This is a genomic window from Streptomyces sp. NPDC048258 (assembly GCF_043201995.1).
Taxonomy (GTDB): Bacteria; Actinomycetota; Actinomycetes; order Streptomycetales; family Streptomycetaceae; genus Streptomyces.
Genome location: NZ_JBICZH010000013.1, coordinates 1 through 230,085, shown reverse-complemented (window position 1 = coordinate 230,085; position 230,085 = coordinate 1). Strand labels below are relative to the sequence as shown.

At 71.8% G+C, this 230,085-nt stretch carries 193 protein-coding genes (1 of these 193 only partly in view); 90 read left to right on the top strand and 103 right to left on the bottom strand.

Annotated elements, in window-relative coordinates:
- On the top strand, positions 1–338 hold the 3' end of the coding sequence (locus ACGFYQ_RS27865) for an alpha-hydroxy acid oxidase (protein WP_393748475.1). Its footprint begins 715 nt before the window's first position; only the last 338 of its 1,053 coding nucleotides appear in the window; the start codon falls outside the window, past its left edge; its stop codon occupies positions 336–338.
- Positions 339–499: 161 nt separating this feature from the next.
- Here ACGFYQ_RS27865 and ACGFYQ_RS27860 read toward each other — a convergent pair whose 3' ends face one another.
- Positions 500–1,090, bottom strand: coding sequence for a TetR/AcrR family transcriptional regulator (locus tag ACGFYQ_RS27860; RefSeq protein ID WP_393748473.1), 591 nt, complete (start codon positions 1,088–1,090; stop codon positions 500–502).
- Positions 1,091–1,336: 246 nt separating this feature from the next.
- On the opposite strand from ACGFYQ_RS27860, the gene ACGFYQ_RS27855 reads away from it, so the two are divergent.
- From ACGFYQ_RS27855 to ACGFYQ_RS27790, 14 genes are all read left to right on the top strand, one after another.
- Positions 1,337–2,164, top strand: coding sequence for a TauD/TfdA family dioxygenase (locus tag ACGFYQ_RS27855; protein WP_393748471.1), 828 nt, complete (start codon positions 1,337–1,339; stop codon positions 2,162–2,164).
- Positions 2,161–3,330, top strand: a complete 1,170-nt coding sequence (locus tag ACGFYQ_RS27850; RefSeq protein WP_393748469.1) for a glycerate kinase — start codon at positions 2,161–2,163, stop codon at positions 3,328–3,330. Before ACGFYQ_RS27855 ends, ACGFYQ_RS27850 begins: the two co-directional genes overlap by 4 nt.
- On the top strand, positions 3,327–4,412 hold the full coding sequence (locus ACGFYQ_RS27845; RefSeq protein WP_393748467.1) for an Ldh family oxidoreductase: 1,086 nt from the start codon (positions 3,327–3,329) through the stop codon (positions 4,410–4,412). Before ACGFYQ_RS27850 ends, ACGFYQ_RS27845 begins: the two co-directional genes overlap by 4 nt.
- Positions 4,409–5,500 (top strand): pyridoxal phosphate-dependent aminotransferase, encoded by a 1,092-nt coding sequence (locus ACGFYQ_RS27840; protein WP_393748465.1) that lies wholly within the window; start codon positions 4,409–4,411, stop codon positions 5,498–5,500. The genes ACGFYQ_RS27845 and ACGFYQ_RS27840 overlap by 4 nt, the downstream gene beginning before the upstream one ends.
- A gap of 84 nt (positions 5,501–5,584) precedes the next feature.
- Positions 5,585–6,472, top strand: coding sequence for an isocitrate lyase/phosphoenolpyruvate mutase family protein (locus ACGFYQ_RS27835; protein WP_393748462.1), 888 nt, complete (start codon positions 5,585–5,587; stop codon positions 6,470–6,472).
- Positions 6,469–7,608: a thiamine pyrophosphate-dependent enzyme gene (locus ACGFYQ_RS27830; protein WP_393748460.1), complete on the top strand. Its 1,140-nt coding sequence runs from the start codon at positions 6,469–6,471 to the stop codon at positions 7,606–7,608. Before ACGFYQ_RS27835 ends, ACGFYQ_RS27830 begins: the two co-directional genes overlap by 4 nt.
- Positions 7,605–8,855: a phosphonoacetaldehyde reductase gene (locus tag ACGFYQ_RS27825; RefSeq protein ID WP_393748458.1), complete on the top strand. Its 1,251-nt coding sequence runs from the start codon at positions 7,605–7,607 to the stop codon at positions 8,853–8,855. The genes ACGFYQ_RS27830 and ACGFYQ_RS27825 overlap by 4 nt, the downstream gene beginning before the upstream one ends.
- The gene (locus tag ACGFYQ_RS27820) at positions 8,848–10,947 is read left to right on the top strand and encodes an aminotransferase class V-fold PLP-dependent enzyme (RefSeq protein WP_393748456.1); all 2,100 of its coding nucleotides are present in this window, start codon (positions 8,848–8,850) and stop codon (positions 10,945–10,947) included. The genes ACGFYQ_RS27825 and ACGFYQ_RS27820 overlap by 8 nt, the downstream gene beginning before the upstream one ends.
- 58 nt (positions 10,948–11,005) lie before the next feature.
- Complete coding sequence (locus ACGFYQ_RS27815; RefSeq protein ID WP_393748454.1) at positions 11,006–11,650, top strand: class I SAM-dependent methyltransferase; 645 nt, start codon at positions 11,006–11,008, stop codon at positions 11,648–11,650.
- 69 nt (positions 11,651–11,719) lie between these two features.
- On the top strand, positions 11,720–12,412 hold the full coding sequence (locus ACGFYQ_RS27810; RefSeq protein ID WP_393748452.1) for an aspartyl/asparaginyl beta-hydroxylase domain-containing protein: 693 nt from the start codon (positions 11,720–11,722) through the stop codon (positions 12,410–12,412).
- Between the two features lie 159 nt (positions 12,413–12,571).
- The gene (locus ACGFYQ_RS27805) at positions 12,572–13,840 is read left to right on the top strand and encodes a peptidogalycan biosysnthesis protein (RefSeq protein WP_393748450.1); all 1,269 of its coding nucleotides are present in this window, start codon (positions 12,572–12,574) and stop codon (positions 13,838–13,840) included.
- Positions 13,841–13,853: 13 nt separating this feature from the next.
- Positions 13,854–15,128 carry an MFS transporter gene (locus ACGFYQ_RS27800; protein WP_393748448.1) on the top strand — a complete coding sequence of 425 codons (1,275 nt, stop codon included), beginning with the start codon at positions 13,854–13,856 and terminating at the stop codon, positions 15,126–15,128.
- Complete coding sequence (locus ACGFYQ_RS27795; protein ID WP_393748446.1) at positions 15,125–15,856, top strand: SDR family oxidoreductase; 732 nt, start codon at positions 15,125–15,127, stop codon at positions 15,854–15,856. The genes ACGFYQ_RS27800 and ACGFYQ_RS27795 overlap by 4 nt, the downstream gene beginning before the upstream one ends.
- 297 nt (positions 15,857–16,153) lie before the next feature.
- A complete protein-coding gene (locus ACGFYQ_RS27790) occupies positions 16,154–16,558 on the top strand; it encodes a hypothetical protein (RefSeq protein ID WP_393748444.1) in 405 nt (134 codons plus the stop codon).
- Positions 16,559–16,632: 74 nt separating this feature from the next.
- Here the strand turns inward: ACGFYQ_RS27790 and ACGFYQ_RS27785 are convergent, their stop codons facing one another.
- The 8 genes from ACGFYQ_RS27785 to ACGFYQ_RS27750 form a co-directional block, all read right to left on the bottom strand.
- Entirely contained in the window at positions 16,633–17,226 is a 594-nt protein-coding gene (locus ACGFYQ_RS27785; protein ID WP_393748442.1) for an ATP/GTP-binding protein, read from the bottom strand.
- Positions 17,213–17,581: a DUF742 domain-containing protein gene (locus ACGFYQ_RS27780; RefSeq protein ID WP_393748440.1), complete on the bottom strand. Its 369-nt coding sequence runs from the start codon at positions 17,579–17,581 to the stop codon at positions 17,213–17,215. Before ACGFYQ_RS27780 ends, ACGFYQ_RS27785 begins: the two co-directional genes overlap by 14 nt.
- Positions 17,581–17,994: a roadblock/LC7 domain-containing protein gene (locus ACGFYQ_RS27775; protein WP_393748438.1), complete on the bottom strand. Its 414-nt coding sequence runs from the start codon at positions 17,992–17,994 to the stop codon at positions 17,581–17,583. The genes ACGFYQ_RS27780 and ACGFYQ_RS27775 overlap by 1 nt, the downstream gene beginning before the upstream one ends.
- The gene (locus ACGFYQ_RS27770) at positions 17,991–20,294 is read right to left on the bottom strand and encodes a nitrate- and nitrite sensing domain-containing protein (protein WP_393748436.1); all 2,304 of its coding nucleotides are present in this window, start codon (positions 20,292–20,294) and stop codon (positions 17,991–17,993) included. Before ACGFYQ_RS27770 ends, ACGFYQ_RS27775 begins: the two co-directional genes overlap by 4 nt.
- A gap of 368 nt (positions 20,295–20,662) precedes the next feature.
- A complete protein-coding gene (msrB, locus tag ACGFYQ_RS27765) occupies positions 20,663–21,070 on the bottom strand; it encodes a peptide-methionine (R)-S-oxide reductase MsrB (RefSeq protein WP_393748434.1) in 408 nt (135 codons plus the stop codon).
- A gap of 15 nt (positions 21,071–21,085) precedes the next feature.
- On the bottom strand, positions 21,086–22,483 hold the full coding sequence (gene murC / locus ACGFYQ_RS27760) for a UDP-N-acetylmuramate--L-alanine ligase (protein WP_393748432.1): 1,398 nt from the start codon (positions 22,481–22,483) through the stop codon (positions 21,086–21,088).
- 52 nt (positions 22,484–22,535) lie between these two features.
- Positions 22,536–23,003, bottom strand: coding sequence for an indole-3-glycerol phosphate synthase (locus ACGFYQ_RS27755; RefSeq protein ID WP_393748430.1), 468 nt, complete (start codon positions 23,001–23,003; stop codon positions 22,536–22,538).
- 135 nt (positions 23,004–23,138) lie between these two features.
- On the bottom strand, positions 23,139–23,921 hold the full coding sequence (locus ACGFYQ_RS27750; RefSeq protein WP_393748428.1) for a pyrimidine reductase family protein: 783 nt from the start codon (positions 23,919–23,921) through the stop codon (positions 23,139–23,141).
- A gap of 36 nt (positions 23,922–23,957) precedes the next feature.
- Here ACGFYQ_RS27750 and zapE point away from each other — a divergent pair, with 36 nt between their 5' ends.
- The 3 genes from zapE to ACGFYQ_RS27735 all read left to right on the top strand — a co-directional run bounded on the left by zapE (position 23,958) and on the right by ACGFYQ_RS27735 (position 27,045).
- Positions 23,958–25,067 carry a cell division protein ZapE gene (gene zapE / locus ACGFYQ_RS27745; RefSeq protein WP_393748426.1) on the top strand — a complete coding sequence of 370 codons (1,110 nt, stop codon included), beginning with the start codon at positions 23,958–23,960 and terminating at the stop codon, positions 25,065–25,067.
- Positions 25,068–25,129: 62 nt separating this feature from the next.
- Complete coding sequence (locus ACGFYQ_RS27740; RefSeq protein WP_393748423.1) at positions 25,130–25,558, top strand: OsmC family protein; 429 nt, start codon at positions 25,130–25,132, stop codon at positions 25,556–25,558.
- 119 nt (positions 25,559–25,677) lie between these two features.
- Positions 25,678–27,045: an alkaline phosphatase PhoX gene (locus ACGFYQ_RS27735; RefSeq protein ID WP_393748421.1), complete on the top strand. Its 1,368-nt coding sequence runs from the start codon at positions 25,678–25,680 to the stop codon at positions 27,043–27,045.
- Positions 27,046–27,066: 21 nt separating this feature from the next.
- Here ACGFYQ_RS27735 and ACGFYQ_RS27730 read toward each other — a convergent pair whose 3' ends face one another.
- From ACGFYQ_RS27730 to ACGFYQ_RS27720, 3 genes are read right to left on the bottom strand one after another with little or no spacing between them, the layout of a single operon-like run.
- Positions 27,067–28,308, bottom strand: a complete 1,242-nt coding sequence (locus ACGFYQ_RS27730) for an HTTM domain-containing protein (RefSeq protein WP_393748419.1) — start codon at positions 28,306–28,308, stop codon at positions 27,067–27,069.
- Positions 28,305–28,949, bottom strand: a complete 645-nt coding sequence (locus tag ACGFYQ_RS27725; RefSeq protein WP_393748417.1) for a DUF5819 family protein — start codon at positions 28,947–28,949, stop codon at positions 28,305–28,307. The genes ACGFYQ_RS27730 and ACGFYQ_RS27725 overlap by 4 nt, the downstream gene beginning before the upstream one ends.
- A 51-nt stretch (positions 28,950–29,000) precedes the next feature.
- The gene (locus ACGFYQ_RS27720; protein WP_393748415.1) at positions 29,001–29,519 is read right to left on the bottom strand and encodes a hypothetical protein; all 519 of its coding nucleotides are present in this window, start codon (positions 29,517–29,519) and stop codon (positions 29,001–29,003) included.
- A gap of 213 nt (positions 29,520–29,732) precedes the next feature.
- Here ACGFYQ_RS27720 and ACGFYQ_RS27715 point away from each other — a divergent pair, with 213 nt between their 5' ends.
- Positions 29,733–30,644, top strand: coding sequence for a polysaccharide deacetylase family protein (locus ACGFYQ_RS27715; protein WP_393748413.1), 912 nt, complete (start codon positions 29,733–29,735; stop codon positions 30,642–30,644).
- 9 nt (positions 30,645–30,653) lie between these two features.
- Here ACGFYQ_RS27715 and ACGFYQ_RS27710 read toward each other — a convergent pair whose 3' ends face one another.
- From ACGFYQ_RS27710 to ACGFYQ_RS27695, 4 genes are read right to left on the bottom strand one after another with little or no spacing between them, the layout of a single operon-like run.
- Positions 30,654–30,845, bottom strand: coding sequence for a hypothetical protein (locus tag ACGFYQ_RS27710; RefSeq protein WP_385177532.1), 192 nt, complete (start codon positions 30,843–30,845; stop codon positions 30,654–30,656).
- Positions 30,846–30,859: 14 nt separating this feature from the next.
- On the bottom strand, positions 30,860–31,498 hold the full coding sequence (locus ACGFYQ_RS27705; protein ID WP_393748411.1) for an ABC transporter: 639 nt from the start codon (positions 31,496–31,498) through the stop codon (positions 30,860–30,862).
- Positions 31,495–32,304, bottom strand: a complete 810-nt coding sequence (locus tag ACGFYQ_RS27700; protein ID WP_393748565.1) for an ATP-binding cassette domain-containing protein — start codon at positions 32,302–32,304, stop codon at positions 31,495–31,497. Before ACGFYQ_RS27700 ends, ACGFYQ_RS27705 begins: the two co-directional genes overlap by 4 nt.
- Positions 32,301–32,975 carry an AIM24 family protein gene (locus ACGFYQ_RS27695; protein WP_393748409.1) on the bottom strand — a complete coding sequence of 225 codons (675 nt, stop codon included), beginning with the start codon at positions 32,973–32,975 and terminating at the stop codon, positions 32,301–32,303. Before ACGFYQ_RS27695 ends, ACGFYQ_RS27700 begins: the two co-directional genes overlap by 4 nt.
- Before the next feature lie 71 nt (positions 32,976–33,046).
- Between ACGFYQ_RS27695 and ACGFYQ_RS27690 the strand changes: the two genes are divergently transcribed.
- The 4 genes from ACGFYQ_RS27690 (at position 33,047) to ACGFYQ_RS27675 (ending at position 36,714) form a co-directional block, all read left to right on the top strand.
- Positions 33,047–33,799, top strand: a complete 753-nt coding sequence (locus ACGFYQ_RS27690; protein ID WP_393748407.1) for an aminoacyl-tRNA hydrolase — start codon at positions 33,047–33,049, stop codon at positions 33,797–33,799.
- Positions 33,800–33,929: 130 nt separating this feature from the next.
- Positions 33,930–35,252, top strand: a complete 1,323-nt coding sequence (locus tag ACGFYQ_RS27685; RefSeq protein ID WP_393748405.1) for a DUF692 domain-containing protein — start codon at positions 33,930–33,932, stop codon at positions 35,250–35,252.
- Positions 35,249–36,283 carry a TIGR04222 domain-containing membrane protein gene (locus ACGFYQ_RS27680; RefSeq protein ID WP_393748403.1) on the top strand — a complete coding sequence of 345 codons (1,035 nt, stop codon included), beginning with the start codon at positions 35,249–35,251 and terminating at the stop codon, positions 36,281–36,283. The genes ACGFYQ_RS27685 and ACGFYQ_RS27680 overlap by 4 nt, the downstream gene beginning before the upstream one ends.
- Positions 36,284–36,402: 119 nt before the next feature.
- Positions 36,403–36,714, top strand: coding sequence for an alpha/beta hydrolase (locus ACGFYQ_RS27675; protein WP_393748401.1), 312 nt, complete (start codon positions 36,403–36,405; stop codon positions 36,712–36,714).
- 102 nt (positions 36,715–36,816) lie between these two features.
- Here ACGFYQ_RS27675 and hemQ read toward each other — a convergent pair whose 3' ends face one another.
- Positions 36,817–37,530: a hydrogen peroxide-dependent heme synthase gene (gene hemQ / locus ACGFYQ_RS27670; RefSeq protein WP_362390629.1), complete on the bottom strand. Its 714-nt coding sequence runs from the start codon at positions 37,528–37,530 to the stop codon at positions 36,817–36,819.
- Between the two features lie 4 nt (positions 37,531–37,534).
- Positions 37,535–39,013, bottom strand: a complete 1,479-nt coding sequence (gene hemG, locus ACGFYQ_RS27665) for a protoporphyrinogen oxidase (protein ID WP_393748398.1) — start codon at positions 39,011–39,013, stop codon at positions 37,535–37,537.
- 139 nt (positions 39,014–39,152) lie between these two features.
- Here hemG and ACGFYQ_RS27660 point away from each other — a divergent pair, with 139 nt between their 5' ends.
- Both ACGFYQ_RS27660 and ACGFYQ_RS27655 read left to right on the top strand, forming a co-directional pair.
- Positions 39,153–40,202 carry a DUF4349 domain-containing protein gene (locus ACGFYQ_RS27660; protein WP_393748396.1) on the top strand — a complete coding sequence of 350 codons (1,050 nt, stop codon included), beginning with the start codon at positions 39,153–39,155 and terminating at the stop codon, positions 40,200–40,202.
- A gap of 64 nt (positions 40,203–40,266) precedes the next feature.
- Entirely contained in the window at positions 40,267–41,667 is a 1,401-nt protein-coding gene (locus ACGFYQ_RS27655) for an FAD-dependent oxidoreductase (RefSeq protein ID WP_393748394.1), read from the top strand.
- A 224-nt stretch (positions 41,668–41,891) separates the two neighbouring features.
- Here the strand turns inward: ACGFYQ_RS27655 and ACGFYQ_RS27650 are convergent, their stop codons facing one another.
- On the bottom strand, positions 41,892–43,016 hold the full coding sequence (locus tag ACGFYQ_RS27650; protein ID WP_393748392.1) for an NADAR family protein: 1,125 nt from the start codon (positions 43,014–43,016) through the stop codon (positions 41,892–41,894).
- Between the two features lie 37 nt (positions 43,017–43,053).
- Complete coding sequence (gene hemE / locus ACGFYQ_RS27645; RefSeq protein WP_393748390.1) at positions 43,054–44,118, bottom strand: uroporphyrinogen decarboxylase; 1,065 nt, start codon at positions 44,116–44,118, stop codon at positions 43,054–43,056.
- Positions 44,119–44,209: 91 nt separating this feature from the next.
- Between hemE and ACGFYQ_RS27640 the strand changes: the two genes are divergently transcribed.
- From ACGFYQ_RS27640 to ACGFYQ_RS27630, 3 genes are all read left to right on the top strand, one after another.
- Entirely contained in the window at positions 44,210–44,866 is a 657-nt protein-coding gene (locus tag ACGFYQ_RS27640) for a DUF3000 domain-containing protein (RefSeq protein WP_393748388.1), read from the top strand.
- 285 nt (positions 44,867–45,151) lie between these two features.
- Entirely contained in the window at positions 45,152–45,814 is a 663-nt protein-coding gene (locus ACGFYQ_RS27635) for a response regulator transcription factor (RefSeq protein WP_069922445.1), read from the top strand.
- Between the two features lie 125 nt (positions 45,815–45,939).
- On the top strand, positions 45,940–47,223 hold the full coding sequence (locus ACGFYQ_RS27630; protein WP_393748386.1) for an HRDC domain-containing protein: 1,284 nt from the start codon (positions 45,940–45,942) through the stop codon (positions 47,221–47,223).
- Positions 47,224–47,259: 36 nt separating this feature from the next.
- On the opposite strand, the gene ACGFYQ_RS27625 is transcribed toward ACGFYQ_RS27630, so the two are convergent.
- Positions 47,260–48,432 (bottom strand): alpha/beta fold hydrolase, encoded by a 1,173-nt coding sequence (locus ACGFYQ_RS27625; RefSeq protein ID WP_393748384.1) that lies wholly within the window; start codon positions 48,430–48,432, stop codon positions 47,260–47,262.
- A 330-nt stretch (positions 48,433–48,762) separates the two neighbouring features.
- Between ACGFYQ_RS27625 and ACGFYQ_RS27620 the strand changes: the two genes are divergently transcribed.
- The 3 genes from ACGFYQ_RS27620 (at position 48,763) to ACGFYQ_RS27610 (ending at position 53,250) form a co-directional block, all read left to right on the top strand.
- The gene (locus ACGFYQ_RS27620) at positions 48,763–49,989 is read left to right on the top strand and encodes an acetyl-CoA C-acyltransferase (RefSeq protein WP_393748382.1); all 1,227 of its coding nucleotides are present in this window, start codon (positions 48,763–48,765) and stop codon (positions 49,987–49,989) included.
- On the top strand, positions 49,986–52,115 hold the full coding sequence (locus ACGFYQ_RS27615; RefSeq protein WP_393748380.1) for a 3-hydroxyacyl-CoA dehydrogenase NAD-binding domain-containing protein: 2,130 nt from the start codon (positions 49,986–49,988) through the stop codon (positions 52,113–52,115). Before ACGFYQ_RS27620 ends, ACGFYQ_RS27615 begins: the two co-directional genes overlap by 4 nt.
- Before the next feature lie 91 nt (positions 52,116–52,206).
- Entirely contained in the window at positions 52,207–53,250 is a 1,044-nt protein-coding gene (locus ACGFYQ_RS27610) for an LCP family protein (protein WP_393748378.1), read from the top strand.
- A 78-nt stretch (positions 53,251–53,328) separates the two neighbouring features.
- On the opposite strand, the gene ACGFYQ_RS27605 is transcribed toward ACGFYQ_RS27610, so the two are convergent.
- From ACGFYQ_RS27605 to ACGFYQ_RS27580, 6 genes are all read right to left on the bottom strand, one after another.
- Entirely contained in the window at positions 53,329–54,813 is a 1,485-nt protein-coding gene (locus ACGFYQ_RS27605) for an amino acid permease (protein ID WP_393748563.1), read from the bottom strand.
- A gap of 130 nt (positions 54,814–54,943) precedes the next feature.
- A complete protein-coding gene (gene dxs, locus ACGFYQ_RS27600; RefSeq protein WP_393748376.1) occupies positions 54,944–56,860 on the bottom strand; it encodes a 1-deoxy-D-xylulose-5-phosphate synthase in 1,917 nt (638 codons plus the stop codon).
- A 228-nt stretch (positions 56,861–57,088) separates the two neighbouring features.
- On the bottom strand, positions 57,089–58,378 hold the full coding sequence (locus ACGFYQ_RS27595) for a sugar ABC transporter permease (protein WP_393748561.1): 1,290 nt from the start codon (positions 58,376–58,378) through the stop codon (positions 57,089–57,091).
- Between the two features lie 26 nt (positions 58,379–58,404).
- Complete coding sequence (locus tag ACGFYQ_RS27590; RefSeq protein WP_215144586.1) at positions 58,405–59,193, bottom strand: ATP-binding cassette domain-containing protein; 789 nt, start codon at positions 59,191–59,193, stop codon at positions 58,405–58,407.
- A gap of 158 nt (positions 59,194–59,351) precedes the next feature.
- Complete coding sequence (locus ACGFYQ_RS27585; protein ID WP_393748373.1) at positions 59,352–60,452, bottom strand: sugar ABC transporter substrate-binding protein; 1,101 nt, start codon at positions 60,450–60,452, stop codon at positions 59,352–59,354.
- Between the two features lie 130 nt (positions 60,453–60,582).
- A complete protein-coding gene (locus ACGFYQ_RS27580) occupies positions 60,583–61,797 on the bottom strand; it encodes an ROK family protein (protein ID WP_393748371.1) in 1,215 nt (404 codons plus the stop codon).
- A gap of 589 nt (positions 61,798–62,386) precedes the next feature.
- Between ACGFYQ_RS27580 and mgtA the strand changes: the two genes are divergently transcribed.
- From mgtA to ACGFYQ_RS27565, 3 genes are all read left to right on the top strand, one after another.
- Positions 62,387–65,134: a magnesium-translocating P-type ATPase gene (gene mgtA / locus ACGFYQ_RS27575; RefSeq protein WP_393748369.1), complete on the top strand. Its 2,748-nt coding sequence runs from the start codon at positions 62,387–62,389 to the stop codon at positions 65,132–65,134.
- Positions 65,135–65,164: 30 nt separating this feature from the next.
- Positions 65,165–65,878, top strand: coding sequence for an MgtC/SapB family protein (locus tag ACGFYQ_RS27570; protein WP_393748367.1), 714 nt, complete (start codon positions 65,165–65,167; stop codon positions 65,876–65,878).
- A 112-nt stretch (positions 65,879–65,990) separates the two neighbouring features.
- Complete coding sequence (locus tag ACGFYQ_RS27565) at positions 65,991–66,866, top strand: hypothetical protein (protein WP_393748365.1); 876 nt, start codon at positions 65,991–65,993, stop codon at positions 66,864–66,866.
- 10 nt (positions 66,867–66,876) lie between these two features.
- Here the strand turns inward: ACGFYQ_RS27565 and ACGFYQ_RS27560 are convergent, their stop codons facing one another.
- The 5 genes from ACGFYQ_RS27560 to ACGFYQ_RS27540 form a co-directional block, all read right to left on the bottom strand.
- A complete protein-coding gene (locus ACGFYQ_RS27560; RefSeq protein WP_393748363.1) occupies positions 66,877–67,812 on the bottom strand; it encodes a carbohydrate ABC transporter permease in 936 nt (311 codons plus the stop codon).
- A 13-nt stretch (positions 67,813–67,825) separates the two neighbouring features.
- Positions 67,826–68,770 (bottom strand): carbohydrate ABC transporter permease, encoded by a 945-nt coding sequence (locus tag ACGFYQ_RS27555; protein ID WP_393748361.1) that lies wholly within the window; start codon positions 68,768–68,770, stop codon positions 67,826–67,828.
- A 20-nt stretch (positions 68,771–68,790) separates the two neighbouring features.
- Complete coding sequence (gene ngcE / locus ACGFYQ_RS27550; RefSeq protein ID WP_393748559.1) at positions 68,791–70,218, bottom strand: N-acetylglucosamine/diacetylchitobiose ABC transporter substrate-binding protein; 1,428 nt, start codon at positions 70,216–70,218, stop codon at positions 68,791–68,793.
- 300 nt (positions 70,219–70,518) lie between these two features.
- A complete protein-coding gene (acnA, locus tag ACGFYQ_RS27545; RefSeq protein WP_393748359.1) occupies positions 70,519–73,248 on the bottom strand; it encodes an aconitate hydratase AcnA in 2,730 nt (909 codons plus the stop codon).
- A 140-nt stretch (positions 73,249–73,388) separates the two neighbouring features.
- Positions 73,389–74,393 (bottom strand): LacI family DNA-binding transcriptional regulator, encoded by a 1,005-nt coding sequence (locus ACGFYQ_RS27540; RefSeq protein ID WP_393748357.1) that lies wholly within the window; start codon positions 74,391–74,393, stop codon positions 73,389–73,391.
- Between the two features lie 85 nt (positions 74,394–74,478).
- Here ACGFYQ_RS27540 and ACGFYQ_RS27535 point away from each other — a divergent pair, with 85 nt between their 5' ends.
- The 10 genes from ACGFYQ_RS27535 to ACGFYQ_RS27490 all read left to right on the top strand — a co-directional run bounded on the left by ACGFYQ_RS27535 (position 74,479) and on the right by ACGFYQ_RS27490 (position 84,453).
- Positions 74,479–76,401 carry an amidohydrolase gene (locus tag ACGFYQ_RS27535; RefSeq protein ID WP_393748356.1) on the top strand — a complete coding sequence of 641 codons (1,923 nt, stop codon included), beginning with the start codon at positions 74,479–74,481 and terminating at the stop codon, positions 76,399–76,401.
- 102 nt (positions 76,402–76,503) lie between these two features.
- Entirely contained in the window at positions 76,504–77,007 is a 504-nt protein-coding gene (locus ACGFYQ_RS27530) for a hypothetical protein (protein WP_393748354.1), read from the top strand.
- Between the two features lie 42 nt (positions 77,008–77,049).
- On the top strand, positions 77,050–77,301 hold the full coding sequence (locus ACGFYQ_RS27525) for a MarR family winged helix-turn-helix transcriptional regulator (RefSeq protein WP_393748557.1): 252 nt from the start codon (positions 77,050–77,052) through the stop codon (positions 77,299–77,301).
- A 57-nt stretch (positions 77,302–77,358) separates the two neighbouring features.
- Entirely contained in the window at positions 77,359–78,888 is a 1,530-nt protein-coding gene (locus ACGFYQ_RS27520) for a helix-turn-helix domain-containing protein (protein ID WP_393748352.1), read from the top strand.
- Positions 78,889–79,575: 687 nt separating this feature from the next.
- A complete protein-coding gene (locus tag ACGFYQ_RS27515) occupies positions 79,576–80,793 on the top strand; it encodes a hypothetical protein (RefSeq protein ID WP_393748350.1) in 1,218 nt (405 codons plus the stop codon).
- Between the two features lie 228 nt (positions 80,794–81,021).
- Entirely contained in the window at positions 81,022–81,936 is a 915-nt protein-coding gene (locus ACGFYQ_RS27510) for a hypothetical protein (RefSeq protein ID WP_393748348.1), read from the top strand.
- A gap of 268 nt (positions 81,937–82,204) precedes the next feature.
- Positions 82,205–82,408, top strand: a complete 204-nt coding sequence (locus tag ACGFYQ_RS27505; RefSeq protein ID WP_393748346.1) for a hypothetical protein — start codon at positions 82,205–82,207, stop codon at positions 82,406–82,408.
- 55 nt (positions 82,409–82,463) lie between these two features.
- Positions 82,464–82,955: a hypothetical protein gene (locus ACGFYQ_RS27500; RefSeq protein ID WP_393748344.1), complete on the top strand. Its 492-nt coding sequence runs from the start codon at positions 82,464–82,466 to the stop codon at positions 82,953–82,955.
- The gene (locus tag ACGFYQ_RS27495) at positions 82,952–84,097 is read left to right on the top strand and encodes an excalibur calcium-binding domain-containing protein (RefSeq protein WP_393748342.1); all 1,146 of its coding nucleotides are present in this window, start codon (positions 82,952–82,954) and stop codon (positions 84,095–84,097) included. The genes ACGFYQ_RS27500 and ACGFYQ_RS27495 overlap by 4 nt, the downstream gene beginning before the upstream one ends.
- A gap of 125 nt (positions 84,098–84,222) precedes the next feature.
- On the top strand, positions 84,223–84,453 hold the full coding sequence (locus ACGFYQ_RS27490; protein ID WP_393748340.1) for a hypothetical protein: 231 nt from the start codon (positions 84,223–84,225) through the stop codon (positions 84,451–84,453).
- Positions 84,454–84,519: 66 nt separating this feature from the next.
- On the opposite strand, the gene ACGFYQ_RS27485 is transcribed toward ACGFYQ_RS27490, so the two are convergent.
- A complete protein-coding gene (locus ACGFYQ_RS27485; protein ID WP_030760749.1) occupies positions 84,520–84,978 on the bottom strand; it encodes a hypothetical protein in 459 nt (152 codons plus the stop codon).
- A 249-nt stretch (positions 84,979–85,227) separates the two neighbouring features.
- Between ACGFYQ_RS27485 and ACGFYQ_RS27480 the strand changes: the two genes are divergently transcribed.
- The 9 genes from ACGFYQ_RS27480 to ACGFYQ_RS27440 all read left to right on the top strand — a co-directional run bounded on the left by ACGFYQ_RS27480 (position 85,228) and on the right by ACGFYQ_RS27440 (position 90,708).
- Positions 85,228–85,470, top strand: a complete 243-nt coding sequence (locus ACGFYQ_RS27480; protein ID WP_393748338.1) for a hypothetical protein — start codon at positions 85,228–85,230, stop codon at positions 85,468–85,470.
- Positions 85,442–85,966, top strand: a complete 525-nt coding sequence (locus ACGFYQ_RS27475; protein ID WP_393748336.1) for a DUF6879 family protein — start codon at positions 85,442–85,444, stop codon at positions 85,964–85,966. The genes ACGFYQ_RS27480 and ACGFYQ_RS27475 overlap by 29 nt, the downstream gene beginning before the upstream one ends.
- Before the next feature lie 19 nt (positions 85,967–85,985).
- Complete coding sequence (locus ACGFYQ_RS27470; protein ID WP_393748334.1) at positions 85,986–86,834, top strand: helix-turn-helix domain-containing protein; 849 nt, start codon at positions 85,986–85,988, stop codon at positions 86,832–86,834.
- A 170-nt stretch (positions 86,835–87,004) separates the two neighbouring features.
- On the top strand, positions 87,005–87,160 hold the full coding sequence (locus ACGFYQ_RS27465; protein ID WP_393748332.1) for a hypothetical protein: 156 nt from the start codon (positions 87,005–87,007) through the stop codon (positions 87,158–87,160).
- Between the two features lie 188 nt (positions 87,161–87,348).
- On the top strand, positions 87,349–88,368 hold the full coding sequence (locus tag ACGFYQ_RS27460; protein ID WP_393748330.1) for a radical SAM protein: 1,020 nt from the start codon (positions 87,349–87,351) through the stop codon (positions 88,366–88,368).
- A complete protein-coding gene (locus ACGFYQ_RS27455) occupies positions 88,365–89,009 on the top strand; it encodes a dTMP kinase (RefSeq protein ID WP_393748328.1) in 645 nt (214 codons plus the stop codon). Before ACGFYQ_RS27460 ends, ACGFYQ_RS27455 begins: the two co-directional genes overlap by 4 nt.
- The gene (locus tag ACGFYQ_RS27450) at positions 89,002–89,481 is read left to right on the top strand and encodes a hypothetical protein (RefSeq protein WP_393748326.1); all 480 of its coding nucleotides are present in this window, start codon (positions 89,002–89,004) and stop codon (positions 89,479–89,481) included. The genes ACGFYQ_RS27455 and ACGFYQ_RS27450 overlap by 8 nt, the downstream gene beginning before the upstream one ends.
- Positions 89,478–90,269, top strand: a complete 792-nt coding sequence (locus tag ACGFYQ_RS27445) for an STM4013/SEN3800 family hydrolase (protein ID WP_393748324.1) — start codon at positions 89,478–89,480, stop codon at positions 90,267–90,269. The genes ACGFYQ_RS27450 and ACGFYQ_RS27445 overlap by 4 nt, the downstream gene beginning before the upstream one ends.
- A 19-nt stretch (positions 90,270–90,288) precedes the next feature.
- Entirely contained in the window at positions 90,289–90,708 is a 420-nt protein-coding gene (locus ACGFYQ_RS27440; protein ID WP_393748322.1) for an NUDIX domain-containing protein, read from the top strand.
- 11 nt (positions 90,709–90,719) lie between these two features.
- Here the strand turns inward: ACGFYQ_RS27440 and ACGFYQ_RS27435 are convergent, their stop codons facing one another.
- The 3 genes from ACGFYQ_RS27435 to ACGFYQ_RS27425 form a co-directional block, all read right to left on the bottom strand.
- Complete coding sequence (locus ACGFYQ_RS27435) at positions 90,720–91,241, bottom strand: hypothetical protein (RefSeq protein WP_393748320.1); 522 nt, start codon at positions 91,239–91,241, stop codon at positions 90,720–90,722.
- Positions 91,242–91,257: 16 nt separating this feature from the next.
- Positions 91,258–91,506: a hypothetical protein gene (locus ACGFYQ_RS27430; protein WP_393748318.1), complete on the bottom strand. Its 249-nt coding sequence runs from the start codon at positions 91,504–91,506 to the stop codon at positions 91,258–91,260.
- Between the two features lie 660 nt (positions 91,507–92,166).
- The gene (locus ACGFYQ_RS27425) at positions 92,167–92,346 is read right to left on the bottom strand and encodes a hypothetical protein (protein ID WP_393748316.1); all 180 of its coding nucleotides are present in this window, start codon (positions 92,344–92,346) and stop codon (positions 92,167–92,169) included.
- Positions 92,347–92,626: 280 nt separating this feature from the next.
- Between ACGFYQ_RS27425 and ACGFYQ_RS27420 the strand changes: the two genes are divergently transcribed.
- Entirely contained in the window at positions 92,627–92,992 is a 366-nt protein-coding gene (locus tag ACGFYQ_RS27420; RefSeq protein WP_393748314.1) for a hypothetical protein, read from the top strand.
- A 74-nt stretch (positions 92,993–93,066) separates the two neighbouring features.
- On the opposite strand, the gene ACGFYQ_RS27415 is transcribed toward ACGFYQ_RS27420, so the two are convergent.
- The 4 genes from ACGFYQ_RS27415 to ACGFYQ_RS27400 are packed head-to-tail and all read right to left on the bottom strand — an operon-like array spanning position 93,067 to position 96,809.
- Complete coding sequence (locus ACGFYQ_RS27415; RefSeq protein WP_393748312.1) at positions 93,067–93,360, bottom strand: hypothetical protein; 294 nt, start codon at positions 93,358–93,360, stop codon at positions 93,067–93,069.
- 49 nt (positions 93,361–93,409) lie between these two features.
- Positions 93,410–95,272: a hypothetical protein gene (locus ACGFYQ_RS27410; RefSeq protein ID WP_393748310.1), complete on the bottom strand. Its 1,863-nt coding sequence runs from the start codon at positions 95,270–95,272 to the stop codon at positions 93,410–93,412.
- Positions 95,269–96,501 (bottom strand): hypothetical protein, encoded by a 1,233-nt coding sequence (locus ACGFYQ_RS27405; RefSeq protein ID WP_393748308.1) that lies wholly within the window; start codon positions 96,499–96,501, stop codon positions 95,269–95,271. The genes ACGFYQ_RS27410 and ACGFYQ_RS27405 overlap by 4 nt, the downstream gene beginning before the upstream one ends.
- Complete coding sequence (locus ACGFYQ_RS27400) at positions 96,501–96,809, bottom strand: helix-turn-helix domain-containing protein (protein WP_393748306.1); 309 nt, start codon at positions 96,807–96,809, stop codon at positions 96,501–96,503. The genes ACGFYQ_RS27405 and ACGFYQ_RS27400 overlap by 1 nt, the downstream gene beginning before the upstream one ends.
- 303 nt (positions 96,810–97,112) lie before the next feature.
- On the opposite strand from ACGFYQ_RS27400, the gene ACGFYQ_RS27395 reads away from it, so the two are divergent.
- On the top strand, positions 97,113–97,322 hold the full coding sequence (locus ACGFYQ_RS27395) for a hypothetical protein (RefSeq protein WP_393748304.1): 210 nt from the start codon (positions 97,113–97,115) through the stop codon (positions 97,320–97,322).
- A 12-nt stretch (positions 97,323–97,334) separates the two neighbouring features.
- On the opposite strand, the gene ACGFYQ_RS27390 is transcribed toward ACGFYQ_RS27395, so the two are convergent.
- The gene (locus ACGFYQ_RS27390; RefSeq protein WP_393748302.1) at positions 97,335–98,267 is read right to left on the bottom strand and encodes a hypothetical protein; all 933 of its coding nucleotides are present in this window, start codon (positions 98,265–98,267) and stop codon (positions 97,335–97,337) included.
- A 295-nt stretch (positions 98,268–98,562) separates the two neighbouring features.
- On the opposite strand from ACGFYQ_RS27390, the gene ACGFYQ_RS27385 reads away from it, so the two are divergent.
- Both ACGFYQ_RS27385 and ACGFYQ_RS27380 read left to right on the top strand, forming a co-directional pair.
- Positions 98,563–99,309 (top strand): hypothetical protein, encoded by a 747-nt coding sequence (locus ACGFYQ_RS27385; protein WP_393748300.1) that lies wholly within the window; start codon positions 98,563–98,565, stop codon positions 99,307–99,309.
- A gap of 156 nt (positions 99,310–99,465) precedes the next feature.
- Positions 99,466–99,753: a fibronectin type III domain-containing protein gene (locus ACGFYQ_RS27380; RefSeq protein WP_393748298.1), complete on the top strand. Its 288-nt coding sequence runs from the start codon at positions 99,466–99,468 to the stop codon at positions 99,751–99,753.
- 51 nt (positions 99,754–99,804) lie between these two features.
- On the opposite strand, the gene ACGFYQ_RS27375 is transcribed toward ACGFYQ_RS27380, so the two are convergent.
- Entirely contained in the window at positions 99,805–100,398 is a 594-nt protein-coding gene (locus tag ACGFYQ_RS27375) for a hypothetical protein (protein ID WP_393748296.1), read from the bottom strand.
- A gap of 101 nt (positions 100,399–100,499) precedes the next feature.
- Positions 100,500–100,790, bottom strand: a complete 291-nt coding sequence (locus ACGFYQ_RS27370) for a hypothetical protein (protein WP_393748294.1) — start codon at positions 100,788–100,790, stop codon at positions 100,500–100,502.
- A 1,047-nt stretch (positions 100,791–101,837) separates the two neighbouring features.
- Between ACGFYQ_RS27370 and ACGFYQ_RS27365 the strand changes: the two genes are divergently transcribed.
- From ACGFYQ_RS27365 to ACGFYQ_RS27350, 4 genes are all read left to right on the top strand, one after another.
- The gene (locus tag ACGFYQ_RS27365; protein ID WP_393748292.1) at positions 101,838–102,074 is read left to right on the top strand and encodes a hypothetical protein; all 237 of its coding nucleotides are present in this window, start codon (positions 101,838–101,840) and stop codon (positions 102,072–102,074) included.
- Between the two features lie 174 nt (positions 102,075–102,248).
- Complete coding sequence (locus ACGFYQ_RS27360) at positions 102,249–102,482, top strand: helix-turn-helix domain-containing protein (RefSeq protein ID WP_393748290.1); 234 nt, start codon at positions 102,249–102,251, stop codon at positions 102,480–102,482.
- Positions 102,479–102,868: a hypothetical protein gene (locus ACGFYQ_RS27355; protein WP_393748288.1), complete on the top strand. Its 390-nt coding sequence runs from the start codon at positions 102,479–102,481 to the stop codon at positions 102,866–102,868. Before ACGFYQ_RS27360 ends, ACGFYQ_RS27355 begins: the two co-directional genes overlap by 4 nt.
- A complete protein-coding gene (locus ACGFYQ_RS27350; protein WP_393748286.1) occupies positions 102,865–103,065 on the top strand; it encodes a type II toxin-antitoxin system RelE/ParE family toxin in 201 nt (66 codons plus the stop codon). Before ACGFYQ_RS27355 ends, ACGFYQ_RS27350 begins: the two co-directional genes overlap by 4 nt.
- 32 nt (positions 103,066–103,097) lie before the next feature.
- Here ACGFYQ_RS27350 and ACGFYQ_RS27345 read toward each other — a convergent pair whose 3' ends face one another.
- Positions 103,098–103,304, bottom strand: a complete 207-nt coding sequence (locus ACGFYQ_RS27345; RefSeq protein ID WP_393748284.1) for a helix-turn-helix transcriptional regulator — start codon at positions 103,302–103,304, stop codon at positions 103,098–103,100.
- 126 nt (positions 103,305–103,430) lie between these two features.
- Between ACGFYQ_RS27345 and ACGFYQ_RS27340 the strand changes: the two genes are divergently transcribed.
- Positions 103,431–104,705, top strand: coding sequence for a tyrosine-type recombinase/integrase (locus ACGFYQ_RS27340; RefSeq protein WP_393748282.1), 1,275 nt, complete (start codon positions 103,431–103,433; stop codon positions 104,703–104,705).
- Between the two features lie 269 nt (positions 104,706–104,974).
- On the opposite strand, the gene ACGFYQ_RS27335 is transcribed toward ACGFYQ_RS27340, so the two are convergent.
- Positions 104,975–105,556 (bottom strand): hypothetical protein, encoded by a 582-nt coding sequence (locus tag ACGFYQ_RS27335; RefSeq protein WP_393748280.1) that lies wholly within the window; start codon positions 105,554–105,556, stop codon positions 104,975–104,977.
- 225 nt (positions 105,557–105,781) lie between these two features.
- Between ACGFYQ_RS27335 and ACGFYQ_RS27330 the strand changes: the two genes are divergently transcribed.
- The gene (locus tag ACGFYQ_RS27330) at positions 105,782–107,164 is read left to right on the top strand and encodes a cytochrome P450 (RefSeq protein ID WP_393748278.1); all 1,383 of its coding nucleotides are present in this window, start codon (positions 105,782–105,784) and stop codon (positions 107,162–107,164) included.
- 23 nt (positions 107,165–107,187) lie between these two features.
- Positions 107,188–107,733 carry a hypothetical protein gene (locus tag ACGFYQ_RS27325; RefSeq protein WP_393748276.1) on the top strand — a complete coding sequence of 182 codons (546 nt, stop codon included), beginning with the start codon at positions 107,188–107,190 and terminating at the stop codon, positions 107,731–107,733.
- A 15-nt stretch (positions 107,734–107,748) separates the two neighbouring features.
- Here the strand turns inward: ACGFYQ_RS27325 and ACGFYQ_RS27320 are convergent, their stop codons facing one another.
- Entirely contained in the window at positions 107,749–109,296 is a 1,548-nt protein-coding gene (locus ACGFYQ_RS27320) for an MFS transporter (protein WP_393748274.1), read from the bottom strand.
- Between the two features lie 83 nt (positions 109,297–109,379).
- Here ACGFYQ_RS27320 and ACGFYQ_RS27315 point away from each other — a divergent pair, with 83 nt between their 5' ends.
- The gene (locus ACGFYQ_RS27315) at positions 109,380–111,446 is read left to right on the top strand and encodes a prolyl oligopeptidase family serine peptidase (RefSeq protein WP_393748272.1); all 2,067 of its coding nucleotides are present in this window, start codon (positions 109,380–109,382) and stop codon (positions 111,444–111,446) included.
- A 68-nt stretch (positions 111,447–111,514) separates the two neighbouring features.
- Here ACGFYQ_RS27315 and ACGFYQ_RS27310 read toward each other — a convergent pair whose 3' ends face one another.
- The 14 genes from ACGFYQ_RS27310 to ACGFYQ_RS27245 all read right to left on the bottom strand — a co-directional run bounded on the left by ACGFYQ_RS27310 (position 111,515) and on the right by ACGFYQ_RS27245 (position 127,506).
- The gene (locus ACGFYQ_RS27310; RefSeq protein ID WP_393748270.1) at positions 111,515–112,495 is read right to left on the bottom strand and encodes an ABC transporter ATP-binding protein; all 981 of its coding nucleotides are present in this window, start codon (positions 112,493–112,495) and stop codon (positions 111,515–111,517) included.
- Positions 112,492–113,487: an ABC transporter ATP-binding protein gene (locus ACGFYQ_RS27305; protein WP_393748268.1), complete on the bottom strand. Its 996-nt coding sequence runs from the start codon at positions 113,485–113,487 to the stop codon at positions 112,492–112,494. The genes ACGFYQ_RS27310 and ACGFYQ_RS27305 overlap by 4 nt, the downstream gene beginning before the upstream one ends.
- Positions 113,487–114,473: an ABC transporter permease gene (locus ACGFYQ_RS27300; protein WP_393748266.1), complete on the bottom strand. Its 987-nt coding sequence runs from the start codon at positions 114,471–114,473 to the stop codon at positions 113,487–113,489. Before ACGFYQ_RS27300 ends, ACGFYQ_RS27305 begins: the two co-directional genes overlap by 1 nt.
- On the bottom strand, positions 114,470–115,420 hold the full coding sequence (locus tag ACGFYQ_RS27295; RefSeq protein WP_393748264.1) for an ABC transporter permease: 951 nt from the start codon (positions 115,418–115,420) through the stop codon (positions 114,470–114,472). Before ACGFYQ_RS27295 ends, ACGFYQ_RS27300 begins: the two co-directional genes overlap by 4 nt.
- Positions 115,421–115,440: 20 nt before the next feature.
- On the bottom strand, positions 115,441–117,183 hold the full coding sequence (locus tag ACGFYQ_RS27290) for an ABC transporter substrate-binding protein (RefSeq protein ID WP_393748262.1): 1,743 nt from the start codon (positions 117,181–117,183) through the stop codon (positions 115,441–115,443).
- A 172-nt stretch (positions 117,184–117,355) separates the two neighbouring features.
- Positions 117,356–118,072, bottom strand: a complete 717-nt coding sequence (locus ACGFYQ_RS27285; protein WP_393748260.1) for a GntR family transcriptional regulator — start codon at positions 118,070–118,072, stop codon at positions 117,356–117,358.
- A gap of 56 nt (positions 118,073–118,128) precedes the next feature.
- Positions 118,129–119,034, bottom strand: a complete 906-nt coding sequence (locus ACGFYQ_RS27280; RefSeq protein WP_393748555.1) for an ornithine cyclodeaminase family protein — start codon at positions 119,032–119,034, stop codon at positions 118,129–118,131.
- 20 nt (positions 119,035–119,054) lie between these two features.
- Positions 119,055–120,101: a proline racemase family protein gene (locus ACGFYQ_RS27275; protein ID WP_393748258.1), complete on the bottom strand. Its 1,047-nt coding sequence runs from the start codon at positions 120,099–120,101 to the stop codon at positions 119,055–119,057.
- Positions 120,098–121,102, bottom strand: a complete 1,005-nt coding sequence (locus tag ACGFYQ_RS27270) for a proline racemase family protein (RefSeq protein ID WP_393748256.1) — start codon at positions 121,100–121,102, stop codon at positions 120,098–120,100. The genes ACGFYQ_RS27275 and ACGFYQ_RS27270 overlap by 4 nt, the downstream gene beginning before the upstream one ends.
- Positions 121,103–121,140: 38 nt before the next feature.
- On the bottom strand, positions 121,141–122,079 hold the full coding sequence (locus ACGFYQ_RS27265; RefSeq protein WP_393748254.1) for a dihydrodipicolinate synthase family protein: 939 nt from the start codon (positions 122,077–122,079) through the stop codon (positions 121,141–121,143).
- Between the two features lie 76 nt (positions 122,080–122,155).
- Positions 122,156–123,574, bottom strand: coding sequence for an NAD(P)/FAD-dependent oxidoreductase (locus ACGFYQ_RS27260; RefSeq protein ID WP_393748252.1), 1,419 nt, complete (start codon positions 123,572–123,574; stop codon positions 122,156–122,158).
- Complete coding sequence (locus tag ACGFYQ_RS27255) at positions 123,555–123,866, bottom strand: (2Fe-2S)-binding protein (protein WP_393748250.1); 312 nt, start codon at positions 123,864–123,866, stop codon at positions 123,555–123,557. Before ACGFYQ_RS27255 ends, ACGFYQ_RS27260 begins: the two co-directional genes overlap by 20 nt.
- A gap of 13 nt (positions 123,867–123,879) precedes the next feature.
- Entirely contained in the window at positions 123,880–125,040 is a 1,161-nt protein-coding gene (locus tag ACGFYQ_RS27250; RefSeq protein WP_393748248.1) for an NAD(P)/FAD-dependent oxidoreductase, read from the bottom strand.
- 72 nt (positions 125,041–125,112) lie between these two features.
- On the bottom strand, positions 125,113–127,506 hold the full coding sequence (locus ACGFYQ_RS27245; protein ID WP_393748246.1) for a collagenase: 2,394 nt from the start codon (positions 127,504–127,506) through the stop codon (positions 125,113–125,115).
- A gap of 194 nt (positions 127,507–127,700) precedes the next feature.
- Here ACGFYQ_RS27245 and ACGFYQ_RS27240 point away from each other — a divergent pair, with 194 nt between their 5' ends.
- A complete protein-coding gene (locus ACGFYQ_RS27240; RefSeq protein WP_393748244.1) occupies positions 127,701–129,098 on the top strand; it encodes an aminopeptidase P family protein in 1,398 nt (465 codons plus the stop codon).
- A 25-nt stretch (positions 129,099–129,123) separates the two neighbouring features.
- Here ACGFYQ_RS27240 and ACGFYQ_RS27235 read toward each other — a convergent pair whose 3' ends face one another.
- Positions 129,124–130,032, bottom strand: a complete 909-nt coding sequence (locus ACGFYQ_RS27235) for a LysR family transcriptional regulator (RefSeq protein WP_393748242.1) — start codon at positions 130,030–130,032, stop codon at positions 129,124–129,126.
- Positions 130,033–130,142: 110 nt separating this feature from the next.
- Between ACGFYQ_RS27235 and ACGFYQ_RS27230 the strand changes: the two genes are divergently transcribed.
- Both ACGFYQ_RS27230 and ACGFYQ_RS27225 read left to right on the top strand, forming a co-directional pair.
- Positions 130,143–130,877, top strand: coding sequence for an SDR family NAD(P)-dependent oxidoreductase (locus ACGFYQ_RS27230; RefSeq protein WP_393748240.1), 735 nt, complete (start codon positions 130,143–130,145; stop codon positions 130,875–130,877).
- A 36-nt stretch (positions 130,878–130,913) separates the two neighbouring features.
- Positions 130,914–131,120: a 4-oxalocrotonate tautomerase family protein gene (locus tag ACGFYQ_RS27225; protein WP_362390706.1), complete on the top strand. Its 207-nt coding sequence runs from the start codon at positions 130,914–130,916 to the stop codon at positions 131,118–131,120.
- 212 nt (positions 131,121–131,332) lie between these two features.
- Here the strand turns inward: ACGFYQ_RS27225 and ACGFYQ_RS27220 are convergent, their stop codons facing one another.
- Both ACGFYQ_RS27220 and ACGFYQ_RS27215 read right to left on the bottom strand, forming a co-directional pair.
- Complete coding sequence (locus ACGFYQ_RS27220) at positions 131,333–131,731, bottom strand: RidA family protein (RefSeq protein WP_393748237.1); 399 nt, start codon at positions 131,729–131,731, stop codon at positions 131,333–131,335.
- Positions 131,728–132,855: an acyl-CoA dehydrogenase family protein gene (locus tag ACGFYQ_RS27215; protein WP_393748235.1), complete on the bottom strand. Its 1,128-nt coding sequence runs from the start codon at positions 132,853–132,855 to the stop codon at positions 131,728–131,730. The genes ACGFYQ_RS27220 and ACGFYQ_RS27215 overlap by 4 nt, the downstream gene beginning before the upstream one ends.
- A gap of 118 nt (positions 132,856–132,973) precedes the next feature.
- On the opposite strand from ACGFYQ_RS27215, the gene ACGFYQ_RS27210 reads away from it, so the two are divergent.
- The 3 genes from ACGFYQ_RS27210 (at position 132,974) to ACGFYQ_RS27200 (ending at position 136,431) form a co-directional block, all read left to right on the top strand.
- Entirely contained in the window at positions 132,974–134,617 is a 1,644-nt protein-coding gene (locus ACGFYQ_RS27210) for an AMP-binding protein (RefSeq protein WP_393748233.1), read from the top strand.
- 4 nt (positions 134,618–134,621) lie between these two features.
- Positions 134,622–135,422: a PaaX family transcriptional regulator C-terminal domain-containing protein gene (locus ACGFYQ_RS27205; RefSeq protein ID WP_393748231.1), complete on the top strand. Its 801-nt coding sequence runs from the start codon at positions 134,622–134,624 to the stop codon at positions 135,420–135,422.
- 142 nt (positions 135,423–135,564) lie between these two features.
- Positions 135,565–136,431 carry a GNAT family N-acetyltransferase gene (locus tag ACGFYQ_RS27200; RefSeq protein ID WP_393748229.1) on the top strand — a complete coding sequence of 289 codons (867 nt, stop codon included), beginning with the start codon at positions 135,565–135,567 and terminating at the stop codon, positions 136,429–136,431.
- A gap of 36 nt (positions 136,432–136,467) precedes the next feature.
- Here ACGFYQ_RS27200 and ACGFYQ_RS27195 read toward each other — a convergent pair whose 3' ends face one another.
- The 9 genes from ACGFYQ_RS27195 to ACGFYQ_RS27155 form a co-directional block, all read right to left on the bottom strand.
- Positions 136,468–138,717, bottom strand: a complete 2,250-nt coding sequence (locus tag ACGFYQ_RS27195; RefSeq protein WP_393748227.1) for a bifunctional salicylyl-CoA 5-hydroxylase/oxidoreductase — start codon at positions 138,715–138,717, stop codon at positions 136,468–136,470.
- A 4-nt stretch (positions 138,718–138,721) separates the two neighbouring features.
- Positions 138,722–139,549 carry an enoyl-CoA hydratase family protein gene (locus tag ACGFYQ_RS27190; RefSeq protein ID WP_393748225.1) on the bottom strand — a complete coding sequence of 276 codons (828 nt, stop codon included), beginning with the start codon at positions 139,547–139,549 and terminating at the stop codon, positions 138,722–138,724.
- Positions 139,550–139,611: 62 nt separating this feature from the next.
- Positions 139,612–140,634 carry an ornithine carbamoyltransferase gene (argF, locus tag ACGFYQ_RS27185; RefSeq protein WP_393748223.1) on the bottom strand — a complete coding sequence of 341 codons (1,023 nt, stop codon included), beginning with the start codon at positions 140,632–140,634 and terminating at the stop codon, positions 139,612–139,614.
- A 92-nt stretch (positions 140,635–140,726) separates the two neighbouring features.
- The gene (locus tag ACGFYQ_RS27180) at positions 140,727–141,953 is read right to left on the bottom strand and encodes an arginine deiminase (protein WP_393748221.1); all 1,227 of its coding nucleotides are present in this window, start codon (positions 141,951–141,953) and stop codon (positions 140,727–140,729) included.
- Between the two features lie 46 nt (positions 141,954–141,999).
- The gene (locus tag ACGFYQ_RS27175; RefSeq protein ID WP_393748219.1) at positions 142,000–142,476 is read right to left on the bottom strand and encodes a hypothetical protein; all 477 of its coding nucleotides are present in this window, start codon (positions 142,474–142,476) and stop codon (positions 142,000–142,002) included.
- 223 nt (positions 142,477–142,699) lie between these two features.
- The gene (locus ACGFYQ_RS27170; RefSeq protein WP_393748217.1) at positions 142,700–145,249 is read right to left on the bottom strand and encodes a polynucleotide kinase-phosphatase; all 2,550 of its coding nucleotides are present in this window, start codon (positions 145,247–145,249) and stop codon (positions 142,700–142,702) included.
- Positions 145,246–146,841 (bottom strand): 3' terminal RNA ribose 2'-O-methyltransferase Hen1, encoded by a 1,596-nt coding sequence (locus ACGFYQ_RS27165; protein ID WP_393748215.1) that lies wholly within the window; start codon positions 146,839–146,841, stop codon positions 145,246–145,248. Before ACGFYQ_RS27165 ends, ACGFYQ_RS27170 begins: the two co-directional genes overlap by 4 nt.
- Before the next feature lie 38 nt (positions 146,842–146,879).
- Positions 146,880–147,755 (bottom strand): homocysteine S-methyltransferase, encoded by an 876-nt coding sequence (gene mmuM / locus ACGFYQ_RS27160; protein WP_393748213.1) that lies wholly within the window; start codon positions 147,753–147,755, stop codon positions 146,880–146,882.
- Positions 147,756–147,835: 80 nt separating this feature from the next.
- Positions 147,836–148,759, bottom strand: coding sequence for an LLM class F420-dependent oxidoreductase (locus tag ACGFYQ_RS27155; RefSeq protein ID WP_393748211.1), 924 nt, complete (start codon positions 148,757–148,759; stop codon positions 147,836–147,838).
- A 223-nt stretch (positions 148,760–148,982) separates the two neighbouring features.
- On the opposite strand from ACGFYQ_RS27155, the gene ACGFYQ_RS27150 reads away from it, so the two are divergent.
- Positions 148,983–149,231 carry a hypothetical protein gene (locus ACGFYQ_RS27150; protein ID WP_393748209.1) on the top strand — a complete coding sequence of 83 codons (249 nt, stop codon included), beginning with the start codon at positions 148,983–148,985 and terminating at the stop codon, positions 149,229–149,231.
- Between the two features lie 47 nt (positions 149,232–149,278).
- Here the strand turns inward: ACGFYQ_RS27150 and ACGFYQ_RS27145 are convergent, their stop codons facing one another.
- The 4 genes from ACGFYQ_RS27145 to ACGFYQ_RS27130 all read right to left on the bottom strand — a co-directional run bounded on the left by ACGFYQ_RS27145 (position 149,279) and on the right by ACGFYQ_RS27130 (position 152,189).
- Entirely contained in the window at positions 149,279–149,764 is a 486-nt protein-coding gene (locus ACGFYQ_RS27145) for a DUF6099 family protein (RefSeq protein WP_393748207.1), read from the bottom strand.
- Between the two features lie 124 nt (positions 149,765–149,888).
- Positions 149,889–150,230, bottom strand: coding sequence for a nucleotide pyrophosphohydrolase (locus ACGFYQ_RS27140; protein ID WP_393748553.1), 342 nt, complete (start codon positions 150,228–150,230; stop codon positions 149,889–149,891).
- A gap of 146 nt (positions 150,231–150,376) precedes the next feature.
- The gene (locus ACGFYQ_RS27135) at positions 150,377–151,726 is read right to left on the bottom strand and encodes an AAA family ATPase (protein ID WP_393748205.1); all 1,350 of its coding nucleotides are present in this window, start codon (positions 151,724–151,726) and stop codon (positions 150,377–150,379) included.
- A 67-nt stretch (positions 151,727–151,793) separates the two neighbouring features.
- Complete coding sequence (locus tag ACGFYQ_RS27130; protein ID WP_030012729.1) at positions 151,794–152,189, bottom strand: cell division protein SepF; 396 nt, start codon at positions 152,187–152,189, stop codon at positions 151,794–151,796.
- Between the two features lie 143 nt (positions 152,190–152,332).
- Here ACGFYQ_RS27130 and ACGFYQ_RS27125 point away from each other — a divergent pair, with 143 nt between their 5' ends.
- Both ACGFYQ_RS27125 and ACGFYQ_RS27120 read left to right on the top strand, forming a co-directional pair.
- Positions 152,333–153,064, top strand: a complete 732-nt coding sequence (locus ACGFYQ_RS27125) for a DUF2470 domain-containing protein (RefSeq protein ID WP_393748203.1) — start codon at positions 152,333–152,335, stop codon at positions 153,062–153,064.
- Between the two features lie 45 nt (positions 153,065–153,109).
- Positions 153,110–154,030, top strand: coding sequence for an NADP-dependent oxidoreductase (locus ACGFYQ_RS27120; RefSeq protein ID WP_393748201.1), 921 nt, complete (start codon positions 153,110–153,112; stop codon positions 154,028–154,030).
- A gap of 69 nt (positions 154,031–154,099) precedes the next feature.
- Here the strand turns inward: ACGFYQ_RS27120 and ACGFYQ_RS27115 are convergent, their stop codons facing one another.
- The 9 genes from ACGFYQ_RS27115 to ACGFYQ_RS27075 form a co-directional block, all read right to left on the bottom strand.
- Complete coding sequence (locus ACGFYQ_RS27115; protein ID WP_393748199.1) at positions 154,100–154,951, bottom strand: DUF4253 domain-containing protein; 852 nt, start codon at positions 154,949–154,951, stop codon at positions 154,100–154,102.
- Between the two features lie 142 nt (positions 154,952–155,093).
- Complete coding sequence (locus tag ACGFYQ_RS27110; RefSeq protein WP_393748197.1) at positions 155,094–156,434, bottom strand: LLM class flavin-dependent oxidoreductase; 1,341 nt, start codon at positions 156,432–156,434, stop codon at positions 155,094–155,096.
- 10 nt (positions 156,435–156,444) lie between these two features.
- Positions 156,445–157,485: an ABC transporter permease gene (locus tag ACGFYQ_RS27105; RefSeq protein ID WP_393748195.1), complete on the bottom strand. Its 1,041-nt coding sequence runs from the start codon at positions 157,483–157,485 to the stop codon at positions 156,445–156,447.
- Entirely contained in the window at positions 157,482–158,276 is a 795-nt protein-coding gene (locus ACGFYQ_RS27100) for an ABC transporter ATP-binding protein (RefSeq protein ID WP_393748193.1), read from the bottom strand. Before ACGFYQ_RS27100 ends, ACGFYQ_RS27105 begins: the two co-directional genes overlap by 4 nt.
- Before the next feature lie 6 nt (positions 158,277–158,282).
- Entirely contained in the window at positions 158,283–159,320 is a 1,038-nt protein-coding gene (locus tag ACGFYQ_RS27095) for an ABC transporter substrate-binding protein (protein WP_393748191.1), read from the bottom strand.
- A gap of 39 nt (positions 159,321–159,359) precedes the next feature.
- Positions 159,360–159,935: an NADPH-dependent FMN reductase gene (gene ssuE, locus ACGFYQ_RS27090; RefSeq protein ID WP_393748189.1), complete on the bottom strand. Its 576-nt coding sequence runs from the start codon at positions 159,933–159,935 to the stop codon at positions 159,360–159,362.
- 35 nt (positions 159,936–159,970) lie between these two features.
- Complete coding sequence (locus ACGFYQ_RS27085; RefSeq protein WP_393748186.1) at positions 159,971–160,951, bottom strand: TauD/TfdA dioxygenase family protein; 981 nt, start codon at positions 160,949–160,951, stop codon at positions 159,971–159,973.
- Positions 160,952–161,831: 880 nt separating this feature from the next.
- On the bottom strand, positions 161,832–163,109 hold the full coding sequence (locus tag ACGFYQ_RS27080; RefSeq protein WP_393748184.1) for a helix-turn-helix domain-containing protein: 1,278 nt from the start codon (positions 163,107–163,109) through the stop codon (positions 161,832–161,834).
- A gap of 99 nt (positions 163,110–163,208) precedes the next feature.
- Positions 163,209–163,370, bottom strand: a complete 162-nt coding sequence (locus ACGFYQ_RS27075) for a hypothetical protein (protein ID WP_393748182.1) — start codon at positions 163,368–163,370, stop codon at positions 163,209–163,211.
- Positions 163,371–163,547: 177 nt separating this feature from the next.
- Between ACGFYQ_RS27075 and ACGFYQ_RS27070 the strand changes: the two genes are divergently transcribed.
- Positions 163,548–164,171, top strand: a complete 624-nt coding sequence (locus ACGFYQ_RS27070; RefSeq protein ID WP_393748180.1) for a hypothetical protein — start codon at positions 163,548–163,550, stop codon at positions 164,169–164,171.
- A 17-nt stretch (positions 164,172–164,188) separates the two neighbouring features.
- Here the strand turns inward: ACGFYQ_RS27070 and ACGFYQ_RS27065 are convergent, their stop codons facing one another.
- From ACGFYQ_RS27065 to ACGFYQ_RS27040, 6 genes are all read right to left on the bottom strand, one after another.
- Complete coding sequence (locus tag ACGFYQ_RS27065) at positions 164,189–164,542, bottom strand: hypothetical protein (RefSeq protein ID WP_393748178.1); 354 nt, start codon at positions 164,540–164,542, stop codon at positions 164,189–164,191.
- 124 nt (positions 164,543–164,666) lie between these two features.
- On the bottom strand, positions 164,667–165,935 hold the full coding sequence (locus tag ACGFYQ_RS27060; RefSeq protein ID WP_393748176.1) for an MFS transporter: 1,269 nt from the start codon (positions 165,933–165,935) through the stop codon (positions 164,667–164,669).
- Positions 165,936–166,009: 74 nt separating this feature from the next.
- The gene (locus ACGFYQ_RS27055; protein ID WP_393748174.1) at positions 166,010–167,020 is read right to left on the bottom strand and encodes a hypothetical protein; all 1,011 of its coding nucleotides are present in this window, start codon (positions 167,018–167,020) and stop codon (positions 166,010–166,012) included.
- A 51-nt stretch (positions 167,021–167,071) separates the two neighbouring features.
- Complete coding sequence (locus ACGFYQ_RS27050; protein ID WP_393748172.1) at positions 167,072–182,386, bottom strand: non-ribosomal peptide synthase/polyketide synthase; 15,315 nt, start codon at positions 182,384–182,386, stop codon at positions 167,072–167,074.
- Between the two features lie 70 nt (positions 182,387–182,456).
- On the bottom strand, positions 182,457–182,672 hold the full coding sequence (locus ACGFYQ_RS27045) for an MbtH family protein (RefSeq protein WP_393748170.1): 216 nt from the start codon (positions 182,670–182,672) through the stop codon (positions 182,457–182,459).
- 35 nt (positions 182,673–182,707) lie between these two features.
- Positions 182,708–183,748: a methyltransferase gene (locus ACGFYQ_RS27040; RefSeq protein ID WP_393748168.1), complete on the bottom strand. Its 1,041-nt coding sequence runs from the start codon at positions 183,746–183,748 to the stop codon at positions 182,708–182,710.
- Positions 183,749–183,943: 195 nt separating this feature from the next.
- Here ACGFYQ_RS27040 and ACGFYQ_RS27035 point away from each other — a divergent pair, with 195 nt between their 5' ends.
- Positions 183,944–185,104, top strand: coding sequence for a glycine amidinotransferase (locus tag ACGFYQ_RS27035; protein WP_393748166.1), 1,161 nt, complete (start codon positions 183,944–183,946; stop codon positions 185,102–185,104).
- 70 nt (positions 185,105–185,174) lie between these two features.
- On the opposite strand, the gene dpgD is transcribed toward ACGFYQ_RS27035, so the two are convergent.
- Complete coding sequence (gene dpgD, locus ACGFYQ_RS27030; RefSeq protein ID WP_393748164.1) at positions 185,175–185,978, bottom strand: enoyl-CoA-hydratase DpgD; 804 nt, start codon at positions 185,976–185,978, stop codon at positions 185,175–185,177.
- Between the two features lie 28 nt (positions 185,979–186,006).
- Here dpgD and dpgA point away from each other — a divergent pair, with 28 nt between their 5' ends.
- From dpgA to meaB, 11 genes are all read left to right on the top strand, one after another.
- The gene (dpgA, locus tag ACGFYQ_RS27025) at positions 186,007–187,122 is read left to right on the top strand and encodes a 3,5-dihydroxyphenylacetyl-CoA synthase DpgA (protein WP_393748162.1); all 1,116 of its coding nucleotides are present in this window, start codon (positions 186,007–186,009) and stop codon (positions 187,120–187,122) included.
- A gap of 20 nt (positions 187,123–187,142) precedes the next feature.
- Positions 187,143–187,877, top strand: a complete 735-nt coding sequence (gene dpgB / locus ACGFYQ_RS27020) for an enoyl-CoA-hydratase DpgB (protein WP_393748160.1) — start codon at positions 187,143–187,145, stop codon at positions 187,875–187,877.
- Positions 187,874–189,232 (top strand): (3,5-dihydroxyphenyl)acetyl-CoA 1,2-dioxygenase DpgC, encoded by a 1,359-nt coding sequence (gene dpgC / locus ACGFYQ_RS27015; RefSeq protein WP_393748158.1) that lies wholly within the window; start codon positions 187,874–187,876, stop codon positions 189,230–189,232. The genes dpgB and dpgC overlap by 4 nt, the downstream gene beginning before the upstream one ends.
- 7 nt (positions 189,233–189,239) lie before the next feature.
- Positions 189,240–190,535, top strand: coding sequence for a PLP-dependent aminotransferase family protein (locus tag ACGFYQ_RS27010; RefSeq protein WP_393748156.1), 1,296 nt, complete (start codon positions 189,240–189,242; stop codon positions 190,533–190,535).
- Positions 190,532–191,770 (top strand): cytochrome P450, encoded by a 1,239-nt coding sequence (locus ACGFYQ_RS27005; protein WP_393748154.1) that lies wholly within the window; start codon positions 190,532–190,534, stop codon positions 191,768–191,770. Before ACGFYQ_RS27010 ends, ACGFYQ_RS27005 begins: the two co-directional genes overlap by 4 nt.
- Positions 191,771–191,783: 13 nt before the next feature.
- Positions 191,784–191,996: a ferredoxin gene (locus tag ACGFYQ_RS27000; protein ID WP_393748152.1), complete on the top strand. Its 213-nt coding sequence runs from the start codon at positions 191,784–191,786 to the stop codon at positions 191,994–191,996.
- Between the two features lie 32 nt (positions 191,997–192,028).
- Complete coding sequence (locus tag ACGFYQ_RS26995; RefSeq protein WP_393748150.1) at positions 192,029–193,168, top strand: glycine amidinotransferase; 1,140 nt, start codon at positions 192,029–192,031, stop codon at positions 193,166–193,168.
- Positions 193,169–193,244: 76 nt separating this feature from the next.
- Complete coding sequence (locus tag ACGFYQ_RS26990) at positions 193,245–194,087, top strand: phytanoyl-CoA dioxygenase family protein (RefSeq protein WP_393748148.1); 843 nt, start codon at positions 193,245–193,247, stop codon at positions 194,085–194,087.
- A gap of 426 nt (positions 194,088–194,513) precedes the next feature.
- Complete coding sequence (locus tag ACGFYQ_RS26985) at positions 194,514–196,391, top strand: methylmalonyl-CoA mutase family protein (protein WP_393748146.1); 1,878 nt, start codon at positions 194,514–194,516, stop codon at positions 196,389–196,391.
- Positions 196,388–198,571, top strand: coding sequence for a methylmalonyl-CoA mutase (gene scpA, locus ACGFYQ_RS26980; protein WP_393748144.1), 2,184 nt, complete (start codon positions 196,388–196,390; stop codon positions 198,569–198,571). The genes ACGFYQ_RS26985 and scpA overlap by 4 nt, the downstream gene beginning before the upstream one ends.
- Before the next feature lie 10 nt (positions 198,572–198,581).
- Complete coding sequence (meaB, locus tag ACGFYQ_RS26975) at positions 198,582–199,562, top strand: methylmalonyl Co-A mutase-associated GTPase MeaB (RefSeq protein ID WP_393748142.1); 981 nt, start codon at positions 198,582–198,584, stop codon at positions 199,560–199,562.
- A 35-nt stretch (positions 199,563–199,597) separates the two neighbouring features.
- Here meaB and ACGFYQ_RS26970 read toward each other — a convergent pair whose 3' ends face one another.
- Both ACGFYQ_RS26970 and ACGFYQ_RS26965 read right to left on the bottom strand, forming a co-directional pair.
- Entirely contained in the window at positions 199,598–202,873 is a 3,276-nt protein-coding gene (locus ACGFYQ_RS26970) for an NACHT domain-containing protein (protein ID WP_393748140.1), read from the bottom strand.
- A 73-nt stretch (positions 202,874–202,946) separates the two neighbouring features.
- Positions 202,947–203,948, bottom strand: a complete 1,002-nt coding sequence (locus ACGFYQ_RS26965) for an asparaginase (RefSeq protein ID WP_393748551.1) — start codon at positions 203,946–203,948, stop codon at positions 202,947–202,949.
- A gap of 150 nt (positions 203,949–204,098) precedes the next feature.
- Between ACGFYQ_RS26965 and ACGFYQ_RS26960 the strand changes: the two genes are divergently transcribed.
- On the top strand, positions 204,099–204,554 hold the full coding sequence (locus ACGFYQ_RS26960) for an Lrp/AsnC family transcriptional regulator (protein WP_393748139.1): 456 nt from the start codon (positions 204,099–204,101) through the stop codon (positions 204,552–204,554).
- A 73-nt stretch (positions 204,555–204,627) separates the two neighbouring features.
- Here the strand turns inward: ACGFYQ_RS26960 and ACGFYQ_RS26955 are convergent, their stop codons facing one another.
- The 7 genes from ACGFYQ_RS26955 to ACGFYQ_RS26925 form a co-directional block, all read right to left on the bottom strand.
- Positions 204,628–205,437, bottom strand: coding sequence for an ABC transporter permease (locus ACGFYQ_RS26955; RefSeq protein WP_393748138.1), 810 nt, complete (start codon positions 205,435–205,437; stop codon positions 204,628–204,630).
- Positions 205,434–206,402, bottom strand: a complete 969-nt coding sequence (locus ACGFYQ_RS26950) for an ATP-binding cassette domain-containing protein (protein WP_393748136.1) — start codon at positions 206,400–206,402, stop codon at positions 205,434–205,436. Before ACGFYQ_RS26950 ends, ACGFYQ_RS26955 begins: the two co-directional genes overlap by 4 nt.
- A gap of 93 nt (positions 206,403–206,495) precedes the next feature.
- The gene (locus ACGFYQ_RS26945; RefSeq protein ID WP_393748134.1) at positions 206,496–207,986 is read right to left on the bottom strand and encodes a class II 3-deoxy-7-phosphoheptulonate synthase; all 1,491 of its coding nucleotides are present in this window, start codon (positions 207,984–207,986) and stop codon (positions 206,496–206,498) included.
- Positions 207,983–208,774 carry an indole-3-glycerol phosphate synthase TrpC gene (gene trpC, locus ACGFYQ_RS26940; RefSeq protein WP_393748132.1) on the bottom strand — a complete coding sequence of 264 codons (792 nt, stop codon included), beginning with the start codon at positions 208,772–208,774 and terminating at the stop codon, positions 207,983–207,985. Before trpC ends, ACGFYQ_RS26945 begins: the two co-directional genes overlap by 4 nt.
- The gene (gene trpD, locus ACGFYQ_RS26935; protein ID WP_393748130.1) at positions 208,771–209,805 is read right to left on the bottom strand and encodes an anthranilate phosphoribosyltransferase; all 1,035 of its coding nucleotides are present in this window, start codon (positions 209,803–209,805) and stop codon (positions 208,771–208,773) included. Before trpD ends, trpC begins: the two co-directional genes overlap by 4 nt.
- Positions 209,798–210,385, bottom strand: coding sequence for an anthranilate synthase component II (locus tag ACGFYQ_RS26930; RefSeq protein ID WP_393748128.1), 588 nt, complete (start codon positions 210,383–210,385; stop codon positions 209,798–209,800). Before ACGFYQ_RS26930 ends, trpD begins: the two co-directional genes overlap by 8 nt.
- Positions 210,382–211,869, bottom strand: a complete 1,488-nt coding sequence (locus tag ACGFYQ_RS26925; protein WP_393748126.1) for an anthranilate synthase component I family protein — start codon at positions 211,867–211,869, stop codon at positions 210,382–210,384. The genes ACGFYQ_RS26930 and ACGFYQ_RS26925 overlap by 4 nt, the downstream gene beginning before the upstream one ends.
- 292 nt (positions 211,870–212,161) lie before the next feature.
- Here ACGFYQ_RS26925 and gntA point away from each other — a divergent pair, with 292 nt between their 5' ends.
- Both gntA and ACGFYQ_RS26915 read left to right on the top strand, forming a co-directional pair.
- On the top strand, positions 212,162–212,902 hold the full coding sequence (gntA, locus tag ACGFYQ_RS26920) for a guanitoxin biosynthesis heme-dependent pre-guanitoxin N-hydroxylase GntA (protein WP_393748124.1): 741 nt from the start codon (positions 212,162–212,164) through the stop codon (positions 212,900–212,902).
- A gap of 52 nt (positions 212,903–212,954) precedes the next feature.
- Positions 212,955–213,857, top strand: a complete 903-nt coding sequence (locus tag ACGFYQ_RS26915) for a DUF5937 family protein (RefSeq protein ID WP_393748122.1) — start codon at positions 212,955–212,957, stop codon at positions 213,855–213,857.
- Between the two features lie 28 nt (positions 213,858–213,885).
- On the opposite strand, the gene ACGFYQ_RS26910 is transcribed toward ACGFYQ_RS26915, so the two are convergent.
- Together ACGFYQ_RS26910 and ACGFYQ_RS26905 are read right to left on the bottom strand one after the other, a co-directional pair.
- Positions 213,886–214,416 (bottom strand): ATP-binding cassette domain-containing protein, encoded by a 531-nt coding sequence (locus tag ACGFYQ_RS26910; RefSeq protein ID WP_393748120.1) that lies wholly within the window; start codon positions 214,414–214,416, stop codon positions 213,886–213,888.
- A 231-nt stretch (positions 214,417–214,647) separates the two neighbouring features.
- Positions 214,648–230,064 (bottom strand): amino acid adenylation domain-containing protein, encoded by a 15,417-nt coding sequence (locus ACGFYQ_RS26905; protein WP_393748118.1) that lies wholly within the window; start codon positions 230,062–230,064, stop codon positions 214,648–214,650.
- Between the last annotated feature and the right edge of the window lie 21 nt (positions 230,065–230,085).

The window sequence follows — 230,085 nt, the reverse complement described above, 5'->3', positions numbered from 1 at the left end:
TCGTCTCCAACCACGGCGGCCGCCAGCTGGACCGCTCCGTGTCCACGGCCGCCGCCCTGCCCGAGGTGGTCCGGGCGGTCGGCGACCGCGTCCCCGTCCTGGTCGACGGCGGGATCCACACCGGTACGGACGTACTGACCGCGCTGGCTCTCGGTGCGCGGGCCGTGCTGGTGGGGCGGCCCGTGCTGTGGGCCCTGGCCACCGGCGGCTCGGAGGGCGTCCGTTCGATGTTCGAGTCCTACCGGGCGGGCTTCGCCGAGTCCATGGCCTTGGCGGGTGCCGGGTCGGTGCGCGCGATCACGCCCGACCTGGTGGCTCCCCCGTACCGGGCCGGGTGACCGCGGGGCCGGCCCGGCCCGGGTCCCGTCCGGCCCGGCCTCGCCCCGCCCGGCCGGGGTCCCGTCCGACCCGACCCGGATCCCGTCCGACCCACCACTGGCCCCTGTCCCGGCTCCTGCCCCTGCCCCTGCCCCTGCCCCTGCCCCGATCGCGGTCGCGGTCAGCGGCCGGCCCCGGGCCCGGCCCCGGCCCCGCGCTCCGCGAAGGCCACCACGAAATCCCGCAGTTCGCCCTGGACCCGGTCCCCCTGCGCGTCCGGCCCCAGCGCCAGCCGGGTCAGCTGGGGCATCGCGCTCGCCCAGGCGCCGAGGCCGATCAGCGTGAGCAGCAGGTGCCCCGCCTCCTCGGCCGAGCAGCCGCTGGACTCCTCCAGCGCCTCGCACGCGCCGGTGTACCACTTGGACCTGGCCGGATTCTGCTCCACCAGCCCGTCGCGGTAGCTCAGCGCCTCGTGCATCAGCAGCCGGAGCAGGGTGGGGTCCTCGCGGTGGTAGTCGAAGACCCGGCCGACGTACTCGCCCACCGACCCCGTTCCCGGACGCACCTTCTCGGCGAGCTCCGTCATCGCCTGCGTGAGCACGACGCCGAAGAGCTCTTCCTTGTTGCCGAAGTGTCCGTAGATGCGCTGCTTGTTCACGCCGGCGTTCGCGGCGATACGGTCGACGCGCGCTCCGGCGACCCCGTACTCGGCGAACTCTGCTCTCGCTGCGTCGAGAAGGAGCTTCCTCGTCCGCGCGACGTCCCTTGTCATGGCGTCCAGCTTAATCCAAGCCAACTAAATGGTTGAGCATCCCGGAAACGCATGCCAATATGAGCCAACCAAAGAGTTGGTTGGCATCGTGGGGCCGCCGCCGCTCCGGCGACAGGACCATTTCCGGCCCCCTTGGATGAGCAATTCGTTCCGTTTGGAGAGTTCCGGGTGAATCCCTCGACGCTTGGCAGTGCGGCCGCCCTGCCCGATGCACCGACAGACGGGTTCGACCCCGTACGAGTGGCGGTGACGGGAAGCCTGCAGGAGTACCTGACCGCCGAGGACGTGGCGGAAGCGGATGCCGACAGCGCCCGGGCCCGGCTGCGGGAACTGACGCGCGAGCATCTCTACGCGGGCACCGGCGTGCTGGTCCTCACCGGCTTCGCACCCGGCCGGGAAGCCGGCGAGCGCGCCGTCCTGCGCACCACCCGGCTGCTCGGCGAGCCGCTGCCGCAGAACCGCGAGGGCACCCTGATCCGGGAGGTCCGCGACCGGGGCGCCAGCATCAGCCAGCGCGGCCGCATCCGCTACTCGGACACCCGCTTCGGCGGGGACCTGCACACCGACGGGGCCGAGGCCCCGCTGCCCGCCCCGGACGTGTTCACCCTGTTCTGCGTACGCCAGTCCGCCGACGGCGGAGCCCTGCGCTGCGTCCACGTCAGCGAACTGGAGGGCCTGTTGAGCCCCGAGGTGCGGACCGTGCTCCGGGAGCCCTTCCACTTCGACCGCCGCGGGGACCAGGCGGACGGCGGATCGCCGACCACCGTCAAGCCGGTCCTGTTCACCCAGCACGGCCGTACCGCGATCACCTACCTGCGCAGCTACATCGAGCAGGGCCACGACCACCCGGGCGTGCCGCCGCTGACCGGCGCGCAGCGCGCCGCCCTCGACGCCCTCGACGAGGCCGTCGAGCGGAGCACCCGGGCGGTCGTCGGCAAGCTGCGCGAGGGGGAACTCGCCCTGTTCGACAACCTGTCGGTGCTGCACGGCCGGACGGAGTTCCAGGACTCCGCCCACCACACCCGGCTGCTGCTGCGGACATGGGTGCGGCGCGGCGACGTGGCGTCCGTGTGAACGAACGCGAGACGGCCCGGACGGCGGACCCGTGGCCCGTGGTCGTGGCTCCCAACCCCCTGCGGGGATACGCCACTTCCTCCGAGGTGGCGGCCGCCCTGGCCGAGGGGGTACGCCGGGCACGGCCGGGCTCCCGCGTCCTGCTGCGCCCGCTGGCCGACGGCGGGGACGGCACCCTCGACGCACTCCGGGCCGCGCTGGGCGGCACCTGGCGGGACCTGGACGCACTCGACGCCCGGGGCCGCGTGCGGCGGACCGGGTGGCTCGCCCTCGACCCGCGCCGGGCGGCGGTGGAGACCGCTCGCGTGAGCGGCCTGGGGGCCCTGCTGCCCCACGAGTTGAAGCCGCTCGAAGCCGGATCGGCGGGAGCCGGGCAGGCCGTCGCCGCGGCCGTCGTCTCCGGGGCCACCTCGATCCTGCTGGGTCTCGGCGGCACCGCGGTGGTGGACGGCGGGGCCGGCGCCCTGGCGGCACTGGGAGCCCGCTTCCTGGACGCGGACGGCCGGAGCATCGACCCCCTCCCGTACGCCCTGCCGTCCGTCGCACGCGTCGACCTGGAGCCGGCCCGGCGCCTGCTCGCCGGGGTGACGGTCCGCCTGCTGTCCGACGTACGGACCCCGCTGGCCGGGAACCTGGAGGGGTTCGGGGCCCAGAAGGGCGTCACCGACGCCGACCGCCCGGTGGCCGTCCAGGCCCTGCACCACCTCACGCGGCTGCTCGCCGACGCGGGGGACGCCACGGCCCACGACCGGTTCGACAGGCCCTGGTACGGAGCGGGAGGCGGCATCGGGTTCGGTGTCGCCGCCGTGGCCGCGACGACGGCGGAGAGCGGAGCCACCGGTCTCCTGGACATCGTCGACCCCGAAGACACCATCGGGACGGCCGCGTTGACCGTCACGGCGGAAGGCGTCATCGACGAGGGGACCTGGCGCGGCAAACTGCCCGGCGCCGTCGCACAGCGCCGCCTGGCCCACGGCCGGCCCACCGCCATGGTCGCGGTACGCGTCACCGCGCCGCTACCCGACCGACTCATCAGCACCCATCGCATCACCCGCACCACGTCAGCGCCCGCCGTCACGGGAGCCGAGCTCCGCCAGGGACTGGCCGGAGCGGCGGCGGAGGCCTGCCGGACCTGGGCGGCCAGAGACCTGTTGGAGCAAGCATGACCAGGGTTGACCAGAAAGTACTGACCGACTTCGTGCACGACGCGCTGGTCGCGGCCGGAGCCCGGCCCGCCGACGCCGAACTCACGGCCGAGGTCCTCGTGGCGGCCGACCTGGCCGGCGTGGACAGCCACGGCGTGGCCCGGCTGCGCCGCTACGTCGAAGGGCTGCACCGCAAGACCATCGACGGCGGGGCCCGCCCGGAGATCGTCCGCGAGCACGGCGGCGTCACCGTCGTCGACGGCCACAACGGGCTGGGCCAGCCGGCCCTGTGCTTCGCCGTCGACCACGCCGTCGAGCAGGCCAGGGCACACGGCGTGGCAGCGGTGGCCGTACGCCGCTCGAACCACATCGGCATCGCCGGGTGGTACGCAGAACGGGCCGCCCGCCGGGGCGCCTTCGCGTTCGTCACCACCAACGCGACGCCCCAGGTGGCACCCGCGGGCGCCGCCGAGCCCATGTTCGGTACGGACCCGGTGAGTTACGCCCTGCCCACCACCGGCGAACCGATCTGCTACGACGCCGCCACGAGCATCGTGCCGCGCGGCAAGCTGGAGCGGCTGCACCGCGAGCAGCAGCCGATGCTGCCGGGCTGGGCCGTCGGCCCGGACGGCGCCACCTCGACCGACATCCCGCGGGTCGTGGCCGGCCTCAAGGCCCGCGAGGGCTACGCCCTGCTGCCGCTCGGCGGTCTGGGCACCGAGTACGGCGGCCACAAGGGATCCGGCATCGGCCTGCTCGCCGAACTGCTCTGCGGGCCGCTCGCCGGAGCCAGCTGGAGCAGGCACACGTACGGCGAACAGGGCGCCGACCTGGGCCAGTTCGTGCTCTGCGTGGACATCTCCGCCCTCGGCGACGCCTCCGCCATCGCGGGCCGGGTCGACGCGATGGCCGACGAGATCCGGGCCGCCGCTCCGGCGGCCGAGGGCGTCGGCGTCCGTATGCCGGGCGACCGCCGGCACGCGACGAGCACCGAGCGGGCCGCCACCGGCATCCCGCTGCTGCCGCCGGTCGTGGCCGACCTCGCGAAGATAGCGGAGCTCGTCGGGCTGGAGCCGCTGCGGACGCGCGGGGCGTACGTATGAGCACCGCCCCGCACGAGGTCGTCGACCTGGCGTCCGGTCAGATCGTCGAGCCCCTGCCGGAGTCGGCGCGCGAGGCGCTCGCCAAGGCCGCGGCCGCGGACCGGGTGGTGGCCTACGCGGCCCCGTACGGACAGCCCGAACTGCGCGCGGCGGTCGCCGACCACTACGCCGAGCGCACCGGGACCACGGTGGACCCGGAGCTGATCACCGTGACGGCCGGCGCGCGGCACGGCCTGTTCGCCGCCTTCGACGCGGTGGCCCGGGGCGGCGAGGTGCTCGTACCCCAGCCGCACTGGAGCCACTACCCGTCGGTGATCCGGCGGGCCGGCGCCGAGCCCGTCGCGGTCCCCGGTGACCGCGACCACGGCCTGCTCGTCGGCCCCGCGGAACTGGAGCGGGCGTACACCGACCGGACCCGCGCGGTCCTGGTCAACAGCCCGGTCAACCCGTCCGGCGCGTACTACGACCGGGCCCGGATGCGCTCGTTGCGTGCCTGGGCGGCCGAGCGGGACGTCCGCCTGATCGTCGACGACATCTACTGGGCGTACGCCGATTTTGTCGACCGGGAGGTGCGCGCCTCGGCCCACGAGATCGTGGTGGGCGGCGCGTCCAAGGTGTACGCCCTCGCCGGACTGCGGGTCGGCTGGGTGTGGGCGGCGCCGCAGTTCTGCGCGGCGGTCCGGGACTGCGTGGAGTACACCACGGGCCCGGTGTCCACCCTGTCCCAGGCCGCGGCCGCCGCCGTACTGCGCGAGCGCGACGCGCTGGGCGTGCGGACCGCCGCGCTGGCCCGGCAGCGGGCCACCGCCGTCGAGGCGATGACCGGGATACCGCTGCTGCGGCCGGTCGCCCCCGCCGGTGGCATCTACCTCTGCCTGGACGCCACCGAGGCGCTGGCGCGACGGGCGGGCGGCGCCCGCGACGACCAGGAGCTGTGCGCCGTCCTCGCCGCCGGAGCCGGTGTGAGGCTGCGCGCCGGATCCACCTTCGGCATGCCCGGCCACCTGCGGCTCTGCGTGGCCGAGCAGCCGGAAGCCCTCTTCGAATCCGCGCGCAGGCTGACCGGATTCCTCGCGGATCTCACCTGATCCCGCGCCGACCGCGCTGATCACCGACCCCACTGATCACTGATCACTGATCCCACTGATCCCATACGGAACCAGAGGTTCACCATGACCATCACCACCAGCAGTCACGTCTCGACGTCCCCGCGCGCCCTGGTGCTGCGCGAGGCGTTCGAGCAGGGCCGGCTCATCAAGGTCGCCGGAGCGCACGACGGTCTCTCCGGGCGGCTCGCCGAGGAGGCCGGCTTCGACGCCCTATGGGCCTCCGGCCTGGAGATATCGGCGGCCCACGGGCTGCCCGACGTAAGCCTGCTCGGTATGTCCGAGTACCTGTCCGGGGCCTCGGCCATGCAGCAGGCGGTGTCGATCCCGGTCGTGGCCGACTGCGACACCGGCTTCGGCGGGGACCTCAACGCCGCCTACACCATGATGCGTTACGAGGGCGCCGGGATCGCCGGCGTGTGCATCGAGGACAAGATCTTCCCCAAGCGCAACAGCTTCCTCGACAACGGCCAGGTCCTGCTGGAGGCCGATGAGTTCGGGCGCAAGCTGGAGGCCGCCAAGCGCGCGCAGACCCGCGACGAGACCGTGCTGATCGCCCGTACCGAGGCGTTCATCGCCGGCATGGGCGTCGAGGAGGCGCTGAGCCGCTGCCACCAGTACGTCGACGCGGGCGCGGACGCCGTGCTGGTCCACTCCAAGCTCGCCGAGGCCAGCGAGGTGATCTCGTTCATGCGCGAGTGGAACCACCGCGCCCCGGTCGTGGTGGTCCCGACGACGTACTCCGCGTTCTCCGTCCAGGAGGCGCAGGCCGCGGGCGTCTCCATGGTCATCTACGCCAACCAGGGCATGCGGGCCTCGGTGCGGGCCGTACGGGACACCTGGGCCACCGTGATCGCCGAGGGTTCCACCGCGAGCGTCGAGCCGCACATCGCGACGGTCAAGGACATCTTCAGCCTCTCCGGCATCGACGAGTGGCTCGGTGACGACAAGTGACCCAGCCGATCTCAGCCGAGGAATTCGTGGCGGCCCTGGACGCGTACGGCGTCCGGCGGGTCGCCGGGGTGCCCTGCGGCCACCTGGCCGGCCCCTGGTCGCTGTACGAGCGCACCGGACGACTGACCCCCGCGGCGTCGGAAGGCTCCGCGCTGGCCATCGCCGCCGGATGGGAGCTCGCGGGGCAGCGGGCCGCGGTCCTGGTCCAGAACTCCGGATTCGGGAACCTCGTCAACCCGCTGACCTCCCTCCTGCTCCCGTACGACATCCCGCTGCTCGTGGTGATGACCCTGCGCGGCTGGCCCGACCCCGCCGAGGACGAGCCGCAGCACGCCGCGATGGGCACGGGCACCGTGCCCATGCTGGAGGGCCTCGGCGTCCGGCACACCGTGCTGCGGCCGGGCGGCCTCGCGGACGCGCTGGACCTGGCGGCGAAGGCGCGGGCGGAGAACCAGCCGTTCTTCCTGCTGGTGCCGCGCGGCGCCATCGCCCGCGCCGCCGAGCCGGCCCCCGAACCGCGGCCCGCCGGGCCCGACGAACTCACCCGGCCCCGGGTGGTGTCCGCGGTGCTGGACCAGCTCGCCGACGAGGACCTGCTGGTCACCACGACCGGCTACCTGTCGCGCCAGGCCCACCACGAGAAGGACCGGCCGGGCACCTTCTACATGCAGGGCTCCATGGGCCACGCCGGTGCCATCGGGCTCGGTCTGGCCACCGCCGACCCGACGCGGCGGGTGGTGGTGCTGGACGGCGACGGCGCCTTCCTGATGCACCTCGGCACGGGCTCCACGATCGGCGCCGCCGGCACCGCCCGGCTGGTCCACCTCGTGGTGGACAACGGGTGTTACGAGTCGACCGGCTGTCAGGCGACCACCTCGGGCGACGTGGACTGGGCGGCGCTCGGCGCGGGCCTGGGCTACCGGGCCACCGTGGTCGCGGACAGCGTCGCGTCCCTGGCCGGGGAGCTGCGGCGGATGCTGACGGCCAAGGGCCCGGTCCTGGGGGTCTTCCGGGTCGTGCCGACGCCGGGCGAGGTCCATCCGCGGGCCACCGCCTCGACGGGGCCGCTGGACATCGCGGCCCGGTTCCGCGGGGCCGCGGCGGGTCCCGTACAGGCACGGGCGGAATCCTCGTGACCGGGCCGACCGTGGCGACCGGGCCGACCGGGCCCCGGGCCACCACCGTCCTCGCCGAGCGGGGCGCCTTCGGCCGGCTCCCGGAACTCCTGGACGGGCGGCGCGTCCTGGTCGTCGCCAGCAAGGGGACCCTGCACCGGACCGACGCCGAGAGCTGGCTGCCGGCCGCCGCCGAGGTCTTCTCCGAGTTCCACCCCAACCCGACGGTCGGCCAGGCCGTCGAAGCGGCCGGCTTCCGCCACGCCTGGGGCGCCGACCTGGTGCTGGGCATGGGCGGCGGCTCCGCGCTGGACGTGGCCAAGGCGGCCGCGCTGCTGCCGAAGGACTACGAGGACGCCCTGTCCGTCATCGCCGAGGGGCCCGTCCGCGACCGCCGGGCGGAGCTCGTGCTCGTCCCGACGACGGCCGGCACGGGCAGCGAGGTGACCCGGTTCGCCACGCTGTACCAGGGGCACCGCAAGGTCTCCCTCGACACCCCGCAGGCCAAGGCGGACCTGGCGATCGTCGATCCGGCCCTGACCGACTCCTGCCCGGCCGGACTCACCTGGACCTGCGTGTTCGACTCGCTGGCCCACGCGGTGGAGTCCCTGTGGTCGGTCCGCTCGACCCCGGAGTCCCGCGGCCACGCGGTCGCGGCGCTGCGGCTGCTCGTGCCGATCCTGCGGCACGGGGACGAACTGCCGGGCCGGGCGGAGCGGGACGCCCTCAGCCGGGCGGCCACGCTCGCGGGCCGGGCGATCGACATCACCCGGACCACGGCGGCGCACGCGCTGTCCTACCCGCTCACGGCCCGGCTCGGGATACCGCACGGGCTGGCCTGCGCGCTGAACCTCACCTGGCTGATCCCGCTGGTCGCGGGGGCGCGGGAGGCCGGCCGGATCACCGACCCGCGCGGGCCGGAACAGCCGGCGGCCGCCCTGGAGACCCTCGCCACCCTGTTCGGCGTGGCCGCGGACGAGGCCGGGACCGCCCTGGAACACGTACTGGCCCGGCGGGTCGGCGCGGGGACGGGCCTGTGGCCCGAGCCGGCGCCCGACGCCCCGTCGGTCGACGAACTGGTGAGGGAGGGACTGTGCTCCGACCGGATGGCCGGGATGCCGGTGCGTCTGGACCCCGACGAGGTACGGGCCGGCCTCGCGCGGTCCCTCGGCCGCCACGGACTCGGCGGCCCGGGTCCCGAAGGCCGGCCCGGACCCGGCGTCCATCCGTCCGGCTCCCGCACGGCGGCGGAGGTGTCCCATGCGTAACTACCGCGTGACCGGCCCGGTCGACGTGCCCGAGACCACCCTCGCGGCGACGGGCCGACCGATGATCAGCCACCGTTCCGGGGAGTTCCGCGAGCGGCTCACCGATGTGCTCAAGCGGCTGGGCCCGCTGTTCGGGACGTCCTCCACCGTACTGCCCCTGACCTGCTCGGGAACCGGCGGCATGGAGGCGGCGGTCGCCTCCGTCCTGCGCCCCGGCGACCGCGTACTGTCGGTCCAACTGGGGTACTTCGGCGAACGGTTCGCCGAACTCGCGACGCACTACGGGGCCACGGTCGACGTCCTGGACTCCGGCTGGGGCTCGGTGGTACCGACACGGGAGATCACCGACCGGCTGGCGGCGCACTCCTACGACGCCGTGCTGCTGACCCACAGCGAGACCTCGACGGGCGTCCTCGCCCCGCTGCGGGAGTGGGCCACCGCCATCCGGGAGGTCAGCGACTGCCTGATCCTGCTGGACGTCGTCAGCAGCCTCGGCGCGGTGGAGATCGCCTTCGACGAGCTCTCCATCGACGTCGCGGTCGGGGTCACCCAGAAGGCGCTGGCCTGCCCGCCCGGGCTGTCCCTGGTGGCCGTCTCCGAGCGCGCGCTCGACCGCGCCGCCCGGCCCGGCGCGCGCGGCCACTACCTGAGCCTCGACCGGGCGGCGGAGCACGCCCGGCAGGGCACGACCACGTACACCCCCGCCCTGTCCGTCATCCACGCACTCGACGCGTCGCTGCGGGCGATCGAGGCGGAAGGCCTCGACCGGGTCTGGCTCCGCCACGCGCGGACCGCGGCCGGTTGCCGGGAGGCCGTACGCGCCCAGGGACTGACCGTGATCCCGGCGGAGGAGCACTGCTCGCCGACGGTGACGGCCGTGCGGCTGCCCCGGGCGGAGGCGGATCAGGTGCGCGAACAACTGGCGTCCGGGCACGACGTGTGGGTGTCCTCCGGGCGGGCCGCGTGGAAGCGGGACGTGCTCCGCATCGGCCACATGGGGCCCGTCCCGGTGACGGCGGTCGAGTCCTGCGCCCGGGCGATGGGCGACTGCGTCCGGGCCCTCGCACCGGCCATGGCCGGACCCTCCACGCCGGGCGGACCGTACGGGATCAGGAGCGTCGCCTCCGCCGACGAGCTGGGACCCGAGTGGGACCGGCTGGCCGGCGCGCTGGACGCCCCGGTGTTCCACACCCGTGCCTTCCTGCGGGCGTACGAGCACCACCCGATCCAGCGGATCGAGCGGCCCCGCTATCTCGAAGTGCGCGACGGCGAGGGCGAGTTGGCGGCGGCCGCCCCCACCTATCTGCAGGGCGACCCGCTGCACCTGCTCGGGCTGGAGGACGGCGAGCAGGCGCTGCTCGCGCCGATGTGGCACGCGCCGGACGCCCGGCTGCTCGCCCGGGACGAGTCCGCGCTCGACGCGCTCCAGCAGGCGTTCGCCGAGCGGGCGGCCGAACTCGACGCGTCCCTGTGGGGGTTCGTCAACCTCAGCGCGGACTCGCCGCTGCTGCCGGCCCTGGAACGGCGCGGCTTCCGGCGGCGCGACCTGGTGCCGCGGTGGACCCTCACCCGGGAGGTGGCGCCCGACGGCGAGACCTACCTCGCGGGCATGAAGAAGCTGGTGCGCCGCGACTACGCCCGCCAGCTGCGCCGGTTCGAGGAGCAGGCGGAGTCCTTCGTCCACCGGGCGGACCATCCGGGGCTGCTCGGCCTGCTCGAACTGATTGCGGCGAGCGCGGCCCGCAACGGCTCGCCCAAGTACTACGACCCGGAGCCCTTCGCCCAGTTCCTGCGCGAACTGGGCGACCCGGTACGCCTGGTGGAGATCCGCAGCCGGGCGGGCGAGACCCTCGCGGTCGCCGTCTGCTTCCTGGAGGAGAACCGGCTCCAGGCCTGGGCCGGCGGCTACCACCGCGACCGCCCGGAACTCAGGTTCAGCCCCTACTACGCCCTGTGGTGGGAGATCTGCGAGCTGATGTGGGCGAGCGGGGTCGAAGGCATCGAATGCGGGCGCCTGAACGAGGCGTTCAAGGAGAAGATGCTGCTCGCCCCGCAGGACCTCGTCGCGATGATCGGGCCTCCGCATCCGTAGCCGGCCCGCCCTTGATCCAGCCGACCACCCCTTTTCCGACGATGAATGAAGGAGAACCATGACCGCGCACTCCCTGATCGACAGCCAGCTCGGCTATTACCGCGCCCGCGCCGCGGAGTACGACTCCACCTTCGTGCCGTACCAGGAGGCGGGCCTGCCGGCCGCCCTGGAGCGGCTCCGCGCCGGGAACATCCGCGGCGAGGTACTCGAACTCGCCAGCGGCACCGGCTACTGGACCCGTTTCCTTTCCGAGGCCGCCGACACGGTCACCTGCCTGGACGGCTCTCCCGAGATGATCGAGGAGGCCCGGCGGCACGGGCTCGCCAACGTCTCCTTCCAGCAGCAGGACCTCTTCGACTGGACCCCCGAACGGCAGTGGGACAGCGTCTTCTTCGCGCACTGGCTCGCCCATGTTCCGGACGAGAACTTCGACGCGTTCTGGTCGTCGGTCCGCAAGGCGGTCCGCCCCGGCGGGGTCGTCGAGTTCGTCGACGTGACCGGTGAGGCACGCCGGCTGGAGCAGCAGGACGCCCAGCAGCCTGAGATCGCCGTGCAGCGCTCCCTCGAAGACGGGCGGACCTTCCGCATCGTCAAGATCTTCCGCGAGCCGGCCGAACTGGCCGAGCGCCTCGGCGCCCTCGGCTGGACGTGCGAGATCGACGAGGTGCACCCCGGCTTCCTCTACGCGACCTGCCGTCCCTGAACCGGCCCGCCCCACCCCCGTGAACACACCAAAGCCAGCAACCACACACCACAGCACCAGGAGGAACCGGTGAAGGGCTCGCTCAGCATCAACCAGCCCGGCGTCCGCAAGGCGGTCAACAACTACTTCCTGCGGCACAGCGGCGGGAAGAGCCGCTTCCGGATCATGTCGCCGTACTCCCTCTTCCCCGAGTCGAAGAAGCTGGACCACCAGTTCGACCAGATCAAGGCAGAGGTCACCAAGCTCGTCCAGACCCGCAACGTGAAGGCGTACGGGGACATCGACCCGCTGCGCGCCGCCGAGGTGTCCGAGGAATGGCGCCTGTACTACGCCTACATGCTCGGCGAGACGAACCCGGAGGCCTGGCGGGACTGCCCGACCTTCGTGGACTTCGCGGAGCGCACCCCCGGCGTGGTCAACGCCATCATCGCGATCCTGGAGCCGGGGGTGACCCTCAAGGCCCACGAGGGCCCGTACGCCGGCATCCTGCGCTACCACCTTCCGCTGACGGTGCCGGAGAACAACCCGCCCCGGCTGCGCGTGGACAAGGAGATCCACACCTGGAAGGAGGGCGAGGCCATCCTGATCGACGACACCTTCGAGCACGAGGTCTACAACGAGAGCGACGGCCAGCGCGTGATGCTGATCATCGACATCCGGCGGCCCATGGGCCTGGTCCCCGACCTGGTCAACCGGCTGAGCCTGCGTTCGAAGCGCAAGTGGTCGGCGCAGTTCATCGAGCAGTCGAACGGCGACATCTAGCCCGGCACCGAGCCCGGCACCAGGCCCCGCCCCAGCCAGACACCCAGCCCGACCCCGCGGAGGCGGCCGGCGCGCACCCGGCGACCCCGGCCGGCGCTCCGGCCGCCTCCGGTACTCCGTTCAAAGCCCACGGCACGTCCGGGAAAGCGTAGGCACTCTGTGCTCGACACGGAAATTCTGCACACGGTGGAGGACATCCCGTCCGCCGAATGGAACGAGCTGACCCGCGAGGAGGACATCGACTCCGCGCGCGGCTTCCTCCGCTTCCGGGAGTACCTCGAACCCGGGGACGGCGTCCTGGTCGCGGCCCGCCGGGCGGGCCGGCTGGTCGGCGCGCTGCGCGGGGTGGTGGCCGTACCGCACAGCGGCCTGTCGAGCGATCCGTGGAAGTTCGTCACCTCCGACGCGGTCCTGCGCCTCGGCGAGGGCCCGCAGGAGGATCCCGTGTCGGCCGCCGCCCTGCGCGGCCTGCGCGACGAGCTCGTCCTCGGTACGGCGGCCCGTACGGCGGCCCCGGGGACGACGGGCACCGGCGCGCCGCTGTGGCAGGCGCTGACCCGGCAGGCGGGACCCTGCCTCGTCGTGCGGGAGTTCGACCGCAGCGAGGTCCTGGCCGACCCCGGACTGGATCCGGCGCAGCGCGAGCTGGTGGTCGCCCACCTGGTGCGGCAGGCCCAGATCAGCGCCGCCGGCCACGGCGCCGGAGCCGTGGCCTTCCCCTACGTCAGCCCCTCGGACACCGTGCTGCGCCGGGTGCTGGCCGAGTGCGGGTTCCGCGGCGGCGCGCTGACCGGCGCTTCGTGGATCCGCACCGGCGGGTTCACCACGTACGAGGAGTACCTGGAGTCGCTGCCGAGCCGCCGCCGTCGCCGCTACCGCCAGGAGGAGGAGCAGCTGCGGGCTTCCGGGCTGGCCGCCGGGGAGGTCGGGCTGCGGGAGAACGCCGGGCGCATCGCGGTGCTGGAGGCGAACACCCTCGTCAAGCACGGCGGGAAGCCCGATGCGGAGGCCATCCGGCAGGCCCGGGTCGCGCTGGCGGGCATGCTGCCCGAGGCCGTGCGCATCCCGGCCGTGCGGCGGGACGACGGCGAGATCATCGCCTGCGCGATGCACCTCCTGGGGCGCAAGAGCGTCGTCTTCATGACCTACGGCTGCGACTACTCGGTCGAGGACCGGGCGGGCGCCTACCCGTGGGCCGCCTTCTACCACCCGGTCCGGACGGCCGTGGAGAGCGGCGTCCCCGCCGTGCGCCTGGGCCTGGAGGGCTTCGAGGCCAAGGCCCGGCGCGGGGCCGTGGTGGAGGCCCGCGAGCTGTGGGTCTGGACCCCGGACCGCGGCCTGCGGGGCCGGCTCGGGGAGCTGCTCGACCTGGTCGGCGGGCGGAACACCGCCCACCTCGGCCGGTTCGCCGCCCACGGGACCGGATGAGGGGCCGCCGACCATGAACCCGTCCAAGGACAGCGGACCCACCACCACCCACGGCCTCGCCGGACCGGCACACGCGGGCGAAGCGGCCGACGGGCAGGCCCCGGCCGGCGTCAACCGGCTCATGCTCCTGGCCCTGGCGGTCGGTGCCTTCAGCATCGGCACGGACAGCCTGATCATCAGCGGCCTGCTCGACCGGATGGCCGCCGACCTCGACGTGACCTCCGCCGCGGCCGGCCAGCTGATCAGTGTCTTCGCCCTGGTCTACGCCCTCTCGGCGCCCGTACTCGCCACCCTGACCTCCCGGATCGGCCGCAAACAGCTCCTGCTGGCCGCGCTGGCGCTGTTCGTCGTGTCCAACCTGCTCGGGGCCGTCGCCCCCGGCTACCCGCTGATGATGGCCTCCCGGGTACTGGCCGCCCTCAGCGCGGGCCTCTACCTGCCCTGCGCGATGGTGATCGCGGTGAGCACCAGTCCGGCGCCGCGCCGGGGCAGGGCGATCGCCCTGGTGGCGGGCGGCATGTCGGCCGCCACCGCGCTGGGCGTGCCGCTGGGCACCCTGATCGGGGCCGTCGGCAGCTGGCGCGTCACGCTCCTGCTGGTCGCCGGGCTCGCGGCGGTGGCGGCGGCCCTCCTGGTGCCGCTGCTCCCGCGGGTGGCACCGCCCGCGGCGGTGCCGCTGCGCCGGCGGATCGCGGTACTCGCGCACCCCGGAGTGCTGGCCGCCCTGGTGACCAACGCCCTGGCCTGCGCGGGCGAGTTCGTCCTGTTCATCTACATCGCCCCGCTCACCACCGGCATCACCGGGGTGGGCCCGGCCGGGGTCAGCGCCTTCCTGCTGGTGTGGGGCGTCGCCGCGATGGCGGGCAGCGTCGTGGGCGGGCGCGCCTCGGACGCGTACGGGGGGCGGCGGGCCTACGCCGGCGCGGTCGCCGTGCTGTCCGCCGGGCTGTGCCTGATGGCGCTGCTGACGGCCCTCACACCGGGCACCCCCTGGCTCGCCACCGCCCTGTACACCGTGCTGCTCGCCGTGATCGGCGTCGCCTCCTGGGCCCTTCCGCCCGCACAGAACCACCGGATCGCCCATCTGGACGTTCCCGAGCCGACCGTGGCCCTCTCGCTCAACGGCTCCTCGTCGTACCTCGGGCTGGCGGCCGGCGGCGCGCTGGGCGGTCTGGCCATGGGCGGCGGGTCGCTCACCGTCCTCGTACTGACCGCGTCGGGGGTCTCGTTGTTCGCCCTCGCCGCCGTCGCCACCTCGTCCGCACTGCTGAAGGGAGCCGACGCATGAGCCGGCCCAGGATCACCGTCGTCACGGGAGGAAGCCGGGGCATCGGCGCCGCGGTCTGCCGCCGGCTCGCCGCCGACGGCCACGACGTGGTGCTCGGATACCGCTCCGACGCCTCCGCCGCCGAGGCCGTGGCGGCCGCCGTCCGGGAGGCGGGCAGGCGCTGCGTCACGGTGTCCGGGGACACAGCCGACGAGGCGGCCGTGGACCGCCTTTTCGACGCGGCGGCCGGACTCGGTCAGGTCACCGGACTGGTCAACAACGCCGGTATCAGCGGCCCCAACGGACGGCTGGCCGATGCCGACGCCGCCGGTCTGAGCCGCGCACTCGACGTCAACGTGCTGGGCTATCTGCTGTGCGCCCGGCGGGCGGTACGGGAGATGTCCGCCACCGGCGGCGGCGCGCTGGTCAACATCTCCTCGGCCGCCGCCACCCTGGGCAGCCCCGGCCAGTACGTCCACTACGCCGCCGCGAAGGCGGCGGTGGAGGCGATGACCGTGGGCCTGTCCAAGGAGGTGGCCGCCGACGGGATCCGGGTCAACTGCGTGGCACCCGGAACCGTCTGGACGGAGTTCCACGCGGATCCGCAGCGGCCCGCGAAGGTGGCGCCCGCCGTTCCGATGGGCCGTGCCGGACAGCCCGAGGAGATCGCGGGCGCGGTCTCCTGGCTGCTGTCGGACGACGCCTCGTACGCGACGGGCGCGATCCTGCGGGTGGCGGGCGGCCTGTGAGCCGCCCGCCGGGGCCCGCAGAGCCTCGGACGGCCAGAAGTAGTACAGGGCCGAACGGGGACACGGCACGGGGCCGCCGTCTCCTCCGCTCGCGGGGCCGCCGCCGTAGGGGTGCCGACCGGGTCGCGGGGAGGTCGCGGGTGCTGCGCAAGCCCTCGGGGGTGTGCAGGGCGGCCTGCCGGGTGGGCGCCGGGCCTCCGGCCGAGCGGCAAGCTCCAGTTCGCGCGGGTCGACCGGGCCGGGGGCGTCAGGCTCCACACCGATACGCCCGACTCGCACCCCCGGGACCTGGCGAGCGTGCGCGTCGGCTCCCACCTGGCCCACTTGCCTCCCCTGGCGTTGCTCAGCGGAAAACGGAACACGCGGCTCGGCGTCGTACACGAGAAGGCAGGGCGCACCCTTCTTCAGGTTCACAGCCTGGGGCGCTTCGGATCGACGACCAAGGAGCTCGACCTGCCGGGCCCCCTCACCCACTGGGCCGGCCTGCACCACGAGGGCCAGGATCTGATCGTGGGCGCCGGCGCGGACGAGTTCCTGCGGGTGTGGAACCCGGTGCGCCTTGACCGGCCACCGCTGGTGATCCCCCTGCCGGGCCCTGCCGAAGACCTCACCACGGCCGCGCCCGACCTGGTCTGCGTCTTGGTCGAGGAGCACTGGACCGCGCTGCGCCTGACGGATCTGGACGCGCTCTGCGCGTCCTGAGATCCGGTTCGCCGCGGACCGTCTTCCCGATCGGGACGCTGTCCGGTAGGGCCCAGCGGTCCGGCTCGACCGCTTCAGACGGTCGCCGCGGCCCCCGCGTTGGCGATGAGCTGGTCGAGGAGGGAGAGCAGGCAGGCGCGGACGTCCTGGCGGGAGCGGGCATCGAGCATGAGGACGGGCGTGTTCGGGTCGCGCAGGTGCAGGGCCGCTCCGATCTCCTGTGCGGTGTACGGCTGTTCTCCGTGGAAGCAGTTCGCGCCGACCACGAAGGGCAGTCCGCGGCTCTCGAAGAAGTCGACGGCCGGGAAGCTCCGGTCGAGGCGTCGCGTGTCGACCAGCACGATCGCCCCGAGCGCCCCGTTCAGCAGGTCGTCCCACATGAACCAGAAGCGTTCCTGGCCCGGCGTACCGAACAGGTAGAGGACGACTCCGGCATCGGTGAGGGTGATCCGGCCGAAGTCCATCGCCACGGTGGTGACCGCCTTGGACTCGATGCCGTCGAGGTCGTCGACGCCGACACCCGCGGCCGTCAGCCGCTCCTCCGTACGCAGCGGCTCGATCTCGGAGATCGTCTCCACCAGGGTCGTCTTCCCGACCCCGAACCCACCGGCGATGAGGATCTTGACCGGAGCCGATTCCTGGGTGGCGGGGGTGTCATATCCGGGCAAGGTTGTCCCTGATTCTCATGAGCAGGTGGACGTTGGTGGTCTCGGCGCCCTCCAGGGGCGGCCGGTGGTGGATCAGCCCGCGGTCGGCCAGTTCGCCGAGGAGCAGCGTCATCGGGGTGAGACGGATGTGCATCCGCGCCGCGATCTCGGCGACCGCCAGGCCGCCGGGCGCCGCGCACATGGCCAGGACGGCCTGCCACTCGGTGGGCAGGCCGCCTCGGGCGTCCTCGGCGACCACCGCCGTGATCGTGGTGTCCATGGTGAGGACGGTGTGCGGTGCGGCTGTACGGCCGTCGGTCAGGGCGTACAGCCGCGTCCGGCGGCGTCTTACGGGCTGTGGCTCGTCTTCCGGCATTACGAGGTCGGGACCTGGGCGCGCTCGGGGGTGCCCAGCCACTCGCCGAGCGCCTGGGCGGTCCGTACGGCCTCGCCGCCCAGCTCCCCGAGCCGCGCCTTGCGGGAGGTCACCACGATGAGGGTGCTGCCCTCCCCGCACCCGACGATGCAGAGGTACCGGTCGTCCATCTCCACCAGCTGGCGGATGACGCGGCCGCCGTCGACCTCCCGGGATATCGCCTTCATCGTGGCCGCGATGCCGGAGGCCGCGGCCGCCATGCGCTCGGCCTGGGGCTGGTCCAGCAGGTAGGCGCTCAGCCTGATGCCGTCGTTGGACAGGAGCACGGCTCCCTGGATGCCGGCGATCCTGCTCAGGTTGTTGTCCAGGACGCTGTAGATCGCGTCGTTGGATGTCGCAGTGTTTGCAGTCATGGCTGATCCCGTCGGAGCTCTTCTTCCACTGTCTGGGTCCCCTGTTCGTAGTCCGCCCAGGCGTCGGCCACCTCTTCGGGTGTCGCGGTGTCCTGCGGGACGGCTGCTTCCGGTGCGCGGGGGGCGCGCAGCTGCTCGGCGATGTGGGTCTGCGGGACGCGCTCGGGGAGGGCCGGCCGCGTGGGGCCGGCCGGCGGCGCCGGTGCGGGCGCGGGCACCTTCGTACCTCGGCTCGGCAGCCCGGCGCCCGCGTGCAGGACCAGCTCGGGCTTGCGTTCCTCCGGAACGCGCGGTGCGGCGGCGGAGGGAGGGGCTGCGGGCGCCGCCGGGGCCTGGACCGGAGCCGGCCTCGCGGGCTCGCCCGGTGCTTCCCCCTCGGTCGCCACCAGCAGCTCCCCGGGAAGGATCACCACGGCGGAGGTCCCTCCGTACACCGAGCGGCGGAGGGTGACCGTCGCCCGGAGCTGGTCGGCGAGGTGGCCGACCACGAAGAGCCCCAGCCGGTGCGCGTTCTGCGCCAGGACGGAGTACGGCGGGGCCTGGTGCAGGCGGCCGTTCATCTCCTCGTACCTCTCGGGAGTCACCCGCGGCCCACGGTCCTCGATCTCGACCGACAGCCCGTCCGCCACCAGTTCGGCGCGGATGACCACCTTCGACCGTGGCGGGGAGAACCGGGTGGCGTTGTCCAGCAGTTCCGCCAGCAGGTGGCTGATCTGGCTGATCACGCGCGGTTCCACGCTGGTCTCGTCCAGGGCCTGCCGCTCGATGCGGCGGAAGTCCTCGACCTCCGCGGCGGCTTCGCGGAGCAGGTCGGCGACGCGCATGGGGTCGGTGTGCGGGTCGGGGACCTCGCCGCCCGCCAGGATGAGGAGGTTCTCGATCTGCCGCCGCATGCCCACCGTCAGCTGGTCTGCCCGCATCAACTGTGCGAGCAGTGCTTCGTCGTGGCCGAAGGTGTCCTGGAGGTCCTCGGTGAGGCTCAGCTGGCGGCTGACCAGGTTTCCGGTGCGCGAGGCGATGCCCGCGGCGAACAGACCGAAGCCGTGACGCTCGGCCGCGAGTTGCCGGTGTCCGTCGACGGATACGGCGACGGCCCGGGCGAACGCGTCGCTGACGCGTCCGACCTCGTCCCGGTCGCCGCGCACCGCCGGCAGCGTCGCGGCGTCGACGGTCTCCCCGCGCTGGAGCCGGGCGACGACGTCGGGCAGGGTTTCCTCGGCGACGGTCACGGTGCGCTCGTGCAGGACGTGCAGGCGGCGGAGCACCGACCGCGTGGTGAGCACGACCACGAGCACGACGGCCAGCAGTCCGCCGCCGCTTCCGCCGATCAGCCAGGCGACCTCCGTCTGCAGCTCCTCGGCCTTGGCCTCGCCGCGCGTGAGCACCTGCCGCGCCCGGTCGACGTTGAGCGTGGCCATCTGCACCGAGAAGTTCTCGTGCGCAGACCGCCAGCCGCCGACCTCGGCGGGCAGCTTGATGCCGGATTCGATGTCCTTGTGGTCGGAGACGACCGCGTTCTCGATACGGATCTTCGTCTGCCAGTCCGAGGAGGCGAGGATCCGCTCGTAGAACCGCCGGTCCCGCTCGGACAGGTATGGCGCGATCCATGTCTCGTGCAGGTACCGCTGGGCCCCCATGGCGCTGATGAACTGGTCGAAGGAGGCCGAGTTCAGCTCCCTGGACGGCCCGGCCAGGGCCAGGATCGAATCCTCGCGCGCCACCATCTCGGTGGCCGAGAGCATGGGCACCACGGGCCGGCTCTCCTGCGCGAGTTCAGCGTCCTCGGCGTGGCTGAACTCCTGCTGGTACACGTGGATGATCGCGCCGATCGCCCCGCTGTAGTAGGCGAGCATGCTGTCGGCGCCGCCGCTGCGGGCATCCGCGCGCTGGCGGTACGTGGCCAGGCCGTCGAGCCGCTGGCTCACTCCCCCGAAGGCCGCGGCCGAATCGACCGCCAGCCGACGGAACTCGGCCGCGGCCCTGTCCGTCGCCTCCCGCCGGTCCCGCAGCTCCTCCTCGGCGCCGGCGGTGCCCGCCCACCGCGCGGCGGTCACCGTCCGCTCGGCCTGCAGGTCGACCACGAGCGTGTACAGCGGTACGCCCAACCGCTCGGCGGCCGCGACATCGGCCCGCAGGCGCTCCGACTGGGCCAGCAGGCGTTGTGCGGTCACGGCCACTTGGGTGCCCATCGCCACGGTGGGGATCACCGCCAGCAGGATGAGCAGAGTACGCAGGCGTACGGTACGCCGCCGACGAGGCGTCGACTGCCCTCGTGCGCCTTCGGGTTCTATGGGAGACATCGGTCCTCGGGAGCGGGGGGACGAGCGGCGGACGTCGGAGGCAGCGGTGGCAGCGGTGGCAGCCCAACATCCGGGCCTGGCGCCGTCCTGGGGTGGGGACGAGCACAACCGGTGCGGCTGCGGCGGGATGTGAGGGCGATCATAACCAGCCACACCGAAGAAGCGGATAGACATCTTCCGTAGCAGAATCGTGGCATCTGCGACAGAACCTCGCAGACCGGATCGGAATCCAACCGCGATGTCCCCGACATCATGGGCCGCGCCCGGCAGCGCCCCGGACCCCGGGCCGCGCGGCACCTCCTCGCCCTGCGCCGACGCGGTGACCGCAGGCGGCGTCACGCGGAGCAGGGCGAGTGGGCCCGAAGATGTCAGGCCTCGTCCGGGGTCAGGCGCAGGGAGATGGAGTTGATGCAGTACCGCTGGTCCGTCGGCGTCGGGTAGCCCTCGCCCTCGAAGACGTGGCCCAGGTGGGAGCCGCACTTCGCGCAGCGGACCTCGGTACGGACCATGCCGTGCGAGGTGTCGGCGATCAGCTCGACGGCGTCGGTGTCCTTCGGGTCGAAGAAGGACGGCCAGCCGCAGTGCGACTCGAACTTCTCCGAGGAGCGGAACAGCTCCGCCCCGCAGCCGCGGCAGGAGTAGACGCCTTCGGTCTTGGTGTCCGTGTACTCACCGCGGAAGGCCGGCTCGGTGCCCGCGAGGCGTAGCACCTGGTACTCGGACGGCGTCAGCTCCGCCTGCCACTGCTCGTCCGTCTTCTCGACCTCGTACGCCATGACGTTCCCGCTCCCTCAGTTCGACAGGCGGGCGAGGATCTGAGGTCCCAGATCCGTGACGTCGCCCGCGCCCATGGTGAGAACGAGATCGCCGGGCTTGGCCATTCCCGCGATGACGTCGGCGACGGCCTCCTTGGCGTGCTCGGCGGTGACGTCGGCGCCCGCGGCACGGGCGGCGGCGATGATCAGCTCGCTCGTGACGCCGGGGATCGGGTCCTCGCGGGCCGGGTAGATGTCGAGGACCACGGAGGCGTCGGCCAGGGCGAGGGCCTGGCCCATCTCCTTGCCCAGCTCCTGGGTGCGGGAGAAGAGGTGGGGCTGGAAGACGACCAGGATCCGGGAGTCCCCGGCGGCGCCGCGGATGGCCTCCAGGTCGGCGGTCATCTCCGTGGGGTGGTGCGCGTAGGAGTCGATGACCTGGACGCCGGCGGCCTCGCCCTTGAGCTGGAGGCGGCGCTTGACCCCGGTGTACTTGCCGAGGGCGGAGGCCAGGTTGTGCGCCGGGATGCCGAGGGCGACACCGGCGGCCAGCGCCGCGACGGCGTTGTGCGCGTAGTGGCGGCCGGGCACGGAGACGGTGAAGGTGAGCATCCGGCCGTCCAGCACGACCGTGACCTCGCTGGTCAGCCCGCGCGGGGTGATCTTCGTGATCCGGACGTCGGCCTCGGGCTCCTCGCCGTACGTGACGACGTTCAGGCCCTCCCGGCCGGCGACGCGGCGGGCGATCTCGGCCGCGCCCTCCTGGCCGTGGGCGACGACGAGCGTGCCGCCGGGCACGACCTTGGAGACGAAGGTCTCGAAGGACTCGTAGATCTCCTCGATCGACGCGTAGTTCGCGTGGTGGTCGAGCTCCGCGTTGAGGATGATCGCGACCTGCGGGGTGTACTTGTGGAAGGTGCGGTCGCTCTCGTCCGCCTCCGCCACGAAGATGTCGCCCTCGCCGTGGTGGGCGTTGGAGCCGGGCGCGTCCAGGTCGCCGCCGATGGCGTACGACGGGTCCAGGCCCAGGGCCGACAGGGAGACCGCCAGCATCGAGGTGGTGGTGGTCTTGCCGTGCGTACCGGCGACGGCGATCGGGCGCAGCCCGTCCATCAGCGCGGCGAGGGCGTCGGAGCGGTGCACCACGGGGATGCCGAGCTCGGCGGCTCGCGCCAGCTCCGGGTTGTCGGCGCGGATGGCGCTGGAGACGACCACGCAGGTGGAGTCGGCGGCGAGGTTGCCGGCGGCGTGGCCCCCGTGGACCGTGGCGCCGTGGGCGCGCAGTGCCTCGGCGGTCTCGGAGTCCCCACGGGAGTCGCTGCCGGCCACCTGCGCGCCGCGCTGGGCCAGGATCTTCGCGATGCCGGACATGCCGGCGCCGCCGATGCCGATGAAGTGGGGCCGTTCCATGGCGGTCGGCAGGCCGGGCTTCATTCAGGTCGCTCCAGGATCGAGTGCGGTGCGTTGGGCTCTGGTGCGCCCAAGCCTATTCGTTGTGGGCGAAGAGCTTGAGCACCGGAACGCCGACCTTGTGGCGGGCCCGGGAAGCCCAGTCCCGGTGGAAGAACTCCTCCACGAAGTGCGGGGCGGTCAGGACGATCACCTCGTCGGCCCCGGTCTCCTCCACCACGGCCTTCAGTTTGTCCAGCGGGTGCTCCTCGATGAGCTGCCCGGTGGCGCTGGCGCCCTTCTGGCGCAGGGCGTTCAGGGAGTGCGCCAGGGCCTGCGCCGCGGGGCCGCGGGCGGCCTCGCCCTCGGGCACGTCACCCTCACGGATGGCCTCGGGGAGCTCACCGAGCGCTACGTCGTCGATGGCGCGCAGCAGTCGGTCCTGGTCGCCCCGGGGTTGCATGAGGACGACGAAGGAGACCTGGTCGTCGCCGTGCAGGGTGGTGACGAAGTCCACGTCCACCGTGGTCAGCGGCTGCTCGATCATCAATACGCTCGTGAACACGGACGCCCTCTCCTTCATGGGCCGAGGCCGGCTGGCCGGCCCCTGCGGAAACCATCCTGCCCCGCTCTCGCACGGGGCCTGCGCAGGTATATGTGCCCAGCGAAAGCTAAGCGGAACGACAAATTCCGCCCCTTGTCAGATCCGACGGTAGCTCGTGAAGAGGAACCCGGCCTCCTCCAGTACGCACGCGGGCGCGAGCCGGTGCGGAACCGTGACGGAGGGGCCTCCGGCGATCCGCTGGGCATCCCCCGCCGTGAGCATCGGGGAGATCGTCAGGCACAGCTCGTCCAGCGCGTCGGCGGCCACGAACTGGCCCAGCAGCCGGGGCCCGCCCTCGGTGAGCTGGCGGCGCAGCCCCCGCCCGGCGAGCTCCCGTACCGCGCGGGCCGGGTCCACCGCCGCCCCGTCGCCCGCCACCACGACCTCGGCGCCCGCCGCGCGGGCCGCGGCCACCCGGTCCGCGGGTGCGGCGGCCCCGGTGACCACCAGGGTCGGCACGAGCGGGGAGGTGAACAGGGGCAGGGTGAAGTCCAGGTCCAGGCTCGCGGTGACCACCGCGATGGCCGGGGCGGGGCCCTGTCCGGCGGCCGCGCGGCGGTCGGCGAAGGCCTCCCGGGCCCGAGCCGGGCGGTAGCCCTCCTGGCGAACCGTTTCCGCGCCGACGACCACCACATCGGCCAGCCCCCGCAGGGTGCCGAAGATCCGCATGTCGGTCTCGCCGGAGATGGGCTGCGAGCGGCCGTCGTGCTGGGCCGCGCCGTCCAGGGTGGAGACCATGTTCGCCCGCAGCCAGTGGGCACCCTCGCCGAGAGCGGGGTACGCGTACGCCTCCGCGAGCTCGTCCAGCGACCACTCCCGGTCGGCCGGGGCCTGGGACGAGGCTGGTGTCTGATCGGTCACAGGGAACAGGCGTCGCATCGGTGCAGTGTGCCACGCCCCGTAGAGTTAAGTGCTGTGTCAACATCACTCTCCACCTCCGGTGCCACGTCCGGTCGGCCCCCGATAGCCGACGCGGGACCCCAGGCCCTGTGCGCCCGCGAGCCGCGGGTGCCCGCCGAACGGCTGGTGGCCGAGATGGTGCCGCCGCCGCGGTTCGACTCGGTGCGCTTCGACACGTACAACCCGGACCCCACCCAGCCGAGCCAGGCCGAGGCCGTCACCGTGCTCAGCGGCTTCGCGGCCGGTCTGGGCGGCGCGCACGCCACCGGCGCGGGCAGGCGGCGCTGGTTCGCCAGGGACCGCAAGAGCACGGCCCCCACCGCCCCGCGCGGGGTCTACCTCGACGGCGGCTACGGCGTCGGCAAGACCCACCTGCTCGCCTCCCTGTGGCACGCCACCCCGGCCGAGCCCGCGCTCAAGGCCTTCGGCACCTTCGTGGAGCTGACCAACCTGGTCGGCGCGCTCGGCTTCCAGCAGACCGTGCAGACCCTGGGCGGGCACCGGCTGCTGTGCATCGACGAGTTCGAACTGGACGACCCGGGCGACACCGTCCTGGTGTCCTCGCTGCTCAGCCGTCTGGTCGAGCAGGGCGTGGCGCTGGCCGCCACCTCCAACACGCTGCCCGGCAAGCTCGGCGAGGGCCGCTTCGCCGCCGCCGACTTCCTGCGGGAGATCCAGGGGCTGTCGGCGCACTTCCGGCCGCTGCGGATCGACGGCCAGGACTACCGCCACCGCGGCCTGCCGGAGGCTCCGGCGCCGTTCTCCGACGAGCAGGTCGCCAAGGCCGCGTACGCGACCGAGGGCGCGAGCCTGGACGACTTCCCCGGCCTGCTGGAACACCTGGCCCGGGTCCACCCGAGCCGCTACGGCGCGCTGACCGACGGGATATCCGCGGTCTGCCTGACCGACGTCGGCCCGGTGCCGGACCAGTCGACGGCCCTGCGGCTGGTGGTACTGGCCGACCGCCTGTACGACCGCGAGGTCCCCGTCCTGGCCTCCGGAGTCCCCTTCGACCAGCTCTTCAGTGACGAGATGCTGAACGGCGGCTACCGCAAGAAGTACTTCCGCGCCATCTCGCGGCTCACCGCGCTGGCACGCGACGCGAAGCCCCTGGTCTCCCAGTAGGTTTGGGAACGCCGGGCCGTTCCGGGGGCCCGGCTGTTTCCACTTCTGCGAAGGGATCCACCATGGCCGCCACACGCACCGCACACGCCGTCTGGGAAGGCGACCTGCTCCAGGGCAAGGGCGTCGTCACCCTCGACTCGTCCGGCCTCGGCAGCTACCCCGTCTCCTGGCCCGCGCGCACCGACGAGGCGGCGAACGGGCGGACCAGCCCGGAAGAGCTGATCGCCGCCGCCCACTCCAGCTGCTACAACATGGCCTTCTCGAACATCCTGGCGAAGGCCGGCAACCCGCCGGCCAAGCTGACCACGTCGGCCGCGGTCACCTTCGTACCCGGCCAGGGCATCACCGGCATCCACCTGACCACCGAGGGCGAGGTCCCGGGCCTGGACAGCGACGCCTTCACGGCCGCCGCCGAGGACGCGAAGAAGAACTGCCCGGTCAGCCAGGCCCTGACGGGCACGACGATCACCCTGAGCGCCAAGCTCGTCTGAACCCCGCGGCTCCGGCGGGGCGTGCCCCCGCCGGAGCCCGCCGCGTGGTACCACGGGCCGGGGGGCACCCCCGGCGGTGGCTGGGGGAACTTGTCCGGTTCCGCCACGGGGAGTTGCCGATGTCCGTGACCCGACGCAGCCTGCTCGCCGCGGGCGGGATCGCCTTCAGCGGGGCGCTCGGCGCCCTCTTCACCGGACGGGCCGGCGCCGCCCGGCCGACCCGGGGATACGGGCCGCTCCTGCCCGATCCGCGCGGGCTGCTCGATCTGCCCGCGGGGTTCACGTACCGGGTGCTCTCCCGCGCGGGCGACCCGCTGCGCTCCGGCGAGGGCGCCGTCCCGGCCAACTGCGACGGCATGGCCGCCTTCGGCGCCGGCGGCGGCCGCGTGCGGCTGGTCCGCAACCACGAGAACCGCACCACGGCCGCCTTGCGCGTCCCCGCCGTCGACGGGCTCACCTACGACCCCCACGCCCTCGGCGGCTGCACGGCCCTGGAGCTCGACGCGGCGGGCGCGGTCATCGGTGAGCGGGTCGCCCTCGCCGGTACCGCCGTCAACTGCGCGGGCGGCCGGACCCCTTGGAACACCTGGCTGAGCTGCGAGGAGACCGAGGACCGCGCGGGCACCTCCGGCTACACCAAGGACCACGGCTACGTCTTCGAGGTGGACCCCGCGGACCCCCGCCGCCGCGGCCCGGTCCCGCTCACCGCGATGGGCCGCTTCGCGCACGAGGCGGTCGCCGTGGACCCGTACCGCGGGGTCGTCTACGAGACCGAGGACGCCTTCGTCGAGCCCTTCGGGCTGTTCTACCGCTTCCTGCCCGCCCGCCCCCTCGGCGGACCCGGCTCGCTGTGGGCCGGCGGCGCCCTGGAGGCCCTGCGCGTGCCGGGGCTGGCGGACCTGTCGGTGGTGGACGAGCCCGGGGCCGAGTTCCCGGTGGAGTGGGTCCCCGTACCGGATCCCTCGGCGGCCGGGACCCCGATCCGGTTCCAGGACTTCGGGCAGGGCGGGATCACCCACGCGCAGAAGCTGGAGGGCTGCTACTGGGGCGCCGCCGCCCGGCGGCCCGGCGTCCATTTCGTCTCCAGCTACGCCCGCACCCGCGAGGGCGCGGGCGCCGACCACCACGGGCAGGCGTGGTTCTACGACCCGACGCGCGCCCGGCTCCGGCTGGACGTGCTCTTCGGTCCGGCCGCCGACGTCCGGCTGCCCGGGGACTCCCCCGACAACATCTGCCTGGCCCCGGACGGCGGGCTGATGGTGTGCGAGGACGGCGGCGGGGAGCAGTACGTGTTCGGCGTGACGGTCGGCGGCGAGGTCTATCCGGTGGCCCGCAACGCCCAGGACATCGGGCGGCCGGGCGCCCCGGAGTGGGGAGAGTTCGCCGGGGTCACCTTCTCCCCCGACGGGCGGACGATGTACGTCAACGCCTACGCCCCGGGAACCACCTTCGCGGTGACGGGCCCCTGGCGCCTGTCGGCGGGGTGACTTCCGCTCGTTCCCGGGCGGTCATTTCCGGGCGGCCACCGCGCTCCGGACGCGCGCGTCCAGGGCGAGCAACAGGGCGGTCGGCAGGAAGAGCGCGTCACAGACGATCATGGCCAGGGATAGGAACGGGAGCCCGAGGGCCACGGCGATCCCCGCATGCTCGGCCATCATCACGGCGAGCAGGACGTTCTTGATCCTGCGGTTGGCCAGCGTGAAGGGGAACGCCACCTGGATGACGACCGTGGCGTACGCCATGACCACGAGCGGGACCATACCGGAAGCCAGCAGCTCGGACAGCCACGGCCAGGGCCGGAAGTGGTCCAGGTGCAGGGCGTAGTACAGGGCGCTGCCCTCCTGCCAGCGCGAGCCCTGGATCTTGTACCAGCCGGCGGTGGCGTAGATGAAGCAGACCTGCAGGGCCAGCACGGCCATCGCGCAGTTGTGCAGCATGCCGGTCAGGCGGTCCAGTACCGCGCGGGCCTCGTGCCGCGGGAACCACAGCTCGGCCGCGTGGCGGAGTCCGTGGGCGGCCCACAGAGTCCACAGCACCGCGCTCCAGCCCCACTGGGGGAATCCGAACAGGACTCCGAGGAGCGCGCCCGCCCCCTGCCACAGGCGCAGTCCGGACCGGTCCCGCGCATCGGCCTCCGGTCGGCGGCGCCGTCGGCGGGCGTCCAGTGACCAGACCTCGGCACAGCGGAGGAAGACCAGGTAGATCGCCATGATCCGCAGGACGTTGTCGCCGCCGTCGCCGAGGAAGGGGGAACGGAAGTCCAGGGACAGCACGCCCACCATGAAGAACACGGACGTGCCGCGGGTGCGCCAGCCCACCATCAGCAGGAGGGCGGCGGCCAGGGTGCCGTGGTAGACGGTCTCGAACCACCACCGGCCGGTCCACCAGGTCAGCACGCTGAAGGCATGATCCTCGCCGATCACCCGTACGGCCATGTCCAGCGACCAGGGGTTGAGGTCGCCGAACAGGATCCGGCGGTGCGGCCATTCGCGTACGAGGAAACCGGCGAAGACGAAGGCGAAGCCGATGCGGACGATCGCCGCCTGGTGGGGGAACCGGGTCCGGCCGCTGGACTCGACGAACGCGGTCAGCCGCTCGGGGACGGACCGCCGGGGGACGGGTTTCTCCTCGGCGGGGGTGACCGGTGGGGCCTCGGGGCGGGCGGGCGCCGGGACACCGGGCGCGTCCGGCGCCGGGGCGGGCGCCGGGATGAGCGGGATCATGTCGGCCGGATTGCGGTCGAGGGTCACAGGTCCTCCCCGTCCTTCATCGCGACCGGCCACCAGGGCAGCGTCAGTTCGCGGGGGGTGGTATCAAGGGGACTGACGTGCCAATCGGGCGGCTCCACCACCGTCACCCGTGTCCGGAGCTGGACCTCGACGGGCCGCTCGCCGCCCGCGGCGGGACCGAGACGCTGGAGCACGATTCGCTTGAGGTACTGCTCGGACAGGCCCGCACGCCCGTCCGAGGCTTCGCCGTCATCTCCATGGGTGACCGTGTAGAAGTCCCAGGCCCGGCGCAGCAGGTTCTGGTGCAGGTGGCTGGGGACCGGAGTACCGCGGATGGCCTCGACGTCCTGCGCGGTCAGGTCGGTCCACCGCCCGACACCGCCGCCGTCACCCGGGCCGGTCCTCACCCGTGCGGAAATCGCCACGTTCTCCTGCACCGGATTGGGGGCGAAGAGCTTCCAGTCCTGGCCGAACTCCGGGCGGGCATGGCCTTCGATCTCCTCCGCGTACTCCCGTGAGATGCCGTTGGGGGGTGCGAGGGAGAGGAACAGCGCCGCGCCGTGCCACAGCGCGGCTCCGGCCAGGATCGCGGCGCCCGTGACGAGCGCCGCGAGGGCCGGTGTGGACCAGACCCGGGGAGGGTGTTCCTGAGTGCCCGTCATGGCTGTCCGCTCCTGATTCCGCCGGGCCTGATCACGAGTCCGACCGCGGCGTCAGCGGCCGAGACCGCCGAGCAGCTTTCCGCCACCGAGAACGCCGAGCAAGCCGCCGGAGGACCCGGAGGAGCCGGAGGAGGAGGCACCGGAGCTACCCGACGAGCCGGAGGTACCGGAGGTACCCGATGAACCGGAGGTACCCGAGGAGCCGGAGGAGGAGGCACCGGAGCTACCCGACGAGCCGGAGGAACCGGAGGAACCGGAGGTACCCGAGGAACCGGAGGTACCCGAGGAGCCGGAGGCACCCGAGGAGCCGGAGCTGCCGTCGTTGTCGTCGCCGTCGCCGAGGATCAGCCTGCGGATGTTCAGGTCGACCCGTGGCCGGAACTCGTTGGTCTGGTTGCAGAACCCGTTCAGTACCGAGCCGCAGCTGCGATCGAGCTCGTGCGTCTGGGAGTTGTTGATGAAGTCGCCGTTGTGAGTCGAGTCGCGCTGGTCCGCCACGGCGACCTGGCCGAATGCCGAAGCACCGGCAATCGCCACCACGACCAGCAACGTCTTCAGAACACGCTTCATCGCGCCACCTTTCCTCGCGTTTGACGGCGACCGCACCGGTTGCCGCAGCCGCCCCAACGAAAGGATCCGGCCGAGGTCACGGCGGCAGGCACCCGCAATGGGCCAAGCCAGTGACAAAGGGGCCGCAGCGGCCCCAGTCCGGGAACGACCGCCCGCCCGCTTGACCGCCTGTCGCTAAGACCCTCTTATCGGATAGTCATATATTTTGCGTACGTGACCTTTTCCGTACGCAATGTGGCGGCCGTAGCCGTCCTCAGTGCCGCCCTCGCGGGTTGTGGGGGCGGCGCCGGTACCCCGGACGCCGGCCGTGCCGCCCGCATGGGCACCCCGGCGGCGACCCCCTCCGCCCCCGCCTCCGCCGCACCGCCCGCGGCCGGCTCCGCCCCGTCCTCGTCCTCCGCCCCGCAGGCCGGCGCGCCCGCCAAGGCCCCGACCATGGCACCCGGCCCGGGCGGCCTGACCCCGGTCTTCGAACGGGCGAAGCAGGGCACCGACAAGACCGTGGCGCTGACCTTCGACGCCGACATGACCGCCGATCAGGGGCCGCGCGCCGCGGACGGGGAGCACTTCGACAACCCCCAGCTGATCGCGGCCCTGCGCACCCTCCGGGTGCCGTCGACGATCTTCATGACGGGCCGCTGGGCCGAGGAGTACCCGGACCAGGCGAAGTCCATCGGCACGGACGCGAACTTCGAGATCGCGAACCACTCGTACAGCCACTACGCCTTCACGTCCCCGTGCTACGGGCTGCCCGCGCTCGACGGCGCCGCCGCCCGCGCCGACGTGGACCGGGCCTTCGCCGCCTTCCACAAGGCGGGGGCGGTCAACACCGTCCCCTACTTCCGCTTCCCCGGCGGGTGCTACGACGACCAGGCACTGCGGGCCCTGTCCACGGCCAAGGTCACGGCCGTCCAGTGGGACGTGGTCAGCGGGGACGCCTTCGCGAAGGACCCGGACGCGGTGGCCGAGCAGGTGCTCGCGGGAGTGAAGCCCGGCTCGGTGGTGGTCATGCACTGCACGCGCAGCGCGGCGCCGGTCACCGAGGAGGCGATCCGCAAGATCGTCCCCGAGCTGCGCAAGCGCGGCTACCGCTTCGTGAAGGTCTCCGAGCTGATCGGAAAGTAGCCGCCGGATTCAGCCGGAGCAGGCCGTGCGCTGCGCGTCCTGCCACTCGCACACCGGGCAGAGCACCACCCCGGGGGTCGCGACCCCGTACTCGGTGGGCTTGCCGCACTCCAGGCAGTCGGCGTACGGCGGCCCCGCCACCCGCCCGGCCGGGGCGGCGGGAGCGGGGCAGTACGACGCGGTCTCGTCCGGCTGGTCCATGCGTACGAGCGTACTCAGCCCCGCCGCGCGCTGACGAGGCAGGCCGCGGCGCCCGCCGCGCAGGCCAGCGCCAGGGCCCCGGCGAGGGCGCCGACCGGGAGCCGCGCCGAGCCCGTGACCAGCCCGGTCACCGCCACGCGGGCGGGGGAGCCCGCGATGACCAGGGCCAGCAGGCTGCCCAGTCCCGCCGCCGGGACCGCGTACCCGGGGGCCGTCAGCAGCGGCCGGCTGCACAGCGCGCCCACGGCCGCACCGGCCAGCGCGCACACCAGCAGGCCCCCGGCCCCCGCCAGGGCCGCCTCGGCCGCGCCCGCCCCGGTCCGGCGACCGAGCAGCAGCACCGCGCCGCCGGCCGCTCCCCCGGTGATCAGCGCGGCGCCCAGCCCGGTGAGCAGGGCCGCCGCGTGCACCCGTACGGGACCGCGGGCGGCGGCGGTGCAGTCGCGGGCCGCGTCGGGTTCGTTGGTCACGCAGACGCGGACCAGCCAGGCCGTCAGCGGGACCAGACCGGCCGCCGCGAAGCCGAGGGAGTCCAGCACCGGATCGCCCGGCCGGATCCCGACGGCCACGAAGGCCGCGTAGACGACCAGGGGCGCGAGCCACCGCTGGGAGCGCAGCAGCAGGGCGCCCTGGTAGCGGAGCAGGGCGGTCACGTCAGTTCCTCCACGGCGCGGATGTGCCAGGGCGGCCGGGCGGTGAGCAGTTCCCGCAGGACCGCGTCGGACCGGGCGGCGTCCACGGTCAGCAGCACGCCGCCGCCGGGGGCGGGCGCGGTGGCCAGGCCCGCGGGCGGCTCGCTGCCGGGCGGGCCTGCCGCGTGGATGCGTACGGCGGGCCCCCGCGTCCCCGACGCCGGCAGCAGGGCGGCTCCTTCGACCCGGTAGCGGGCGGCGGCCGCGTCCGCGAGCCGCCGCGGGTCGTGGTCGACGAAGACCACCGTGCCTCCGGCGGCGGTGCGTTCGGCGACGGCGCGGTCCAGTTCGGCGCGGGCGGGCGCGTCCAGCCCGGTCCAAGCCTCGTCGAGGACGAGCAGCCCCGGTTCGGCGAGCAGGGCCTGGGCGACGGCCACCTTCTGGCTGGTGCCCTTGGACAGTTCGGCCAGCGGGGTGCGGGCGTATCCGGCGGCGCCGAACCGCTCCAGCCAGGCGTCCGCCCGGCGGGCCGCCTCGGCGCGCGCGAGTCCGTGCACCCGGCCCAGGTGGGTCAGGTAGGCCGCGGCGGTGAGCGGCAGCGCCGCCGGGAAGCGCTCGGGGACGTAGGCCGTGCGGCGCGGGCGGCCGCCGACGCGTCCCTCGGTCGGGGTGTCGATCCCGGCGACGAGCCGCAGCAGGGTGGACTTGCCGCCGCCGTTGCCGCCCTCGATCCGGACCAGGGCGCCGGGCGGCAGGTCCAGCGAGATCCCGCGCAGCACCCAGGGCCGGCGCGGTCCGTAGCGCCGGCCCACACCGGTCAGTTTCAGTGCGCCGCCGCCGTCTCGGTGAGCTCGCTCGGGCGGACGATGACGAAGCCCTCGCCGCGCAGCATGAGCTGGACGGCCTCGCCGGAGCCGCCGCGGATCATCGAGCCCACGGACTGGGAGCGGTGCAGTCCGGTCTCCAGCTGGGCGCTCCAGCCGACCACCGCGTCCGTGTCCACGTAGACCGGGGTCTGGGCGGTCACCGGGATGATGATCGGGTTGCCGTCGCAGACCACGGCGAGCTTGCCGGTGCCGGTGAAGACGCTGTTGAAGAGGCCGCCGCCGGTCATTCCGGCGCCCTTCAGCATCTTGATCTCGTAGGACAGGGTCGGGTCGAAGCAGAGCACGTTGCGGCCGTTGACGGTCAGCGCGTCGCCCGGCTCGAAGTCGATGACGAAGCAGTTGCCGGCCTGGTGGGCGAACCAGGCCTCGCCCTGGCCGCGTACGGACATCAGCGCCAGCCCCTCGCCCGTGACGGCGCGCTTGAGCATGCCGCCTATGCCCTGTCCCTTGCGCTCGAACTGGAGGTTGCCGCGGAAGGCGACCATCGAGCCCTGACGGGCCAGCATTTCACCGTTGACGTTGTATTTCACGGACTTGGCGTTCTGCAGGCTCATGCCAGGGGTGACGGCCGCCTGGGCCAGGTTCTCGGACGCGAAAAGATCACTCTTCATGGCCCCGATCCTCGCCCGGAGCGCCCACCCGGGGCATCATCCTGAAGGCGGAGCCTGGCATCCTTGGCGGGATGAGCAGCCAGCACACCGACGACACCACCGGCGTACCCGCGGTCGGGGCGGACAGCCCCTTCCGGCAGGAACACGTCCTGCGCGACGAGGCCCCGCAGTTCGTCCTGCCGCTGGTGGTGCGGATCGAGAAGACCGAGCCGCCCGCCCGGACGGACGCCCTGGAAACGGCGGCCCGCGCGGTGCTGGTCCTGCTGACCGACGAGCGGTCCCGGGGCGAGGGCGAGTGGGCCGAGGCGGTCCGTGACTGGCAGGACGCGCGGATCCGCAAGGTGGTCCGGCGGGCGCGCGGGGCGGAGTGGCGCAAGGCGCAGACCCTGCCGGGCGTCACGGTGCACGGTGACACCTCGGAGGTCCGGGTCTTCCCGCCGGTGCCCCTGGACGGCTGGCCCAAGGAGCTCGCCAAGCTCCAGGTGTCGGGCACCGACCTGGACGACCCGGAGCCGGTCGCCGCGGCCACCGGCCCGGACCTGCCCGTGCTGTGGCTCAACCCCGATCTCGACATGTCGGCGGGCAAGGCGATGGCCCAGGCCGGGCACGCGGCGCAGTTGGCGTGGTGGGAGCTGACGGACGCGGAACGGGCCGCCTGGCAGGACTCCGGTTTCGCACTGGCCGTACGGACGGCCCCGCGCGAGCGGTGGGCGCAGCTGAGCGCCAGTGGCCTCCCGGTCGTCCGCGACGCCGGTTTCACTGAGATCGCCCCCGGCAGCGCGACGGTCATCGCCGACCACCCGGCCCTGCGGGCCCGCCTCTGACGGCCTCCCCCGGTCCGGCGGAACCTCAAATGTTGCTCTGAACGTCGCTCTTCGCGGTTGGCCCGACTCCGCCGGGGCCATCACATCGGCACACGGCGCGATGAGATGCGCCGAGAGGGGGGCGAGGGACATGAAGCCCATGGCACACCTGGGGGTGGGCATCGGCTGGCGGCCGGAGATCGCGGATGCCGTCGAGCGGTTGCCCGGCCTGGACTGGGTCGAGGTGGTGGCCGAGAACATCTGCCCGGGCCACCTGCCCGAGGCTCTGCTGAGGCTGCGCGAGCGGGGCACGCGCGTCGTGCCGCACGGGGTCTCGCTGGGCCTCGGCGGCGCCGACCGGCCCGACCCGGCGAAGCTGGCGGCGCTCGGGGAGCGGGCGGTGGCGCTGGGGGCGCCTCTGGTCACCGAGCACATCGCCTTCGTCCGTACCTCCTCGCCCGTGCTGGAGGCCGGTCACCTGCTTCCGGTGCCGCGCACGCGCGACGCGCTGGACGTGCTGTGCGAGAACGTGCGCATCGCGCAGGACGCGCTGCCCGTGCCGCTCGCGCTGGAGAACATCGCCGCGCTGATCTCCTGGCCGGGCGAGGAGCTGACGGAGGGGCAGTTCCTGACGGAGCTGGTCGAGCGGACCGGTGTCCGGATGCTCATCGACGTGGCCAACCTGCACACCAACCGGGTCAACCGGGGCGAGGACCCGGCCGCCGTGCTGGACGCGATCCCGCTGGAGGCGCTGGCGTACGTGCACGTGGCGGGCGGGGTCGAACGGGGCGGTGTCTGGCACGACACGCACGCGCACCCGGTGCCGCCGGTGGTCCTCGACGTGCTCGCCGAGCTCCGCTCCCGGGTGGACCCGCCGGGCGTCCTCCTGGAGCGGGACGACGACTTCCCGCCGGAGCCGGAGCTGGCGGGCGAGCTGGCCGCGATCCGCGCGGTGCTGACGGCGGGCGCGGCTCCGGCACTCAGCGCACCCGCCGCTCCCGCCTCATCGGCCGCACCCGAACCGCCTGTCGCCGCACCGGATCCCCGCCCCGCCGGGGCCGACGAGGCCGCGCGGACCCGCGTAGGGCTCGGGCAGGCCGCGCTGTTGTCGGCGCTGGTGGCCGGAACCCCCGTACCCGAGGGGTTCGACCGGCAGCGGATCCGGGTGCAAGCCCGGGCGCTGGCCGCCAAGCGGGCCGACGTGGTGGCCAGGCTGGCTCCGGAGCTGCCCGCGATCCTGGGCGGCGAGGAGCCGTACCGTACGGCCTTCCTCGCCTATGCCAAGGGCCGTCCCATGACGGCCGGATACCGCCGGGACGCGCTGGACTTCGCCGAGCACCTGCTGATCCAGGACCTGCCGGCCGACCCGGCCGCCCGGCGCCGGCTCACCGCGTGGTGGCGGGACCGGGCCGGGGCGCGGCCGCCCCGCCGGATCGCGCGCTGGGCCCGGGCCCTCGTGGGGAGGGCGGCATGAACCTCCTCGCCCTCGTCATCTGGATCGCCGTCGCCGCCTCCAGCGGCCTGCTGATCCGCGGCCTGCGCCGGGCCCGGCCCCGGCCGGCCGGAACGGCGCCGGTCCTCCACGACCTGTCCGAGGCCGCGTTCGTGGCGGGCGGCCCCGGCAACGTCGTGGACACGGCCCTCGTCTCGATGCTCGGGGACGGCCGCCTGATGATGGGCGGCCCGGGCATCGTCCACGTACGCCCCGGGGCGCGGGCCGACGACCCCGCCGAGCGTGCCGTCCTGCAGGCCCATCACGGTGCGCCGTCGGGCTGGCTCTACCAGCTGCGCTACGCCGCCATGATCGACCCGGCCGTCCAGGAGACCGGGGACGCGCTGGCCGCCCGCGGGCTGCTCGCGCCGCCCGGGTGGGGACGCACCTGGCGGCGCTGGGGCATGGTCCAGGCCACGGTGTGCGGACTCCTCGTGCCGGTGTCGCTGCCGCTCACGTTCGTCGCGTTCGTCATGGACGACAGCCCGCAGGTGCCGTTCATCGCCAAGGTGCTGCCCGCTCTGCTGGGCGGAATCCTCGTGGGCGGGATCTGCGCCGCGCGGGCCAGGCAGCGGATCACCCCGGCCGCGCACCGGGCGCTGCGCGACATCCGTGCCCACTACGTGAACGACCGGACTCCGCACGTGCAGACCGCGCTGTTCGGCCTGCGGGGCCTGCGGGACCCGTACCTGCGCGGGCAGCTGGTGCCCGCCGCGCGCGGCACCCGGCTGGCCGCGGCCCAGTCGGGATCCCGTCCGCACGGCTCGGGCTCCTCGTACGTGTCCTCCGCCGAGATCCTGCCGGTGCTCTGGTGCGCCGGAAGCGACGGCGGCGGGGGCGGAGGGGGCGGTTGTGGCTCCGGCTCGGGATCGGGCTGCGGGACTTCGGGCAGCAGTTGCGGAGGCAGCGGCTCCAGCTGTTCCGGCGGCGGTTCCAGTTGCTCCGGCGGCAGCAGTTCGAGTTGCAGCAGTTCGTCCGGCTCCAGCTGTTCCAGCAGCTCCAGCAGCTCCTGATACGGCAACCGGGGGTGGATCCCACGGCAACGGTGCCCTTGAGGCCGACACCGGGCCGGTGATCCTTTACATCCGCGCGTCCCGTTGATCGTCTTGTCGGACGATACGAAGGGACCGCCATGCGGACGACGCTCACACGCCCCGGAGCCGCCGCGGCGGAACGGGACGGGGCGACCCCGTACCCGGGCGCGCCGGCACTCCAGCGGCGGCTCGGCGTCGAGGCCGCGCTGGTGACGGAGAAAGGGGCCGGCAGCCACGGAGTGGCCGGCGGACGCGATGACTGCGTGGACCGTCACGTGGAGCGGTATCTGCTGACAGGTGACACCGCGGGATGGCGTGTCACGTGTGCGCCGCATCCGGAGCCCGCACCGGTGTCGCTGGACGACCGGGCAGCGAGCGCCCACAGGGCGCTGCTGCCGCCAGTCGTCTGAACTTCCGGGCGGGATCTCCGGCTGCGTCGTTTCGGGGGCAGGGCCTCCCGATCCGCCGGAGGGAGTAGTCAGTCCCTCCGGCCCTTCCCCCCAGGGGAGGTATCAGGCGAGCCCGGCCACCAGATCGGCGACGGACTTGCGGCGTCCGGTGTAGAAGGGCACCTCTTCACGGACGTGCATACGGGCCTCGGAGGCGCGCAGGTGACGCATGAGGTCGACGATGCGGTAGAGCTCGTCGGCCTCGAAGGCCAGCAGCCACTCGTAGTCGCCCAGGGAGAACGAGGCGACGGTGTTGGCGCGCACGTCCGGGAACCCGCGGGCCATCTTGCCGTGGTCGGCGAGCATGCGGCGACGGTCCTCGTCGGGCAGCAGGTACCAGTCGTAACTGCGCACGAACGGGTACACGCTGACGTAGTCGCGAGCGGTCTCGTCGGCCAGGAAGGCCGGGATGTGCGACTTGTTGAACTCGGCCGGGCGGTGCAGGGCCATGTTCGACCAGACCGGCTCCAGCGCGCGGCCCAGCTTGGTGCGGCGGAACAGGTTGTACGCGGTCTGCAGCTCGTCCGCGGTCTCCGCGTGCCACCAGATCATGATGTCCGCGTCGGCGCGCAGGCCGGAGACGTCATAGGTGCCGCGGACGGTGATGTCCTTGGCTGCCAGCTGGTCGAACAGCTCCTGGACCTCGTCGGCGAAACCGGCGCGGTCCTCGGGCAGGACGTCCTTCAGCTTGAAGACGGACCACAGGGTGTAGCGGATGACCTCGTTGAGGTCCTTCGCCTTCTTCCCCGCGTTGGGAATCTTCTCTGGTGCAGTCATGTGCCTATTGTCCCGTGCGCTGATCAGTGGTCTGTGCCAGGGGTACCGAACGCGTGCCGAACGTGGCCATCACCACGTCGGCGGCCTTGCCGGCACTGGCGATGCACGCCGGGACGCCCACCCCGTCGTAGAGCGCGCCGCACACCGCGAGGCCGGGCAGGGCCGCGACGGCGTCGCGGATCCTGGCCACCCGGGCGAGGTGGCCGACCGGGTACTGGGGCAGCCCGCCGTCCCAGCGGGTGACCGTGGAGGCCACCGGCCGGGCCGCGAGGCCCACGGCGTCGCCGAGGTCGGTGAGCGAGACCTCGACGAGCTCGCCGTCCTCGCGTTCCAGATCCTGCTCGTCGGCGAACCGGCCCACGGAGGTGCGCAGCAGGAAGAGCTCGGGATCGGCCCCGGCCCAGGCCCACTTGTTGCTGGAGAAGGTGGAGGCCTTGATGGTCCGGCCGTCGACGGGCGGTACGAGGAACCCGCTCGCGCCGCCCCCGGTGACGGAGGCCGGCAGGTCGGAGCGCCGGAAGGCCATCGTGACCAGGGCCATGGACGCGTACTCGACCCCGCGCAGCTCGGCCGCGGCGGCCGGGGCGAGCCCGTCCAGCAGCCGGGCGGCGGGTCCGGCGGGGGTGGCCACGATCACCCCGTCGGCCTCGATGACCTCGGCGTCGGCCACGACCCGCCAGCCTTCAGCCGTACGGACGACCTCGCGCACGGGGGTACCGGTGGCGATCCGGGCTCCGGCCGCTCGGCAGACCTCGGCCACGGCGAGCGGGAGCCGTCCGATGCCGCCGTCGATGCCGGCGAAGACCGGACCGGCGGGCTGGGGCTGTGCCTCCGCCCGGCGCTGCAGTTCCCGTACGCCGTCGCCCAGCAGCGCGTGCGTCCGGGCGGCCTCGAAGAGCTGGGGCACGGCGGCCCGCATCGAGATGCGGTAGGCGTTGCCGGCGTAGACCCCGCCGAGCAGCGGCTCCACCAGCCGGTCGACCACCTCGCGGCCCAGCCGGGCGGCGACGTACTCGCCGACGGCGACGTCCTCGCCGATCTCGGCGGGCGGCAGCGTGCGCTCGGCCTCGATGCGGGCCAGGCCCTCGGCGGAGAGCACCCCGGAGGCGGCGAGCGGCGCCAGGTCGCCGGGGACCCCCATGACGTGCCCGCGCGGCATGGGCCGCAGCGCGCCCCGGGTCCACAGGTGGGCGGTGGCGGTGGCGGGCGGCTGCAGGGCGTCGCCGAGGCCCACGGCCCGCGCGAGGGCCACGGCTTCGGGGCGGCGGGCGAGCAGGGACTCGGCGCCGAGGTCGACGGGGGCCCCGGCGAGCTCACCGGCGTACAGCTTGCCGCCGAGCCGCGGCCCGGCCTCCAGCAGCGTGACGCGCACGCCCTCGGAGAGCAGCCGGTGGGCCGCCGCGAGGCCCGCGATACCGCCGCCGATGACCACGACGTGCCGGGTCCGGCCGGGGCGATCCGTACGCATGTCCGCTTCGTGCATGGACACATCGTCTCAGACCGATCACCGAGGCCGGACCGTGACCGCATCGGGACCAGCCCGGGACCGCAGAGGTGAAACCCGCGACGGGACTCTGGACGTCGAACCGGCAACACCAGCCGAACCTCGGGGGTTTGACACGATGCGCACTCCGCACAGACAGCGCTCCGCGGCGGCTCTGGCCGCCCTGTCCCTGGCCGGGGCCCTCGCGCTCACGGGCTGCGGCGCCGACGGGAGCCGGGACAGCGCGAGCGACAAGGCGGTGGTCGCGCCCGCCCAGGGCGGCAAGGCCCCGGAGGGCGCGCGGGGAGCGGCGGCTCCCCCTGCGTCGGCGGCCGGCTCGGCGCCCGGCGCGACCGACAAGAACGGGCAGCAGCCGACCGTGGTCCGCCCCAACGTCATCCGTACGGCGACCCTCGGCATCGAGACGGCGGACGCCCAGAAGACCCTCGCGGCGGCCCGCTCGGCGGCCGACGGCGCGGGCGGCTATGTCGGCAACGAGTCGACCAAACGCGGCGGGGACGGCCGGATGACCTCCACGCTGACCCTCCGCGTGCCGGGCGAGCGCTACGACGCGGTGCTCAGCGCCATGGAGGGCAGCGGCAAGCTCCTGCACCGCAAGGTCGATGCGCAGGACGTCACGGAGAAGGTCGCCGACATCGGCAGCCGGGTCGCCTCCCAGCAGGCCAGCGTGGCCCGGGTGCGGGAGATGATGGGCAAGGCCTCGGCGCTGAGCGAGGTGGTGATGCTGGAGAGTGAGCTGAGCCGGCGCCAGTCCGACCTGGAGTCGCTGCTCGCGCAGCAGACGGCGCTGAAGGACCAGACCTCGATGGGGACGATCACGCTGGAGGTCTCGGAGCCGGCCCCGCCGCGGGCGGAGAAGGAGAAGGAGAAGGAACCCGGCTTCGGCGACGCCCTGAGCGGCAGCTGGAAGGTGTTCTCCACGCTCGTGCGGTACCTGGTGCTCGCCGCGGCCGCCGTGCTGCCGTTCGCGCTGACGGCGGGCCTGGTGGCGCTCGGGTACCGGGGGTACCGCACGCTGCGCCCGGCGAAGCCGAAGGCGAGGACGGGGCCCGCCTCGATGCGGCTGCCTCGCCAGGCCCCGGCGGCCGCCCCGCCCGCCCCGACTGCCCCGCCCGCCCCGGCCGCCCCGGCCGCCCCGGCACGGAGCGAGGCCGAAGCAGAGGACTGAGCGCGTGCGCGCCCGTAGCGTGTCCCCGTAGACGGGACGACGGCGGCGGAGGACGGTGCGGGCGATGGCGACGGAACGACTCGTGGTGGTCGGCGGTGACGCGGCGGGCATGTCCGCCGCGTCACAGGCCAGGCGGCTCAAGGGCCCGGCGGAGCTGGAGATCGTCGCCTTCGAGCGCGGACACTTCACCTCGTACTCCGCGTGCGGGATCCCGTACTGGATCGGCGGCCAGGTCGCCGAGCGGGACGACCTCATCGCCCGCACCCCCGAGGAGCACCGGGCCCGGCACATCGACCTGCGCACCCGCACCGAGGTACTGGAACTGGATCTCGCGGGCGGCCGGGTCCGAGCCCGCGATCTGGACAGCGGGTCCGAATCCTGGACGGACTACGACAAGCTCGTCCTGGCGACGGGCGCCCGCCCGGTCCGCCCCCGCCTCCCCGGCATCGGCGCGCACGGGGTCCACGGCATCCAGACCCTGGACGACGGCCAACGTCTGATGACCACGTTGGACCGCGCGGAGGGACCGGAACGCGCGGAGGGCCGCCGGGCTGTCGTGGTCGGCGCGGGCTACATCGGCGTCGAGATGGCGGAGGCCCTGGTCGGGCGGGGGTACGAGGTCACCGTCCTGCACCGCGGCGAGCAGCCGATGGCCACGCTGGACCCGGACATGGGCGGCCTGGTGCACAGCGCGATGAACGGCATGGGGATCCGTACGGTCTCCCGCGCCGAGGTCACGAAGATCCTCACCGACGAGGAGGGCCGGGCCCGCGCGGTGGCCACGGCGGCGGGGGACGAGTACCCGGCGGACGTGGTCGTGCTCGGCATCGGCGTGGAGCCGCGCACGGCCCTCGCGCGCGCCGCCGGTCTCCCGCTCGGCCCGTCGGGCGGCATCCTCACGGACCTCTCGATGCGGGTCCGCGGCCACGACAACATCTGGTCGGGCGGCGACTGCGTGGAGGTCCTGGACCTGGTCGCGGGCCGTACCCGGCACATCCCGCTGGGCACGCACGCCAACAAACACGGCCAGGTCATCGGCTCGGGCGTGGGCGGCGGCTACGCGACCTTCCCCGGCGTGGTCGGCACGGCGGTCAGCAAGGTCTGCGACCTGGAGATCGCCCGTACGGGGCTGCGCGAGCGGGACGCGCTGGAGGCGGGCCTGCGCTTCGTCACGGCCACGATCACCTCCACCAACACCGCGGGCTACTACCCGGGCGCGGCGGAGATGACGGTGAAGATGCTGGCGGAACGCCGCACGGGCCGCCTCCTCGGGGTCCAGATCGTCGGGGGCGCGGGCTCCGCGAAGCGGGTGGACGTCGCGGCGGTCGCCCTCACGGCGGGCATGACGGTGGACCAGATGGTCTCCCTGGACCTGGGCTACGCCCCGCCGTTCTCCCCGGTCTGGGACCCGGTCCTGGTCGCCGCCCGCAAGGCCGTGGCGGCGGTCCGCTCGGCGGGGGTCTAGGGAGTGTCGTCAAAGTGGCGTCGGCCGCCCGAAGGGCGGGGCTGGTGGGGTCTGGTGCGTGCGATCGCAAGGCGGAGGAGGGAATCGACGCGGTGGGGGCACCTCCCAGCGGTAGCTGGGGGACGTCGGTGACCGACGACAACGCGGCTGGGGGTCCCCCCGGACGGAGTCTGGGGGAGTGCGTGCCAGACCCCACCAGCCAGACGGGACTTTGACGACACGACCTAGCCGGCTTCCGCCAACTCCGAGCGGATCAGCTCCAGCAGACGGCCCATCCAGTTCCGGCCGCCGCCGGGGCCCTCGTCGCGCCAGAAGGGGGACTCGAAGACGCCCGAGTATCCGATGCCCGCCTCCCCCGTGGCGAGAAGGAGTTCGGCGAGCGGCGGGTGCTGGGCGAACTTGGCCCGCAGCAGCCCGGCCATGACGGCGAGCCGCACGGCGGGCCAGTCCGCCCGACGGGCCGCCTTCCGGCCTGCCTCCCGTGCCTCGTGTGCGGTGGCCGCGGCGCGGATCAGGTCGTGGTCGGCGCGGTCGGCGGCGGAGAGCGCCCAGTACCCGTGGATCACGGTCGAGTAGGTCTCGCCCCGGTACGCGAAGGGGGCGTCGTAGTCGTTGCGCAGGGCGAAGTCGCCGAGCTCGGCGGGCCAACCCCGGGGATACGTCGTCTCGCGGAGGACGACCGGGGGCCGCGGGGCGTCGGTGGGATCGTCCGCGTACGCGACGCGCTCGCGCTCCAGGGCACGCTCGGCGCTCTCGTCCCCGTCGGCGAAGTAGTCGAGGGCGTCCTGGTGCATCTGCGCCGTCACCACGGGACCGTCCCCGTCCACGGGGTCCCCGACCTCGGTCAGCAGGATCCGCAGCGGCCGGTCCTGGCGCTCCATGTCGCCGAGGACGAAGACGCGCAGGTGGGCGGGGACCTTGAGGTACGCCTCCCGGAGCGCGGCCCGCCGGTCCCGAGTCGGCTCTGCCCGGTAGGCCCGGACGGCGTCCCAGCAGCAGTCTGCCGTCGTCGGCCGCCCCGCCAGCCGGGCGATCTCGTCGGCGACCTCCAGGAGGAAGCTCTCCGGGGTCCGCCGCTCGGGGTAGCGGGCCTGCCACTTCGACGCGGGGAGGGGCCACTCCCCCGCACCCGGACGGTCGAGCGCGAGCTTCCCGGACGCCAGCCACCTCTCCAGCCCGGCCAGGTCGATCGCGTCGAACCGTCCGACGGTGATCGCGCCGTCCGCGTAGATGAAGAGGTGCTCGGGGTAGTGCTCACCCCGCCGGTCGCCCTCGCGCCACACGAGGCACCAGGCCCCGTCGATCGACTCTCCGTCGGATATGCGAAACGTCGGCCCGTGCCATGTCATGCACGGCACAGTACCGACGTTTCGATCTTGCTTCGGCTCAGCGGGCCGTCTTGGTGTGGACGTAGTCCACCAGGCGGGTCAGGGCGTCCGGGTCCGTCGTCGGGAGGACACCGTGGCCGAGGTTGAAGATGTGGCCCTCCAGGCCGGCCGCGGCGGAGAGGACCTCGTCCGTCTTGGCCTCGACGGCCTCCGGGGTGGAGAAGAGCACCGCCGGGTCCAGGTTGCCCTGGAGCGCCTTGCCCGGGCCCACCCGGCGGACGGCCTCGTCCAGCGGGATCCGCCAGTCGACGCCCACGACGTCCGCTCCGGCCTCGCCCATCAGGCCCAGCAGCTCGCCGGTGCCCACGCCGAAGTGGATGCGCGGGACCCCGTAGGAGGCCACGGACTCGAAGACCTTCGTCGAGGCCGGCATCACCGAGCGGCGGTAGTCCGCCGGGGCAAGCGCGCCGACCCAGGAGTCGAAGAGCTGGACGGCGGAGACGCCGGCCTCGATCTGGACCTTCAGGAAGGCGGAGGTGATCTCCGCGAGGCGGTCCAGCAGATCCGCCCACAGCTTCGGGTCCCCGTACATCAGGGCCTTGGTGTGCTCGTGGTTCTTCGAGGGACCGCCCTCGACCAGGTAGCTCGCGAGAGTGAAAGGCGCGCCCGCGAAACCGATCAACGGCGTGGAGCCCAGTTCACCCGTGAGCATGCCGATCGCCTCGGTGACGTACGAGACGTCCTCAGGGGTGAGGTCGCGCAGCTGTGCGAGGTCCTCGCGGCGGCGGATGGGCTGGGCCACGACCGGGCCGATGCCCGGCTTGATGTCCAGGTCGACGCCGATCGCCTTCAGCGGCACCACGATGTCGGAGAAGAAGATCGCCGCGTCCACGTTGTGGCGGCGCACCGGCTGGAGCGTGATCTCGGTGACCAGGTCGGGCCGCATGCACGACTCCAGCATCTGGGTCCCCTCGCGCACCTTTCGGTACTCGGGGAGCGAGCGCCCGGCCTGCCGCATGAACCACACCGGGGTGTGCGGCACCGGCTCCCGCCGGCACGCCTTCAGGAAGGCGGAATCGTACGTCTGACTCGGCTGGCCCGTGGGGCGGTCGTTGGCGCTCACGACCCAAATCTTCGCACGTATGAAGAAGTGCCCGGCCCGGCGCGGGTGTCCCTGCGCCGCGGGGGCGCTCGTTCCGCCTAGTCTTCCCCGCATGGCTGCGGCTCAGGGACGATTTTCAGATGGCGCTGACGGTATGGACAGCGCGAAGGAGAGCTCCGTCCCGCTCCCGTTCCGGCGGGCGGTCGACGGCTTGAAGAAGGCGCGACTGCGTCCGGGGATCGAGATCGACCCGACGAAGCCCCCGCAGAGACTGGCCCCGTACGCCTACGCGCTGGAGGCGGCGGTGGTGGACGGCGAGGACGATCTGGCCGACGGCCGCCTCATCCTGCTCCACGATCCGGCCGGGCACGACGCCTGGCACGGGACCTTCCGGCTCGTGACGCTCGTACGGGCGGAACTGGAGCCGGAGATGGCCGCGGACCCCCTGCTCCCGGAGGTGTGCTGGTCGTGGCTGACGGGGGCGCTGGACGCGCGCGGCCTCACGTACGGGGAGGCGAGCGGGACCGTGACCATGGCGAGCTCGCACTACTTCGGCGGGCTCGCGGAGCGGCGGCCGGCGACGCAGATCGAGATCAGAGCCTCGTGGACGCCGCGCGAGGGGGTGGGCGGCGTGCCGGACAGCTCCGCGCACCTGTCGGCCTGGTGCGAGCTGCTGTGCCAGATCGCGGGGCTGCCGCCGGTCGGGCCGACGGACAGCGTCACGGGAGTGGTCTCGCTGCCGCAGCGCCGCGGTCCCCACCACCCGTAGGCGCGGGACCGTACGGCCGCGCGAGCCGACCCGAAAGAGCGCACTCGGCGGGGAACGCCCGAGCGAAGCCCGTAACGGAGTGTCGAAACGGGGCATCCGTTGTGGGCTTCTGATCACCCTATGATCGATCGTGCGTCCGAATTGCCCGAATTGTTACTCACCAAATCGTGATCATTCCCTAAAGCCGGGCGGGTGACGTGCCGAAGGAGTCAGTGACCATCCGCACGGTTCGCACCGGCTTCCTTCCCCGAGCCGGCCGTCCCGCCACTCCCCCAGGAGGCCTAGGTGTCCGTTCTTCTCGAGCAGCCCGCAAGCCTGGTCGCCTACCGCCCGAACAAGCCGACGGCCATGGTCGTCGTGGCCGACCCGCGCGTGCGATCCACCGTGACCCGCCATCTGTGGGCCCTCGGAGTACGTGACGTGATCGAGGCTTCGTCCATCGCGGAGGCCCGCCCCCGCGTCGGCAGCCCGCGCGACATCTGCGTGGCCGACGTACACCTGCCCGACGGTTCCGGTCTCACCCTGCTCTCCGAGACCCGCGCCGCGGGCTGGCCGAACGGCCTGGCCCTGTCCGCCGCCGACGACATCGGCGCCGTACGCAACGCCCTCGCGGGCGGAGTGAAGGGCTACGTCGTCACCGGCACCCGGACCAACATCGGCCTCCCCAGCCGGCCCGGCGCCGCCCCCATCGGCGCCGCCGCCGCCCGTATGCACCGCCGCCCCCCGGGTGCCCCGAGCCACCCGGGCGGCTACCGAGAGCTCTCCGGCCGCGAGGTCGAGGTCCTGCGCCTCGTCGCGGAGGGCCAGTCCAACAAGGCCATCGGCGTCTCGATGGGCCTGTCCGCCCTGACCGTCAAGTCCCACCTCGCCCGGATCGCCCGCAAGCTGGGCACCGGCGACCGGGCCGGGATGGTCGCCGTCGCGCTGCGGACCGGGATCATCCACTGATCCCGCCCCGAGGCTCCCGGGCGAATCCCCGGAGAACCCCGGGGAAACGTCCGCCCTCCCCCCTCGCGCCCGTCGACGGATCGTTCCGGCGACGGGCGCGTCGCATCCACGGATACCCTTGACCGGTGACCGACGCCCAAGAGACCGCAGCAGACCTGCGCACCACCACCGGGGGCGGCCCCCCGGACGACGTCGTCAGTTCGTCCGATGGGCCGCCGATTCCGTTGCTCGAACCCCGCGAGGGGATCCCTCCGGTGGTCGCCGACGCCGACGCCCTCGCCGAAGTGGTCGCGGCCTTCGCCGCGGGCACCGGCCCCGTGGCCGTCGACGCCGAGCGCGCCTCCGGATACCGCTACGGCCAGCGCGCCTACCTGGTGCAGCTGCGCCGCGAGGGCGCGGGTTCCGCGCTCATCGACCCGGTGGGCTGCCCCGACCTCTCCGCACTCGGCGAGGCCCTGTCCGGCACCGAGTGGATCCTGCACGCCGCCACCCAGGACCTGCCGTGCCTGCGCGAAATAGGCATGGTGCCCACCTCCCTGTTCGACACCGAGCTGGCCGGCCGACTCGCCGGCTTCCCACGGGTGGGACTGGGCGCGATGGTCGAGAGCGTGCTCGGCTACGCGCTGGAGAAGGGCCACTCCGCCGTCGACTGGTCGACCCGCCCGCTGCCGGAGCCGTGGCTGCGCTACGCCGCCCTGGACGTGGAGCTGCTGGTGGACCTGCGGGACGCGCTGGAGGAGGAGCTGGACCGGCAGGGCAAGCTGGAATGGGCCCACCAGGAGTTCGACGCCATCGCCGCCGCACCGCCCGCGCCGCCGCGCAAGGACCCGTGGCGCCGTACGTCCGGCATGCACAAGGTGCGCCGCCGCCGGCAGATGGCGGTCGTACGGGAGCTGTGGGAGTCGCGGGACCGGATCGCCCAGCGGCGTGACGTGTCGCCCGGCAAGGTGCTGGGCGACGCCGCGATCGTCGAGGCCGCCCTCGCCCTCCCGGCGAACGTGCAGACCCTGTCCGCCCTGCCCGGCTACGGGCAGCGCATGGGCCGGCGCCAGCTGGAGCAGTGGATGGCCGCCGTGGACCGGGCGAAGGCCCTGCCCGAGAGCGAACTCCCGCAGCCCGGGGCGACGCCGGCCGGTCCGCCGCCGCCGCGCTCCTGGGTCGACAAGGACCCGGCCGCCGCCGCCCGGCTGTCGGCGGCCCGCGCGGCCGTGTCGGCCCTGGCGGAGGGGCTGAACCTGCCCCAGGAGAACCTGATCACCCCCGACACGGTCCGCCGGCTGTGCTGGGAGCCGCCGCAGCGGCTGGAGGCGGACGCGGTGGCGGACGCCCTCGCGGGCTACGGCGCCCGCCCGTGGCAGATCGAGCAGGTGACCGCGGCGCTGGTCACGGCCCTGGCCGCGACCGCCTGACCCGGCCGGCCGCCGGAAACATGTGCGGGGTCCTCACTACAAAGGAGTGAGGACCCCGTCCTCGTCCCGGTTGAAGGCGCCGGAGGTCGCACCCTCGACCTTGCCCTGCTTGAGCCAGTGCTCGGACATGGTGTGCACCAGCTTCGACTCGCGCTCCCAGGGCACCTGGTGGCTCGCGCAGGCGATCCGGAACATCAGCTTGTCCGACCCGGGCATGGCCTTGTAGAGCTCGGGCACCGAGAAGTACAGCAGGCCCAGGTCCGGCGAGGTGTTCACAATGGTGTCGTACGCCCCGTACACGAGGCAGACGGGTACCGTGCCGCCGAGCGTCCCGTTCAGCGGGACGGTGGTGGAGTTCCAGCCCCACCAGTACGAGTTCCGGACGCGGTTCAGCCCCTCCGGCGTTCCGGCCACCGGGCCGCCCCAGTAGCGGCCGATCGGGTCGGTGTCCATCACCGCCTTCCAAACGATGTCGACCATGTCGTTCTCGCGCTGGTCCGGGCAGTGCAGGTCCCTGTCCCACACGGTCTCGAAGCCGCCTTTCGTGCCGACGCTCATCGGATAGCCGAAGGCGGCTGCCGGAGCGGACACCGGCAGCGGCACCGGTGCGTCGAAATCGGTCCCGGGCGCGCTCGGCCTGCCCTTCGGCGGGAAGATCGGCGCCAGCAGGAAGAGGCTGCGCACCTTGCCGGGGTGCTGGATGGCGTACGGCCCGAGCTGCTGGGCGGCCGCGGAATAGCCGATGAGGTCGACCTCCGAGGCGCCGGTGATCCCGAGGATGAACTCGACGACCGTGTCGACCTCGTCCCAGTCGCTCTGCGAGTTGTTCAGCTGCGCCGCGTAGTTCGGCCCGCCGGTATAGAGCGCCGGATTCGGATTGGGGACGAGGAGGCCCTGCTGCGCCGGGCTGACGTTGCGCGGGTCGTCCATCTTCGGGCGGGTGGACAGGCCGGATCCCTGGAGTTCCATCACGAAGACGTCGAAGTCCTTCTTCGCCAGCTCGTCGGCCCAGCTGTACTTCTTGTGCGCGAGGTCGAAGGCTGTCAGGCCCGGGACGCTCCGGCCGTGCAGCATGAGGACGGGCCGGCGCGGGCCGTCGGTCGGCGTGCCGTTGCGCTCGCGGACGAAGAGTTCCACGACGTCGCCCTTGTTCGCGGGGATGGTCGAGATGTGGGGCACGTGGTGGTCGGTGACGACGGGTGCGGGCATCGCGGCACTCCTGTTCGGTCGGCGGGCCCGGGGCGTGTACCGGGCCAAGCCCAGCGTCGGACCGGGGTGCGTCCCATGCCACGGACGTGACCGTGCCGGCCGCCCGCGCTACCCGATCGGGTAGCGCGGGCGCGCCGATCGGCCGGGCGCGCGGCCGGGGCGCGCGGCACGGGGGCGGCGTCCGGCGGTGTGACCTTCGCCGCTCCTCGGGGAGGGGGTGTGCACATTGGTTACCCGCAAGTAGCATGGGCCAGGTGAGCGGGCGCTCAGCAACACATGCCGAGCCGCCCCCGCGCAGCAGTGCACACCCGCACCTGGAGGAGAGCCAACGTGCCTCGTACCGTCAGGGACGTCGTCTTCGTCGACGGCGTCCGCACCCCGTTCGGCAAGGCGGGCCCGAAGGGCATCTACCACGAGACCCGCGCCGACGACCTCGTCGTGAAGGCGATCCGGGAGCTGCTGCGCCGCAACCCGGACCTGGACCCCGCGAAGATCGACGAGGTCGCCATCGCCGCGACCACGCAGATCGGCGACCAGGGCCTGACGCTGGGCCGTACGGCCGGCATCCTCGCGGGCCTCCCGCAGTCCGTCCCGGGCTACTCCATCGACCGCATGTGCGCCGGCGCGCTGACCGCCGTCACCGCCGTCGCGGGCGGCGTGGCCTTCGGTGCGTACGACGTCGCCCTCGCCGGCGGTGTCGAGCACATGGGCCGCCACCCCATGGGCGAGGGCGTGGACCCGAACCCGCGCTTCGTCTCCGAGAAGCTGGTCGACGAGTCCGCCCTGTTCATGGGCATGACCGCCGAGAACCTGCACGACCGGTACCCGGCGATCACCAAGCTCCGCGCCGACGAGTACGCCGTGCGCTCGCAGGAGAAGGCCGCCAAGGCGTACGCCGACGGCAAGATCCAGCAGGACCTGGTGCCGATCTCGGTGCGCAACACCAACGAGGCGGCGGGTGAGACGGGCTGGGGCCTGGTCACCTCCGACGAGCCGATGCGCCCGGGCACCACCCTGGAGAACCTGGCCGGTCTGAAGACCCCGTTCCGTACCCACGGCCGGGTCACCGCGGGCAACGCCGCCGGTCTCAACGACGGTGCCACCGCCGCGATCATCGCGTCCGAGGACTTCGCCCGGGAGAACAACCTCCCGGTCAAGATGCGCCTGGTCTCGTACTCCTTCGCGGGTGTCGAGCCCGAGGTCATGGGCTACGGCCCGATCCCGGCCACCGAGAAGGCGCTCGCCCAGGCCGGCCTGTCCATCGAGGACATAGGCCTGTTCGAGATCAACGAGGCCTTCGCGGTCCAGGTGCTCGCCTTCCTGGAGCACTACGGCATCGCCGACGACGACGCCCGCGTGAACCAGTACGGCGGCGCCATCGCGTTCGGCCACCCGCTCGCCTCCTCCGGCGTCCGTCTGATGACGCAGCTGGCCCGCCAGTTCGAGGAGCAGCCGCACGTCCGCTACGGCCTGACCACCATGTGCGTCGGCTTCGGCATGGGCGCCACGGTCATCTGGGAGAACCCGCACTTCACCTCCGAGGGAGACGCCAAGTGAGCACCACCACTGAGCTCCTGAAGGGCGCGGCCGAGCTGTTCCCGGACGAGGTCGTCACGTCCGCGCACGTCCGCCACCTGGACCTGCCGTTCGGCGCCGGGCGCTTCGCGCTCATCACGCTGGACAACGGCTTCGACCACACCAAGCCGACCACCTTCGGCCCGCAGTCCCTCGCCAACCTGAACGCGGCGATCGACCAGGTCGAGCAGGAGGCCCTCGCGGGCTCCATCGTCGGCGCGGGCATCACCGGCAAGCCGTTCATCTTCGCGGTCGGCGCCGACCTCAAGGGCGTCGAGCTGCTCAAGCAGCACGACGAGGCGCTCGCCATCGGCAAGGGCGGCCACGACGTCTTCAAGCGCCTGTCGGCGCTGGCGGTCCCGACCTTCGCCTACTACAACGGCGCGGCGATGGGCGGCGGTGTCGAGGTCGGTCTGCACTGCACCTACCGCACCGTCTCGAAGGCCATCCCGGCCTTCTCGCTGCCCGAGGTCTTCCTCGGCCTGGTTCCCGGCTGGGGCGGCTGCGCCATCCTGCCGAACCTGATCGGCGCGGACCGCGCGGTCTCGGTGATCATCGAGAACTCGCTCAACCAGAACAAGCAGCTGCGCGGCAAGCAGGTCTTCGACCTCGGCATCGCGGACGCGCTGTTCGAGGGCGCCGACTTCCTGGAGCAGTCGCTGCTCTGGACGGCGAACGTCCTGAACGGCACCACCGAGGTCGTACGGGCCGAGATCGACCGCGGCGAGGGCTGGGACGCGGCGGTCGCCCGCGGCCGCTTCATCGCCGACTCCAAGGTGCACGGCGCGGCCCCGGCCGCCTACCGCGCGCTGGAGATCATCGAGGCGGCCAAGGACGGCGACCTGCAGAAGGGCTTCGACGCCGAGGACACGGCCCTGGCCGACCTCATCATGGGCGGCGAACTGCGCTCGGGCATCTACGCCTTCAACCTGGTCCAGAAGCGCGCCAAGCGCCCGGCCGGTGCCCCGGACAAGTCCCTGGCCCGTCCGGTCACCAAGGTCGGCGTCGTCGGCGCGGGCCTGATGGCCTCGCAGCTGGCGCTGCTCTTCCTGCGCCGCCTGGAGGTGCCGGTGGTCCTCACCGACATCGACCAGGAGCGCGTGGACAAGGGCGTGGGCTACGTCCACGCCGAGATCCAGAAGCTGCTCGGCAAGGGCCGCATCAACCAGGACAAGGCCAACCGCCTGACCGCCCTGGTGACCGGCGTCCTGGACAAGGCCGAGGGCTTCGCGGACGCGGACTTCATCATCGAGGCCGTGTTCGAGGAGATGTCCGTCAAGCAGAAGGTGTTCGCGGAGGTCGAGGCGGTCGCCCCGGCGCACGCGATCCTCGCCACCAACACCTCCTCGCTGTCGGTGTCGGAGATGGCCTCCAAGCTCCAGCACCCGGAGCGCGTGGTCGGCTTCCACTTCTTCAACCCGGTCGCGATCCTCCCGCTGCTGGAGATCGTCCGCGGTGAGCAGACCGACGACGCCTCGCTGGCCACGGCCTTCGGTGTCGCCAAGAAGCTGAAGAAGACCGCGGTCCTCACCAAGGACGCCCCGGCGTTCGTCGTGAACCGCATCCTGACCCGCTTCATGGGCGAGATCCAGAACGTCATCGACGAGGGCACCCCGGTGGTCACCGCCGAGAAGGCCATCGAGCCGCTCGGCCTGCCGATGTCCCCGCTGGTGCTCCTGGAGCTCGTCGGCCCGGCGATCGGTCTGCACGTCTCCGAGACCCTGAACCGCGCCTTCCCGGAGCGCTTCACCGTCTCCCCGAACCTGGCTGCGGTCGTCAAGGCCGGCAAGCGCGGCTTCTACGTCTACGACTCCGGCAAGCCGGAGCTGGACCCCGAGGTCGCCGCCCTCCTGGTGCAGGGCGATGTCGTCCTGACGGAGGAGCAGGTCCGCGACCGCGTCCTGGACGCGGTGGCGCAGGAGATCGGCCTGATGCTGGAGGAGGGTGTCGTGGCCGAGGCCCAGGACATCGACCTCTGCCTCATCACCGGTGCGGGCTGGCCCTTCCACCTGGGCGGCGTCACGCCGTACCTGGACCGTGAAGGCGTCTCGGAGCGCGTGAACGGCAAGAAGTTCCTGGCTCCCGGCCTGGCGAGCGTCCCGGCCTAGTCCGGGTCGCAGACGGGCATCCGACGGCCTGGCCCGCCCCTTCCGGGGGGCGGGCCTCGGCCGTTCGAATATCTGTCTAAGATTCACCCCCATGACGGACACGCACGCGCGGCCCAGGCGCCGCCGACGCCGCATTCTGCGGATCACCCTGTTGCTGGTCGCCGTGCTGATCCTGGGCGCCGCCGGGGCCGGCTGGTGGACGTACAGCCACCTCAACGGCAACATCGACAGCGTCGACCTGGACCAGGCGATCGGCGTCGACAACCGGCCGCCGAAGGTCGCCGCGAACGCCCAGAACATCCTGGTGCTCGGCTCCGATTCACGTGCCGGGGCCAACGCCGACCTCGACCACGGCGACGTCAGCGGCGCCCGCTCGGACACCGCGATGCTGGTGCACATACCCGAGGGCCGGGCCAAGGCCACCGCGGTGAGCATCCCCCGCGACACCCTGATCACCCGGCCCGAGTGCAAGGACAGGGACGGCGAGACCGTGCCGTCCGCGAAGCGGGTCATGTTCAACTCGGTCTATTCGCTGGCCGGTCCGGCCTGCGTGGTCAACACCGTGGAGCAGCTGTCCGGCGTCCGCGTGGACCACTTCGTCGAGGTGGACTTCGCCGGCTTCAAGGGCCTGGTGGACGCGCTCGGCGGGGTCACCGTCACCCTGGACAAGCCGATGAGCGGAGCCAAGGGCGGCCTGAAGCTGGACGCGGGCACGCACCGGCTGAACGGCACCGACTCGCTCAAGTTCGTCCGTACCCGCTACGGCTACGGCGACGGCAGCGACCTCGGACGCATAGGCCTGCAGCAGCAGTTCATGATGGCGATGCTGACCGAGATCAAGAAGCAGGACGCCCTCGGCAACCCGGCGCGGCTCTACAAGCTCGCCGACGCCGGGACCAAGTCGCTGACCACCGACTCCGACCTCGCCTCCCTCACCGCGCTCTCCGACTTCGCGAAGAGCATGAAGGGCGTGGACCCGGACACGATGGAGACGCTCATGCTGCCGGTCGCCTACGACAAGGTGGACCCGAACCGGGTGGTCGTGGCCGAGCCGCAGGCGACCCAGCTGTGGGAAGCCCTCCGCAAGGACCAGAAGGTGCCGGCCTCCGCGAAGGACTCCCCCGCCAAGGGCTGACGCAGCCGGCACGGACGAAGCCGGCCGTACGGGTGACCCGTACGGCCGGCTTCCGTCGTTCCGTGCCCGGTTCCGCGTCTAGAACTTCGCGTCCGCGCCGACCTTGCCGAGGCGGCTGTGGCTGCGCCCGTACAGGAAGTAGACCACGATGCCGATGGCCATCCAGATGCCGAACCGGATCCAGGTCTCGGCCGGCAGGTTGAGCATCAGCCAGAGCGAGGCCGCGATCGACAGGATCGGGATCAGCGGCACCCACGGGGTGCGGAAGGACCGGTGCAGGTCGGGGCGGGTCCGGCGCAGGATGATCACGCCGAGGGCGACGAGCACGAAGGCGAACAGGGTGCCGATGTTCACCAGTTCCGCGAGCTTCTCAAGGCTGGTGAAGCCCGCGACGACGGCGATGACCCCACCGAGCAGGATGGTCGCCCGGTACGGCGTGCGGTACTTCGGGTGGGTGACGGAGAAGACGCGCGGCAGCAGTCCGTCACGGCTCATCGCGAAGAACACGCGGGTCTGGCCGAGCAGCAGGATCATGCTCACGGTGATCAGGCCGACGGCCGCCCCGAGACTGATGGCACCGGAGAAGAAGGGCTGGTTCACCGACTTGAAGGCTTCGGCCAGCGGCGCGGTCGGCGACATCTCCGTGTACTTCTGCATGCCGGTGACCACCAGTGTCACGGCGACGTAGAGCACGGTGCAGATGATCAGCGAGCCGAGGATGCCGCGCGGCATGTCCCGCTGGGGGTTCCTGGTCTCCTCGGCCGCGGTGGCCACGACGTCGAAGCCGATGAAGGCGAAGAAGATGAGGGAGGCCGCGGTGAAGATGCCCATGACGCCGAAGTTGGTGGGCGCGTATCCGAAGAGCAGCTGGATCAGCGGCGCGTGCAGGCCGCCGCCCGCCTCCTGTGGCTGGGCAGGGGGGATGAACGGCGAGTAGTTGTCGGCCTTGATGAAGAACAGGCCCGCGACGATGACCAGCAGCACCACGGTGACCTTGATCGCGACCACGATCGCCGTGATCCGCGCCGAGAGCTTCGTCCCGACGACCAGGATCGCGGTCAGCGCGAGGATCAGCAGGAAGGCCAGCAGGTCGAAGGTCCCTCCCGCGTCGGGCCCGGACAGCGCGGTGGGCAGGTCCCAGCCGAGGTTGGTGTGCATGAGGTGGCGCACGTACCCGGACCAGCCGACCGCCACCACGGCGGTGCCGAGCGCGAACTCGAGCACAAGGTCCCAGCCGATGATCCAGGCGGGCAGCTCACCGATCGACGCGTACGAGAAGGTGTACGCGGATCCGGCCACCGGCACGGTGGACGCGAACTCGGCGTAGCAGAGCGCCGCGAGGGCGCAGACGATGCCCGCTGCCACGAAGGCGAGGGAGGTGGCGGGTCCGGCATTGTTCCGGGCCGCGATGCCCGTGAGGACGAAGATGCCGGTGCCGATGATGACGCCCACACCGAAGACCGTCAGGTCCCAGGCGGAGAGCGACTTGCGGAGCGCGTGTTCCGGCTCCTCCGTGTCGCGGATGGACTGCTCCACCGTCTTGGTGCGGAAGGGGCTGTTCATATCCTTACTCACCGACGCACCTCCGACAGGTGATGACGCACGCGAACGGGCCGGGAGGCCCACCCCTCCAAGGGTGATCTCCCGGCCCGTGACGTGCAACCGCGCGGCGATCTAGTGGCCGGTACCCGTACTAGTCGACGGCGGCGGCCGGCTCGTTGTCGTAGCGCCCGTCCAGCTTGGCCACCAGGCCGGTGACCTGCCGGGCGATGTCCGGAGCGGTCAGCCCGATCTCGGCCATGACCTCCTTGCGGGAGGCGTGGTCCAGGAAGCGCTGGGGGATGCCGAAGTCGCGCAGCGGTACGTCGACCCCCGCGTCCCGCAGGGCCTGCGCGACGGCGGAGCCGACACCGCCTGCCCGGCTGTTGTCCTCGACGGTGACGACGACCCGGTGCTGGTCCGCGAGCGGGGCCAGGGCCTCGTCCACCGGCTTGACCCAGCGGGGGTCGACCACGGTGCAGGAGATGCCCTGCTTGTCGAGCAGGTCGGCGATCTCCAGACACATCGGGGCGAGTGCGCCGACCGATACGAGGAGTACGTCCGGATGGGTGACTTCGGGGGCCGGGGTGCGCAGTACGTCCATGCCGCCGATCCGGCCGACGGCCGGGACGGCCGGGCCGACGACGCCCTTGGAGAAGCGCACCACGGTCGGCGCGTCCTTGACGAGGACGGCCTCGTTCAACTGGGCGCGCAGCTGCTCCGCGTCGCGCGGGGCGGCGAGGCGCAGGCCGGGCACGACCTGGAGGATGGACATGTCCCACATGCCGTTGTGGGAGGCGCCGTCGGTGCCGGTGACGCCGGCGCGGTCCAGGACGAACGTGACACCGCACTTGTGCAGGGCGACGTCCATCAGGACCTGGTCGAAGGCGCGGTTGAGGAAGGTGGCGTACACCGCGAAGACCGGGTGGGCGCCGCCGGTCGCCAGGCCCGCCGCCGAGGTGGCGCCGTGCTGCTCGGCGATGCCGACGTCGAAGATGCGGTCGGGATAGGCGTCCGCGAACTTCTTCAGGCCGACCGGCTGGAGCATGGCCGCGGTGATCGCGACGATGTCCTTGCGCTCCTTGCCGAGCTTGACCATCTCGTCGGCGAAGACGGAGGTCCAGCTGGCGGCGTCGGTGCTGACCGGCAGGCCGGTGTCCGGGTGGATCACGCCGACCGCGTGGAAGCGGTCCGCCTCGTCCTGGACGGCGGGCTCGTAGCCGCGGCCCTTCTGGGTGAGGCAGTGCACGATGACCGGTCCGCTGAAGCGCTTGGCGCGCTGCAGGGCCGACTCCAGGGCCTCGATGTCGTGGCCGTCGATGGGGCCGATGTACTTCAGGCCCAGGTCCTCGAACATGCCCTGCGGGGCGATGAAGTCCTTGAGGCCCTTCTTGGCGCCGTGCAGGGTCTCGTAGAGCGGCCTGCCGACGACCGGCGTGCGCTCCAGGAGGTCCTTGCCGCGGGCCAGGAAGCGCTCGTAGCCGTCCGTGGTGCGCAGGGTCGCCAGGTGGTTGGCGAGGCCGCCGATGGTCGGGCCGTACGAGCGCTCGTTGTCGTTGACGACGATGACCAGGGGGCGGTCCTTGGCGGCGGCGATGTTGTTCAGCGCCTCCCAGGCCATGCCGCCGGTCAGCGCGCCGTCGCCGATGACGGCGGCGACGTGGTGGTCCTCGCGGCCGAGCACCTCGTTGGCCTTGGCGATGCCGTCGGCCCAGCCGAGCACGGTGGAGGCGTGCGAGTTCTCGATCACGTCGTGGTCGGACTCCGCGCGCGAGGGGTAGCCGGAGAGGCCGCCCTTGGAGCGCAGGTTGCCGAAGTCCTGACGGCCGGTGAGCAGCTTGTGGACGTAGGCCTGGTGGCCGGTGTCGAAGAGGACCTTGTCCTTGGGCGAGTCGAAGACCCGGTGCAGGGCGATCGTCAGTTCGACCACCCCGAGGTTGGGGCCGAGGTGCCCGCCGGTCTTGGAGACGGCGTCGACGAGGAAGGACCTGATCTCGGCGGCGAGCTGGTTGAGCTCCTCCTGGCTGAGCCGGTCCAGATCGCGCGGTCCCTTGATGCGGGTCAGCAGCACCCGTGCCTCCTTGCAGTTGCTTGCTGGTCTGACGAGTCTAATGTTCCGCTCGCGGGTGCGGTCATCGGGCCGTCCCGGGTGAGTCTCACCTTTGTCATACATGAACGCACCCTCACGAGGTCACACATTACAAACAGGCGTATACCCGCACAGGTGTACGTACTCATGCACACACGGATGCCCGGCGCCACACGAAGTGGCACCGGGCATTGTGACGGGTCTTACCGCTTAGGCACGTCCGGCCGTCTTCTGGGTCTTGCGCGTGACCGAGTCGATCACCACGGTGGCCAGCAGTACGGCACCCGTGATCATGTACTGGATCGGCGTCGCGATTCCCTCCAGTGCCAGACCGTACTGGATCGAGACGATGACCATGACGCCGAGGAGGGCGTTCCAGGTCCGGCCCCGGCCGCCGAAGAGGCTGGTGCCGCCGATGACGGCCGCCGCGATCACGTTCATCAGCAGGTCGCCGGCGCCGGCACTCTGGTTGGCGGCCGCGATCTTCGAGGCCCAGAACAGACCGCCGATGGCGGCGAAGGTGCTGGCGATCGCGAAGACCGTGATCCGGATCCGGGTGACGTTGATGCCCGCGCGGCGGGAGGCCTCGACGCTGCCACCGAGCGCGAAAACGTTTCGCCCGAAGGTCGTGCGGCGGAGCACGAAGTCCGTGACGACCAGGGCCAGCAGGAAGAGCACCACCGCGAGCGGAAGGCCCTTGTACTGGTTGAACAGCACGGCGGGGCCGAAGGTGCACAGCGCGAGCAGGCCGGTGCGCAGCAGGACCTCGGCGAGCGGCCGGGAGGGCATCCCGGCGGCCTCGCGGCGCTTCGCGTCGAAGAAGGCCGCGAGGAAGTAGCCGGCCACCGCGAGCGCGGCCAGCCCGTAGGCGACGGCCACGTCCGAGAAGAAGTACGTGGTCAGCTGGCCGACCACGCCGTCGGAGTCGATGTTGATCGTGCCGTTGCTGCCGAGGATCTGCAGCATCGCGCCCAGCCAGAAGAGCAGGCCGGACAGGGTGACGGCGAAGGCCGGGGCGCCGACCTTGGCGAAGAAGAAGCCGTGGATGGCGCCGATCACGGCGCCGCCGGCCACGGCAGCCAGGATCGCCAGCCACTCGTTCACGCCGTGGGTGACGGCGAGGACGGCGACGATCGCGCCCGAGACGCCGCTGACCGAGCCGACCGAGAGGTCGATCTCGCCGAGCAGCAGCACGAAGATGATGCCGATGGCGATCATGCCGGTGCCGGTCATCGTGATCGCGATGTTGGTGAGGTTCTCCGGGGAGAGGAAGTTCGAGTTCAGCCCCTGGAAGATGGACCAGATGACGATCAGGCCGATGACGACGGGGAGAGAACCCAGGTCGCCGGCCTTCATCTTGCGCTTGAACTCGCCCACGTACCCGGCGAGGCCCTCCTCCCTGACGAGCAGGCGGGGGTCCACGGCCGGGATCGCGTCGTGCGCCGCCGCGGGGTTGACCGGGTCGATGTGCTCCTGCTGGTCGGCGGGGCCCTTGCCCAGTGGACCGGTGGCAGGGTTCTGGGTGCTCACTTGCCGGCCTCCGAGGTGCGGGCCGCCCGGCGGGTCACGGCGTTGTCCGTGGCACCGGTGATGGCGGAGATGATCTCTTCCTGCGAGGTGTCGGCGACGTTGAAGACACCGTTGTTGCGGCCGAGCCGCAGGACCGCCACCTTGTCGGCGACGGCCTTCACATCGGCCATGTTGTGGCTGATGAGGATCACGGCGTGGCCGCGCTCGCGCAGCCGCTCCACCAGGTCGAGCACCTGTGCGGTCTGCTCGACGCCGAGGGCGGCGGTGGGCTCGTCGAGGATGACGAGCTGGGGCTCGCCCAGCATGGAGCGGGCGATCGCCACGGTCTGGCGCTGACCGCCGGAGAGCGAGGCGATGGGGATACGGACACTGGGGATCCGGATGGACAGGGTGGTCAGGAGCTCGCGGGCGCGCCGCTCCATCTCCACCTCGTCGAGGACCCCACGGCGCTTGAGCTCGCGGCCGAGGAAGAGGTTGCCGACGACATCGATGTTGTCGCACAGCGCCAGGTCCTGGTAGACCGTCGCGATGCCCAGGTTCTGGGCGTCGTGGGGCTTGCCGATGGAGACCGGACGGCCCTCCCACTCGATGACGCCTTCATCGATGGGGTGCACGCCGGCGATCGTCTTGACCAGCGTGGACTTTCCGGCACCGTTGTCGCCGACCAGGGCGACCACTTCACCGGAGTGGATCTCGAGTTCTACGTCGGTCAGGGCCTGAACGGCGCCGAACCGCTTCGAGACCCCTCGCAACGCCAGCACGGGCGCAGCGGACACATGAACCATCTCCTTCGCCGCCTGACCGGCGGGGATGTCGTGCAAAAGAGCAGGAGCGGGGCGAATGGGGGAACGTTTCTGCCCGGCGCCCCGCCAGTGGCGGGGAATGAGGGGCGGGGCGCCGGTCAGGCACGGGGGGCCGCCTCGCGATGAGGCGACGGGGGCCGCTACTTCAGGCCGATGGCGGCGCAGGCCGCCGCGTACTTGTCGGTGCAGATCTCGTCGACCGTGTAGACGCCGTCCTTGACGACGGTGTCCTTGATGTTGCCCTTGGTGAGCGAGACGACCGGGATCAGCACGGACGGGACACCCTTGGCGGTCGGGCTGTCGACCGTGGAGGTGGTGACACCTTCGAGCTTCTCACCCTTGGCGAGGGCGACGGCCATCTTCGCCGCGGCCTCGGCCTCGGGGGCGTACGGCTTGTAGACGCTCATGAACTGCTCGCCCGCGACGATCCGCTGCACACCGGCGAGTTCGGCGTCCTGGCCGGTGACCGGCGGCAGGGGGGACACGCCGGCCGCCTTGAGGGCGGTGATGATGCCGCCGGCCATGCCGTCGTTGGCGGAGTAGACACCGGTGACCTTGTCCTTGCCGAGCGCGGAGAGCGCGGCCGCCATGTTGGTGTTGGCGTTCTCCGGCTTCCACTCGACGGTGTCGTACTCCTTGCCGACGTTCACCTTGCCGTCGAGGACGGAGTGCGCACCGGACTTGAAGAGCTTGGCGTTCGGGTCGGTGACCGAACCGTTCATCATGACGATCTGGCCGTCCTTGGCCTTGTCGCCCAGCGCCTCCAGCAGCGCCTTGCCCTGGACCTTGCCGACCTCTTCGTTGTCGAAGGAGGTGTAGGCCTCGATCGGGCCCTCCGCGAGGCGGTCGTAGGCCACGACCGGGATGCCGGCCTCCTTGGCCTTCTTGACCGAGCCGGCGATGGCCTTGGAGTCCACCGCGTCGACGATCAGGACGTCCACCTTGTTGGTGATCATCGTGTCGACCTGGGAGTTCTGCGTGGTCGCGTCCTGCTTGGCGTTGGCGTAGACGACCTCGCCCTTGCCGCCGGTGAGCTCGGCGACCTTCTTCTCGATGAGCGGCTTGTCGAACTTCTCGTAGCGCGCGGTCTGGTTCTCCGGCAGGAGCAGACCGACCTTGATCGCGTCACCCTTGGCGGCGCCGGACTCCTTGGTCTTGTCGCCGGCCTCCTTGGCGCTGCCACAGGCGGCGAGGGAAACGGCCATGGCGCCGGCGGCAACGGCTACAGCGGTTCTGCGCATACGCGTGTTCATTACTTGAACCTCCCTGACGAGGCCGCAACACTGCGGCCGAGGTGGATGTGAGTCAACCCCGGCCGCAAGTTTGCCGTCAAGGAGTGAATCCTTAACGAGATGACAACGGTGCCATCCGTTATCTAACTGAAGACATGGCGGCTGAAGAGCGCACTCCACTTCCATGATCTGACAAAAGTGTCGAATCGCCCATTTCACTGAGCACAAGGGCTAGTGCGCCGAGCACCTCGGCCCGCCCTCCCAGGGACCCGGTCAGCACCGACAACTGGCGGGCCGCGCTCGGAATCGCGTACCTCCCCACCGATTCACGGATGGGAGCCAGGACGAGTTCACCGGCCTCCGCGAGCGAGCCGCCCAGGACCACCCGGCTCGGGTTCAGAAGGTTGCAGAGACTGGCCACCCCGCTGCCGATGTGGCGGCCCACGTCCGTGATCACCCGGCGGCAGCCCGGGTCCCCCTCGCGGGCCAGTTCGACCACCCGCTCCATCGTCAACTCCGGTCCGTGGCTGCCCTGGAGCAGCGGAAGCACGTACCGGGCCGCGGCGAAGGTCTCCAGGCAGCCGCGGTTCCCGCAGCGGCAGACCGGACCCGATTCGTCGAGGGTGATGTGCCCGATCTCGCCGGCGGTGCCGCCGGGGCCGCGGTAGATCTGACCGTTGATCACCAGCCCGGCGCCGACGCCGCTCGCGACCTTGATGTAGGCGAGGTCTTTTACTCCCCGCCCACTCCCCCAGACGAGTTCACCGAGGGCGCCGAGGTTCGCGTCGTTGTCCACGTACACGGGCACGCCGAGGCGCTGCGAGAGTTCCTGGCGGGGGTTGATGCCGGCCCAGCCCGGCAGGATCGCGGTCGAGCCCAGGGTCCCGGACTCCACGTCGATCGGTCCGGGGACGCCGAGACCGACGCCGATGGCCTTGTCCAGGCTCACCCCGATGCCCGCGATCAACCGTCCGACCAGCGCTTCCGCCCGGTCGAAGCCCTCCACCCAGGAGGCGTCCACGTCCAGCGGCTCGGCCTCCTCGGCCAGCACCTGGTGGGCCAGGTTCCCGACCGCCACCCGCAGGTGGGTGTGACCGAAGTCGACGCCGATCACGATGCCCGCGTCGCCGCTGAGCGACACGCTGCGGGCCCGCCGGCCGCCCGCCGAGGTGTCGGTGACCTCGACGGTCCCGCCCTCCTTGAGCTCACGGACGATGTTGGAGACCGTGGCCGCCGAGAGTCCGGTGGCGCGGGCGATCTCCGCCTGGGTCAGCGAACCCGCGAGCCGCACCGCCCGCACGACCCGTTCGAGATTCGCGCGATGCAGCGAAGACTGCGATCCGGGAGTCTGCACGACTCATCCACTCCTGCCCATAAGCGACGGCCAGCCGTCGCCCCCCGGCCGGGGGACGTCGCGACTGCGCTCGCTCCGAGACCCCAGCGTCTCCAACTTGTGAACCTTAAGTCGAGCCTTTGTCCTTCGACACGTCAAGAGGCTGACACGGCACGAACCGGCAACTACGGGCCATAAGTGGGAGAGAACGGTCGCCCGGATCGTGTTACGGTCGCTGAGGCGCCGGTCCTCTGCGGCCTTTCCGGCCGGACCGCGCCCCGCAATGACAGCGCTACGCGAGGAGGTGTTCGGGATGAGTCCCGATCGAAGTCCTTGCCGCGCTCTCGCTCTCGTCGGCTGACCCGCTGCCTGTCACCCGCTGATCAGCCGGCTCTTCCCTGAGTGCGCACGGCCGCGGTCACCCGCTGTCTCCGTGCGATTCCGCGTTCCCCTTTCCTTCCGCATGCCCTGACCCTTCTGTCAGGCATACGTCATCCATGCCCCCGGCGCATCCCGTGGCCCGTCCGCGGCACGCTGCGCCGTCCCATGATCACTCCACGTGACCGCTCGGCTTCGCGCTGCCCGGACGCCGTGGAGGGAGGTTTTCGTCATGACCATGCTCACCCCTCGTACCCCTACGAAGCTCGCACCGCCGGGCCGGTCCCGCCGCGAGCGCAAGGCCGCCGAGCTGGAGTCCCGTACCCGCCTCGCCGGCGAGCGCCTCGCAGAGGTCAGCTCCCACCCGGGCATCCGGGTCCTGCAGTCCGTCGACACTTCGCCGAACGGCCTCACCCACGCCGAGGCGGCCCTGCGCCTGGAGCGGCACGGCCGCAACGTCGTCGCCCAGGAGCGCGCCCCGCTCTGGTTCGTCCAGCTGGGGAAGGCGTACTGGAACCCGTTCATCGGCGTCCTCGTCTTCCTGGCCGCGATCATGTACTGGCAGGACCCCGCGGACCCGGGCGTCGTCATCCTCTCCGTGATGGTGGGGATCAGCGGGCTGCTGCGCTTCTGGCAGGAATACCGCTCCGGCCGCGCCGCCGACGCGCTGAAGAAGCTCGTCACCACCACCTGCGCGGTGCAGCGCCGGGCCGGCAGCGGCTCCGCGCCCACCACCTTCGAGGTGCCCATGGACCAGGTGGTCCCTGGCGACGTGGTCAAGCTGGCCGCCGGCGACCTGATCCCGGCCGACCTGCGGCTGATCGCCTCCAAGGACCTGATGGTCAGCCAGGCCGCGCTGTCCGGCGAGTCCCTGCCGGTCGCCAAGGCCGACCTTTCCCCTCGCTCCGCCGGGGGGACCCCCGGACCCGCCGACCTGGGCCGGCCTGGGACCGGCGACCCGGTCGAGGCCGACAACCTCTGTCTGATGGGGACCGCGGTCACCTCCGGCACCGCCACCGGCGTCGTCGTCGCCACGGGCGCCGACACCTACTTCGGCTCCATGGCGGGCTCGCTCGTCGGTGAGCGCCCGCAGACCAACTTCGACAGCGGCGTGCGCAAGGTCAGCTTCCTGCTGATCCGCTTCATGCTGGTCATGGTCCCGGTCGTCTTCATGATCAACGGGTTCACCAAGGGCGACTGGAACGAGGCCCTCCTCTTCGGTGTCGCCGTCGCCGTCGGCCTGACGCCCGAGATGCTGCCGATGGTGGTCTCCGCCAACCTGGCGCGCGGCGCGGTCGCCATGTCCAAGCGCAAGGTGGTCGTCAAGCGACTGGGCGCCATCCAGAACCTGGGCGCGATGGACGTGCTCTGCACCGACAAGACCGGCACCCTCACCGAGGACCGGATCGTCCTGGACCGCTACCTGGACGTGCACGGCAACGAGGACGACGAGGTCCTGGAGTACGGCTACCTCAACTCGCACTTCCAGACCGGTCTGAAGAACCTGATGGACCAGGCGGTCATCGACCGCGTCAACGAGGCCGAGGAGGTTGTCGTCGACGCTCGGTTCTCGATGGTCGACGAGATCCCCTTCGACTTCGCCCGGCGCCGGATGTCCGTGGTCCTCAACCGGAACAGCGTCGTGGGCGACCTCGGCCGCTCCGAACACATCATGATCACCAAGGGTGCCGTCGAGGAGGTCCTGGACCTCTGCACGCACATGACGGACCGCGGCGAGAAGGTCGAGCTGACCGAACAGCTGCGGTGGCACGCCACCCGGATCGCCGAGGACAACAACCGCAAGGGCCTGCGGGTCCTGGCCGTCGCCACGCGCACGATCCGCACGCCGCGCGACACCTACACCGTCGCCGACGAGGACCAGCTGACCCTGGTCGGCTTCCTCGCCTTCCTCGACCCGCCGAAGGCCGACGCCGCCCGGGCCCTCCAGGGCCTGGCCGACAAGGGCATCGCGGTGAAGGTCGTCACCGGCGACAACGACCTCGTGGCCGCCCGGGTCTGCGCCGAGGTCGGCATCGACGTCGGGCACGTGGTGCTCGGCACCGAGATCGACGCCCTCGACGACACGGCGCTGCGCGCGCTGGCCGCCCGTACGACCGTCTTCGCCAAGGTCAACCCGGTCCAGAAGGCCCGGATCGTGCGGGCCCTGCAGGCCGACGGCCACACCGTCGGGTTCCTCGGGGACGGCATCAACGACGCGGCCGCGCTGCGCGACGCCGATGTCGGCATCTCGGTCGACACCGCCGTCGACATCGCCAAGGAGTCGGCGGACATCATCCTGCTGGAGAAGGAGCTCACCGTCCTGGAGCAGGGCGTGGTCCAGGGCCGGACCACCTTCGGCAACACGATCAAGTACATCAAGATGACGGCGTCGTCGAACTTCGGCAATGTCTTCTCGGTGCTGGTGGCGAGCGCCTTCATCCCCTTCCAGCCGATGCTCGCGATCATGCTGCTCGTGCAGAACCTGGTCTACGACGTCTCCCAGCTGGCCACGCCGTGGGACCGGATGGACGAGGAGTACCTGCGCAAGCCCCGCAACTGGGACGCGAAGGGCATCTTCCGCTTCATGCTCACCATCGGCCCGGTCAGCTCGATCTTCGACATCTCGATGTTCCTGATCATGTGGAACGTGTTCGCCGCCAACAGCGAGGCTAGCCAGTCCCTCTTCCAGTCCGGCTGGTTCATCGAGGGCCTGCTCTCGCAGACCCTGATCGTCCACATGATCCGGACCCGGAAGATCCCGTTCATCCAGTCCCGCGCCTCCTGGCCGGTGATGGCGATGACCGTCCTCGCGGTGCTGACCGGGCTGTACCTGCCGTTCTCCCCGCTGGCCCCCTCGCTGGGCTTCGTGGCCCTGCCGACGAGCTACTTCCCGTGGCTGATCGGCGTGCTCCTCGCGTACTGCACGCTCACGCAGGTCGTGAAGACCTGGTACATCCGCGCGTTCGACACCTGGCTCTGAGAGGCCCGGAAGAGCGGAAGGGAGACGCCGGTGCTGCTCACCGAATGGGGAATGGCCGCCCACCTGGCCGCCGCGCTCGGACTCGGAGCGGTCATCGGCCTCGAACGGCAGTGGCGGGCCCGCCTGGCGGGACTGCGTACGAACGCCCTGGTGGCGGGCGGGGCCGCGCTGTTCGTGCTGCTCTCGCAGTACGGGTTCCTCAGCGCGGCCTCGGAGGTGGACTACGACGGCTCGCGGGTCGCCGCCCAGATCGTCTCCGGGATCGGCTTCCTCGGCGCCGGCGTGATCATGCGCGACGGGCTGAGCGTCCGGGGCCTGAACACGGCCGCCACCCTGTGGTGTTCGGCGGCCGTCGGCTGCCTGGCCGGCGTGGGCCTTTTCGTCCTGGCGGTCTGCGGCACGGCGGGCGTGGTGGGAGCCAACCTCCTGCTGCGCCCGCTGGGCCGGCGCCTGGACAGGGAGCCGCGCGGCGGCGCCGAGGTCGCCACCGACATCCACTTCGAAGCGGTGTGCCTGGAGGCGGAAGAGGCCCACATCCGGCACCGGCTGATCGACGCCCTGGCCCGGCCGGGGCACCAGCTGCGCTCGGTCCGCAGCCAGGACGGCCCGGTCCCGGGCCGGGTGACGGTGTCCGCGCTGCTGACCGCCGAGGGCAAGGAGGGCCGGGCCCTGGAGGAGGCGGTCAGCAGCCTCTCGCTGGACCCCTCGGTGTCGGCGGTCAGCTGGTCGGTCGTGCCCTCGTGAGGTGGGCGCGACATATGAATTGAACGCGTTCAGTCCGGCTGGCAGTATGGATCCATGACGCCGCCGGCCGGGCGGACGCGTCAGTTCGCCGTGCCACGAGGGGGGATCGAGCGTGCATCAGAAACGGTCGTACGGCCGCGTCCTGCTGGTCTCGACGCTGGTCGGATGCCTGGAGGTCGCACTCGCCGTCGTGGTGGTCCTGCTGTACGTCCAGACGCAGCCGCCGCCGGACGAACCCGCCGACTATGCCGCCATCGGGGCGACCCTGATCTCCCTCATGGGCCTCATCGGCGTCATCTCGTTCCTGCTGTCGCTGGTCTTCGTGCTGCCGGCGGTCGCGCTGGCCGACCTCCTCGCCCGCCGGCTCGGCGGGCGCGCGGCGTGGTGGTTGGCGCCGCTGATGGTGGCCGCCCTGGTGGCACCGCCGATTGCGGCCTTCGCTGCGTACAACGAGGTGGAGACGCGGTCCGTGATCGTCTTCTGGGCCTCGGCCACGGCCTCGCTCTCGTTGGGCGCGCTGATCGCCCTGCCCCGGTGCGCGGGACTGTTCCGGCGGGCGGCGCTGTGGGGCACGGCGGTGGTGGCGGGGACGGGCCTGCTCGGCGCACTCGGGCTCACCGCCGGCCTGCTGCCCGCGTACGAGCCGCCGGCGATCGGTCCGCAGACCATGACCGGCACCTGGATCGACCACACGAGCGGAACGCTGGTCTTCACCTCGGACGGCCGGGTCACGGCCTCCGGCGTCGGCGTGCACCGCCCCGACGACCACTCCAGCGGCCCGTCACGGCGGTGCACGGGCTCCGGTACCTGGTCGTACGAACCCGGGCGGGACGTCTGGACCCAGAAGGTCCGCATACACGTCCCGGAGTGTTCATGGCCGGCGTGGAGCGTCGGCGGCACCGACCGGGAGCCCCGGATCCACCAGCACGTCGGTCACCCGGATTCCGGGAAGCTGTACGAGCTGCGGAAGGCCTCCGACGGCTCCTGACGCCGGAACGCTACTTCAGCGTCGCGGAGGTGAGGCCCGCCTGGATCTGGCGCTGGAAGGACAGGTAGACCACCAGCATCGGGATCATCGCGATGGTCACACCGGCGAAGAGCACCGGGAGGTCCGTCTCGTACCCCTGCTGCTGCTGGAGCTGGATCAGGCCCTGGGTGAGCAGGTAGCGCTCGGGGTCGGATCCTGTCTGGGGCTGCATCAGCACGGAGGGCAGGATGTACTGGTTCCACTGGCCCAGGATGTTGAAGATCCCGACGCTGATCAGGCCGGGCTTGGCCATCGGCACCATCACCTGGAAGAAGATCCGGGTGTCGGAGGCCCCGTCGATCACCGCCGCCTCGTGCACCGCCGTCGGCAGCGTGCGGAAGAACGAGTGCATGAAGAAGACGGTGAACGGCATCGAGTAGGCGACGTACACGAGGATCAGGCCCTGGTACGTGTTCAGCATGTCGAACCGCTTGACCATGAAGAACAGCGGGACGAGTGCCAGGAAGACGGGGAACATCGCTCCGCTGACGAAGAAGTAGTAGATGAACCGGTTCCCCGGGAAGGGGTAGCGGGCCAGTACGTACGCCGCCATCGACCCGAACAGCATCGTCAGCGGGACCGAGAACACCATCACGATCAGCGTGTTGGCGAAGTAGTCGCCGATGCCCTTGTCCCAGGCCCGGCCGAAGGCGTCGAAGTTCCAGTTGGAGGGCCAGCTCAGGGCCGAGCCGCCGATCTGCGCGTCGGTCTTGAAGGAGCCGAGCGCCAGCCAGATCAGGGGCAGGACGATCAGTATGGCCCAGACGACGAGGAAGCCGTGGGAGAAGACGTTGAGGACCACGCCCTCGGAGCGGCGGCCGCCCTGCTCCCCGGTCCGGGCGGGTCCGCCGGACCGCTCGGAGGCGTCTTCGCCCTGAGTCTTGATCACTGTGGGCTGTGCAGTCATCGTGGAACTCCGCTCAGAACTCGATGCGCTCGCGGCGGGTGGCACGCAGCGTGATGACGGAGAGGATCATGGTGAGGACGAGCATGACCACGCCCATGGCGCAGGCGTAGCCGCTCTTGCCGAAGTAGAGGAAGTTCCTCATCAGCACCGTCGCCATGACCTCGCTGTGGTGGTCGGGTCCGCCGCCGAACTGGCCCGAGGTCATGGTCGACACCAGGACGAACATGTCCATCGCGGCGATGCCCAGATAGACCGCGGACGTCTGCACAGAATCCCACAGCAGGGGCAGGGTGACCTTGAGGAACGTCTGGGCGCGCCCCGCGCCGTCGAGCAGCGCGGCCTCGTAGATGTCCTTGGGGACGGACTGCATGGCCGCGGAGAACAGCACGAGGTAGAAGCCGACGCCGTGCCAGACGACGACGAGGAGCAGGCACCAGAGCACGAACCTGGGCTCGTTCAGCCATTCGACCGGGTGCATCGCGTCGACCAGGCCGAGTTTGATGAGGACGCCGTTGAGCAGGCCTCCCCCATCGGTGCGGTACACGGCCCCGAAGAGCACCGCGAGGATGGCGAGGGAGAGGACCTGCGGGAAGAAGTAGACGATCTTGTAGAACGCCGAGCCCCGCACGCCCTGGACCCCGCCGGCCCCGCCCCGCCCGCCCGCGTTCACCATGAAGGCGAAGAAGAGGGCCAGCAGGATGGTGACGGTCGGGACGAACACCAGGAGCAGCAGGTTGTGCCACAGGGCGCCGCGGAAGACCTCGTCCTTCATCAGGGCCGTGTAGTTGTCCACTCCGACGAAATCGAAGGTCGGCGACTGGCCCGTCCAGTTGGTGAAGGAGTAGCCGAACGTTTGTACGTACGGCCAGATGACGAAGGTCAGATAGAGCGCGATCGGTGCGAGGAGGAAGCCGGCGACGAAGCCGGTCCGTCCTCTGCCCTGGGCTACTTGACTCATGGTGTCCGTCCCTGCGGAGGTCAGCTGCGCTTGTTGTTCTTGGCGTTGGGGTCCTGCGCCGCCTTGTTTACCGCAGCCTGGGCGCGCTTGATCCACTCCTTCGGCTGAATCCGCTTGGCCATCAGCTCATTGGACGCGTCCTGGATCGCCGTGTCCATCTCGCTGTACCAGTCGGGGTACAGGTAGTTGAACGTGTTCGTCCCCGCCGCCTTGAGGGCCGTCACCGCCGACTGGGTGCCCGGGCGCAGCTTCACGTTCGGGTCCACGCCGTCCTTGACCACGGTGAGCGAGTTGGCCTGCTGGGCGAAGAGGGTCGACCATTCGCGGGACAGCATGGAGCGGATGAACTCCAGGCCTCCGGCCTTGTTGGCGGCCTTCTCCGGGACGATGAAGGGCTCGCCGGCGCCGGCCCGGATGGCTTCGAAGGGCAGCTTGCTGTCGGCCAGCAGCGGCATCGGCAGGAACTGCATGTCGAAGTCGTCCGGGGTCTGCTTGAGCTGCTCGTTCTCCAGCCAGGAGCCGGAGGGGATGAACGCCGCCTTGTACTGGTTCCAGGCGGTCTGGGACTCCGTGTGGGTGAGGCCGTTGGTGCCCGGCAGCATCAGGTCCTTCTCGACCACCTCGTAGACCGCCTCGACGGCGGCGAGGGCCGCCGCGTTGCCCTCGAAGGCGTTGGGCTCCAGGTTGTCGATCGCCTTCATGGCCTCCAGACCGCCCTTCTTGGCGATCAGGTCCATGATGACGACATTGATGTAGTACGGGTACTTGCCCTGGTGGGCGAGGCCGCCGATGCCCGCCTCCTTGGCCTTCGTGCAGACCGCGAGGAACTCGTCCCAGGTCTTCGGCGGCGTCCAGCCCTTCTCCTTGAAGAGCTTGCCGGAGTACCAGAGGCCGAAGACGGTGTACACGTAGTTCAGGGAGACGAACTTGCCCCCCTGCATGCCCTGTTCGACGGTGCCGGCGATCAGCGTGTCCCGGACCTTCTTGGCCGGGTCGTCGAGCGAGGGCGCGTCGAGCACGGGGGTGAGGTCGGCCAGCTGGTTGCTCTTGAAGAGCACGTCCAGCTTGATCTTCTGGGCACCGGAGTCGTCGACGACATCCGGCGGGTTTCCGCCGTTGAAGCGCGTCTGGAGCTTTCCGGTGATCTCCTGCGTGCCGAGGTGGGAGCTGGTGGTGCCCCACTTCTTGTCGAAGGCGGCCTCCCAGGCCTTCGCGTAGTCGTCGCCGAAACCGCCCTTGAAGACGACGACGTCCAGCTTGCCGCCCTTGGCGACGCCGAAGGGGTTCTCCTTGGTCACCGGCGCCTTGTCCGGGCCCTTCGTGGAGTTCTCGTCGCCGCCGGAGGCGCAGGCGGACAGGAAGCTCATCGTCGGCACCGTGATCAGTCCGAGTGCTGCGGAGCGCTTGATCAGATCACGGCGCCCGAGGCCCTCACCAGTGGATCCCATGCTCATGTCCTCGCCTTCGTCAGAAGTGTGAAGGAGGCCGGAGAATCACGGCGTTGCCGTGTATGCGGACATCACCGCAGGTCCCCGCCCATCCCCCCGGTCCGGAGCCGATCGTCTCGCGGTGATCCGGACGGGCACAGGTATAGTCCACTTCCGCTCGTGTGAGCAAGATCATGCACACGTATGGCCGCCAGCTTTTCCGAGTTGAGACCTGTCCGTCACCTCGGATCGGCGCCGGACAAGCGGAAGGGCCGTACCCCCTTAACGGGGATACGGCCCTTTGGTACCGATAAACCGTGCTTAGCCGCGGATCAGGTTGCGGAGCACGTACTGCATGATGCCGCCGTTGCGGTAGTAGTCCGCCTCACCCGGCGTGTCGATGCGGACGACCGCGTCGAACTCCACACCGGTGTCGGTGGTCACCTTGACGGTGCGCGGGGTGGTGCCGTTGTTCAGCTCCTCCACACCGGTGAAGGCGAAGGTCTCCTCGCCGGTGAGGCCCAGGGAGGCCGCCGTGGCGCCCTCGGGGAACTGCAGGGGCAGGACGCCCATGCCGATCAGGTTCGAGCGGTGGATGCGCTCGTAGGACTCGGCGATGACGGCCTTGACGCCGAGCAGCGCGGTGCCCTTGGCCGCCCAGTCGCGGGAGGAGCCGGAGCCGTACTCCTTGCCCGCCAGGATGACCAGCGGGATGCCGGCGGCCTGGTAGTTCTGCGAGGCGTCGTAGATGAAGGAGACCGGCGCGCCCTCGACGGTGAAGTCGCGGGTGAAGCCGCCCTCGGTGCCCGGCGCGATCTGGTTGCGCAGGCGGATGTTGGCGAACGTACCGCGGATCATGACCTCGTGGTTGCCGCGGCGGGAACCGTACGAGTTGAAGTCGCGGCGCTCGACGCCGTGCTCCGTGAGGTACTTGCCGGCCGGGGTGTCGGCCTTGATCGCACCGGCCGGGGAGATGTGGTCGGTGGTGACCGAGTCGCCCAGCTTCGCCAGCACGCGGGCGCCGGCGATGTCGGAGACCGGGGTGGTCTCCATCGTCATGCCCTCGAAGTAGGGGGGCTTGCGGACGTAGGTGGACTGCGGGTCCCACTCGAAGGTGTTGCCGGTCGGGATCGACAGCGCCTGCCACTGGGCGTCGCCCGCGAAGACGTCCTGGTAGGACTTGTTGAACATGTCCTCGCCGATGGCGTTCGCCACGACGTCGTTGACCTCGGCCTCGGAGGGCCAGATGTCCTGGAGGAAGACCGGCTCGCCCTCGGTGTCGATGCCGATGGCGTCCTTGGTGATGTCCACCTTCATGGAGCCCGCGATGGCGTACGCGACGACCAGCGGCGGGGAGGCCAGGTAGTTCATCTTGACGTCGGGGTTGATCCGGCCCTCGAAGTTGCGGTTGCCGGAGAGCACCGAGGTGACCGCGAGGTCGTGCTCGTTGATCGCCTTCGAGATCTCCTCGTCCAGCGGACCGGAGTTGCCGATGCAGGTGGTGCAGCCGTACCCGACGAGGTTGAAGCCCATCTTGTCGAGGTACGGGGTCAGGCCGGCCTTGTCGAAGTAGTCGGTGACGACCTTCGAGCCCGGGGCCAGGGTGGTCTTGACCCACGGCTTGCGGGTCAGGCCCTTCTCGACCGCCTTCTTGGCCACGAGCGCCGCGGCGACCATGACGTAGGGGTTCGAGGTGTTGGTGCAGGAGGTGATCGCGGCGACGGTGACGGCGCCGTGGTCGATCTCGAAGGACGAACCGTCCGCGAGGGTGACCAGCGTCGGGCGGGTCGGGACGCCGTCGACGGTGGCCGGGGAGTCGGAGGCCGGGAAGGACTCCTTGCCCGCCTCGTCGTCGTCCTCGACGTAGTTGCGCACGTCCTGGGCGAACTGCTGGGAGGCGTTCGCGAGGACGATGCGGTCCTGCGGGCGCTTCGGGCCGGCGATGGAGGGGACGACCGTGGAGAGGTCGAGCTCCAGCTTCTCGGAGAAGTCCGGCTCGGCGGCCGGGTCCAGCCACAGGCCCTGCTCCTTGGCGTACGCCTCGACCAGGGCGACCTGCTGGGCGTCGCGGCCCGTCAGGCGCAGGTACTTCAGGGTCTCGTCGTCGATCGGGAAGATCGCGGCGGTGGAGCCGAACTCCGGCGACATGTTGCCGATGGTGGCGCGGTTCGCGAGGGAGGTGGCGGAGACGCCCTCACCGTAGAACTCGACGAACTTGCCGACGACACCGTGCTTGCGCAGCATCTCGGTGATGGTCAGCACCAGGTCGGTGGCGGTGGTGCCGGTGGGCAGCTCGCCGGTCAGCTTGAAGCCCACGACGCGCGGGATCAGCATGGAGACCGGCTGGCCGAGCATCGCGGCCTCGGCCTCGATGCCGCCGACGCCCCAGCCCAGCACGCCCAGGCCGTTGACCATGGTGGTGTGCGAGTCGGTGCCGACGAGGGTGTCGGGGTACGCCTGGCCGCCCCGGACCATGACGGTGCGGGCCAGGTGCTCGATGTTGACCTGGTGGACGATGCCGGTGCCCGGGGGGACGACCTTGAAGTCGTCGAAGGCGGTCTGGCCCCAGCGCAGGAACTGGTAGCGCTCCTTGTTGCGGCCGTACTCCAGCTCGACGTTCTGCGCGAAGGCGTCCTTCGTGCCGAACTTGTCGGCGATGACCGAGTGGTCGATGACCATCTCGGCGGGCGAGAGCGGGTTGATCTTCGCCGGGTCGCCGCCGAGGGCCTTCACGGCCTCGCGCATGGTGGCGAGGTCCACGACGCAGGGGACGCCGGTGAAGTCCTGCATGATCACGCGGGCCGGCGTGAACTGGATCTCCTCGCTGGGCTGCGCCTGCGAGTCCCAGTTGCCGAGCGACCGGATGTGGTCGGCGGTGATGTTCGCGCCGTCCTCGGTACGGAGCAGGTTCTCCAGCAGCACCTTCAGGCTGTAGGGAAGGCGGGCGGCGCCCTCAACCTTGTCCAGCCGGAAGATCTCGTACGACTCGTCGCCCACCTGCAGCGTGCTGCGGGCGTCGAAGCTGTTCGCCGACACGACAGTCTCCTTCATGCATGAATTTCGCGCGTATGACCGCATCCTGCCGCCACGCCCCTTGGCCAATCCGCTAAGGTCAGGCTAAGTTAGGTAACCCTTACCAGCGGGGGCGGCTGCGGTACGCCTTCGGCAGATATCTCGATGTCGAGATAACTCTAGTACATGTCCGGGGGCAGGGACGAGGCGCGCACCCGCAGGCCCGCCGGGACGGTCAACCGACCGGTCGCCTCCGCATGCCCCGATTCCACCAGCGCCACCAGCGCGGACATCGCGAGGACGCCGGTCCGCTCCGGGTTCAGGGTGACGGTGGTCACGGGCGGATCGCCTTCCGCATACGCCGGATCCTCGCTCGCGCAGACCAGGAAGAGGTCTCCCGGCGTACGGATTCCATGGCGCGCGGCGGCGGCCAGCACCTGGCGGCCACCCGGATCGTAGAGCGTGTACACGGCGTCGGGGCGGCCGGGCGCGGTGAAGGTGCGGTCGAAGGCGCGGCCTTCCCCGTCCAGCGGATCGAAGGGGACCACCAGCGGGGTCATCCCCCGCTCCGCGCACCAGTGTTCGTAGGCCGAGGTGACGGCTCCCGTGTAGAACTCCCGGCCGAAGGCGGAGTGCAGGGCTATGCGACGGGCGCCGGACGCGGCCAGGTGGTCGAGCACCTCGCGGGTGGTGCCGGTGTGGTCGCTGTCCACCCACACGTCTCCCGGCAGGGGGTCGCCGGGCCGGCCGTCGAAGACGATGGGCAGCCCGCGCGCCCGCAGGGCCTTGAGCACCGGGTCGCCCTCCGGGCTGTCGAGCAGCAGCATCCCGTCGACCGCGAGGGTGTGCCACAGGGGCTCGGAGCCGCGGTCCGCGGGGAGGGTCGTCAGGGCGTAGCCGTGGGCGTGGGCGACGGAGGTGGCGGCGGTGAGCAGCCGGGAGAAGTAGGCGACGCCCGCGAAGTCCCAGGTCCAGTCTGCGTACGTGGTGACCGCGAGGCCGAGGGTACGGGTGCGGGGGCCGCGGTGAGTGCCGTAGCCGAGGGCGGCGGCCATCTCCCGGACCCGGCGGCGGGTGCCGTCGCCGAGGCGGCCGGTGCCGGCCAGCGCGTGGGAGACGGTCGCCGTGGAGACCTCCGCGGCGCGCGCGATGTCGGCGATGGTGGGTCCTGGCACGCGGGCCATCGTACGGATTTCGTCGTCCGGGGTGGGTTCTGGTTAAGGGGTTAATCAAAGAGTGTCCTCGCCACACCGAATGATTGGAGTGGCCATGACGTCTCCTCTGCCCCACCTGTCCCGTCGGGGACTGCTCGCGGCGGCCGGCGCCGCCGGCGCGGCGGGTCTGCTCGGCCCGGCGGCCGGCAGCGCTTCCGCGGCGCCCCCGGGACGCGGCCCGGCGGCCCTGGTCCTCCACAACGCGCGGGTGTTCACCGGCGCGGAGTCCGGGCGGCCGGTCGAGGCGGTGGCCGTCGGCCGGGACGGGACGATCCTGGCCACCGGGGAGGGATCGGCGCTGCGCCGGTTCGTCGGCCGGGACACCGATGTCGTGGACGCCGGCGGCAACACGGTGATGAGCGGCATCCACGACGGGCACGTGCACCCGCTGGGCGCAGGCCAACGCTCACTGAGCCCCTCGCTGGACGGGGCGGAGACCACCGTGGAGGAGCTGCGGGAGATCCTCGGCGGGTTCCTCGCCGACACCGGCGGCGCGGCGGCGGAGCCGGACCGCTGGCTGGTGGTGGAGGACTGGAACCCGGTCGGGCTGCTGCCGACGGGGACCGTCCCGAACCACTCGATGCTGGACGCGCTGGCGACCCGCCGCCCGATCGCCCTGGTCGGCGGCGACGGGCACAACCTGTGGGTCAACCAGCGGGCGCTGGACATCGCCGGCGTCACGGCGGCCACCCCCGATCCGGTGGGCGGCCAGGTCGTGAAGGGGCCGGACGGGCAGCCGACGGGCGTGCTGAAGGACGACGCGCAGGGCCTGGTGAAACGGCACATCCCCGAGCCCTCCCGGGCCGAACTGGTCGCGGCCTGCGCCCGGGTGCTGGACCTGGCGGCCGCGTCCGGGATCACGACGATGATGGACGCCCTGGTCGGACGGCACGAACTGGAGCTCTACCGGGCGCTGGCGGAGGCCGGGAAGCTGCCGCAGCGGATCGTTCCCGCGATCCGGCTGGACGCCGAGGAGGCCAAGGACCCGGCGGACGCGCTGGAGTACGCGCGCGGCCTGCGGCGGGAGTACGGGCTTGCGGACGGGGTGCCCGGGCTGCGCTTCGGGATGATCAAGGTGTTCCTGGACGGGGTGATCGAGCACCCGGCGCAGACGGCCGCGCTGCTGGAGCCGTACCTGGACGGAAACGGCAAACCCACGCAGAACCGGGGCGAGCTGTACACCTCGGCGGCCGACTACGGCCGGCTGACCGCCGCCTTCAACCGGGCGGGCTGGCAGATGCACGCCCACGGGCTGGGCGACCGGGCGGTGCGCGCGGCCCTCGACGGGTACGCGTACGCGCGCCGGGTCACCGGTCTGCGCGACCCGCGCAACGCCGTCGCGCACCTCCAGCTGGTGGACCCGGCCGACCTGCGGCGCTTCGCGCAGCTCGGGGTGGCGGCCTGCATGCAGCTCCAGTGGGCGGCGAAGGACACCTGGACGATGGAGGCGCTGCTGCCGTACATCGGGCCCGCGCGGCACCGCTGGATGTACCCGGCGCGCAGCCTGGAGAAGGCGGGGGCGCGGCTGACGGGCGGTTCCGACTGGCCGGTGGACGCCCTCCAGGTGTGGAACCAGCTGCGGACGGCCATCGACCGGCAGGGCGCGGCCGGCGAGGGCGAGCTGTACCGGGAGCTGGAGGGCCTGAGCCGCACCTCCGCCCTGCGGATGCACACCGCCGGCACGGCCTGGCAGCTGCGCCAGGAGGGGCTGACGGGCACGGTCGAGCAGGGCAAGGCGGCCGACCTGGTCGTACTGGACCGGGACGTGACGCGGTGCCCGGTGGCCGACCTCAGCGGGACCGGGGTGCGCATGACCCTGGTGGGCGGCCGCGTGGTGCACGACGCGGAGTCCCCGGCGGGCCGGGCGGCTTCGGCCCGGGTCGCGCGCGCGGGATCCGGGCCGCGCCCGGCCTCGTACGCGGCGGTGCACGGCGGCCGGCACCGGGCGTGCGGGTGCGGCGGGGGCGCGGGGGCGTGAGCCGGGCTTGGGTCGGGCCTGTCGGGCCTGAGTCGGGCTTGAGTCGGGCCTGACCCCGGCTTGAGTCGGGCCTGGCTCAGGCCGACGTCAGCCGAGGAGCCCGTGCCGCCCGGCCCAGGCATGGACGGCGGCGGCGATTTCCCGGGGCGGTCCTCGGGGCAGAGGTGGGCGGCCGGACCGCAGTACTCGGTCTCCAGCGCCGCGATGTTCTCCTCGCACCAGGCGGCCTGCTCGGCCCCGACCATCAGGGTGGGCGAGCCGTCGAAGGCGAGCAGGAGCTTGGGCACCTCCGGACTGCCGGACAACCAGGCGTCGTACCCCGCGACCCGGACGAGGACGTCCGCCGGCTCGCCGTCGGTCGGCAGCGAACGGGCCCACCGGAGCATGGGCAGACGGCTCTCCCGGGTCGGGTACGGGACGGCATGGACGGCCCGGTCGGCCTCGCTCATCGGGTTCAGCACCGTCCGCCCGATGCTGTCCTCGATGAAGACGTTCCGGTCCAGGACCATCTCCTCCCCCACACCCGGGGTACGTATCGCCTCGAACCGGGCGCGGGCGGCGGGCGGGTACTCCCCCAGGACATCGGCCGCAGGATCGTCTCCATGAAGGCGACGCCCCGGACCCGGCCGGGGCGACCTCGTCGCCGTCATCGACGAACTCGCCGAGCGCGAACTGGTCGAGCGGACCCCCGACCCCGAGGACCGCAGGCGCGATGTCATCACTCTCACACCGCTCGGCCGGCGGCGGCTGCGCACACCGGAACAACTGCTCGACGCGGCCCAGGAGGAACTCCTGTCCCCCCTGTCCACACAGGAGCGGGACCAGCTCGTCCGGCTCCTCGGCCGGCTCGTCGAGCACCACGCCACCACCGGGCCCACGATGGGACCTGACGGTCGATAACACCCAAATGGTCTACCCGGCGCGATCAACATCTCATATCTGAGATACGGTGCAGCCATGGCAGACGATTACCTCGTACGCATCGGCAAGCTCATCCGTGACGCCCGGCAACACCGGGGCTGGACACAGAGTCAGCTCGCGGACGCACTCGGCACCAGCCAGAGCGCCGTGAACCGGATCGAGCGCGGCAACCAGAACATCAGCCTTGAGATGATCGCCCGCATCGGGGAAGCCCTCGACAGCGAAATCGTCTCCCTCGGCTACGCCGGCCCGATGCACCTGCGCGTCGTCGGCGGCCGCCGGCTGTCCGGTGCCATCGACGTCAAGACGAGCAAGAACGCCTGCGTCGCCCTGCTGTGCGCCTCCCTGCTCAACAAGGGCCGTACGGTACTGAGGCGGGTGGCCCGCATCGAGGAGGTCTACCGCCTCCTGGAGGTCCTGAACTCCATCGGTGTCCGCACCCGCTGGATCAACGACGGCGTGGACCTGGAACTGATCCCGCCGGCCCGCCTCGACATGGAGGCGATGGACGCGGACGCGGCCCGCCGGACCCGCAGCATCATCATGTTCCTGGGCCCCCTGCTGCACCGCATGGACACCTTCCGCCTCCCGTACGCCGGCGGCTGCGACCTCGGCACCCGCACCATCGAGCCGCACATGATCGCCCTGCGCCGCTTCGGCCTGGACATCACCGCGACCGAGGGCATCTACCACGCGCAGGTCGCGGCCGGGGTCTCCCCGGACCGCCCGATCGTGCTGACCGAGCGCGGGGACACGGTCACCGAGAACGCCCTCCTGGCCGCCGCCCGGCACGACGGCGTCACGGTCATCCGCAACGCCTCCTCCAACTACATGGTCCAGGACCTGTGCTTCTTCCTGGAGGCGCTGGGGGTCAAGGTCGAGGGCGTCGGCACCACCACCCTCACCGTCCACGGCATCCCGAACATCGACGTGGACGTGGACTACTCCCCCTCCGAGGACCCGGTCGAGGCGATGAGCCTGCTCGCCGCCGCGGTCGTCACGGAGTCGGAGCTGACGATCCGCCGGGTCCCGATCGAGTTCATGGAGATCGAGCTCGCGGTCCTGGAGGAGATGGGCCTCGACCACGACCGCTCGCCGGAGTACACGGCCGACAACGGCCGCACCCGCCTGGTCGACCTCACGGTCCGCCCCTCCAAGCTCGAAGCCCCGATCGACAAGATCCACCCGATGCCGTTCCCCGGGCTGAACATCGACAACGTCCCGTTCTTCGCGGCCATCGCGGCCGTCGCCCAGGGCCAGACCCTGATCCACGACTGGGTCTACGACAACCGGGCCATCTACCTGACCGACCTCAACCGCCTCGGCGGCCGCCTCCAACTCCTGGACCCCCACCGTGTCCTGGTCGAAGGCCCCACCCGCTGGCGCGCGGCGGAGATGATGTGCCCGCCGGCCCTGCGCCCGGCGGTGGTGGTCCTCCTCGCGATGATGGCGGCGGAGGGCACCTCGGTGCTGCGCAACGTCTACGTCATCAACCGCGGCTACGAGGAACTGGCCGAGCGCCTCAACTCGGTGGGCGCCCAGATCGAGATCTTCCGCGACATCTAGGAAACTGGATGAATCGGTAAAATCCGGACCTGCGGTGATGCCCCCTCAAACCTGGGGCTGACCTGCGGAAATGACCCCTCGTGGCCCTCGATCCCTTCCGATGGTTTCCGTCCTCTTGTGGAGACCAAGTGGAAGTTGATCACGGTTGACCGACGAGTCGCCATCGGTACTTTTTAGGGCATAGCAGGACCCCACTGTTCTCTACGGAGAGTAGCGGGGGCCTGTGTCATTTTCGCCAGCTTGCACCCATAAGCGCTGGCCAGAGCCTTGGATGATGTCAACAGTGGGTGTTTGCGCGGTCGCTTGATGGCCCACTACCGTGCACCCGCAGACGCACACGGGCGCCCCCGCGAGGGCTCCCGCATCCAACTGCCCGGCACCGAACCGCCTATCCGGACGGCGCCAGCAGCACCATGACCGAGGCCGGTTGAAACGCGAAAGGACCCCAGCATCCAGGGACGGGTACCACCGTCCCATTCCAAGAAGCTGGGGTCCTTCCGCGGCGAAGCGGTCTTCGCCTTGCGCCTTTCGCCCTTGCAGGGGCTAGAGGTGCTGCCCACGGAAAGCACCCGTGAACACGCTTATTTTGGCATGCCCTGGGATGCCCAGGCCAGTCGCTCGCCCTATTTGTGACGACGAATTCATCACGCCGGCTACCTCTGGCGCCACCCCTGCGGTGGTGGCCCGATGACCTACGGCGCAGGTATCCAGCGCGGCCCCATGGCGGCCGACAACTTCACGCAGATCGCCAACGCCCTCTTCCGGGACCGCCGGATCAGCTTCAAGGCCAAGGGCATCTTCGGTCTGGTCTCCACGCATACCGAGGGCTGGCACGTGACGGTCGCGGATCTGGTGCGGTCCGGAACGGACGGCAAGGCCGCCATCACCACGGGCTTGAAGGAGCTAGAACGTTACGGCTACCTCGTCCGGGATCGCGAACGGCGTGACGACGGCACCCTCGGCGACGCTGTGTACTCGATCACGGACGTCCCGGCCCACCTCTTTGACCTCTTCGGTGACGATGCCGCCGCAGTCCTCGAAAACATGCAAAGCCGCAGTTCGCAGCCTAAGTCCGAAAATCCAGCGCTGGATGATCCTGTGCAGGCTAATCGGACCACTAAGAACAACAGCCTCAAGAAGACCAACAAGCAGAACACCAAGACCCGTCCGTCCGTCCGTACCGCGAAGGGCTCCGCGAACAAGCCCGAGACGGAGGGACCGACGAGTGAGTCCGCCGCCGAGGAGAAGCCCCCGCAGGCTCCGACCCGCGTAGCCGTGGCCCCGACCGAGGGCGTGCTGCTGCTGACCGCGATCGGCAGCGAGCTACCCGCGTTCCGCCTGACCGGCAAGACGCTCCGGGACCAAGGCCTGCTCGTCGATGGCCTGCTGGCCTCCGGCTGGAGCCCCGAGCAGATCCGCGACGTGGTCGCCGACCGCCCGCTGCCGGAGAAGCTGACCAAGACCGTGGGAGCGGTCATCTCCAGCCGTATCGGGGCCGCCGCGGATTCCCCCGCCCCGAGTGTGGCGCCGCTGCTTCCCCGGCAGGCCAAGGGCTGGCATGACCAGGACCAGGCGCCGGACGAGGAGACCTACACCGCCCCCGCGTTCGGTGAGCACATCGCCTCCCCGCGCTTCCACGAGTACACGGGCGACGACCGGGGGATCCCCTGCGGGAAGCCGTGCGATCCCGTGACGGGCCTGTGCCGTGAGCACTCTGGGGAACGACCGTGCCCCGTCTCCGGATGCCCCCGCTGGACGCCCAACACTGGGCCCTGCGACACCTGCGGTCGCGAGCTGGCGGAGGCCGAGGCCGCGTTCCAGCACTGCATCGGCGCCCCGCCGCTGATCAACGAACCCACTGAGGCCGAGCGCCTGGTGGACCTGGGCGGCGGGTGCCCACAGTGACCCGAGAGGCGTGCGCGAGCGAGGCATGCGCCGAGGCCGACCCGCTGAGCCCGTGCCTCTGCCACTGCGGCGGCTGGGGGCACGCCTCCACGAGACAGCCACCGCTGTTCACCCGCGAGGACATGGCGAAGCCCCGGCCGCCGCCGAGGCGGTAGCCGACTAAGGCGAAACCATTCCGCGGACCTACGCGGAGTTCCTTGATCCTCCAGCAGAAAGACCCACCAGGACATGAGCGAAACCACCCAGCCGCTGCTGGTGCGCGAGATGGTCGCCGACCAAATGCGCACCGCCACGGCGACGATTGACCAGCGGGTCACGCATTCCGCGCTGATTGTGCTCACCGTCATCTCCATCGCTTTCGCCGCCGCGCAGACCGTGGTCCTGCACGACTACCTACCCGCGGAATCCCTCAACACCTGGATCACCTGGACGCTGCCCATAGCGGTACAGGTGCTGATCATGGCGGCGGAGCTGATTCTGCTAGGGGCCGCGGTGACCCGCTCGACCCCGGTCCTGGCCACGGCCGGCGCAGTGATGACGCTGGGCTACGGCGCCGAAATCACGGCCCACATCAGCCAGCACAAGGCCGGCGAGCCCTTGCTCCTGGCCGTCGCGATGGTGCTGCTGTCGCTGATGTGCGGCGGGGCCTGGACGCTGCTGATGCTGTCGCTTCAGGCCGGTATCGACGACGCCGACAAGATCGTCCTGGACGGCCGGGCGAAGGACGCCGAGGCCGCCCCCCTCGTCGAGCTGGAAGGCCGTTACGCGGAACTCCAGACCGCCCACGCGGAACTCGCCGGGGACTTCGACCGGAGGGGCCTGGAGATCCAGCAGCGATCCGAGGAGCTGGAGGCCCTGCGCGAGGAGAACCAGCGGCTCCGCAGCGCGGCAGCCGACACCGGCAGCGACGTGGACGTCGAGGACGACGACGTGACCGGCGGCCGGGCCGGACGCCCTCCGAAGCACTCCGACGCGGAACTCCTGGAGGCGGGCATCGGGGTCTTCCGCGAAATCGGCCCTCCCCGCTCCTTCGCCCGCTTCAAGGAAGCGATGAAGGCGGCCGGGCTGACCGGGTCCGATGTCCGTCTCAAGGCCACCTTCGACCGCATCGCGGCCAACCCGCTCGCCACGGCCGGCGACTGACCCAGCACATGAAGACGGGGCCGGTAACGACCACTGGCCCCGTCCAAACCCTCCAGCGTGAAAGGCGTGCACACCATGGCACAGCAGACTCTCCTCCCCCGTATCCCGCAGCAGAGCCGTCATCACCCGCCTGAGCTGACCAACAACAGCACCGGACCCCCGCCACCAGCACCACGGCGGGGGCCTTCACGTAACCCGAAAGGAACCTCACGACCACGACGACCGCCCCCTTCCACCCGAGGGCGGGGGCATCGATCACGACGACACCATGTGCACCGCGTGCGGCTGGACGTACTCCATGGTTTGCCTGGAGTGCGCCGGGTGCGGCTGCTACACCGGCCAGTGCTCCGGCTGGCGCCACAACGAGTACGCGGGCGACACCGAGGACGGCGAGCCATTCTGCGATGACGACGACTGCGAGGGCTGCGACGACTACTCACCCTACGGGCTGACCTACGGCGAGGTGGGCTAGGCAAGCCCGCCAAATCCGTTCCAGGTGCCCTGAACACCGTGAGACGGTTCGGCCCATGACGACTGACCAGAACGGCTCGCACGACCTCCCTGCGATAAAGCAGGCGCTCGGCGAAATGGTGTATCAGGCCGCGTCCCTGGAGATGGTGATTCGTTTCGCAGGCGAGCTGACCGCCAAGGACAGCAAGGCAGCCAAGGCGCTCAGCGGGATGACCGCAGGCCAGCTCCTCCCGGCTGTCGCCAAGCTGGTCAGGGTGCGCACCGACAAGGTCACCTCCGGGGAGGTCGACCAATTCGAGCAGATCGTCAACGACGCTGGCCCCGAGCTGGAGAGCCGGAACACCTACATCCATGGTGCGTGGGGCGAGGAGAACGGTGCCCTGCTGGCGATGAACTGGAAGAAGGGTGGGGCGATCCGGACCCGATCGCTCGACGTCGCCGCCCTGGAGAAGCTCTCCGCCGAGCTGCTGGCGCTGGTGAACCGCACCATGGAGTGGGGTTGCAACGTGATCGAAAGGAACCCGGACCTGGTCCGCTCCCAGCCTTGACCTACACCGAAGCCCCCGCCCCGGCACCGAGCCTGCCAGCAGGGGCTTCGTCGCATCTGCTGTTTATCCTGCGTACCGATCGGTACGAGTTTCAATCTTTTGTACGCTCGCCGGGTCCACATCACGTATTGCCAGAAGGACGCCACGTGACCTACCCGCCGCCGTACCCCTACCCGCACGCGCCCGTACGGCGCTGGTGGCAGCACCCGGCACTGATCATCACTCTGCTGGTCGTCTTCCCGCCCGCAGGTATCGCCCTTGCCTGGATGAGCCCGTGGGACCAGACAAAGAAGATCATCGCTACCGTCCTTTCCGGCATCTGGTTTCTGATCGCGCTGCTGTCGGACCCTCCGAAGAAGGCCGAGACCGATGCGAAGCCGCAGGCACCCGCCAGCGCACCAAGCCCGAGCCTGAGCCCGAGCCCGTCCGGACCTCCTAGCTTCGTCGGGCAGAACCTCAAGGCAGCGAAGACCGCGGCCTCTTCCGCTGGGTACAACGCGATATCGCATGACGCCGCGGACAGCAACGCAAGCCAGTGGGACGACGACAACTGGAAGGTGTGTTTCCAGACCCCGGCGGCCAAGCAGATCGGCAAGCTGCCGACGCTCGACTTCGGCGTCGTCCGCAACGAAGTCCCGTGCCCAGCCAAGGATGGCGACCCCATCCCGTACCCGAAGATGCCCAAGGTCGTCGGCCAGACCTTCGCGAAGGCTTCCGAGACACTCAAGCCGCTCGGCCTCCAAAAGATCGAACCGCAGAGCGCGTATACCGACGTCACTCTCCCCGCCGTCGTTGATGATTGGACCGTTTGCTTCCAGGAGCCCGAAGAGGGCAAGGAGATCCAGCGCCCGAAGACCACCACGGCGTATCTCAAGCTGACCGCACCCGGCACCGCATGTCCCCAGGAACAGCACACCAAGCTGCACCCGGACCCGACACCGCCCAGCAACGGTGACGAAGACTCAGGCAGCACCGGCGGATCCTCGACTTCTGGGGGCTCCTCTGGCTCCGGCGGTGGCGGCAGCGTCTACTACAAGAACTGCACCGCCGTGCGCGCGGCCGGCGCCGCCCCCATCCATCGGGGTGACCCCGGATACGGCAAGCACCTCGACCGCGACGGTGACGGCGTCGCCTGCGAGTAACAGCCGCACGATGAGACCCCCGCACCGGCACCGCGCCGGCCGGCGGGGGTCTTCGTCGTTCGCCCCCTTCCGAACGTACAGAAGATCAGCGACACTCACGTCCCCCGCGGACCGAGGAGGAAATCTTGGCGCTCGCCAACTGGATCAGCCGGCATCCGAACCTGACTGCGGCCCTGCTGATCAACATCGTCGTGTTGACGATCGTGAGCCTGGCGAGCCTGGCAGGCTGCGGCGCCGAGGACGGCCCGATGAACGACCGGCAGCGCTGCGAGAACGAGTCGAGCAGCAACTCCTGGCGCTTCGACGACTGCAAGAAGTTGTTCCCCGGCCAGACCGGTCTCAGCGGCTGGGACTGATCCCGCCCATCGCAAGGCCCCGCCCCGGCACCGCGCTGGCCAGCGGGAGCTTCGTCGTTCCCGGAGTCAGTAGCTGAACGAGACGACCGCCTCCGACGAGCACAGGTCCGCCCACCGCGTCCGGTCGACACACACCTTGATCACCGCGCGCGCCCCGTGCGCGTCGTGGCGCAACCGACGGGAGAGGGAACCGGACGCGCTGGTGTCGGTACGCAAGGTCTGACTGGACCCGGCGCTCTCCCACTTGCCGTTCTTGAGGAAGAAGAACTCGGCCTCCACGTAGACCGGATCCCCATCCCCGGCCCGCAGGTCACGCCAGTTCGCGCCGACGGTGGCGTACACGCCGCCGTTGTTGGCAAAGTCCCCGTTGGCGGAGGCAACGTTCCCGGCGGAGACGCGGGCGTGGATCGGCCCCCAGGACTTCCCGGCGGCCTGCGCGGTCGGCGCCGCGACCAGGGACACGGCCACCGACGCCGCCGCCAGGGCGGACGCGGTCAGGATTGTGCGGAAACGGGCTCGTCGCATCGTGGCCTCTTTCGTTGGTTCCGACCGGCAGATCCTCCCACAGTGGGACATAGCAGGTGCGGAAAACTCCCGGATGGGGCGGTCCGGATCAGGCGGGGGCTTCGGCATTTTCCGGACTCAAATCCGGCCAACCTCACGGCCGTTCCGACCCTCCCCCTTGACGACCTCCCTCGCCTCCACGAGCGTCGTCCGCAAATCCTCGCAATCACCTGGACAAGGGAGAGACCCGTGACGCTACGGTTCGGCGGGATGGACCCCAACACCACGGGCGGCGGATCTCCCACCGTGTGGGTAGACGACGTGAAGCGGGAGCTGGTGATCCAGGGCTGGGTTCCGGACGAGGAACTGCTGACGAAGATCAGCACGACCGAGTGGGTATCCGGCCACGACACCGGTATTCCCGAAGGTGAGAACGTGACCCGCGTGCCGCTCCGTATGGCCGCGATCCTGAGGAAGGCTCTCGATGACGCAGAAAGCGCCGGACTTCTCTGAACTCCTCGGCTCCGCCCGACACACGGCGGCCCACCTGGAGATGCGGGACGTCTACAGCGTGGGCGAGGAGGTCGACACGTTCAACCGGTTCTTGTCGACCGGCGAGGCCGACCTGGACCCGGAGTCGCCGCTCTGGGTGGGCTGGACCCCAATCGCCCGCGAGGCAGTCGGCCGCGGCGTGGTCATGCGGCGGGCCCGGATCGTCTCCGAGCCCGTCACCGACTACATCCGCTACGAGCACGCGCTCACACCGGTCAACATCGCGATCGGCGAGGACGTCCGCTGGCTCCCGCGCCGTCGCGCCTCGGACATCGCCCTGCCGGGCAACGACCTGTGGCTGATCGACGACCGCTTGGTCATGTTCCACTGGTGGACCGGTGAGGGCGACTGGGCCGGCCACGAGTTCACCGAGAATCCGGCGGTGGTGAAGATGGTCAGCGACGCCTTCGAGGCAGTCTGGGAGCGTGCCATCCCCCACGCCGAATACGCCGTCTAACCCGACCTGATCACACTCCATGTCCTCTTCCCCTTCCTCTCGCGCCCAGTCGGCGCGTGAGGCCCTCGCGGTGCGGTTGCAGCACCTGCGCAAGGACGCCGGTCTCACCGGGCGCGAACTATCCGCCCGGTGTGGCTGGCACCCCGCCAAGACGACCCGAATCCAGAAGGCCGAACTGGCGCCCTCGGACGCCGACATCCGCGCCTGGTGTGCCGTCTGCGGTGCTGAGGACCAGATCGGCGACCTGATCGCCACCTCCCGCGTCGTTGACTCCATGTACCAGGAGTGGCGCAAGCTGCACCGCAGCGGAATGCGCACGGCCCAGGAGGACTGGACCACCCGGCATGAACAGACCGCCGTGTGCCGGGTCTACGTGTCCAACGCCGTACCCGGCTTCCTCCAGACCCCCGCCTACGCCACTGCCCTCATGCAGTCGATCACCGCCTTCCAGGGGACCCCCGACGACGTCACCGACGCGGTAGCGGCTCGCGTGGCACGCTCCCGGTTCCTCTACGAGGGCGGACACGGCTTCGTCGTCGTCATGGAGGAGTGGGTACTTCGTGCCCGCTTCGGTGGACCGGAGACAATGGCCGCGCAGCTCCGCCACCTCCTCACCGTGCAGCCGCTCCCGTCAGTTTCGCTTGGCGTCATCCCCTCCACCGCGCAGCGGGTCATCTGGCCGCTGGAGGCGTTCTACCTCTTCGACGAACGCCAAGCCGCCGTGGAGACCTTGACCGCTGAGATCAACGTCTCGCAGCCCCGGGAGCTCACGGACTACGCAAAGGCCTTCGCCGGCCTGGCCAAGATGGCGGTGTACGGCGATAGGGCGCGGGAGCTGATCGAGGACGCGATCGACGCCGCCGGGTGAGATTTCGCAATTACGCGCAACTTCGTTGAGGTCCGCTCGCTCCCCTCCCTACGGTGATGGGACGTCACTCGGGGTGGTCATCGCCCCCGAGTGGTCCCCTCAGCAGCGGACCGCAAGGCCCTCGCGCCTTGCGGTCCGCTGCCTCCACCGCAGGCAAGGAGTCACACCCCATGCCCCAGCAACCCCTCCCGCGCCGCCCGCTCGCCCGTCAGCTCCAGGACCAGCCCGCGTACGGCAACTTGAGCCCGCGCATGCGGGAGGTCGCCGAAGAGGGGTGGGAGAAGTTCCTGGAGGGGCTGGCCGACGGCGACGACGAAGCCCGCTGACGCCCCCGTGGACCGTGACTTACCCCGGCGTAGCCCTTGGGGGTGGCGGCAACAGTTGGCCACCACGCTCTACGTCCTGATCGCCAGCGCCCTTGTGGTCGTCCTGGCTCTCGCCGGAAGCCCCGGCTGACAGACCTCTCGATCCCCCGCACCGCTCGCACCCTGTCGATCGGAGCACCACCATGTCCATGGACCTCTTACCGTTCGCCGAACCCCGCACCGACTGGACCGCGTTCCACAACTTCGCAGCCCTGGGCGGCCAGGGGCGGATCTCTCTTACACCGCGCTGCAACGTGGCCTGCTGGTTCTGCCACAACGAGGCCGACGTCCCGCCGCCGCTGACCCGCATGGACCGCACCCAGCAGCCGCGCGTGCGCCACTACGGTGCGGCCGAGTTCCTCACGCTCATCAACGCGATGACGGACGCCGGGCTTCGGCGCATCTTCTTCACCGGCGGTGAGCCCCTGACGTCGCCGCTGGCCCGCGAGGTGCTGACCGGGCTCCGCCCGAGCGGCCCCGACGGCTCGTACACGCTGATCACCAACGGCACGCTGGTTCGTACCCACCAGTCCTGGCTCTCGAAGGCGCCGCTCGACAAGATCAAGGTGTCGTTGCACTACTTCTCCGACGACACGTTCAAGGCCATCGCCGGGACCCGCATCGGCATCGACTGCGTCCTGGACGGCATCGAAGCGGCCCGCGAGATGTTCAAGCACGTCGAGCTGAACTGTCTCCTCCAGAAGGAGAACGAGCACGAGGTCCGCGACATCCTCACCTTCGCCCTGGACCGCCGCATGCCCGTCCAGTTCATCGAGCTGGTAGGCACAGACTTCAACGAAGCCCGCGCCAAGTCCGCCGTCCCGGCCGACGACATCATCAAGCACCTGCGGACCCTCACGAGCCGCGAGCGAATCGAGATCGTCGGGGTGGGCCAGGGCCGCCGCGTCTTCGACATCGACGGCGTGGACGTCGAAGTCATCCACCGCGACCTTGGCCGCCATCACGTCGGCCAGTGCGGCACCTGCCCCGTCCGGCCCAAGTGCGTCGAAGGGTTCTGGGCTCTGCGCGCCGACCACGCCGGCGGTGTCCAGCCCTGCCTCCTCCGCGACGACCTGCGCCTGGACGTCAAGCACCTCCTGGACGAGCCCGGCCGCCTCGCCGAAGCCATCGCCGGACACGTCACCGCCTTCACCGAGGGGACCCTGTGAGCCAGACCATCGCCCTGCCCGCGGCCTTCGCCCCCGTCCCCTACGACGACCACGAAGTCCCGTTCATCGCGCTGGAAAGCGTCTCCGGCGTCGGGAAGTCCACCCTGACCGCGATCCTCGCGCACCGCCTGAACGGCTCCGGCATACACACCCTGGCCCCGCCCCACTCCGGCTGGTCCGACGCAGCCCACCGCATGAACCCGCTGCCGAACCTCGCCTTCTACCTCTCCGGACTCCTGCACGTCTCCGACCGCATCCGCCGCGCCCTCGCCATCGGGCCCGTCATCGCCGACCGCTACGCGTCCTCGGTCACCGCCTGCCAGGCCGCGATCCACAGCGTCGACATCGCCGAAGTGGACCGGATGATCGCCCCGTTCCGGCCCTACCTCGTCGTCCCCGACCACACCTTCTACCTGAGGTGCTCCGAGGAGACCCTGCGAGAGCGCATGGCCATCAAGGGCGACACCAAGCAGGACGACACCGACCTCTTCGCCATTCCCGGCCGCCTCAAGCAGCTCACCGCCAACTTCGAGGCCGTCGCCGCCGACGACCCCACCGCGACCGTGCTGGACACCGACGGCCTTACCCCCGACGACCTCGCCGACCTGATCACCGCCCACCTGGAGCGCCACCGTGCTTAACCCCATCGACACCGACAAGGTCATCCGCGACGGCGGAGCCACCGGCAGGTTCCCCGACGAGATGCACCCCGCCGCGGCCTGGTGGATCGCCGCCTGCTTCGTCGTCACCCTCCGCTCCGACCAGCTCGTAGTCGCGCACGACGGACAGCCGGCCACCGCGAAGTTCTTCGACCTTCTGTGCCAGGGCGCCATCAACGCCCAGCACTACGCCTGCCAGGTCCTGGACCTGGGCGTCGCCGACGAGGACGAACTGGTGATCGCCATGAAGGAAGCGGACCGGGCCCCTGGGATGCGCGTCACCACGGCGGGCGACCAGGTCACCATCACCCTCTACGACCGCGCGGGCGTCCCCTTGGCTGAACGGCCCAGCCTCTACCTGATCCGCCGCATGATCGCCGAAGAGCGCATCCCCCTCCCCGTCAACACCGAATGCAAGGGCTCCATCCAGCCCTACTCGGAGGCGGCCCGGTGATCAACACGGCCGAGGTCATCGAGTCGGGCACGAACATCCTCTTCGTCACCCTCGACTCCCTGCGCTACGACGTCGCACGGTCCACCACGCACGCCGGGCAAACCCCGCACCTGGCCAAGCTCCTCCCCGGCGGCCAGTGGGAGGAACGCCGCACCCCGGGCACCTTCACCCTCCCCGCGCACATCGCGTTCCTCTCCGGCTTCCTGCCCAAGCTCCCGCAGCCCGAGCAGCCCCCGCGTATGTGGGAGTGCCGCCCGCCTGCGTTCAAGACCGTCGACCCGGGCACGTTCGTCTTCGACGCTCCGAGCCTGCTGGCCGGGCTCGTCCAGCACGGCTACCGCACCGTGTGCGTCGGCGGGGTCACCTACTTCTCACGGGAAACCCCGCTCGGCTCCGTCCTGCCGGACCTGTTCGACGAGGACCACTGGCGCCCGGAGTTCTGCTCGCCGGAGCCCGACTCCACCCGCCACCAGGTCGACGAAGCCCTCGGCCTCGCCCTCAAGTACGAGGACCGGCGGCTGTTCCTGTTCGTCAACGTCTCCGCCACCCATGTTCCCCACGGTCACTACCTCGGCCAGAGCACCGACACGTGGGAGTCCCAAGCCGCGGCCCTGGCCTACGCCGACGGGCATCTCGGGCGCCTGGTCGCCGGCCTCACCACGAAGAAGCAATGGCTCGTCATCATCTGCGCGGACCACGGCGACGCCTTCGGAGAAGACGGTTACCACGGCCGCGGGATCGCCCACCCGGCGGTGATGAATGTGCCGTTCGCCGCCATGCTGCTCTGACCCTGTCTACGCTCGACACATGGATTCAGAGATGCGCGACGCCGCCGTAGTAGTGGCCCGAGACGAGCACGGCCTGGTCGCCCTGCTCACGTCCCGATTCCCCCGCCACGGCGGCGAGTACCTCTTCCTCCCCGGCGGCCGGATGGAGCAGGGCGAGACTCCCGAAGAGTGCGGACACCGGGAACTGCGCGAAGAAGCCGGGATCACCGCCCAGTCCTGGCGCCCCCTGGGCTCGTACGCCATCACCCTTGGATCTACCGCCCGGGTCCATCTCTTCCTCGCCGAGGGTCTCACCCTGGGGCCCCAGCAGCTGGAGCCCTCCGAGGCCGACTTCAAGCTCATGTGGTGGCCGATGCAAGATGCCATCACGGCGGCCGCCGAAGGCCGCTTCCTGCTCCAGGGCGGCCCGCTCGCGCTCCTCCTCGCCGACCGACTCTGACGGTCGACTGCTTACTCGTCCCACCAGGGTGCGATCGAGCATTCCGCCTGCACCGTCGGCTTCTCCGGATCCTCCGCGGGCACCACCACATGCCTCATGCGCGGATTCGCGTCGATCCACGACCGGCCCGTCCAGGGCCCCGTTGCGCCGTTGTCCTGGCGCTCCTTGACCGTCAGCAGCTGGCTCGGGTGGTTCAGGATCTCAAGCGGTGTTCGGCGGGAGAACCGTGGCGTCAACCATGCCGGCGGCGAACCGTCGTCCGTGGAGCGCTCCTCCTTCGCCGCCTTCGCTTCCAACTTCAACAGCTCATATTTCGCGGCCCCGACGGCCCCCGCCCATTCCTGAGACGGCGCATCGTCCACCCAGGAAATGGGCAGCTGTCTGGTCGGCTCGCGGACGACGACGGGCTGGCGCATCCAGGTCGGCGGTTCCGGCCTCCACGGCACCGTGGGGCTCTCCGGCGGCGCCGAGTTGAGGACGTCCAGCCAGTACTCGCGCGCCGCCGATCGCCCAATGCCAGGAATGTGCCGCATCGCATCGCGCCGCCGCCTACTCATACGGGGCGTACTCCGCGCCGTCCGACGCTCGCGCGATCCTCACCGGGCAGGGGTACTGCCTGCGGGGCCGGTGCCGCGGCGGTTCGTCCTGCGCCCTGCTGTGGAAGTCGACGCTGTGGCGGGGTTCCTCGGGCTCGCTGGCAGCCAGGAAGGCCGCGTGCTCGGCTTGGGCTTCGGGTGTGCTCAGATCGACGACCGGTTCGGGCTCGGAGTACCGGCGGAAGAAGGAGGGGAGGGCCATTTCTGCTCCAATCTCGGTGGGGCCCCGCTGACAGCTGACCTCGGGTCCCCTCCAGCGGGCTGGGGTCAAATCCAGAGGTGGGTGGGGACACGGCTCGCGGGACGTGGAACAGGTAGTTACTCGTTTGATGGGCAGATGCCGGTGATTGCGTGGCCCCCACAGCGGGGGCCTGCGCATACCCGGTGCCCCCGCCAGCGGGGCCTTCTCCTACAGCGAGCCGTTCAACTCACGTGCTCGCTCGACCCACGATCCCGAAGGAATCGGTACCGCGCGATAGGGGCGATGACTTCCACCGCTGATCAGCCGCATTGCCAGCCATCCATCCCCCCAACCTGCAACGTCCTTGCTGAGCGGAGTCGAGGGGATGGCCACTCCCGCGTGGCGCTGGCCGTCCTCGTGCACCAGGTCCACAACCGCGGCCGTCACGGCTCGGTGGGAATTGTGGGCCTCAATCATGCGGTTCACGCGGAGAACGAGATTGCCCGGCTCGACGAGCCAGAACAACACGCCGCTCGACCAGTAACAGCCCGCGGGCGGCTCCGGGTACACCTTGCAGCCCACGGGCGCCGCGGCGACCTCAGCAGCAGGCGGTGGTCCTGGACGATCCGCGTCCATCGCGGCGTACACCGCAGCCCAACGCACAGGCGGCGCCGGGCGCACCTAAAACACGTCCGAGTACGACCCAGTGGGGCGGTGCAGGTCGTACTGGTCCATGTCGACGGGGTTGGGTTCGATCCGGGCAAGACCGCCGCGGGCCGCGACATGCGCGGTCGCGTGATAAGCCTGCACGGCCCGCATGTGAGCAGCCGCACGGACGTCTTCGAGGCTGAAGTAGGACATGTTGCTACGAGCCTCAGCCGCTTGTTGGCTGCCGCCTTGGCTCGCGCACCGTCGACCCACGCCTGAGTGCCCGCGCTCAAGACCGGGTAGTTCGGCCTCAGCTCGGCTGCCAGCGCGTCATTCCGCTCCTGACGCTCCTGCTCCTCCGCGGCGCGCACCTTCTGAGTCCACCAATTACCGCTCATGTCGGCCTTATTTCTGTTGCTGAGCCTGACGGCCCAGATGTATGGGATTGCATGCGGGGACGATAATTGGAATCGTCCCCAAGCTAGGAGTTCGCATGCGCTACCGAGTCGACGACGCCATCACCGCGGCACAGAAATCCACTATCAAGGATTCGCCGCCGCAGAAGAATCCCCTCCCCCTCCAGGAAAACCGCCGGCTCAGCGAGGCTGAGGGGTACCGTCCCGGCGTCGACGACTCCCACCACCAGCTCAACCCCGCCATGCAGTCCCGTGACGGATGGCGGCCCAGCGGCTCGTGGTCGACGAGCGTTCACAACGAGGGACGGGACCCGTGGACGCGCCGGATGGTGATGAACGAGCAGACCGAGTGCATCCCTGACGCGCACTACTACAGGTCGGGGCGACCCAAGATGAGCATCGCCTTCGTCCAGGGCGCCGCGGCTGGCTACGACGAGCGCTGAGGTGTGCGGGGCCCTCTCCTGCCGTCCCAGGAAAGGGCCCCCAGCCGGAGCGGCAGCCGGCCGTCTCATGGTGGTCATGTGGATCGGGCCCGGACGTTTCTGGGCCGGGTGACCTCGTTGGAGTATTCGAGTTCGTTCTCAGCCTTGCCGCTTATTACGGCCACGCGGCTGAAGTCCTTGAAAAGGGCGTGGACGACGTCGAGGACCCTGCCCGAGTCAAACAGGGCGCATCCATAGCGGTCCGACCACGAAAAGAAATCCCTGGGGAAATCCGAGATGAAGGGGCGGGGGTCTTCCGAGTCCGGGAATCGCAGCAGCGCAGGTGCATGCGGCGCGATGGTGCTGGTGAAAATGACGGGGATGCTCATACAGTCAAGCGTCACCCGCCAGCGGGTCAGGTTGGTAGTACCAGGCTATTCATGATGCTTCTGGAGTGGGGATCCGGACAGCTCGACGTCCCCACTTCTTACCCGGCGGCCACGTCCTCCCAGCGGCCGAGGAGGGGTGAGCTCCGTTGTTCAACAAGTCGCTTTGCGGGGAGTTGCGGGGAGTCTGCTGCGTACCTTTCTGGCGCTCTGCACTACTCGAAAAAAGGTCAGAGAAGGGGTGCGCAGACTCCCCGCAACTCCCCGCAGATGAGTTGCAGAGAGGCTCCGTAGAGCCTGGATCATCTTCGCGCTCTACATCCTCACGGTCCTCGGTGGCGGATTCGGAGGACGTCTCGCTGCCTCCGCCCTGCCCCGCTTCGGCCTCCTCCTGGCACTTCTCCACACGCCAGTTGGACTGCTTGGCGTGCTTGTCCGCACAGCGTGCGAGTCGGTATTCGCCGAACCAACGCCCTTCCTTCGCCCGGAACCGGAGGCCTAGCGTCTGGGTCGTCAGCTCCTGCCCCCTGGCCGCGAACAGATAGTCGGACAACTCGTCGTCGTGCAGTACATCCCGGACGGACACCCAAGCTGGGCCGAACCTCTTCCGCCAGGCGGTCAGCAGCGCGGCCCACTCCTCGCCGTCGGGGTCCTGGGCGGCGACGGCTTCGGTGCGCCCTTCCAAGAACCCTTCGACGCCGATATGCCGGAGGAATCCATCCATGGTGCGCGTCCAGGGCACGTAACACGCCAGCGTCTTCTTGCCCTTCAGCGCACCCGCGGCCACCCAGTCGGCGACCAGGACGAGCATGGCGTGCAGGATCTCCTCGCGGTGGTCGCCGGCCCACTCCAGCAGGTCCCCGCCCGTCTTGAACTGGTCCGGGTCGCGGTCTTCGGGGTGGGGGTGGGAGCAGCCGAGGCGTACAGGCACGGTCCGACGTTGGTTGTCGCCGGCGAGCATCAGGTTGTTGCCGGTCATCACCCAGGTGCGGTTGTTCTCGAAGGCGACCGCCTTGGTGTACCCCAGAATGCGGTCGGACCAGTGGAAGTCGGTGATCAAGCGGGCCAGTACGCCGCTGCGGATCACGGTACCGTCGTCGATGTTGTCGAACAGGAAGATGGGCGCGGTCTCGGACGTGAAGGCTGCTGTGATCGCCTTCCGTAGCTCGGAGCTGTCATTGGTCGGCCACTGGATCTCGCCGATGCCGAACAGCATCCCCGGCAGCCGCGCCAGGTGGCTCTTCCCGCATCCCGGGTTGTTCGCCGTGATCGTGATCAGTGGGACGATCCCACCCGCGTAGGCGCGCAGGAGCGGCGTGAACAGGTAGGCCAGGTAGTTGGCCTTGTCGCTTCGCATCACGAACTCGAAGTCGGCCAGCACCACCTCCAGCAGGAGGCGCTTGGCCGCACATACCTCATCGGCGTTCGGGCGTTCGGGGACCGGCGGGATCGCGACCGTGGGGGAAAGGTACAGTCCGGAACCCTCGTGGTACCCCGGCGTGGTCAGCAGCGTGCCGTCCGGCAACAAGACCGGCGTCGTCACCACGTTCTTCAGCCGCTTCAGATCGGGACTGAGGCTGTTCAAGGCGCTCTTGCATACCGTCTCGGTGATCAGCTTCGGCGTCTCGACCTGCTTCCCGTCGCCGGCGCCCTTCCGCGTGAAGGTGTCGATGTGGTCCGAGAGGTACGCACCCAGCGTGGCCGGCGTGAAGGTGTGGATGGTTGGGGGACCGTCCTCGTTTTGCACCAACAGGCAGATCGTCTCGAACCGGCTGTACGGGCTGTGCGGCATCGACCCCAGTTTCAACATGGTGGGGATCTGATCGCGCGCGATCTTGTCGTTCGCGATGTTCCATCGGGGCTTCTCGGACGGCGTGTCCGCTGACCTGGGGGTGCTGCGGCGGGATCGGCTCATGCGGCTGCCCCCGTCCCGCAGTAGCTCGTGATGCAGCACTCGCGGATCTCGTCCAGGACGTCACCCGGCAGGTCCGCCGCCCACTCCGGTGCCAGGGCCTCCCGCGCCGCCGCCGCCAGCACGCCCCGTGTCGCACGCGATAGGTCACCGTCGCAGTGCAGATGAGCCAGGAGTCTCAAGATCGTCAGCTTCTGCCCCGACCCCGTCGGCAACCCTGCGGATTCCGACCACACCACCAGCACCGGCACCCCGTTCACGTTCCACTTCGCCGAGTACGGCGAGGTCCAGTAGTCCCCGTCCGAGGGTCGGCGCCAGTATTCGACGCCCCGCTGGTCGACGGACAACAGAGCCCAGCCCACCGGCTCCAGGACGGCGGAGACCGGGCACAGGCGGCTCAGGACGCCGCCGGGGCTGTACTCGTCCTCCACCTGCTCCAGGGCCGCCCACTGCCCCGTCCCCCACGCGGTCGAGCGCGGACGGCTGGCAGCCTTCGCCTCCGCCACCAGATCCGGCCCCTGCTCGCGCACCCACGCGTCCAGCGTCTCCGGCATGTACCGAGGGCCGCCGTCGTGCAGGATCCGGCAGGGGCGCGGGTTGTCGGGCACCTTCGGGTTCACGGTCCCCGCGACGCGCAGCACGCGGGCGAGGTCACCGACGCCGGTCCCGTACGTCCAGCCGTACCGCTGCGAGATGCGCTGCACGAGGAGCTGCCACGCCATGGACAGCGTCTTTGCCTCGGCCAGCACCTCGGGGCCGGTGACGACAAGAGGAGTCTCCAGCAGCCACAGCGGGTAGATCCCGCCTCCCGAGTGCACGACCAGCGTGGGCTCCGGCAGCGCGTCCACCACCTTGAGCGCCGACGTCAGGTCGGGCGGCAACGGCTCGCCGGTCTTGTGGCCGGGGCCGGCGATGTCGATGTCCGCCCACAGCGTGACCACTTCGGCTGTGTCCGCCTCCACCCCTCGCGTGCCGGAGGTGACGCCGGCGTGCACGGTGGTCATGCGGACGTACATGCTGGGCTGCTGCCGGGCGTACAGCTCCCGCACCTTCACCGCGGCCTCGCGCGGGCCCGAGTAGGTGCCGTCCTCGGTCCATGCGATGGTGGGCTGGAGGCCAGCGGGGGTGTGCCGAAGGCCGCGGCCCTGGTGGGCCAGGGCGAGCTGACCTGAGCAGCCGCGGAACACCTCGCCGAGGTAAGCCCGCACCTGGCCAGCGTCGTATGTAGTCATCAGCATGCCCCCAGGGAGGGAGCGGCTACCGCGCGGTGCAGGTGGTCCAAAGCCCGACGACGGCGGCTCTCGTTCAGCTCGTCAAGCAGCGCGAACAGCTCGTCGTCCTCCGGCTCGCACAGGTCCGGGATGCTCAGATCCAGCGCCAGGGCCAGCAGGCCGATGACGCGCGGAGCCGGTGATACGCGGCCTGTCTCCCAGTTGCAGACAGCGGTGGCCGTCATGCCGCAGCGCGCGGCCAGTTGCCGCTGGGTGAGGCCGACTTGTGCCCGTGCGGCACGAAGCCGCGCAGGTGAGAGCGTGGACATGCGGTACTCCCGAGGGTGCTGGAGGATGCTTCGCGCCCACCGCACCACACGGGAATTTTTGGGTGTTAATAGCACAACCCGGAAGGCCCAGCAGCTTCACCCGCGCAGCCGCTTGGCTGCACCATTGGGGAACTCGGATACGCCCCAACAGCCCAATTGGCGTCGCCTCCATGGGTAAACATGCCGGGATTTTCATTGCGATACGGCGAACCACAAGATGTAGGAGTCCAGCACATCAAGAAGAATCATGTTCTCCACTCTCCTCCGCGTGCATGGTGACCTCACCTCGACGACGCTGGAAGCATGGACCCTCGCATCGTGATCCACCAGCCCGACGATCAGGGCGGCCGGCGTGTGCACGTGGACGGCACGATCCTGGGCATGGCCTACAGCGAGAACGACCTGCGTGAACTCCTGCGGCGGGTAGAGCTTCCCGGCTGGGACGGCATCGACATCACCGACGGCTCCCTGTTCCGTTGGGAAGGTGGCGGCCCGGAGAGCTGGGAGCCGTAGGCCCCCTCCAAGTCACCTGCCGAGCGCGTCCAGCTCCATGCGTGCCGCCTCCACGAAAGAGTCCCGAAGAACGCCCAACGCGATCCGCCTTTGCCCCAGCAGCTCAACTTGCCCCCCACGGTCCAGCCCCGCTGAGTGGGCCAGCAACTCCGCTTCTGCTTCATCCACACCAGCGATCACAAGAGCCTGGCGGGCTCGCCTCTCAGCCATGTCGTCTCCGACTGCTTGCTCCGCTTCGTCGAGCGCCTCCACGGCAGCACGCGCAATTTCGCCCCGCTCGAACCGCTCACTCATGTCCTCGAAGTCCTCCTGGGACTCCGGCCCTCGCACATCCCAATCATCGGGGCCAATCTGAATCTGCTCAGCCAAGCTACCGTTAGGGGATCGAGAAATCCGGGCCCCCGCGTCGACAACGTCCCCCAACTGTCCTCTAGCACGCGCCAAGCGGATGTAGTTTTCGCGCTCCAGGTGCTCCATATAGAGCGCCGTCGTAAAGTCCAGCGCCCCATCCTTCACTTCTCGCGCCTTGGCCAAAACGCTTGGGGGGCTCATCAGCTCCACCATCGCGTAGGCCTTCAACAATTCATCGGATCGAGCTTCCTGGTTGTTGGCTTCCACCTTCGGCAATAGCACGTCCAGTTCCTTGACGTACTCCGCCCAGACCTCCTGGCACCGGTCCCGCTGCCACTGGGCATGCGCCTCCCGGGACAACTCCCTGGCACTGGCAACAGCTGCTTGAGCTTGCAGCCGTCCCGTCTCCAGGGTCGCTGCGGCCTGCGCTTGCGCGGCTTCCAGCGCCTTCTCCGCTTGGGCTTGAGCACCCTTCAGCGCCTTGCTGCCCTGAATGTGCCCTGCGATGACCACGCCTGGGATGGCAAGCAAGGCCACGACAGCCGACGCCACCGAGCCGAAGTCTTGGGATATGAACGTGCTGAGATCAGCCATGAGCGGGCTCCCCCTTGCTGTGCTCCACCTGCCCGCTGAACCGTAGCGTGGTCACAGGTGCCGGCGTGGCCGCCTTGCGTCACGTGTCAGGCGTGGAGGCCCGGTGTACGTCTGGAGGCTTCCCCGCGACATCACGTCGACCCCACCGATCGCTCCCTCACTATGGGAAGCCCCGGGGCCGGAGAGCTGGCAGTAGGGCCCCTCACCTCCGGGAGGCGCTAGGCGCACAGCGGGCCAGCCGCCCCATCGCTGAAATACGCTGATACGCGGCGCCATGGACTGCTAGCTTCTGGCCATGTCCGCGAAGAAGCACACCTGCGTCCTCTGTGCGGCGCCGGTGAAAAAGGCAACCGGCGAACACGCTCTGCCTGAACAGCTCCTCAAGGCCCTGACCATCGCCAACGACGGCGCGCTGGGAGAGAGCGCGTACGACATGTACGCCATGACATATCGCGGAGCCAAGGAGCAGGAAACGAAGAGGCTGGATAAACCACTGAGCGCCATTCGGGTTCCCTGTTGCCTCTCCTGCAACCAGTGGCTGAACGAGACCTTCGAAAAGCCAGCCGTTGAGCATCTTCCGAAGCTATTTGGTGGGCGAACTCTGTTCACGTGTCCTCGGGAGGACGTTGCCCCTCTGTCGCGGTGGCTCATCAAGACCGTGCTGATGTCCCACCATCCACGAGTCCACTATTCGGGGATGACCTGGAAAGCCAAGGCCGATTTTCCACACAGCGAGCACATGCAGCACATCCCTGCCCTCTTGAAGGATCTGCGGCGATCCGGAGAAGTACCTCACAGCCTCTCACTCTGGGCAGTCCTGGCGACCCGTAGTGAGCCGGCCGCCCTTCACCCGGACCCGGATGCGACGTTCAATATGGGCGTGAACGTCGTTCGACCTGATGGCGTCCTCAAGCTCACCGTGACAAACTCCAAGGAAATGTCATTGGCTCACATTGACGGCACCTGGCCCGCAGTGGGCAAGCTGTGGCCGATCTGTACCGACTGCGCGTCCTGCTCTGACGGAACTGACGAACCCCGCTAGAGCCGAGCCCACTGAAGACCCTGCTGATGCCAGGCAAGACGGCAGTGACCTCGAGCCGGCGGCAAGGCAGCGGCGCAGGTACCGCCGGCTCCCCAGTGGTACCTCGACGCGGACGGAAATCCCGTCTCGGGCGGCTGGCAGACCTCGCGCGAGGTAATGCTCAACTGGCGGTCTGGCGTAGGCGAGGCCGCTGGCTCCGGCACGTACTCCGGCTCCGCAGGGCTCGACCTGGCCGGGATCGCCGGGCACTACCTCTACATCGCCGAGGGGACCGCGGAACTGCCCACCACGCCCACGAAGACCCTGGGAGCGCGCGTCAACGCGCTCGTGGACGGCCTCAAGGCGAACACCGAGTACAAGTGCGCCGTGGCCGCCTTCAGCGCCTCCGGCACCGGCCCGCAGTCGGAGATCCTCACCGTGAGGACGCAGGCCGCGGCGGCCTAGCTGGTGCGCAGAACCCCCCGCCCCGGACGGGGGCTTCTTCATGTCCGCGGGCTATCTCCGTTTCAGCCACCAACGCTTGCCCCACGGGGTCATCAGCGAGTGGTACCACCGGGCAGTCACGTCCAGGCGGGCGATCCTGGCGAAGTCGATGAGCCGCTCGTGCAGCTCGTCGCTGGACGTGATCACTGTGTATTCCAGGCGGTGGTCGTCTTCGAGGTGGTGCGGGAGGTAGAAGGTGCCGCTCACACGGTTGTCCAGGTCGGGCGGGATCGGTCCGATGGCCGCTCGTCCCCCGGGGGCGTCGGGCAGGGTCACCTTCTTCCTCCATCCGGTTCGCTGGGTGAGCGTCCCCACTCCGATGAGCCGCCGGAACAGGTCGCGCGCCGCGTTCCTCACATGGCGCGGCGCGCGCAGCTCGATAGCCAGGAGCGCAGCCAGGAGGCCATTGACGTCCGCCTCGTCCATCTCCCCATCGTGGTAGAAGGCCGTGGTCGCACCGATGAACCTGTCATAGGCGGCGGCCCGGTCCTCACGGCGGCCGTGCTTGACCATGACGTACGGGTTACTAGCGCTCTGTGCCGCACGCAGCGCGGCGGCTCCTGCGCGGGCTGCGCCGGCTGCGGCGCTGACCGGATCCACGGGCATGTTGGTCCCCCCTCTGTTGGCTCAGGGCATTCTGCACAGCCAGCCCGAGACCGGAAGGGGGATTCCGCAGCGCGGACAGCTCTGGCTCGCAGCGACATGACCTACCGCCCACCGCCCAGCGGCAGATACACCGCGCCGTCGTCGTCACCGTCGTCTTCGTCGTCGTCCCAGTCCGCGGCGAACTCCTCCTCCAGGCCCTCGCCGTCGTCCTCCGGCGGACAGAGACCCTGCTCGAACCAGGCGCCGGCGTAGACGAGATCCTCGGCGCGGACGTTGACCCGGGCCGTACGCGGGGGCGAGGGCGGGGCAGCGGAGGGCTCGGTGCGGCGCGGGGTCGGCTGCGGGGAGGAGTGGGTGCCTTCTAGCAGGTACCGCGTTAGATTACGTTCCATATTTCATATTTTGGGCACTCCATCCCGATCCTGGTATCGCCGTCCACCTGCCTCAGATCCCCATCTCAGAAGGCCAACGACTGCATCCGGCCGTCCTGATTCTCCGGATTCCTCGGAGTTTCTCGGGAAACCTCGGCGAGGCTCACCCGTACTCACCGGAACTCACCGGTACCGCCTGGCCGAGACGGAGCCGGGCCACTTCGCCGCAGCTCGACGGCATGCCAGACTCGCCTCAGACGAACGGAACAAGCCAACCCGTCCACGCCCCTCCGGAGCACGCTGGCACCACTCTGGGGACACTCTGAATACGCTCTCGTGCACTCGCACTACGCTCTCGCGCAGTCTGAGTACGTGCAGGTCATGGCGGCTTTGGGTGGGCGCTACTCGCCACCGCTGGGCTCTCGCCCTACTCTCGCTTCACCGGCTCCGATCGGGCCGACTCCACCACCAGACGAGCCCTCACGGGAGGGATTTCTGCCATGCCTCAAATCCTGACCACGCGGGCCGGCCGTGACCGGCGGTGCGATCCAGCCAACTTGGCCCCTAATGACCTCGCGGAAGTTAGTCATAGTTAGCCACTGTTGGGCACTCATGTCCTCTTGCGATACCTTGCGTAGCCTTTCACCTGCAACAACGCCCCCGTTGCCGGTTTCCGTAGTCGGCGCTCGCCATACCGCCCCGCCGGTCATACGCTCCACTCACACCTCGGCCTCCGAGGACACCCTCCACTTCGCCCTCCAGAAGGATGCTCGGCGCGTCTGAAAGTGCGTTCCCTCGTGAGTCTGTCGTGGGCATCTGACGCGATCTGGCCAAGTTCGGAGTCAGTGGCCTAGAGCTTTCTCGATCCTTCTAGAGCCATCTCGACCCGATTCGTCTGTTCCGTCGAGTTTCTTTGAGTGTGACCTGCTGAGATGCATTGAGATTAGGTTTCCCGGTGCAATTTCAGCCGCCGATGGCGACGCTCAGCCGGCGCTCCTACGCTCCAGACACACCCCGGTTCTCGGGGACGTGACTCCTCAACACACCTTCAACGAAGGAGACTTCGTCATGTCCGCATGGCCTCGCATCACCTGCCCCGCCTGCCGCCGCTCCGTCGCCGTCAGCCCGGACACGCGCCACCTGGCCCGGCATGACCCGCCGGGACCCCAGAACCGCCGCCACGGGCTCCCCCCGATCAGCTGCATCGCCTCGGGCCGCCTCATCCCGGCGGACTCGGACCTGCTGTTGCCGATGTTCGAAGACGCTGTTCCCGAGGCCCAAAAGAAGTCGTTGCTGCTGTTCTAGACCGTGATCACGATGGGCAGGGTCTGGCCGGGGCTGCACCGGGCCTCGGCCGAGCCGATGCGGATTCGTGAGCCCGCGGCCTCCAGTTCCGCGCACACGGAAAGGGAATTACCAGCTAACAAAAAACATTGCGCACAAAACAACCTGGTAGCTGACCCCGCACCAGGAGACCCCATGCAGCTCTGCTTCTGCCCGGCCAAGGCCAAGTCCCGGCGGCTCGAACTGACGCTCAGCTTCAGCGACGTCGCCCGCCGCACCTCGATGTCGTACCACGCCGTCCGGAACTGGGAGATGGGCATCTCGGCCCCGCGCCCGTCATCCCTGCGCGCATTGGCTGCGGCACTGGAGTGCCAGCCGGCCGACCTCTGCGAGCTGGCCCAGGCCGCCGAGCCCAAGGCCGCGGCATGAAGCGCCAGTACGCGGGACCTCGGACCACCGCCCAGCTGATACGGCGCCTGACCACCGACACGGGCGACATCCCGGAATTCGGGGGCTACTACATGACCCGGCTGCAACCGCATGTGTTCGAGGGCCTGGTCGTCGGCATCCAGATGCTGGGGCCGGTCCCCGGAATCCGCCCCCGGTTGGACGTACGGGTGCGGACGCTGGACGACGGGCGGGTGACGGAGCGAGGTGTCCGCCGCGTGCAGCTGCTCCACCACGTCCGGCAGTTCACCGGTCTTGCCCCCGGGGACTGGACGGTCGGCAGGTTCGAGCGGATGAGCCGGTCTCACGGATGGCAGTGGGCTGCAGTCGCGCATAAATCGCCGCGCCAGAACGAGCTGTTGCCGTGACCGTCGACAGGGCCCTGGAGCTGATCACCGCCGACCCGTACACGCACCGGTCGAAGCGGCTGCTCGACCCGGCCTGGAAGGGTGCCCGCTCCGTCCGGGCCGGCGATGACCGCGTCATCTACCGCATCGAAAGCGGGCGGCCCCAGATCCTTCGCATCGCACACCGCCGGATCGCCTACCGGCGGCCCTGCACCTGATCCACTCCCTGCCCCACGCCGATCGTCCACGGCTACGCGGCCTTCTGCTCCTCCCACCATGCTTCGACGTCGGCCCAGTCGTAGCGCAGGTACTTCCCGACCCGGACGCCGGTCGGGCCCTTCTTCTCGTAGCGCCACTTGTAGAGCGTTTCGACGCCGACACCGAGGTGCTCGGCCACGTCTTCAGGGGTGGCCTTCGGGCGTGGGGGTGCCTGCGACGGCTTCCGGTTGCTTCCCATGTCGGCGAACCTAGGCGGTGGGATTTTTCGACTCAATAGATGATTTTTTGATTCGCTCATATGGCCCTCCTGTAACCCGCTACACGCCCATAACATCGGGTTCTTCACTGAGTTGAGGAGTCATCCATGCCGTACGACCGCTGGCACAAGTCCCGCCCAGGGCCCACCGAGGAGGTGTGCAAGGAGCACGGCAAGGTGCCGTCCGTGGGCCATGGGGTCAGGAAGCGGTGGCAGGCCCGGTGGCGGGACGACGCGGGCGTCCAGGAGACGGAGATGTTCACGAAGGAGACCGACGCCAAGAAGCATGAGACCAAGATGCGGGCCACCGTGGATGACGGCTCGTACATCAACCCCAAGGGGGGCGAAGTCCGCGTCGGGGAGTGGGTGACGATCTGGCTGAACGGCATGACGTTCGACAACCCGCGGACCTATCAGCGGTACGAGCAGCGGATGCGCCTGCACGTGATCCCGACCCCGCTGGGAAAGATGCGGATCAAGGACGTCAGCGCCACAGCGCTGCGGGACTGGCTCAAAGGCCGGCGCGAGCTGCTCGAAGATTCATCCCTCCATCTGATTTTCGCGAACCTGCGGACCGCGTTCGACCTGGCGGTGGACGACGAGCTGATCCGCAAGCACCCCTGCCTGTTGAAGGCGGTCGTGGCGGTGAAGCCGACGCGGAACAAGTCGACGCCGAAGGCGTTGGCGCTGACGTGGGAGCACACCGAGAAGATCCGGGTGGAACTCCCCGATCGGTATCAGGCGCTGGTCGATGCATGCCGGGGGCTCGGGCTCCGTCAGGGCGAGGCGTTCGGCCTCGGCCCCGATGACATCGACTGGGACCACCCCGACGGGCCGATGGTGCACATCGTCAGACAGGTCGCCCACGACGGCCCTGTCCTGGTCTTCGACAACCCGAAGGGGGCCGACGAGGAAGACCCGAAAGACCGGTGGGTGGAGCTGAGCCCGGCGGTGGCGGCGGCGCTGCTGGAGCACACGAAGAAGTACCCGCCGATCGAGGTAACGATCCCTCACCGGACCCGGGACGGCGAGCCGGTCACGGCGCGGATCTTCTTCTACGGCCGGGAGAAGAAGCCGATCCAGGCGAACTGGTTCAACTCCTTCGTCTGGAAGCCCGCGCTCGCCGCCGTGGGCATCATCGCCCCACTGGACCCCGAGAAGCCGGGCCGGAAGTGGGAGAAATCGCGCGACAAAATGATGCATGCCCTGCGCCACCTGTACGCGTCGATGATGCTGGACGGCGGGGTCGACATCTACACCCTCGCCGACCGGCTCGGGCACAGCGACCCCGCCTTCACGCTGAGAAAGTACGTCCACCGTGTCGCCGGCGCCGGGTCGAAGGTCCGCCTAGCCGTCCAGGGGATGTACGGCAGGGCGGCATGAAATCGCCCGCAGAGCCTCATCTGCCGATCCTCGCCACGATTACTTTCAGTGACAGTTCATGCGTTGAATCGGCCCGTCCTGCACGCATCAACCCCGCTGAGCGGCTTTCCGCTCAACAAACCGGATTGTGGAGCACTTATGGAAGATGATCTCCAATGACACTGATATATGCAGGTCAGAGCGCTAGTAGTGGTCTTCCGCGACATCTAGCAGGGACAACTGTCGAGCCCCCGTCACTCGTTTGCGGAGAGCGGCGGGGGCCCGGCGTTTCACGCACGCCGCAGGGTCGCTTCCTTGCCCCACTCCGACCCGCCGAGGAACAAGGTCGCCCCCTTGAGCGTGAAGTCGATTTTCGCCTCGGCTCGGCATGTCGCCTTGGGGTCCTCGGTTATGACCTCGTGAATGACCAGCTTCTCGCCTATGACGGCCAGCAGGGTGAGTTCTCCCTTGCACGGCGCCACGGGCCACTCGATCGTGCCGACCGCCTGACCTTCTTTCCCTGCCCGCAGGTTCACGATGATCAGCTCTTCGTTATCGCTCGTGGAACCGCGCCACGTCCCTGCCCAGCCTTCCGGGGTCCGGCCGCTGAGGGCCGGGGAGACAGGTGCAGCCGACGGGGAAGCACTCCCCTCGGGCGTCGCCGTCGGTACCTTCGGTTCAGTGGGCTGCGCGGTGGCCCCGGAAGGTGCGGCCCCGCCCGCCCCGGCCTCAGCCGCATCGCTTGAGCGTCGGCCCTCTGATTTCACCCCGTCGGCCACGGGAAACAACCAAGCCAATAGGCCGACGATGATGCCCAGAGCCGTGACCCCCAGACTCGCCAATACCGGCCATGACGGCCTCGATTCAGCCACTCGCGCCTCCCCCGTTCCGTGCACTCCGGTGACCGGTCCAATGGTTGCCGACGCGAGGACCCCTCGCCAGGGAACCTGACACCGAGACCGCCAGGGTTCGGTAACCAACCGTCACTTCCGGAACGGCCGCGGTCGGTATTCGGCCCTGTTGGCCGGGGGTGCTCGCCACGGGCCATCGGGGGGCGGCAGAATCGGCCGTATCGGGACGGAACGAGGGGGACGGTCATGGCTGTTGGCGCGAGCGAGGGTGTCGGGGCGGGGGTTCCCGCGCTGGCGGGGGTGCCGGTGCTGGGGTCGCTCTTCGATCTGAAGTCCGACTCCCTCGGCACCTATCTGCGGGCCCAGCACCAGCACGGGGACGTCGTACGGATCACGGCCGGCCCGCCCGGACTGCGGGCCGAGCTGTACTGCGTCTTCTCCGCCGAGGGCGCCCAGCAGGTGCTCGCCTCGGAATCGGCCAACTTCCGCAAGGACAACCCCTTCTACCAGGAGGTACGGGACTCCTTCGGCAACGGCCTGCTGACCAGCCAGGACGAGGACTACCTGCGCCAGCGCCGGCTGGTCCAGCCGCTGTTCACCCGGCGCCGGGTGGACGGCTACGCGGGGGCCGTCGCCGCCGAGACCGAGGCGGTCGTCGCCGCCTGGCAGGAGGCCCCCGACGGCATCGTCGACGTCTCCGACCAGATGATGCACCTGGCCCTGCGCGCGGTCGCCCGGATCCTCTTCGGCACCGACGTGGAAGCCACCGTCGACGTCGTCGACCGGTGTTTTCCGGTCATCACCGACTACGTGCTGCGCCGCGGCTACTCCCCCGCCAACATTCCGCGCAGCTGGCCGACCCCGGCCAACAAGCGGGCGGCCGCCGCGATGGACGAGCTCTACGCGGTCTGCGACAAGATCATCGGCGAGCGGCGCGCCGACCCCGCGGAGAGCCCCGGCGAGGACCTGCTCACGCTGCTCGCCGCCGCGAAGAGTTCGGACGACGGGGAGTTCGACGCCTCCGAACTCCGCGACCAGGTGCTGATCTTCCTGCTCGCCGGACACGAGACGACCGCCACCTCCCTCTCCTTCGCCCTGCACCTGCTGGCCCGCCACCCCGAGGAGCAGAAGCGGGCGCGCGAGGAGATCACCCGGGTGCTGGGCGACCGTACGCCCGAGGCCGCCGACCTGGACCGGCTCCCGTACCTCACCCAGGTCCTCAAGGAGGCGATGCGGCTCTACCCGGCCGCCCCGGTCATCGGCCGCAAGGCGGTCGCCGCCACCGAGGTCGGCGGGCACACCGTACCCGCGGGTGCGGACGTGATCCTGGCGCCGTGGGTGACGCACCGCCATCCGCTCCACTGGCCGGACCCCGACCGCTTCGACCCCGAGCGCTTCACCCCGGAGGCGGAGGCCGGCCGGCCGCGCTACGCCTGGTTCCCGTTCGGCGGCGGCCCGCGCGCCTGCATCGGGCAGCACTTCTCGATGCTGGAGTCGGTGATCGCGCTGGCGATGATCCTGCGCGCGTACGAGTTCGAGGCCGTGGACACCGACATCCCGGTCAGCGCCGGAATCACCCTGCGGACGGACGGCCCGGCGCGCTGCCGGGTCCGTCGCCTCGACGGCTAGGCTCTGTCGGCCATCATGGCCGGATGGACGAGGAGATCCCGGGGCGGCTGTCCCCCTGCGTACGGCGGCCGGCGCGTGCGATGCTGCCCGGCTCGCCCGCCCCGGAGCGGCTGCTGCGCCGGATCGCCGGGTTCTTCCTCATCCGGTTCCTGACCGCGCTGCCCGACGACCTCGCCGACGCGGTGTCGGCGCTCGCCGACCCGTTCGAGCGGGCCGCCCGCCTCGTCGGGCGGCTCTTCCACGGCCCGGCCCTGCGCGGCGGCTGGGGCGCCGAGGCCGGCCGTCTCGCCCTGGCCCTGCACGGCTTCCACTGGACGCACTGGCGCACCGAGACCCGTGGCCCGCGCGGTACGTTCGCCGCGAGCACGGGGAAGGTCACCGTACGGCCGCCCTGGGGTCGCGGCGACAGCGCCCGCGAGGCGCACACCGCCGCCTGCACCCTGCGGCGCGTCCCCCGACTGCGCCGCCGGCCGGCCAGGGTGGACCTGGCCTTCCCGGACGGCTCCTGGGTGGCCCTGCGGATGGACACCCGTGCGGACGCGGCCCGACTGCGCGCCGCCCTCGCCTGACCGGAAAGACACCCCCTAGACCTTCGTCGGTGTGTGGTTTCCCTGGAGCCGTTCGAGGTCCGAGGGCCGGACCTGGATGACGGTCAGCGCGATCAGCGCACCGACCAGGGTGAACACGGCCGCCACGACGAAGGCCGCGCTGATGCCGGAGGTGAGCACCTGGTCGCTCCACGGCTTCGGGAACTGTCCGGTGCGCTGGAAGAAGGCCTTCTGTTCGGCGGTGGACGTGCGCAGGAAGTCCGGTACCTGGTCCTTGGCCGCGTTGCGGCTCGCCGTGCCGAAGACGGTCACCAGGATCGACAGGCCCAGCGAACCGCCGACCTGCTGCATCGTGTTGAGCAGCCCGGACGCCGCACCGGACTCCCGGTCGGCGACGTTGGACAGGGCCATCAGCGTGAGCGAGACGAACTGCAGGCCCATGCCGAGGCCGAAGATCAGGAGGGGGCCGAAGATGCTGCCCAGGTACGTCGAGTGGATGTCGGTCTGCGTCAGCCAGGCGAGGCCTGCCGCCGAGCACAGCGCGCCGGCGACCATGAAGGGTTTCGGCCCGAACTTCGGGAGCAACTGCGAGGCGGTGCCCGCGCCCACGGCGACCACCACGCTCACCGGCAGGAAGGCGAGGCCGGCCATCAGCGGGCTGAAGCCCAGCACGATCTGCACGAAGAGCGTCAGGAAGAAGAACATGCCGAAGATCGCGCAGGCGAGCATGAGCATGATCCCGTAGGTCCCGGCCCGGTTGCGGTCGGCGAACATGTGCAGCGGGGTGATCGGCTGCGGCGAGCGCCGCTCGTTGAGGATGAACAGGGTCAACAGGACCACGGCGGCGCCGAAGGCGGCGAGCGTGTAGGGGTCGGTCCAGCCCTCCTGGGCGGCGCGGATGAATCCGTAGACGAGCGAGACCATGCCCAGGGTGGACAGCAGCGCGCCCGCGAGGTCGAAGTGTCCGGGGTGGCGTTCGGACTCGCGGATGACCTTCTTGGCCATGACGGCTATGAGCGCGGCGATCGGGACGTTGACGAAGAACACCCAGCGCCAGTCGAGCCATTCGACGAGCACGCCCCCCGCGAGCAGCCCGATCGCGCCGCCGCCGGCCGAGACCGCGGCGAACACGCCGAACGCCCGGTTACGGGCGGGCCCTTCGCGGAAGGTGGTGGTGATCAGTGCGAGGGAGGTCGGGGAGGCGATGGCGCCGCCGACGCCCTGGAGGGCTCGGGCGGCCATCAACTGGCCCTCGTTCTGGGCGAGTCCGCCGAGGAGGGAGGCAAGCCCGAAGAGCAGGACGCCGAAGATGAAGACGCGCTTGCGGCCGAGGATGTCGCCCGTGCGGCCACCGAGGAGCAGCAGGCCGCCGAAGGCGAGGGTGTAGGCGTTGACGACCCAGGAGAGGCTCTCGGTGGAGAAGCCGAGGGCGGTCTGGATGTGCGGCAGCGCGATGTTCACGATGGTGATGTCGAGGACCACCATGAGCTGGCAGGAGGCGATGACGAACAGGGCGAGCCCGTTCCCGCTCCCTCGGACCTTGCCGTCGGTCCCGGTGCTGGTCGGCGTTGCATTCGGGTCCACCCTGTCGACGCTATGCCCGCACACGTGGCGTCACCACTCGAACGGCCTAGGCGATGTGATATTTCACATGTCACACTACGATCATGGATGACTTCCTCAGGCTCTCCGCGAGCACGGCCCGGTTCACCTACGGCGCCCCGCGCGCCTTCGCCTTCGGGGACGAAGGACGCCTCCTCTGGTTCCTCCGCTCGGCCGGTCCGACCGACCCCTTCGACAGCCTCTGGGTCCTCGACACGGCCACCGGCACCGAGTCCCGCCTTGCCGATCCCCGCGAACTGTGCCCCGAGCCGGGCGAGCTCCCGGCCGGGGAACGCCGGCTGCGCGAGCGCATCCGCCTCCTCGCCGCCGGGATCGGCTCGTACGCGCTCTCCGGCGACGGCCGGAGCGCCGTCTTCCCGCTCTACGGACGGCTCTACGGGGTCACCGCGGACGGCACCGGCCGGCCCGAGGAGATACCGGCCGCCGGACCCGCCCTGGATCCCCGCCCCAACTCCGACGGCTCCCGCACCGCGTACGTCAGCGACGACATCCTGTACGTCGCCCCCGGCGGCCGGGTCAGCCCGCCCGACGGGGCCCGCTGGGGCGTCGCCGAGTTCGCCGCCGCCGAGGAGCTCGGCCGCGCCCGGGGTCACTGGTGGTCCCCGGACGGGGTGACCCTGCTCGCCGCCCGCGTCGACGAATCCGCCCTCCAGCGCCGGTACTTCGCCGATCCCGCGCACCCCGAGCTCCCGGCCGAGGACTTCGCGTACCCGGAGGCGGGCGGGCCCAACGCCGAGGTCCAGCTGTGGGTGCTCGGCCCGGACGGCACGCGGACACGGCTCGACTGGGACGCGGAGGCCTACCCGTACGTCTCCGACGCGGGCTGGGATTCGTCCGGGGAGATCCTGCTGACCGTCCAGGACCGGCTCCAGCAGAACGTGTTGCTGCTCTCCGCCGACCCGGCCACCGGCCGTACCCGGGAGCTGTCCCGGACCACGCACCCGCAGTGGGTGGACCCCCTGGTTCCCGGCACCCCCGCCCGCCTCCCCGACGGGCGGATGCTGACCGCCGCCGACACACCGGGCGGGGCCGCCCGCGCCCTCGCGGTCGACGGCACGCCGATCACCGGCGACGGGATCCAGGTCCGCCGCGTCGCCGGCATCCACGAGGGCCGGCTGCTGATCGAGGCCGGGCTGCGCGACCCCGCCGAACAGCAGGTGCTGCTGCTCGACCCCGTGACCGGGGAGCCGGCCCCGGTCGCCGACGGGCCCGGGGTGCACAGCGTGTCCGCCTCGGCCGGGACGCTCCTGCTGACCTCCGCCGACTCCGACGGGATCCGCCGTACCGTACGCACCCCGGACGGACGGGAGTTCACCCCGGCGGACCTGTCCCAGCCGCTGCCGTACCGGGTGGTCCCGGCCTTGGAGCGGGTCACGGAGCACGGCGTCCCGACCGCCCTCGTCCTCCCCCGCGACCACGTCCCCGGCCGGCGGCTCCCGGTGCTCGTCGACGCGTACGGCGGCCCCGGCTACCAGGACATCAGCGCCGAACCCCGCCGCTGGCAGGCCAAGCAGTGGTGGGCCGACCAGGGCTTCGCGGTGGTCACCATCGACAACCGCGGGACCCCGTACGTCTCGCCCGCCTTCACGCACGCCATGTACCGGGGCTTCTCCGAGGTCACCCTGGAGGACCAGGTCGCGGCCCTCCAGGCGCTCGGCGCCCGCCACGCCGACCTGGACCTCGGCCGGGTCGGCGTACGCGGCTGGTCCTACGGCGGCTACCTGTCGGCGCTGGCGGTGCTGCGCCGCCCGGACGTCTTCCACGCGGCGGCCGCCGGGGCCGCGCCGACCGACTTCCGGCACTACGACACGGCGTACACCGAGCGCTACCTCGGCCTCCCGCAGGAGCAGCGCCGGTCTGACGACGTGTACGAGCGGGACTCCCTGATCCCCGACGCCCCGAAGCTGACCCGCCCGCTGCTGCTGACCACCGGCCTGGCCGACGACAACGTCCACCCCTCCCACACCCTGCGTCTGTCCCAGGCCCTGACGGACGCCGGCCGCCCGCACCAGCTGCTGGCGCTGCCCGGTATGACGCACATGAGCCCGGGCGGCACGAGGGAGAAGATCATGGCGCTGGAGCTGGAGTTCTTCCGCAGGGAACTCGGCTGATTCCCCACGCGCGGGGCCCCGCGGACGCCATTGGCCGCGGGGCCCCGCCTTCTTCCCGTGGATCCCCGTCAGTCACCCGGGAAGTGACACGCCACCTCCTGGGAGGCGGCAAGCTGCAACAGCGGCCGCTCGGTGCGGCAGATCTCCCGCGCCTTGGGGCAGCGCGGGTGGAAGGTGCAGCCCGGGGGCGGGGCGGCCGGGCTCGGCGGGTCGCCGAGCAGCACGATCCGCTCCCGCCGCCGCTCCGCCGCCGGGTCGGGCAGCGGTACGGCGGACAACAGCGCCCGGGTGTAGGGGTGCTGCGGGTTCTCGTAGAGGGACTTCTTGTCCCCGATCTCGACGATCCGGCCGAGGTACATGACGGCGACCCGGTCGCTGACCCGCTTGACCACCGACAGGTCGTGCGCGATGAACACGTAGGCGAGGCCCAGCTCCGCGCGCAGCCGCTCCATCAGGTTGACGATCTGGGCCTGCACGGAGACGTCGAGGGCGGAGACCGGTTCGTCGGCGACGATCAGCCGGGGGCTGGTGGACAGGGACCGGGCGATGCCGATGCGCTGGGCCTGGCCGCCGGAGAACTCGTGCGGGTAGCGGTCGATGTGCTCGGGGATCAGGCCGACCAGTTCCATCAGCTCGGCGGCGCGCCGGCGGGCGTCTGCGGCGCTCCAGCCCTGCACCAGCAGTGGGTCGGAGATGATCCGGGCCACGGTCTGGCGGGGGTTGAGGGAGGAGTGCGGGTCCTGGAAGACCATCTGGATGCTCTTGCGCAGCGGCCGCATCGCGCTCTGCGACAGCCGGCTGATGTCCTTGCCCTCGAAGGCCACCTTGCCCGAGGTCGGCTCCAGCAGCCTGACCAGCATCCGGCCCGTGGTGGACTTCCCGCAGCCCGACTCCCCGACCAGGCCGAGGGTCCGGCCTGCCGCCAGGTCGAAGGAGACCCCGTCCACGGCGCGCACGGGCGCCCCCCGGCGCCCGGTCGCGGACCGCTTCCCGGGGAAGGTCATGGTGAGGTCCCGTACGGACAGCAGCGGTTCGGCGGTGGTCTTCATCGCGTCGCCTCCTCGGCGGTGCGGGCCCCGGCGAAGTGGCAGGCCACCGTCCGCCCCGGCGCTTCGGCGTACGTCTCCAGTTCCGGGCGTACGTCGGTGCAGCGCGCGGCGGCGCGCGGACAGCGCGGGGCGAAGGCGCAGCCCGGGGCGGGTGCGAGCAGGGACGGCGGGGAACCGGGGATGAAGGGCAGTGGTTCGTCGTCGGCAGTGTCGAGGCGGGGCAGCGAGTCGAGCAGGCCGCGGGTGTAGGGGTGGGCCGGGTCGGCGAACAGCTCGTCGACCGGGGCCTGTTCGGCCGCGCGGCCGCCGTACATGACCAGCACCTCGTGGGCGACGCGGGCGACCACCCCCAGGTCATGGGTGATCATCACGACGCCGAGTCCGCGCTCCTGCTGGATCCTCGCGATCAGCTCCAGGATCTGGGCCTGCACGGTGACGTCCAGGGCGGTGGTGGGCTCGTCGGCGATCAGCAGGTCGGGCTCGCACGCCAGCGCCATGGCGATCATGGCGCGCTGGCGCATGCCGCCGGAGAACTGGTGCGGGTACTCCCCCGCGCGCCGGGCCGGTTCCGGGATGCCGACCTCGCCGAGCATGTCGATCGCCCGTTTGCGCGCGGCGGCCCGCCCGGCCTTGAAGTGCACCCGGAAGTGCTCGGCGATCTGCTCGCCGACCGTGTAGTACGGGTGGAGGCTGGAGAGCGGGTCCTGGAAGATCATGGCCATCCTGCGGCCGCGGACCTTGGCCAGCTCCCGTTCGGAGAGGCCGGTCAGCTCCCGTCCGGCGAGGGCCACGGAGCCGCCGACCTCGGCCGCGCCCCGGTGCAGGCCCATGACGGCCAGCGAGGTGACCGATTTGCCGGAGCCGGACTCGCCGACGATGCCCAGGGTGCGGCCGGCCTCGACGGTGAAGCCGAGGGAGTCGACGGCCCGTACGGTGCCGTGCGGGGTGGTGAAGGTGACGCGCAGATCGCGTACCTCAAGAAGTGCGGCCATCAGTACCTCACCCTCGGGTCGATGACGGCGTACAGGAGGTCGACGACGAGGTTGGCGACGACGATGAAGAAGGCGGCGAGCAGGGTGACCCCGAGGACCACCGGCTGGTCCGAGCTGACCAGCGCCCCGTAGAACAGCCGCCCGATGCCGGGGAGTCCGAAGATGGACTCGGTGATCACGGCTCCGGCGAGCAGCCCGCCGAGGTCCATGCCGAAGATGGTGAGGATGGGGGTCATCCCGGAGCGCAGGCCGTGTTTGACGACGACCGTGCGCTCGGGCATGCCCTTGGCGCGGGCGGTACGGATGTACGGCTCGGCCATCGCCTCGATCATCGAACCGCGGCTCTGGCGGGCGTACATGGCCGCGTACAGCAGGGCCAGCGCGGTCCAGGGCAGGAGCAGGTTCGAGGCCCAGGCGAGCGGGTTCTCGGAGAAGGCCTGGTAGGTGGGGTAGGGCAGGAGGCCGGCGACGCGGATGACCCCGTAGATCAGCATCACCGAGGTGAAGTAGACGGGCAGGGAGGCGGCGGCGACGGCCCCGACCATGAGGGCCTTGTCGGTGGCGGTGTCCTTGCGCAGGGCCGCGGTGACCCCGGCGCCGAGGCCGAGGACCAGCCACAGCGCGGCGGCGCCGACGGCGAGGGAGGCGGAGACCGGCAGCCGGTCCATGAGCAGGTCCCACACCGGGAGGGAGTTCTCGTAGCTGTAGCCCAGGCAGGGGAAGTCGCACTGGACGGCGTACTGGCCGGTGCCCAGGGTGCGGCCGGTGAAGATGCCGGTGAGGAAGTCGGTGAACTGGCGCCACAGGGGCTGGTCGAGGCCCAGGTACGCCCGTACGTCGGCCAGCCGCTCGGCGCTGCAGGTCTTGCCGCAGGCGGCCGCGGCCGGGTCGGAGGGCAGGACGTAGAAGATGAGGAAGGTGACGGCGGCGATGGCGAGGAGCACTCCGGCGAGGGCGAGCAGCCGGCGGGCGAGGTAGAGGATCAACTGCGGCCGCCCCTCGGGTCGAGGATGTCGCGCAGGGCGTCGCCTAGCAGGGTGAAGGCGAGCACGGCGAGGAAGAGGAAGACGCTGGGGATGACGAAGTACATGGGGTCGGTCTCGTAGAAGGCGACGGACTCGGCGATCATCTGGCCCCAGGACGGGGTGGGCGGTCGGACGCCCACGCCGAGGTAGCTCAGCGCCGCCTCGGTGCTGATCATGCCGGGGATGAGCAGGGTGGTGTAGGCGATGACCGGGCCCGAGACGCCGGGGAGGATGTCGCGGGTCAGGATCCGCCAGGAGCTCGCGCCGCCCACGCGGGCGGCGTCCACGTACTCGCGGTGTTTGAGGGAGAGGGTCTGGCCGCGGACGACACGGGCGACGCCGGGCCAGCCGAAGAGTCCGATGACGGCGGTCATGAGCACGATCCGGTTGACGTCCTTGGCCACGGACAGCATCGCGATCATGAAGATCAGCGAGGGGAAGGACATGGTCAGGTCCATCAGCCGGGACAGGAGCGCATCGGTGCGGCCGCCGAAGTAGCCGGCGGCGATTCCGGCGGCGGTGCCGGCTATCACCACGATGGCGGTGGCGGTGAAGGCGATGAGGAGGGAGACCTGGGCGCCGTGGACCACGCGGGCGAACAGGTCCCGGCCGGTGACGGGTTCGACGCCGAGCCAGTGCTCGGGGCTGATCCCGCCGAGGGAGCCGAGCGGCTGGCCGCCGAGGTAGGGGTCGATGGCGGTCTTGTCGAACTCTTCGGGGGACCAGCCGCCGAGCGCGCCCAGCCAGGGGGCGGTGGCGGCCATGAGGACGAAGAGGAGGACGACGCAGAGGCTGACGCGGACGGCGGGGCGGCGGCGGAGTTCACGCCGGGCGAGCTGCCAGGGGCTGCTGCCGGGCGGGACCTCCTTCGCCTCCGGATCGCCGACGGCGGGTGCGGTGGTGGTCATGGCGCTGTCGTGTCCGGTCCTCAGCCCTGGCTCTTCGACGGGTCCTTGAGGCCGACCGTGCCGTAGTCGATGGTGCCGGTCCACACGGGGTGGCCGAAGGCGCCCGCGATGTTCGGGCCGACGAGGAGCGGCTTGCGCTCCAGCAGGACCGGGATGGACGGGGACTTCTTCATGATCTCCGCGTCCAGGTCGATCCAGGCCTGGTTGGCCTGCTTGGCGTCGGCCATGGCGTTGATCTCGTCGATCCGCTTCGTGGTGGCCTCGTCGCGGAACTGGCTGTAATTGCCCTGGTTGCCCTTGTCCTTGATGGTGCGTCCGTCGAAGACGAAGGGGATCCAGGTGGAGCCGGAGGGGTAGTCGGGGCACCAGCCGGTGAGCGTCATGTCGGGGGTGGTGGAGAGGTCGCCGATGACGTCGTAGTAGGCGCCCGGGTCGACGGTGTCGATGACGACCTCGATGCCCGCGCGGGACAGGCCCTGCTGGATGGCCTCGCCCTTGCTCTTGTCGCCGGTGGAGACGGTGAGGGAGACCTTCAGGGTCTCCTTGCCCGCGGCCTTGAGCAGTTCCTTGGCCTTGGCCGGGTCGCCCGACGGGACGATCTTGAGGGTGTCGGCCTGCTTCCCGCCGGAGAGGGCCGGGGGCAGGTAGGCGGTGGCGACCTCGTTGAGGGCCGGGCCGCCGCCCGCGGTGACCACGGCCTCCTTGTCTACGGCGTACTGCATGGCCTCGCGGACCTTGGGGTCGTTGAAGGGGGCGCGGGAGTTGTTCAGGTGGAGCATTTCCGTGCAGCCTTGGGACTCGGCGAGCAGGCGCGCCTTGACATCGGCCTTGGGCAGCACCTTGGGCGCGCTCTCGGGACGCATGTCGAAGTACTGGACGGTGGAGGCGTCGGCGCCCTCGCCCGCGATGATGCGGTCGTCGATCTGGCCGCCCTTGAGGCCCATGACCATGACGAACTTGTCCGGGTAGGCCTTGCGGACGGTGTCGGTCTTCGGGTCCCAGTGCTCGTTGCGGACGAGGACGAGCTTCTTGTCGCGGTCGTACGACTCGATCTTGTACGGGCCGGAGGAGAACGGGCGGGCGTCGTACTGGGTGCCCTTCTCCTGGGACTGGGGCACGGGCGCGAAGGTCGGCAGGGTGGCGGTCGCGGAGAACTCGGCGACGGGCCGCTTGAGTTCGAAGACGATGGTGCGGTCGTCCGGAGTCTTGACGGAATCCAGGTGCTGGCCCTGGAGCGGGCCCTTGTAGCCCTCGGCGCCGGCCAGGTACTGGGCGGCGTAGTCGGGGCCACCGGTGAGGTCGGGGGCGAAGGAGCGCTCGACGTTGTACTTGATGTCCTGGGCCTTGACGGGCGAGCCGTCCTCGTACTTCACGCCCTCCTTGAGGGTGAAGGTCCAGGTGCGGCCGCCGTTGGAGGGGGTGCCCAGGTCGGTGGCGAGGTCGGGGACCAGCTCACTGCCGGCCTTGCCGGGCTCGGCCTTGAAGGTGACGAGGGTGCGGTAGAGCAGCCGGGTGCCGAAGTCCATGGTCGGCATGACCCAGTTGCGGGCGGGGTCCAGGTGGGAGAAGTCCTGGTTGGACAGGACCGTGAGGGTGCCGCCCTTGACCGGGGTGCCGCCGAGGATCTTGCCGTCGTTCGCGGCTGCGGGGTTCTCGGCGGTGGCGCCGCCCTTGCCCTTCTTGGTGTCGGAGCAGCCCGAGGCGCCGAGTGCGAGAGCGGCCACCAGGGCGGTGGCGAGGGCGAGTTGGGTGCGCTTGGTCATGGGGTCACTCCAGTGAAGGGCCGCGCTCTATGATGTGACCGGTAACATAGTAATGTGAAATTGCACTGACAAGGGGTTGAGCCCGCCGTTATCCAGCCGTGTCCAAATCGCTTCGGGGATAAGCGAGTTGGGGCCCGGACCGCACGGTCCGGGCCCCAACTGGCGTGACAGGTCAGCCCTTGACGGGGCCGCCCAGACGGCCCGGGGTGCGGCCGACGGGTTCGTCGCGGCCCTGGGCCCAGAGCGAGCGGACGTGGCCGAGATGGCGGACCATGCAGGCCTCGGCGGCTTCGGCGTCCCCGCTGATCATCAGGTCGAGCAGCTCGATGTGCTCCTCCGCCGAGGACACCAGCTTGCCGGCCTCGTCCAGGCCGGTCAGTCCGTACAGCCGGGACCGCTTGCGCAGGTCCCCGACCGTCTCGACGAGGCGGTCGTTGCCGGCCAGCCCCAGCAGCGTGAGGTGGAAGCGGCGGTCCGCCTCCAGATAGCCGATGAGGTTGTGCTCGCGCGCGCTGGTGACGATCTCCTGCGCGACGGGCCGCAGGGCCTCCAGCTGCTCGGTCGTGGCGATCTTGGTGATCCGGCCGACGGTCGGCACCTCGATCATCGTGCGCAGTTCGGTGTACTGGTCCAGGTCGCGCTCGCTGACCTCGGTGATCCGGAAGCCCTTGTTGCGGACCGGTTCCACGAGGCCTTCGCGGGCCAGGTCGAGCATGGCCTCGCGCACCGGCGTGGCCGAGACGCCGAGTTCGGCTGCGAGACCGGGGGCCGAATAGACGCTCCCCGGGCGCAGTTCACCCGCTATCAGGGCTGCTCGGAGGGCGTGGCCGACCTGGTCGCGGAGCCGTTCCTGGGCCTTGATGAGACTGTGCTGCTTCAGGTCACCCATGTGCATTTCCTCCGAGCCATCGCAGAGGAACAGCGTACAATGTCACGTTGCGCTGCTCACACCCCGGCGGCCTCGAAGTACGCGACCGCCACGGCGAGATCTTCCCAGGCCATGCCCACACTCTTGAAGAGCTGTGGACAACTCTGCGGCCCGCCCGCCGGCATCCTTCCCCCGACCAGGTCGGCGAGCGTGCCGGTGATGTGGCCGGGCCCGATCGCCCCCTCGGCCTCCGGGACCAGCAGGTCCCCGGCCTCGCGCAGGGCCGCGGCCCGCGACTCCACGTACACGGCGGCGCGCCGTACGAGGGCGGTGTCGGTCTCCCGGGCCGTCGGCTCGTGCGAGCCGACGGCGACGACCGTGGCGCCCGGGCCGACGAGGCGCCCGTCGAAGAGCGGCTCCCTGGCCGTGGTGCAGCAGACGACCAGATCGGCGTCGGCCACCTCCTCGGAGGTGCCCGTCCGGGCGGACAGACCCAGGGCACGGGCGTGCGCGGCGAGCCGCTCCGCGCCCTCGGGGTTGCGGCCGACCACCACGACCTCGGCCAACTCCCGTACGGAAAGGGTCGCTTCCAGGTGCCCGTACGCCTGCGGTCCGCAGCCGAAGAGCACCAGCCGCAGCGGGCTCCCGGCCGGGGCCAGGTGGCGCAGCGCGAGGGCGGACACGGCCGGGGTGCGCAGGGCGGTCAGGGCCGCGCCGTCGAGCAGGGCCAGCGGGCGCAGGGTGGGGCCGTCGAGGAGCAGGTAGCTCCCGGTGATCCGGGGCAGCCCGCGGGCCGGGTTCCCGGGCGCGACCCCGGCGATCTTCACCCCGGCGTACGCCCCGGACGCGGCGGGCATCAGCAGCAGTTCGCCGCCCGGGACGGGGATGTTGGTGCGCTGCGGGCAGGCCTCCGGGTCGAGGCCGCCGAGCAGGGCGGCGGCCAGGGCGTCGGTGGCCGCGGCCGGGGTCAGGAGCCCGGCCATCGCGTCGGCGCCGAGCCGCCTCACAGCAAAAAGCCCGTCCCGAGCGCGTCGTGCGGGTCCACCGTGAAGGTGTGCTCGCCGGTGCGGTACGCGGTGCCGGTGATCTCGGTGACTCCTCCCCCGGACTCCGTCCGGGGGGACCCCGAGGGGAGGATCCGGCCGGTGAACACCGTGCCGGTGACCGACTCGTTCAGCAGGTCCTCCCCTGCCGCGAGCCGCCCGTCCTCCGCGAGAAGGGCGAGCCGCGTCGAGGTGCCGGAGCCGCAGGGCGAGCGGTCGATCTGCCCGTCGGCGAAGACGGTGACGTTGCGCTGGTGGGGCCCGAAAGGAGTATCGGGCAGTTCCTCGTAGAGGATCACCCCGTAGACGCCGGAGAGCAGCGGGCCGCCGGGATGCCAGGTGGCCGGGTGGGTGGCCAGCGCGGCGCGGATCTCCCGGCCGGCCCGCACCAGGTCGGGCAGCGAGCCCCGGGACACGTCCAGGCCGAGGTCGCGGGCGGCGACGGAGGCGTAACAGGCCCCGGCGTGCGCGATGTCCACCTCGGCGAGCCCCAGCGTGGTCGCCACTGGAACCTTGCGGGCGCTCACCCGGGCGGGGACGTTGCGGAAGGTGACCCCGGTGGTGCGGCCGCCGTCCCGGTGCACGGTGGCGGTGACCCGCCCGGACGGCACGTCGATGCGCACGGGTACGTCCCCGTGGTCGGGGGCGGCGACCCGGCCGGTGTCCACGGCCCAGACCCCGAGGGCCATGGTGCCGTGGCCACAGGCGGTGGAGTAGCCGTCCTTGTGCCAGAACAGCACGCCGAAGTGGGCCCCGTCGTCGTCGGGCGGGACGACGAACCCCCCGTACATTCCGTCGTGTCCGCGCGGCTCCTGCACCAGCAGGCGGCGTACGTCGTCCAGCGCGCCCCGGCGCGGGGCCGTGCCGGATCCCCCCGGGCCGATGGCGGTGGCGCAGCGCTCGGCGACGGTGTCCCCGGGGACGGGCGGCATGCCTTCCCGGAGCGTGTCGACGATGCGGAAGGGCTCGCCGGCGGTGTGGTAGTCCACCGTTCGGACGGTGATCACAAGAGGAAGCCTCCGGGGAAGGGGTCGGTCGGGTCGAGGAAGTACTGGGCGGTGCCGGTGATCCAGGCCCGGCCGGTGACGGTGGGGAAGACGGCCGGGCGCCCGCCGACGGTGGTCTCACCGACCAGCCGGCCGGTGAACTCGGTGCCGATGAAGGACTCGTTGACGAAGTCCGCGCCGAGCTCCAGGAGTCCGCGGGCGTGCAGCTGGGCCATGCGCGCGCTGGTACCCGTACCGCAGGGCGAGCGGTCGAACCAGCCGGGGTGGATGGCCATGGCGTGCCGGGACCGGCGGGCGTCGGAGCCGGGCGCGGCGAGGTAGACGTGCTTGACCCCGGCGATGGAGGAGTTCTCGGGGTGGACGGGCCGGTCGCCGGAGCCGTTGATCGCGTCCATGACCGCGAGTCCGGCGGCGATCAGGTCGTCCTTGCGGGCGCGGTCGAAGGGGAGGCCGAGCGCGTCGAGTTCGACGAAGGCGCAGAAGTTGCCCCCGTAGGCGAGGTCGTAGGTGACCGTGCCGAAGCCGGGTACGTCCGCCTTCAGGTCGAGGCCGACGCAGAAGGAGGCAACGTTGGTCAGGGTGACCGCGGTGGCCGCCCCGTCCTCGACCCGGACGTCCACGCTCACCAGCCCGGCCGGGGTGTCCAGCCGGACGGTGGTGACCGGCTCGACGACGGGCACCATGCCGGTCTCGACGAGGACGGTGGCGACCCCGATGGTGCCGTGCCCGCACATGGGCAGCAGGCCGGACACCTCGATGTAGAGGACGCCGAAGTCGGCGTCGGGCCGGGTGGGGGGCTGCAGGATGGCGCCGCTCATCGCGGAATGGCCGCGCGGCTCGTACATGAGCAGGGTCCGGATGTGGTCCATGTGCTCGATGAAGTGGAGCCGCTTGTCGGCCATGGTCGCGCCGGGGATGACCCCGACTCCCCCGGTGATCACCCGGGTCGGCATGCCCTCGGTGTGCGAGTCCACCGCGTGGTAGATGTTCCGCGTGCGCATCAGGCGCCCCCTCTGGCGGGTCGGTTGAGGCCGGCTGGTTAGTTGAGGCCCTCGGCGAGGGCCTTCTCGGTGGCGGCGCGGACGGCCGCCTCGATGTCTTCGGTGAGCGGGAAGCGCGGCGGGCGGGTGGCGCCGCCCGGGCGGCCGGCCAGGTCCATGGAGAGCTTGATGGCCTGGACGAACTCGGTCTTGGAGTCCCAGCGCAGCAGGGAGTGCAGCGACTTGTAGAGCGGCAGGGCGGTGGCGAGGTCGCCCGCGACGGCGGCCCGGTAGAGGGTGGCGCAGGACTGCGGGAGCGCGTTGGGGTAGCCGGCGATCCAGCCGACGGCGCCGGCGAGGGCGAGTTCGAGGAGGACGTCGTCCGCGCCGATGAGCAGGTCGAGGCCCGGGGCGAGTTCGGCGATCTCGTACGCGCGGCGGACGTCCCCGCTGAACTCCTTCACGGCGACGATGCTGCCGTCGGCGTGCAGCCGGGCGAGCAGGGCCGGGGTCAGGTCCACCTTGGTGTCGATGGGGTTGTTGTACGCGACGACGGGCAGCCCGGCGCGGGCGACCTCGGTGTAGTGGGCGCGTACGGTCCGCTCGTCGGCCCGGTAGGCGTTGGGGGGCAGGAGCAGTACGGAGCCGGCCCCCGCCTCCGCCGCCTGGTCCGCCCAGCGGCGGGCCTCGGCGCTGCCGTAGGCGGCGACGCCGGGCATGACGCGGGCGCCGTCGCCGGCCGCCTCGACGGCGGTACGGACGACGCGGGCCCGCTCGTCGTCGGTGAGGGTCTGGTACTCCCCGAGGGAGCCGTTGGGGACCACGCCGTCGCAGCCGCCCTCGATCAGCCAGGCCACGTGCTCGGCGTAGGCGTCGTAGTCGACGGTGAGGTCCTCGCGCAGGGGCAGCGCGGTGGCGACCATGATTCCGTGCCAGGGGCGGGTCCGGGTGTCCGGGCGGGCGTCGGTGCGGGGCGCGGGGGTGGGCTCGTGGGTCATGTGGTGACTCCCTAGTGTGGTGTGTGACATTTTACTAGTGGGTGTGAGGCGGCCACAAGGGTCCGGGGGGACCTGATCAGCCGTCCGCGGCGGGAAGTTCGGCGAGGTGGCGCAGTGGAACCGGGCAGGACAGCGGCCGCCGGTCGGGGGCCGGGGCCTCCCCCACGAGGGCGGCGACGGCCGGTCCGCACATGCGGCCCTGGCACCAGCCCATGCCCGCCCGGGTGAGGAGTTTGACGGTGCGGGCGTCCTGCGCGCCGAGGTCTTCGGCGGCCTCGCGGACCAGGCCGGCCGGCACCTCCTCGCAGCGGCACACGACGGCATCGTCCCGCAGCCAGCCGGTCCAGCCGGGGCCCGGGCGGTGGGCGGCGGCCATCGCGTCGGCGAAGGCGCGCAGCCGCGAGCGGCGGCGGGTGAGGGAGGTGGGGACGGGCCGTCCGGCGATCGCGTGGGCCGCGATCTCCCCTTCGGTGAGCGCGAGCCCGGCCCCGCCGATGCCACCCGTCTCGCCTGCGGACCAGACGCCGGGGACGGAGGTGCGGCCGTCGGCGGCCAGGTCCAGGGCGACGGTGCCGTCGGGGCTCCGGCGGGTGGCGCAGCCAAGGCCGGTGGCGAGTTCCAGCTGGGGTACGAGGCCGTGGCCGACGGCGACGGCGTCGCAGGGGATCCGCCGGGAGGTGCCGGGCAGTGGGCGCCAGTCCCGGTCGAGCCGGGTCACGGTGACGGCCTCGACGCGGTCGGTGCCGTGCGCCTCCGTCACGGCGTGCCGGGTGAGGAGGCGGATGTGGTGGCGGAGCAACGCGCTCCCGTACGTCGCGCCTTCGGCGAGCTTGGCGGGGTTGCGGAGCAGGGCGGCCGCCTTCCCCGCGTACGCGGTGTACACCGACGCCTCCACCACGGCGGGGACGGTGGCCCCGGCGGCGGCGAGGGATCCGGCCACGGCGAGCAGGAGCGGGCCGCTGCCGGCGACGACGATCCGCTTGCCGGGGAGGACCAGGCCGGCCTTGAGCATGGCCTGGGCTCCGCCGGCCCCGACCACACCGGGCAGGGTCCAGCCGGGGAAGGGCAGCTGGCGTTCGTACGCGCCGGTGGCGAGGAGGACGGCCCGGGCCGTGACGGTGGCGGCGGCGCCCTCGTCTCCGGCCACGGCGTGCAGGGTCCACCGTCCCTCCTGCGAAACCACCGTCCACACGTGGTGACCCGCGAGGTACGTGATGCGGCCCGCCGACTCATGGGCGCGCAGGGCGGCTTCGCGGGTCGCGAAGGCGGCCCAGTCGTGGTGCAGGGCCTCGGGGCGGGCGGCTCCCAGGCCGGGTGCGGGGTGGCGGTAGAACTGCCCGCCGGGGCGGTCGCCCGCGTCGAGGACGGTGACGCGCAGGCCGAGGCCGGCGGCGGCGACGGCGGCCGCGAGCCCGGCCGGGCCCGCGCCGACGACGGCCAGGTCGGCCGGATCGGCCGGATCGGCCACGGGTCGGTCAGACGGCGAGCTCGGCATGGCCGGTTCCCTCCTGGGTGGTCACGGTGTCGCCCTCCCGGGCGGGGACGAGGCAGGCCCGCTGGTTCGGGCGGCCGTTGACGGTGACGAGGCAGTCGTAGCAGCTGCCGATCCCGCAGAAGGCGCCGCGCGGGGCGCCGCCGTCGCGGGTGGTCCGCCAGGCGAGGATCCCGGCGGACCAGAGGACGGCGGCGATGGACTGGCCCTCCTGCGCGGGGAGTTCGCGGCCGTCGAAGTCGACCGTGTACTGCGACGCGGGGCTGCCGCCGACCAGCTCGCGGGGGCTGCGCATCTGCGGTTCCTCCTCAGGGGGTGGTGCGGGCCGGGGCCGGGCCGAAGCGCTCCGGGCGGAAGGGGGTCAGGGGAAGCGGGGGTTCGGTTCCGGTGAGTGCGGCGGCGATCAGGGCGCCCGTCGCCGGGGCCAGGCCGATGCCCGCGCCCTCGTGGCCGCAGGCGTGCAGCAGGCCGGGGCGGCGGGGGTCCGGGCCGATCGCCGGGAGGTGGTCGGGGAGGTACGGCCGGAAGCCGTGGTAGGTGCGCAGGACCCGGACGTCCGCCAGGACCGGGAAGAGGGCCGCCGCCTGGCCGGCGAGGCGGCGCAAGGCCTCGGTGGAGAGGGTGCGGTCGAAGCCGACGCGTTCGCGGGTGGCTCCGATCAGGACCGGGCCCGACGGGGTGCCCTCGACCACCGCCGAGGACTGCAGGGCCGCGGAGCCGCTGGCGACGTCCGCGATGTAGTCGGCCGCGTAGACCTTGTGGCGGACCACGCGGGGCAGCGGTTCGGTGACCAGGACGAAGCCGCGGCGCGGGAGGACGGGCAGGCTCACGCCCGCGAGCTCCGCGACGCGCCCGCCCCACGTCCCCGCCGCGTTGACCACGGCCGGGGCCAGGAGTTCGCGGTGCGTGGTGCGGACCCCGCGGACCGTCTCGCCGGAGCGCAGGATGCCCGTCACCTCCTCGCCGAGATGGACCTCGGCGCCCGACGCCACCAGCAGGCGGGCCGCCGCCTGGGCCGGCTGGACCTGGGCGTCCTGCGGGTACAGGAATCCGCCCGCGAGGCCCGGGGCCAGGTGCGGTTCGAGGGTGCGCAGGTCGTCCGCCCCCGCCTCGACCGCGTCGACCCCGGCCTTGCGCTGGCCTTCCGCGAAGCCCCGCAGGGCCTCCAGCGCCGCCTGGTTCGGGGCGACGACGAGGCCGCCCTTGGCCTCGTACTCGATCTCCTGGGGGAGGACGCCGGCCAGTTCGGTCCAGAGGCCGGTGGACAGCAGGGCCAGGTCGAGCTCCGGTCCCGCCGCCTTGTCGGAGACGAGCAGGTTGCCTTCGCCGGCGCCCGTCGTGCCGCCCGCGACGGGGCCGCGGTCGACCACGGCCACGGAGAGTCCGGCGCGGGCCGCGTAGTACGCGCACGCCGCTCCGACGACGCCGGCGCCGATGATCACGACGTCCAGGGGGTGTCTCTTGAGCACGGCAGTAATATGTCACATTCCTTAGGTGCTGCCCAGACCGGTCCCGGGGGTACGGGACCGGTCCGGGACGGGTCAGCTGCGGAGCGGGCCCTCACAGCTGTAACTCGACGTGCCCGCCACCTTGTTGCTCCAGATCTCCAGCGGACCGAAGGAGCAGTTCATGTCGGCGAGGTTGTTGGAGGCAGCCCCGGCGCGGTCGAGGAGGAAGTAGTCGACCGTCTCGGACATGTCCTTGAAGTTCTGGTCGTCGCTGCGCCAGTTCTTCAGGTTCGCGGTGATCCGTCCGGTACAGGTGAAGCGCCGCTTGCCGGGGTCGCCGTTCTCCACGCAGTCCGGGGTGTTGTACGTGGCCGTGGCGAAGGCCGACTTCACCGACGCCAGCGCCGAATCGCGCAGCTGGTCGTTCGGGGTGAAGGAGGTGTTCGGCACGAAGAGCTTGTCCACCTTGGCGATCTGCGCGTCCAGGAAGCGGTCGTAGTCGCGCTGGAGGTAGGTGTCGGCACCCATCCGGTGGCGCCAGGCGTCGTACGCGGCCACGTCGTTGTTCCGCAGGTGGGTGTACATCTCGCGCAGCAGGGTGGGCTTCTCGGTCCACAGGAACTCGAAGAAGGTGCCGGCGTAGCTGTAGAAGCGGAAGCCGTCGCCGTCGTAGGTGGCGTTCAGCAGCTGCTCGACGCTCATCCGCGGGCCGCCGCCGGCCGTGTCGCTGATGATGCTCTTGACCAGGGACTTGCGGACGGCGATGCCGTTGTCGCGGGTGGCGCCGTCGAAGAACTCGGCCGTTCCCTCGTCCATGGCGGTCGTACGGTCGCCCTCGTACCAGGGGCCTTCGCCGAAGAAGCCGGGGACGGCGAAGCGGCCGTTGAGGTAATGCGTGTACTCGTGGCGGAAGAGCTCTTCAAGGGTGAGGGAGGAGTCCTGGGGGACGCGGCGCTGGTAGGTGTAGAAGGTGGCGCCGTTCTCGATGTAGATGCCGCCGTTGTTGGTGCCGTAGCCCGTCAGGATCGGGTGGTAGTTCTCGTAGTCCGCGCGGGAGGCGTAGAGCACGATGTTCAGCGTGGTGTTGGGGTCGCCGGCGAGCGGCTGGTCGGTGCCGAGGACCCGGTGGAACTGGGTCTTGACCTGCTTGCTCGCGTAGTAGAGCTGGTCGACGGTGGCCCGGTCCAGGGCGGTGCGGACCTTGATGGCGCCGTTGTCGTAGGTGTAGGTGTACGGGAAGATCTGCTTCTCGATGTCCTCCTTGCAGACCCCGTACTGCTTGCACGCCCCGTAGTAGTTGAGCCAGGAGACGATCTTGGCCCACGGCTCGCTGCCGAAGGCGGACTTCACCGGCTCCAGCAGGGTGCCGAGGTCGGCGACGATCTGGTCCTTGAGGGCCGGGATCTGGCCGAAGCGGCCGTACTCGCCCAGCGCGTCGCGCACCACCCAGGCGTTGCCGGTGCCCTTGAGGTGGGTGTAGCCCGAGAAGGCCTTGAAGACCGCGCGGTACGCGGGGTCGGCGGCCACCGCCGCCTGGAAGGCGGTGTCGTGGTTGCCGTCGTAGACGCCGAGGTAGTTGACGGAGAGGGCGGCGAGGGCGGCGCCCGCCCAGCCGGCGTCCAGGTGCGTGGCCGGGTGGGCCGGGTCCATGGTGGCCAGGACCTTCTTGATGAGGCCCAGCTGGTGCTGGCGCAGGCCCGGCGCGCTGCCGGCGTAGAGGGCCTCGCGCAGGGTCCGGGCGTTGGAGGCCGTGACGTCGAAGGTGTGGGCGGCGTTGCCGAAGTCGGCGATGGCCTGGCGCATGGCGTTCACGGTCGGCGCGTCGGTGACGTCGATCTCGTCGCGCGAGTAGTCGTGGTAGGCGACCGCGTGCAGGTAGGTGAACATCTCCTCCAGGTGGGAGGAGTTACGGCCGTCGTGGGCGGCGGCCAGGACGGATATCCGGCGCGAGACGGCCTGGACGTGCGCGTCGGACATCACGGGGGCGAGGCGGGCGTCCCAGGTCCAGATGAGGCCGCGCAGGCAGCCGTCGGCGAGGACGGCCTGGTCGCCGAGGAAGTCGGCGAACTGCTCCGGGGTGAGGTTCGTGATCCCGTCGAGGGTGCAGGGGACGCCCGCGACGCTCCGCGCGGTGGGGGCGGGCCGGGTGGCAGCCTTGCCGCTCTTCTCGACCCGCTCGTCCGTGGCGGTGGTGGCCGTGGCGGCCGTCGCGGCGCCGGGGACCTGCCCGGTGAGGGCCTGCCCGCCCGGGGCCGGGGCGGGCGCGGGGTCGGTCTTCGGCGCGTTGGCGAGGTGGTCGACCTCGTCGAACGGGTTCGCGCCGGGGCCGGGGGCGGCGGTGGCGGGGGCGGCGGACCGGGCGCCGGTGAACGCGGCCGGGGCCCCGGACTCCGCGGCCTGCGTGGTGGCCTGGCCCGCCGTGGCGAGGAGGGTGACCGCGACGGCGGAGGCGAGGAGGGACGAGCGCACAGCTCTGTGCTGGAACACCGAGAACTCCTGATTGGAGAGGGTGAGGTGGGGGGTGGTGCGTGTGAACTGCCCTGAGTTGCTTCAACTGCCCTGTGTCACGCGGCGTTTGACGGGGATTAACGTGCCGCGGTGTGAGCTGTAACATAGTAATGTGAAATTGCACTGACAAGACCTGTGCGCCCACCAGTTCGCATCTTCTTGAGGGAGACCCCGTGACCGACACCCCCTCCCGCCTCAACACGGGCAGCCACGACCTGCCGGTATCACCGGAGTTGTCCCGGTTCATGGCGGGCAGCTGGGCCGCTTCCCCGCTGCCCGACTCTCCCCCTGGCTTCGCCGGGGGCACCCCCACCCGCGCCCCCGGCCACGCCGTCACCCCGGCCCGCCGGGCGCGGCTCTCGGCCCGCTTCCCGGGCGAACGGCTGATCATTCCGGCCGGGGGGCTGAAGGTCCGCTCCAACGACTGCGACTACCGCTTCCGCCCGCACAGCGCGTACGCCTGGCTGACCGCGCTGACGGGCGAGGACCAGGCGGGCCACGTCCTGGTCATGGAGCCCTCGGGCCCGCACGGGCACGAGGCGGTGCTGTACCTGCGGCCGCGTTCCGCGCGGGCGGACGGCAGCGGGGAGTTCTACCGCGACCGCCGGTACGGGGAGTTCTGGGTGGGCCGCCGCCCGGACCTGGCCGAGGCGGAACGCCTCACCGGCATCCGCTGCGCGCACCTGGACCAGCTCGGGTCGCCCGCGGGCCGGGACGCGTCCAGCGACGCGGAACTGGCCGCCGCCCTGTCGGAGTTGCGCCTGGTGAAGGACGCGTGGGAGGTGGAGCAGCTCCAGCTGGCCGTCGACCACACGACGGCGGGCTTCGAGGACGTCGTACGGGCGCTGCCGCGCGCGCTGGCGCATCCGCGCGGGGAGCGGTGGATCGAGGGGGTCTTCGGCCTGCGCGCGCGGGCCGAGGGCAACGGCACCGGGTACGAGACGATCGCGGCGGCGGGCGCGCACGCGTGCGCCCTGCACTGGATCCGCAACGACGGCCGACTGAACGGGGACGAACTGCTGCTCCTGGACGCGGGTGTGGAGACGGACACCCTGTACACGGCGGACATCACGCGCACCCTCCCGCTGTCGGGCCGCTTCTCCCCCGTCCAGCGGCAGGTGTACGAACTGGTCCTGGCCGCCCAGGAGGCGGGCATGGCGGCCCTGCGGCCGGGGGCGAGCTTCGGGGACTTCCACCGGGCCGGGATGCGGGTCATCGCGGAGGGCCTGGCTGACTGGGGTGTCCTGAAGGACGCGGAGGGCGACCTGCACCGGCGGTACACGCTGTGCAGCAGCGGTCACATGCTGGGCCTGGACGTCCACGACTGCGGGAAGGCACGGGCGGAGACCTACCTGGAGGGGGTCCTGGAGGAGGGCCAGGTCCTGACGGTGGAGCCGGGCCTGTACCTCCAGCCGGACGACGAGACCCTGCCGCCGGAGCTGCGCGGCATCGGGGTCCGCATCGAGGACGACCTCGTCATCACGGCGGACGGCGCCCGCCTGATGTCGGGCGCCCTGCCCCGCACGGTGGCGGGCATCGAGGAGTGGATGGGCCGCCTGCTGGAGGGCTGACCCGGACGGGTCCCCCAATACACCCCTAGCCGCTCACGGGGGCGATGAGGCGGCTCGTCAGCTCCTCGACGAAGGCGTCCACGTGGGGCGGGCGCGGGCCGGGGCGGGTGGCGCAGAACCAGGTGCGGGTCAGCGGCCGGGCGCCGATGCGGACCAGCGCGAGGCCGTGCGAGGACGCGTACGGGGCGGCCACCCAGTTGGGCAGGACCGTCACGCCCTGGCCGCCCGCCACCATCTCGACCACCAGGTCGGTGACCACCGGCATGGTGGTGATCCTGGCCGGCCGGGCTCCGGCGGGGATCGGCAGCGGCATCGACGGGATGCGCTTCTGGTCGTAGAAGTCGTACAGGACCAGGTCGGCGCCGTCGAAGTCACGGGCGGTCAGGTGCGCGCGGGAGGCCCACGGGTGCCCGGCGGGCACCACCGCCACCATCTCGTCGTCGAACAGCCTGGTCAGGGACACCCGGTCCATCTGCAGGTCCGGCTTGGTGACCAGCGCGACGTCCACCAGGTCGGCGAGCAGCGCCGGGATCGGCGCGTCGTCGGCGACCGTCTCGATGCGCACGTCGATGTCCGGCTCGCGCTCGCGGAAGGCGCGCAGGACGGGCGGCAGCCACGGGAAGGTGGTGCTGCACTGGGCGGTGAAGCGGACCCGCCGGTCGCGCCCGTCGCGGAGCTCGCGCAGGTCGCGGGAGGCCGACTCCAGTTCGCCGAGGACGTGGCGGGCGGCCACCAGCAGCCGGCGGCCCGCCGCGTTGGGGATCAGGCGGCGGCCCTTGCGGTCGAAGAGGGGCATGCCGAGGCGGGCCTCCAGCCGGGTGAGCCGCTGGCTGAGGGCCGGCTGGCTGACGTAGAGCCGCTCGGCGGCGGCGGTCAGCGAGCCGGCCTCGGCGGTGGCGTCGAGGAGCTCCAGGTCACGCAGGTCCACATCCATAACGTGGGATTATGGCATGCTCCAATGTCCGTCGTGGTGTTATGAGTTGAGAGTTCGTACGTTTCTGGTGTCACCGGACGAACTCACCCGCCACGAAAGGCGCATGAACCATGAACACCAGCACCGCATTGATCACCGGCTCCTCCAGCGGCATCGGCCTCGACATCGCCCGCGCCTTCCTGGCGAGCGGCGCAAACGTCGTCCTCAACGGCCGGGACCCCGAGCGCCTCACGAAGGCCGCGGCCGGCCTCGGTCATCCGGAGCGGACCGCCTGGGTCGCGGGCGCCATCGCCGATCCGGAGACCGGCGAGTCGCTCGTCCGTACCGCGCTCGAACGCTTCGGCCGGATCGACGTCCTGGTCAACAACGCCGGCACCTTCGCCCCCAAGCCCTTCACCGAGGTGACGGAGGAAGAGCTCGACGGCTTCCTGACCGGCAACCTCAAGGGCACCTACCTCACCACCCAGGCCGTGGTGCGGGCGCTGCGGGCCCAGGGCGAGGGCGGCAGCATCGTCAACATCGGCACGGTCCTCGTGGACCACGGGCTGGCCGGCTTCCCGGCCTCCGCGCCGGTGGTCAGCAAGGCCGGTGTGCACGCGCTGACCACGAGCCTGTCCGCCGAGCTCGCGGCCGACGGCATCCGCGTCAACCTCGTCTCGCCCGGCATCATCCGCACGCCGCTGCACGCGGGCTCCGACGTGGACTCCTTCGGCGGTCTCGCCCTCCTGGACCGGGTCGGCGAGGTCTCCGAGATCTCCGAGGCCGTGCTCTACCTCGCGGGCGCCACGTTCGTCACCGGCCACGCCCTGCGCGTGGACGGCGGCCACGTGACCGGCCGCGCCTGATCCCCGCTCTCCCCCGACCCAGGAAGGACATCCACCATGCCGTACGTCAACGTCAAGATCACCCGTGAGGGTGCCACCGCGGCCCAGAAGGCCGAGATCATCGCCGGGGTCACCGACCTGCTGGTCCGGGTCCTCGACAAGGACCCGGCCACCACGTTCGTCCTCATCGACGAGGTCGCCCTGGAGGACTGGGGCGTGGGCGGCGTCCGGACGGACGAGTACCGTCGGCGCGTGCGCGGCTAGAGCCCGGGGCCCTGCCGCTGCGCGGGGCCTCCCGGGCGCCGCCCGAACCCGCGCCTCAATCGCCGGCGAGGCTCGAAGACCGGGGCTCCGCCCCGCACCCCGCGCCTCAAACGCCGGCGGGGCTGAATGGTGCGGCGGCGGCTCCGGCGCGGGTACGCCCTCAAACGCCGGGCGGGCTGGAACTGCCCTGCGGGCAATCCAGCCCCGCCGGGCTACGGGAGGATCGCGACGCCGTCGAGTTCGAGCAGGGCCTGGGTGTCCCAGAGGCGGGTCACGCCGATGACGGCCATCGCCGGATAGTCGCGGCCCGCCAGCCTCCGCCAGATCCGCCCGAGTTCGGCGGCACAGCCCCGGTACGCGGCCACGTCCACCGCGTAGACGGTCACGCGCGCGAGGTCCGCCGGCGCGCCGCCGGACTCCGCGAGGGCGGTCAGCAGGTTGGACAGGGCCCGCTCGAACTGCTCGGGCAGGGTCTCGCCCACCACCTTGCCCGCCGGGTCCAGCGCGGTCTGGCCCGCCAGGAACACCAGCCGCGAGCCGGTCGCCACCACCGCGTGCGAGAAGCCCGCCGGCGGCGACAGCTCGGCCGGGTTGATCCGCTCCAGGCTCATCGCGGCGCCACCACCCGGTACAGCTCCTTCGCGATGATGGTGCGCTGCACCTCGCTCGCGCCCTCGTAGATCCGCGGGGCCCGTACCTCCCGGTAGAGGTGTTCGAGCAGGTGGCCCCGCTGCAGGGCCACGGCTCCGTGGAGCTGGACCGCGTGGTCCACCACGTACTGGGCCGTCTCCGTGGCGAGGAGCTTCGCCATGGCCGCGCGGCGCGGGACGTCCGGCGAGCCGCTGTCGTACGCCCCCGCCGCCGCGTAGACGAGGAGCCGGGCGGCCTCGGTGCGCGTCGCCATCTCCGCCACCCGGTGGGCCACCGCCTGGAGGTCGCCGAGCACCCCGCCGAACGCGGTCCGGCCCGCCGTGTGCGCGAGCGTCGCGTCGAGCGCGGCCCGGGCCATGCCCACCGCGAACGCCCCGACGCTCGGCCGGAAGAGGTTCAGCGTGTCCATCGCGACCCGGAATCCGCGCCCGGGCTCGCCGAGCAGGTCCTCGGGGCCGACGGGGACCCCGTCGAAGGCCAGGGAGCCGATCGGGTGCGGGGACAGCATGTCGAGCGGCTCGCCCGTGAGCCCCGGCCGGTCCGCCGGGACCAGGAAGGCCGACACCCCCTTGGCGCCCGGCCCTTCACCCGTCCGGGCGAACACCGTGTAGAAGTCCGCCTCCGGGGCGTTGGAGATCCAGCACTTCTCCCCGTCGAGCCGCCAACCGCCCCCGGGATCCGGGGTGGCCGCCAGCGCCAGCGCCGCCGCGTCCGAGCCCGCCCCCGGTTCGCTCAGCGCGAAGGCGGCCACGGCCCGCCCGGCGCGCACCCCCGGCAGCCAGCGCGCGCGCTGCGCCTCGCTCCCCGCCCGCAGGACCGGGTACGCCCCCAGTCCCTGGAGCGCGAGCGCCGTCTCGGCCTCCGTGCAGCCGTAGGCGAGGGATTCCCGCAGCAGGCACAGCTCCAGCGCGCCGGAGGCGAACACCCGCTCCAGCAGGCCCAGTTCACCCAGTGCCGCGAGCAGCGGCCGGTTGATCCGCCCCGGCTCCCCCTTCTCGGCCAGCGGCCTCAGCCGGTCGGCCGACAGTGCGCGCAAGTGCGCGCACCATTCCTCCTGGTCCACCCCGAGCGCGAATCCGGTCATCCGAATATCCCCGCTTCTATCGCGTCCTGTTGACTGCCGTCACCATCACGATACGCTCGTCTGGTACCGCACGGCCGGCTCCACCCCAATCCGGACGTTGCAAGGGGGCGCACCCGCCTTGGAGCTCAAGCCTTCCGCTCACGCCGACACCTTCGCCCGCGACCATCTGCCGCCCGCCGACACCTGGCCGGAGCTCCTCTTCGAGCTGCCCGAACTGGCCTACCCGGACCGCCTGAACTGCGCGGCAGAACTGCTCGACGCCACCATCGACCGGTTCGGACCCGGCGGCGCCGACCGCCCCGCCTTCCGCAGCGGCACGGGCGAGGTGTGGACGTACGGCGGACTGCGCGAGCGCGTGGACCGCCTCGCCCACGTGCTCACTGTCGATCTCGGCGTCGTCCCCGGCAACCGGGTGCTCCTGCGCGGGCCCACCGGTCCCTGGCTCGCCGCCTGCTGGCTCGCGGTGGTCAAGGCGGGCGCGGTGGCGGTGACCGTACTGCCCCAGCAGCGCGCCCAGGAGCTGGCCACGGTCTGCGCGATGGCCCGGGTGGGCCACGCCCTGTGCCACGCGGACGTACTGGACGACCTGGTCAAGGCCGAGGTGCCGGGGCTGCGGATCACCGCGTACGGCGGCGAGGCCCCGGGCGATCTGCTGCACCTCGCCGAGCGGCACGCGGGCCGGCCGTTCCCCGCCGCCCCGACCTCCTGCGACGACGTCGCCCTGATCGCCTTCACCTCCGGGACCACCGGACGGCCGAAGGGCTGCATGCACTTCCACCGCGACCTGCTGTCCGTGGCCGACACCTTCTCGCGCGGCGTACTGCGCCCCCGCCCGGACGACGTCTTCGCGGGCAGCCCGCCGCTCGGGTTCACCTTCGGCCTCGGCGGCCTGGTCGTCTTCCCGCTGCGGGCCGGGGCGTCCGCGCTGCTGCTGGAGGAGGCCGGGCCGCGGCACCTGCTGCCCGCGCTCGCCGAGCACCGGGTGACGGTGCTGTTCACGGCGCCCACCGCGTACCGGGCGATGCTGGACGCGCTGGGCCCGTACGACGTGGGCGCCTACGACCTCTCCGCGCTGCGCCGCTGCGTCTCGGCCGGGGAGAACCTGCCCGCCGCGACCTGGCAGGCCTGGTACGAGCGCACCGGCCTGCGGATCATCAACGGCATCGGGGCGACCGAACTGCTGCACATCTTCATCTCCGCCGCTGACGAGGACATCCGGCCGGGTACGACCGGCCGGGTGGTCCCGGGCTGGCAGGCGCGGGTGGTGGACCGGTCCGGCCGGCCGGTCGCGGACAACGAGCCGGGGCTGCTGGCCGTACGAGGCCCCGTGGGCTGCCGCTACCTGGCCGATCCCCGGCAGGGGGAGTACGTACAAGGCGGCTGGAACCTGACGGGCGACACCTACGTCCGCGATCCGGAGGGGTACTTCCGCTACGTCGCCCGCGCCGACGACATGATCATCTCGGCGGGCTACAACATCGCGGGCCCCGAAGTGGAAGAGGCCCTGCTGCGTCACCCCGACGTGCTGGAGGCGGCGGTGGTGGGCCGCCCGGACGAGCGACGCGGGCAGGTCGTGGTGGCGTACACCGTCACGCGTGACGGTGTGGTGCTCACGGAGGAGGACCTGCGCGCCTTCATGCGGACCGAGCTGGCCCCCCACAAATGCCCGCGCTCCTTCGTCTTCCTCCCCGCCCTCCCCCGCACGGCGACGGGCAAGCTGCAACGCTTCCGCCTGCGGGATCCGGGACAGGTCCTAGAGTGAACCCGTGGCCGAGCAGCACACTCCGCGATCTCTGATCGTCACGTTCTACGGCGCCTACGGGCGGGCCTTCGAGGGACCGGTCCCGGTGTCCGCGCTGATCCGCCTGCTGGGCGCGGCCGGCGTGGACGCCCCGTCGGTCCGCTCGTCGGTGTCCCGGCTGAAGCGTCGCGGCTTCCTGCTGCCCGCGCGCGCCGCCGACGGCTCGGCGGCCTACGAGCTCTCCGACGAGGCCCGGCAGCTGCTGGACGACGGCGACCGGCGGATCTACGGCAGCCCCCAGCTGTCGGACGAGTGGCTGGTGGCGGTGTTCTCCGTCCCGGAGCAGGAGCGGCACAAGCGGCACCTGCTGCGCTCCCGGCTGGCCCGGCTCGGCTTCGGCGCCGTGGCGCCGGGCGTGTGGATCGCCCCGGCCCGGCTGGCCGAGGAGACCGGGCACACCCTGCAACGGCTGCACCTGACGCCGTACGTGGAGCTGTTCCGCGGCGCCCACCTCGGCTTCGCGCCGACCGCCGAGGCCGTGGCCCGCTGGTGGGACCTGACGTCCCTGGCCAAGCAGCACGAGGAATTCCTGGATCTGCACGGACCCGCCCTGCGCGCCCTCCAGTCGGGCCCGGACCCGACGCCGGAGGAGGCCTACCGCGGCTACCTCCTCGCCCTGGACAGCTGGCGCCGCCTCCCGTACGCCGACCCGGGCCTGCCGCGCGACCTGCTCCCGGCGGACTGGCCGGGCGACCGCGCGGCGGCCGTGTTCGCCGAGCTCCACGCGCGGCTGCGGGACGTGGGCGAGGGTTTCGCGCAGCCCTGACCGGCCGCGCGGACGGCCGGACGGCCGGGCAGACGGGCAGACGGGCAGACGGGCATGCTCGCCTGCGGGAGCGCTGCGGGCGGCCTGCCGACGGGCCCGAAACTCGGGTGCACGGGGGTCCGGGCCCGCGCCACGATGGGCCATGACTTGGACCTTCACTTCGGACCTGGCGGCCTATCTGGCCGCGGCGGGCCCCTCCGTGGCCGCGCAGCCCGTGCCCAACACCCTCCTGCTGACCGTCGCCGACGCGCTGGAGCGGCGCGGGCCCCACGCCTACGGGCCGGCCGACCCCGTCTTCGGCTGGTGGACGGGGGCCGACGGCGCCGTCTCCGGGGCCCTGCTGTGCACCCCTCCGTATCCGCTCCAGCTCGGTGCGCTGCCCGAGCAGGCGGTACGGGCGCTGGCGGCGGCCCTCGCCACCGAGCCGCTGCTCGCCGGGATCGGCGGCATCAGCGCCCGGCGCCGCGACGCGGAGGCGCTGGCCGGGGCGTGGGGGCGGCCGTCCCGGGTCGCCGAGCGGAACCGCCTGTACCGGCTGGCCGGGCTGATCGCCCCGGATCCCGTCCCCGCCGGGCGGGCCCGGCCCGCCGCCGAGACGGACCTCCCGCTGCTGCTGGAGTGGACCGGGGCCTTCAACCGGGAGGCGGGACAGCCGGGCGCCGCCTCCGAGGCCGCCCTGCGCGACCGGATCTCCTACGGCGGCACGCTGCTGTGGGAGCACGCCGGGACCCCGGTCTCCCTGGCCGGATTCGGCCGTCCGATCGGCTCGGCCTCCCGCGTCGGCCCGGTCTACACCCCGCCGGAGCTCCGCGGCCGCGGCTACGCCGCCGGGGTCACGCACGCGGCGAGCGAAGCGGCCTACGCGGCAGGTGCCTCCGAGGTGCTGCTCTTCACCGACCTGGCCAACCCGACCAGCAACGGCGTCTACCTGCGCCTGGGCTACGCCCCGGTCGAGGACCGCGCCGAGATCGTCCCCGCCGGACCCGCCGGACCCGCCGGACCCGCCTGACCCGCCGACCGCCGGCCGCCGGCCGTCGCCCGGGCCTCAGCCGCGGCCCGTCGGCGGTGTGCGGCTGCCCGCCCGGTAGGGCAGGGGCCAGGGCGCGGCCGGGCCCTCGTAGGACTGGTCGGCGGCCGCGTGCAGGGTCCAGTGGGGGTCGTACAGGTGGGGGCGGCCGAGGGCGCAGAGGTCCGCGCGCCCGGCCAGCAGCAGCGAGTTCACGTCGTCCCAGGAGGAGATGGCGCCGACGGCGATGACGGGGACGCCGAGCGCGTTGCGGATCCGGTCGGCGTACGGGGTCTGGTACGAGCGCCCGTACTCCGGGGCCTCGTCCGCGACGACCTGGCCGGTCGAGACGTCGACGGCGTCCGCGCCGTGGGCGGCGAAGGCCGCCGCGATCTCCACCGCCTCCTCGGGCGAGGTGCCGCCCGGCGCCCAGTCGGTGGCCGAGAGGCGGACCGTCATCGGGCGGTCCTCGGGCCACACGGCGCGCACCGCGTCGAAGACCTCCAGCGGGAAGCGCAGCCGGTTCTCCAGAGGGCCGCCGTAGGCGTCCGTGCGCCGGTTGGTCAGCGGCGAGAGGAAACCGGAGAGCAGGTAGCCGTGGGCGCAGTGCAGTTCGAGCAGGTCGAAGCCGCAGTCGGCGGCACGGACCGCGGCAGCCGCGAAGTCCGAGCGGACCGCCGCCATGTCCTGCGCCGTGAGGGCGCGGGGGACGGCCGAGACACCCGGCCGGTAGGGCAGCGCCGAGGCGGCCGTCAGCGGCCAGCCGCCCTCCGGGAGGGGGTCGTCCATCCCCTCCCACATCACGCGGGTGGCGCCCTTGCGCCCCGAGTGACCGAGCTGGACGCCGAGCGCGGTACCGGGCGCGGAGGTGTGCACGAAGTCGGTGATCCGCTGCCATGCGGCTGCCTGCTCCTGCGTGTACAGGCCGGTGCAGCCGGGGGTGATCCGGCCCTCGGCGCTGACGCAGACCATCTCCGTCATGACCAGGCCGGCCCCGCCGAGCGCCCGCGCGCCCAGGTGTACGAGGTGGAAGTCGCCCGGAACGCCCTCCTCGGCCGAGTACATGTCCATCGGTGAGACGACGACCCGGTTGCGCAGGGTCAGCCCGCGCAGGGTGAACGGGGTGAACATGGGCGGGGTCCGCTCGTCCGGGCAGCCGAAGTCCCGTTCCACGGCCCGGGTGAACCGGTCGTCACGCAGCCGCAGGTTGTCGTGGGTGACCCGCCGGCTGCGCGTGAGTAGGTTGAAGGCGAACTGCCGGGCGGGCTGGCCGACGTATCCGGCGACCTCCTCGAACCAGCGCATGCTGGCGGCCGCCGCCCGCTGGGTACTGGCCACGGCGGGCCGCCGCGCGGCTTCGTACGCCGCGAGCGCGGCCGGTACGCCGGGCTCGGCGCGGACGGCTTCGGCGAGCGCGAGGGCGTCCTCGACGGCGAGTTTGGTGCCGGACCCGATGGAGAAGTGGGCGGTGTGCGCCGCGTCGCCGAGCAGGGCCACGTTGCCGTGCGACCAGCGCTCGTTGACGACGGTACGGAACTGCGTCCAGGCCGAGCGGTTGCCCTGCAGCGGCCGGCCCCGCAGGGCCTCGCTGAAGATCTTGGCGCAGCGGGCCGCCGACTCGTTCTCGTCGCACAGGTCGAATCCCGCCAACCGCCACACCTCCTCCCGCATCTCCACGATCACCGTGGAGGCGTCCGCGGAGTAGGGGTAGGCGTGCAGTTGCATCACCCCGTGCTCGGTCTCCGCGATCTCGAAGCGGAAGGCGTCGAAGGCGAAGTCGGCGGCGAGCCAGATGTACCGGCACCGCCCGCCGGTCACGGTCGGCCCGAAGTGCGCGGCGCCCGCCTCGCGGGTCGCGCTGTGCACTCCGTCGGCCGCGACCACCAGGTCGTGGGAGGCCGCGAGCGCCGCCGCGTCCACCGGGCCGGTGCGGAAATTCAGCCGGACGCCCAGTCCGGCGCAGCGCTCGTGCAGGATCTCCAGCAGCCGGCGCCGCCCGAGGGCGGCGAAACCGTGGCCGCCGGAGGTCAGCAGCCGGCCCCGGTGCACGATGTCCACGTCGTCCCAGCGCACGAACTCCGCGCTCAGGGCCGCGTAGACCACGGTGTCGGCCTGTTCGATGCCGCCGAGGGTCTCGTCGGAGAGGACCACGCCGAAGCCGAAGGTGTCGTCCGGCGCGCCCCGTTCCCAGACCTCCACGGTGTGGCCCTGGCGGGCCAGCAGTGCGGCGGCGTACAGCCCGCCCGGTCCCCCGCCGACGACGGCGACCCGCATGGCGACTGCGGACATCCGGCTACCTGCCCTTCCACTCCGGCGGCCGTTTCCCGGTGAAGGCCGCGTGGAATTCCGCGTAGTCCTGGCCGTTCATCAGCAGGGCCTGGGTGTTGGCGTCCAGCTCGACGGACGCGGCCAGCGGCATGTCGAGCTCGGCGGTGAGCAGCGCCTTGGTCTGCGCGTAGGCGAGGGCGGGACCGGCCGCCAGGTGCGCGGCGAGTTCGGCGGCGCGTACGTGGGCCTTGCCCTCCTCGGTGAGTTCGCTGAGGAGGCCGATCCGTTCTGCCTCCGCGGCGCGTACGGGCTCTCCGAGCATCAGCAGCCGCGTGGCGTGGCCGAGGCCGACGACGCGGGGCAGCAGGTAGGCGGCGCCCATGTCCCCGCCGGAGAGGCCGACGCGGGTGAAGAGGAACGCGAAGCGGGCGCTGGGGTCGGCGATCCGGAAGTCGGCGGCGAGCGCGAGGACGGCTCCGGCTCCGGCGGCGACCCCGTGCACGGCGGCGATGACCGGGAAGGGGCATTCGCGGATGGCGCGGACGACCTGGCCGGTCATCCGGTTGAAGTCGAGGAGCTGGGCGGTGTCCATGGCGAGGGTGGCGCCGATGATCTCGTCCACGTCCCCGCCGGAGCAGAAGCCGCGCCCCTCGCCGCCGAGCACGAGGGCGCGTACGGACCGCTCACGGGACAGTTCGGCCAGCAGATCGCGCAGGTCGGCGTAGGCGCCGAAGGTGAGCGCATTCAGTTTTTCGGGGCGGTCGAAGGTGACGGTGGCCACGCCGTCCTGCCGGGTCACCCGGAGGTGGCGCCACCGTTCTGTCGCTTCTGTGGAACCGGTGAAGGGGCTCACACGATCGACGGTATCACCAGATCGTGACTGCCGTCACAGAAACGCGACACACGCACCCCGATCTATGCGAGGTGCTGCGCGCGGGGCTTTCCGAGGGTGGCGACCAGCACCGCCTTGATGGTGTGCAGCCGGTTCTCGGCCTCGTCGAAGACGACGGAGTGCTCCGACTCGAACACCTCGTCCGTCACCTCCAGCGATTCCAGCCCGTGCCGCTCGTGGATCCCCCGCGCCACCTCGGTGCCGAGGTCGTGGAAGGCGGGCAGGCAGTGCATGAACTTCACGTCCGGGTTCCCGGTGGCCCGCAGCACGTCCATGGTCACCGCGTACGGGGACAGGGCCGCGATCCGCTCGTCCCAGACCTCCTTGGGCTCGCCCATGGACACCCAGATGTCGGTCAGCACGAAGTCGGCCTGGGCCACGCCCTCGGCGATCTCCTCGGTCAGGGTGATCCGGGCGCCGCTGCGCTCCGCGAGCTCGCGCGCCGCGGCCACCACGGGCTCGGCCGGCCAGTAGGCCTTCGGCGCGACCAACCGTACGTCCATGCCCAGCAGCGCGCCGGTCACGAGGTAGGAGTTGCCCATGTTGAAGCGGGCGTCGCCGAGGTACGCGAAGGAGATCCGCTCCAGCGGCTTGGCGGTGTGCTCGGTCATGGTGAGCACGTCGGCCAGCATCTGGGTGGGGTGCCAGTCGTCGGTGAGGCCGTTGAAGACGGGCACGCCGGCGTGGGCGGCGAGCGCCTCGACGGTGTCCTGGCTGTCGCCCCGGTACTCGATTCCGTCGAACATCCGGCCGAGCACGCGCGCGGTGTCCTTGACCGACTCCTTGTGGCCCATCTGGGAGCCCGCGGGGTCGAGGTACGTGGTGCGGGCACCCTGGTCGGCGGCGGCGACCTCGAAGGCGCAGCGGGTGCGCGTCGAGGTCTTCTCGAAGATCAGCGCGATGTTCCTGCCCTGGAGCATGGGCTGCTCGGTCCCGGCCTTCTTGGCCGCCTTGAGGCCGGCGGCGAGCTCGATCAGACCGCGGAACTCGTCGGCGGTGAAGTCGAGCTCCTTGAGAAAACTGCGGCCGGCGAGGTCGGTGGCCATGGGGTCGCTCCAGCGTCACGGTGACAGGGGATGTTGGAAGTCTATACGATCCTCTGCATTGATATACAGACGCGTCTCGGCATGTGAGGGTCTCAGACCGCGTCCCGCTCGACCGGGCAGCTCATGCAGCGCGGTCCGCCGCGGCCCCGCCCCAGCTCGCTGCCCGGAATCTCGATGACCTCGATGCCCTCCTTGCGCAGATGGGTGTTGGTCGTCACGTTCCGCTCGTACGCGACCACCACGCCGGGCTCCACGGCCAGCACGTTGCACCCGTCGTCCCACTGCTCGCGCTCCGCCGAGTGCACGTCCTGCGTCGCGGTCAGCACCCGGATCGAGTCCAGCCCGAGCGCCGCCGCGATGGCCCGGTGCATGTGGTCCGCCGGATGGTCGGTCACCTTCAGCTGGCCCGGGCCGTCACCCGGCTCGATCGTGTAGGAGGGGAGCATGCCGAGCCCGGCGTACTGCGTGAACGTATCTCCGTCGACCATCGTCATCACCGTGTCCAGGTGCATGAAGGCCCGCCGCTTCGGCATGTCCAGGGCCACGATGGCGGTCGCCGACCCGGCGGCGAACAGCCCCCGCGCCAGCATCTCCACCGCCTGCGGGGTGGTCCGCTCGCTCATCCCGATGAGCACCGCGCCGTTCCCGATGACGAGCACGTCACCGCCCTCGATGGTCGAGGGGTAGTCGACCTGCCCCTGCGACCAGTAGTGGAAGGCGCCGGAGGAGGTGAAGAGCGGGTGGTGCTTGTAGATCGCCTCGAAGTGGACGGTCTCGCGCTGCCGCGCGGGCCAGCGCATCGCGTTGATGGACACCCCGTCGTAGATCCAGGCGGACGTGTCCCGGGTGAACAGGTGGTTGGGCAGCGGGCCCAGCAGGAAGCCGTCCAGTTCCAGGGCGTGGAAGCGCACCGACACCGGCTCGGCGTGCCGCTCCAGGAACTCCCGCTTGGTCATCCCGCCGACCAGCGCCTCGGCCAGGGCGGCGGAGCTCAGCCCGTCGAAGGCCGACCGGAGGTGGTCGGTGGCGAGCGGCCCGTACTCCTTCTCGTCGAAGACCCGGTCCAGTACGAGGTGTCTCGCCTCCGGGATGTCGAGGGCCTCGCACAACAGGTCGCCGAAGAGGTGGACATCCACGCCCCGGTCGCGCAGTACGTCCGCGAAGCCGTCGTGCTCCTGGCGGGCCCGGCGCACCCACAGCACGTCGTCGAAGAGGAGCGCGTCCTTGTTGCTCGGTGTGAGCCGCTTCAGCTCCAGGTCGGGCCGGTGGAGGATGACGCGGCGAAGCCGCCCGGTCTCGGAGTCGACATGGAATCCCATGGCGTACACGTTCCCAGACCGGGCGGCCTTTTGACGTGGCGTCTGCTCAGCGGGGGGTGCCGAGGCCGAGAAGCGCCGTCGGAGCGCCGATGAGTTCCGGGGTGGTCAGGCCCAGTTCGGGCGTGGCCAGGTTCGGCACCCCGGAGTTGGAGCCGTCCGGCATCGTCAGCAGACCGCCGGCGACCACACCGGGGGTCCGGGCGAGCAGGTCGGTGGCCGGCGACTCCACGGAGCCCTCGCCGTCCGTCTCCGGCTTGCCGAGCAGGTTCGGCACCGGCGAGGTGACGAGGGTGCTGCCGAGTTCGGTGCCGATCGGGACAGCCGGGAGCAGCGGGGTCGGGAGCATGTTCCCCTTGTGGAAGCGGGGCGCCTCGGGCGCTCCCACGGCCGGCACCGGCACGGCGGTCGCCACACGCGGGGTGTCCACCCCCAGCGTGGTCTTCACAGCGTCCAGCGGGACACCGACCGGCACCGAGTCGGCCACGGCCGGGGTGGCCGCGCCGGCCGCGGCCATACAGGTCATGAGTGCCGCAATGCTTCCGCGCGCGGTCATCTTCATAGGTGACGTTCCGTCCTTCCAGGGTCGCGGACATTCCGCTGCCCTGGATGAACGATCCCGCCGGTGGGTTTCCCGGAGTTCTCCGCGAAAGTTCCCCCATACGACCTAATTCGAGGCCGTACGGGGGTCCTGGCTTTACGCACCGGTCACGCCCGGGTCCACGACCCGGTTTGCGCCCGGGTGGATCTCAGAGCCGGGGGTCGACCGGCTCCGACTCCAGGGCGAGCACCGCGAAGACGGCCTCGTGGACCCGCCACAGCGGCTCCTCCGCCGCCAGCCGGTCCAGCGCCTCCAGCCCGAGCGCGTACTCGCGCAGGGCGAGCGAGCGCTTGTGGCCGAGGAACCGCTCGCGCAGCCGCTCCAGGTGGTCGGGGCGCGTGTACTCCGGCCCGTAGATGATCCGCAGGTACTCGCGCCCGCGCACCTTGACCCCGGGCTGGACCAGCCGGCACTTCCCGTCGCGGGCGTACGCCTGGAGCGGCTTGACGACCATGCCCTCGCCGCCCGCTGCCGTCAGCTCCAGCCACCAGTCGGTGCCCGCCCGTACGGAGTCCTCGTCCGCGGTGTCCACCAGGATCCGGCCGGTGCGCCGCAGCAGCCCGGTGCCCGCCGCCTCGTCGGCGGCGACGAGCCGGTCCAGCCAGAACAGCTGCTCGTCGTGGGGCACCGCGGCCAGCGACCGCCCGGCCGCCGCCAGCAGCTGGAAGGGCGCGAACCGTACGCCGTCCAGCCCGTCGGTGGTCCAGCAGTAGCGCCGGTAGGCGTCGGTGAAGGCGGCCGCGTCCTCGGCCCGGCCGCGCTGGCGCTCCAGCAGTTCGCCGGTGTCGATGCCCCGGACGGCGGCCGCCTCCAGGGCGGCGATCGCGCCCGGGAAGACGGCGCCCGAGGCCGCGCCCACGGCGGCGTACTGGTTGCGCAGCAGGCCGGCGGACTTCAGGGACCAGGGCAGCAGTTCGCCGTCGAGCAGCAGCCAGTCCGTGCCGAGCTCCTCCCACAGTCCGGCGTCGGTGACGGCCGAGCGGAGCCGGGTGAGGACCTCCTCGGTGACCTCGGGGTCCTTGAAGAAGGGCCGCCCGGTGCGGGTGTAGACGGACCCGGTCGGGCCCTCGACTCCGAAGCGCTCGCGCGCCGCGTCGGCGTCCTTGCAGACCAGGACGGTGGCGCGGGAGCCCATGTGCTTCTCCTCGCACACCACCTGGGCGATGCCGTCCTTGCGGTACTGGGCGAAGGCCTCGGCCGGGTGCTCCAGAAAGCCCTCCTCCCGGGAGGTGGCCGTCGGCGCCATGGTCGGCGGCAGGTACGGAACCAGCCGCGGGTCGACCGCGAAGCGGCTCATGACCTCCAGGGCGGCGGCCGCGTTCTCCTCGCGGACGTTGACGTTGCCCAGGTGCCGGGTCTCCACGATCCGGCGGCCGTGGACGTCGGCGAGGTCGAGCGGGCGGCCGTCGTGTCCGCCCGGCGCCTCGGCGGCGAGCGGACGCGCGGGCTCGTACCAGACCTTCTCGGCCGGTACGTCGACCAGTTCGCGCTCGGGCCAGCGCAGGGCGGTCATCTTCCCGCCGAAGACCGCGCCGGTGTCGAGGCAGATGGTGTTGTTGATCCAGGCGGTGTTCGGGACCGGGGTGTGGCCGTACACCACGACGGCCTTGCCGCGGTAGTCCTCGGCCCACGGGTAGCGCACGGGCAGGCCGAACTCGTCCGTCTCGCCGGTGGTGTCCCCGTACAGGGCGTGCGAGCGGACCCGGCCGGAGGTCCGGCCGTGGTACTTCTCGGGCAGGCCGGCGTGGCAGACCACGAGCCTGCCGCCGTCGAGGAGGTAGTGGCTGACGAGGCCGCGGATGAACTCCCGTACCTCCTCGACGAACTCCTGCGGCTCGTGGCTGAGCTGCTCGATCGTCTCGGCGAGGCCGTGGGTCTGCTGGACCTTGGCGCCCTTGAGGTAACGGCCGAGCTTGTTCTCGTGGTTCCCGGGCACGCACAGGGCGTTGCCGGACTTGACCATGCCCATGACGCGGCGCAGGACGCCCGGGCTGTCCGGCCCGCGGTCGACGAGGTCGCCGACGAAGACGGCGGTGCGCCCCTCGGGGTGCACCCCGTCCTCGTAGCCGAGCTTGGCGAGCAGGGTCTCCAGTTCGGAGGCACAGCCGTGGATGTCACCGACGATGTCGAAGGGGCCGGTGAGGTGGGTGAGGTCGTTGAACCGCTTCTCCAGGACCACCTCCGCCGTCTCGGCCTCCTCGACCGAGCGCAGCACGTGCACCTTGCGGAAGCCCTCGCGCTCCAGGCCGCGCAGCGAGCGCCGCAGGTCGCGGCGGTGGCGCTGGATGACGGCGCGGGGCAGGCCGGCCCGGTCGGGGCGGGCGGCGTTGCGCTCGGCGCAGACCTCTTCGGGCATGTCGAGGACGACGGCGATGGGCAGCACGTCGTGCTCGCGGGCGAGCTGGACCAGCTGACGGCGGGCGTCGGCCTGGACGCTGGTGGCGTCGACGACGGTGAGGCGTCCGGCGGCGAGGCGCTTGCCGGCGATGTAGTGCAGGACGTCGAAGGCGTCCCGGCTCGCGCTCTGGTCGTTCTCGTCGTCGCTGACCAGGCCCCGGCAGTAGTCGGAGGAGATCACCTCGGTGGGCTTGAAGTGCTTGCGGGCGAAGGTGGACTTGCCCGATCCGGTGGCCCCGATCAGGACGACGAGGGACAGGTCGGTGACGGGAAGTACGCGGTGGGTCTCGGTGCCGGTCATGCCGCCTCGCCCTCCTTCGGGGTGTCGGTGGTGGGGTCGGTGCTGGGGTCGTTCGTGGTGTCGGTCGTGGGGTCGGTCGTGGGGTCGGTCGTGGGGTCGGTCGTGGGGTCGGTCGTGGGGTCGGTCGTGGGGTCGGTCGTGGGGTCGGTGGCGTCGGACTGCGTGAAGACGGCCATCTGGGTCGGCGGTCCGACCTCGGGGTCGTCGTCGCCCACGGGGACGAACTCGACGCCGTACCCGTGCCGCCGTGCGACGGCGTCGGCCCAGGCGCGGAACTCCGCGCGGGTCCACTCGAAGCGGTGGTCGCCGTGGCGGACGTGCCCGGCGGGCAGGGACTCCCAGCGGACGTTGTACTCGACGTTCGGGGTGGTGACGAGGACCGTGCGGGGGCGGGCCGAGCCGAACACCGCGTACTCCAGCGCGGGCAGCCGCTCCGGGTCCAGGTGCTCGATGACCTCGCTGAGCACGGCGGCGTCGTAGCCGGCCAGCCGCTTGTCGGTGTAGGCGAGCGATCCCTGCAGCAGCCGGACGCGCGTGCTCTGCCGCTCCCCCATCCGCTCCAGCCGCAGCCGCTTGGCCGCGAGGTTCAGCGCCCGCATGGACACGTCCATGCCGACGATCTCGGTGTACGCCGGGTCCTTGAGCAGCGCTTGGACCAACTGCCCCTGTCCGCACCCGAGGTCGAGCACCCGCTGGGCGCCGGCGACCCGCAGGGCGGCGAGGATCGCGTCCCGCCGGTGCACCGCGAGCGGTACGGGCCTCTCCTCCGTGTCACGGCTCTCGTCCACGGCGTTGTCGAGCTCCTCCACCTCGCTGCCGTCGGCCTCGGCGAGGCGGACCAGCTCCAGGCGCTCCAGGGCGTCCTGGGTCAGCCGCTTGTGGCGGGCGAGGTAGCGGGAGCTGATCAGTCCGTTCTCGGGGTGGGCGGCGAGCCAGCCGTCCCCGGCGCGCAGCAGCTTGTCGACCTCGTCGGGGGCGATCCAGTAGTGCTTGGCGTCGTCGAGCACGGGCAGCAGGACGTACAGCTGGCGCAGGGCGTCGGCGAGCTTCAGCTCGCCCTCCAGCACGAGCCGCACGTAACGGGAGTCCCCCCACTCGGGGAACTGCTCGTCGAGCGGTACGGGCTCGGCCCGTACGAGGTCCCAGCCGAGCGGATCGAACAGCCGGTGCACCAGCTCCGGCCCGCCGCGCGCGGGCAGCACCGGGATCTCGACGCGCAGCGGCAGGGCCTGCTCGGGCAGTTCCGGGCGGACGGCGCACTGGCCCTTGAGCGCGCTGCGGAACACCCCGCTGAGCGCGACGGCGAGCAGCGAGGACGCGGCGTACGGGCGGTCGTTGACGTACTGCGCGAGCGCGGCGTCGGGCGCCCCGCCCCGGCCCTTGCCCTGACCGCGCCGCACGAGCGCGACGGGATCCACCTCCAGCAGCAGGGCCGCCGTGCACCGTTCGGCCGTGGCCTCGGGGTAGAACACGTGGGCGGTGCCGTGGGAGGTGGAGAACGCCTGCGTCTTCCCGGGATGCTTGTGCAGCAGGTAGCCCAGGTCGGTAGCGGGTCGTTCAGGGGAGCCGGTGGTGGAGATCGTCAGGAACACACGACCGATTGTTGCTGGTCACCCGCCCTGGCTGCGCCCTATTTTCCGGCGGCCAGATCCGCGATCCGGGCGGGGCCGATGCGGCAGCAGCCGCCGATGAGGCGGGCGCCCGCCCGGTGCCAGGCATCGGTGGGCCAGGGGACGGGGGTCCGGGGGGACTGCCAGGTGCGGGTGGCGGCGTCCCAGACGGAGCCGTCGTTGGGGTAGGCCAGGAGCGGCTTGCGGGTGGTGGCGGCCGCCGCTTCGAGGGCGGGCAGGACCTCCGCCGGATCGCAGCAGTTGACGCCGACCGCGATGACCTCCGGCGCCGCGGCCGCGAGGGCGAAGGCCTCGGGGAGGGGGCCGCCGGAGCGGGTACGGCCGTCGGCGACGGTGTAGCTCAGCCAGGCCGGGGCGCCCGTCTCCGCGAGGACAGTGAGCAGGGCCTCGGCCTCGTCCGGGTCGGGGAGGGTCTCCAGGGCGAGGACGTCGGGGCCCGCGGCGAGCAGGGCCTCGACGCGGGGGCGGTGGAAGGCGGCGAGTTCGCGCACGCTCAGGCCGTACCGGCCCCGGTACTCGGAGCCGTCCGCGAGCACCGCTCCGTACGGGCCGACGGAGGCGGCCACCCACACCTCGTGGTCGGCGGCCTCGGCGGCGCGGGCGGCGAGGTCCACGCTGCGGTGGAGCAGGTCGGTGGCCCGGGGGTGGCCGGGGCCGATCTGGTAGCTCGCGGTGATCAGCACCTCGGCGCCGGCCCGTGCGTACGCCCTGTGGGCGGCCTCGACCTGGTCGGGCCGCTCGGCGAGCACGCGGCCCGTCCAGAGGGCGCCGGACAGGTCGCAGCCCTGGTCGGCGAGCTGGTTGCTCAGCCCGCCGTCCAGGAGCACGGTCCTGCGGGCCAGGGCTTCGGCGAGCGGGCCGGACGCGCGTGGCATCGGTACTGCCTCCTCGGTCCTGGGTCCTGGGTCCTCGGTTCTGGATCCTCGGTCCTGGATCCTCGGTTCCGGGACCTCGGTCAGGCGAGCTGGGAGAGGACCTGGGCGGAGATCAGGTCCAGGTGGTCCAGGTCGTCGAGGTCGAGCAGCTGGAGGTAGACCCGGGAGGAGCCGATGGCGCCGTAGGACCCGATCTTGTCCACGACCTCGGCCGGGGAGCCGGCCAGGCCGTTGGCCTTGAGCTCGGCCACGTCGCGGCCGATGGCGGCGGCCCGGCGGGCCACCTCGGCGTCGTCCTTGCCGACGCAGACCACGAGGGCGTTGGAGTAGACGAGGTCGTCGGGCTTGCGCCCGGCCTCCTCGGCGGCCTCGCGGACCCGGCCGAACTGCCGCTCGCTGTCCGGGACCGAGGCGAAGGGCATGTTGAACTCGTCCGCGTACCGCGCGGCGAGCCGCGGGGTGCGCCGGGCGCCGTGGCCGCCGACGAGGACGGGCACCTTGGCCTGGGCGGGCTTGGGGAGCGCGGGCGACTTCTCCACCGTGTAGTGGGTGCCCGCGTAGTCGAAGGTGTCGCCCACCTCGGTGGCCCACAGACCGGTGACGATCTCCAGCTGTTCCTCCAGCCGGGCCATCCGGTCCGCCGGGAAGGGGATCCCGTACGCCTTGTGCTCCTCCTCGAACCATCCGGCGCCCAGGCCCAGTTCGACCCGGCCGCCGGACATCTGGTCGACCTGGGCCACCTGGATGGCGAGCACGCCGGGCAGCCGGAAGGTCCCGGCCGTCATCAGCGTGCCCAGGCGGATCCGCCGGGTCTCGCGGGCCAGGCCCGCGAGGGTGATCCACGCGTCGGTGGGGCCGGGCAGGCCGTCGGCCGAGCCCATCCTCAGATAGTGGTCTGAGCGGAAGAAGGCGTCGAAGCCCAGGTCCTCGGTGGCCTTGGCGACGGTCAGGAGGGTCTCGTAGCTCGCACCCTGCTGGGGCTCGGTGAAAATGCGGAGGTCCATGCCCTCCATCCTGCCTTCCGTCCCGCCCTCCCGCCCTCCCCGCCCCTGCCGGGTGAATCGCGTCAACCGGACGTGTCCGCCCCCGGCCCCGCCAGTGACCAGCCCGGAAGGGGATCGTTGGCTCGGACGGAGCCGGACCGCCCGGCCCGCGCGCCGGCGGCCTTTCGCCGGTGCGTCCACCGCCCCCTTCCGCCTTGGAAGGGCCAGGGCCGAGGAGGCCGCCATGTCCCACGAGTCCGTGCCCGAGCACACCGGACAGACCGGACAGGCAGCACACGACCATGCACGCCAGGAATCCGCCGCGCCCGCCCAGGGCGGCGCGCCGAAGGGCCTGCTGCAGCAGATGGAAGAGCTGATGGCGGCGCTGAACGCCGACCTTTCGCAGCTCGACGCCGACCTCCAGTCCTCTACGGACTGCACCCCCGGCAGCCGCGCCCCCGAGAGCGAGCGCCCCACCTACCCGTCGTACTGACCGGGCGGGTCCCGTCGCGCGCGGCGGGACCCCTCGTATCGCCCCGCTCAGGCCACGCCCGAGGCGGACCCCCGCTCGCGCACCGCCATGCGGCGCAGGATCGCCCGGACCCGGTCGCTCGACTCGTCAGCAGCGTCGATCGACTCTATGCACTGCCAGTACAGGGTCTCGTCGTCCGTCCCGCAGGCGACCCCGACCAGGGCTATGCCCACTTCGCCCAGCAGCGCCTGGAGTCCGAGCAGTGCCTGCCGGACGTCCGACACCTCCGTCAGCTGCGCGGCCCGCGGCGGATACTCGGGCGCGCTGCCCTCTCCGCGCAGGGCCGCCCGGTCGATCACCCCGCAGCCTCTGCTTCCCGCTTCCCCCAGTCCCCGTGCCTCCGCTCTCATCTCCGGCGGCCCGGTGACCGCCAGATAGCCTCCTACACCCTGCGCGAGCGCCTGGGCCTGCCAGGCCTCGCCCACGATGTCCCACGCAGCCCCGCTCTGTGCCAGCGCGTGCCGGCCGACCGCGATGAGCCGTACCGCATCCATATGCCGTCCCCCGTCCGCACGACATCCCACCGTTCCTCACCACTACCCAGAGTGAGGGCAACGGGCCAGTAAAGCCAGGGGTATTCGGAAAATGTGGACACAAACGTGATTGTGGAGGAGTCCATCACTCCGAAGAGTGACGATTCGATGTCGGACCACCCGGCACCGGGAAGCGGAGCTCGTTCCTCTCGATCTTCGCGGCGAGCGCATCCAGCACATCCACCCCGAGGACCTCACAGAACTGCAGCAGATACGCGAGAACGTCGGCCACCTCATCGGCCACGCGGTGGGCCGTCTCCGGCTGCTCCATGACCCTCGCCGACTGTTCGGGCGTCAGCCACTGGAAGATCTCGACCAGTTCGGAAGCCTCCACGCTCAGCGCCACCGCCAGGTTCTTGGGCGTGTGGTACGGCTCCCAGCCGCGCGCCGCCGCGAAGTCGACGAGTCTGCGCCGGAGTCGGTCCAGCCGATCGTCGGCGGGTGGTGCGGGGGTCTCGTCCGTCCGGCCCCGGCCCGCGTCATCCGCGTCATCCGCGCCATCCGCGCCATCCGCGCCATCCGCGCCATCCGTGTCGTTCGTGTCGTTCACGTCGTTCGTGTCGTTCATGTCGGTCACGGGTTCAGGTCTACCACCGTGACCCCCGGGAGCCGGCGGGCGGCCGCCGCGGTCCCCTCACCCACCGCCGCCACCAGCCGGATGTGCCCGCGTCCGCAGGACAGCTGGGCCAGCCGGAGCAGTTCGGCGCTCTGGGCCCGGTCCAGGCCCCGGTCGAAACCGTCGGCCAGCACCGTCAGCGCCTGCCGCGCGGAGAGCAGTTCGGCGGCCGGGTCCATGGCGAGCACCCCGGGGCCGGTCAGCAGGACCAGCGCCAGCGCGAGGAAGCGCAGTTCGCCCGCGCCGAGGCGGGCCAGTTCCGTGGCGGGCCGGGCGGTGCCCCGGTCGAGGACCGCCGTGACGGGGCCGCCCGCGAGGACCCGTACGTCCAGCCCGGTGACCGGCCCCGCGCAGCCGGTGCGGGCCGCCTCGGCCAGCAGCGCGTGCCGGGTGCCGCATTCGTGGCGGGTCCGGCGCAGTACGTCGGCTAGGTTGGCGCAGTCGCCCAGCAGCCGGCCCTCCCCCGGCGGGACGGGGGCGCGCATCCGCTCGGGGCGGGGATCGCAGGGGAACACCGAGCGCAGGGCCACCACGACCTGCTCGGCGGAGGCCAGGACCTGGCGCTGACCGGCCGTGGCACCGGCCACGCGGAGCGGGAGCAGGGCGGTGCCGAGCCGGTCGTCGGGCAGCGGGGCCCGGGTGACGCCGATGGCGCCGCCGGTCAGCCACGCGGCCTGTACGGACCGCCGGCCGGGGTCGCGCAGGGCGGTGGCGAGCAGGATCCGCCCGTCCTGCGAGAGCCGTTCGCCGACGATGCGCAGGGTGGGCTCGGCCTGGACGGCGAGGTCGAGCCGGACCGGACCGGCGGGGCCGTCGACCGTGCAGCCGATGCGGAAGCCGCGTCGCCGCTCGGCGTCGGGGACGGCCAGGTCGGGGATCCGGGCACCGGGGTCGGGGAAAGCCTCCTCCAGGGTGGCTCCGGAAGCCAGCACGGCGAGGGCCTCGTAGGCCGCCAGCGCCTGGGACTTGCCGCTGCCGCTCGGCCCGGCGAAGAGGGTGACGGGCCCGAGCCGGAAGGCCGCGCCGCGGTGCGGCCCGAAGGCGGAGAGCCGTAACTCGGTGACCACGGGCCGCGGCTGGGCACGACCCGCCTGCGCGGGAACGGCGGGAGCGGCGGGAGCGGCGGGAGCGGCGGGGGCGGGACTGGCAGAACTGGTGGGAAAGGCGGGACTGGTGGGAAAGGCGGCAACAGCGGGTTCGTCGGCATCGACGGAATCGGCGGAAACACCGAAGTCGGCGGAATCGGCATCGGCTAACGCGACCGCGGCGGGGGCGAGGCCCGCCGGCGCGTCCAGGGGGGCGTCCATGCGCGGGACGGTACGGGCCGCCGGACCCCCCGTGGACCCGGCGAACCGTTCCGTCGCGCCGACCTTCCTACGATCGGGGGACGGCGGCGGCCGCGATCCCCTCGACCTCGGTCCCGACGGGCGCCAGCAGGAAGACGTTCCGGTCGACCCGGTGCATCCCGCTGCCGAGTCCGAAGACGACACCACTGCTGAAGTCCAGGATCCGCTTGGCCACTTCGCTGTCCGCACCGGTGAGGTCGAGCAGTACCGGGATCTGCGCGATCAGATACTCCGCCACCTCCCGCGCGTCCGCGAAGATCTGAACCCGGATCACCACGAAGCGCCGCTGCTCCGCCGCCGACGCCCCGGGCGCCGTGGGGATGGTGCGGTGGTCCACCCGGGAGGGCCATTCGTTGCGACTGCGCAGGGGGACCACCTGCGCGAGCCCCTCCCACTGTTCGTCGGTGACGTCGTACCTGCTCACCGGGCCGCCTCGGCCGCGCGCTTCATGTGCATTCCGCCATCCTCTCGCGTTTCACCCGTTCAGCCCAACACCGACACGACCAGACCGGCTACTCCCCGCGAACGAAATAGGTTAGGTTAGGCATACCTAACCAACTCGCGACGATGGAGAAGATCCAGATGCGCATGTCCGGTGCCCCTGCCCACCCGGCCGCCCGTCCCACCGATGCCGAGCGGGTCCGGTCCGTCCTGGCCGCCGCCCACTCCATGACCGTGGTCACCGACGGACTGCGCACCGAGGTCCGCCACCTCGACGGCACGGACCCCATGGGCCGGCTGCACCTGCACCCCGCCGAGCCCGGGGGCGATGCCGAGCTACGGCCCGCGATCCGGCTGGAGTTCACCGACGTCGCCCCCACCCCCGTCCGCGACCGGGTGCGCGCCCGGGTGACCCTCCTGGGCCGCCTGCTCACCCCGTACGCGAACGACGCGGACGAGAGCGCCGACTCCACCTGCGTGGAGTTCGGCCAGGCGGTCCTGGAGACCGCGGACGGCTACTCGTACGTGGGCCTCCACGAGCTGGACGCTGCCCGCCCCGACCCGCTTGCCCCGTACGAGGCCGGCATGCTCACGCACCTCCTCGACGACCACGCCGACCTCGTCACCCTGCTCCTGCGCCTGGTCCGGCCGCTGCCCACCGCCGCCGTGGTCCGCGCGCTGCCCGTCGCGATGGACCGGTACGGGATCACCCTGCGGCTGGAGGAGCGGCGCGGCCACCACGACGTACGGCTGCCCTTCCCCTCGCCGCTCGACGACGTGGAGCAGTCGGGAGCCCAGATCCAGGCCCTCTTCAGCGCGGCCAGGCGGCGCTCGCACCGCAACACCCTCCCCGCCTGAAGCCGGCCGGGAATAGCGGGCCGCCGCTCCCGGTTGGCGGTGATCATGAAGGCCATCGCATACAGCGCATACGGAACTGCCGAGAACCTCAAGGTCGTTGACGCACCGGAGCCCAAGGTCGGGCCGGGCGAGGTGCTCGTCCGCGTCAAGGCCGCGGGCGTGAATCCGGTGGACTGGAAGCTCGCCGCCGGATACCTCGATCCCATCCTCGAAGTCCGCCATCCCGTCATACCCGGCTGGGACGTGGCCGGGATCGTCGAGGCGGTCGGCCCGGACACCTTCGACCACGCCGTGGGCGACGAGGTGTACGGCTACGTCCGCAAGGAGTGGGTGGAGCTAGGCACCTACGCCGAACTGGTCAGCGCCCCCGTCCGCACCCTCGCCCGCAAGCCCCGTGAGCTGACGTTCGAGCAGGCCGCGGGCATCCCGCTGGCCGGGCTCACCGCGTACCAGTCGCTCACCCGCGTGGGCCTCACGGCCGGCGAGACGGTCGTCATCCACTCCGCGGCGGGCGGCACCGGCTCCTTCGGCGTGCAGATCGCCGTCGCGCTCGGTCTGCGGGTCATCGGCACGGCGGGCGCGCACAACCACGACTACCTGCGCGCGCTCGGCGCCGAGCCCGTGCTGTACGGGGACGGTATGGCCGACCGCATCAGCGAGCTGGCGCCCGAAGGCGTCGACGCGGCCCTCGACTTCTACGGGGACGACGTCATCGGGATCCTCCAGTCGCTCGTCAAGCAGCGCGACCGGGTGGTCTCCATCGCCGACTACGAGGCCGCAGCCAAGGGCGCCCACCAGCTGTGGGTGCGACCGGACACCGCCGACCTGACCTTCCTGGCGGAGCTGGCCGACGCAGGCCGCCTCACCGTCAACGTGGAGCACGCGCTGCCGCTCGCCGAGGCCGCCAAGGCCTGGGAACTGAGCGCCGCGGGCCGTACCCGGGGCAAGATCGTCCTCACGGTCTGAGCGCGGGCGGGGCGGGCCGGCCGGAGCACCTCGGGGCCGGCGGGCCCGCCCCGACGGCGCGGGCGGGACTCAGTCCCACCAGAGGGACCACATCGTCGACCGGGCCATGCCGTCGCCGACACCCCGCGGGTCCCCCACCACGTCCCGGCAGTAGCCGAGCAACTCCGTGACGACCTGCGCCGCGGCCCGGGGCTCCAGAGGCGGTCTGTCGACGACCAGCTCCAGGTACGCGCCCTGGGCGAGGAAGACCTCGGCCCCCCACTGCTCGTGCCAGCGCCTGAGCACGGCCGCGTCGTCGGCGAGGGAGAGGATCCGGTCGCCGTACCCCGACCAGTTGCCCGTACCGATCAGCCAGGGCAGGAGCACGGGCAGCTCGTACCCGCCGCGCGCGGGCACGAAGTTGAGCCATCGCCGGCCGTGGGTCCTGAAGACGTCCCGATCGCCGGTCCCCCAACGCGACACCCCGGGAAGCGGCTGCGCGAGCGCGGGGCCCAGCTCCGGCGCCAGCCGGTCCGGATCGTACGCGTCGCGCCATTCCTCCGCGTCCTCCTCGTCCCCGCCCTCCGCCGACCACCGGAAGCCCGACACCGTGACGGACGCCGCGAGCGCGTCGTGGTCCTGGCACACCACCCCGGACATCAATTCCTCCAGGGCGGCGGCATCGACGCGGTCGCGCCCACCGGTGACGGCCACGTCGTCCGGCGACAGCCGCGTGACGTACGGCCACCAGCCGGTCTCGCCGTGCCTCCCACGCCACTCGTCCCACACCGCGCGCACCCGGTTCCGCGCCACGGACACGCCGATCACCTCGACTCCGGCGGCTGTGGTGGTCCGCTCCAGGTTCGCCCCGGGAAAGCGGGCGCGCAGGGTTCGGAAGAGCTCGTCGGCGGACAGCCGCGGCTGGTGGAGGAAGGTGCTCATGGTCTCCGGACCCTACGGCCCGTTCCAGCCGCGCAGGTGGGGTCCGTTCCGCTCATCGTCCGCGGGGGCGACCGGGGCCGCCGCGGTCACGGCCACCGAGCTGGACGTCCGCCCCCCTCGGTGGCCGTCGTCCGACCGCCGCTCAGGCGGTGACCGGCCGGGTGTGGCGGTTGGCCGGGCGGGGCAGGCCGTAGTGCTCGCGGAGGGTCCGGCCGGTGTACTCGGTGCGGAAGAGGCCGCGCCGCTGGAGGATCGGCACGACGTGGTCGACGAAGTCGGTCAGGCCGGTGGGCAGGACCGGCGCCATGATGTTGAAGCCGTCGGCGGCGCCCTGGGTGAACCACTGCTCCAGCTGGTCGGCGACCTGCTCGGGGGTGCCGGCGAAGACCCGGTGGCCGCGGCCGGCGCCGAGGCGGGCGATCAGCTCGCGCAGGGTGAGGCCGTCGCGGCGGGCCAGTTCGGCGACGAGGGTGAAACGGCTCTTGTTGCCGTTGATGTCCCGCTCCTCCGGGAGCTCGGGCAGCGTGCCGTCGAGGGGGTGGCCGGTGAGGTCGACGCCGAGCATGGTGGAGAGCTGGGCGAGGCCGTACTCCGGCACCTGGAGGTCGGTGAGCTGCTGCTCCAGGGCCTTGGCCTCGGCCTCGGTGGAGCCGATGACGGGCGCGATGCCGGGCAGGACGAGCAGGTCGCTCTCGGTGCGGCCGTACTTCGCCAGGCGGGACTTGAGGTCCTTGTAGAAGGTCTGGCCGTCGGCGAGGGTCTGCTGGGCGGTGAAGACGGCCTCCGCGTACTGGGCGGCGAACTCCTTGCCGTCCTCGGAGGAGCCGGCCTGCACCAGGAGCGGATGGCCCTGCGGGGAGCGGGGCACGTTGAGCGGGCCGGCCACGCCGAAGTGCTCGCCGCGGTGGGCGGCGGGGTGGAGCTTGTCGGTGTCGGCGTAGATGCCGCGCTCCTTGTCGAGGACGATCGCGTCGTCCTCCCAGCTGTCCCAGAGCTTGGTGGCGACGTCGAGGAACTCGCGGGCCCGGTCGTAGCGGAGGCCGTGCTCCAGGTGCTCGTCCCGGTTGAAGTTGCGGGCCTCGTCGACGCTGCCGGAGGTGACGATGTTCCAGCCGGCCCGGCCGCCGCTGATGTGGTCGAGGGAGGCGAACTTGCGGGCCGTGTGGAAGGGCTCGTTGAAGGTGGTGGACACGGTGGCGATCAGCCCGATGTGCTCGGTGACGGCGGCGATCGCGGAGAGCAGGGTGAGCGGCTCGAACCCGCCGACGGCGTTGTAGCGGGCCTTGCCCCAGAGGGCGACCCCGTCGGCGAAGAAGATCGAGTCGAGCCGTCCGCGCTCGGCGGTGCGGGCCAGTTCCTGGAAGTACCGCAGGTCGGTGACGCGTTCGGGGGTGCTGTCCGGGTGGCGCCAGGCGGCGTCGTGGTGTCCGGCGTTCATGAGGAAGGCGTTGAGGTGGAGGGTCCGGGGCGTCTGGTCGGTCATGTGGGTTTCCCTAGGAAGAGGCGGGGACGCGCCAGAGGCTGAGGCGGCGTTCGGCGGTGACGAGGAGCTGGTTGAAGGCGACGCCGATCGCAGAGATCGTGATGATGCCCGCGTACATCTGCGGGATCGCGAAGTTGAACTGCGAGGCGTTGATCAGATAGCCGAGTCCCGCTTTCGCGCCGATCATCTCGGCGGCCACGAGGACGAGGATGGAGACGGCTCCTGCGAGCCGGATGCCGGTGAAGATCGCCGGTACGGAGGCCGGGAGGATCACCTTCTGGAACAGGCGGGGCGTGGAGAGGTCCATCGACCGGGCGAGCCGGACCAGGGTGGGGTCGGCGTTCCGGACGGCGCTGATGGTGTTGAGCAGGACGGGCCAGAGGCAGGCGTAGACGACGATCGACACCTTCGAGGTCTCGCCGATGCCGAGGAGCAGCACGAAGACCGGGAGCAGCGCGAGGGCCGCGGTGTTGCGGAAGACCTCCAGCAGCGGCCCGAGGAGGTCGGCGAGGGGCCGGTACCAGCCGATGAGCAGGCCGAGCGGGACGGCGATGGCCACGGCGATGCCGAAGCCGCCGAAGGAGCGGATCAGGCTGGCCTGGGTGTGCTCGGCGAGCCGGCCGTCGCCGGCCAGCTCCCACCAGGCGACGGCGACCTCGCTGACGGGAGGCAGGAAGGTGGCATCGACCAGGCCGGCGCGCGGGGCGATCTCCCAGAGGGCGATCAGGGCGAGGATCGCGGCGGTCCGCACGGCGACGGCCTTCAGAACGCGTACGACGGCCCGTGCGCCGGACTTCGTACGGGTGGAGGCGGGGGCGGGAGCCGGCGCGAATGCCGGGGCGGATGCCGCAGCCGGGGCCGGGGTCTTGAGGTCCGGGGCTCCGGCCGGGGCGGTCCGGGCGGCGGGGGAGGTCCGGGCGGCGGGGGCGGACTCGGACGGGGCCGACTGGGACGGGGCCGACTGGGACGGGGCGGACTCGGACGGGGCGGTTTCGGACGGGGCCGTGAGGCCCGCGGCCGCCAGGGCGGTGGTGTCGGTTCCGGTGGTCATACGGCTGCCGCCTCCTTCTCCAGTTGCTGGGCGCGGGCCACCTCGTCGTGGAGGAGGTTCCAGATCTCGTGCCGGTAGCGGGCGAACTCCGGGCTGGACCGCAGGGCCTCCCCCAGCAGTCCGTCGCGGTCGCCGAAGGAGACCGGGACTACCTCCTTGACCCGGCCGGGCCGGGAGGTCATGACGGCCACCCGCTGCCCGAGGTAGACGGCCTCCTCGATGCCGTGCGTGATGAAGACGACGGTCTTGCCGGTGCTCTGCCAGATGCGGCGCAGCTCGTCCTGGAGGGACTCGCGGGTCTGCGCGTCGAGCGCGGCGAACGGCTCGTCCATCAGCAGCACGTCCGGGTCGTACGCCAGCGAGCGGGCGATGGCGACGCGCTGGCGCATGCCGCCGGAGAGCTGGTGCGGATGCCGGTCCTCGAAGCCGGTCAGTCCGACCAGGTCCAGGAACTCCTTCGCCCGGGCGGCGCGTTGCCGCCGCGGCACACCGGTGGCCTCCAGGCCGAACTCGACGTTGCCCTGGGCGGTGCGCCACGGCAGCAGCGCGTACTGCTGGAAGACGATGCCCCGGTCCAGGCCCGGCCCGGTGACCTGCTTGCCGTCGAGCAGGATCCGCCCGGCCGTGGGGGCCGACAGCCCGCCGAGGAGGTCGAGGAGCGTGGACTTGCCGCAGCCGCTGGGGCCGACGACCACGAGGAACTCCCCGCTGCGGATCTCCAGGTCGATGCCGTCGAGAGCGGTGAAGTCCCCGAAGGTCTTGCGCACTCCCTCGAACACGATCTTCGACATGTCCGGTCAGCCCTTTCCGTAGCCGTTGAACTCGTTGGTGTAGAGGTCGGACGGCGTGAACTGGCCCTTCTTGATCTCGCCGCGCTCGCCGAGCCAGTCGAGCCAGAGCTGGAACTCCTTGTCGGGTATCCGGCCGCCCGTCTCGGCGATCCCGAAGGAGCGCCAGTACTGCAAGGCGGTGGTGTCCTCGTTGCGGCCGCGCTTCTTGACGATCTCGGTCATCCGGGCGACGGCCTCCTCGCGCGGGGTGGTGCGGGACCACTCGATGGCCTTGGCCACGCCCGTCACGAAGGTCCGTACGGTGTCCGGGTTCTGCTTGATGAAGCGCTCGGTCATGATGTAGGTGCCCGCGCTGAACGGGCCGAGCAGTTCCACGTCGGTGAACAGCGGGCGGATGCCGCCGGAGGCGACGGCCTTGTCGCGCAGGATGCCGGTGAGCACCCCGACCTCGATCTGCCGGGCACGCAGGGCCTGTTCCGTGTTGACGGGCGGTACGACCAGGGCCTCGACCTTGGCCGCGTCCGCCTTGGAGAGGCCGTTGCGGCTGAGGTAGGTGTCGAGCAGCGCCTGGTAGTGGGCGCCCAGGGTGTTCATGCCGACCGATCTGCCGATCAGGTCCCGGGCGGAGCGGATCGGGCTGTCCTCCAGGACGAAGTAGCCGGCGTAGGAGTACTGGTCCGAGCCGTAGGAGGAGATGACCGCCTTGATCGGGGCCTTGCCGGCGGCGAGCTTGATGACCGCGCCGTTGAAGGCGCTGCCGAAGTGGGTCTGGCCGGTGGCGGCGGACTGGATGTCCTGCGGGCCGCTGGTGGTGTTGCCGACCCATTCGAGGGTGACGTCCTCGAAGTAGCCGAGGTCCGCGGCGAGTTCGGGGAGCGTGACCGCGCCCACCGAGCCCTGGTACTTCAGGGTCTTGACCTGCGCGCCGGAGCCGGATCCGCCGGTGGCGGTGGCCGTGCCGCAGCTCACCGCGGCCGCCGAGATGCCGAGCAGGGTCAGGAACTGGCGTCGGGAGGTGGAGGTCGAGGCGGGGGCTGCGGGCATGACGGGTCCTTGTGGGTGCTGGTCGCGGGGCGGGCTGTATTACGGGGCGGCGGTGAGCGCGGTGGCGGTGGTGTGCGCGGCGGTGCGCGCGGAGCGCAGGGCGTCGGCGAACTCGTCGACGGCCTGGAAGAGGTCCAGCTCCGCCTCGGGCCGCAGCCGGTCGGGGCCCGAACCGCGCTCGACGGAGGCGTCGAGGACGAACCGGCCGGCGGTGACGTGCCGCGCGCCGAGGGCGGCGAGCACGGGGCGCAGGGCGTAGTCGATGGTCAGGACGTGGGCGAGGCTGCCGCCGGTGACGAGCGGCAGGACCGTCTTGCCGGCCAGGCCGTCCTGCGGGAGGAGGTCGAGGAAGGCCTTGAGCAGGCCGGTGTACGAGGCCTTGTAGACCGGGGTCGCGAGGACGATCCCGTCGGCCTGGGCGACGGCTTCGAGTGCCCGGCGGATCTCCGGCTCGCCGCGCCGGGCGGAGAGCAGGTCGGCGGCGGGGAGTTCGCGGACGGCGAGGTGCGCGGTCTCGAAGCCGGAGTGGGAGAGGCGGCGCAGCACGTGGTCGGCGACGACCTCGGTACGGGAGTGGAGGGACGGACTGCCGGTGAGGGCGAGCAGCTGGGGCACGGGGGCTCCTTGGGTGTCGTACGGGAGCTGGACGGTCAGGCGGAGGCGGTGAAGGCGGTGGAGGCGTTCGAAGCGCCCGAGGCGATGCCGAAGGAGGGGTCCGGGACGGTCTCCGGACTGATCAGCCGGGAGGGCTCGCCGTCGGGGCCGACCGGGACGTCGCCGTCGACGGTGACGCGGCGCAGGGTGCGCTCGTGGTCGCCGGAGTCGTCCACCCCGTAGTGCTGGGTGGCGCGGTTGTCCCAGATGGCGACGTCGCCGGCCCGCCACTGCCAGCGGACGGTGTTCTCGGGGCTCTCGATGTGGGCCTGGAAGAGGTCCTGGAGCACGCGGGAGTCGCGGCCGGTGAGCCCGCTGATCCGCTGGACGAAGTTGCCGAGCAGCAGGGTGCGTTCGCCGGTCTCGGGGTGGACGCGGACCACCGGGTGCTCGGTGAGGAACGTGGTGGAGGTGAAGACCTCGCGGTACTGGGCCAGCGCCTCGGGCAGGGCGTCGGGCTTCAGCGCGGCGTAGTCGTACTCGTTGGAGTGGACGGCGCGCAGGCTGTCGGCGAGCGCCCGGAGCGGCGCGGGGAGGTTGGCGTAGGCGGTGGCGGTGTTGGCCCAGAGGGTGTTGCCGCCGTACGGGGGGATGGTGACGGCGCGGAGGATGGAGAAGGCCGGGTAGGCGGGGACGAAGGTGACGTCGGTGTGCCACTGGTTGGCGCGGGCGCCGTGGTGGGAGTCGATGCCGAGGGCGTAACGGCCGTCCGCGGAGGGGACGGTGGGGTGCGCGACGGGCGTGCCGAGCAGCTGGGCGAAGGCCTCGTGGCCGGCCTCGTCGAGGTGGTCCTGCCCGCGGAAGAAGACGACCTTGTGGGCGAGGAGCGCGGCGCGGATCTCGGCGACGGTGGCGGCGGGCAGGTCTCCGCCGAGTCGTACGCCGCCGAGCTCGGCGCCGATGCGGCCGCCGATCTTCGCGACGGTGACGGAGGCGGCTGTGGCAGTGGCAGTGGCAGTGGCAGTGGCAGTGGCCATGAGAACTCCCTGGTCAGGGACGTGGGTCAGAAATGGAGGTACGGGGCGGCCCGGCGGGCAGGAGGCAGCGCGGTACGACGCGATGCGGGTACGGGGAGACGCGCGGGCCGGGCTTCGGGAAGCGAGGGCCGCGGAGGCACCGGGCGGCGAAGCCGCCGGGGCGTGGGACCGCCGAAGCGTGGACGGCGCCGGGGCGTGACGCCCTGGGGGCAGCCGGACTCAGGCGCGGTGCGGGGCCGGACAGCGGCCCGGACACCCGCCGGGCGCGGTACAGGAGCCGGGGGTGTGGAGCCGCGGGACGAGGAGTGCGTTCGCGGTCATGGCTCGGAGCCTGACAGCACCCCTGCCCCCGGTCAACCCCCGTCGAAGGCCCCCGGCGGGGCATCGGCCGAAACCCGAAACCGGCCCTTCACACCCCATGTGACCTGGCCTTTCCCGGCATCCGGGGGCAGTGCGCCACCCCGGCCCGGCGGCCGAAAACCGTGGCCGGATTTCACGGCCCCGCAACGCGGCCGCCACGCCGGACACGTGCCGGGGCCGGTCACGGCCCGGGGAAGGGAACTCGGGAGCACGATCCGGGCGCGGCGGAACCTCGTGGCGCGGCTGCATGCGGGCGCGGCGCCGGGAGGGCGTGCGGGAGGGCGCGCCCTAGTAGTGCTTTGTTAGGTGGTGTCTTGTCGATCAGGCCGGATCAGGGAGCGGTGTCAGGTGCCGTGGATCGCAAGGCGGAGGATGGGGGTCCCCCCGGACGGAGTCTGGGGGAGAGTCGACGCGGTGGGGGCACCTCCCAGCGGTAGCTGGGGGACGTCGGCGACCGACGACAACGCGGCGAGGCGCGGTGCCAGGCGGCGCGAGCCCGGCCCGATCGGCAAGACAGCCCCTACTGGTGGGCGACGCCGTTGGCCGCGGCGAGGGACTCCGCCAACGCGCGCCAGACCTCGGCCGACAGCTCGACGTTCCCCGACTCGCGCGCCTCCTTGGCGATGCGCTCCATGGCGGCGAGGGCGGGGCCCGGATGCCCTTCGATGACCGCCAGTTGGTTGCGCAGGATCTCCAGCGCCACCTGGTCCCGTCGGCTCATCCCCTCGGGGGCGGCGCCGAGCCGCTCGGCGATCTCCCCCGCGAGCGCGTAGCGGCCTTCGTGGAAGGCGAGTTGGCATTCGAGCAGCAGCACCTCGAGCTGGTGCAGGGGCATGCCCACCAGGGCCACGGCCGAGCGGGCCTCGTCGAGACGGCGCCTGGCCTCGGCGGTGTCGCGGGGGTCCATCTGGAGGTACATCGAGGTGGCCGCGAGGCGCAGCCTCATCCACAGCACGGGGTCCTCGTTGCTGGGCATGCACGTGAGCGCGGCATCCAGCAGGGAGGTGGTGCCCTCCCGGTCGCCTTGGCGGACGGCCACACCGGCGGCCGTCCACAGGGCCTCCACGCGGAGGCGCGGCGGCACCTCTTGCGAGGAAGCGTCGCCGTCGGGCGGGGAGGAGAGGGAGCCGATCAGTTCGTCGGCGCGTTTGCGCGCCGCGCCGAGCTGCCCGGTCTCCGCGTCGATGGAGACGAGAGTCAGCGTCGCCTCCACGACGTCACGCCGCGACAGCGCGTGCGACGTCGCCAGGGCCAGGGCGTCACTCGCCGCGGCGCGCGCCTCGACGAGTTCGCCCGAGGCGCGGAGCCTGCGCGCGAGCCGCACCCGCGACCTCGCCCGCATGTCGGGCAGGTCGATGTCGTCGGCCAGCGCGACGAGATCGCGCAGGAGACCCAGTTCCTCGGCCGCCCGCCCCTGTGCCTGGTAGGCGCGGGAGAGCAGCCACTGGGCCTGCCAGCGCAGCACCGCGTCCATGTCACCGGCTTGCCGGAGGGCGGTCTCCAGTTCCCTGACGGCCTGCGGCGAATCCCCCATGGTCGCGACCGTGGCGAGGGCCTGGGTGAGCGGACTGCCCGAGGAGGAACGGAACTCCGAGGGCGAGACGTCGAGTTGGGCACAGAGGAAGGCCAGCACCCGCGGTGTCGGCGGGCGGCCGCCGGATTCGAGCCTGGAGAGATAGGCCGCCGAAATCTCCGTGCCGGCCAGCTCAGCCTGGGAGAGACCGCGGTCCGTCCGCAGCGCACGCAGCCGACGGCCGAACATCGGCTGTTCCGGTACGCGCTCCGCTCCACTAGGCATACGCACCAGATTGCCCTTCGACCGACAAGCTTGTCAATTAATCCCTATATCTTGTCATGGCTTGCCTTGCTCAGGCGCGTTCCGCCGCGGCACCTGGAATCAGGGCCAGCCGATCTCGTTCCGCGGCGCCCCGCTCGGCCCGTCCGCCACCACGGCAGATCCCCCCTTGCCCGCGGACTCCGCCATGTCGAGCCCCAGCCCGAAGAGCGCCACCGCGAGCAGACCGAACACCGCGGCCATCCACTTGAACTGCAGCGTCATGATTCCCCAACCCCTTGGTCAACACGGGCCGGAACCAACGCGATCCGGCCGCTTTTCGCCTCTCGGCGTGTCAACACCTAATCACGCGAGCGCACGCGATGACAATAGTTTGGCAAGAAATTGACAGCGCTGTCATGATCTTCCTATGCTCCCGTCAGTCGTACACAGGGGGCAGACATGCAGATGAACTTCGCTGGTCAGGCGCAGATCCGCCAAGCGATCCACGGTGCACGCAGCGAAGTGCTGCTCGCCGTGCCCGGGGACGGGCGCTTTGACGAGCAGGTCGACGTCGCGGCCGCGCACGGCCTCGCCGGGAACACCGAGGTGAGCGTGAAGGTGTTCATCCCAGCCGCCGCCCGCGGGACCGCGGGACTGCCGGAGCACCGGCTCACCGCGCTGGCCAGGTCCGGGATGGAGATCCACTCCACGCCGGGCCGCAGCCCGCGCATGGTGATCATCGACCGGTCCGTCGTCGTCATGGCGCGGAACGAGGAGGACTACAGCGAAGGCGCTGTCATCGGACACCGGCTGCCCTTCACGCCGATGCTGGTGCGCTCGTTGACGGCGGCCGCACCGGCCGGAATCGAGGACAGGGCCCCGTCCGAGGAAGAACTGAACCCGCTGGACCGGGAGGTGCTGCGGCAGCTGGCGTTCGGGACCAAGGACGAGACGGCCGCCCGGGAGCTGGGCCTGGCCCTGCGCACCTACCGGCGGATGGTGGCCCGGCTCATGGACACCCTCGACGCGCGCAGCCGCTTCCAGGCCGGCTACCTGGCCGGACAGCGCGGCCTGCTCCAGTAGGAACGGCGCCGTAGGACTCAGACGGTCAGGCCGGCCACGAGGAAGCCGCCGGCCAGGGCGATCAGCGGGGCCGCCACCTGGCCGGGCCGGCTGCCCGGGCGGCGCGCCGCCGCGGCGGACACGGCGCCGGCGAGCAGCCACGGACCGCAGAGCAGCACGATCTGCCCCGGCCCCAGGTGCAGGGGCAGACCGGCCGCGACCTGCCCGGCCCCGAAGCCGGCGATGACGGCGGCGAAGACGGGTCCCGGCAGGTCGCAGCGCAGCCGGGGCAAGCCGGGAAGGACGCCGCCGGCCGCCCAGCCCATGGCGACCAGCCCCGCGGCGAGCAGGACGAGCGCACCCGCGCCGCCCCACCAGACGTCCGCGCTCATACGGGCTTCCGGCCGGCCGGCGGGGCGGGCGGGCGGATCCCCCGCGCGTGGAGCGCGACGCACGTCGTGCAGCACAGCAGCCCGGTCAGCCGCCGGAGCGCCGCGCGTACGAACCTCGGCACGCTCACGGCGCCGCCGGCGCCGGCTCGCTGTCGGGGCGACGGTCCTGTGCGGCCTTGGCCATTGCCTCCTCGACCCTGCGGTTGGAGGTCAGCGTCATGCTGATCAGCGTGCTGGCCGCCAGGAACACGGCGCCCACCAGGTAGGGCGCGCGCAGTCCGCCCACGGTCGCGAGCCAACCGCCCAGGAGCGCGCCGATGGGCGCGGCGCCCAAGGACATCAGCCGTCCGGCCGCCGTGACCCGGCCCATGAGCTCGTCCGGCACGATCGACTGCCGCACCGTCGCGGACAGCACGATAGTGGCGCCGAGCGCCGCGGCGCGCACGGCCATGGAGACACCCACCACCCAGGGGCTGTCGGAGAGTCCGATCACGGTCTGCGCCGCGGTCAGCAGCGCGGCCGTCAGGATCAGCGAGCGGCCGATGCCGATGCGGCTGCTCAACCAGCCGCACAGGACGCTGCCCAGGAAGCCGCCGATGGCCTCCGACGTGAGCAGGATGCCGTACTGCGTCGCTCCCAGGTGCAGTTCCTCCTGCGCGAACAGCACGAACACGGCGGCGCCCGCGCTGAAGGCGAAGTTGCCCAGGGCGGGGCGCAGGGAGAGTCCGAGCAGCAGCGGGTCCCGCAGCAGGTACACCGCCCCCTCGCGCGCGTCCTTGAGGAGCGAGCGCTTGGGACCGCGGGGCTTGGGCGGGCTCGCCGGGAGCGAACGGATCACCAGCGCGCTGAGGAGGAAGGACACCGCGTCGGTGACGAGGGGGATGGTGCGGCCCAGGCTGAACAGGGCCGCACCGGCGGGCGGTCCGGCGAAGCCGTCGAGGACGTCCATGGTGCCGCGCAGCCGGGCGTTCGCCCGCTTCAGCAGTCCCGGGTCCCGGTCCAGCACCTCGGGCAGGAACGCCGAGGCGGCGGTGTCGAACAGGATCTGGCCTATCCCGAGCAGGAACGCGAGCGCGATCAGCAGGGGTACCCCGAGCCAGCCCGCCGCCGCTCCCGCCACCGCCGCCAGCAGGAGGGCGCCGCGGGCCGCGTCCGTGATCCACATGGTGCGCCGCCGGTCCCAGCGGTCGACCAGCGCCCCGCCGATCAGGCCGAACAGGAGCCACGGCAGCAGGGCCGCCGCGGAGACCACCGAGAGCAGGACGGGATCCCGTGTCAGGGTCGCGGCCAGCAGCGGCAGCGCGGTCAGGTAGACGCCGTCGCCGAAGGACGACACGCCCGAGGCGAGCCAGAGGCGGCGGAACGCCTTCGGCATGGGGGGCTTGCTGGACAAACCGAACTCCTTTGTGCAGGGGGTGCGGGGGAGGTGCGGGTGGCGGGGGTGGGGCGGGGCGGGCCGGCCGGGGGTCAGGCGGTGGCCAGGCCTGCGAACGGCAGCAACCGCGCGACCGCGGCCGCGAGGAGGGGCGTGTTCTCCGGCGGCAGGCCCGCGTCAGCGGAGCCGAGCCCGGCCCGGCTGCCCCGGGCGATGATCCGCCAGTCGCCCGCGATGGCGCCGGCCGAAGGAGCGGAGCCCGGTCCGGACGGCGGCCGCCCGGCGGACGGTGCGGACACCGAGCGCCACAACTGCTCGAGGTCCGGGTCCTGGTCGCAGATCCGGGGGTGCACGAGCATACCGATGTCCTCCCCCTGTGCGGCCCGTACGACGACGTCCTCGGTCGCGGCTTCGGCGATCACCACGGGGACCCCGGCGAGCGTGGCGAGCCACGCGGCGCGCAGGGTCGCGGACATGCCGCCGGTGCCGTACCCCTGTGCCGCCGCTCCGGCCACGTACTCGGTCTCCGGCGTCATCACGGCGGCCTCCGATACGCGCCGCGCGGGCGACCGCCGGCCCGGCCCGCGCCCGTACGGAACCGGCGCGTCGGTGAGCAGGAGCAGGCGGAAGGCCCTCAGCGAGGCGGCGAGCAGGGCGGCCAGGACGTCGTGGTTGCGGGCCATCACGGCGTCGTTCTCGCTGACGAACGGCACCAGTCCGCCGTCGAGCACGGCCTCCAGTACGGAACGCACGCCGGCCCGGTGTTCACGCCCGGTCAGATCGAGCGGGGTGAGCAGGATCTGCGCGGCCGTCAGCCCTCGTGCTTCCAGGGCGCTGCGGAACGCTTCGAACAGCGGCCCCTGGCCGACGGCCGCGGCGAGCTGCCGGGCCGGGGCGGCGGCCGGCGAACCCGCCGCCAGGCGGGCGGTACCCACCGCCACGGCACCCGACCCGACGACGACCGGCTGGATCCCGTCGGCGCGCAGCCGTACGACGTCGTCCGCGAGGGCGGCGAACTTACCGGGGTCGGGCCGTCCTCCCGAGACGAGGGAGGAGGTCACGACCCTGATGACGACACGTTCCGGGCTGGCGCCGGGTGACATGGGATCCTCGGTTCCTGTGAGTGCCTGTGGTGCTCGCCGCCGTGCCGTCCGTCAGGCGGGCGGGTGCGGCAGGTCCCCGAGGTGGCCGGCCACGATGCGGCCGATCTCCCGGAGGGGACCGGGCGCGGTCATCTCCCCGTGCGCGCAGTCGATCTCGTGGACTTCGACGCCGCCGGCGACATGTGGTGCCCAGAGCTCCGCCGGTGCCTCCACGGTGGCGCCGGCCACGGCCCTGAAGAAGACCATCGATCCGTCGAAGACACCGGAGTCGAAGGTCCCGCGCAGGTTGGACAGGTCCACGAAGACCCGGGCCAGGGCGGCGAATCCGTCCGTGCCCAGCTCCGCCAGCGGGCTGCCGGGGGCTGCCGGATCATGGCCGATGGAGTCCGTCAGCGCGGGCCACACGTCCGGGTCGTCGTAGCCGATGGGCTCGCCGGCCGCCGCGGCCGCCTGGGGGAACCCGTCGAGCACCCCGAGGAAGTCGACCTGCTCGCCCTCCTCCCGCAGCCGTACCGCCAGGGCGTGCGCCGTGACGCCGCCGAGGGACCAGCCGAGGAGTGCGTACGGTCCGTGCGGCTGGGCCGAGCGGATCGCCGCGAGGTAGTCGTCCAGCAGCCCCTCGAAGGTCCGGGGGCCGCCGTCCGGCTCGCTGAACCCGCGTGCCTGGAGCCCGTACACCGGCTGCTCGCGGTCCAGATGGGCGAGGAGTCCGCTGTAGCACCAGCTGAGACCGATGGCCGGGTGGACGCAGAACAGCGGGCGTCGCGTGCCCTCGGCGCGCAGGGGCAGGAGCACTCCGAGGGAGTCCCCGGAGCTCTCCCGGCCCAACCGGACGGCCAGCATGGCGACGGTCGGCGCCTCGAACAGGGTCCGTACGGGCAGCTCGCAGTCGAAGGCTGTACGGATGCGGCTGATCAGCCGGGTGGCCAGCAGGGAGTGGCCGCCGAGTTCGAAGAAGTTGTCGTCGATCCCGATGTCCTCCACCCCGAGTACACCGGTGAACAGGCCGCACAGGGTGACCTCGACGGGGTTGCGCGGCGGGCGGCCGTCGCGCGGCGGCAGGGCCGGCGCGGGCAGCGCCCGGTAGTCGAGCTTGTTGTTCGGGGTCAGCGGCAGCTTCTCCAGCACCACGACGGCGCTGGGGATCATGTACTCGGGCAGCGACTGGCGGGCGTGCCGGTCGAGGGCGCCGAGGTCGATCTCGCCGTCGCCGACGAGGTAGGCCACCAGCCGCTTGTCGCCGGGCCGGTCCTCGCGGGCGATGACCGCGACCTGGCGGATGCCGGGGAACGCGGCGAGTACGGACTCGATCTCGGGCAGCTCGATGCGGAACCCGCGGATCTTGACCTGGTTGTCGGCGCGGCCCACGAAGTCGATCAGGCCGTCCGCCGTCCAGCGCACCCGGTCGCCCGTCCGGTACATCCGGGAGCCGGGCGGCCCGTACGGGTTGGCCACGAAGCGGTCCGCCGTGATGCCGGGCCGGTTCAGGTAGCCCCGGGCCAGTCCGGTGCCGGACAGGTAGAGCTCGCCCGTCACCCCGCTGGGCACCGGGGTCAGCATGTCGTCGAGGACGTGCGCCGACATTCCGTCCAGGGGGCGGCCGATGGGCACCGGGGCAGGCACGTCCGAGGCCTTGCGCCAGGGCGCCGAGGTGGCGAACAACGTGGTTTCCGTCGGACCGTAGTTGCTGCGGACCAGCAGGTCGGGGCAGTGCTCCAGAACGCGGCGGACCGCCACCGGCGACACGATGTCGCCACCGGTGATCACGACGCGCACCCCGTTGAAGCACTCGGGGTACTCCTCGGCCATCACCCGGAAGAGGCCTGCCGTCACGTCGACTCCGGTGATCCGTTCCTCCTGCATCAGCCGGGCCAGCCGCTCGACCGTCAGGTCCGCCTCCGGCGCGATGATGCTCGTGCCGCCGTGCAGCAGCGGGTACCAGAACGAGTACGTCGAGGGATCGAACTCGTAGGGGGTGAGCAGCAGGACGCGGTCGTGGTCCCCCGGGACGAGGATGGAGTCGTTGACCAGCTCGAAGACGTCCTGGTGGGTGATGGCGACGCCCTTGGGCCGGCCCGTCGACCCCGAGGTGTACATCACGTACGCGAGCTGTTCCCGGTGGCCGGCCACTGCCGGAGCGGGCACGGCCGGGGCGTCGGACGCGACGCCCTCGGCCTCGTCCGCGAGGACGACCGTCCGGACGGCGGGCAGTCCGCGCTCGGACATGACGCGGTCCGTCAGCAGGATCTGCGCCGCGCACTCCTCCAGGACCACCTGCATCCGGTCCAGGGGCGAGGCGTGGTGCAGCGGCACGTAGTACGAACCCGCCTTGAGGATGGCCGTCAGGGCGACGACGAGGTCGACCGTACGGCTCATCAGGATGGCCACCGGACGCTCCGGCCCCGCACCCGCGGCGATGAGCCGGTGGGCGAGCCGGTCGGAGCGCGCGTCGAGTTCGGCGTACGTCAGGCTGCGGCCGGCGCAGCGCACCGCCACCGCTTCCGGGGTACGGGCGGCCTGCTGACGGAACGCCTCCTGGAGCGAGCTCTCACCGAAGGCGTCCACCGGGTCGGGGCCGGCGCCCTGCCGGACCAGCCGGTCCCGCTCCTCGGCGCCGAGGATCTCGATGGCTCCGATGGGCAACCCCGGGTCGGCGGCGGCGGCTTCCAGGACGCGGACCAGCCGGTCGAAGAGGCCGCGGACGGTCGGGGCGTCGAACAGGTCGACGGCGAATCCGACGTTCGCGCGCAGGGGTCCGGGCCGGCCGTCCCCGGTGGTGGTGGCGTAGAGGCTGAGGTTGAGGTCGAACTTGGCCACGTCCAGTTCGGTGGCCGGCATCGGGGTGGCCTCGGTGCCCCCGAGCTCCAGCCGCGGCTCGAGGCCGGTGACGACCTCCAGCATGATCTGGAAGAGGGGGTGGCGGGCGGTCGAGCGCGGCGGGTTCAGGGCCTCCACGACACGCTCGAAGGGGATGTCCTGGTGCCCGTAGGCGGCCAGGCTGGTGTCCCGTACCCGGGCCAGCAACTCCCCGAACGTCGGATCACCCGAGGTGTCCGCACGGATCACCAGGGTGTTCACGAAGAAACCGACCAGGTCATCGAGCGCCTCGTCCGTGCGCCCCGCGACCGGGGTACCGATCGGGATGTCCGTACCCGCACCCAGCCGGGTCAGCACCGTTGCCAGCGCGGCGTGCCCGATCATCGTCAGTGTCGTGCCCGTCGACCGGGCCAGTTCCGCCAGCCGCTCGTGCAGACCGGCACCCAGCTCCACCTCGAACGACTGGCCGCGCTGCGAGGCGGTCATCGGCCTGGGCCGGTCCGTGGGGTACTCGAGCTCGACCGGCAGGTCTGCCAGGGCCTGGCTCCAGTAGCGCAGCTGGGTCGCCGGCGTGGAGTCCTCTTCGGCTTCGTTTCCGAGGATCTGCTGCTGCCACAGGGTGTAGTCGGCGTACTGGACCGGCAGCGGAGCCCAGGCCGGAGCGCCACCCTCCAACCGGGCCGCATAGGCCTGACCCAGATCACGCGTCAGCGGACCCATCGAAGCACCGTCACCCGCGATGTGGTGCAACAACACCATCAGCACGTGCTCGTCCTCGGACACCGACACCAGCGTCACCCGCACCGGCAGATCCACCGACAGATCGAACACATACCCGCCGGTGTCCTTCAGGACCCCCGCCACCTCATCCGCCGCACAGGCCACCCGGTGCAGCACCACCGGCCCCGCGGGAAGGATCAGCTGAACGGCACGGCCCTGGTCCTCACGGAACACCGTCCGCAGGATCTCGTGCCGGGCCACCACATCGCCCAGCGCCAGCTCCAGCGCCTCCGCGTCGACGGACCCCTTGAGCCGGTAGCCGACGGGCAGGTTGTAGGTGGTGCTCGGCCCTTCGAACTGGTCGAGGAACCAGAGCCGCTGCTGAGCGGGCGAGGCGGGAAGGACGTCCGGACGGGTGACGGCCACCAACTCCGGCCGCGCCGTCCCCGACACCTCCAGCCGAGCCGCCAACTCGGCCACCGACGGCGCCTCGAAGACCGCACGCACCGACAACTCCACACCCAGCACCGCACGCACCCGGTTCACCAACCGCGTCACCAGCAGCGAATGACCCCCCAGATCGAAGAAACCCTCCTCCACACCCACGGAATCCACACCCAGCACCTCCGCGAACAGACCACACAGAATCTGCTCGTGCGCGGAACGCGGACCACGACCCACCGCACCCCCGTACACCGGAGCCGGCAACGCCCGACGATCCAGCTTCCCGTTCGCCGTCAGCGGCAGCAGGTCCACGGCGACGAACGCGGCCGGAACGAGGGCCTCCGGCACCTTGGCCGCCACATGGCGGCGCAGCACGTCGGAGGCGGGCGCGGCCGTGCCGGCCTCCGCCACCACGTACGCCACCAGTCGCTTGTCGCCGGGCCGGTCCTCGCGCAGCACCGTCGCCGCCTGCGCGACGCCCGGGTGTCCCGCGATCACCGCGTTGAGCTCGCCCAGCTCGACCCGGATTCCGCGGATCTTCACCTGGTCGTCGGCCCGGCCGAGGTACTCCAGCTCGCCGTCGCCGGTCCACCGTACGACGTCGCCCGTGCGGTACATCCGCTCCCCGGGCGTGCCGAAGGGGTGGGCGACGAAGCGCTCGGCCGTCATGTCGGGCCGGTTCAGGTAGCCGTGGGCCAGGCACACGCCGGCCAGGTACAGCTCACCGGCCACCCCGGCGGGCACGGGCCGCAGCCGCTCGTCGAGGACATAGGCCCGCGCGTTCCAGACCGGCCGGCCCAGTGTGGGGGACTCCGGCCAGTCCGCGGTGTCGCGGGGCAGCTCCGCGGCGCTGACGACGTGGCTCTCGGAGGGGCCGTAGTTGTTGTGCAGGACGACGCCGGGCCGTTCGGCGTGGAAGGCGCGTACCTGCGGGCTCAGTTGAAGGGCTTCGCCCGCCTGGAGGACGTGCCGCAGCGAGGACAGCCGGAGGTCCTGCTCGGCGGCGGCCTCGTACACGGCCGCGATGACCAGGTTCGGGGCGTAGAACTCGGTGATGCGCTGCTCGTCCAGCCAGGCCGCCAGCGCGGCGGGATTCAGCCGGGTGTCCTCGTCCGGCACGCACAGCGTCTTGCCGTACAGCAGGGCCGAGAGGATCTCCTGCTCGGACACGTCGAAGCCTACGGCACTGAACTGGGCGACCCGGGCCCCCGGTTCGGTGGGGACGGCCGACGCGTTCCAGGCGAGGAGGTTGGTGAGCACCCGGGCCGGCAGGACCACGCCCTTGGGCCGGCCCGTGGAGCCCGAGGTGTACACCACGTAGCTCGGGGCCTCGGGGGTCAGCGGTGCGCGGCGGTCCGCGTCGCGCGGGGCGTGTGCCGGGGCGGCGGCCAGCTCGCCCGTGACCGGCGCCGTGTCCACCGCCAGCACACCGGCGGGCAGGGTGGCCGCCAGCGACGCGGTGGTGAGGACGGCCCTCGGCCGGGCGTCGTCCAGGATGAACTCGATCCGCTCCCGCGGGTACGTCGGGTCGACGGGCAGGTAGGCGGCCCCCGCCTTGAGGATCGCGAGGAAGGCGACCATCAGCCCGGTACCGCGCGGCAGGACCACGCCGACGTGGTCGCCGGGGCCGATGCCGCGGGACAGCAGGACCCATGCCAGCCGGTTGGCCTGCTCGTCGAGTTCCGCGTACGTCAGCCGGTCCGTCTGCGCGGACACGGCGAGGACGTCCGGAGTGCGGGCGGCCTGGGCGGCGAAGAGGTCGGGGAGCGTGGCGTCGAGCACGGTGTGCCCGGTGGTGTTCCACTCCGTCAGGACGCGGTCCCGCTCCTCGGCGCCGAGGATCTCAACGGCGCCGATGCGCTGGTGCGGGTCGGCGGCCGCGGCTTCCAGGAGGCGGACCATGCGGTCGAGGAGCCGGTGGACGGTCTCGGCGTCGAACAGGTCCACGGCGAACTGGATGTCCGCGCGGAGCGGACCGGGCAGGCCGTCCTCCGTGACGCCGGCGTGGAAGGCCAGGTGGAGGTCGAACTTGGCCACGTCCAGGTTGGCGGGCAGTGCCTCGGCCTTGGCGCCGGGCAGTTCCCACTCCGGGGCCGCGCCGGTGGCCACCTGGAGCATGATCTGGAAGAGGGGGTGGCGGGCGGTCGAGCGGGGCGGGTTCAGGGCCTCGACGACGCGCTCGAAGGGGATGTCCTGGTGCCCGTAGGCGGCCAGGCTGGTGTCCCGTACCCGGGCCAGCAACTCCCCGAACGTCGGATCACCCGAGGTGTCCGCACGGATCACCAAGGTGTTCACGAAGAAACCGACCAGCTCGTCCAGTGCCTCGTCCATCCGGCCGGCCACGGGGGTGCCGATCGGGATGTCCGTACCGGCACCCAGCCGGGTCAGTACGGCCGCCAGCGCGGTGTGCATCACCATCGTCAGCGTGGTACCGGACTCCCGGGCCAGCCGTACGAGTCCGGCGTGCAGATCGGCTCCCAGCTCCCTCTCGAAGGACTGGCCGAGGTAGGAGGACACGGCGGGCCGCGGGCGGTCGGTCGGGTGGCCGAGTTCCTCCGGCACTCCCGCCAGGGCGCGCTGCCAGAAGGCGAGCTGGCGGCTCGCCGCGGATTCGGGGTCGTCCTCGGCAGCGAGAAGCCGCTGCTGCCACAGGGTGTAGTCGGCGTACTGGACCGGCAGCGGAGCCCAGGCCGGAGCGGCGCCCTCCAACCGGGCCGCATACGCCTGACCCAGATCACGCGTCAGCGGACCCATCGAAGCACCGTCACCCGCGATGTGGTGCAACAACACCATCAGCACGTGCTCGTCCTCGGACACCGACACCAGCGTCACCCGCACCGGCAGATCCACCGACAGATCGAACACATACCCGCCGACGTCCTTCAGGACCTCCGTCAGTTCGTCCGCCGCGCAGGCCACCCGGTGCAGCACCACCGGCGCCGGCGGCAGCACCACCTGCACCGGCTCGCCGCCCGACTCCCGGAACACCGTCCGCAGGGTCTCGTGCCGGGCCACCAGGTCGCCGAGCGCCAGCTCCAGCGCGTCCGCGTCCAGCCGGCCCACGATCCGTACGCCCACCGGCAGGTTGTAGGTCGCGCTCGGTCCCTCGAACCGGTCGAGGAACCAGAGCCGCCGCTGTGCGAACGACGCCGGCACCAGGTCGGGACGGGTGACGGCCACCAACTCCGGCCGCACCGTCCCCGACACCTCCAGCCGAGCCGCCAACTCGGCCACCGACGGCGCCTCGAAGACCGCACGCACCGACAACTCCACACCCAGCACCGCACGCACCCGGTTCACCAACCGCGTCACCAGCAGCGAATGACCCCCCAGATCGAAGAAACCCTCCTCCACACCCACGGAATCCACACCCAGCACCTCCGCGAACAGACCACACAGAATCTGCTCGTGCGCGGAACGCGGACCACGACCCACCGCACCCCCGTACACCGGAGCCGGCAACGCGCGACGATCCAGCTTCCCGTTCGCCGTCAGCGGCAGGTCATCGAGGACGACGGTGGTGGAGGGCACCATGTAGTCGGGCAGCACACCCGCCAGGTGGGCGCGCAGCCCGGCGGTGTCCACACCGCTCGCGTCCCTGGGCACCACGTAGCCGACGAGGCGCTTGTCGCCCGGCTGGTCCTCGCGGACCATGACGGCGGCCTGCGCGACCGGCGGGTAGGAGCCGAGCACGGACTCGATCTCGCCGAGCTCGATCCGGAATCCGCGGAGCTTGACCTGGTGGTCGGCCCGGCCCAGGTACTCCAGGCGGCCCGGCGCGGTCCAGCGGACGACGTCGCCCGTGCGGTACATCCGGCTGCCGGCCCCCTCGAAGGGGCAGGCCACGAAGCGTTCGGCGGTCAGGCCGGGACGCCCCAGGTAGCCGCGGGCGAGGCCGGCACCCGAGACGTACAGCTCACCCGCGACACCGGCGGGCACCGGACGCAGCGCGTCGTCGAGCACGTAGAGGCCGAGGTCGGGGATGGCCTCGCCGATCACGCTGCCCGGCAGGGTGGCCGCGGAGATCCGGTCGAGCGCCTGGTAGGTGACGTGCACGGTGGTCTCGGTGATGCCGTACATGTTGACCAGCAGCGGGGCGTCGTCGGCGTGGCGCTCGTACCAGTCGGCCAGCCGGCGCAGGTCCAGCGCCTCGCCGCCGAACACGACGGTGCGCAGGGCCAGCCGGTTCCCGGTCTCGGGGTCCTCGGCGTCCGCCTGGACGAGCTGGTAGAAGGCGGACGGAGTCTGGTTGAGCACGGTGACGCGTTCGTCGGCGAGCAGCTTCAGGAACTCACCGGGCGCGCGGCTGACCGCGTGCGGGACGACGACGAGGCGTCCGCCGTGCAGCAGCGGCCCCCACAGCTCCCAGACGGAGAAGTCGAAGGCGTAGCTGTGGTACAGCGTCCAGGTGTCCTCGGCGCCGAAGCCGAACCAGTGGCGGGTGGCGGCGAACAGCCGGGTCACGTTCTGGTGCGGGATGACGGCCCCCTTCGGGCGCCCGGTCGATCCCGAGGTGTAGATGACGTAGGCCGCGTGCTGCGGCAGCACCCTGACGTCCGGCCGGGTGTCGGGGGCGTCGGCGAGCAGCCGGGCGGTCTCCTCCGTGTCGACCAGCAGCGTGCCGGTCCCGGTGCCGTTGCCCGCGGGCAGCCGGTCGGCGAGGTCGCCGCTGGTCACGAGCAGGACGGGACGGGCGTCCTCCAGCATGTACGCGATGCGGTCGGCCGGATAGTCCGGGTCGATCGGCAGGTAGGCGGCACCCGACTTGAGGACGGCCAGCAGGGCGACCACGAGCTCGGCGGAGCGCGGGAGGGCGACGGCGATCAGCCCGTCCGGCCCGGCGCCACGTGCGGTCAGCAGGTGCGCCAGGCGGTTGGCGCGTGCGTCGAGCTCGGCGTACGTGGTGTGCTCGCCGTCGAACACCACCGCGGTGGCGTCCGGAGTGCGGGCGGCCTGCTCCGCGAACAGGTCGGTCAAGGCGGCGTCGGGCTCGGCGACGGCGAGGGGAGGCGTCAGCAGGGCAGCCCGCTCGGCCGGCTCCAGCAGGTCGATGGCGCCGATCGGCTGCGCGGGGTCGGCCGTCGCGGCGTCCAGGACCCGGACCAGCCGGTCGAGGAAGCGGCGGGCGGTCGGGGCGTCGAACAGGTCGGCCGCGTATCCGACGTGCGCGGTCAGGGCGCCGGGGCGGCCGTCCGCGCCGGTGGCGGCCCGCAGGTTGAGGGAGAGGTCGAACTTGGCGCCGTCCAGGTTGGCGGCGACGCCCCGGGCCGTGGCCGTCCCCAGTTCCAGTTCGGGGTCGGCGTCGGTGGTGCCGACCTGGAGCATGATCTGGAAGAGGGGGTGGCGGGCGGTCGAGCGGGGCGGGTTCAGGGCCTCGACGACACGCTCGAAGGGGATGTCCTGGTGCCCGTAGGCGGCCAGGCTGGTGTCCCGTACCCGGCTCAGCAGCTCCCCGAACGTCGGATCACCCGAGGTGTCCGCACGGATCACCAGGGTGTTCACGAAGAAGCCGACCAGGTCATCGAGCGCCTCGTCCGTGCGCCCCGCGACCGGGGTACCGATCGGGATGTCCGTACCCGCACCCAGCCGGGTCAGCACCGTTGCCAGCGCGGCATGCCCGATCATCGTCAGCGTCGTACCCGTCGACCGCGCCAGCTCCGCCAGCCGCTCGTGCAGACCGGCACCCAGCTCCACCTCGAAGGCCCCGCCCCGGTGGGTCGGCACGACGGGCCGCGGCCGGTCCGTGGGGTGGCCGAGCTCGACGGGAAGGCCCGCCAGGTTCTGCCGCCAGAAGGCGAGCTGGCGGCTCGCCGCCGAATCCGGGTCCTCCTCGGCACCGAGGATCTGCTGCTGCCACAGGGTGTAGTCGGCGTACTGGACCGGCAACGGGGCCCACGCCGGAGCGGCGCCCTCCAACCGGGCCGCATAGGCCTGACCCAGATCACGCGTCAGCGGACCCATCGAGGCACCGTCACCCGCAATGTGGTGCAACAACACCATCAGCACGTGCTCGTCCTCGGACACCGACACCAGCGTCACCCGCACCGGCAGATCCACCGACAGATCGAACACATACCCGCCGGTGTCCTTCAGGACCCCCGCCACCTCATCCGCCGCACAGGCCACCCGGTGCAGCACCACCGGCCCTGCGGGAAGGATCAGCTGAACGGCACGGCCCTGGTCCTCACGGAACACCGTCCGCAGGATCTCGTGCCGGGCGACAACGTCACCCAGCGCCGACTCCAGCGCCTGCGCGTCGACGGACCCCCTGAGCAGGAAGCTGACGGGCAGGTTGTAGGTGGTGCTCGACTGCTCGAACTGGTCGAGGAACCAGAGCCGCTGCTGGGCGGGCGAGGCCGGCAGCCGGTCGCCGTGTGCGGTGGGGAGGAGCGCCGGACGGGCCTGTCCGGCCTCGTCGAGGCGGGCCGCCAGCTCGGCGGGGGTGGGCGCCTCGAACACCGTGCGTACGGCGAGCTCGCGGCCCATGGCCGCGCGGACCCGGTTGACCAGGCGGGTGACCAGCAGGGAGTGGCCGCCCAGGTCGAAGAAGCTGTCCTCGGCGCCGACCGCGTGCGCGCCGAGGATCTCCGCGAACAGCGCGCACAGGACGTGCTCGCCGGGGGTGCGCGGACCGCGGCCGGCGGTGCCGGTGTAGGCCGGTGCGGGCAGGGCCCTGCGGTCCAGCTTGCCGTTGGACGTCAACGGCAGGGCTTCCAGGGCGACGAACGCGGAGGGGACCACCGCCTGGGGGACGGCAGCGGCCACGTGCCGGCGCAGCTCCTCGGCGGGCGGCGGTACGGAGCCCGGCGCGGCCACCACGTAGGAGACGAGCCGCTTGTCACCGGGGCGGTCCTCGCGGAGCACGGTGGCGGCCTGGGCGACGCCGGGGTGACCGCAGAGCACCGCGTTGAGTTCGCCGAGCTCGACCCGGACACCGCGGATCTTCACCTGGTCGTCGGCGCGTCCGAGGAAGGCGAGGCTGCCGTCGGCGCGGCGGCGCACGAGGTCGCCACTGCGGTACATCCGCTCGCCGGCCTGCCCGAAGGGGTCGGCGACGAAGCGCAGGGCGGTCAGGTCGGGCCGGTTCAGGTAGCCGTGGGCCAGGCCGTCGCCCGCCAGGTACAGCTCGCCGGGCACGCCGGCGGGGACGGGCCGCAGGAACTCGTCGAGGATGTACAGCCGGGTGTTCCAGATGCCGTCGCCGAGCGGGGCGGCCGACGGCCAGTGGGCCGGGTCGGACGGCAGGGTGGCGCTGGTGACCACGTGGGTCTCGGAGGGCCCGTAGTGGTTGTGCAGCAGCAGGTCCGGGCGGGCGGCGTGGAACTCGCGGACCTGGGGGGTCAGCTGGAGCGCCTCTCCGGCCTGGGCGACGTGCCGCAGCGCGGCCAGTCGGAGGTTCTGCTCGGCGGCGGCCTCGTACACGGCGGCGATCACGAGGTCCGGGGCGAAGAACTCGGTGATGCGCTGCTCGTCCAGCCAGGCGGCGAGCAGGGCGGGGTTGAGACGGGTGTCCTCGTCCGGCACGCACAGCGTCTTGCCGTTGAGGAGGGCCGTGAGGATCTCGTGCTCGGAGGCGTCGAAGCTGACGGCGCTGAACTGCGAGACCCGGGAGCCGGGCTCGTACGGGAAGACCGACGCGTTCCACGCGAGGAGGTTGATCAGGACGCGGGCCGGCAGCACGACGCCCTTGGGCCGTCCGGTGGAGCCCGAGGTGTAGACGACGTAGCTGGGGGTCTCGGCTGTCAGCGGCGCCGGCCGGTCGCTGTCGCGGGGGTCGTCGGCGGTGGCCCCGGCCAGTGCGGCGACGGTCTGCGCGTCGTCCAGGTCCAGCAGGTCCGCCATGCCGGCGGGCAGCGAGGCGGCGCCCTCGCCGTCGGTGATGCAGACGGCCGGACGCGCGTCCTCGAGGATGAAGTCGATCCGCTCGCGCGGATACTGCGGGTCGATCGGCAGGTAGGCGGCGCCCGCCTTGAGCACGGCCAGGAAGGTGGTGATCAGCCGGGTACCGCGCGGCAGCACGACGGCGGCGTGGCTGCCGGGGCCGATGCCCCGGGACAGCAGTACCCGGGCCAGCCGGTTGGCCTGCTCGTTGAGTTCGGCGTAGGAGAGCTCCCCGTCGGGAGCGGAAGCGGCCAGGGCGTCCGGCGTACGCCGGACCTGGGCCTGGACCAGCGCGGCCAGCGAGGCGTCGCCGGGCAGCTCCCTGCGGCCTTCGCCGAAGGAGGCGCGGACCTGGTCGCGTTCGCCGTCGAGGAACAGGTCGATGTCGCCGAGCGGCCGCTCGGGGTCGGCGACCGCGCGCGTCAGCAGCGCGGTGAAGCGGGCGGCCAGCAGCTCGGCGGTGGCCGGCTCGAACAGGTCCGCCGCGAATTCCAGGCGGCCGGTGACACCGGCTGCCGAGCCGTCCTCCGCGTAGCGCTCGGTGAAGCCGAAGAGCAGGTCGAACGCGGTGGTGGCGGTGGGCATCTCCTCCGCGGAAGCGGTGAGTCCGGGCAGCGTGAACGCGTAGCCGTTGGCGTTCTCCAGGGTCAGCATCACCTGGAACAGCGGATGGCGGGAGAGCGAGCGGACCGGGTTGACGGCCTCCACGACCTGGTCGAAGGGCACGTCCTGGTGCGCGTACGCCGCGAGGTCCTGCTCGCGGATCCGCTGGAGCAGGGTGCGCAGGCCCGGGTTCCCGGAGGTGTCCGTGCGCAGGACCAGCGTGTTGACGAAGAAGCCGATCAGGCCGTCGAGGGCCTCGTCCGTGCGTCCGGCGACGGTGCCGCCGATGGGGATGTCCGTACCGGCTCCGAGGCGGGTCAACAGCCCGGCCACGGCGGCCTGGAGGGTCATGTGCACGCTGGTACGCGTGGCGCGGGCCAGGCGGACGATCGCCTGGTGCAGCTCCGCGCCGATCTCGACCGGCACGGCGCCGCCGCGGGTGTCGGCGACCGCCGGGCGCGGGAAGTCGGTCGGCAGCTCAAGCTCTTCGGGGGCCCCTTCCAGGGCCCTGCGCCAGAAGTCGGTCTGGCGCTCGGCCAGGGCGGTCGGGCCCTCCTCGGATCCGAGGAGTTCGCGCTGCCAGAGGGTGTAGTCCGCGTATTGCGCGGGCAGCGGCGCCCACTGCGGGGCCGCGCCCGCCTGCCGTGCCGTGTAGGCCTCGGTCAGTTCGCGGGTCAGCGGCTGCATGGACCAGCCGTCGGTGCCGATGTGGTTGAGGACCAGCAGGAGGACGTGCTCTTCGGCGCCCGCTTCGAACAGGCGGGCGCGCAGCGGCACGTCCGTGGTCAGGTCGAAGGGGACCAGTGCGGCCGCGCGCAGCGCGGCGGCGAGGTCCTCGGCGTGTTCGACGGGGAGGGCCGGGCGTGCCTGTCCGGCGGGGAGGATCACCTGGCAGGGCTCGCCGTCGTGCTCCGGGAAGACCGTGCGCAGGCTTTCGTGGCGGTCGGTCAGGTCGCCCAGGGCGGCCTCCAGGGCCGCCCGGTCGAGCGGGCCGCGCAGCCGGACGGCGATGGGCAGGACGTACGCGGCCGACCGGCCCTCCAGCCGGCTGTGGAACCACATCCGGTACTGGGCGGGCGACAGCGGAAGCACGTCGGGACGGGTGGCCGGCCGCAGGGCCGGGCGGGCGGCGGGTGCCGCTGCGCCGGGTGCCGGCTGTCCACCGGCACCTTCGAGGTGCCGGGCCAGAGCGGCCACGCCGGGGTGGTCGAAGACGGCCGCCACGGCGAGGTCGGTGCCCAGCTGCGCCCGTATGCGGCTCACCAGCCGGGTCGCGTGGAGGGAGTCCCCGCCCAGGGCGAAGAAGTCGTCGTCCACGCCGACGCGGGGCAGGCCCAGCGTCTCGGCCACCAGGCGGCAGAGCAGGGCCTCCCGCTCGGTACGCGGACCGCGCCCGGTGGTCGCCGGGGCGGCGGGGGCCGGCAGGGCCCGGTAGTCGACCTTGTGGTTGGCGGTCAGCGGCAGCCGGTCGAGCGTGACGAAGGCCGAGGGCACCAGGTAGGCGGGCAGACGTGCCTCCAGGTGGCTCCGCATGCCGTCGTGGTCGATTCCGTCGCCGCCCGTCGCGGTGTGCTCCGGGACGACGTAAGCGACCAGGCGCTTGTCCCCCGGTGCGTCCTCGCGGGCCATGACGACGGCCTGGCGGACTCCCGCGCAGCCCGCGAGCGCCGCCTCGACCTCCCCGGGCTCGACCCGGTATCCGCGGATCTTGACCTGGCCGTCGGCGCGCCCGGCGAACTCGAGCAGCCCGTCGGCGTTCCAGCGGCCCAGGTCCCCGGAGCGGTACATGCGCGTGCCGGCGGGGCCGAAGGGGTCGGCCACGAAGCGGTCCGCCGTCAGGTCCGGCCGGCCCGCGTAGCCGCGGGCCAGGCCGGCCCCGGCCAGGTAGATCTCCCCGGTCTCCCCGGCCGCGACCGGGCGCAGTGCGTCGTCGAGGACGTACGCGCTCATGCCGTCGAGCGGCATGCCGATCGGCACCTGGTCCGGGACGGCCGCCGGCTTGGTCCAGCGGGACTGCGTGGCGTACAGCGTGGTCTCGGTGGGGCCGTAGGTGCCGCGGACCAGCGTCCCCGGGCAGTGCTCCAGCACGGCGCGCACCCCGGCGGCCGGGATGACGTCTCCGCCGGTGAGGACCTCGCGGAGCCCGGCGAAGCACTCCGGGCGCTCTTCCGCCATGACCCGGAAGAGGCCGGCCGGGATCTCCGCGGCGGTGACGCGCTCCTCGGCGAGGAGGTGCGCGAGGCGGTCCACGGTGAGCTCCGCCTCGGTCGCGATCACGGCCGTGCCGCCGTGCAGCAGCGGGTACCAGATCGAGTACGTCGACGGGTCGAAGGCGTACGAGGCGACGAGCAGCACCCGGTCGTGCGCGCCGGCGGCGGCGAACATGGCGTCGCCGACGAGGTCGGTGACGTTCCGGTGGGTGACCGCGACGCCCTTGGGCGTGCCCGTGGAGCCCGAGGTGTACATCACGTAGGCGAGCTGGTCGGGGCGGGCCGGCAGGTCCGGGGCCACGGGCTGCAGGTGTGCGTACTCGGCGGGCCGGTCGGCGAGGACGACGGTCGGCCCCTGGGGGGCCCGGCCGAGCATCGCGGTGTCGGTGAGCAGGACCGGGGACCGGCTCTCCGCGGCGATCCACGCCATGCGCTCGCGCGGGTAGGCGGGGTGCAGCGGGAGGTAGTACGCCCCCGTCTTCAGAACGGCGAGCAGCGCGACGACCAGTTCGGCCGTGCGGTCCATCAGGACCAGCACGGGGCGTTCCACCCCGGCGCCTTCGGCCGCCAGCCGGCTCGCCAGCCGGTCCGACCGGTCGTCCAGCTCCCGGTAGGTGAAGCTGTGGCCGGCGCACCGGACGGCCACGGCCTCGGGCGTGCGCGCCGCCTGCGCCCGGAAGGATGCCGGCACCGAACCCATGATCATCGTCACTCGCTCCTAAAGATGGTTGTCGCCGCCGGCGACGGGCGTACTGAGGGGGTCAGACGGCCTGGTCCAGCTGGGCGGCCAGGCTGCGCGGCCGCATGTCCGTCCAGGTGGCCTCGATGTGCTCGACGCAGGACGCCCGGTCGGTCACGCCGAACGTCACGGTCCAGCCCTGCGGAACGTCCGCGAATTCGGGCCAGAGGGAATGCTGACCCTCGTCGTTGACCAGAACGGAGAAACGGCCGTCGGGGTCGTCGAACGGATTGGCCATGGTGGGGATCTCCTCGGGGTGGTGAAAGGGGAGGGTTACTTCACGCCGAGCGTGAGGCCGTGCTCGTAGGGCAGGCCGCCGACGGTCTGCACCTCGGTGAAACCGACCTTGCTCAGCCAGGTCTCGTAGTCGCGCGCCGGATACGCCATTCCCTGGCCGCTGGCGAGGACGTTGAAGTAGAGACCGAGGCGGGCCCCGAAAATTCCGGTGGTCTCGTCGTCGGAGACGTTGTATCCGTAGACGAATACCTTTCCGCCTGCGGGAAGGGAGTCGTACGCCTTCTGCATCAGGCCGAGGATCTGCTCCTCGGAGAAGATCTCCAGGACGTGGCTGAAGAGCACCGCGTCGCCCCCGACCGGGAACGCGTCGTTGAAGATGTCTCCCGGGTGCAGCTCCACCCGGTCCGGGAAGACGGCGGCGGCCTTGTCCTCACCGAGCTTGGAGACGCTCGGCATGTCGAAGACGGTGGAGCTGAGCTCCGGGTGGCGGGCGACCAGCCGCGCGGAGGTCGTCCCGTCGCCGCCGCCGACGTCGAGGAGCTTGCGCACGGACGCGAACTCGGGCCGCTCGACGAGCGCGTCGACGGACTGGAGGGTGAACGCGCTCATCGCGCGGTGGAAGACCGCCTCCAGCTCCGGGTTGCGCGAAAGGCGCTGGTAGAGCGTGGGCTCGTCGCCCGGGTAGGAGTCGAGGGCGGTGTTCGTACCGGCCTTGAGCGCCTTGGTCATGTGCGCGAACGCCGGGTAGTAGACCTCCTTCCAGCCCACGATGATGTGGCCCCAGCTGTCTTCGGCGTCCGAGGCGAGCAGGTCCTGGGCGACGGCGGAGTTGAAGTAGTCGCCGTTCTCGCGGCGCAGCAGGCCTGTCGTGCAGACCGCCTGGAGCAGGACGCGCAGCTGGTGGCGCGGCATATCGGTGAACGCGCGGATGTCCTCGATGCCGGAACCGGGGTTGTCCGCGAGGAAGTGGAAGATCCTGAGCTCGACCGTGGTGGCGACCGCGTTGAAGAGCGCCGGCGCATTCACCAGGAACTGAAAGCGTTCGAAGACCGGGTCACCGGCATGCGAAGTGTCCATTTTGCCTGTCTCTTTCCGTTAGGTCGGCTGGATTCCGGGGAATCGAGCCCCGATCCGGACACGAAGCTAACCGCGGCCTGCGGGGCTGCCGTTGGAGTGGCAATTAACTGCCAGCGTCGGGGAAGGGCTGCGGTCACGCAGTAGCGTTCCGGCCGGAGCGGCTGGGAAAGAGCCGGGTACAGGAAACGAGGGATCGTGCAACTGAACAGCTTTGACGAGTGGTCACCCCTGAAGGAGGTGATCGTCGGCTCCGCCCAGAACTATGTGTCGCACGAGCGGGAGCTGTCGTTCGACCTTTTCTTCCACGACAACCTGGCCAACGACAATTCCGGCCGCTCCGAGTGGTATTACCCGCGGCTTTCCGCACGCGGCGACACTCCGCGGGAAAGCGGCGACGGGCGCGTTCCCATCAAGGAACGCTACGTGGCCGAACTGAACGAGGACCTGGAGGACCTCGCGGGCGTCCTCGAATCCCTTTCGGTGCGGGTCCTGCGGCCGACCGACGTCGACGCGGCGACGAACCAGGTCCGTACGCCCGCGTGGTCGGCGTCGGTCGTCCCGCCGCTGAACGTCCGCGACAACACGCTGATCGTGGGCGACGAGATCATCGAGACCCCGCCGATGATCCGTTCACGGTATTTCGAGACGCAGTTCCTGAAGTCCGCCTTCCAGGAGTACTTCCGGAAGGGGGCCCGCTGGACGGTCATGCCCCGCCCGATGATGACCGACGCCTCCTTCGACCTGTCGTACGTGCGGACCAGCACCGCGGGCGGACCCACCGAGCCCATCGAGGACCCTCAGCCGTCGCCGTACGACGTGGGGCTGGAGATGATGTTCGACGCGGCCCAGTGCCTGCGGCTCGGCCGGGACATCGTGGCCAACATCGCGACGGCCAACCATGCGCTGGCCGTCGACTGGCTGGAACGGCACCTGGAGGGCCGGTTCCGGATCCACCGGGTACACGAGCTCAGCGACAGCCACATCGACAGCATGGTGCTCGCCCTGCGGCCCGGCACCCTGCTGGTGCGCTCGCCGGAGGTGGCCGAGAAGCTGCCGGAGTCGCTGCGGAAGTGGGACCTGATCGTGGCGCCCCAGCCGGCGGACGACAACTTCCCCCGCTACGAGGACGACGACCTCATCCTGACCAGCCCCTTCATCGACCTGAACGTGCTCTCCGTCGGCCCCGACACGGTGCTGGTGAACGAGGCGTGCCCCGAGCTGATGCGGACGCTGGAGGCGCACAAGTTCACCGTCGTACCGGTCCGCCACCGGCACCGGCGGCTGTTCGGCGGCGGTTTCCACTGCTTCACCCTCGACACCGTGCGCGAGGGCGGGGCCGAGGACTACCTCGACTGACGCGGCGCGGCCGGCCGGGTGGCGAGACCGTCGCGCCGCCCACCACCCGGCCGCCCGCGCGGGCCGTCCGTCAGCGTGCCTGCCACCGGGGAGCGCGCTTCTCGGCGAAGGCCACCGGCCCCTCGACCGCGTCCCTGCTGTGCATCCGCCGCTCCTCCCAGGGATAGCGCGTCGCGAAGGCCTGCTCCAGCGGCATCGTCGCGGACTTCGTGGCCGCTTCCTTCATCGCCCGGACGGACAGCGGTGCACACCGTACGAGGTCGGCCACCCAGCCCTCGACACACGCGTCGAGGTCGTCCGAGGGCACGACCTCGTTGACCAGACCCAGTTCGTAGGCCCGGCGGGCATCCATCGGGCGGCCCGTCAGGAGGTGTCCCATCGCCGTCTTCCACGGCAGCTGCCGGGTCAGCCGGAACACCCCGCCGGCCCCCGCCATGAGGCCGAGCTTGGCCTCGGGCAGGGCGAAGCTCGCGTCCTCGGAGGCGATGACGATGTCACAGGCCAGGGCGAGTTCGAAGCCGCCTCCCAGTGCGTACCCCCGCACACCGGCGACGACCGGCTTGGCCAGCTCGAACCGCTCCGTCAGCCGCGGCCAGCCGGGCTTGCCCCGGCTGCCGAAGGTGGAGGGGGCGGCGGTTCCCGCCTGCTCCCGGCCGGCCAGCTCCTTCAGGTCCTGACCGACCGAGAACGCGCGCTCGCCGGCACCGGTGAGCACCGCCACCCACATGTCGTCATCGCCCTCGAAATCGTCCCAGATATCGGCGAGCTCCTCATGCATGCGCAGGTTCATCGCATTGAGAACCTCGGGCCTGTTGAGCGTGATCCGGGCAACGTGGTCATTCTTCTCGTATCGCACCGCTGATTGTTCTGGCATGGAATTATTGTAACCTCAGGGAGCCAGCATGAAATTGACAGCAAATCCACCGCGTATAACGGGCGTCGGCACGGCTGTGCCCAAGAACTCCTATACGCAGCAGGAGATGCTCGACGAGTTCGGCATCACCGATCCGCGCGTGCGGTCGATATTCCTGAACAGTGCCATCGAGCGTCGCGGCCTGACCCTGCCGCCCCTCCTGCCGGACGGTTCGCGGGCCATGGAGACGCAGGGCCAACTCCTCGCGAAGCACCGGGAGAACGGCCTCGCCATGGCCCGGGAGGCCATCGAGGCATGCCTGAAGGACGCGGGCGCCACGCTGGAGGACGTCCGCTACCTGTGCTGCACCACGACGACGGGTCTGCTCACGCCCGGCTTCTCCGCGCTCCTCATCAAGGAGCTGGGCATCGACGTGCACACCTCGCGCCTCGACGTCGTGGGCATGGGCTGCAACGCCGGCCTCAACGCCCTGACCTCCGTGGCCAGCTGGGCCAACTCCCACCCCGGTGAGCTGGCGCTACTGGTGTGCATCGAGGCGTGCTCGGCGGCCTACGTCTTCGACGGGACGATGCGCTCGTCGGTGGTGAACAGCCTCTTCGGCGACGGATCCGGCGCCCTCGCCGTCCGGGCGCCGGCCCTGCCCACCGAGCCCGGCCGGCCGACCGAGGGCTCCGCCGCCGCCGAGGGCTCCGGGGCCGAACCGGACCCCGCCATCCTGAAGTTCTCCAGCTGCATCATCCCCGAGGCCGTCGGCGCGATGCGCTACGACTGGGACGACTCCCACGGGAAGTTCAGCTTCTACCTCGACCCGGAAGTCCCCTACGTCGTCGGAGCCCACGCGGAAATCGCACTCGAACGGCTCCTGGAGGGAACGGGCCTGATCCGTTCCGACATCGCCCACTGGGTCATCCACTCAGGCGGAAAGAAAGTCATCGACTCGGTCCGGGCGAACCTCGGGCTCAGCCGGCATGACGTACGGCACACGACCGGGGTCCTGCGGGACCACGGAAATATCTCCAGCGGCTCGTTCCTCTTCTCCTACGAACGGCTGCGCGCCGAGGGCGTGACCGCTCCCGGTGAATTCGGTGTCTTTATGACCATGGGGCCGGGATCGACCATCGAAATGGCCCTGGTGTCCTGGTGACGGAAGGAATTACTGCCCTCATGAACAGCAATATCGTGGAGATCGACGCCGCGCGTCCCCTCGGGGAGCTCACCGCCACCCTCCAGGCCCTCTGCGACGAGGTGGAGACGCAGCGCACGAAGACCGCCGTCGTCCTGCGGCTCACCAGCTCCGGCGACACCCCGCAGTGGCCCGGCGAGATCACCGTCTCGGCGGTCAACCGCTGGGAGCGGGCCGTCCGCCGCCTGGAGACGCTCGACGCGATCACCGTCGCCGTGGCCGCGGAGACCTGCGCCGGTCCCGCCCTGGACCTGCTGCTCGCCACCGACTTCCGCATCGGAGCCACCGGGCTGCGCCTCGCGCTGCCGGTCAACGACGGCCACTTCTGGCCCGGCATGGCGCTCTACCGGCTCGTCCAGCACCTGGGCGCGCAGCGCGCCCGGCAGATCGTCATGTGGGGTACGGACATCCCCCTGGGAAGGGCCGTCGGTCTGGGCCTGATCGACCAGGTCGGCGACAGCATCGAGGAGGCCGTGGCCACCGCGACCGCCCTCACCGGCCGGCTCTCGGACCGCGAGACGGCCCTGCGCCGTCAGCTGATCGCCGAGGCCGTGTCCTCCGAGTACGACGAGGCCCTCGGCATCCACCTCGCCGCCTGCGACCGCGAGCTGCGCCGGCTGCGGGCGGCCGCCGAGTCCGGCGAGTCCGATGAGTCCGCCGACGAGGCAGCGGTCGCCGCACCCGCCGGCCCGGTGCTCACCGGGGCCGTCGCATGACCGCCGCCACCACGACCGGGGCCGTACCGGTCTGGACCGCCCCCGCCCCGCGTTTCGGCGGGGTGCTCGCCGACGACGCGGCGGCGCTGGAGGCGTACGCCGCCGCGGGCGAGGAACTCCTCGCCCGGCTGCCGCCCAAGCCCCATCGCTCGCCGGCCCAGCACGCCGCCGCCGAGAGCGCGGTCGGCGCATGCCGTGCGGGGCGTCGCGCCTTCCTGGCCCTGCACGCGGAGGCCGTGTACGACGAACTGACCGACGGCCGCACCCGCCACCTGCGTCTGACCGACCTGCTCTACGCGGCGGCCGACCGCTTTCCGGGCCTGGCGCCCACCCGTACGCAGATGGCCGCCGAAGGCGACTGGATCCAGGCGGAGAAGGAGGGCCGCGAGATCGACCAGGCCGTCTTCTGCGCGGCCGTGCTGCGGTCGGCGTCGGCGGGGGCCCACCTCATCGACGCCATGCTGAAGCCCACCCCCCGGGCCCTGGAGCTGCTCGACGGCTTCCGGGCCACAGGACGGGTCGAACTGGACTCGGTGCTGGTCGAGCGGGTCGGCGACGCGGCCCATGTGACGTTCCGCAACGCGCACTGCCTCAACGCCGAGGACAACCGCCTGATCGCCGATCTGGAGACGGCGGTGGACCTGGTGCTGCTCGACGAGGGAGTGCGGGTCGGCGTCCTGCGCGGGGGCACGGTGGACCACCCCCGCTACCAGGGCCGCCGCGTCTTCAGCGCCGGCATCAACCTCAAGGACCTGCGCAACGGCAACATCTCCTTCACGGACTTCCTGCTCGGCCGCGAACTGGGCTACATCAACAAGATGTACCGCGGTCTGCTGACCGCTCCGGAGGCGGAGGCCTGGGCCGACCGCACCGTCCAGAAGCCGTGGATCGGTGCGGTGGACGCCTTCGCCATCGGGGGCGGCATGCAGCTGCTCCTCGTACTCGACCGCGTCATCGCCGAGGAGGGGGCCTACTTCAGCCTGCCCGCCGCCGAGGAGGGCATCGTTCCCGGCGCCGGGAACCTCCGGCTGGCCCGGCTGACCGGCGCCCGGCCGGCCCGCCAGGTGATCCTGGGCGGCCGGCGCATCGGTACGGACGAGCCCGGCACCCACCTGGTCTGCGACCAGGTCGTGCCCGCCGGCGACATGGACGAGGCCGTCGAGACGGCCGTACGGGAGCTCAGCGGCCCTGCCGTGGCCGCCAACCGGCGGATGCTGAGCCTTTCGGAGGAGCCGCTGGACCTGTTCCGCACCTACCTCGCGGAGTTCGCGGTGGTCCAGGTGGCCCGCTCGTACAGCGAGGACGTCCTCGCGAAGGTCGAGCGGCGCTGGCAGCGCTCCCAGGCGCGGGATTGAGGCCGCCGTGGTGGAACTCAGCCCCTCCCGGCTGCACGGATCGCTGAGCGCGCCCGTGCTCGGGTCGATCGGTTTCCTCAACGAGGTGATGGGCCGCTTCCCGGAAGCGATCTCCTTCGCGCCGGGCGCCCCGCACCCCGAGACCCTGCCCGACCCGCAGATGCAGCACTACACGGACCGGTTCCTCGAGCACCTCGGGGCGAAGGGGTTCGCCCCCGAGCGGGCCCGCCGCATGCTCTTCGAGTACGGTCCCAGCCGCGGCATCATCAACGACGTGGTCAGCGAGGCCCTCTGGCGCGACCACCGCATCGGCTGCGCCGCCGAGGAACTCGTGATCACGGTGGGGGCCCAGGAGGCGATGCTCCTGGTCCTGCGCGCCCTGTTCGCGTCCGCCGACGACGTCCTCGCCGTGACCAACCCGTGCTTCGTCGGCATCACGGGCGCGGCCCGGCTGCTCGACCTCGACGTCGTACCGGTCCACGAGACCGCGCAGGGCATCGACCTCGACGGGCTCGCGCGGGCGTGCCGGACGGCGCGCCGCGACGGCCGCGCGATCCGCGCCCTGTACGTGGCGCCGGACTTCTCCAACCCGGGCGGGGGCCGGATGTCCCTCGACTGCCGCCACCGGCTCCTCGAACTGGCAGACCAGGAAGACTTCCTCGTCCTGGAGGACAACGCCTACGGGTTCACCGCCGGCGCCGGCACCGAGCTGCCGGCGCTCAAGGCCCTGGACACGCAACGCCGGGTGATCCACATCGGGACCTTCGCCAAGGTCGCCTTCCCCGGCGCCCGCGTCGGCTACGTGGTCGCCGACCAGCAGGTGCTGTCCGAAGGAGGCGGCACGCGGCCGCTCGCCGCCGAGCTGGCCACCCTCAAGACGATGGTCACGGTCAACACCTCCCCCCTCCCCCAGGCGGTCATCGCCGGGATGCTGCTCGAACACGGCGGCTCCCTGGTCGAGCTCAGCCGCCACAAGGCGGCGCTCTACCAGCGCAATCTGAGCACCTTGACGGACGCCCTCGACCGCCACCTCGGCGGTGGCGCGGCGCTGCCGGGGATCCGCTGGAACCGGCCGGAAGGCGGGTTCTTCGTACGGGTCCACCTCCCGGTGCGGGCGGACGCCCGCCTGCTGGAGGTGTCGGCGGCGAAGTACGGAGTGCTGTGGACGCCGATGGACCAGTTCTACCTCGACGGCGCGGGCGACACCCAGATCCGGCTTTCGTGCAGCTATCTCGACCCGGGACGGATCGAGGAGGGAGTGCGGCGGCTGACCGCTTTTCTGACGAAGGAGATCCGAGCATGACGCAGACCGGCACACACACCGAGGCGCGGACCGGCCCGCGGACCGAGCCGCAGGCCGACGCGCACCCCACCGTGCGCCACAACGCCTTCGACCCGCCGGCCGAACTGGCGAAGTACCGGGAGAACGAGCCGGTCCGCCGGATGCGCTACCCCGACGGGCACACCGGCTGGCTGGTCACCAGCCACGCCCTGGGCCGCAAGCTCCTGGCCGACCAGCGCTTCAGCGCCCGCTCGGAGTTCAAGCGCGCCCCCGTCTCCCGGCCCGGCGCCGACCCCTTCTACGGCGCTCCGGCCCTGCCCGGCTGGCTGGTCGACATGGACGCCCCGGAGCACACCCGGCTGCGCCAGCAGCTGGCCGGCAAGTTCACCGCGCGCCGCATGCGGGAGATGCGCCCGCAGATCGAGCGCATCGTCGAGGACCTGCTGGACGCCATGGCGGAAAGCGGCGGACCGCTCGACCTCGTCGAGGCGTTCGCGCTGCCGGTGCCCTCGCTGATGATCTGCGAACTGCTGGGCGTCCCGTACAGCGAGCGTGCCGCGTTCCAGCGCAACAGCGAGATCCTCTTCAGCCTCAGCGCGACGGCCGCCGAGGCGTCCGAGGCGATGGACCGGCTGTACGGGTTCCTGCGCGGGCTGGCGTCGGGCGACCTCACCCGCAGGGATGACGGTCTGCTGGCCATGCTCGCCGCCGACGGCACGCTCGACGCCGAGGAGATCGCCGGGGTCGGTGTCCTGCTGCTGACGGCGGGGCACGAGTCCACCTCCAGCTCGCTGAGCCTGAGCACCCTGGCCCTGCTGGCCCACCCCGAGCAGCTGGCCACGTTCCGCGACGACCCGTCGGTCACCGACAACGCCGTCGAGGAGCTCCTGCGCTACCTGTCGGTCTTCCACTTCGGTGTGCCGCGCACCCCGCTGGAGGACGTGGAGTTCGAGGGCCACCTGTTCAAGGCCGGTGAGTCCGTCACCGTGTCGATCCCCGCGGCCAACCGGGACCCGGCCTGGTTCGAGGACCCCGACCGGCTGGACTTCACCCGCAAGACGGCCGGACACATGGCCTTCGGATACGGCATCCACCAGTGCCTGGGCCAGAACCTCGTCCGCATGGAGATGCGGACGGCGCTGCCCGCGCTGTTCCGGCGCTTCCCGACCCTCGCTCTGGCGGTCCCGCCGGAGGAGGTCCCCCTCGCCTCCGACATGAGTGTCTACGGCGTCCACCGGCTTCCGGTCACCTGGTAAGGATTCCCGTTCCATGCACATCACCATCGAGCCCGACGCCTGCGTCGGGTCCGGCCAGTGCGCCCTGGCCGTGCCCGAGGTCTTCGACCAGGACGAGGAGGACGGCACCGTCGTCCTCCTCGACGAACGGCCGCCCCAGGACCTGCACGACGCCGTGCACGAGGCCGCCGGACTCTGCCCGGTCCAGGCCATCCTCGCCGCCGCGGCGGACGACACCGCGCGATGAACCCCGCCCTTCCCACCGGAGGAACCCACCCCATGCGACTCAACAGCTACGACGAATGGTCCTCGCTCAAGGAGGTCATCGTCGGCTCCGCCGACAACTACGCCCAGCGCGTCCGTGACCTCACCTTCGACATGTTCATCAGCGACAACCTGACCGGCGCCCGGGGCTACTACCCGAGCATCCGGGTCTCCCAGGACGGGGTCACCTCCGAGTCCCCCGAGCGCATCGCCTTCCGCCAGCGGCTCGCCGACGAGCTCGTCGAGGACGTCGAGGGCATGGCCGACACGCTGCGGTCGCTGGGCGTCATGGTGCACCGGCCGCTGGCGCCGGAGAAGTTCGACCGCGGAGTCTCCACCCCGTTCTGGTCCGCGCCCGTCACGCCCCCGCTCAACGTCCGTGACAACACGCTGATCCTCGGCGACGAGATCATCGAGACCCCGCCGATGCTCCGGGCCCGCTACTTCGAGACGAAGTTCCTCGCCAAGATCTTCCAGGACTACTTCCTGCAGGGCGCGCGCTGGACCACCATGCCCCGGCCGGTCATGACGGACCACTCCTTCGACCCCGGGAACGTGGCCACCGCCGCGCCCAACGTCGAGGTGCCGCTGGACCCGCAGGCCTCCCCGTACGACGTCGGTCTGGAGATGCTGATCGACGGCGCGAACGCCCTGCGCTTCGGCCGCGACGTGATCGTCAACATCTCCAACGCCAACCACGCACTCGCCGTCGACTGGCTGGAGCGCCATCTCGAGGGCCGCTTCCGCGTCCACCGGATGCACAAGCTCACCCAGAGCCACATCGACAGCGTCATCGTCGCGCTGCGCCCCGGCCTCCTGCTGCTGCGCTCCGAAGGCGTGCGGGACTACCTCCCCGAGGCGCTGCGCGCGTGGGACGTCATCGTCGCGCCCACGCCCGCCCTGGAGGACTACCCGCAGTACGAGAACGGCGACCCCATCCCGCCCAGCCCGTACATCGACCTGAACCTGCTGTCGATCGACGAGTCGACCGTCATGGTCAACGACGCCTGCAAGACGCTCATCCGCACGCTCGAGGACCACAAGTTCACCGTCGTCCCGGTCCGTCACCGGCACCGCCGGCTGTTCGGCGGCGGCTTCCACTGCTTCACGCTCGACACGGTGCGCGCCGGCGGCGCCGACGACTACCTGAGCTGATACCGAGCCCCTCGCACAGCGGCTCCGCACGGCCGCCCGCTGCACCGGCAAACGAAGAATGAGGAGAACCCCCTTCATGTCCACGACCACCGTCATAGGCAGGACCTCGCCCGAACTGAAGTCCGCTTACGAGAAGGACGGTTCGTGCCCGCTGCCCTACCGGTTCGACGACGACTCGGTCGAGCTGCTGCGCCGGCGCGTGGCGGACATCAGCGCCCAGCGCCGGCCTGAGGTCGTCCACGAGAAGGACAGCGACGTCGTCCGGGCCATCCACGGCTGCCACGAGTTCGACGACGTCTGCGCGGCGCTCGTGCGGCACCCGCAGCTCGTCGAGCTGGCCGAGTCGCTGATCGGCGGGCCGGTGTACGTCTACCAGTTCAAGGTCAACCTCAAGCAGGCGAGGGAGGGCGCGGCGTGGCCCTGGCACCAGGACTACGCGTTCTGGAGCGAGGAGGACGCCATGCCCCGCCCCGACGCCGTCAACTTCGCCATCCCGCTCGACGACGTGCACGAGGAGAACGGCCCGCTGGTCGTCATTCCCGGCTCGCACACCATGGGCCTGTTCGACCTGCCCGAGAAGTCGGCGGAGTCGGGCTCCGACTGGCGCCAGCACGTCTCGAACGACCTGGCCTACACGGTCGACGCCGGGCGCGCGGAGCGGCTTGCCGCGGAGCACGGCAAGGATCTGATCCTGGGCGGGGCGGGCTCGCTGCACGCCTTCCACCCGAGCATCGTGCACTCCTCGTCGAACAACCGCTCCGCCGATCGGCGCGCCCTCCTGCTGATCACCTACAACGCCGTCGCCAACGCGCCGGCCAACCCCACCCGCCCGGCCTTCCTGGTCGGCCGCGACACCACGCCGATCACGGCCCTCCACGACGAGCGGCTGACCCTGCGGCCCGTTTCCGACCTGGGCTGACGCCGGGCCGGTCCCCGGGTGGGTCCCCGCGTGGGTCCCCGGGCCCGCAGGACATCCTGCGGGCGCTCCCGGGGACCCACCGGCGAACCGACCGGCTGGTGCGCGGGCGCGGGCGCGCCGTGGGCCGCGCGGCCGCACTTCTGTCGGATGTCTTCAATCCGGCGGTCATGGTCGTGACCGAGCTGTCGAGCGTCCCGCACGAGGGATGTCCGGAGGAGATCCGGGGCGCGCGCGACCGAGCTCCCGCACGTCCGCGCCGGCCCCCGGCCTAGCGTGGTACCGCACGCGGGACCTGCAGTGCTCCCGGACGCGGCGCCAACCGTGCTGCTCAGCCCGGTTTCCGGGATCCGTTCCGTACGCCGTGAGAGGGCGAGATCACACCGCTCGGTATGGTGCCACCTGAGCGCCCTCCCCTACATTCGAGCCATGACGGTCCTGCCTGACGACGGGCTCTCCCTGGCCGCCGAGTTCCCTGACGCGACGCATGAGCAGTGGCAGCGCCTTGTAGAGGGCGTACTGCGCAAGTCGGGCAAGGAAGCCTCCGGCGAGGCCGCTGAAGAAGCGTTGTCCACCCCACTCGAGGACGGGCTCACCACCCGCCCGCTGTACACCGCGCCGCCCGACGGGGCGGCTCCCGACACCGGTTTCCCCGGCTTCGCCCCCTTCGTACGGGGCGGCAGGCCGGAAGGCACCACCGCGAACGGCTGGGACGTGCGCCAGCGACTCGCGGGCACCGATCCGGCGCGCCTGAACGAGGCGGTCCTCGCCGACCTGGAGAACGGGGTCACCTCCCTCTGGCTGACCGTCGGCCGCAGCGGCATCCCGGTCGACGGGCTCGCCCGGGCGCTGGACGGGGTCTACCTGGACCTCGCCCCGGTCTCCCTGGACGCCGGAGCCGAATACGCGGAGGCCGCGCGAGCGTTCCTCACCGTGTGCGCCGAGCGCGGGACGCGGCCCACGGCGGTGCGGGCGAGTCTCGGCGCCGACCCCCTGGGCCACGAGGCCCGTACGGGCGAAGCCCTCGACATGGCCGACGCCGTGTCCCTGGCCCAGGAGGCCGCCCACGGCTACCCGGGGGTGCGCGCCCTGACCGTGGACGCCCTGCCGTACCACGAGGCCGGCGGCAGCGCCGCCGAGGAGCTGGGCCTGTCCCTGGCCACCGGCGTCGCCTACCTGCGCGCCCTCACCGAGGGCGGTCTGGGCACCGCGGCGGCCCTCGGCCAGCTGGAGTTCCGCTACGCGGCCACGGCCGACCAGTTCCTCACGATCGCCAAGCTGCGCGCCGCGCGCCGCCTGTGGGCCCGTGTCGCCGAGGCCTCGGGGGCCCCGGAGGCGGGCGCCCAGCTCCAGCACGCGGTGACCTCGCCGGTGATGATGACCCGCCGCGACCCGTGGGTGAACATGCTGCGCACCACCGTGGCCTGCATGGCCGCGGGCGTGGGCGGCGCGGACTCGGTCACCGTGCTCCCCTTCGACAACGAGCTGGGGCTGCCGGACGCCTTCGCGCGCCGGATCGCCCGCAACACCTCCACCATCCTGCTGGAGGAGTCGCACCTGGCCCGCGTGATCGACCCGGCGGGCGGTTCGTACTACGTCGAGCGGCTGACGGATGAACTGGCGCATGCCGCCTGGGCGTTCTTCCAGACGGTGGAGAAGGCCGGCGGTCTGGCCGCCGCCCTGCGCTCCGGGCTGGTCGCCGAACGGCTCGCCGCCACCTGGGCCGTCCGCTCGAAGAAGCTGGCCAAGCGCCGCGAACCGATCACCGGTGTCAGCGAGTTCCCGCTGTTGTCGGAGAAGCCGGTCGTGCGCGAGAGCGCGCCCCCCGCGCCCACCGGGGGACTCCCCCGCGTCCGGCGCGACGAGGCGTACGAGGCCCTGCGCGCCCGCAGCGACGCGCATCTGGCGGCGACCGGCGCCCGGCCGAGGATCTTCCTGGCCGCGCTGGGTCCGGCGGCCGCGCACACCGCGCGGGCCACCTTCGCCTCGAACCTGTTCCAGGCGGGCGGTATCGAGCCCGTTCAGGATCCGATGGCCACCGGCGCGACGACAGACCCGGCGACGGCCGCCGAGGCCTACGCCGCGAGCGGCGCCGACGGCATGGCCGTGCTCTGCTCCAGCGACGCGCTGTACGAGGAGCAGGCCGAGGCGGTGGCCGGTGCCCTGCGTGCCGCGGGTGCCACGACCGTGTTCCTCGCCGGCAAGCCGGGTACCGCAGAGGCTTCCGTGGACGAGTACGTCTTCGCCGGCTGTGACGCCGTCGCCGTGCTGTCCTCCGTACTCGACCGGATGGGAGTGCCGTCTTGAGCATCCCCGATTTCTCCGAGCTGGCGCTCGGCTCCTCCTCCGCCGGGGTCTCCGAGGACCAGTGGCGCTCCGCGGTGAAGGAGTCCACCGGCACCGCGGCCGCGGACCTGCTGTGGGAGACCCCGGAGGGCATCGGCGTCAAGCCGCTGTACACGGGCCGTGACCTGGAGGGCCTGGACTTCCTCCGGACGTACCCGGGCGTGGCCCCGTACCTGCGCGGCCCGTACCCGACCATGTACGTCAACCAGCCCTGGACGATCCGGCAGTACGCCGGCTTCTCCACGGCCGAGGAGTCGAACGCCTTCTACCGGCGCAACCTGGCCTCCGGCCAGAAGGGCCTGTCGGTGGCCTTCGACCTGCCGACGCACCGCGGCTACGACAGCGACCACCCGCGCGTCACCGGCGACGTCGGCATGGCGGGCGTGGCCATCGACTCGATCTATGACATGCGGCAGCTGTTCGACGGGATCCCGCTGGACAAGATGTCGGTGTCGATGACGATGAACGGCGCGGTGCTGCCCGTTCTCGCGCTCTACATCGTGGCGGCGGAGGAGCAGGGCGTCTCCCCCGACAAGCTCGCCGGGACCATCCAGAACGACATCCTCAAAGAGTTCATGGTCCGCAACACCTACATCTACCCGCCCAAGCCCTCGATGCGGATCATCTCCGACATCTTCGCGTTCACCTCGCAGAAGATGCCGCGGTACAACTCGATCTCCATCTCCGGCTACCACATCCAGGAGGCCGGGGCCACGGCAGACCTGGAGCTGGCGTACACCCTCGCCGACGGCGTGGAGTACCTGCGCGCCGGGCAGGCCGTCGGTCTGGACGTGGACGCGTTCGCGCCGCGCCTGTCGTTCTTCTGGGCGATCGGCATGAACTTCTTCATGGAGGTCGCGAAGCTGCGCGCCGCCCGCCTGCTGTGGGCGCGCCTGGTCAAGCAGTTCGATCCGAAGAACGCCAAGTCGCTGTCGCTGCGCACGCATTCGCAGACCTCGGGCTGGTCGCTGACCGCGCAGGACGTCTTCAACAACGTGACGCGCACGTGCATCGAGGCGATGGCGGCGACCCAGGGCCACACCCAGTCGCTGCACACCAACGCCCTCGACGAGGCGCTCGCACTGCCGACGGACTTCTCGGCGCGCATCGCCCGCAACACCCAGCTGCTGCTCCAGCAGGAGTCGGGGACCTGCCGGTCGATCGACCCGTGGGGCGGCAGCGCGTACGTCGAGAAGCTGACGTACGACCTGGCCCGGCGGGCCTGGCAGCACATCGAGGAGGTCGAGGCGGCCGGCGGCATGGCCCAGGCCATCGACGCGGGCATCCCGAAGCTGCGCGTGGAGGAGGCCGCGGCCCGTACGCAGGCGCGGATCGACTCGGGCCGGCAGCCGGTGATCGGCGTGAACAAGTACCGCGTGGAGACGGACGAGCAGATCGACGTCCTCAAGGTCGACAACTCCTCCGTCCGCGCCCAGCAGATCGCCAAGCTGCGACGGCTGCGCGAGGAGCGCGACGAGGCGGTCACGCAGGACACCCTGCGGGCGCTGACGAACGCGGCCGAGCGCGGCGACGGCAACCTGCTGGCCCTGGCGGTGGACGCGGCGCGCGCCAAGGCGACGGTGGGTGAGATCTCCGACGCATTGGAGAAGGTGTACGGGCGGCACGCGAGCCAGATCCGTACGATCTCGGGTGTGTACCGCACCGAAGCAGGCGAGTCCCCGTCCGTGGAGCGCACCCGCGCCCTGGTCGACCGGTTCGAGGAGGCGGAGGGCCGCCGCCCGCGCATCCTGGTCGCCAAGATGGGCCAGGACGGCCACGACCGCGGCCAGAAGGTGATCGCGACCGCCTTCGCCGACCTGGGCTTCGACGTGGACGTCGGCCCGCTGTTCCAGACCCCGGCGGAGGTGGCCCGCCAGGCCGTCGAGGCGGACGTCCACGTGGTGGGCGTCTCGTCGCTGGCGGCCGGCCACCTGACCCTCGTACCGGCGCTGCGCGAGCAGCTGGCGGAGGAGGGCCGCGAGGACATCATGATCGTCGTGGGCGGGGTCATCCCGCCGGCCGATGTCCCGACGCTGCTGGAGATGGGCGCCACGGCGGTGTTCCCGCCCGGCACGGTGATCCCGGACGCCGCCCACGACCTGGTGACGCGGCTGGCCGCGGACCTGGGCCACGAGCTGTAGGCGGCTGCCGGTGCCGAAGATCGACATCGAGGCCTATGCGAAGGGGGTGCTCGACGGGAAGCGCGCGTTCATCGCGCGCGCGATCACGCTCGTCGAGTCCACCCTGCCCGCGCACCGGGCCCTGGCCCAGGGCCTGTTGACGGAGCTCCTCCCGCACGCGGGGAAGGCGCGCCGGATCGGCATCAGCGGGGTGCCGGGGGTGGGCAAGTCCACCTTCATCGACGCGTTCGGCACGATGCTGACGGGTCTGGGCCACCGGGTCGCGGTCCTGGCCGTGGACCCCTCTTCCACGCGTACGGGCGGCTCCATCCTCGGAGACAAGACGCGGATGGAGCGGCTCGCCGTGGACCCGGCGGCGTTCGTCCGTCCTTCACCGTCCGCCGGAACCCTGGGCGGGGTCGCGAAGGCCACCCGCGAGTCGATGATCGTCATGGAGGCGGCGGGCTACGACGTCGTCCTGGTCGAGACGGTCGGCGTGGGCCAGTCGGAGACCACGGTGGCGGGGATGGTCGACTCCTTCCTGCTGCTCTCCCTGGCCCGTACGGGCGACCAGCTCCAGGGCATCAAGAAGGGCGTCCTGGAGCTGGCGGACGTCCTGGCGGTCAACAAGGCGGACGGCCCGCACGAGCGGGACGCGAAGGCGGCCGCCCGTGAACTGTCGGGCGCGCTGCGCCTGATGCACCCCGCCGACGCGGCGTGGACCCCGCCTGTCCTGACCTGCAGCGCCCGCGAGTCGGCGGGCCTGGACGAGGTGTGGAACCGCCTCGAACAGCACCGCACCCTGCTGGACGCGGGCGGCCGGCTGACGGCGAAGCGGGCGTCCCAGCAGGTGGAGTGGACCTGGTCGATGGTCCGCGACGAGCTGCTGGAACGACTGCGTTCGGATCCGGCGGTACGGGACCTCGCGCCGGCCCTGGAGACGGCGGTCCGGTCGGGCACGGTCACCCCCACCTCGGCGGCGGACCAGATCCTGGCGGCCTTCGGAATCTGACGGCAGGCAGGGCGGCACCCCAGGGTGCCGCCCTGTCACTCACAGGTCAGTCGTACGGATGGCGGCAACAGCTCAGCGCCGCGGATGCGGTCACGGCCCACCTCGACGTCGACCGCCTGAAGCTTCGGCAGCTCGGCCAGCGGCGCGACGTCGATGTCGCCCCCATCGGCGACGTCCCAGAGGAATTGGCAGACTTCCAGCCGAGGGAAGACGGTGGGCAGCCGTTGGATGGCCGCCTGTGGGGCTCTCGCCCCGCCGTCGAGGACCAGAGAGGTGACGCCCGGCAGTGTCCAGTCCGCCGACAGCGTCTCGAACGCCGAAGCGGACACCCTGAGGTGGACGAGGCTTCTCAGATCGCGGATTTGCCGCCAGTCGGCGTCCGAGACCGGACTGGACGCAGAGTTGAGCGCGAGGTGCCGGAGACCGGAGAACACAGCGAGCCCCTGGAGCCCGTGCGCGGGGCTGACCTCGCCGTGCAGCATCAGCACCTGCAGAGGAGCATCCGTGGGCAAGTCCTCCACGGACCAACTCGTATCGACAGGACCGCGGAAGCTGAAGCCTTCCAACTCCCGTAGCTGCGCGACCGGACGCAGATCGAGGTCCGGTCGGGGATTCGTGATGCTCAGATGCCGGATCGGCAGGCCGCTGATCGCAGAGAGGTCCGTCAGATCGGAGCAGTTGCTGATGTCGAGAGACGTCAGGGCGGACTGCCCCGTCAGGAAGCCCAGATCGGACACGGTGGTACCCAAGAGGAGGATCTCCGTTGGGCTGTACCGGCCGATGTACCGCGCCACGGCCTCCGAGGAAACGTCGCTCCTGATCTCCAGGCTGTCCGGTCGGAGTCCGAGGCGCTCCAGTTGATGGAGTTGTTCGTCGGACCGGACGGTGTAGCGCAGGTCGGCCGCCTCCAGGCGTGCGATGACCTCGTCGGCGTAGTCGGCAATGTCGAAGCGTGACCAGGCCCACAGAAGCTGGGAACGGACCGGGGTGAAGGGGTGCTTGACGAACTTCGCGAGAAAGGAGACGGCAGCTTCCGACTTGACGTGTGAGGCCGCGATCACCACATTGCAGGCGTCCACATAGCTGAGTTTCTCCGGGCCTGACAGAAGGCCCAGGATCAGCGGGCCGACCTCGGCCAGGGCGCGTGCCTCCCGTTCGTTCCTCGGCGGGATGAGTGTGGCGGTGCGCTCCTCCACGGCCGCGCGCACCTCCGGGTCGAGGGTGGTGGCGTGTTCGAGACAGGCAGCGGCGAGCAGGTAGATGCGTGCCTGGACACGTTTGTCGGGGGACCGGTCTCCCAAGGCGATCAGGTCACGGAAGATCGCGACGCGCTCGCCGGGCCGGGCGAGGGCGACCGCCATCCGGATGACGTCCTCCCACTGGTCGTCGTCGGCGTGGTCGATGAGCAGGCCGAAGTCGCCCTCCTCCACGGCCGCCCGCGCACCGAGGAAGTCCTGGAAGGTGCGGTGGATGAAGTCCACCCTGTCGGGCGCCGGTTCCCGCACGAGACCGCTGCGCTGGAGGAAGTGCGCGAAGACGACGGGTGCTTCGCCCAGGGCGGCCGCCTCCGGGACCGCGGGCAGGGCGCGGGCGATGATGTCCTCCGCGCGGGAACGGTCCATCTCCGTACGGCCGTTCTTGATCAGCCAGTACGCGAGCCGCTGGAGCAGGTCGAGCTGCGGCTCCTCCCGGAGGTCCGGGCCCGCCATGTCGCGTTCGCGGTCGCGGCGGCTCAGCAGCATCGAGAGGGCGGCCTCGTAGAGGTCCTTGCGGCCGTGCGGGAGGTAGCCGCGCCGGTCCCGGTGGAGAGCGCAGATCAGGCCGCACATCAGGGGGTTGGTCGCGAGGCGGCCGAGATCGGGCTTGGTGCGGACCGCCGTGAGGAGCTGGGCCTCGTACTCCTGGAGAACGGCTTCGTCGTCCGTGCCGACGTGGGCCGCCTTGTGCCAGCGCTTGATGAACGTGGTGATGTCCGCGGGGCCCATGGCGGACAGGGTCAGCTCGGTGAAGTCGTCCTCGGCGAGCCAGTCCGCCACCACGGCGGAGGGGCGCGAGGTGACGAGCCAGCGGTTGTCACCGCCGTACGTGTCCATGAGATCCCGCAGCCAGCCGCGGGTCCGCTCCCGCTCACGGTCGGGGATCTCGTCGATGCCGTCGACGAGGACCAGGCCCCGCCCTGCCGCGAGGACCCGGTGCGCCCAGCCGTCGGGCTGCTCTCCCCCGAGCGGACAGCCCGCGGTGGTCAGGAAGTCCTGGGGCGCGGGAAGCCGTTCGCCGTGGCGCGTCAGCGTGCGCAGCGGCAGGACGAACGGGATGCGGTCGTAGAGGTACTCCATCTGCGGGGAGAGGTCCTGACGGGCGGCGGTGACGGCCAGCCACTGGACCAGGGTGGTCTTGCCGGAGCCGGCTTCGCCCCGGAGGAGGACACGGTGACTGCTGGCCAGCGCCTGATCCGCGGGCTGCGGACCCATGGCGTCGCGGTACTCCTGGCGGAACGCGTGGCGTGCCGTCCGCGCCGCCTGCGGATCGACGGAGGCGGCGAGAGCGAGCCCCGCGCCGGCCAGTTCCGGATCCTCGATGATGTGGTCGAGGGACACGCGCGACCGCGACGTCGCTTCCAGGCTCAGGTACGCCGCGTCCAGCGGCCACCGCGTCGGGGAGTTGCTGAGGTCGATCCCGTAGATCGTCAGCTTGCCGTGCTTCTTGGCCACGTACGGCAGGTACACCTGCTCGAACGCGGCGTCCTCGGCGCCGGGCAGCGGATCGCGGCGGATCAGTTCGTCGACCTTGGCCGTCAGCTCGGCGATCCCGCGGGTCTGCTGGACCAAGGCATTGGCCACGAACGTCGAGCGCTGCGTGAAGAAGTGGAGGATGTGGAGGCAGGCGGCTTCGAGCAACCGTTCGTAGAAGTACGTGGCGTCGGTGCTCAGTTGGCGTTCGGGCCGGTCACCGATGCGGCGCAGCTCCCGTGCGAAGGCTTCGGAGCCGAGCCGTACGGCGTCCAGATCGGACATCGTGACGTCACCGAGGGCGTGCAGGGTCGTGGCGAGGGCGTCGACGACCGCTTGCTGTTCGCCGGCGGGGATCGGGCGCTCGCCCGTACGGAGGGCCTGCTTCACCAGCTTGGCGGCCAGGTCGCGGACATCGGATCCCGTGAGCGAGCGCTTCTCGCCCCTGAACGACACGTAGCCGGAGATCCGGACCGGTTTGTCGACGAGACCGGCACCCGGGCCTTCGGCGACGAAGAGTTTCCTGACGAGCGGGGCGATGACCGCCGAGGCGAGTCGGATGCCGATGGTCCCGGGCTCCATGCGTCCCCCCCCGTAGCGCGATGACCGACGCTCCGGATCTTATGGCGCCTCGGTCATGCCCCGCTCGGAAACGCTAGGCGCCGATCAGGACCGGGCCCTCGGCGGAGAGGGTTTCGCGCAGGACGCGGGTCTGCTCCGCGCCGTCGGCGGAGGCCAGCAGTGCGGAGAGCACCGCGATGCGGGCCTGGCCCGCGCGCAGGGTGCCCGTCGGTACGGCTCCGGCGGCGACCAGGTCGACCGCGCCGCCGTGGGTGTAGATCTCGGTGACCGGGCCGGCCATGACGCGCGTGGTGAGCGCGACCAGCACGCCGCGCCCGATGGCGGCCTTGACGGCGTCCACGATCTCGGGGGTCGCGTTGCCCGCGCCCGTCCCGACGAGGACGAGGCCCCGCGCGCCGGCCTCGACGGCGGCGTTCAGCAGCACCGGGTCGCCGTCGGCGTGGTGCACCACCACGTCCACGCGCGGCGGGAGTTCGGGCATCGCGGGCAGCGGGAGCGGGGCGGGGCGCTGGGGGGTGCGGAGCATGGCGACCTTGCCGAAGCCCACCTTGCCGAGGAGTTCCTTCGAGGGGTCGGCGAACGCGTCCAGTGCCACGGCCTCGGTCTTCACGGTGCCGCGGGCGGCGTGCACCCGGCCGGCGAAGGCGATCAGCACGCCCAGTCCGCGCGTGGTGGCGGCGGTGAGCAGCGCGTCGTAGAGGTTGCCCGGTCCGTCGCCGTCGGCGGTGCCCATGGGCCGCTGCGAGCCGGTGAACACCACCGAGCGCGGGTCGTGGTGGTGCAGGTCGACGAGGAACGCCGACTCTTCGAGGGTGTCGGTGCCGTGCGTGACGACGATGCCGTCCACGCCGGGGTCGGCGAGCACCTCGTGCACGGTACGCAGCAGGGTGAGCTGGTGGGCGGTGGTGAGCCGCGGGCTGTTCACGCTGAACAGGTCCACCAGCTCGACGGTGATGCCCTCGGGCAGCGGCGCGGTGGCCATGACCTCGCTGCCGTCGGCGTCCGCCGCGAAACCCGAGCCCTGCCAGCGGCTGGCTATCGTCCCGCCGGTGCTGATGACGACGATCCGTCCCATGGCCGTGGCCGCCCTTTCCTCGTATTCCTGAGTCACTCGCGCACGCGAACTCGCACACGTGTACTGAAACAGCAATCATAGAGAGATCTACGCGCAATGCGATTGCTTCTTCAGTCCCCCCTGTAACACCGGGTGGGTGATAATTGCGCAATGGATGCCATCGACCGGGATATCTTGCGCGAGCTCCAGGCGGACGGCCGGCTCAGCAACCAGGAGCTCGCCCAGCGCGTGGGGCTGACCCCCTCCCCCTGTATGCGCCGGGTGCGCCAGCTGGAACAGGACGGGGTGATCCAGGGCTACCGCGCCGTGATCTCCCCCGAGGCGGTGGGCCGCGGCTTCGAGGTGCTCGTCTCGGTGGAGGTGCGCCGCGACCGTGCGGCGGTCGAGGCCTTCGAGGCGGCCCTGCAGGACATCCCCGACGTCATCGAGGCGTACCGCCTCTTCGGCAGTCCCGGCTGCCTGCTGCGGATCGCCGTCGCGGACCTGCGCGCGTACGAACGCCTGTGGATCGAGAAGCTGACGGCGCTGTCCGGGGTCACCGAGGTCAACTCTCAGATCATCATGAAGCGCATCAAGGAACCGACCGGCCTGCCCGTCGAACGGTGAGCGGGGACGAGGACGCGAGACGGGGCGGCAGCGACCCCCCGGCCGCTGCCGCCCCTGCGTCCACTGCCTCCGGCTACCTGCCCAGGCGGTGCCGGTACGCGCGCATCGACAGCGGGAAGAAGACCGCGACGAAGGCGGCCATCCAGGCCAGACCGCCCAGCAGCGGACCCGTCAGCGGGCCCTCGCCCAGCAGCAGCGAACGGTTGACGTCGGTCATCAGGGTGACCGGGTTGATGTTCACCCAGGTCTGCAACCAGCCCGGCATGGTCTCGGCCGGGGCGAAGACGTTGCTCCCGAAGCTGAGCGGCATGACCGCGCCGATCAGGACGCCGGGGACGGCCGCCGGGGTACGGACCAGGATGCCGGCCAGGATCGACATCCAGCACACGGACAGGCCGAAGGCGATCATGAGGACGACCGCGAACAGCACGGCGAGCGGGTTGGTGTGCACCCGGAAGCCCATCAGCGTGCCCACGCCGAGGACCACGGCGACCGACAGGAAGTAGCGGGCCACGTCCCCGATCACGATGCCCGCCAGCGGCGCGGAGCGGGCGATGGGGAGGCTGCGCAGGCGGTCGAAGAAGCCCTTGGAGATGTCCGTGCACAGCGCGACACCGGTGCCGATGGTGACGAACAGCGGACTGAACACCAGCAGGCCCGGGACGAGTTGCTGGAGGTAGCCGTCGCGGTCGCCGCCGGCGATGGCGCCGCTGAACAGGAACGTGAACATGAACAGCATCAGCAGCGGCTGGAGCGTCACGTCGACCAGGGCGTCAGGGTTCTTCCTGAGCTTGGTGACGTTCCGGGAGGCCAGGGACAGCGCGTTCCCGACCGCTTCCAGCGGGCCGATGCGGCGGCGCGCCGCACGGGTGGGGGTCGTCATCGGAGCTTCTCTTCCGTGAGGGGGGCCCGTACGCCGCCCGGGCTGGTGATCGCGAGGAACGTCTCGTCCATGGTGGGCAGGCGCAGGCCGAGCTCGTCGAAGGCCACGTCGGCCGCGTCGAGCTTGTGGACCAGGGCGGAGAGGATCATCGGGTCCTGGACCGGCACGGTGAGCCGGCCGGTGTCCTCGTCGCGGGCGGGCAACTGGCCGGTGAGGCCGAGCATGATCTGGGCGACGGTGTCCACCTGGTCGCGCCGGGCGGCCCGTACCTCCAGGGTCTGACCGCCCGCCATCCGCTTGAGTTCGTCCGGGCGGCCCTCGGCGACGACCGTGCCGTGGTTGAAGACGGTGATGCGGTCGGCAAGCTGGTCGGCCTCTTCGAGGTACTGCGTGGTGAGCAGGACGGTGACCCCGCCCGCGACGAGCTTGCGGACGGTGTCCCAGACCTCGTTGCGGCTGTGCGGGTCGAGGCCGGTGGTCGGCTCGTCCAGGTAGAGCACCGACGGCCGGCCGACCAGGCTGGCCGCCAGGTCGGCGCGGCGGCGCATGCCGCCCGAGTATGTCTTCACCGGGCGGCCCTCGGCCTCGGTGAGGCCGAAGTCGGCGAGGAGTTCACGGGCGCGGGCCCGCGCGTCGGCGGCCGGCAGCCGCAGCAGCCGGCCGATGAGCGTGAGGTTCTCGACGGCGCTGAGTTCCTCGTCGAGCGCCGCGTACTGGCCGGTCAGGCCGATCACGCCGCGCACCCCGACCGGGTCGCGGATCAGGTCGTACCCGCCGACCGTGGCCCGGCCGGCGTCCGGGGTCAGCAGGGTCGCGAGGATGCGTACGGCGGTCGTCTTCCCGGCCCCGTTGGGGCCGAGGACGCCGTGGACGGTGCCGGCCGGCACCGCGAGGTCGACGTCCCGCAGGGCCGTCGTCTCCCGGTACCGTTTGACCAGTCCCTCGGCCTCGATCGCGAGCGGCATGGGAGTGTCCCTTTCGGTAGGCTGGCGTGCGAGATGTTTCCACCCGCCTGATCGGCGTCACAAGGTCCTTAAGGCCTCGCCTAATCGCCCCGCTCAGGCGGAATGCTGCGAGCGCAGCAAGTCGCCGACACGGAAGGCGAGTTCGATGGACTGCACGGCATTGAGCCGTGGATCGCAGGCCGTCTCGTAACGCGTGCCGAGCTGCCCGTCGAGAATCTCCTCGAGATCACCGCCGAGGCATTCGGTGACGTCGTCACCGGTGAGTTCGAGGTGAATTCCCCCGGGGTGGGTGCCCTCTTCACGGTGTACGGCGAAGAATTCGGCGACTTCGGCGGTGACATCGGACAGCCGGCGGGTCTTGTAGCCGCTGTCGGAGACGAAGGTGTTGCCGTGCATCGGGTCGCAGGCCCACACCGGGGCGTGTCCGGCGGAGCGTACGGCGCGCAGCAGCGGGGGCAGCAGGTCGGCGGCCTTCCCCGCGCCGAGGCGGGTGATCAGGACCAGCCGGCCGGACTCCCGGTCCGGGTCCAGCCGTTCGCACAGCTCGCGCAGGCCCTCCGGGGTGGTGCCGGGGCCGACCTTGACGCCGACCGGGTTGCCGAGCCCGGACAGCAGCTCCACGTGGGCGCCGTCGGGGTCGCGGGTGCGGTCGCCGATCCAGAGCATGTGGGCGCTGGTGCCGAACCAGGTGCGGCGGCTCTCGTCGTAGCGGGTCAGGGCCTCCTCGTAGGGCGGCAGCAGCGCCTCGTGGGAGGTGTAGAGCTGGATCTGCTGCAGTGCGGCCTGGGCGCGGGCGTCCACCCCGCAGGCGGTCATGAACCGCAGGGCCCGGCTGATGTCGTCGGCGGCCAACTCGTAGCGCCGCCCGGCGGCGCTGCGCCGGACGAACTCCTGGTTCCACGCGTGCGCCTGGCCGAGGTCGGCGTACCCGCCGAGGGTGAGCGCGCGCAGCACGTTGAGGGCCGCCGAGGAGTGCTGGTACGCACGCAGCAGCCGGTCCGCGTCGGGGCGGCGGGCCTCGGCGGTGAACTCGGGGGCGTTGACGATGTCGCCCCGGTAGACGGGGAGTTCCACGCCGTCGACGGTCTCGGTGGGGCGGCTGCGCGGCTTGCCGAACTGCCCGGCGATCCGGCCCACCTTCACCACCGGCAGACCGGATCCGTAGGTGAGGACCACGGCCACCTGGAGGATCACGCGCAGCTTGCTCCGTATGCCCTCCTCGGTGCAGGAGGCGAACCGCTCGGCGCAGTCCCCGGCCTGGAGCAGGAAGCCCTCGCCCGCCGCGACGCCCGCGAGCGCGCCGCGCAGGCCCGTGATCTCGTCGGGCAGGACCAGCGGGGGCTGGAAGGCGAGGGTGCTCTCCGCCCGGCGCAGGGCCTCGGGATCGGGCCAGTCGGGCTGCTGGGCGGCGGTCCGCGTACGCCAGGAGGCGGGGCTCCAGGAGCCGGTGGCGGGGGGCGCGTCCACGGAGGCCGCGGCCGGGCCGCTCCCGGCCGGGCCGCTCGCCCTCTGCGTCGCGGCCTCGGTCACGGTCGCGGTCACGGCCTCGGTCGCGGTCGCGGTCGCGGTCGCGGTCGCGGTCATCCGATCAGCTCCTTGATCACGGCACCGGGGTGCTCGGCTCGCATGAGGAGTTCACCGACGAGGACGGCGTCCACCCCGGCCCGTTCGAGTGCGCGGGCGTCCCCGGCGCCGCGGACTCCGCTCTCGCCGACCATGACCCGGTCGGGACCGACCCGGTCGCGCAGCCGGGCGGAGAGCGTGCGGTCGATGCCGAAGTCCCGCAGATCGCGGTGGTTGACCCCGATGACGGTGGCGTCCGCGGCGAGCGCGGCGTCCACCTCCGCCTCGTCGTGCACCTCGACGAGCGGCTCCATCCCCAGCTGCCGGGTGGCGGTGACGAGTTCGGCCAGGCGCGGTGCGCTCAGGGCTGCGGCGATCAGCAGGAGCGCGTCCGCGCCCAGGGCGCGGGCCTCCAGGACCTGGTACTCCTCGACGATGAAGTCCTTGCGCAGGAGCGGGATGTCCGCCTCGGCGCGGACCGCGGCCAGGTCCTCCGGGCTGCCGCCGAAACCGGCCTCGTGGGTGAGGACGGAGAGGGCGGCGGCCCCGCCGGCGACGTAGGCGCGGGCCAGTTCGACGGGCCGGTAGTCCTGGGTGAGGGGCCCCTTGGAGGGGCTGCGGGGTTTCAGTTCCGCGATGACCCCGAGGCCCGGGGCGCGCAGGGCGGCGGTGAAGTCGCGGGGCGCGGGCGCGGCGGCGGCCCGTACGGTCAGTTCGGCCACGGAGCAGGCGGCGCGGCGGCGTTCGGTCTGCTGCCGGGCCTCGTCCACCAGGGTGCCCAGGATTCCGGCCGGTTGTGCGGCGCTCACGCGGACACCTCCAGCCCGGCTCCGGCGAGCTGCCGGGAGACCGCGGCCCACCGGTCCAGCAGGGCCGCGGCGGCGCCGGTGTCGAGGGCGGCGCGGGCCGCGGCGAGTGCCTCGTGCCAGCCGTCGGCCGCGCCCGCGACGCGCAGCGCGGCGGCCGCGTTGAGCAGGACGGCCTCGCGGGCGGGGCCCCGGTCGCCGGCAAGCACCCGGCGGATGACGGCCGCGTTGACGGTACGGTCGCCTCCGGCCAGGTCGGCGGGGGTGTACGGGCGCAGGCCGAGCCCCGCCGGGTCGAAGCGGTACGCCGTACGGGTGCCGTCGGGCAGCAGCTCGACCACGCGGGCGGGGGCTCCGGTGCTGAGCTCGTCCATGCCGTCCTCGCTGTGGAAGACCATCGCGCGCCGGGCACCGAGCCGGGCCAGCACCTCGGCCATCGGCTCGACCAGGTCGGCGCCCGGTACGCCGAGGGTGCGCAGCCGGGCTCCGGAGGGGTGGCAGAGCGGGCCGAGCAGGTTGAAGACGGTCCGGGCGCCCAGCTCGCGGCGCGCCGCGGCGGTGTGCCGGAACGCCGGGTGGAACCGGGGGGCGTACAGGAAGGTGATGCCGGTGGCGGCCAGGCAGTCGGCGGCCTCGCGGGGGCCCAGGTCGATGCGGACCCCGAGTTCCTCCAGCACGTCGGCGCTGCCGCAGGCCGAGGAGGCGCTGCGGTTGCCGTGCTTGGCCACGCGGACCCCGCAGGCGGCGGCGACGATCGCGGAGGCGGTGGAGACGTTGAAGGTGTGCAGGCCGTCGCCTCCGGTGCCGCAGGTGTCCAGCACGTCCGCGCCGAACGGCACGGGGGTGGCGAACTCCTGGGCGGCGCGGGCCATTCCGACCAGGTCGTCGACGGACGCGCCGCGCACGGTCACGGCGAGGGCGAAGCCCGCGATCTGGGCGGTCGTGGCCTCGCCGCGCATGATCGTACGCATCGCGGAGGCGGCCTCCGTCTCGGTGAGGGACCGCCGGGCGACGGTCTTCAGCAGGTCAATCAAGGCTGCACTCCAGGAAGTTGGCGATCAGCTGTTTGCCGTCGGGGGTGAGCACCGACTCGGGGTGGAACTGCACGCCGAAGGTGGGGTGGTCGCGGTGGCGCAGGCCCATGAGGGTGCCGTCCGCGATGTGGGCGTTGCCGGCGAGTTCGGCCGGAAGGCTGTCCGGGTCGACGACCAGCGAGTGGTAGCGGGTGGCGGTGAACGGGTCGGGCAGTCCGGCCAGGACGCCGCTGCCGTCGTGGTGGACAGGGGAGGTCTTGCCGTGGACCTGGGCGCCGCGGACCACGCTCGCCCCGAAGGCCTCGGCGATGGCCTGGTGGCCGAGGCAGACGCCGAGGATGGGGAGCCGGCCGCTGAGCGCGCGGACGGCCTCGACGCAGATCCCGGCGCCGGCCGGGCTGCCCGGGCCGGGCGACAGCAGGAGCAGGTCGTAGGCGGCGAGTTCGGCGACGGTGGTGGCGTCGTTGCGGAAGACCTCGGGCGCTCCGCCCATCTCGCCGATGTAGTGCACCAGGTTGTAGGTGAAGGAGTCGTAGTTGTCGAGGACCGCGACACGGGGTGCGGCGGGCGGGGTCGTCACGCGTGGGCCTCCGCCCGTCGTACGGCGGTGATCATTGCGCCTGCCTTGTGCAGGGTCTCCTGGTACTCGGCAGCGGAGTCGGAGTCGGCGACGATGCCCGCTCCGGCCTGTACGTGCACCTGGCCGTCGGCGACGACCATGGTGCGCAGCGCGATGGCGAAGTCGGCCTGGCCGTCGTGGCCGGCGAAGCCGAGCGCGCCGCCGTAGACGCCGCGGCGGTGCGGCTCCAGCTCGGCGATGATCTCCATCGCGCGGATCTTGGGCGCGCCGGAGAGCGTTCCGGCGGGGAACGCGGCGCGCAGGGCGTCCAGCGGGGTGCGGCCGGGCGCCAGTCGGCCGGAGACGGTGGACGACAGGTGCATCACGTGGGAGAACCGCTCGACGCGCATGACCTCGTCGACGGTGACGCTGCCGATCTCGGTGACCCGGCCGAGGTCGTTGCGGCCGAGGTCGACGAGCATGACGTGCTCGGCGCGTTCCTTCTCGTCGGCGAGGAGTTCGCGCTCCAGCGCGAGGTCGATCACGGGGTCGGGGTGCCGGGGCCGGGTGCCGGCCAGCGGGCGCGTCCGTACGCGGCGGCCCTCGCTCTTGACGAGCAGCTCCGGCGAGGCCCCGATGACGTGCCGGCCCGCGCCCAGGCTCACGTGGTACATGTACGGCGAGGGGTTGGTGGACCGCAGGTGCCGGTAGAGGTCGAGCGGTTCGGCCTCCAGGGGCTTGCTCAGGCGCTGGGAGAGCACGATCTGGAAGGCGTCCCCGGCCGCGATGTGCGCCTGGGCCCGCCGCACCCGGTCGCGGAACTCGCCCTCGGTGAGGTTGGCGGTCCAGCCCGCCGTGGGGTCGGGGACCGGGACCGAGGGCAGCAGGGGGCGGCCGGAGATCCGGCCGGCGGGGACGGACGTGCGCAGCCGCCGGGCCATGGCCTCGATCCGGGCGACCGCCTCCTCGTACCGCTCGGCGGCCGGGCGGTGCAGGGTGATGAGCACGACGCGCTGGGTGGCGTGGTCGAAGACGACCAGGTCGTCGGCGAGCAGGAAGGCGGATTCCGGCAGCCCGGGTCCCGGGCCCGCGGCGAGCGGCAGTTCCTCGAAGTGGCGTACGGATTCGTACCCGAGGTAGCCGACGACCCCGCCGTGGAAGGGCGGGAGTCCGGGTACGGGGGCCTCGGAGGCCGCGAGCCGGTCCTGAAGGGCGGTCAGCGGGTCGCCGTCGGGCAGCGCGAGCGGGACGGGGCGGTGGCCGACGTACGAGTAGCGGGCGACGCCGCCGGAGACGGGCACGCTCTCCAGCAGGAAGCCGGGCTCGTCGGACCCGCAGAGCAGCGCGAAGGCGGCGACCGGGGTGAGGGTGTCGGTCAGGAACTCCTGCCGGACGGGCACCACGTCGTGGGTGCGGGCCAGGGCGGCGGTGGCGGCCCGGTCGGGCACGGTCGCGGTGTCGTCCGCGAGGGCCGTCCCGGTGGCGGCTTCGGTGGGAGCCGGCACAGGTGTCCTCCAAGTGTTTTCCGGTCGATTTCGGTGCTGCGTCGGGGAGGGTGTCCGGCCGGACCGTAACCCCGGCGACCGGCCCGCACCATGACTTTCAATTTCCGCTGAAGTGCCCCTCAAGTGACCCTCAAGGGCTCAAGACACCTCATCTGACCTGCGGAAACATCGCTCCTGCCGACAAGTTTCCGGCCAGTAACAGTGAAGAATTCATATTCGACACGAAGAAGAATTCATACCCTGGTATACGAACAACTCACGTTGCCAAGAAACAAGCCGATGTCTAAAGTGGATGGCGCTGCATGGGGGAGGAGGTGCATGCATTTGTACACGATGCACATCCCGGCAAGGGGGAACTATGGAAAATCCGGTTCACAGGCATCTGGCGGACTGGATCATGGGCGAGGATTTCTCGTGCCTGGCGGCCAAAGCGGCCGTACGCAGAGGGACTCTGACGCCCGTTCAACTCGGCAGCATGGGCAGTACGGACACGACGTCCGACCTGCACACCGCCATTTTCGAATTCACGAAAATGGAATTGTCGCCGACCGAGAACTTCGCGACGCTCGTCGCGGTATTCGAGGAGCCGACGGCTCTCACCGAGCCGGAATTCGACGCCATGATGTGGCAGCAGCTCACCGATCTGCACGTCCTGGACGTGGAGCGGGGGTTCTCCTGGGCGCCGGACGTCTCCGCGGATCCCGCCTCGCCGGACTTCGCGTTCAGCCTGGCCGGCCACCCGTTCTTCGTGGTGGGCATGCACGAGAACGCGTCCCGGATCTCCCGGCGGTACCCGCGCCCCGCCCTCGCCTTCAACTCCAACCACCAGTTCCGGCGGCTGAAGCAGTCCGGCGTGTACTACGGACTCCAGCGCCGTATCCGGCAGCGCGAGGAACGCCTGCAGCGGTCGATCAACCCCAACCTCGCCGAGTTCGGCGAGGCCTCGGACGCCCGCCAGTACTCCGGAGCGGCCACCGACGAGCAGTGGCGTTGCCCCTTCCATCCCCAGGACGGCACGGACTCCGGCTCTTGAGCCGCCGACCGGCCCGGTCCCCCTCCTTCGATCACGGAGTGTGCATTCCGTCATGCAACGCGTGCATTTTTCCGGCCAGGACCTGGCGCGCACGGTCGTCAAGGTCGCCGAGCGGCCCCTCGTCGAAACGCTGTTCGCCCTGGACCTGCTGGCCCGTCAGGGAGGCGGCGACGGCTACGCCTCCTGGCGCCAGCGGACCACCAGCCGGCTGGGCCGGCGCTCCTGGTCCCTGATGACGCTGGCCCGTACCCTGCGGCCGATCCCCGACCTGCTGCACATGGCCGAGGACGCGGCGGCCCAGGAGCCCGGGGCCGAGCGGCAGAACCTGGCCGGGATGCTGGAGGAGTTCCACAAGGTGGCCCTCGCGCCGTACTGGGACCGGGTCTCGGCCACCCTGGAGGCCGACTGCGCCGCCCGTGGCCGGACGGTCCTGGCGGGCGGCATCGAGCAGCTGCTGTCGACGCTGCACCCCACGGTGCGGTGGAGCGGCGGCGTCCTGGAGATCCCCAGCCACCGCTCGCAGGACGTGGTCCCGGGCGGGGCCGGCCTGCTGCTGGCGCCGTCGATGTTCCTGTACGACCGGCCGGTGCTGATACCCGCCGCCGGCCGGGGCCGCCCGCCGGTGCTCGCGTACCCGGTCGCCCTGGGCTCCGCCGAGACCGTGCTGGCCGCGCCCGCGACCGAGCAGAGCTGCGCCGACGCCCTCGGCCCGCTCGTCGGGCGGACCCGGGCGGCCATCATGAAGACCTTGACCGACAGCTGCACCACCACCGAACTCGGCCGCCGCATGGGCATCTCGGCGGCCTCCGCCAGCCAGCACACCTCGGTGCTGCGCAGCGCCGGCCTGATCACCACCCAGCGCCGGCTCAACACCGCGCGCCACTCGCTCACCCCGCTCGGCGCCGCCCTGCTGGACGGCTACCACCACCGGGACCTGGCGCGCGTGAAGCCCTGACGGTTCGGCGGCATGCACAGGGGCCCCTTCAGGGGCGCGGTGCGACGAGCTGCGCCAGGCGCGCGTCGATCTCCGCGGCCGTGACGTCGCACATGACGTCGGCGAGCCGGCCCTCCACCAGGAACAGCACGACATCGGCGGCGGCCGCGACGGCCGCCGCCGAGGTCGTGACGAGCACCGTACGGGCCTCGTCCTCGAGGCCCATCACCGTATACAGGCTGCCCGCGTCCGCCAGGTCGTCGGCGACGAGCAGCTCGGGCCGGTCCGGGTCCGCGGCCGGCAGCCGCTCCCAGTAGGACGGGTCGCGGGTGACGATCCGGTCGTGCCGGCCGACCCACCCCGACGTCGGTGCCCGGCGGCCGGTGGCACAGGCCAGCAGGGTGCTCTTGCCCGCCCCCGGGGGGCCGATGACGGCGGTCACCCCGCCGCGCACGAGGCCGATCGTCACCTCGCTCAGGGCCCGCACCGCACCGAAGTTCTTCGAGACGGCGTCCATTTCCAAGGCGTACGGCGACATTTCCAGGGAGTCACAACCCCCGGCTGCTTCCTTGGTGTTCATTTGCGTGGACCTCCAGTGCATCGGGCGATATGAAGAAGCTACCGACCGGGCGCGGACCGGGTAAGCACGTGAGGTGCACTTCCGACAGTGGAGCAGGCTCCACCAATGAACGGGGGGCAGAGGGTAATGCCCCCCGTCGATTCCCTGCCTAGTCTTCTCTTCGAGAACAAAAGGGCTCCCCGGCCCGCAGCGCGCTCAATCCCCCGCGAGCGTCTGCGGGCCGGGGTTTTTTCATGGCCTCGGCGTGACGCTGCCGGCGAGGTCGCGGAGCAGGTCGCCGAGCCGGGCCGTGAGCCGCTCGACGTCGGCGCGCTCGTGGACGGCCGTCGAGTACGAGATCCCGATCGTCAGCCGCTCGCCCTGGACCCCGCACACCACGTCCAGCAGGTGGGCGCGCACCCCGGCTCCGCCCTGCGTCGCGGAGGTGTCCTCCAGCGGGCGCCCGTAGAAGCCGGGGCCGAAGCCGTCGGACCTGCCCACGTAGTTGAAGCTGACGTCGGGCAGCGGTCGGCCCAGCGGGGCGTCCGCGCGCAGGTGGCGCAGGACTCCGTAGCCCAGTCCCTTGTGCGGGACCGCCCGCAGCCGGCGCTTGACGCCCGCGATGTACGGCCGCCAGTCCTCGCCTCCCGGCACGTCCCAGGCGAAGGGGAACAGCGTCGTGAACCAGCCGACCGTGCGCGACAGGTCGGCGCCCTCGACGAGCTCCTCCTCACGCCCGTGGCCCTCCAGGGCGACCGCCACCCGGTCCTGGCCGCTCCACCCGGCCATGGCCCGGCCGAGCGCGGCGAGCAGCACCTCGTTGGCCCGCGCCCGGTGGGCGCCGGGGACGCTCTGGAGCAGCGCGCGCGTGGTGTCGGCGTCCAGCCGCAGCGAGACGGTGTCCTCGGAGTCCGCGGTGTTGGCGGCGGAGCCGGAGCCCGGCAGGCGGGGCACCCGCTCGGCCTCCTGCCAGTAGGGGATCTCCTCGTCGAAGCGGCCGGCGCCGGCCAGTTCGGTGAGTTTCCCGGACCACTCCTGGAAGGAGGTGGTGCGCTCGCCCGGCTCCGGCCGCTCCCCCGCCGCGATCAGCCCGTAGCAGCGGGCCAGGTCGGCGAGCAGGACGCCCCAGGAGACCACGTCGGTGACCAGGTGGTGGGCGACGAGGGCCAGGCGGACCGGGTGGCCCGCCCCCTGGTCGAAGACCAGTGCCGTCAGCAGCGGTCCGGCGGCGATGTCCAGGCCTTCGTGCGCGGCGGCGAGGTGCCGGTCCATCTCGGCCTCCCGCTCGGCCGGGTCCTCCTGGAACAGGTCGTACCAGGTGAACCAGTTGCCGTCCTCCCGCTCGACGACGGTCTGCTCCCAGCGGCCGCCGGCGTCGCGGGTGTACCGCGAGCGCAGGCCGTCGTGGTGCTCGTACAGGGCCGCGAGGGCCGCCCGGAGGGTGGCGCGGTCGGGCCGCTCGGCGAGTTCGGCGTAGGCGGACATCGTGAACCGGCCGTGGGAGCCCCGCTCGCCGTCCAGGAACCAGCGCTGGACGGGGGTCAGCGGTACGGATCCGGTGACGGGCCGGAGATCGGCGGACTCCCCTGCCGCGGTGGCCGGTTCGGCCAGTTCGGCCAGGCCCGCCACGGTCGGCGCGGTGAAGAGCTGCTTGGTGGAGACCGCCAGCCCGGCGGCGCGGGCCCGTGCAACGACCTGGATGCTCAGGATGGAGTCGCCGCCGAGCTCGAAGAAGTTGTCGTGGACGCCGACCTCTTCGAGACCGAGCACCGCCTTCCACACCTCGGCCAGGGTGACCTCGTGCTCCGTGCGCGGGGCGGCGTACGAGGCCGCGCGCGCCGGAAGTCCGGGCGCGGGCAGCGCCCGCCGGTCCACCTTGCCGTTGGCGGTCAGCGGGAACGCGTCGAGCGTCACCCAGGCCGCGGGGACCATGTACGGGGGCAGTGAGCGGGCGGTGTGCTCGCGCAGCGTGTCGGGGTCGGGGAGGGAGGCGGGGGCGTCCCCGACGACGTAGGCGACGAGCCGCTTGACGCCCGGCTGGTCCTCGCGGACCTGGACCAGGGCCTGGCGCACGCCCGGGTGGGCCGCGAGGACGCTCTCGATCTCGCCGGGCTCGATGCGGAACCCGCGCAGTTTGACCTGGTCGTCGGCGCGGCCGGTGAACTCCAGCTGCCCGTCCGGCAGCCACCGCACCAGGTCGCCGGTGCGGTACAGCCGCTCCCCCGGCGCGAACGGCGAGGCCACGAAGCGGCCCGCGGTGAGCGCGGGCCGGCCCAGGTAGCCGCGGGCCACGCCCGATCCCGCGACGTACAGCTCGCCTGGGACGCCGGCCGGTACGGGGCGCAGCCGGGCGTCGAGGACGTAGACGCGCGCGTCCAGGTTGGGGCGGCCGATGGGCACGGTGGTGCCGGGCGCGAGGCGGTCGCTGATGGTGGCGGAGATGGTGATCTCGGTGGGCCCGTACGCGTTGAACATCGCGCGGCCGGGCGCCCAGGCGCTGACCAGCTCGGGCGGGCAGGCCTCGCCGCCCACCACCAGGGTCCGCAGGTCCGGCAGCCGGGCCGGGCCGGCCCCGGCCAGCGCGGCCGGCGGGATCATGGCGTGCGTGACCCGCTGCCGGGCGAGGACCTCGACGAGGTCCTCGCCGAGGACCCGGCCGGGGGCGGGCAGGACCAGGGCCGCGCCCGCGGACCAGGCCATCAGGATCTCCATGACCGAGGCGTCGAAGTTGGCGGACGCGGCCTGGAGCACCCGGGAGTCGGCGGTGATCGCGAAGCGGTCCGCCTGGGTGGCGGCGAAGGCGGCCACGCCGCGGTGGGTGACCAGGACGCCCTTGGGCAGGCCGGTGGAGCCGGAGGTGTAGATCAGGTAGGCGCCCGCGCCCGGCGAGAGCGGACCGGACCCGTCCGGCGCCGGGTCGTCCCCGGTGGCGGGGGCGTCGACCAGGAGCGTGGGCACGGCCGCGGTGTCGAGCAGCGCGGCGTGCTCCGCGTCCGTGACCACCAGGGCGGCGCCGGAGTCGGTGAGCATGAACGCCCTGCGGTCGGCCGGGTAGTCGGGGTCGAGCGGCAGGTAGACGGCGCCCGCCTTCAGTACGCCGAGGAGGGCGGTGATCCAGTCGGCGCCACGCGGCAGGCAGACCCCTACGACGGTCTCGGCGGCCACGCCCGCGGACCGCAGCCGCCCGGCCAGGGCCGCGGCGCGGCCGTCGATCTCCGCGTAGGTCCACCGCGCGGTGTCGGTGACGACGGCCGTCGCATCGGGCCGCAGCGCCGCCTGCCGTTCGAACAGTGCGTGCAGGGCGGCCGGTTCGATGCCCGAGTCGGTGGCGTTGTGGTCCTCGGTCAGGGTGCGCCGTTCGGCGGCGGACAGCAGGTCCAGGTCGGAGAGGGCGCGAGCCGGGTCGTCGGCGAGGGCGGCCAGGACGGTGAGCAGGTGGCCCGCCATCCGGCGGATGGTGGCCGGGTCGAACAGGTCGGTGTTGTAGACGAGGTGGGCGTGCAGCTCCCCGTCGGCCTCGCCGAAGTCGAAGGTGAGGTCGAAGGGGGTGGTCCAGGACCGGAGCGGGTGCTCGGCCCACTCGATCGCGCCGCCGCTGTCGCCGCTGTCGCCGCCGGCCGCCGCCTGGCTCTCGTAGCTGATCACCGCCTGGACGAGGGGGCTGCGGCTCGGGTCGCGTTCGGTGACGACGGCGTCGACGACCCGGTCGAAGGGCGTCTCGGCGTGCGCGAAGGCGTCCAGGACCGTGCGGCGCACGGAGGCCAGCAGCCCGGCGCCGGTGGCGTGCTCGTCGATGCGGATCCGCAGGGCGAGGGTGTTGACGAAGAAGCCGACGACGTCTTCCAGTTCGGCCCGGTCGCGGCCGGAGGTGACGGTTCCGAGGACCACGTCGGGCCGGCCGCTCCAGCGGGCCAGCAGCAGCTGGGTGGCCGCGGCCAGACCCATGAACAGGGTGGCGCCCTGCGCGTGGCAGAGGTCGGTGAACCGGGCCAGTACCTCCGCCGGCACGACCACCTGCTCGCTCGCGCCGCGCGTGGTGCGCTCGGCCGGGCGGGGCCGGTCGGTGGGCAGCTCCAGCACCGGCGCGTCGGCGAGCTGCTCGCGCCAGTAGCCGAGGCCCGCCTCCAGTACCGGCGGTGTCAGCCGTTCGCGCTGCCAGCGCGCGAAGTCGGCGTACTGCACCGGCGGGGCCGCCGGGGTGCGGCCCGCGTACAGGTCGGCCAGCTCCCGGGTGATCACGTTCAGGGACCAGCCGTCGGTGACGATGTGGTGCATCGACAGGACCAGGATGTGGTCCTCGTCGGTGATCCGGACGAGGGTGGGCCGCAGCAGCGGTCCCCGGCGCAGGTCGAAGACCTCGCCGAACAGGGAGCGGACGAGGGCGTCGACGCCGTCGGGGGCGCACTCGGCCACCGGCAGCGCGACGGGGGCGGCCGGGTGGACCACCTGGACGCCGTGGCCGTCGGCCGTGTCGAAGGTGGTGCGCAGCGACTCGTGCCGGGCGACGAGCGCGTCGAGCGCGCGACGCAGCGCGGCCGGGTCCAGCGGGCCGGTCAGCCGCAGGGCGGTGCCGGAGTTGTACTCGGTGCTCCGCGGGTCGAGGTCGGCCGCGAACCACATGCGGGCCTGCGCGTACGACAGCGGCAGCGCGCCGTCGCGAGCGGTGGGCACGACCGGGTCGGCGGGCTCGGCCGCGGCCCCGGCGAGTGCGGCGAGCCCGGCGACGGTGGGCGCGTTGAACAGCTCGCGCACGCTGGTGTCGTAGCCGGCGGCGCGCATCCGGGAGACGGCGCGGGTGCTGAGGATGGAGTCGCCGCCGAGTTCGAAGAAGTTGTCGTGGACCCCGACGCGTTCGGCGCCCAGTACGTCGGCCCAGACGGCGGCGATGGCCGTCTCGGCTTCCGTACGGGGGGCCGTGTAGGTGTCGGTGAGCGCGGCCGGGTCGGGCGCGGGCAGGGCGCGCCGGTCCACCTTGCCGCTCTGGTTGAGCGGGAAGGCGTCGAGGAGCATCCAGGCCGTCGGGACCATGTAGTCGGGCAGCGCGTCGGCGGCGTAGGCGCGCAGCCGCGCCGCGTCGAGGCCGGCGGCGCCGACGACGTACGCGACGAGCCGCTTGACGCCGGGGCGGTCCTCGCGGGCGACCACGACGGCCTGGGTGACCTCGGGGTGGCGGGCCAGGACGGTCTCGATCTCGCCGAGTTCGATGCGGAAGCCGCGGACCTTGACCTGGTCGTCGCGCCGGCCGAGGAACTCCACCGTGCCTTCGCGGGTCCAGCGGACCAGGTCGCCGGTGCGGTACATGCGGGTCCCGGTGAAGGGGCAGGCCACGAACCGGCCGGCGGTCAGGCCGGGCTTGCCGACGTAGCCGCGGGCGAGTCCCGCGCCCTCGATGTACAGCTCGCCGACGACACCGGCGGGGACCGGGCGCAGCAGCCCGTCGAGGACGAAGGCGCGCGCGTTGCCGACCGGGCGGCCGATGAGGGGCCGCTCGCTGCCCTGCGCGGTCCAGGTCAGGGAGTCGCAGGTGCATTCGGTGGGCCCGTAGAAGTTGTACGCCGCGACCTCGGGGTGGGCGCGCAGGGTGTCCCAGATCTGGCCGTCGACGGCCTCGCCGCCGAAGACGATCACGCTGGGGACGTGGACCGGGTCGTCCAGCAGGCCGTCGGCGATCAGCTCGCGCAGGTACGTGGGCGCCTCGTCGATGACGTCGATGCGCCGCTCGCGCAGGTAGTCGCGGAAGGCCTTCAGGTCGATGTGGGTCTCGTGGTCGACGGTGTGCAGCTGGTGGCCGCCGACCAGCCAGAGCAGGGCGACGCAGGAGGCGTCGAAGGAGATCGACGCGGTCTGCGCCATCCGCAGCCGGCGGCCCCGGGAGGCGGGCTCGAACATGCGACGGCGGTGGTGCGCGAAGAGGTTGCGGAAGGCACCGTGCCGGATGAGCGTGCCCTTGGGCAGGCCGGTGGAGCCGGAGGTGTAGATGACGTAGGCGAGGTGGTCGGCGGTCAGCGTTGCCGCGGCCTCGGGCGCTTCGGGCGTCTCGTGCGCGCCGGAGGCGGGGTCGTCGTCCGCGGCGCGGTCGAGGGTCAGCAGGGTGCCGTCGTAGTCGGCGAACCGCTGTGCGAGGTGTTCCTGGACGAGTACGGTCGCCGCGCCGGAGTCGGCCAGCATGTGCCGGACGCGCTCGGCCGGGTAGGCGGGGTCGATGGGCAGGCAGGCGGCCCCGGCCCGGAGGATGCCGAGCAGGGCGAGCACCACGTCCGCGCCGCGTTCGGCGCATACGCCGACGATCGTGTCGGGGCCGGCGCCCCGGGCGCGCAGGCGGTGGGCGAGGCGCCCGGCGGCCCGGTCGAGTGCGGCGAAGGTCAGCTGCTCCTCGCCGTCGACGAGGGCGACCGCGTCGGGGGTGCGGGCGGCCTGGGCGGCGAACAGCTCGGGCAGCAGCGGCTCCGGGACGTCGACGGCGGTGTCGTTCCAGCTGTGGACGAGGGCGTGCTCCTCCTCGGTGCCGAGCATCCGGACGGCCGCGAGGGGCTTGTCCGGGTCCGCCATCTCGCCGAGTACGGAGACCAGGTGGGCGCCGAGCCGATGGACGGTGTCGGCGTCGAACAACCCCGTGTTGTAGTTGATCACCATGGCCAGGGAGCCGTCGCGGTCGGCGAAGTCGACGGCCAGCTCGAACTGCGCGGTGTCCACCTCGAAGGGCTGGTCCCGCCAGGTCAGGCCGGCGCCGGTGGCGGGCCGCGGGGCAGTCTCCATGCTGACCAGTGCCTGCACCAGGGGGCTGCGGCTGGGGTCGCGCTCGGTGACGACGGCGTCCACGACCCGGTCGAAGGGGATCTCGTCGTGGGCGAAGGCGTCCAGGACGGTCTCGCGCACGTCGTCCAGCAGCGCGGCGACGCTGCGCCGCTCGTCGATGCGGGTGCGCAGCGCGACGGTGTTGACGAAGAAGCCGATCAGGCCCTCCAGTTCGGCGCGGGAGCGGCCGGAGGTGACGGTGCCGACCACCACGTCCTGCTGGCCGCTGTAGCGGGACAGCACCAGCTGCACCGCGGCGACCAGGCCCATGAACAGGGTCACGCCGCGCGCCTTGCACACCTCGGCGAAGCGGTCCACGGTCCCGGCCGGGACCTCGATGTCCGCCAGTGCGCCGGCCCAGGTGCGCTCGGCGGGGCGCGGCCGGTCCGTGGGCAGTTCCAGGACGGGTACGCCGGCCAGCCGCTCGCGCCAGTGCGCGACTCCCGCCTCCAGGGCGTCCGGGGTCAGGGTCGCGCGCTGCCAGGCCACGAAGTCGGCGTACTGGACGGCGGGTTCGGGCAGTTCGACGCCCTGGTAGAGCTGGTCGAGCTCGCGGACGGCCACGCCCATGGACCAGCCGTCGGTGACCATGTGGTGCATCGCGAGGACGAGGACGTGCTCCTCCTCCGCGATCCGCAGCAGGGTGGCCCGCAGCAGGGGTCCCGTACGCAGGTCGAAGACCCTGCCCAGTGCGGCGCGGATCCGCTCGGGCAGTTCGGCGGCGGTGCAGGCGGCCACCGGCAGGTCGACGGGGGCGGGCGGGTGGATGACCTGGACGGCCTCGCCGTCGGCTTCCGCGAAGGTGGTGCGCAGCGACTCGTGCCGGGCGACGAGGGCGTCCAGGGCCCGGCGCAGCGCGGCCGGGTCCAGCGGGCCGGTCAGCCGCAGGGCGCCGCCCGAGTTGTACTCGGTGCTCTCCGGGTCGAGTTCGGCCGCGAACCACAGGCGGGCCTGGGCGGCGGACACGGGCAGTACGCCGCCGTCCCGGGCGACCGGCACCACCGGGCCGCCGGGGTCCGGCAGGCCGGTGGCGGTCTCGATCCGGGCGGCCAGGGCGGCGACGGTGGGGTGGTCGAAGAGGGTGCGGACGGCGGCCGCGTAGCCGGCCCGGCGCAGCCTGGAGACGGCCTGGATGCTGAGCAGCGAATCGCCGCCGAGGTCGAAGAAGTCGTCGTCCGCGCCGATCAAGCCGGCGCCGAGCACCTCGGCGAAGACGGCGGCCACGGTGCGCTCGGCCTCGGTCGCGGGGGCCGCGTACTCCCGTACGAGGGTGGACAGGTCGGGGGCGGGCAGGGCCGCCCGGTCGACCTTGCCGTTGGCGTTGAGCGGGAAGGCATCGAGGACCACGCAGACGGCGGGGACCATGTACTCGGGCAGCGAGCGGCCCACGAACTCCCGGAGTTCGGCGGGGTGGAGTCCTTCGGCGACGGCGTAACCGACGAGCCGGCGGGCACCGGGCCGGTCCTCGCGGACCATGGCCACGGCCTGGGACACGGCCGGGTGGCGGGTCAGCGCGGCCTCGACCTCGCCGGGCTCGATGCGGTGGCCGCGCACCTTGACCTGGTGGTCGGTGCGGCCGAGGAAGGCCAGCTGGCCGTCGGCGCGCCGGCGGACCAGGTCGCCGGTGCGGTACATGCGCCCGCCGGTGAACGGGTTGGCCACGAAGGCGGCCGCGGTCAGGCCGGGCCGGCCCGTGTAGCCGCGTGCCACTCCGGGCCCGGCGAGGTACAGCTCACCGGCGGTGCCGTCGGGGACCGGCCGCAGCCAGGCGTCCAGGACGAAGGTGCGGGCGCCGTCGACGGCGCGGCCGATGGGCGGGGCGGCGGTGGCCGGGTCGAGGGCGTCGCTGAGGGTGGCGGCGACCGTGGTCTCGGTGGGCCCGTAGGCGTTGACCAGGATCCGGCCGGGCGCCCAGCGGGCCGGGATCTCGGCCGGCATCGCCTCGCCGCCGGAGACGAGGGCCCGCAGGTGCGGCAGCGGGACGTCGGGCAGGGTGGAGAGCGCGGCCAGCGGCAGCATCGCGTGGGTGATCCGCTGCTCGTCGAGGAGCCGGGCGAGGGGCTCGCCGACGGTGTGCTCGGGTCCGGCGAGGACGAGGGCGGCGCCCGCCGTCCAGGCGTTGACGAGGTCGCCCATGGCGACGTCGAAGCCGAGGGAGACGCTCTGCAGGATGCGCGAGTCGCCGTCGAGGTCCAGGGCGCGCACGTGGGACGCGCCGAGGTCGCGCAGGCCGCGGTGGGACACGGCGACGCCCTTGGGGGTACCGGTCGAGCCGGAGGTGTAGATGACGTACGCGGCCGCGTCCGGGTGGTCGGGGCGGGCCGGGGGCACGGGGCAGGCGGGCACGCCGAGCGCCAGGAAGTCCGTGACGTTCAGAACGTTCGGGGCGTTCAGGGCGGTCAGGGCGGTCGCACCGGCCGCGTCGCCCAGGATGAGGGCGGCGCCCGCGTCGGCGGCCATGAAGGCGAGCCGCTCGGCGGGGTGGGCCGGGTCGAGGGGCAGGTACACGGCGCCCGTCTTGGCGACCGCGAGGAGGCAGACCAGCCAGTCCACCCCGCGCGGCAGGCTGACGCCGACCACGCTCTCGGGGCCCGCGCCGAGGTCGGCGAGCCAGTGGGCCAGGCCGTTGGCGCGGGCGTCCAGCTCTCCGTACGACAGCTCGGTGCCGTCGCAGACGACGGCGAGCGCCTCGGGGCGGCGGGCGGCCCGGGCCTCGAACAGGGCCGGCAGGGTCACGGTCTCCCGCGGGCCGGCGGAGGTGGCCGCCGCCTCGGCGAACCGGTCCCGTTCGGCCTCGGTCAGCAGCGGGACGCGGGCCAGCAGCTCCTCGTCCAGGAGGGCGCGGACCAGCGCGGCGAGGCGTCCGGCCAGCCCGCGCGCACTGGCGTCGCCGAGGACCCGCGGGTCGTAGGACAGCCGCAGCGCGACGCCGGGGGCGTCGCCGCCGACGAGCTGGCGGCCGGTGAAGGCGGTCAGGGAGAGCGGGTAGTCGCCGCCCTGGACGGCGGCCTCCGCCTCGGTCACGGCGAGGCCGTGGCGGGCGGCGAGGTCGTCGGCGACGGGGTAGTTCTCGAAGACCAGGACGCTTTCGAAGAGCCGGGTGCCGGGCGGCAGGTCGGCGAGCGCGGTCAGCTCGGGCAGGGAGAGGTACTCGTGCGCCCTGGACTGCCACTGCTCGGCCTGGAGCTGCTGGAGCCAGTCGACCACCGGCGCGGCCGGGTCGAGGACCGTACGGACCGGCACGGTGTTGATGAACAGGCCCAGCGTGCCGTCCGCGTCGGGCAGTTCGGCGGGGCGGCCGGAGGTGGTGGCACCGAAGACGACGTCGCGCCGGCCGGAATGGGCCGACAGGAGCAGTGCCCAGGCGCCCTGGATCACCGCGTTGACGGTGAGCCGGTGCCGGCGCGCGAACGTACCGACGTCGGTGGCGAGCGTGCCCGGCAGGTCGACGTCGAGGTGCCGGATGCCCGGGGCCGGCCCGTCGGCGGGTAGGGCGTCGGGTGCGGCCGGGAGGGTGAGGGCGGTGTCGTACCCGCGCAGTACGGAGCGCCAGTGCGCGCGGTCGGAGGCGGTGTCGCGGGAGGCGAGCCAGGCCAGGTAGTCCCGGTAGGGCGCGCGGTCCTGGGGGCGGCCGCCGGCGTAGCGGGTGAAGACGTCGTCGAGCAGCTGGGGGGTGCTCCAGCCGTCGAGGAGGAGGTGGTGGAAGGTCCACACGAGCTGGACGCGGGCGCCGCCGAGGTCGGCGAGCGACAGGCGCGTCAGCGGTGCCTCGCCGAGGCTGATGCCGTGGAAGTCGGCGTCGCGGCGCTCCTGGAGGCGGTCGGCGCGTGCGGCGGCTCCGAGCGCCGTCCAGTCCTCGGTGTGGACAGGGATCTCGACGCGCTGGTGTACCAGCGCGGCCGGCACGTCGGCCTGGTCCCAGACGACGGAGATCCGCAGGGCGTCGGAGGCGTTGACGGCCTCCTGCCAGGCGGCGGCGAGCCGGTCGAGGTCGTGGACGCCTTCGAGGACGAATGACATCTGCTCGACGTAGGCCGTCCCGGAGGGGTCCTCCAGGGAGTGGAAGAGCAGGCCCTGCTGCATCGGCGAGAGGGGGTGGACGTCGGCGATGCCGTGTCCGTCGCCGACGACCCGGTCGATGGTGGCCTGGTCCCAGGCGACGAGGGGGAAGTCGGACGGTGTCCGGCCGCCGACGCCCTCGCCCAGGCAGTACGCGACCGCCTCGCGCAGGGTGTCGCGGTAGTGCGCGGCGAACTCCCGGGCGCGGGCGGGGCCGTGGTCGTGGTCCGCGGCCGGGTGGTACAGGTCGATGCGCAGGCGGCCGTCCTCGACCCGGCCGACGACGTCCCAGACGTGCGGGCGCTCTTCGGCGGGGGCGTGGTCGTTCTCGGCCGGGAGCATGCCGGCGAAGACGTCGGGGTGGCCGTCGGCGTCGTAGCGGCCGAGGTAGTTGAAGCTGACCTGGGCCGGGTCGGACAGGTCGGCGCCGTGCAGATGGCGCAGGGCGCCGAAGCCGATGCCCCGGTCCGGGATCGCGCGGAGCATCTCCTTGGTGGACCGGATCTGGTCGGTCCAGTCCTCGCCAGCGCCGAGGGCGACGGGGTAGATGGACGTGAACCAGCCGACCGTACGGGACACATCCGCGCCGATCACCGACTCCTCGCGGCCATGGCCCTCCACGTCCACCACGACGCGGTCACGGCCGGTCCAGGAGCCCAGGGCGCGGCCCAGGGCGGCCAGCAGGACGTCGTTGACCTGGGTCCGGAAGACGGCGGGGACCTTCTGGAGGAGGGCCTCGGTCTCTTCCGCGGACAGGGTGACGGTTTCGATGGCGGATGCGGCCACGGTGTTGGCACCGGCCGGGACGTCGAAGAGCGGCTCGACACCTTCGACGACCGAGGCCCAGTAGTCCTGTTGGGCGGAGAAGTCGTGCGCGGCGAGCTTGGCCGTCCACGCCGGGAACGACCACGACGTCGCGTCCAGTTCCACCGGGCGCCCCGCCACCAACTCCCGGTAGGCCAGAGCGATGTCCTCCAGCAGGATCCGCCACGAAACACCGTCCACCACCATGTGATGCACCGCGATCAACAACCGGTCCCCGTCCAGAACAACCCGCACCAGCGGCCCGCCCTCCAAACGGAACGACTCCTGAACCACCCCGTCCACATCCCGCTCGACCACCACCACACCCGGCTCACCAGCCGACTGCCGCCAGCCCTCGGACGTGTTCGCGAACCGGATCCACAGCCCCTCGTGATGCGACAGCACAGCCGAGACCGCCGCCGACAGCAGATCCGCGTCGACACCCTCCGCCACCCTCACATGCATGGACATGCCGAAGTGATCCGGTGCCACCGGATGCGTCTCCAAGAACCACTCCTGCACCGGAGACAGCACCACCGGGCCGGACACGGTCTCCACCGCACCTGTGGCGGACGCCTCACCCGCGACGGCGGCCACACCCGCAACGGTCTGCCGTACCAGCACGTCCTGCGGCGAGACCACCAGCCCGGCCCGCCGCAGCCGCGACACCACCTGAATACTCAGGATCGAATCGCCGCCCAACTCGAAGAAGTTGTCCCGCACACCCACCCGCTCGACACCCAGCACCTGCGCCCACACCCCCGCGACCACCCGCTCCACCTCGGTACGCGGAGCGACGTAGTCCTTCGAGGCAGCGGCACTCAGGTCCGGCTCCGGCAGGGCCCGCCGGTCGACCTTGCCGTTCGCGGTCAGCGGGAAGGTCCCCACGACCACGAACGCGGTCGGAACCATGTAGTCCGGCAGGGACTTGGCAACGAACTCGCGCAGCCCCGCCTGGTCCAGGCCGTCCCCGACCACGTACCCCACCAGCCGCTTGGCCCCGTTGCGGGTCTCGCGCACCGTCACCACGGCCTGCGCCACGTCCGGGTGCGCGGCCAGCGCCGACTCGATCTCACCGATCTCGATCCGGAAGCCGCGCACCTTGACCTGGTGATCGGCCCGCCCCACGAACTCCAGCAGTCCGCCGGGCAGCCACCGCACCACGTCACCGGTCCGGTACATCCGCTCCCCGGGAGCGAACGGCGAGGCCACGAAGCGGCCCGCGCTCAGCCCGGGATGCCCCACGTAGCCGCGCGTCAGCCCCTCACCGGCGATGTAGAGCTCGCCCGCGACCCCGACCGGCACCGGCCGCAGCCAGGAGTCGAGCACGTAGGCGCCGGTGCGCCCGATGGGCGAGCCGATCGGCACGGACGCGCCCACGGAGGCGGCGTCGACGGGGTGGACCGCCGCGAAGACGGTCGTCTCCGTGGGCCCGTACCCGTTCACCAGCCGTACGTGCGGGAGCCGTTCGAGCACGGTCCGGCAGTGCTGCGGGGCGAGCGCGTCGCCGCCCGCCATGAGCAGCCGGAGCCCGCCGAGCATCGTCACGTCCGTGTCGACCACCTCGTGGAACAGGCCGGCGGTCAGCCAGGCGACCGTCACCCCGTGGTGGCGCAGCAGCGCGCCGAGCTCCTCGACCGACAGCAGGCGGGCGGCGGACACCACGAGCGCGGCGCCGTTGGCGAAGGCGCTCCAGATCTCCAGCGCGCTCGCGTCGAAGGACAGCGTCGCGAACTGGCCCACCACGTCCGCCGCCGTGGTGCCCAGACGCGGGTCGCGGGCCACGCGCAGCACCCCGGCGTGCGGCAGCACGATGCCCTTGGGCCGGCCGGTGGAGCCGGAGGTGTAGAACACGTAGGCGCCGTTCTGCGGGGTGAGCGCGACCGGTGGTGGTCCTTGTACGTGGATGGAGCAGACCTCGGCGCGCTCCTCCAGCTCGTCGAAGAGCAGCACCGGTGCCTCGGCGCCCGGGATCGCGTCACGGGTCGACCCGTCGGCCAGGAGCAGTTCGACCCCGGCGTCCTGGACCATGTACGCGAGGCGCTCGGGCGGGTAGCCGGTGTCGAGCGGTACGAAGATCCCGCCCGCCTTCAGTACGGCGAGCAGCGCCACGATCGGCTCGGCGCCGCGCGGCAGGCAGACGCCGACCCGGGTCTCCGGGCCCACCCCGTGCTCGCGCAGCGCGTGGGCCAGGCGGCTCGTGCGCACGTCGAGTTCGCCGTACGTGAGCTGCTCGTCGCCGCAGACCAGCGCGACGGCGTGCGGGGCGCGGGCCACCTGCTCGGCGAAGACGTCCGTGAGTACGGCGCCGGCCGGCCCGTCGGCGCCCTCGGCCCAGTCGCCGAGGATCACGGCCCGCTCGGGGGCGGAGAGCCGCGGGATGCGGGAGAGCGGCTGCTCCGGCTGGTCCGCGAGGGCGCCGAGGACGGTGACCAGGTGGTCGGCCATGCGGTGGATGGTGCCGGCGTCGAACAGGTCGGTGTTGTAGTTGAGGGACAGCCGCATCCCGTCGGCCTGCTCCCAGAACTCCAGGGTCAGTTCGAACTGTGCGTCCTGACGCGGGAGGTCGGCCGCCTCGAAGCTCAGACCCCGGACTCCGTCCGCCTGCCAGGGGCGCTTCTGGAGCACCATCATGGCCTGGACGAGGGGGGTGCGGGAGGGGTCCCGCTCGGTGACGACGGCGTCGACCACGCGGTCGAAGGGCACGGCCGCGTGCGCGAAGGCGTCGAGGACGGTCTCGCGTACGGATGCCAGCAGCTGCGTACCGGTGGCGGACTCGTCGATGCGGGTGCGCAGGGCGAGGGTGTTGACGAAGAACCCGAGCAGGTCCTCCAGTTCGGGCCGGTCGCGGCCGATGGTGGCGGTGCCGAGGGCCACGTCCGGCCGGCCGCCGGCGCGCGCCAGCATCAGCTGGACGGCGGCGGTCAGGCCCATGAAGAGGGTGGCGCCGCGGGTGCGGCAGGCCTCGGCCAGCCGGTCGAGCAGGGTGGCGGGCAGGTCCAGGTCGTAGGTGCTGCCCGCGCGGGTGCGGACGGCGGGGCGGGGGCGGTCGGTGGGCAGGTCGAGGACGGGCGCGTCGGCGAGCTGCTCGCGCCAGTAGGCCAGGCCGCCCTCGTCGAGGGCCCGGGGGGTCAGTGTGGTGCGCTGCCAGACGGCGTAGTCGGCGTACTGGACGGGCAGTTCGGGCAGCGGTTCACCGGCGTAGAGGGCGGCGAGTTCCCGGGCCAGGACGTTCACCGACCAGCCGTCGGTGACGATGTGGTGCATCGAGAGGATCAGCAGGTGCTCGTCCGGGGCGGTGCGCAGGAGGGTGGAGCGCAGCAGCGGTCCGGTGCCGAGGTCGAACGGGGTCCGCAGTTCGGCGGCCGTCACGGCGGCGGCCTCGGCTTCGGTGGCCTCGCGGACGGGCAGGGCGACCGGGGCGGCGGGGTGGATGGTCTGCACGCCTTGGCCGTCGACGGTGGCGAAGGTGGTACGGAGGGATTCGTGGCGGGCGACGAGCGCGCCGAGGGCGGCTTCGAGGGCGGGGACGTCGAGGTCACCGCGCAGCCGGACGGCGCCACCGGTGTTGTGCTCGGTGCCCTCGGGGTCGATCTCGGCGGCGAACCACATCCGGGCCTGTGCGAACGACAGGGGCAGGGCCTTGCCGCGGGCGACGGGCGACAGTCCGCCGGCGGGGCCGCCGGTGTCGGCCTGCGCGACGGCGGCGAGCGCGGCGGTGGTGGGGTGGTCGAACAGGTCGCGGACGCTGATGTCCACTCCGGTGCGGCGCAGTCGTGAGGCGGCCTGGACGGCCCGGATGGAATCACCGCCGAGCCGGAAGAAATGGTCGTGGACACCGACCCGGTCCAGGCCCAGCACCTCCGCGAAGACCCCGGCAACGACCTCCTCACGCCGATCGCGCGGAGCGACGTACACCTCGGCCAGGTGAGACAGGTCCGGCTCCGGCAACGCCTTGCGGTCCACCTTCCCGTTCGCCGTCAACGGCAGCACGCCCAGCACCACACACACCGCCGGAACCATGTACTCCGG

Bases quoted from the DNA above. Each gene is read 5' to 3' on its own strand.
- ACGFYQ_RS27390 (WP_393748302.1), bottom strand. From the start codon at position 98,267: ATGGCTGATCTCAGCACGTTCATATCCCAAGACTTCGGCTCGGTGGCG.
- ACGFYQ_RS27835 (WP_393748462.1), top strand. From the start codon at position 5,585: ATGACCATCACCACCAGCAGTCACGTCTCGACGTCCCCGCGCGCCCTG.
- ACGFYQ_RS27230 (WP_393748240.1), top strand. From the start codon at position 130,143: ATGAACACCAGCACCGCATTGATCACCGGCTCCTCCAGCGGCATCGGC.
- ACGFYQ_RS27145 (WP_393748207.1), bottom strand. From the start codon at position 149,764: ATGGATGCGGTACGGCTCATCGCGGTCGGCCGGCACGCGCTGGCACAG.
- ACGFYQ_RS27470 (WP_393748334.1), top strand. From the start codon at position 85,986: ATGTCCTCTTCCCCTTCCTCTCGCGCCCAGTCGGCGCGTGAGGCCCTC.
- ACGFYQ_RS27295 (WP_393748264.1), bottom strand. From the start codon at position 115,420: ATGACCACCACCGCACCCGCCGTCGGCGATCCGGAGGCGAAGGAGGTC.
- ACGFYQ_RS27690 (WP_393748407.1), top strand. From the start codon at position 33,047: ATGAGCAGCCAGCACACCGACGACACCACCGGCGTACCCGCGGTCGGG.
- ACGFYQ_RS27695 (WP_393748409.1), bottom strand. From the start codon at position 32,975: ATGAAGAGTGATCTTTTCGCGTCCGAGAACCTGGCCCAGGCGGCCGTC.
- ACGFYQ_RS27845 (WP_393748467.1), top strand. From the start codon at position 3,327: ATGACCAGGGTTGACCAGAAAGTACTGACCGACTTCGTGCACGACGCG.
- ACGFYQ_RS27075 (WP_393748182.1), bottom strand. From the start codon at position 163,370: ATGACGCTGCAGTTCAAGTGGATGGCCGCGGTGTTCGGTCTGCTCGCG.
- ACGFYQ_RS27430 (WP_393748318.1), bottom strand. From the start codon at position 91,506: ATGGCCCTCCCCTCCTTCTTCCGCCGGTACTCCGAGCCCGAACCGGTC.
- ACGFYQ_RS26990 (WP_393748148.1), top strand. From the start codon at position 193,245: ATGTCCACGACCACCGTCATAGGCAGGACCTCGCCCGAACTGAAGTCC.
- ACGFYQ_RS27675 (WP_393748401.1), top strand. From the start codon at position 36,403: ATGCGGACGACGCTCACACGCCCCGGAGCCGCCGCGGCGGAACGGGAC.
- ACGFYQ_RS27125 (WP_393748203.1), top strand. From the start codon at position 152,333: ATGGAGAAGATCCAGATGCGCATGTCCGGTGCCCCTGCCCACCCGGCC.
- acnA (WP_393748359.1), bottom strand. From the start codon at position 73,248: ATGAAGGAGACTGTCGTGTCGGCGAACAGCTTCGACGCCCGCAGCACG.
- ACGFYQ_RS27605 (WP_393748563.1), bottom strand. From the start codon at position 54,813: ATGAACAGCCCCTTCCGCACCAAGACGGTGGAGCAGTCCATCCGCGAC.
- ACGFYQ_RS27345 (WP_393748284.1), bottom strand. From the start codon at position 103,304: ATGGGAAGCAACCGGAAGCCGTCGCAGGCACCCCCACGCCCGAAGGCC.
- ACGFYQ_RS26960 (WP_393748139.1), top strand. From the start codon at position 204,099: ATGGATGCCATCGACCGGGATATCTTGCGCGAGCTCCAGGCGGACGGC.
- ACGFYQ_RS27175 (WP_393748219.1), bottom strand. From the start codon at position 142,476: ATGACCTGTATGGCCGCGGCCGGCGCGGCCACCCCGGCCGTGGCCGAC.
- ACGFYQ_RS27325 (WP_393748276.1), top strand. From the start codon at position 107,188: ATGGACGAGGAGATCCCGGGGCGGCTGTCCCCCTGCGTACGGCGGCCG.
- murC (WP_393748432.1), bottom strand. From the start codon at position 22,483: ATGAAGCCCGGCCTGCCGACCGCCATGGAACGGCCCCACTTCATCGGC.
- ACGFYQ_RS27460 (WP_393748330.1), top strand. From the start codon at position 87,349: ATGGACCTCTTACCGTTCGCCGAACCCCGCACCGACTGGACCGCGTTC.
- ACGFYQ_RS27330 (WP_393748278.1), top strand. From the start codon at position 105,782: ATGGCTGTTGGCGCGAGCGAGGGTGTCGGGGCGGGGGTTCCCGCGCTG.
- ACGFYQ_RS27775 (WP_393748438.1), bottom strand. From the start codon at position 17,994: ATGACTGCAAACACTGCGACATCCAACGACGCGATCTACAGCGTCCTG.
- ACGFYQ_RS27475 (WP_393748336.1), top strand. From the start codon at position 85,442: ATGACGCAGAAAGCGCCGGACTTCTCTGAACTCCTCGGCTCCGCCCGA.
- ACGFYQ_RS26915 (WP_393748122.1), top strand. From the start codon at position 212,955: ATGCAACGCGTGCATTTTTCCGGCCAGGACCTGGCGCGCACGGTCGTC.
- ACGFYQ_RS26950 (WP_393748136.1), bottom strand. From the start codon at position 206,402: ATGCCGCTCGCGATCGAGGCCGAGGGACTGGTCAAACGGTACCGGGAG.
- mgtA (WP_393748369.1), top strand. From the start codon at position 62,387: ATGACCATGCTCACCCCTCGTACCCCTACGAAGCTCGCACCGCCGGGC.
- ACGFYQ_RS27585 (WP_393748373.1), bottom strand. From the start codon at position 60,452: ATGCGCAGAACCGCTGTAGCCGTTGCCGCCGGCGCCATGGCCGTTTCC.
- ACGFYQ_RS27520 (WP_393748352.1), top strand. From the start codon at position 77,359: ATGGCAGACGATTACCTCGTACGCATCGGCAAGCTCATCCGTGACGCC.
- ACGFYQ_RS27435 (WP_393748320.1), bottom strand. From the start codon at position 91,241: ATGCGGCACATTCCTGGCATTGGGCGATCGGCGGCGCGCGAGTACTGG.
- dpgA (WP_393748162.1), top strand. From the start codon at position 186,007: ATGAAATTGACAGCAAATCCACCGCGTATAACGGGCGTCGGCACGGCT.
- ACGFYQ_RS27425 (WP_393748316.1), bottom strand. From the start codon at position 92,346: ATGTCCTACTTCAGCCTCGAAGACGTCCGTGCGGCTGCTCACATGCGG.
- ACGFYQ_RS27650 (WP_393748392.1), bottom strand. From the start codon at position 43,016: ATGACATGGCACGGGCCGACGTTTCGCATATCCGACGGAGAGTCGATC.
- ACGFYQ_RS27485 (WP_030760749.1), bottom strand. From the start codon at position 84,978: ATGCGACGAGCCCGTTTCCGCACAATCCTGACCGCGTCCGCCCTGGCG.
- hemG (WP_393748398.1), bottom strand. From the start codon at position 39,013: ATGCACGAAGCGGACATGCGTACGGATCGCCCCGGCCGGACCCGGCAC.
- ACGFYQ_RS27045 (WP_393748170.1), bottom strand. From the start codon at position 182,672: ATGGCCAATCCGTTCGACGACCCCGACGGCCGTTTCTCCGTTCTGGTC.
- dpgD (WP_393748164.1), bottom strand. From the start codon at position 185,978: ATGCCAGAACAATCAGCGGTGCGATACGAGAAGAATGACCACGTTGCC.
- ACGFYQ_RS27070 (WP_393748180.1), top strand. From the start codon at position 163,548: ATGCAGATGAACTTCGCTGGTCAGGCGCAGATCCGCCAAGCGATCCAC.
- ACGFYQ_RS26955 (WP_393748138.1), bottom strand. From the start codon at position 205,437: ATGACGACCCCCACCCGTGCGGCGCGCCGCCGCATCGGCCCGCTGGAA.
- ACGFYQ_RS27625 (WP_393748384.1), bottom strand. From the start codon at position 48,432: ATGCCCGCACCCGTCGTCACCGACCACCACGTGCCCCACATCTCGACC.
- ACGFYQ_RS27740 (WP_393748423.1), top strand. From the start codon at position 25,130: ATGGCCGCCACACGCACCGCACACGCCGTCTGGGAAGGCGACCTGCTC.
- ACGFYQ_RS27860 (WP_393748473.1), bottom strand. From the start codon at position 1,090: ATGACAAGGGACGTCGCGCGGACGAGGAAGCTCCTTCTCGACGCAGCG.
- ACGFYQ_RS27215 (WP_393748235.1), bottom strand. From the start codon at position 132,855: ATGACCGGATTCGCGCTCGGGGTGGACCAGGAGGAATGGTGCGCGCAC.
- ACGFYQ_RS27265 (WP_393748254.1), bottom strand. From the start codon at position 122,079: ATGACCCACGAGCCCACCCCCGCGCCCCGCACCGACGCCCGCCCGGAC.
- ACGFYQ_RS27815 (WP_393748454.1), top strand. From the start codon at position 11,006: ATGACCGCGCACTCCCTGATCGACAGCCAGCTCGGCTATTACCGCGCC.
- ACGFYQ_RS27400 (WP_393748306.1), bottom strand. From the start codon at position 96,809: ATGTCCACGCTCTCACCTGCGCGGCTTCGTGCCGCACGGGCACAAGTC.
- ACGFYQ_RS27505 (WP_393748346.1), top strand. From the start codon at position 82,205: ATGTGCACCGCGTGCGGCTGGACGTACTCCATGGTTTGCCTGGAGTGC.
- ACGFYQ_RS27750 (WP_393748428.1), bottom strand. From the start codon at position 23,921: ATGCGACGCCTGTTCCCTGTGACCGATCAGACACCAGCCTCGTCCCAG.
- dpgB (WP_393748160.1), top strand. From the start codon at position 187,143: ATGAACAGCAATATCGTGGAGATCGACGCCGCGCGTCCCCTCGGGGAG.
- ACGFYQ_RS26970 (WP_393748140.1), bottom strand. From the start codon at position 202,873: ATGGAGCCCGGGACCATCGGCATCCGACTCGCCTCGGCGGTCATCGCC.
- ACGFYQ_RS27085 (WP_393748186.1), bottom strand. From the start codon at position 160,951: ATGGCCACTGCCACTGCCACTGCCACTGCCACTGCCACAGCCGCCTCC.
- ACGFYQ_RS27610 (WP_393748378.1), top strand. From the start codon at position 52,207: ATGACGGACACGCACGCGCGGCCCAGGCGCCGCCGACGCCGCATTCTG.
- ngcE (WP_393748559.1), bottom strand. From the start codon at position 70,218: ATGGGATCCACTGGTGAGGGCCTCGGGCGCCGTGATCTGATCAAGCGC.
- ACGFYQ_RS27535 (WP_393748356.1), top strand. From the start codon at position 74,479: ATGACGTCTCCTCTGCCCCACCTGTCCCGTCGGGGACTGCTCGCGGCG.
- ACGFYQ_RS27780 (WP_393748440.1), bottom strand. From the start codon at position 17,581: ATGCCGGAAGACGAGCCACAGCCCGTAAGACGCCGCCGGACGCGGCTG.
- ACGFYQ_RS27170 (WP_393748217.1), bottom strand. From the start codon at position 145,249: ATGACCGGCACCGAGACCCACCGCGTACTTCCCGTCACCGACCTGTCC.
- ACGFYQ_RS27465 (WP_393748332.1), top strand. From the start codon at position 87,005: ATGCCCCAGCAACCCCTCCCGCGCCGCCCGCTCGCCCGTCAGCTCCAG.
- ACGFYQ_RS27180 (WP_393748221.1), bottom strand. From the start codon at position 141,953: ATGGGATTCCATGTCGACTCCGAGACCGGGCGGCTTCGCCGCGTCATC.
- ACGFYQ_RS27680 (WP_393748403.1), top strand. From the start codon at position 35,249: ATGAACCTCCTCGCCCTCGTCATCTGGATCGCCGTCGCCGCCTCCAGC.
- ACGFYQ_RS27110 (WP_393748197.1), bottom strand. From the start codon at position 156,434: ATGACCGACCAGACGCCCCGGACCCTCCACCTCAACGCCTTCCTCATG.
- ACGFYQ_RS27280 (WP_393748555.1), bottom strand. From the start codon at position 119,034: ATGGCCGGGCTCCTGACCCCGGCCGCGGCCACCGACGCCCTGGCCGCC.
- ACGFYQ_RS27235 (WP_393748242.1), bottom strand. From the start codon at position 130,032: ATGGATGTGGACCTGCGTGACCTGGAGCTCCTCGACGCCACCGCCGAG.
- hemQ (WP_362390629.1), bottom strand. From the start codon at position 37,530: ATGACTGCACCAGAGAAGATTCCCAACGCGGGGAAGAAGGCGAAGGAC.
- msrB (WP_393748434.1), bottom strand. From the start codon at position 21,070: ATGGCGTACGAGGTCGAGAAGACGGACGAGCAGTGGCAGGCGGAGCTG.
- ACGFYQ_RS27515 (WP_393748350.1), top strand. From the start codon at position 79,576: ATGACCTACGGCGCAGGTATCCAGCGCGGCCCCATGGCGGCCGACAAC.
- ACGFYQ_RS27120 (WP_393748201.1), top strand. From the start codon at position 153,110: ATGAAGGCCATCGCATACAGCGCATACGGAACTGCCGAGAACCTCAAG.
- ACGFYQ_RS27365 (WP_393748292.1), top strand. From the start codon at position 101,838: ATGTCCGCATGGCCTCGCATCACCTGCCCCGCCTGCCGCCGCTCCGTC.
- ACGFYQ_RS27660 (WP_393748396.1), top strand. From the start codon at position 39,153: ATGCGCACTCCGCACAGACAGCGCTCCGCGGCGGCTCTGGCCGCCCTG.
- ACGFYQ_RS27500 (WP_393748344.1), top strand. From the start codon at position 82,464: ATGACGACTGACCAGAACGGCTCGCACGACCTCCCTGCGATAAAGCAG.
- ACGFYQ_RS27355 (WP_393748288.1), top strand. From the start codon at position 102,479: ATGAAGCGCCAGTACGCGGGACCTCGGACCACCGCCCAGCTGATACGG.
- ACGFYQ_RS27055 (WP_393748174.1), bottom strand. From the start codon at position 167,020: ATGTCACCCGGCGCCAGCCCGGAACGTGTCGTCATCAGGGTCGTGACC.
- ACGFYQ_RS27415 (WP_393748312.1), bottom strand. From the start codon at position 93,360: ATGAGCATCCCCGTCATTTTCACCAGCACCATCGCGCCGCATGCACCT.
- ACGFYQ_RS27255 (WP_393748250.1), bottom strand. From the start codon at position 123,866: ATGCGCAGCCCCCGCGAGCTGGTCGGCGGCAGCCCCGCGTCGCAGTAC.
- ACGFYQ_RS27555 (WP_393748361.1), bottom strand. From the start codon at position 68,770: ATGAGTCAAGTAGCCCAGGGCAGAGGACGGACCGGCTTCGTCGCCGGC.
- ACGFYQ_RS27310 (WP_393748270.1), bottom strand. From the start codon at position 112,495: ATGAAGACCACCGCCGAACCGCTGCTGTCCGTACGGGACCTCACCATG.
- ACGFYQ_RS27080 (WP_393748184.1), bottom strand. From the start codon at position 163,109: ATGCCTAGTGGAGCGGAGCGCGTACCGGAACAGCCGATGTTCGGCCGT.
- ACGFYQ_RS26945 (WP_393748134.1), bottom strand. From the start codon at position 207,986: ATGACCGCGACCGCGACCGCGACCGCGACCGCGACCGAGGCCGTGACC.
- ACGFYQ_RS27820 (WP_393748456.1), top strand. From the start codon at position 8,848: ATGCGTAACTACCGCGTGACCGGCCCGGTCGACGTGCCCGAGACCACC.
- ACGFYQ_RS27385 (WP_393748300.1), top strand. From the start codon at position 98,563: ATGTCCGCGAAGAAGCACACCTGCGTCCTCTGTGCGGCGCCGGTGAAA.
- ACGFYQ_RS27840 (WP_393748465.1), top strand. From the start codon at position 4,409: ATGAGCACCGCCCCGCACGAGGTCGTCGACCTGGCGTCCGGTCAGATC.
- ACGFYQ_RS27725 (WP_393748417.1), bottom strand. From the start codon at position 28,949: ATGACGGGCACTCAGGAACACCCTCCCCGGGTCTGGTCCACACCGGCC.
- ACGFYQ_RS27440 (WP_393748322.1), top strand. From the start codon at position 90,289: ATGGATTCAGAGATGCGCGACGCCGCCGTAGTAGTGGCCCGAGACGAG.
- dpgC (WP_393748158.1), top strand. From the start codon at position 187,874: ATGACCGCCGCCACCACGACCGGGGCCGTACCGGTCTGGACCGCCCCC.
- ACGFYQ_RS27800 (WP_393748448.1), top strand. From the start codon at position 13,854: ATGAACCCGTCCAAGGACAGCGGACCCACCACCACCCACGGCCTCGCC.
- ACGFYQ_RS27260 (WP_393748252.1), bottom strand. From the start codon at position 123,574: ATGCCGAGCTCGCCGTCTGACCGACCCGTGGCCGATCCGGCCGATCCG.
- ACGFYQ_RS27200 (WP_393748229.1), top strand. From the start codon at position 135,565: ATGACTTGGACCTTCACTTCGGACCTGGCGGCCTATCTGGCCGCGGCG.
- ACGFYQ_RS27105 (WP_393748195.1), bottom strand. From the start codon at position 157,485: ATGACCACCGGAACCGACACCACCGCCCTGGCGGCCGCGGGCCTCACG.
- ACGFYQ_RS27410 (WP_393748310.1), bottom strand. From the start codon at position 95,272: ATGAGCCGATCCCGCCGCAGCACCCCCAGGTCAGCGGACACGCCGTCC.
- ACGFYQ_RS27360 (WP_393748290.1), top strand. From the start codon at position 102,249: ATGCAGCTCTGCTTCTGCCCGGCCAAGGCCAAGTCCCGGCGGCTCGAA.
- ACGFYQ_RS27135 (WP_393748205.1), bottom strand. From the start codon at position 151,726: ATGGACGCCCCCCTGGACGCGCCGGCGGGCCTCGCCCCCGCCGCGGTC.
- ACGFYQ_RS27560 (WP_393748363.1), bottom strand. From the start codon at position 67,812: ATGACTGCACAGCCCACAGTGATCAAGACTCAGGGCGAAGACGCCTCC.
- ACGFYQ_RS27065 (WP_393748178.1), bottom strand. From the start codon at position 164,542: ATGAGCGCGGACGTCTGGTGGGGCGGCGCGGGTGCGCTCGTCCTGCTC.
- ACGFYQ_RS26910 (WP_393748120.1), bottom strand. From the start codon at position 214,416: ATGAACACCAAGGAAGCAGCCGGGGGTTGTGACTCCCTGGAAATGTCG.
- ACGFYQ_RS27710 (WP_385177532.1), bottom strand. From the start codon at position 30,845: ATGGACCAGCCGGACGAGACCGCGTCGTACTGCCCCGCTCCCGCCGCC.
- ACGFYQ_RS27290 (WP_393748262.1), bottom strand. From the start codon at position 117,183: ATGACCAAGCGCACCCAACTCGCCCTCGCCACCGCCCTGGTGGCCGCT.
- ACGFYQ_RS27655 (WP_393748394.1), top strand. From the start codon at position 40,267: ATGGCGACGGAACGACTCGTGGTGGTCGGCGGTGACGCGGCGGGCATG.
- ACGFYQ_RS27640 (WP_393748388.1), top strand. From the start codon at position 44,210: ATGGCTGCGGCTCAGGGACGATTTTCAGATGGCGCTGACGGTATGGAC.
- ACGFYQ_RS27685 (WP_393748405.1), top strand. From the start codon at position 33,930: ATGAAGCCCATGGCACACCTGGGGGTGGGCATCGGCTGGCGGCCGGAG.
- argF (WP_393748223.1), bottom strand. From the start codon at position 140,634: ATGGCCACCGACCTCGCCGGCCGCAGTTTTCTCAAGGAGCTCGACTTC.
- ACGFYQ_RS27270 (WP_393748256.1), bottom strand. From the start codon at position 121,102: ATGCGCACGCGGAACATCTACCACGCGGTGGACTCGCACACCGAGGGC.
- ACGFYQ_RS27590 (WP_215144586.1), bottom strand. From the start codon at position 59,193: ATGGTTCATGTGTCCGCTGCGCCCGTGCTGGCGTTGCGAGGGGTCTCG.
- ACGFYQ_RS27375 (WP_393748296.1), bottom strand. From the start codon at position 100,398: ATGCCCGTGGATCCGGTCAGCGCCGCAGCCGGCGCAGCCCGCGCAGGA.
- ACGFYQ_RS27095 (WP_393748191.1), bottom strand. From the start codon at position 159,320: ATGCCCGCAGCCCCCGCCTCGACCTCCACCTCCCGACGCCAGTTCCTG.
- ACGFYQ_RS27795 (WP_393748446.1), top strand. From the start codon at position 15,125: ATGAGCCGGCCCAGGATCACCGTCGTCACGGGAGGAAGCCGGGGCATC.
- ACGFYQ_RS27510 (WP_393748348.1), top strand. From the start codon at position 81,022: ATGAGCGAAACCACCCAGCCGCTGCTGGTGCGCGAGATGGTCGCCGAC.
- ACGFYQ_RS27540 (WP_393748357.1), bottom strand. From the start codon at position 74,393: ATGGCCCGCGTGCCAGGACCCACCATCGCCGACATCGCGCGCGCCGCG.
- ACGFYQ_RS27720 (WP_393748415.1), bottom strand. From the start codon at position 29,519: ATGAAGCGTGTTCTGAAGACGTTGCTGGTCGTGGTGGCGATTGCCGGT.
- ACGFYQ_RS27005 (WP_393748154.1), top strand. From the start codon at position 190,532: ATGACGCAGACCGGCACACACACCGAGGCGCGGACCGGCCCGCGGACC.
- ACGFYQ_RS27115 (WP_393748199.1), bottom strand. From the start codon at position 154,951: ATGAGCACCTTCCTCCACCAGCCGCGGCTGTCCGCCGACGAGCTCTTC.
- ACGFYQ_RS27315 (WP_393748272.1), top strand. From the start codon at position 109,380: ATGGATGACTTCCTCAGGCTCTCCGCGAGCACGGCCCGGTTCACCTAC.
- ACGFYQ_RS27735 (WP_393748421.1), top strand. From the start codon at position 25,678: ATGTCCGTGACCCGACGCAGCCTGCTCGCCGCGGGCGGGATCGCCTTC.
- ACGFYQ_RS27225 (WP_362390706.1), top strand. From the start codon at position 130,914: ATGCCGTACGTCAACGTCAAGATCACCCGTGAGGGTGCCACCGCGGCC.
- ACGFYQ_RS27195 (WP_393748227.1), bottom strand. From the start codon at position 138,717: ATGTCCGCAGTCGCCATGCGGGTCGCCGTCGTCGGCGGGGGACCGGGC.
- mmuM (WP_393748213.1), bottom strand. From the start codon at position 147,755: ATGCCACGCGCGTCCGGCCCGCTCGCCGAAGCCCTGGCCCGCAGGACC.
- ACGFYQ_RS27380 (WP_393748298.1), top strand. From the start codon at position 99,466: ATGCTCAACTGGCGGTCTGGCGTAGGCGAGGCCGCTGGCTCCGGCACG.
- ACGFYQ_RS27305 (WP_393748268.1), bottom strand. From the start codon at position 113,487: ATGGCCGCACTTCTTGAGGTACGCGATCTGCGCGTCACCTTCACCACC.
- ACGFYQ_RS27370 (WP_393748294.1), bottom strand. From the start codon at position 100,790: ATGGAACGTAATCTAACGCGGTACCTGCTAGAAGGCACCCACTCCTCC.
- ACGFYQ_RS27100 (WP_393748193.1), bottom strand. From the start codon at position 158,276: ATGTCGAAGATCGTGTTCGAGGGAGTGCGCAAGACCTTCGGGGACTTC.
- ACGFYQ_RS27395 (WP_393748304.1), top strand. From the start codon at position 97,113: ATGGACCCTCGCATCGTGATCCACCAGCCCGACGATCAGGGCGGCCGG.
- ACGFYQ_RS27480 (WP_393748338.1), top strand. From the start codon at position 85,228: ATGGACCCCAACACCACGGGCGGCGGATCTCCCACCGTGTGGGTAGAC.
- ACGFYQ_RS27220 (WP_393748237.1), bottom strand. From the start codon at position 131,731: ATGAGCCTGGAGCGGATCAACCCGGCCGAGCTGTCGCCGCCGGCGGGC.
- ACGFYQ_RS27000 (WP_393748152.1), top strand. From the start codon at position 191,784: ATGCACATCACCATCGAGCCCGACGCCTGCGTCGGGTCCGGCCAGTGC.
- ACGFYQ_RS27155 (WP_393748211.1), bottom strand. From the start codon at position 148,759: ATGGACCTCCGCATTTTCACCGAGCCCCAGCAGGGTGCGAGCTACGAG.
- ACGFYQ_RS26995 (WP_393748150.1), top strand. From the start codon at position 192,029: ATGCGACTCAACAGCTACGACGAATGGTCCTCGCTCAAGGAGGTCATC.
- ACGFYQ_RS27405 (WP_393748308.1), bottom strand. From the start codon at position 96,501: ATGACTACATACGACGCTGGCCAGGTGCGGGCTTACCTCGGCGAGGTG.
- ACGFYQ_RS27040 (WP_393748168.1), bottom strand. From the start codon at position 183,748: ATGGACACTTCGCATGCCGGTGACCCGGTCTTCGAACGCTTTCAGTTC.
- ACGFYQ_RS26985 (WP_393748146.1), top strand. From the start codon at position 194,514: ATGACGGTCCTGCCTGACGACGGGCTCTCCCTGGCCGCCGAGTTCCCT.
- ACGFYQ_RS27340 (WP_393748282.1), top strand. From the start codon at position 103,431: ATGCCGTACGACCGCTGGCACAAGTCCCGCCCAGGGCCCACCGAGGAG.
- gntA (WP_393748124.1), top strand. From the start codon at position 212,162: ATGGCGCTGCATGGGGGAGGAGGTGCATGCATTTGTACACGATGCACA.
- ACGFYQ_RS27285 (WP_393748260.1), bottom strand. From the start codon at position 118,072: ATGGGTGACCTGAAGCAGCACAGTCTCATCAAGGCCCAGGAACGGCTC.
- ACGFYQ_RS27770 (WP_393748436.1), bottom strand. From the start codon at position 20,294: ATGTCTCCCATAGAACCCGAAGGCGCACGAGGGCAGTCGACGCCTCGT.
- ACGFYQ_RS26965 (WP_393748551.1), bottom strand. From the start codon at position 203,948: ATGGGACGGATCGTCGTCATCAGCACCGGCGGGACGATAGCCAGCCGC.
- ACGFYQ_RS27150 (WP_393748209.1), top strand. From the start codon at position 148,983: ATGTCCCACGAGTCCGTGCCCGAGCACACCGGACAGACCGGACAGGCA.
- ACGFYQ_RS27420 (WP_393748314.1), top strand. From the start codon at position 92,627: ATGCGCTACCGAGTCGACGACGCCATCACCGCGGCACAGAAATCCACT.